Source organism: Streptomyces pyxinicus, from assembly GCF_024753135.1.
GTDB lineage: Bacteria > Actinomycetota > Actinomycetes > Streptomycetales > Streptomycetaceae > Streptomyces > Streptomyces pyxinicus.
Window position 1 is genome coordinate 1 of record NZ_JANUGP010000005.1, and the last position, 228,830, is coordinate 228,830.

The window sequence follows — 228,830 nt, forward strand, 5'->3', positions numbered from 1 at the left end:
GGGCGCCGAAGGGGCCGCCTCGCAGGGGTTGCGCAAGACGGCGCGGGACGCGGTGGAGGAGGGGGCGGACGACGTCGCACGGCGACCGGGCGAGAAGGTCTGCCTGAAGGACCCGGTCGACGTTGCGACCGGCCGCGTGGTCCTGCCGGCGACCGACGTCTCGCTCCCGGCGAAGCTGCCGTTGTCGCTCAGGCGCCAGTTCGAGTCGTCGTACCGTCTGGGCGGCTGGTTCGGACCGACCTGGTCCTCCACGCTCGACCAGCGTCTGGAGATCGACGCCGAGGGGGTCGTCTTCGTCGGCGAAGACGGGCTGACGCTCGGCTATCCCCACCCGGCTCCCGGAGTCCCCACCCTGTCCACCCACGGACCGCGCTGGCCCCTGGACCGTACGGAGGACGGCTACACCCTCACCGACCCGCACACGGGTCAGGTGCGGCACTTCACCGTCCGGTCGGATTCCCTCGCAGTGCTGGAGCAGGTGGACGACCGCAACGGCAACTGGATCGCCTTCGCGTACGACACCGACGGCGCTCCCCGCGCGGTGGCCCACAGCGGTGGCTACCGGGTGAACGTGTCCACGACGGCCGGCCGAGTCGTCGCACTCTCCCTGGCCGGTGCGGCCCCGGACGGCGGCGACCAGGAACTGGTCCGCTACGGCTACACCGACGGCCATCTCACCGACGTCGTCAACTCCTCGGGGCGCCCGACCGGCTTCGGCTACGACGAACTCGGCCGTATCACGTCCTGGACCGACACCAACGACAGCCACTTCACCTACACCTACGACGACCAGGACCGCTGCACCCACCAGTCCGGCGCCGCCGGCCACCTGCGCTCCGTCTTCACCTACGGCCCGCCGACCCCGGACACCGGCACCCACACGACATCCGTCACCGACTCACACGGCCATACCTCGCACTACCTGATCAACCGGCGTTGCCAGGTGATCGCGGAGACGAACGCCCTCGGCGCCCGTACCCGCTACGTCCGGGACCGCCACAACCGACTGCTGGCGGAGACGGATCCACTGGGTCATTCGACCACGTTCGAGTACGACGGCAACGGCGACCTCACCCGGGTGGTACGGCCTGACGGGCGAGTGGCCACGGCGGAGTACAACCACTTGGGCCTGCCGGTGAAAACGACTGATCCGGACGGAACGGTGATCCGCCAGACCTATGACGAGCGGGGCAACCGTACGTCGATGACGGATCCAGCCGGACAGACCACGCACTTCACGTATGACGAGTCCGGCCGGCTGATGTCCGTGACCGACCCTCTCGGCAACACGACAACGGTCGGCTGCGACCGTGCAGGAATTCCCCTGTGGCTCACAGACCCGCTGGGTGCGACCACCCGCTGTACGAGGGACGCGTTCGGTCGCCCGGTCACGATCACCGATCCCACCGGCGCCGTGACTCGTCTGTCATGGACCATCGAGGGCCATTTGTCCTGCCGCACAGCCGCAGATGGCACCATTGAGGCCTGGACATACGACGGCGAGGGCAACTGCACCGCCCACACCGACCCGATGGGCGGCGTGACTCGCTTCGAGTACACCCACTTCGACCGGCTGGCGACGCGCGCCGATCCGGACGGCGCACACCATGTATTCGAACACGACAGTGAGCTGCGTCTGATCAAGGTCACCAATCCCCAGGGAATGGAGTGGTCTTACGAGTACGACCCAGCGGGCCGCTTGAGCACGGAAACGGACTTCGACGGTCGTTCCCTGAGCTACACCTACGATGCGGCCGACCGAATGGTCGCGCGGCGGAACGCGCTGGACGAGGTGATCACCTTTGACCGCAATGAACTGGGGTTGTTGACGCGCAAGAACGCTGCAGGCCGCGTCACCACCTACGCCTACGACCTCACGGACCAACTCGCACAGGCGACGGGCCCGGATGGCACCACTCTCACCCTGCTCCGTGACTCCTACGGCCGGGTTCGCTCGGAAACGGTGAACGGCAGAACCCTGTCCCACACATACGATGCCTTGGGTCGCCGCGACAGCCGCGTGACGCCCACGGGGGCCACCACGACGTGGACCTACGACGCCGCCGGGCGCCGGAACGGCATCGTGGCCTCGGGCCGCGTCATCGACTTGGCGTACGACGAAGCCGGCCGCGAAATCTCCCGTCGTATCGGCGGCACGTTGTCACTGGATCGCGCCTTCGACGCGTTGGGCCGCGTGACGACCCAGTCGGTCAGCGTTGGTACGGGCCGCGTAGTGCAACGCCGCGCCTACACATACCGCGCCGATGGCAATGTCGTCGGCATCGACGACCATCTGTCCGGTTCCCGTCGCTTCGACCTGGATGTCACCGGGCGGGTGACGGCAGTGCACGCAGGCAGTTGGACGGAACGGTACGCCTATGACGAGGCGGGAAACCAGGCATACGCCTCCTGGCCGGACACGCATCCGGGCCAGGAGGGAGTCGGTTACCGCAGTTACGTGGGCACCCGGCTCCGCCAAGCCGGCAGCATCCGGTACGAGCACGACGCCCTCGGCCGCGTCACCCTCCGCCAGAAGAGCCGTCTGTCCCGGAAGCCCGAGACCTGGCAATACGAATGGGATACAGAGGACCGTCTGACATCCCTGGTGACTCCGGACGGTACCCGGTGGCGCTACACATATGATCCTTTGGGTCGCCGCACCGCCAAACTCCGCCTCGCTGCGAACGGCGAAACGGTAGTGGAGCGCGTCGACTTCACCTGGGACGGGACCACACTCTGCGAACAGACCACCGCCTCCGGTGACCTCCCGCACCCGGTTGTCCTTACATGGGATTACGAGGATGCCCGTCCCCTCGCCCAGACGGAGCGCATCACCTCGGCCGACGGCAGGGAAGAGATCGACTCACGCTTCTTCGCCATCGTCACCGACCTCGTCGGCACCCCGACAGAACTCGTCGACGAGCAAGGTGAGATCGCCTGGCGGACGCGAAGCACCCTGTGGGGCAGAACCGCCTGGGCGGTCGACAGCATCACCTACACACCCCTGCGCTTTCCGGGCCAGTACTACGACCCCGAATCAGACCTTCACTACAATTTCTTCCGGCACTACGATCCAGAAGGCGCCCGGTATCTCACCCAGGACCCTCTCGGTCTCGCCCCCGCACCCAATCCGGCCACCTATGTCCACAACCCGCACACATGGAGCGATCCACTCGGCCTCTCTCCGTGCGAAGAGACTCCGACCCACAGGTACGCCAGCAGTCGCAATTCCGCTTTCCGATGGGCCAAGCGGGACTTGAAAATCCCCATGACACAGCATCCGGACGAGATTCGCCGGATTCCCATGACGGACCGAACCGGGCGCCAAATCATGGATGACTCCGGGAAACCAGTCATGACGCGCGAGTATGTGTATACACGAAGCGACGGCAGCAAGGTCATTATTCAAGACCACGCACACGGGCACGATTTCGGTGAAGGCGGCGTGGGAAATCAGGAGAGCCACTTCAATGTGCGGCCGTACGAAAACCCCCGGACTGGTAAGGTTCCGGGCACCGCACAGCATTACGAGTACTAGCCCTAGCGGACAGAAACGGTCGTGTCGATATGTCTTGGAATTCACTACTCCACAACCCGGAAGGGATTACCGCCGTCTACGGCGGCGACCCGCCGGACCTCTCCGGCGTGCGGCTGAGAGAACTGACGCTGCATGAGGACGGCCCCACACTGACAGTACGTCTCGACCTGCCTGCTTACCCCAATCAGCCTCCACGGAAGTGGGCGGCACAAGGTTTCAATACCGTACAGATCGAGTTGTCTTTGAGTGGCCTGCGCTCGATCGAACTGGAGGGTTTCGCCAGCGAAGTGACGGCGGATGTTTTCCTCTCGGAGGGCGATGGCATCGCCGTCGACATCACCTCACCCCATACACGCGTGCAGGCCGTCGCAGACACGGTCTACATGGCAAAGCTGACCGCGTACACCGACGAAAGCAGGCCGTGACCGACGGGTACGACCTCGCCGACTTCCGGCATGGTGCAACGCGCGCCGGACTCGGCCGGATTCCGGGCCGCACGGCGGCCGCGTCGACAGGCCGGCCGGCCCCGCAGGTAAAGTGGCCGGGTCGTCATCACACCCGTGACGGGGGGAAGCCGGTGGGATTCCGGCGCTGACCCGCAACCGTGAACCGTCCAACGGGCGGTGAGCCGGACTGCCCCGGACGGGACGTTGACCGGCTCGCGTGCGCCGGCGGTCCGCCGCGCACGGCACCGTCGAGGTTTGCGGAGCCGAGCCGCCCGGGGGGTCTCCCGTGCGCCGTCGGCTCCCCACAGGAGAGGCAGTCGCCGACCATGAACGTACGCCGCAGCGCCGCGGCTCTCGCCGCGATAGGCGTGCTGGCCGCCGCCGCACCCGCCACGGCCATCGGCCAGGCCCCCTCGCCGACCCCGAAGGTGACGGTCCCGGCCGGCCTGTACGGCAAGGGCGACCCGACCTATGACGGCGTGTGGCGGCAGTCGCTGACCCTGATCGCCCAGCGCACCCTCGGCTACCGCCCGGCCGGGCAGGCCGTGGACTGGCTCGCCGGGCAGCAGTGCGCCGACGGTTCGTTCGCCGCGTTCCGTGCCGACGCCGCCAAGGACTGCGACAAGTCGGTCAAGGCGGACACCAACAGCACCGCCGCCGCCGTACAGGCCCTCCGGTCCGTCGGCGGTCGCGGCGCGGCGGTCGACAAGGCCGTGGGCTGGCTGAAGTCGGCGCAGAACGCGGACGGCGGCTGGAGCTACTTCCCGGGCGCCCCGAGCGACACCAACTCCACCTCCGTGGTCGTCGGCGCGCTCGCCGCGGCCGGCACCGACCCGGCGGACGTCCGCAAGTCGGGCAAGTCCCCCTACGACGCCCTGGCCGGCTGGGCCGTCCCCTGCGGCCGGGACGGCGGGGGCGCGCTCGCCTTCCAGCCGGACAAGAAGGGCAGGCTGACCGCCAATGCGGACGCCACCGCCGCCGCCGTGCCGGCCGCGCTCGGCAAGGGCTTCGTCGCGTCGGCCGGCAAGGCTCCCGCCGAGACCGGCTGCGCCGAGGGCGACCACCTCAAGCCCGCCCAGGTGGCCGACAACGCCGGCGCGTATCTGGCGGCGGCCGTCGCCAAGAGCGGTCACCTGACGTCGGCCATGCCCGGCGCCAAGGACCAGCCGGACTTCGGCAACACCGCCGACACGGTCGTCGCGCTCGCCGCCGACGGGCGGACCGCGCAGGCGAAGAAGTCGTACGCCTGGCTGGAGAAGAACGCCTCGCAGTGGGCGGCGCAGAGCGGCCCCGCCGCCTACGCCCAGCTGATCCTGGCCGCGCACGCGGTCGGCGCCGAGCCCGGCGACTTCGCGGGCACCAGCCTGGTCCGCTCCCTGAACGCGCAGGGTCCGGCGCCGAAGGCGGAGAAGGCCGCCACCGAGAAGGCCGCCGCGTCCGACGACGACTCCAAGACGGGCGTCTGGTGGTTCGTCGGTGCCTGTCTGGTGGCCGGCATCGGGATCGGTTTCCTGCTCAGCGGCCGGAAGAAGCGGCAGCCGTGAGGCTCGTCCGCCGTGCGCTGCCGCTGGTGTCGGCGGTGGTCGCGCTGCTGCTCGCCTGCGGCCGGGCCGATGCCGCCGGGTATCGGTACTGGTCGTTCTGGGAGCGCGACGGGGGCCACTGGACGTACGCCACGCAGGGGCCGTCCTTCGTCCGGCCGGACGACGGCACGGTCCAGGGCTTCCGATTCGCGGTGAGCGCGGACTCGGCGGACGCGACCAGGCCCCGGGGCACGGCGGACTTCTCCACGATCTGCGCGGACACGGCGGCGAAGCCGGGCAAGAAACGGGTGGCGCTGGTACTCGACTTCGGCACGGCCGCGGACGCGCCGGGCGGCGAGCGGCCGCCGGCGCGGCATACCGCGTGTGCGCGGGTGCCGGCCGGCGCGAGTACCGCCGACGCGCTGGCCGTGGTGGCGAAGCCGCTGCGGTACGACACCAATGCCCTGCTCTGTGCCATCTCCGGGTATCCGGCGAAGGGGTGCGGGGAGCAGGTGTCGGGGGCGGGGTCCCGTACGGTCTCCGGGAAGGAACCGGCCTCCGGTGGCGGGCCCTCGCTGGGGCTGCCGGTCGGGGCGGGTGTCGTCGCGCTGCTGGCGGGGGCGGCGGTGTGGCAGTACCGGCGGCGGCGCGGGCATGAGTGACGGGTCCGTCCTCCGGTGCGGTGGCGGCGCGGTGGCCGGACGCGCCCCCACGGGAGCGCCGAGAGGTGGCCGTCGGGCCCTCGTGCACCCCGGCGCCTGGTGGCTCTGGGCGCTGGCGCTCGGCACCGCGGCGACGCGTACGACCAACCCGCTGCTGCTCGCGTTGCTGATCGGTGTCTCCGGGTACGTCGTCGCGACGCACCGGATCGCCACCCCGGCCGCCCGCTCCTACGCCGCCTTCGTCAAGCTCGGGCTCGCCGTTCTCGCCGTGCGGCTGGTGTTCGCCGTGGCGCTCGGCTCGCCCATTCCCGGCAGCCATGTGCTGCTGACGCTTCCCGAGGTGCCGCTGCCGCACTGGGCGCAGGGCATCCGGCTCGGGGGCGAGGTCACCGCCGAGGCGCTGCTCTTCGCAGCCTACGACGGGCTGAAGCTGGCCACCCTGCTGATCTGCGTCGGCGCCGCGAACGCCCTGGCCGCGCCCTCCCGCCTCCTGAAGTCGCTGCCGGGCGCCCTGTACGAGACCGGGGTCGCCGTCGTCGTCGCCCTCACCTTCGCGCCGCACCTCATCGCCGACGTGCGACGCCTGCGTGCCGCCCGCCGGCTGCGCGGCCGGCCGGACCGGGGTCTGCGGGGGCTGCTCCAGGTCGGACTGCCGGTGCTGGAGGGCGCGTTGGAGCGGTCCGTCGCCCTCGCCGCCGCGATGGAGTCCCGCGGGTACGGCCGTACCGCCACCGTCCCCGCCCGGGTCCGCCGGACGACCGCCGCGCTCACCCTCGGCGGACTGCTCGGCGTCTGCGCCGGAACGTACGGGCTACTCACCGCGGCGGGCGGCACCTACGGGCTGCCGCTGCTGCTCGCCGGAGTCGGCGCCGCGCTCGCGGGACTGCGCCTGGGCGGCCGGCGTTCGCTGCGCACCCGGTACCGCCCCGACCCGTGGGGCGTCCGGGCCTGGCTGGTCACCGGCTCGGGCGTCGCCGTCGCCGCGCTGCTCACGCTGGCCTCCGTACGGGACCCCGAGGCTCTGCACCCGGGCGTCGTACCGCTGGTCGCCCCGGGGCTGCCGCTGTGGCCCGCCGCCGCGGTACTGCTCGGCCTGCTGCCCGCGCTCGTCGTGCCGCAGGCACCCGTGTCACCGAGGAACCCCGAGGAGCCGTCGCCGTGATCCGCTTCGAGAACGTCGGCGTACGGTACGACGGAGCCGCCGAACCCACCCTGCGGGGCATCGACTTCGAGGTGCCCGAAGGGGAACTCGTGCTGCTCGTCGGGCCGTCCGGGGTCGGCAAGTCGACCGTGCTGGGCGCGGTCAGCGGACTGGTACCGCACTTCACGGGCGGCACGCTCGGCGGGCGCGTCACCGTGGCCGGCCGGGACACCCGCACCCACAAGCCGCGCGAACTCGCCGACGTGGTCGGCACGGTGGGGCAGGACCCGCTGGCCCACTTCGTGACCGACACGGTGGAGGACGAACTCGCCTACGGCATGGAGTCGTTGGGCCTCGCCCCGGAGGTGATGCGGCGCCGCGTGGAGGAGACCCTGGACCTGCTGGGCCTGGCCGGGCTGCGGGACCGTCCGATCGCCACGCTCTCCGGTGGCCAGCGGCAGCGGGTCGCGATCGGTTCCGTCCTCACCCCGCATCCCCGGGTGCTGGTGCTGGACGAGCCGACCTCGGCCCTCGACCCGGCCGCCGCGGAGGAGGTCCTGGCGGTCCTCCAGCGGCTGGTGCACGACCTGGGCACGACCGTGCTGATGGCCGAACACCGGCTGGAGCGGGTCGTCCAGTACGCGGACCGGGTCGTCCTGCTGCCCGCTCCGGGCGCCGCCCCGGTGGTGGGCCCGCCGGCGGAGGTCATGGCGGTCTCCCCCGTCTGTCCCCCGGTGGTCGATCTGGGGCGGCTGGCCGGCTGGTCGCCGCTGCCGCTGACGGTGCGGGACGCCCGGCGCCGGGCCGAGGATCTGCGGGAGCTGCTGGCCGGCGCGGTGGCACCGGTGGCGGGCGGGCGCGCGAAGGCGGAGGTCCCGGCCGCGCCGGTCCGCGCGTCCCGGCGCCGCTCCCTCTTCCGCCGGGCCGCCGCCCCCGCCCCCGCCTCGGTCCCCGGCCCCGTCCCCGTGCGGGAGACGGCTCCCCTCGCCGAGATCCGCTCCCTCACCGTCCGCCGGGCCCGGATCGAAGCCCTGCGACAGGTCGGTCTCACCCTCGTACCCGGTGAGACCACCGCCCTCATGGGCCGCAACGGTGCCGGGAAGTCCACCCTGCTCGGCGCCCTGACCGGGCTGGTGGAGCCCACCGCCGGCACGGTCCGCGTCCTCGGTGCCACACCCCACCGCACCGGCCCCCGCGAGCTGATCCGCAGGGTCGGACTGGTCCCGCAGGACCCCCGGGACCTGCTGTACGCCGACACGGTGGCGGCGGAGTGTGTGGCGGCCGACCAGGACGCGGACGCGGAACCCGGCACCTGCCGGGCCCTGCTGGCGGAGCTGCTGCCGGGTGTCACCGACGACACCCACCCCCGCGACCTCTCCGAGGGCCAGTGCCTCGCGCTCGCCCTGGCCGTCGTCCTGACAGCGCGCCCGCCGCTGCTCCTGCTGGACGAGCCGACCCGTGGCCTGGACTACGCGGCCAAGGCCCGGCTCGCCGCGATCCTGCGGGGTCTGGCGGCCGAGGGTCACGCGATCCTGCTCGCGACGCACGATGTGGAGCTGGCGGCGGAGATAGCTCACCGGGTGGTGCTGCTCGCGGAGGGCGAGGTGATCGCGGACGGCCCCACCGCCGAGATCGTCGTGTCGTCCCCCTCCTTCGCCCCGCAGGTGACGAAGATCCTCGCCCCGCAGCGCTGGCTGACGGTGACCGAGGTACGGGAGACCCTCGACGGGCGGGAGACGCTCGGCGAGCGGGAGACCCTGGATGAGGGGGAGGCTCTCGGTGAGCGGTAGCCCCCGGCCGCGCGCCGTCCGGCTGCGCCCCCGCTCCGTCGCCGCCCTCGTCCTGGTCGGGGCGGTCGGTGTCGCCGCGTTCGGGTGGCCCTTCCTCGCCCCGCCGGCCGCTGCCGTGAACGCCCACACGCAGGACGCCCCCTGGCTCTTCGCCGGGCTGCTGGTGCTGCTCGTCGCGGTGGTCGCGGCGACGATCGCGGAGTCGGACCTCGGGCCGAAGGCGGTGGCGATGCTGGGCGTGCTGGCCGCGACCGGTGCGGCGCTGCGTCCGATCGGCGCCGGCACCGCCGGTATCGAGCCGATGTTCTTCCTGATGCTGCTCAGCGGCCGGGTCCTCGGCCCCGGCTTCGGCTTCACCCTGGGCTCGGTGACGATGTTCGCGTCCGCCCTGCTCACCGGGGGCGTCGGGCCCTGGCTGCCGTTCCAGATGCTGTCGATGGGCTGGTTCACGATGGGCGCCGGGCTGCTGCCGGGTCCGGTACGGCTGCGCGGACGCGCCGAGCTGGTGCTGCTCGCCGGGTACGGCTTCGTGGCGGCCCTCGCCTACGGCACCCTCATGAACATGGCCGGCTGGCCCTTCCTCGGCACCGGCGCCGCGAGCATCTCCTTCGACCCGGACGCCGCGCTGCCCGCGAACCTGGCCCGGTTCGTCGCGTACTGCCTGGCCACCTCCCTCGGCTGGGACCTGGGCCGGGCCGTCTGCACCGTACTGCTGACCCTGCTCCTCGGTCCGGCGGTGCTGCGGGCGCTGCGCCGGGCCACCCGGCGGGCCGCGTTCGAGACCGCGGTCACCTTCGAGGGCCCCGACGCGTGACCGGCGGCACACGCGGCCGTACCCCTGGGTGAGACCTCGCCTGCACGGGGTGAGCGGGCCGGTGAAGCACCCCACATGACCCAGATCACCTACGATGCGGGACCGTAGGTCATTTTGCCCGATACGTCCTATACGGAACCCCGTCTGACCTGCGGTTTGAGACCCAGGCCACAGTCGGCCCACTCCCCCGGGATCCGGCCACAACTAGTAAAAGGGGGCATTGCGGGCCCGTTTCCGGCCTGCTTCTCTGGACGACGTCGCCAGGCGCCACGAGCCCCCGAGGGTCCGGAACGCCGACGCATACGGCCACAGCGCGTGGCCCTCGGAATGCGGGCGATCCCCCGTCCCCGACGCAAGAGGTTCTCCGTGTCCGTCTCCTTCATCCGCCGCATCGCCTCCCCGAAGAAGGCCCTCACCGCCGCCGCCGTGGCCGCCGCCACCGCCGGTATGGCGCTGTCCGCGGCGCCCGCCCAGGCCGCCCCGGACGCGGCCTCCTCCGCTCAGGCGGCCGCGCACAAGATGATCCCGGACTCCGCGCAGTACAACGCGTTCAGCAAGATCGTCGAGCACGAGAGCGGCTGGAACCCCACCGCCACCAACAGCTCCTCCGGCGCCTACGGCCTGGTCCAGGCCCTGCCCGCCTCGAAGATGGCCTCGGCCGGCGCCGACTGGAAGACCAACCCGGCCACCCAGATCAAGTGGGGCCTGGACTACATGAACTCCCGCTACGGCAGCCCGACCCAGGCTTGGAACTTCTGGCAGGCCAACGGCTGGTACTGAGCCGACGGCTGGTACCCGTCCGGCACCACACCGCGTCCCGCACCCTCGCCCGCACCGCGCCCGGCGAGGGTGCGCGCGCGTGTCCGGACCCGGCACCGGCGTCTTCCCCGGTGCCGGGCGCGCCGGCGTGGTGAAGTACCCGCATGACGACGAAGCGGACGACTGCGGGTACGGCGGCAGGCACGACGGCCCGGGACCCGGAGGCGCGCGGGGTGCGCCTGGTGGCCGTCCTGCTGATCCTCACCGTGGTGAGCGGGCTGATCGACGCCGTCAGCTATCTCGGGCTCGGCCGGGTCTTCACGGCCAACATGACCGGAAACGTCGTCGTGCTCGGCTTCGCCGCGGCCGGCGCCCCCGGCTTCTCGGTGCCGCACACGGCCACCTCGCTGGGCTGCTTCCTGGTGGGCGCGGCCGTCGGCGGCCGGGTGGCGGCCCGCTGCTCGCCCGGTTCGCGGCGCCGGTGGGCCCGGCTCACCCTGGCCGCCGAGGCGCTCTTCCTCACGGCGTCGGCGGCGGTCGCCTTCGCCTGGCCGCACGCCCCCGGCACCCGGTACGCCCTGATCGCCCTCACCGCCTTCGCGATGGGCCTGCGCAACGCGACCGTCCGCAAGCTGGGCGTACCCGACCTCACCACCACCGTCCTGACCATGACCCTGACCGGCCTGGCCGCCGACTCCCGGCTCGGCGACGGCACCGGCCACCGCTCCCCGCGCCGCACCGCCTCGGTGCTCGCCATGCTCGGCGGCGCCTTCCTGGGCGCCTGGCTGGTCCTGCACCACGGCCTGGGCATCCCCCTGCTGCTCGCGGCGCTCGCCTCGGGCGCGCTGGCGGTGGTGGCGTCGGGGCGGGAGTGACGGCTCAGCCGGCGGGCGGGAGCGCCGCCCGGGCCGGCTCGCCGATGGGGGCCCGGTCCGCCAGTGCCCTGGCCGTCGCGGCGCGCGGCCCCTGGAAGGCGTACGACAGCCCGAAGCCTGCCGCCACCACCACCGCGCCGCCCACCGCGTCCAGCACCCAGTGGTTGCCGGTGGCGACGATGGCGGAGACGGTGCACAGGGGGTGCAGGAGCCCCAGCGCCTTCATCCACCACCGGGGCGCCACGACCGCGATCACCACCCCGCACCACAGGGACCAGCCGAAGTGCAGCGACGGCATCGCCGCGTACTGGTTGGTGAGGGCGGTGAGGGTGCCGTAGTCGGGCTTGGAGAAGTCCTGGACGCCGTGGACCGTGTCGATGATGCCGAGGGCCGGCATCAGGCGGGGCGGGGCGAGCGGGAAGAGCCAGAAGCCGACCAGGGCGAGCAGGGTGGCGAAGCCGAGGGAGGCGCGGGCCCAGCGGTAGTCGGCGGGGCGGCGCCAGTACAGGACGGCGAGGACGGTCAGCGGGACGACGAAGTGGAAGGACTCGTAGTAGAAGTCGAAGAAGTCCCGCAGCCAGCCGACTTTCACGACGGCGTGGTTGACCGCGTGTTCGATGTCGAGGTGCAGGAACCGCTCGATGTCGAGGACGAGCTGCCCGTGGTGTTCGGCGCGGGCCCGGCCGCCGGAGTTGGTGCCGCCGGTCGCGGCGAGCCGTACCTGCTGGTAGGCCGCGTACGTGACGCGGAGCAGCAGCAGTTCCAGCAGCAGGTTGGGGCGGGTGAGGACCCGGCGCAGGAAGGGCGGCAGCGGGCCGGCGCGGAAGCGGGCCGAGGGCGCGGGGGCGTACTGGGCGGGGCGCGGGCTCCGGTAGTACGGCGAGGTCCGGGAGAGGAAGGGGACGGCGGTGGCGGCGGCGAGGGCGGCCAGCAGGACCAGGTTGTCCCGCAGGGGGTACATCACCGGCATGTGCGGCAGCATCATCTCCGCCGGGAGGGTGGTCACCAGGACGACCGCGACCGGCCAGACGTAACGGTCGGAGGCGCGGGTGCCCACCCGGCCGACCACCGCGAGCAGCACCCACAGCAGCTGGTGCTGCCAGCTGGTCGGGGAGACGGCGACGGCCGCGCAGCCGGTGACCGCGACGGCGAGCAGGAGCTGTCCGTCGCGGGCGTAGCGCACCGCCCGGCGCAGGGCGAGGGCGGTGACGGCGGCGCCCAGCAGCAGGAAGAGGGCGATCTCGGCGGGGCCGCTGAGGCCGAGGCGGAGCAGGGCGCCGTGCAGGGACTGGTTGGCGAGGGCGTCGGCCTGGCCGCCGAGGCCCGCGCCGGCCATGTGGTGCACCCAGTAGGCGCGGGAGTCGTGGGGCAGGGCCGCCCAGGCGAGGGCCGTGCAGGCGGCGAAGGTGCCGGCGGTGGTGAGCGCGGCCCGGCGGCGGCCGGTGAACAACAGCAGCGGGGCGAACAGCAGCACGGTCGGCTGGAGGGCCGCGGCGATGCCGACGCACAGGCCGCTGGCGCGCTGCCCGCGTACGGTGAAGCAGCCGAGCAGGACGAGCAGGACCGGCATGACGCTGGTCTGGCCGAGCCACAGGGTGTCGCGGACCGGCAGGGACACCATGAGCAGGCTGACGGCGACCGGCGCGGCCAGCAGCGAGGTTCGGCGGCCGACCGGGCGGGGCAGGGCGCGGGCGGCGACCAGGCCGAGGGCGACGACCAGCAGCAGGGTGCCGAAGGTCCAGCCCCAGCCGAGGGCCTGCTGGGCGGCTCTGGTGAGCGGTTTGAGGACCAGGCCGGCGAAGGGGGTGCCGGTGAACTCCGTCGAGGCGTAGAGCGAGCCCTTGACGTGCAGGACGCCCTCTGGGCCGACCCACGTCTCCAGGTCGGTGAGCCGGTCGCCGCTCGGTGTGCTCAGGACGACGGCGAGCTGCCGTACGGCGAGGATCGTCGCCATCACCCACAGCGCGAGGCGGGCCGCCCGCAGGCGGGCTCCGGCCTCCGTGAGGTCGTCCGTCGGTCCCGCGTTGTGCTCCACGTTCGCCACGCCTCGTCGGCCTCCCGCCCCGTTCGCCCCGGGCACCGCGTGTGCGCCGGGCCCCCTTCGCGTCCTGCCTGGATAGAACTCGCAGCTCTCGGAGAGGACGCGGGCAACCCGTGGTTCACCTGACGTCCGCATTCCTTTTGTCCGGAAGACCTTAGTCCGGACGGGGTACGGTTGCGCGCCCCGGGGGCGAGAAGCATCACAACCGGCCAGTGGTGAAGGAGGGCGCGAGCGGGCAGACGTCCCAGCGTAGGCGCCCTTTAGCTGCACTGTGCATCGAAGGGCGTACGCGACGTAACGGGCCGAACTCCGCCTATGGTCGCTTTTCGGCCCGTTCCCTGGCAGTGTCGCCGGCGGGCCGCGTACCTGTCCCCGTCGAAAGGTAGGCGAGCCTCGTTTTGGCGACCGCCACTGCCGTCACCCCGTATCCGCAGACCCGCCGGGCCGCCCAGGCCGCCGGCCGCGATGTCACGGTCACCGATCCCGCGCTGGTCAGGCGTGCCGTCAAGGCGGCCGCGCTGGGCAACGCCATGGAGTGGTTCGACTTCGGCGTCTACAGCTACATCGCCGTCACTCTGGGCAAGGTCTTCTTCCCCTCCGGCAACCCGACCGCGCAGCTGCTGTCCACGTTCGGCGCCTTCGCGGCGGCCTTCCTGGTCCGGCCGCTCGGCGGCATGGTCTTCGGCCCGCTGGGCGACCGCGTGGGGCGCCAGAAGGTGCTCGCCCTCACGATGATCATGATGGCGGCGGGCACGTTCGCCATCGGCCTGATCCCGTCGTACGCCACGATCGGCGTCGGCGCTCCGCTGCTGCTGCTCGCCGCCCGTCTGGTGCAGGGCTTCTCGACCGGCGGTGAGTACGCGGGCGCGTCCACCTTCATCGCCGAGTACGCGCCGGACAAGAAGCGCGGGTTCTTCGGCAGCTGGCTGGAGTTCGGCACGCTCGCCGGGTACATCGGCGGCGCCGGTCTGGTGACGGTCATGACGGCCGTGCTCTCCTCGGACGACCTCACGTCCTGGGGCTGGCGCGTCCCGTTCCTGATCGCCGGTCCGATGGGCATCATCGGCCTGTACCTGCGGATGCGCCTGGAGGAGACGCCGGCGTTCGCGGCCGAGGTCGAGAAGGCGGAGGCCGCCCGGCCGAAGGTGCCGCTGCGCGAGATGGTGGCGGGCCAGTGGCGGACGCTGCTGCTGTGCATGGGCCTGGTGCTGGTCTTCAACGTCACCGACTACATGCTGCTGTCGTACATGCCGAGCTATCTGACCAGCGAGCTGAAGTACGACGAGACGCACGGGCTGCTGGTCGTGCTCGGCGTGATGGCCCTGATGATGATCGTCCAGCCGTTCGCGGGCGCCCTGACCGACCGCGTGGGCCGGCGTCCGGTGATCGCCGCGGGCTGCGCCGGCTTCCTGTTCCTGTCCATCCCCGCCCTGCTGCTGATCCGCCAGGGCAGCCTGCTCGCCGTCGCGCTGGGCATGGGCGCGCTGGGCATGCTGCTGGTCTGCTTCACGGCCGCCATGCCGGCCGCGCTGCCCGCCCTCTTCCCGACCCGGGTGCGCTACGGCTCCCTGTCCATCGGCTTCAACGTGTCCGTGTCCCTGTTCGGCGGCACGACCCCGCTGGTCGTGACCGCCCTGATCGGCGCGACCGGCAACATGATGATGCCCGCGTACTACATGATGGCCGCGGCCGTCGTGGGCGGTTTCGCGGTCTGGCGCATGGCGGAGTCCGCGGGCCGCCCGCTGCCGGGCTCGGCCCCGTCGGTGGAACCCCGCTGACGTACGGCGCACACCCCGCCTGGGGACCCCGGAAACGGTCCCCAGGCGCCCCTCCGCCGTCGTCCGGAACCACCAGCGACCATGGCCGAATTCCCCCCGCTCTCCCCCTCCCCGCCGCCCGGCTGAGATGATCGGCGTGGGGCCCGCAGGCCCCGGGACGACACTCGGGAAAGGCAGCAGACGCATGAGCGGGTCGCAGTTCTGGGACGACGTCGACGACTACTTCATCAGCCAACTCTCCCCGGACGACGAGGCATTGCGCGCCGCCCTGCGGGACAGCGACGCCGCGGGGATGCCACCGATCAGCGTCACCGCGGCACAGGGCAAGTTCCTGCACCTGCTCGCCCAGGTGCAGGGCGCCCGTACCGTCCTGGAGATCGGCACGCTCGCCGGGTACAGCACGATCTGGCTGGCCCGCGCCCTGCCCGAGGACGGCCGGGTGGTGTCGCTGGAGTACAGCGCCAAGCACGCCGAGGTGGCCGTGCGCAACATCGCCCGCGCCGGCCTGGACCGGATCGCGGAGGTGCGGGTCGGCCCGGCCCTGGAGTCGCTGCCCAAGCTCGCCGACGAGAACCCGGCCCCCTTCGACCTGGTCTTCATCGACGCCGACAAGGCCAACAACCCGCACTACGTGGAGTGGGCGCTGCGCCTGACCCGCGCGGGCAGCCTGATCGTGCTGGACAACGTGGTGCGCCAGGGCCGGGTCGCCGATCCGGACAGCACCGAGCCGGACGTGCTCGGCACCCGCGCCGCGATCGAACTGATCGCCACGCACCCCCGGCTGAGCGGTACGGCGCTCCAGACGGTCGGTCAGAAGGGGTACGACGGGTTCGCGCTGGCCCGCGTGCTGGGCTGAGGCCGAGCCGGCGGCCGTCCCGGGTTCACCCTTCGTGGTAGAAACCGACGTTGACGCTGCGCGGCGCGGTCCGGTCCTGGACGACGATCTCGCCGGACGCGCCGCGCGGCAGCGGGACGGAGGCGCCGTAGGCCACGGTCTGCGCGTACTCCCCGACGATCAGCCGGACTTCGGCGGCCGGGTCGGCCTGGGAGCCGCGCAGCCAGCTCACCTGCCAGCCGCCCTCGGGACCGCACAGGAACTCCAGGTGGATCCGCGAGACGAACAGCCAGTCCTCGGGGGTGACCAGGCGGCACACCGACGCGTCCCGGCCGACCCGCAGGACGGCGCCGGGCTCGCTGGGCGCCTCGGCCATCGTCATACCGGCCGTGGCGCCCGCGTCGCCGCCCGAGACGGTGGCCATGGTGAGTTCGAGCACGCGTGTTCCCCCTGAGGCAGTGCGGTGGCCCGCGCCAACCGGACATGACGGTGCGGCGGCCTGATCGCCGTACGCCGCCGCATGATAAAACGCCCGGCGGGGTCCCGTCCGGCACAATGGGTCCATGACCGAGCGAAAGCCACCGGGCGTCCCGTTCGAGTCCTTCGTCGACCGGCAGATCCGCGACGCGCAGGCGCGCGGTGACTTCGAGCGGCTGCCGGGGGCGGGCCGTCCGCTGCCCGCCGAGCTGGAGGGCGCCTACGACGACCTGTGGTGGGTACGGCGGAAGATGGCGCGCGAGGGCCTGGCCGTGCTGCCGCCCGCCCTCGCGCTGCGCAAGGAGGCCGAGGACGCACTCGCGGCGGCTTGTGCCGCGCCCTCGGAGCGGATCGCCCGGAAGATCGTCGAGGAGGTCAACGTCCGGATCCGCGACATGATGTTCAAGCCGCCGCCGGGTCCTCCGCTGGGGCGGAAGCCGTACGACGTCGAGGAGGTCGTACGGGAGTGGCGGCGGCTCAGGAACTCAGAGGTGTAGCAGGCGGTCGGCGAGTTCGCGGTAGTCGCGCAGGGCCAGCCGCAGCTGTTCGGTGTCGGTCCCGGCACCGGAGGCGTGCTCCTCACCGCCCTGCCAGCCGCTGCGCAGGGTGTGCCGGCGCCTGGTCACGGCCTCGGTGAAGCGGGCGGTGATCTCCTCCAGCGCGTGGTCGGCCTCCTCGACGGCCGCCCGGGGCTGGTCCACGAACCCGGCGACGACCTGCCGCATCCGCTGCTCCCACTCGTCGGCCTCCGCGTGCGGCAGCAGCGGGGCCCCACCGCCGTCGTGACCGGCGTGCCCGTCCCGCGGGCCGGCGGCTCCCGGTGCCGACGGCCAGCTGTCGGTGCCACGGCCGTTGCCGGTGGCGGACTCCCGTCCGCTGACCTCGCCGGCGGCGGGGACGCCGAGACCGTCCTCGGGCATCCGGCCGTCCTCGGGCAGCCGCCCGCGCTGCGGGGCGGCGGCCGTCGCACCGGCCGTCCCGGCGCCGACGTTGGCCGCGCCGAGCCCGTCGTCCGGCATCCTGCGGTCCTCGGCGCGGGTGGCGCCGGGGGTCTCCCGGCCCAGGTCCTCGGTGCCGGGGCGCAGTCCCTCGGTGCCGTGCGGCGGGCGGCCCGCCGTCCCGTACTCCGACTCCGTACCCGGCCGCTCGGTCTCGCCGTAGGCGGGAAGTCCCGCCGGGCCCGGCGGGGGCACCGCGCCGGGCCCGGGGGCGCGGTCGTCGCCGGTCAGGCCGTCCCGGCCGGGGCCCGTCGCTCCGGGGGTGCGGCCGGCGGCCGTCGCTCCGCCGGTACGGCCGATGCCGTCGCCCGGTATGCGGCCCTCGCCGGCCGCCGCGCCCGGTGCCGGTTCGCCCGGCAGGCGCTCCTCGGCGCGCGGGTCGCGTGTCGTGCGCTCGTCCTCGTTCGCGTCCGGCATCCGGGAGAAGCGCCCCGTGGGGTATCCGCCGTCGCCGGATCCGCTGGTCCTGTCCGTCATGATGCTCAGCTCTCCTTCGGGTGGCTCCGGTGCGGGGACCACGCGTGGGAGCGGCCGTGGGAGCCGGCGCCCGCGGTGGCTTCGGCCTTGTCCGTGCCGGCGGGGGCACGGTGGCGGCCGGTGTCGTTCGTGCCGGGAGCGGTCAGCTCCTCGAAGAGGGCGCGGGCGTGCACCAGCGCGGTGCGCAGCTCCTCCGTGCCGGCGCCGTCCGTTTCGGCGTGGGCGGCCCGGTGGACCTGGCGGTAGCCGTCGACGTGGTGGGCGTGGTGGACGGAGAGCGCGGCGACCTGCTCGTCGTAGCGGCCGTCCGCCGGGTAGCCGCGCACCGCGGCCAGCTCACCGAGCAGCCGGTCGGCCTCGGCGACCGCCTCGCGGGGCGAGTCGACGAACCGCTCCTGCACGGCCGTCCAGCGGGCCGTGTACTGGTCCCTGCCGTCCTGGTCGAGCGGGCGTTCCCGCAGGTCGCCGTGGCGTTCGACGCGCTCGGTCAGTTCCCGTTCGGCGGCCTTGGTGTCGCCGCCGTGCCGGGCCACGGTCCGCTCGTACTCGGGTCCGAAGCGCCGTTCGAGGCTCGGCCCGCCGCGCCGCGCGCGGCCGAGCGCGAGGGCGGCCGCACCGAGGACCACGACCGCCGCGATCACTATCAGCAGAATGATCAGGCCTGTGGACATGGTTGCCTTCCGATCGACCGGCCCCGCTGGCCGGTTCCCCCTTCGGGTGACCCGTGAACTGGGCCACAAACGGCACCCGTGGCCGGGAGGTTCCACGGCGTCTCCCGGGACCCGGAAATCCCGTTGCGGCGGGTGCGGCCCGGCCTCCGACAATGACCGGCATGACGACTGGCAAGCCGTTGGACGGCCGGCGTGACGAGGCGGCCGGCATGACGTGGACGATCACCCCGGAGGGGTACGACTCCCCGGCCGCCGCCGCGCTGTGGCGGGCCTACTACACCGAGGTCAGCGACCGCTGGTACCTGCTGCGCGAGGGCCGCCGCACCGACCCGGCCGAGCTGGAGCGCGCGCTCGCGGCCCCGCCGGGCGCCGATCTCGCGCCGCCCACCGGGGGCCTGCTCGTGGGCCGGTACGACGGCGAGGCCGCCGGCTGTGCCGGGGTACGGCTGCTCGCGCCGGACACGGCGGAACTGACCCGGGTCTTCGTGGCAGCGGGCCTGCGCGGCCGGGGCGGGGCCGCGCTGCTGGTGGCGGCCGCCGAGGAGGCCGCGCGGGCCCTCGGCGCCCGCCGGATCGTCCTGGACACCCGCTCCGACCTCGTCGAGGCCCGCGCCCTGTACGCCCGCCTCGGCTACACCGAGACCGCCGCGCACAACGCCGACGTGTACGCCGCGCACTGGTTCCGCAAGGAGCTGGTCAGCTCGTCCTCGTGAACCGGTCGTCGTGCGGGCGTTCCCGCTCGGCGCCGCACAGTTCGCCGGTGAGTTCCCGGACCAGCTGGGTCAGGTCGGTGGAGCGGCCGGGCCGCCACCAGTCGCCGAGCAGCTCGGCCAGGGACTCCTCGCGGGCCTTGGCGAGGTGGTCGGCGACCGCGCGCCCGGCGGGGGTCAGGACCAGGTCCAGGCCGTCGCGCCGGGCCAGCCCGCGTTCCTCGGCCTGCCGGGCGGCGGCCATCACGGTCTGGAGTGGCACGGGGCCGCGCTCGGCGAGGACGGCGGGCTCGACGGAGCCGTAGCGGCGGATGCGCAGCAGCATCCAGCCGGCGGCGGGCAGCAGGTCGTATCCGGCGCGTTCGATGATCGTGCGGTAGATCTCGCGGCGGCCCTCACGGGTGCCGAGCAGGGACAGCGCCCGGCACACCTCGTCGTAGGAGGAGCGCTGGACGGGGTTGGGCGGGATGGTCTCGGAGGCGTCCGGCGCGGTGACCGAGCCGCGCAGCCTGTCCTCCTTCAGGAACCAGGCCAGCAGGAAGCCGAGCAGGGCGACGGGTGCCGCGTAGAGGAACACGTCGGTGATGGCGGAGGCGTAGGCGTGCAGCGCGGCCGGGCGCAGCGGCGGCGGCAGCGCGGCGATGCCCCGCGGGTCGGCCTTCAGGGCGTCGGGGTTCGCGCCGGGCGGCAGGTGGGCCCCGCTGAAGGCGGCGGTCAGCTTGTCGGCGAGCCGGCTGGAGAAGACGGTGCCGAAGATGGCGACGCCGAAGGAGGCGCCGATGGAGCGGAAGAAGGTCGCGCCGGAGGTGGCGACGCCCAGGTCCTCGTAGGACACCGCGTTCTGCACGATGAGGACGAGGACCTGCATGACCAGGCCGAGTCCGAGGCCGAACACGAAGAAGTAGGCGCTCATCTCGGCGGTGGAGCTGTGCTCGTCGAGCCGGTGCAGCAGGAGCAGCCCGATGGCGGTGACGGCGGTGCCGGTCACCGGGAACACCTTCCAGCGGCCGGTACGGCTGACGATCTGCCCGGAGACGGTGGAGGACAGCAGCAGTCCGACGACCATCGGCAGCATGTGCACGCCGGACAGGGTCGGGGAGATGCCGTGCACGACCTGGAGGAAGGTCGGCAGGTAGGTCATCGCGCCGAACATCGCGAAGCCGACGATGAAGCTGATCACGGCGGCGAGCGTGAAGGTGCGGATGCGGAACAGCTTCAGCGGCAGCACCGGTTCGGCGGCCCGCCGCTCGACGGCGACGAACGCGAGGGCGAGCAGTATGCCCAGGACGGCGAGCCCGATGATCTGCGCCGAGCCCCAGGCCCAGGTGGTGCCGCCGAGCGAGGCGACGAGCACCAGGCAGGTGGCGACGGCGGCGATCAGGAAGGTGCCGAGGTAGTCGATGACGTGGCGCTCGGTGCGGCGCGGGATGTGCAGGGCGGCGGCGATCACGGCGAGCGCGACGACGCCGACGGGGAGATTGACGTAGAACACCCAGCGCCAGCTGAGCTGCTCGGTGAACACCCCGCCGAGCAGCGGTCCGAGCACGCTGGTGGCGCCGAACACGGCCCCGAACAGGCCCTGGTAGCGCCCGCGTTCGCGGGGCGGCACGAGGTCGCCGACGATCGCCATGGACAGCACCATCAGCCCGCCGCCGCCCAGCCCCTGGAGCGCGCGGAACCCGATCAGCTGGGGCATGTTCCGCGCCATGCCGCACAGCGCGGAGCCGATCAGGAAGATGACGATGGCCGCCTGGAACAGCCGCTTGCGCCCGTACTGGTCGCCGAGCTTGCCCCACAGCGGGGTCGCGGCGGTCGAGGCCAGCAGATAGGCGGTGACGACCCAGGACAGGTGCTCCAGGCCGCCGAGGTCGCTGACGATGGTGGGCAGCGCGGTCGACACGATCGTCTGGTCCAGCGCGGCGAGCAGCAGACCGAGCAGCAGGGCGCCGATCGGGACGAACACACTGCCGGGTACGCGCTCGCCCCCGCCCACGCCCTTCGCCGTACCGTGCGTGTCCAGGGCCATGGAGACCTCCCGAAGCTCGGTGCACCCCTTCCATCGTGATCGGAGTCGGCGTTTACGGCCTGTCGAGCCGTTGGGGTGGGGAGGAGAGGGGGCCGGACCACACCCCGTCCTGCGGCTGCGGCGCCCGGGCGGCGTCGGTGCCTGTTGACAGTTTCCGGACCATGACTGCGTACGTCGGGGAGTCGTCCGAAGGCTTTGCCTCGCCCACCTTGGTGTAATTCCAGCGCTCATACATAGCCTGAACCCTGGGCCGCTGAATTTCCACCGTGAGTGATGCCACGCCAGCCGTTACTTCATCAAGTAGCGCGTCGTGAATCACCTGTGCGCGTTGAGCGCCGCGCCATTTAGGAACTACCATGAGTTCCGACAGGGCGAAGACGGAGCCTTTAATCTCCCGGGGCCGCTGATGCCCCTTCCACCAGCCACCAGGTTTGAACATGGAGCCGTACGCATACCCAACCGGGTCACCCTCCTCCCAGCCTGAAATACATAGCCAGTCCTCTCGTGAAGACCAGCGGTCGACGAAGTAGGCGAAGCGCTCACGTGAATGAAACTCGTCCGGGGAGTCGGCATACGCCTCGTCGTGGATGCCCAAAAGGAGTGAGCGTACGTCCCGTGCGTCTGCATGCGTGTAGCGCTTTAGATCCATTCAGCAGACTCCTCAATCCAATTGACAACTTCGGAAACCTTCGAACCTGAGGAGACGAGCACCTTGCGTGTAGCAGCCAAAGTACGGATGACTCGCCCTTGCTCAGACGTCGAAGGAAGCGTCACATACGCCTGTCGACCTGTCGCGCCTGCCAGTTCCACATCACCTTGCCTGGCCTGAACGAGAGACAAATGTGCGGTATACAGGGCTCGGTCGCGGATTTTTTCCCTTGGGATGGACGCAAGAGTGCGATGGAGGCAATACTCAGACCTCTCATACTCTCCGAGTGCCACCCATACGAAAGCGGACAGGGCATCGAACTCACTGCTGTCGTAGAACCTGATCCACTCGGGTCGCTCTCGGTCGGTGGCACGCGCAAAGGCACGTTCGGCATCGTTGAGTGCTCGCAGAGCATCGGACCGCCGCGCCGGCACACGGGCTAATGCGTTGGCGTTGCGCAGATGCCCGAGGGAGGCATACAGCGGATCTCGTCGTGCGATGGACGAGCGCTTCATCACCTCTGCACCTGCCACAGCTTCAGGGTGGTTCTCCCGCATGCTGGACGTGAGGAACATGTGGTTCCAGACATGAAATGCCGCCTCACTGTCCCGAGACAGGCCGGCGAAAATCAGGGCCCTGTCGAGATGTGCACGCGCTCGCTGCGGTGTCTTGGCGTCAAGTGAAGCGAACGCAGCAGAACAGCTGACCTCCGCGACGAGCCGATGCAGCATGCCTTGTACGCGAGCTGAAGCTGTGGACTGCGCCAGAGCGGACTGGATTCGAGAGGCCAGCTCGACCGCCAGGTTCTCCACCCTCTTCGGGCCCCGCCCCGCGTCGTCATCCCGAAGGATGGCCACGTAATCCTGATGAAAGCGCCGAACGTCGTTGATACCGAGTCGCCGGGGGACGGCGGCGTCCGGGACTCCCACGGCCAAGGCTGCCCCACCCGCAGCGTTGAGGAGTGTGCGACGACGCGTGGGATCTTCCTCCGGGAAGACAGGGTGCTTCCTGCGCGGCACGAACCCTAGATCCACGGCGCTCACAGAGAGAACCTTCTCCAGACCGAGCCTGATTCGATCCTGCGGCCACTTGGTCTCGCCGCGTAACCATCGGCGCACATCCGCGTCAGTGACGTTGCCCGGCTTCCCCGTGAGAACGCCGATCTCAGCATTGATGAGACGTGACCGGAGTTCCGCCATCCGAGCTGCAAGCTTCCGGTTCGGCTCTCGCATGCGCCCACGGTAGCTCTGAGCGAGGCCATGGACACGAGCAAAAGTAAAATTCACCGGCGTCACGCGAGGGCGTCCCCCACCTTTTCACCTGTCCTGGATCCTGCAACGGCCGTTGACTGTGTGCTGCAAGGACCCCGGCCACCGCCCGCACGTCCCGGGGCATGGCCACCAAGCCACGTGGAGGTTGGAGACAGTGCCCAAACCTACAAGCACACTTCAAGCCCAGAGGGTGACTGCGAAGGACCGACCCGCCCCCGCTGTCAGGGAGTTCACCGGCACGGCCGGTCACGATCTGCTGACCGTTCACCTCCTCAAGGACGGACAGCCGAAGTGCGAGGCGCCCGGCAAGGTCGACGAGTGGCAGCGGACCGCGAACTGCCCCGCCTGCCTGACGTCCAAGTGAGCCCCCGCCGCGAGTTCCCCGAAGGCGACGTCAGCGGAACCACGTAGACCCCTCGCCCGGCTGTAGCGCCCTGACGTGACAGCCGGATGAGGCCAAGCGGCCACCCTGGGCGGTGGAAACCCTGGACAGGTCGGCAACCAGGGCGGGTCGCACATCAAGGGAGGAACACACATGCATGATGTACGCGCCTTACTCACCCCTGACGGGTTCGGGGGCGTAGTCGCAACAGTCCGTGACAACGACCCCTACGTGACCGACGCTATGGCACAGCGGATCGTGACGGAAGCACTCAAGTTCGTTGCCGCTGCCGCCCAGTTCCCCGCAGTGAAGATCACGCCGTCCAATGTCGTGGACGAGGGGTGGCATGCGCTGATCTTGCACACAAACCTCTACGAGAAGCTGTGCGACCGGCTGGGGCGGTTCGTGCACCACTGGCCGGAGCGACCCGACGCGGAGCGGCACGACCCACACGCGTTGACTCGCACGGTGGCGTTGATCGAACAGGCCGGATTCAGCGTGGACAGCGAGCTATGGGCGAGGCCGGCCAAAACCCTGGTGGCCGTGACCGCGAACTGCTCGCACACTCCGAAGCCGGGTGGCTGCGGGCCCATCAACCCCGGCGGCTGTGCGTCGCACTGCTCAGGAGACGGAGGCGGGGAGGGCGGCGGTGGCTAGGCTTCCCCCACGCACGGCGGAAGGTGAGGGCATGAACGCGGAAGAGGCCCGGCAAGTGGACGCTGTTCTGAGACGGCTGGGTATCCACGGGGTGGTCGCTCCGGAAGATCCGGAGAACGCGGCGGGGCCGTGGCGGGTGTACGACACCGCCGACCCCGAGACCCGGAAGGACGTCACCGCTGACGCTCTGGTGGCCGTCGTGGCGAAGACCCCGAGGCCTGACCCGCGCTCCGCGCACGGCCCCACGCGAGGCTTCGTCGTCCCGCCCACCGACGACTGACGGACGACCGGCTCGGCGCAGCGGACGGCATGACCGTACGCAAGCTCACCGTGCCCGACCGTGGCACCCCCCGTAGGCGGAGTGCCACTGCTCGCGAGTCGGTGAGGGTGTCACACGGGCCCCGCTCGTGTGCTGCCTCCGTGGCGCACGGGTGGGGTCTCTTCCTGTGTGTCCACGGTTCGCAGGGCAGGGCGAGCAAGCGGAGGAGGTCAGACGCAGGAACGGTAATCAGCCCGCCCGGCAGCCGCCCACCAGCCCGTCCGACGTTCGAGGACGAGGCCGTTCAGGCCGACCGGTGGTCCAGGGGGCGGAGCCCCTTGGCGGGGTCGAAGGGGCGGGAGCCCCTAGGGGACGGGATGGGTAGGGTCGGCGGTGGCGAAGAGTCCCTGACGGAATCCCCCCCATTACCTTTTTCGTAGCTCCGCAATGGGGCCTCCGGCCTTCGGGTCCGGCATGACCTACCCCCTTGTTGATGATGATCCGGACGAAAGCGTGATGGAGGGGCTGGCACGTGATCGACACCGGCGACATCGACGTCTTCCTCGGCCTGGACGTCGGCAAGGGCGAACACCACGCCACCGCCGTCACCCCGGCTGGGAAGAAGGCATTCGACAAGCGCCTGCCCAACACCGAACCCAAGCTCCGCGAGCTCTTCGCGAAACTCCAGGCCAAGCACGGAACAGTGCTCGTCGTGGTCGACCAGCCAGCCTCGATCGGCGCCCTGCCGCTCGCGGTCGCCAAGGACATGGGCTGCCCGGTCGCCTATCTGCCGGGGCTGACGATGCGGCGGATCGCCGACCTCTACCCGGGTGAGGCGAAGACGGACGCGAGGGACGCGTTCATCATCGCGGACGCGGCCCGCGCGATGCCCCACACCCTGCGAGCGATCGACGGCGAGGACAAGACGATCGCCGAGCCGGAGATGATCGTCGGCTTCGACGACGACCTGGCCGGCGAGGCCACCCGCGTCGCCAACCGGCTGCACGGCCTGCTGTCCCAGACCCATCCATCACTGGAACGGGTCCCGAGACCGCGGTTGCAGCACCCGGCCGTCCTCACGCTGCTGGAGCGATTCGGATCCCCGGCCCAGATCCGCAAGGCCGGACGCCGGCGGCTGATTACCCTGCTGCGGCCGAAGGCACCGAGGACGGCCGAGCGCCTGGTCGAGAAGATCTTCGCCGCCCTGGACGAGCAAACCGTGACAGCCCCGGGGACGGAGGCGGCCTCGCTGATCGTCCCGAGCCTGGCGGCCTCGCTGACAGCCGTGCTCGCCCAGCGCAAACTGCTGGCCGGGCGGATCGAGGAACTGCTGGAGGCTCACCCTCTTTCGAAGGTCCTGACGTTGATGCCGGGCATCGGTGTCAGGACCGGAGCCCGTATCCTGATCGAGGTCGGCTACGGCAGCACCTTCCCGACCGCCGGCCACCTCGCCACCTAGGCCGGACTCGCCCCGGCGACCCGGAGCTCGGGCTCCTCGCTCCGCGGCGAACAGCCCTCCCGGAGAGGAAACCAGCAGCTCAAACGGGCTTTCTTCCTCTCCGCGTTCGCTGCCCTGGGCGACCCGGGCCTACTACGACAAGAAGATCGCCCAGGGAAAGCACCACACCCAGGCCCTGCTCTGACTCGCCAGACGCCGGGTCGATGTCCTGTTCGCGATGCTCCGCGACGGCACCTTCTACGAACCGCAGCCGTCGGCCTCAGTCACCTGACCTGCGGGTCTGCGAGGAGAACGACCCGATCGGTCTCGACGTCGAAGCCGATCACCGGATGGCCGTAGTCACCCTCCGGGTCCATCAGCACCGGCTTGCGCAGCCGCCGCCCGATCTCCCGAAGGAACCCGCCGAACACATCAAGTCGCTCTTGGCCCTGCAACTCCCGCAGGTCGACGTCGAAGTCGACTTCATCGGCGGCAAGGAAACGGAAGATCGCCAGCACATCGGCAGCCGGCCAGACCCGCAGGTCCGGGCACTCGGCATCCGCCGGACGGGAGAGCACGGTCTCTGCCCGGGGCACCGGAAGCACCGTTCCTCCCTCGGAGTACTGGCACTTCCAGCCCTTCTCCGCGACCAGATCGAGGACGGCCTGCCAGTCCTCCACTGAGGCATCCGGGACACGCACGTCCGGCAGCGACCCCATCAAGTCCGGGTCGAAGAAGCACTTCACGTCATCCCATAACAGATCAGCCACACCGCCATGCTGCCCCGGCTCACCGACCCGACGCACCCCTGTTTCCCTTGACCAAAGACATAGGGGCACTCCCCGCCGAACACGTGCGTCAGCCGATCGTCAGCCGAATCGTCCCGTCCCCCAGCCCCTCCACCGCAACCCCGCTCAGATCGGGAACGACGACGGCAGGCCCGTGCACCCCGGCCCGCGGCCCGACTCCCACGACCCGCATCCCAGCGGAGCGTCCCGCCGTGATTCCGGCTCCCGAGTCCTCGAAGACCACGCACTCGGCCGGGTCGACCCCCAGCTCGGCCGCGCCCTTCAGGAACCCCTCGGGGTCCGGCTTGCTCGCGCCCACCGACTCCGCCGTCACCCGCACCGCCGGCAACGGCAGCCCGGCCGCGTTCATACGGGCCGTGGAGAGGGCGACGTCCGCCGAGGTCACCAGCGCGTGCGGCAGCCCCGCCAGGGACCGGAGGAACTCCCGGGCGCCCGGGATCTCGACGACCCCGTCCATGTCGGCGGTCTCCTGCGCGAGCATCCGCGCGTTGTCGGCCAGGTTCTGCGCCACCGGCCGGTCGGGCAGCAGGACGGCCATCGAGGCGTGCCCCTGCCGTCCGTGCACGACCTTCATGACCTCGTCGCCGTCCAGCCCGTGCCGCTCGGCCCAGCCCCGCCAGATCCGCTCGACCACGGCGTCCGAGTTGACGAGCGTGCCGTCCATGTCCAGCAGCAGGGCACGGGCGGTGAGGACGGTGGGCGTGGGCGCGGCGGTGGCCGGCATCGGCAGCTCCAGGTGCGTGGCGAGAGGTCCCGGGGTCGGAGAGGGACCCGGTCGGGAGAGACAAGGCGGCCCCGCCCGCCGGTCAGGGAAAACGGGCGGGAGCCACTTTGTTCTTCTACGGTACAAAACCCGGGGCGGATCGCGCCACCGGCCCCCGCCAGGATTCACCGGACGTTCAGCTCGCCCGGCCGCACGCCACCCGCTCAGCCCGCGATCGCCTCGTACAGGCTCCACACGCCGAGCCCCAGCATGACCAGCGCGGCGATCTGCGTGATCAGCCGCAGCGGCACCCGCTTCATCAGGGCCTTGCCGCCCACGATGCCGAGTCCCGCGACGGCCCACAGGCCCAGCACCGCGCCGAGGCCGACGGAGAGCGGGTCGTCGTAGCGGGCGGCCAGGTTGGCGGTCATGATCTGGGTGAGGTCGCCGAACTCGGCGACCAGGATGAGCATGAAGCCGGTGCCCGCGACCTTCCAGAAGGACTGGTCGGCGGGCTTCTTGATCTCCTCCTCGCCGTCGTCCTTCTTCAGCAGCAGCATCGCGGCGCCGCCCAGGAAGAGGACGCCGGTCAGGGCGTGCACGAGCTGCTGGGGCAGCAGGGTGAGCACGCTGCCGGCGGCGACGGCGAGCACGACGTGCAGCAGGAAGGCGGCGGCGACGCCCGCGAAGACGTAGCTCGCCCGGTAGCGGGTGCCGAGGACGAGGCCGGCCAGCGCGGTCTTGTCCGGCAGTTCGGCGAGGAAGACGACGCCGAAGACGAGCGCCGTCACGGTGATGCTGATCAAGGTTCCTCAATCGGTCGGGGCTGCCCCGCCGAGAGTGCGGTATGTCACGCGATACACCTCGGCACGGCAGCGCACTGGTCGCCCGCACCACGGGTACGGGCGTGCACTGCTTGCCGAAGGTCTCGCTGGCGGACCGCGTGCGGTACGCCTCCGGGCGCCGGCTCAGGCTGGCTGAGCAGTGTGTCGACGGTCCGGCGAAGAGCTACTCCCCTTCTGCGCTCCCCATCGTACGGGATGTGAATGTTCGGTCGTGAACATGCCCATACACCTTGTCGTGACATGGACGTGTCACTAGCTTCTCACCGAGCGCTCATCCACCGGCCACACGGCCCCGCGAGCATTCCCCCGCTCGCGCCCATCACCCCCACCCCGCAAGGGAGTTCGCATGTCCAGGTTCTACGCGCGTCGACGGGTGAGCGTCCTCGCGACCCTCACCGCACTGGCGGCCTCCGTCGCCCTCGTCAACTCCCCCAGCGCCTCCGCCGCCCTCCCGACGCCGGTCAGCGGCGCCACCGCCCGGAGCTACCTCTCCCAGCTCACCGTGGCCACCGAGGACCGCACCGGCTACAAGCGCGACCTGTTCCCGACCTGGATCACCATCTCGGGCACCTGCAACACCCGCGAGTACATCCTCAAGCGCGACGGCTCGAACGTCGTCACCGACTCCGCCTGCGTGGCCCAGAGCGGCAGTTGGTACTCCCCGTACGACGGCGCCACCTGGAGCGCGGCCTCGGACGTCGACATCGACCACCTGGTGCCGCTCGCCGAGGCCTGGGACTCCGGGGCGAGCAAGTGGACCACCGCCCAGCGGCAGGCCTTCGCCAACGACGTCACCCGCCCGCAGCTCCTCGCGGTCACCGACAACGTCAACCAGGCCAAGGGCGACCAGGACCCGGCCACCTGGGTGCCCTCGCGCACGGCGTACCTGTGCACGTACGTCCGCGCCTGGGTGCAGGTGAAGTATTACTACAACCTCTCGGTGGACTCCGCCGAGAAGACCGCGCTCACCAACGACCTGGCGGGCTGCTGACGTTCAGGACGCGGGGCGGCGGCGCATGAGGTAGCCGGCCGCCCCGCCGGCCGCGAACAGCGCGGCCACCGAGACCCCCGTGGCCAGCCAGGTCGCGCCCAGCCACTGGGCGCCGTAGTAGCCGAGGGCGACGCTGTAGGCGGCCCAGGACAGGCCGGCCAGCGCGGACCAGGGCAGGAAGTCCCGGACGCGGCGATGCGCCGCGCCCGCGCAGAAGGAGACGACCGAGCGGCCGGCCGGGGCGAACCGGGCCAGCACCACCAGCGCGCCGCCGCCCCGGGCCAGCGCGTCGCCGAGACGTTCCTGCGCGGAGGTCAGCCGCCGGGAGCGGGCTATCGCGCGGTCCAGGCGCTCCCCGCCCCGCCAGGCCAGCCGGTAGGCGACGAGATCGCCGAGCACGGAGGCGGTCGCGGCCGACAGGATCAGGGCCAGGATGTCCGGCACCTCGTGCGGGACACGGCCCGCCACCGCGCCCGTACCCGCCGCGGCCGCCGTACCGGCCGTGATGACGAGCACCCCGCTGGGCAGCACCGGCAGGAACACGTCGAGGAGCACCGACAGGGCCACCACGGCATAGATCCACGGTCCGGCCGCAAGCGACCCCACACTCTCCAGCACGACGACTCCCTGTACTCCCCCGATGACAGCCATACAGCGTACGCCTGGGGTGTGACAGCGGGTGCCAGGGGGCCCACCGTACCCGCACCCGCGTACGACGACGCCCCTCCCCGTTCGCGCGGGGAGGGGCGTTGTCGTCTCGCAAGTGGGCCTGGGCGTCAGGCGGCTATCGGCGCCCGGTCGGCGGCGGGATCGGCGGTCGCCGCGGTGCGCCGGGTGACGAGCCGGTCCAGGCCGTAGGCGCCGGAGCCGGTGAAGACCAGCAGGAAGAAGCCCCAGCAGAACAGCACGGACAGCTCGCCGCCGTTCTGGATGGGCCACAGGGCACCCTGCTGGTGGACGTCGAAGTAGGCGAAGGCCATCGAGCCCGAGGCGACCAGCGCGGCCCCGCGGGTGCCGAGGCCGAGCAGCACCAGGACGCCGGCGACGAGCTGGATCACGGCCGCGTACCAGCCGGGCCAGGTGCCGGCCGCGATCGTGCCGCCGTCGGTGCCCGCGGCGCCGCCGAGGACGCCGAACAGCGAGGCGGCGCCGTGCACCGCGAACAGCAGGCCGAGGACGACGCGGAACAGGCCGATCGCGTAGGGCTGAGCGGCGTTGAGGCGTACGGACATAGGGGGTCTCCCTCTTCGGTGTCGGTCGGACCGGCCGGGGACGTGGAAGGCCGGTCATGGGGGCGGCGGGTACCGAATGAGGGCCCTAGGTTAGGTGCACCTAATCAATGCTTGCAAGTTCAACATTCGGCCATCGTGACGCCTCCGCATCCGGTTCCACTTCCGCCCCGGCGACCCGCAGCACCTCACGCGCCACCGCGTCGGCATCCGAGAGCGTCACCGAGTCCACCCCCGGCCGCGCCCCCGCCGCGGTCACCCAGTGCACCCCCTCCGTGGGCACCCCGAACGCGAACCGCCGTGCGTGCGCGACTCCCTGACGACCCATCAGGCGATACGGCCGCCGTGTCACGTCGACGCCTCCCGTCTCGTACCCGTCCACCGTGTGCGGCCGGCAGCCGCCGTCCGCGAGCAGTCCGGCGAGCAGCGCGTCGCCGGTGCGCCGCACATCGGGTTCTGGAAGCCGCGCCTCTATGAGAGTCGTCACACGCACCTCGGACCCCGGCACCAGCCGCGAGCGCGCCTCCCAGCCCCCCGCCGCGGCACGCACCTCAAGGCGCGGACCGAGCACCTCCACCACGCCCGCCACCACCAGGGCCGTCAGTTCCTCGACGCGGCGGCGGGGCGGGCCTATGGACAGATAGGCGTTGAGCGGGGTGTACCAGCCGTCCAGGTGCGCGCGCCGGGACGCGCCGGCCAGACCGCCGTGATCGACCACCAGCCGTATCTCGTTGCGCAGGTCCCGCAACACGTCGAGCGCCGCCTTCACCGGTCCGCGCGCATTCCCGAGGGCCGCCTGCGCCGCGTCCTCGCGCAGGTGCCCCAGCAGCCACTCCCGCCACTCACCCGGCCCGCCGAACTCCCGCCCCCGGTACGGCCGCACCACCGCCTCCCAGTCCCAGCGGTCCCCCTCGGCCACCCCGAACGCGTCCAGCACGGCCGCCTCCCCCGGACCACCGTGCGGTACGGCGAGAAAGCGGTCGGCGAAGTCCGCTCGCCCGGTCAGCGCGCCGTAGTACACCGTCTCCACCTCCTTGGCGACCAACGACCACACCTCGGCACGGAAGTCCGGCGCCTCACCGGAGTCGGCGCGCTTGCGGAAACCGGCGATCACCTCCGGGGTGAGCACGAGCGGGACGTGCCGCCCGTACGCACCCTTGGCGTTGTCGCCGCGCGCCTGGTACGGCACCCCGCGCCGCGACCCCGCGTACAGCCGCGGCTCCCGCCCCGCAGGCAGATACCGCAGCCCACCGCCCGCCTCCCGGACGAAACGGCCGCCGCGGCCGGTGGTGAACAGGGCGATGTGGTCGAAGAAGTTGAGCCCCAGACCGCGCAACAGCACGGGCTCACCGGGGCGTACGGCGGCCAGGTCGACGTCGGCCGGGTTGGCGGGCGGCACGTACCGCAGGCCGTACCGGGCGGCGTGCGCGGCGTCCGCCCGCTGCGCCTCGTCGGGGATGGCCGAAAGGTGCCCCTGCGCCAGCACGACCGCGGCCAGCCCCGGCAGCACCCGGCCGTCGTCCAGGGTGAGCGCCTGCCGGCCGTCGGCCTCGTCCGCCAGCCGGACGGCACGGGCCCGGTGGACCCGCACCCGCACCGCGTCCGGGGCCCCGCCGACGAGCCGGGCGAACACCCACTCCAGATACCGCCCGTAGTGAGCGCGGGTCGGATACTCGTCCGGCCCCACTGCCTCCTGCGTCCCCTCGGCCCACTCGTGGAGACTCGGTCCCGGGCGGATCGGACCGGAGCAGTCCACGCTGGCGTCGGTGAACAGCGTCACCTGGCTCGCCACCGTGTTCATCAGCAACTCGGCCGACTGCGCGGTCCGCCAGACCCGGCCGGCCCCCGGCGGCGCGGGATCGATCACATGGACCGTGAGCCGGACACCGGGCGGCAGCAGTTCCGGCACGGAGGCGCAGAGGCGTTCCAGGACGCTGGTTCCGCGCGGTCCGGCGCCGACCAGGGCGACGGAGACCGTGGGGGTTTCCTGGGTCGGGGCAGACAAAGGCGTGACTCCCGGGCGTTGGGGGCGCGTGACGGCAGACCGCCCGCGTACGGCGGACAGCGCGCCTCATCATGCACCTGCTGCCCGCCCGCCAGGGGAGCAACGTTCCTTTCACCGGAGCCGTTGTCCGGCATGCCGGATTGGGGTGCGGATTATGCGGGCGGACGTCCGGAGTGGAGCGGATGGCGGCGGGTCCTGACCGGTGCGGGGGCGGCCCTAGGCAGGCCCTGTCGTCAAACTCCCTCCTCCAGCCTCCGGCCGGGGACCCCCAGAGCACGCACCTGACGCCGCGAAGCCCGCCCTCCGGGCGAACGGCGGGAGTTTGACGACAGGACCTAGAGGCGACGAGCCGCACACACTCGCCCCCGCCGCGAGCCCCCTCGGCCAGGGCCGCCCGCTACCGCTGCCCCCGCACCTCCAGGTCGGCCAGCAACTCGGCCGTGGCGTGGGCCACCGCCGCCACCGCCCGGTCGAAGACCTCGCGGTTGTGGGCGGCGGGGGCGCGGAAGCCCGAGACCTTGCGCACGTACTGGAGCGCGGCGGCGTGGATGTCGTCGCCCGTGGCCTCGTGGGGCAGCGCGGGCGGTCGCAGTGTCTTGATGCTCCGGCACATGAGCCCAGTCTCCCGCACCGCGCGCCGCCCTGCGATGATCCCCGCGAAGGCGGCCACCGATCCCCGGGGCCGACCGTCGGAAGGAACAGCCTCATGGCGAACCAGTACACCGTGGCGATCCTCGGCCCGGGCGGCACGGGCGGCCTCCTGGCAGCCCTGCTCTCCCGCGCCGGACACCGCGTGATCTGCCTGGCCCAGGACCGTACGGCAGCAGCTCTGCGCGGCAACGGCATCACGGTCCGCAGCGCCCGGTTCGGCGACTTCACGGCCCCCGTGGAGACGGCCACCGCGCTCCACGAACCGGTGGACGCCTGCCTGGTCACGGTCAAGCACACGGCGCTCGACGCGGCCCTGACCCGCGTCGAGCCCACCGCCCTCGGCGACGCCCTGCTGGTACCGCTCCTCAACGGCGTCGAACACCCGGCCACCCTGCGCGCCCGCTACCGGCCCGACCGGGTCGCCCCGACCGTCATCCGCGTGGAGTCGACCCGGGTGGCGCCGGGCGTGATCGAACACGGCAGCCCGTTCACGGAACTGGACCTGGCCGGCGACGGCGTACCGCGCGCCCGCCTCGACACCCTCGCCGCCACCCTCACCGCCGCCGGTACGACGGCTCGGGTGGTCGGGGACGAGACGGCGGCGCTGTGGGCCAAGATGGCGTTCCTCGCCCCCTTCGCCCTGCTCACCACCCGCTACGCCCTCCCCCTCGGCGAGGCCCGCACCCGGCACCGGGACGAGCTGCGGGACCTGGTCGCCGAGACGGCGGCCGTCAGCCGGGCCTGCGGCGCCCCCGCCGACCCGGCCCGGGCACTGGCCCGGTACGACGTCTTCCCGCCCACCGCCAAGTCCTCCATGCAACGGGACGCCGAGGCGGGCCGTCCCCTCGAACTCGACGCGATCGGCGGGGCGTTGCTGCGCGCGGCCGAGCGCCACGGCGTACCGGTGCCGGTGACGGCACGGCTGGTACGGGAACTGCGCGAGGCCGGCTTCTGAGACCCGGGAGGTTCGGCCGGGTCACCCGTTCGGCTGAACCTCCTCCTCATCCCCCGGACGAACTCGCCTCACAAAATCGAACAGGCGTACCATTGCCGTCGTGGCCAAGACCTACGACTTCCCCAGCGACCTCCTCGCCGCCCAGGAGGAGCTGCATCAGGTCCGGGCCGAGTTGTCGGCCCTGCTCAGGCGGCTGCCGTGGTCGGTGGCACCGCTGGACGGCTTCAGCGACGACACCGGCTGGCGCAAGGCGGAGCGCCCCGCCTCCCCGGGCTGGACGGCCGACGAACAGGCCGAGGTGGAGAAGCTGCGCCGCCGCGAACACGAGCTGGCGGTCTTCGTCACCACCCATCGCTTCTGGGCCGAGGTGGCGGCAGCGGACCGCATGAACGCCCGAGCCACCCTGAAACACACCCCCGAGCCCCCACCGGACGCCTGACCCGGCCCCCCGGAAACACGGAGCGGAAACACAGAACGGCCCCCGGAGAAACCTCCGGGGGCCGACCGGTGGGCGCGGACGGTTTCGAACCGCCGACATCCTGCTTGTAAGGCAGGCGCTCTACCACTGAGCTACGCACCCTGAACGCCCGGGCCATGCCCAGGTCGAGTGGACAGAGTACCTTGCCGTGCCCAGTGCCCACCACGCACCGGCGCGCGCACCGCCCGCCCCCGAAACTCCCCCGCCCGAAGCGAACTGACCGGCCCGTGTGTTCGTCTACAACGGGTGGGAGAATGGCAGCAGCCAGGGTGAGGTTCTGTACGGGAGAGGGATGTGACGGCGACACCGGGCACGTCAGGGACGCAGCCGTACTCGTCGCCGTCCGCGGGGCGGTGTGCCGCCGTGCGGGACGTACTGACGCTCGTGAGCCTGCCCGTGCTGGCCGCGGCCGGGTTGTCGGCCGCGTTCGCCGGTGGGGGGACCCGGCGCTGGTTCGGCGGGCGGGCGGAGAGTCAGCGGGCGGAGGCACAGAGCGCGAAGGACGCCGCGGCGGCCGCGTTCTACGAACTCGACACCGCCCAGCGCGACCTGCGGATCTCCATCGAGACGATCACCGCCGTGGACGACTCCCCGGCCGCCCGGCGCGCGGTGTCCGACTTCGAGGCGCTGGGGCGGCGGATCGACGAGGTCAGTCAGCGGTACATCCAGGCCGTGGACGCGCATGACCTGGACCGGGACGACCTGGAGGCCTCGGCGGCGGCGCGGGCGCGTACGGAGCTGGGCGCGGCCAAGGACGAGCTGGTGCGGGTGAAGGGGGAGCTGGACCGTTTCGGCAGCTCGCTCGGGCCGCTGCTCGGCACGGCGGAGACGCGGCTCGCCCGGCTGGCGCCGGCGGTGGAGCGGGCCCGGCAGTCGCTGCTGGCCGCGAGCAACGCGCTGGACGCCGCGCGGGAGAGCGGGCTGGGCGCGGACGAGCTGGCGGCGCGGCTGGCCGCCCTGGGGCCGGAGCTGACGCGGCTGAACCAGGGGGCCGGGCAGCACGGCGTGGCGGCGACGCTGGAGCGGGCCGAGCGCGTGCAGCGGGAGGCCGGGGCGATCCGGGCGGTGGCCGAGCGGCTGCCGGAGCAGGCGGCCGAGATCGATCACCGGCTGGTGTCGCTGCGGACCCGGGCGCAGGCGCTGACCACGCGCGCGGGGCAGGTGGAGCCGGTGCTGAGCGAGCTGCGGCGCCGGTTCGCGGTGGCGTGCTGGCAGGATCTCCAGCAGGTGCCGGCGCTGGCCGGGGAGAACGTGCGGCAGGCCGAGCTGAAGCTGGCCGAGGCGGGGGCGGCGCGGGACGCGCAGCGCTGGGCGGACGCGACGGCGCTGCTGTCGACGGTGCGAGCGCTGCTGAACGCGACGGACGAGGCGGTGTCGGCCGCCGGGGACCGGCTGCGGCGGCTGAACGCGGTGCAGAAGGACCCGCAGGCGGAGATCGAGCGGACCCGGTTCGCGATCCGGGACGCGCAGCGGCTGGCGATGACGGGGCGTACGACCCCGGATCCGCGGCACGCCCGTCCACTGGACGACGCGGTGGCCCGGCTGGAGCGGGCGGTCGGCACGCTGGAGGGCCGGCATCCGGACTACTGGCGTTTCCTGACGGAGACGGACGCGGTGCGGCAGACGGTGGCCCAGGTCGTGTCCCGCATCCGTGAGGACCGGGGCGGTCCGGGGCACTGAGCGGCGCCGCCGGGTTCCTCTGTTGCCGCTCCCCCCGCCCCGGCGGATAGTGGGTGGAGCGATGGCCTGCCCCAGCGCCCGAGGGAGGCGGCAATGGCCACACACGCAGTGCACGGCGGGCCGAAGCGGCGGACGCGGCTGAACGATCATCTGCCGGTCGACCACCGGCTGAACCGGGTCTACCGCTTCGGTGCGGGTCTGATCGGCGCGTTCCTGGTGGCCTTCGGCATCCTGGGGCTGATCAACCACATCGGCTTCTTCGGCACCGGCGGGAACACGGTCGTCGGCCTGAACTCCAACGGCACGCTCAGTGTGCTGTCGATCTGTATCGGCGCGCTGCTGCTGGTCGGCATGGTGATCGGCGGGAACTTCGCCTCGACGCTGAACATGGTGCTGGGCGTGCTGTTCCTGCTGAACGGCTTCCTGTTCCTGGGCCTGCTGGACAGTGACAGCAATTTCCTGGCGTTCAAGATCCAGAACGTGCTGTTCAGCTTCGTGGTGGGCCTGCTGCTGATGACGTTCGGCATGTACGGCCGGGTCGGGTCCGTGCTGCCCCACGACAACCCCTACTGGCGGGCCCGGCACCCCGAGGGCGGCGAGCCCCCGGGCCGGGAGCAGGAGACGGGCGTACCGCCGCTGCCCGGCCGGGAGTAGCACCTGTGGCGCAGGCCGGCTCGTACTCGGAGATGCCCCGGGACGAGCCGGCCCTGTCGCGCCAGGATCAGGTGCGGTAGGCGTAGAACGCCGCCGTCGGGTACGACGCGATGAGGCTCGCCACCGACCGGTTGTACGTGTTCGTCGAGTGGTACGTCACGTACGGCACGCCGTAGCGGTCGCGGTAGGTGACGATCATCGAGTGGTCCTTGGACCCGTCCCGGTTGAAGTCCATCTGGAGCACGTCGCCGACGTCGAGCTGGTAGACGTTGGCGAGGCTCGTGACGCGCTTCGAGGACAGGGCGAACCAGGAGAACTCGTTCACGCCGACGAAGGAGTCGGACTGGATGTCGGCCGTGCCGAACCACTTGTGCCAGTCGTTCGTGTAGCCGGGCGCGTGCTTCCAGCCGCCGGCCTTGAGGGACTGGCTGACGAAGTTGGTGCAGTCGCCGCCGGCGCCCTGCCCGTTGAAGTCCGGGTAGGCCTTGTTGTAGTTCTTCCAGTACTTGGCCGCGTATGCCGCCATCGCCTGGTAGTCGTAGCCGGAGGCCGTGAAGTTCTTCGGCTTGGCCGCGGCCGGCCAGCTGGTGGCCGAGCGGGTCGCGTCCGGCGGGCTGTCGTCGTCCACGGTCTTCACGGAGGCCACGGACGGCTTGGCGACCTGGTTGACGGCGAGGTAGCCGTCGTCGGTGTCGCGGATGCCGGTGAGCTGCCAGGTCCCCGAGCGGTCGGCCTCGAAGGTCAGCTCGTGGTGGGCCTGGAAGCCGGTGTTCTTCTGGTTCCTGGACACCGGGCGCTCGTAGGTGAGCGTGGTCGTCTCGGTCACGGCGACCTTGGCCTTGCGGCCCTTGACCTGGGTGGCGTCCAGGGTGACCTGGGTGCTGCCGTCGCTGTACTTCTCGCCGAGCTTGGCGAGGGTGGAGCGGCGGTCGCGCAGCTGTCCGAGGGCGGAGTCCTGCTGGCGGTTCTGTCCGCCGGACATCCGCACCGACCCGGAGAAGCCGGCGGTGTGGCGGGTCCGGGACTTGCCGGCGCCGTCCACGAGGGCCTGGGTGCGGTCGGTGAACACGGCGTCGGCCAGGCGCTGGAAGGTCGCCTTGGTCTTCGCGTCCACCGTCGGGTCGTCGGTGACCGCGGCGCCGGCGCTCCAGTTGGGCACCAGTGCCACACCGGCGACGACCGAGGCGGCGGCGACCGTGACTATGGAGGCGCGGCGCCGCTTACGGCTCAGTTTTCTAGATTTCAATGGTGTTCCCCTTCACTCCGGTACTCCTACCGGGAGGTAGGGCGCATCTTCGCATGCCGTGTGCGGCTGTTGTGAAGGGGGTTTGCACAAGTGGAACCTTGGGGCGCGGTCCGTCACTTGACGACCGTGGACCAGTCCGGGGACTGGGCGGGGTCGAGGCTGCGCAGCGCGGCGAGGGTCGAGGGCTTCTGGACGTCGAGCCAGTCGGCGAGTTCCTTGAAGGACACGCACTTGACGCCCTTCTTGGTGCAGACGTTCTTGACGACCTGGTCGATGGATTTCATGTAGATGCCGCCGTTCCAGTCCTCGAAGTGGTTGCCGATGAACAGCGGGGCGCGGCTGCCGTAGTAGACGCGGTTGAAGCCGGCCATGTAGGAGTCGACGGTCTGCTGCTCCCATTCGGGGAACTTGGCCGGGTCGCCCTGGGTCTCGCCGTCGGACTGGTTGTAGAGGAAGTTGAAGTCCATGGACAGGCCCTGGAACTTGCCGTTCTCGTACGGCAGCATCTGGAGCGGGAAGTCCCAGATGCCGTTCTTCTTGGAGGGCCATATCTGGAAGTCGCCCGGGGAGCTGGCGTCGTAGCGCCAGCCGTAGCTCTTGATGGCCTTCAGCAGGTTCTTCTGGCCCTCCAGGCAGGGCGCCCGGCCGCCGGTGACCTCCTTCTTGAAGTCGAAGGGCAGCGCGGGGACGTCCTTGAAGCCGGTGTTGGTCTTCCAGTTCTCCACGAAGGAGTAGAACTGGTCGATCTCGCTCTTCCACTGCTCGACGCTCCAGTCGCCGCCGCCCTTGGCGCCGCAGAAGTGGCCGTTGAAGTGGGTGCCGATCTCGTTGCCGTCCTGGTAGGCCGCGGAGAGCTGCTGGAGGGTGGTGCGGATGTGGTCGTCGGTGGCGTAGTCGATGGCGGCGTCGCCGGCCGAGTGCATGGGGCCGTGGTACTTGCTCTTCTCGCTCTTGGGCAGCAGGTAGATGCCGGTGAGGAAGAAGGTCATGTGGGCGTCGTACTGCTTGGCCATCTCCCGGTAGTGGGAGAAGAGGTGGTCGCTGCCCTCCAGGGCGCCGTCCCAGGAGAAGACGACGAACTGGGGTGGTTTCTCACCGGGTTTGAGCGGCACCGGCTTCAACTGGTTCTTCTGCGGGCCGGTGTAGGAGGTGGAGCCGTCGCCGAGGACGTGGGTCTTGCCGTCCCACTCGGGTGTCTTGCCGGCCTTCGGGGTCGCCGCGGGCTTCTTGTCGGCGGAGGCCGCGGGTGTGGTGTGGTCGGGGCGGCCGAGGGCCAGGTACCCGGCCACCAGGGAGGCCACGACGAGGAAGGCGGCGAGGGTCAGGACCTGGGGGCGGGTGGCGGCGGGGACGCGGCGGCGAGGGGTGGCCCGGCGACGGCCCGACGGCTTCTTGCTGGACATGCGCGGCTCATTCTCCGATGGGTGAGGGGGTACGGGTCCGGTGGTCAGTCAAGACCCGTCGCGGCCGACCAGAGGTTGTACGGCACGTCGTCCGTGGAGTTCCCGGCCAGTCCGTCGAGCGGCAGTGGCTCAAGGGACTTGGCCAGGTCGATGCGGTAGACGACGACCGCCGTCGAGACGGAGTCGGCCGTGCCGGCGTACCAGGCGGCGGTGTCCTTCTCGGTGGTGCCTGCCTTTCCGGCCACCCCGGGGTGGGCGGCGGCCGTGTCGGGGTGTCCGTTGCGGAAGGAGTCGGTGAGGGCGTCGGTGACCTGCTCGGCGACCTCGGCGCCGACGGCGCGCTCGGGGTGCGGGGTGGCCAGCGGGACCGGGGCGCCATTGCGGGTGACGCGGCTGACGGAGTACGGCTCGGTGTGGGTGCCGTCGGCGGCGAAGGTGGCGTAGGCACTGGCCATCCGGATCGCGCTGGGCGTGGAGTTGCCCAGGGAGAGGGCCGGCACCTGGGGGCCGATGCTGGAGGGCAGCAGTCCGGCGGCCTCGGCGGTCCGGCGGACCGTCTTCAGGCCGGTGTCCATGCCGAGTTGCATGAACGGCGTGTTGACGGAGCGGGCGAGGGCCTCGCGCAGGGTGATCTGCCCGTAGGATCTGCCGCCGTCGTTGTGCGCGGCGACCTTCTTGCCGCTGCGGTCCCAGTAGGGGCCCTCGGGGGTGGTGACGGGCACGCCGTCGTCGCCGTCGTAGACGCTGTCGGGGGTGACAGTGGTGGCGGCGCCGTCGCGTGTTTTGCGGGCGCCGTGTTCGAGTCCCGCGGCGTAGACGAACGGCAGGAAGGCGCTGCCGGCCGGGACGGTGGTGGCGTTGGACTCGTTGTAGCCCTGTTTACGGTGGTCGGGGCCGCCGTAGACGGCGAGGATCCGTCCGTCGGAGGCGACCGAGGAGGCGCCGTAGTGGCCGTTCTTCGCGGCCTTGGGGTTGTCCTGCTCGGCCTTCTTGCGGGCCTTGCCGACGGCGTCGGTGAGGGCCTTCTCCCGCTTGCGGTCGAAGGTGGTGTAGATCTGGTAGCCGCCCAGGTCGAACTGCTTGGCGGTGAGGTGGGCGGCGTTCTTGGCGTACTGCGAGGCGAGTTCGACCAGGTAGTCGCTCTGCTCGCCGGTGTCGTAGAGCGGGTTGTTCTTCAGCGGGTCGGGGAACGTCTTGTAGGTGGCCCGTTCCCGCGGCGACAGCTTGCCGATCTTGACCATGCGGTCGAGGATCCAGGACCAGCGTTCCACGGCCCGCTTGTGGTTGGCGGCGCTCAGGGTGGGGTCGTAGAGTCCGGCGCCCTTGAGCAGCGAGGCGAGCATGGCCGCCTGGGAGGCGTTGAGCTTGCTGACGTCCTTGCCGTAGTAGGCCTGGGCGGCGCGCTGGATGCCGTAGGTGCCGCGGCCGAACCAGCTGGTGTTGAGATAGCCCTCAAGGATCTTGTCCTTGCTCATCTTGTTGTCGAGCTTGAGGGAGATCATCGCCTCGGTGAATTTGCGGCTGATGGTCCTGTTCTGCGTGAGATAAACATTTTTGACGTATTGCTGGGTGATCGTGGAACCGCCCTCGGTGTCCCCTTCGCCGACGGTGCGGAACAGCGCGCGGCTGATGCCTTTGACCGAGACGCCCGGGTCCGAGTAGAAATCCTCGTTCTCCGCGGCGAGCACCGCCCAGCGGACGTCCTCGGGTATTTCCTTCAGCGGCATCGCCTGCCGCTGCACCCAGCCGGTGCGGGCCATGGGCGTGCCGTCGGACCAGAAGTAGACGTTGTCCTGCTGTGTCGCGTACGAGTTCAGGTTGCTCGGTATGTCGGTGAGCGCGTAGGCGGTGACGAGGAAGGCGGACAGCAGCCCGAAGGAGGCCAGGGTGGCGCCGAGCCACTGCCGCCAGGACGGCATCCAGCGCCGCCAGCCGGTGCGGCCGGGGCGCGGGTAGACGGGCTTGAGGCGGCGCGCGTAGGGGGCCAGGCGGCGGGCGTACGGCGCGAGGGGCGCGAGCAGCGGACGCAGCCGGGCCGGGAGACCGGCGAGGGGGGCGGTGAGGGCGGCGGCGCGCTCCTTGCCGGTGGGGCGGGCGCTGCGGCGCCGCTCGGCCCGGCCGCCGACGGCCTGCTCCGGCTCCGGCTTCCCGGGGGGTGGCGGCACCCGGAGCTGCATGGTCTCGTCCGCCTTGGGCACCCTCAGGAAGAGGGTCTCGTCGCTGTCGAACGCCCCCTCGTCACGGCCCTTCCGGCTCTCGGAACGGCCCTCCCCCTGCGACGCATCGGTCACGAACGCGTCTCCCTCCCCACTCGATCTTGCTCGCGCGGGAGAGCTGAGCATCCTCGCAACGGCGTTCACAAGTTATCAGCGATATTTTCGAATCCTCCGCACAGACGGTGGATGAAATGCAACACTCATGAAACGTTGAGACACCGGTCCCCGGCCCCTCGCGACTAACCTGGCCCCATGCCTCGCTATGAGTATCGCTGCCGAACCTGTGGTGACACGTTCGAAATGAGCCGTCCCATGGCCGAGTCCGCGTCCCCCGCCGCCTGCCCCGCCGGTCACGACGACACGGTCAAGCTGCTGTCGACGGTCGCCGTGGGCGGCCGGGCCGGCACCGCCCCGGCCGCCGCGCCCGCCCCGGCGGGCGGAGGCGGCGGCTGCTGCGGCGGGGGCTGCTGCGGCTAGGTCCGGCCCCGCCCTCCGCGCTCCCGGTCAGCCCCGCCCCGCCCCCTGCGACCCGGTGGCCCGCAGGAACTCGCGCAGGATGCGCTCCCCGGCCAGGACGCCCCGCTCCGGCAGGGCGCTGATCTCCGGGGCCGTCCAGTCCGCCTCGGCCAGTTCGCCGTGGCCGGGGCGCCAGCCCCGGTCGGCGGCGAGCAGCAGGTCGGCGTCGAGCAGCGAGTCACCGGCGGCCAGCGTCAGCCGCGCCCCCGTGCGCCGGGCGACCTCGCGCACGGCGGCGCTCTTGGTGAGCGGCTTCGGTACGGCGTAGATCTTGCGGCCCTGGAGGGAGACCGTCCAGCCGCGGTTCTCCGCCCACACCGCCAGCTCCTTCACCCAGTCCTCGTTCAGCAGCTCGCGCTCGACCACGAGGTAGGCGAACAGGTCCTCGGCGGTGCGGTGCTTGCGCACCCAGACCGGGTCGGCGGAGCGCAGCAGGTGCTCGCGGACCTCGTCCAGCGGCGCGCACTCGTCGGCGAGCCGTGCCTGCACGCTCGCGTGCCAGCCGGCGTCCGTGACCCCGTCCACCAGCAGGTGCCCGCCGTTGGCGCAGATCGCGTACTTCGGCGGCGGCCCGGGCAGGTTGATGCGCTGGTACTGCTTGCGGGTGCGGGTCGTGGTCGGCACGAAGACGGCCGCGTCGCCGAGTTCGGTGAGCAACCCGGCCGCCGTCTCCGTCATGTAGGAGAGGGGCCGGGCCTCGTGCACCTCCACGCACAGCAGCCGGGGGGCCCGCGCGTCCGGCATGGTCAGGGCAAGGGCCGCCGCGGAGTAGATCAGCGTGCGGTCGAGGTCGCTGGCCACCAGCACCGGGGTCACCGGGTCACCGCCTTGCCGTCGGCGCCCGTCGCGCCCCGGGTGTACTTCGGGTGGATCAGTCCGACGCAGCTGTACGGCAGCTCGCCGACCTCCTCCACGGGCACCCCGCGTTGCTCCGCGAGCAGCCGTACGTGGTCCAGGTCGGCCCCGGCACCGGCGCGGGCGAGGATCTTCCAGGGGACGCGGCGCAGCAGCACCCGGGTGGTCTCGCCGACGCCCGGCTTGACGAGGTTCACGTCGTGGATGCCGTACTCCTCGCTGATCCGCTCCACGGCCCGCCAGCCCTCCCAGGTCGGTGACCGGTCCTCGGCCATCAGTTCCTTGGCGGCCGAGTCGGCGGACTCGGCGACCTCCGGGAAGCGGGCGCAGACGGTGTCCAGGAAGGCCACGGAGACGTCGGCGGCGGCGAGCTCGCGGTAGAACTTGGCGCCGTGGAAGTCGTCGGGCCCCACCAGGTCGGCACGGAGCACGGTGCGGGATATCAGGCCGGAGACGGTCGAGTTGAGGCAGGCGGAGGGGATGAGGAAGTCCTCGCGGGTGCCGTAGGTGCGCACGCAGGAGCCCGGGTCGGCGAGCACGGCGATCTCCGGGTCGAAGCCGGTGACACCCTCCTCGGCCGCGAACTCCTCGATGGCGTCGGCGAGTTCACGGGTGATGGCGCCCTTGCCGGTCCAGCCGTCGACGAACACGACGTCCCGGGGGTCGTGGTGGGCGGCCAGCCAGCGCAGCGCGTTGGCGTCGATGCCCCGGCCGCGCACGATGGACACGGCGTAGTGCGGCAGGTCGAGACCGTGCCGGAATTTCGCCCAGCGGCGCATCAGGACACCGACCGGCGTCCCGGCGCGGGCGAGCGAGACGAGGACCGGGCGGGGCGAGCGCTCGGCCAGGACGGTCTCGGTGACCACGCCGACGGCCCGGGCGATCCGGGCGGCGGAGGCGTCCAGCGCGGAGTGGAACAGCCGCTGGTACGCCTCGCTGGGCTGGTACTCGACGGGCAGGGACTCGGCGTAGTGCGCGCCGCCGCTCTGGATGGCCTCCTCGCGCTCCTCGGTGGGCGCCTCCAGGGTGACGTCGGAGAGGTCCTGGAGCAGCCAGCCGACCTCCTCGGGTGCGTACGAGGAGAACGCGGGGCCGCGGAGGGGCTCGGGCAGCATGGCCGGCCTTTCGGGAGCGTGCGGGGGCTCGGGGACGTAGGAGGGGACGACCGCGAGCAGGACGTGCGGGACGTGCGCCGCGAGCCGGGCGAGGAGTCCGCCGGGGGCGTGCAGGGCGGGGGTGTCACCGGTGGAGTCGACCACGGCGACGACGGTGTCGAAGCCGCCGCCGGCGACGTTGTAGGCGTAGCGCTCGCCGGGCCCGTCGGCCGGGTCGTCGTGGGCGGGGAAGACCAGGCGGCTGCGGATGGCGTAGCCCGGGTCGTCCAGCGCGAGCACGGGTGAGCGGGTGGTGGTGGAGAACCGCACCTCGGCGTCCGTGACCCGCTCCAGCCGCTCGGCGAGCCGCAGCGGGGCGTACATCAGCTCCTCGGTGCCGAGAACGAGGACCCGGCGGGCGCCGGCGGGCAGCGCCTCGGCCATCCGGCCGGCCATGGCGGGCAGGGCGGCGTCGAGGCGGGCACGGTGGGCGGGGGTGAACCCGTGCCGGCCGCCGTCGGGGAGGCCGGGGGGCCAGTGGAGGTCGACGGTGTCAGTACCGCCCGGCGGAAGCGCCCCGCCAGGGGCGCGGGGAACTGCGCGATCAGCCACGGTGGACCCGCACCCGGCGGACGGGGACTGGGACCCGGCCTCGGAACCGCCCCCGGACCCGGACTCGGACCCGGACTCGTGCCGGGCGACCAGTGCCCGCCCCTTCTCCAGCACACCGTCCGGCAGCCGTACGGTCCCGGACGCGGTGGCGACGACATCGACCCGCGCCCCGATCTCCGCCGCGAACTCCCGCAGCCGCCCGCTGTCCTCGGGCGAGCGCATGTCCACCAGCGCGACGATCACGTACCGGTCCCGGGGATGGCGTGCGTGCAGGTCGCGGATGGTGTTGAGGACGGTGTTGCCGGTGGAGAACTCGTCGTCCACCAGCACCAGCGGCCCGGCGCCGGACAGCAGCGCGGGGTCCTCGGGCAGCAGCAGGTGCGAGGTGGCGTGGGAGTGGGCCTCCTCGAAGCCCCCGGCGGCGGCGACCCCGGCCACCGGGCGCCGCGTGGAGTGCAGGTACGGCGCGCCGCCCAGCCCGTCGGCCACCGCGTGCCCGAGTCCGGTCGCGGTCTCCGCGTACCCGAGGACGACCGCGGCGGAGCCGGTGTCCCCGTCGCCGTCGCCGTCGCCGAGCAGGTCGCGCACCTGGTGGCCCAGGCGGAGGCCGTGGTCGTACACCACGGCGGGCGACTGGGGTATGTGCTTGCCGAGCACGTGGGAGACCAGCAGGTGGGCGCGTTTGGGGTTGCGGCGCAGCGCCAGCCCGAGCAGGGCCGGCAGCGCGTCGTCGCCCACGAGTTCGACCCCGAGCCGTTCGGCGACCCAGGTGCCGGTCCAGACCCCGTCGTTCACTGCGTTGTTCATGCGTTCCTTGGATCGGAAGGGCCGGGGTGTCCGGCCGGTCAGCCGGTTATCCCGGCGGCGAGCAGCTCCACGAAGCCGACGTCCTCGCCCGCCACGCCGAAGACCTCGGCGCGCAGGAGGGTCCGCTCGGCCCAGGCGCGGTGCGGCTTCACCTCGTTCATCTTGTTGGTGTACGCCGACCTCAGTACACCCCCACCGCCGCGTTCCGGCCGCAGGATGTCCGCCGCGTCGCTGAACTCCTCGTGGCTGACGACGGACAGCGCGTGCACGGGCAGGACGTGGGAGGGGTGGATGCAGGTCTTGCCGAGCAGGCCGTTGGCCTGGTCCAGGGAGATCTCCCGGAGCAGCCCGTCCATGGCGTGCTCGATGAGCTTCTCGCGCAGTTCGACGGCGCGCACCTCAAGGAAGGGGCTCTGTCGCAGCTGGGGCTTGAAGACGCGCTCGGGGACGCGGAAGTACTCCCAGACGGGCCCGGTGACGGTGAACCCGGTGCCGTCGGCCCGGCCGAGCATGTTGACCACGTCGGCGATCACGGACGCCACGATCTGCACGTCGTACGCGGTCATGTCGGGGGCGCGGCGCAGCCCGTAGGAGGAGCAGAAGTCGGTGACGCCGAGGCGGAGGGCGAGGACCCGGTCGCGGTACTTGTCGACGGCGCGGGCGATGCCCTCCAGGGTGTCCACGCGGGACTCGCGGTAGAGCAGCTCCGGGGACTCCAGCACCGGCATGGCGAAGAGCCGCTGCCCGCTCGCGGACTCGGCGGCGGTCAGGGCCTCCAGGAAGGGGATGCCGCGCTCGCCGGTGAACTTGGGCAGCACGAAGCCGGACAGCAGCCGGGCGCTCGGGCCGAGGCGGTGCACGAGGTCGGGGATCTGCTCGGGGGTGCGGACCCGGATGAAGAGCAGGGGCGGTTCCGCGCCGGGGCGGGCGGCGAGGTCGGCGAACTGGCGCACCAGGTTCGCCTCGCCGGCCGGCACCTCCGCGTCGTCGATCGAGTCCTCCAGGCACAGCACCATCGAGACCACGCCCCTGGCCGCCTGCTTGAGGACGTCGTCGGCGAGCCGGGGCCGGGTCGCCGGGCTGTAGAGCGTGGCGCCCAAGGCCGCGGAGAGCAGCCGGGCCGGGGAGTCGGCGGTGAAGGCGCACGGCTCCTGGTGGAAGAGGCGCTGTCGCACCTCGGGGGCGATGTGCCCGAAATGACGCATGGGACTCCCTCGGGGTGCGCAGCCAGTCTCTGGAAACGGTAAAGGGTGGCCGGTAATAGTACGTAGGGACCCATGTCCGGGGTTCCCCGCGGGCATGAATTTCCGGTAACTCGCCCGTGTCGGCGCCGACACCCCCCGCATTGTCGTGGCCAGGACCGAGAAGGCAGGATGACGGCATGACGCACGCGATGCTGAAGGGGTCCAACGTCCCGCTGGAGGCCACCACGGTGCGCGCCGTGCTGCGCTGGACCCCCGGGCAGGGGGTTCCGGACGTGGACGTCTCGGCACTGCTGCTGGGTGCCGACGGCCAGGTGCGCTCCGACGAGGACTTCGTCTTCTACAACCAGCCCCGGCACCCGTCCGGGGCGGTGTGGCGGCTCGGCAAGAAGCGGATCGCCGACGGTCTGACCGACACGATCCAGTCGGACCTGGCCGGTGTCGAGCCGGGCGTCGGCCGGATCCTGCTGGTCGCCTCGGCGGACGGCGAGCCCTTCGACCGGGTGCCGGCGCTGGGCATCTCGCTGTACGACGCGACGCTCGCCGACGGTGAGCCGCTGGCGCGGTTCGACATCAGGCCCGAGACCGGGGCCGAGACGGCGCTGATCTGCGGTGAGCTGTACCGGCGCGGGGAGGGCTGGAAGTTCCGGGCGCTGGGCGAGGGCTACTCGAACGGGCTGAAGGGGCTCGCGACGGACTTCGGCATCTCCGTGGACGAGTCGGAGGCGGCGGACGGCGAGCGGACGCCGGAGCCGACGGCGGCGCCGGGCGCGCTGCCTCCCGAGCGGCCGTTCACTCCGGAGCCGCAGGTGTCCGTGCCGCAGGTGTCCATGGAGCCGCCGACGGCCGCGGTGCCGCAGCAGCCGCCGGCGTACGGGTATCCGCAGACGATGCCTCCGGCGGTGGGAGGGGACCCGGGGTTCCGGCTGCCGCCGCAGGGCCCGCAGTTCGTGGGGCGTTAGGTTCCTCGGCCTCCGGAACGGCTCTAGCGGTCCGCCTTCGTCTTGTAGCCCCTGCCCCACTGGAGTCCCCAGCCGTAGAGGCGGTCCAGTTCGCCCTGGAAGCCGTAGACGAACTTGACCTCGCGGCGGACCGTCAGCTCGTCCTTGACGTTCTCGATGAGGACCACCGCGCAGGAGCGGGCCTGGGGGTGGCGTTCGTCGAGGCTGACCTCGATACGGGGGCCGTTGCTCGGGTAGAGCGTGACGATCGCGTGGGTGCGGTCGAAGGCCGGGGTCTGGTCGTAGATGTAGACGAACACCAGCAGGCGTTTGATGGCGTCCTTGTGGTCCAGGTTGACGTACATGGTCTCGCCGGAACCGGAGCCGAACCGGTCGTCGCCGCTGAGCTTGATGTACGGCGGGGCGTTGACGTCGCCCAGGTAGCCGCCGAGGGGCTGGACGACGCCCTTGGTGCCGTCCGCCAGCTCGTACAGGCAGCCGAGGTCGAGGTCGACGTTGACCATGCTCTGCCCGTGGCCCTGCACCTCCGGCGGTTTGAGGGCCTTGAAGGGGTGGCGGAACAGGCTGGTGCGCTGGGTGCCGAAGTCGGACGTCCGCATCCGCCAGGACAGGTTGACCCGCAGGTTGCCGGTGGCCGCGTCCTGTTTCGTGAGGGACACGGCCTGGTGGCGCCGGGTCAGCTCGATGGCGTTGGTCGCGGCGCTGCCGGAGTCGAAGTCGGCGGCCCGGCCGCCGAGCAGTCCGTCGAAGAGTCCCATGTCCCGCCCCCAGGTTTCGTTCCCGCACGCCGTCGGGGCGGCCGAGCGCGTCGGCCGCCCCGCTCGAAGCGTTCCTCACCGGACGGGGTGCCACACCCCGGACGGTCAGACCCCCGAGGGGATCTCGGCCTTCTCGTCCGAACCGGACTCCCCTCCGGCCGCCGCCAGCGCGCGGTTGCGGCGCACGGAGGACCAGAAGGACCAGGCGATCAGGACGACGCCGACGAGGCCCGTGATCACCTCGTTGATCTCGTACTGGATGGTGACCATGAGGATCACGGCCAGGGCGCCGATCGCGTAGTGGGCGCCGTGCTCCAGGTAGACGTAGTCGTCGAGGGTGCCCTGGCGGACCAGGTAGACGGTCAGCGACCGGACGTACATGGCGCCGATGCCGAGGCCGAGCGCCATCAGGACGATGTCGTTGGTGATGGCGAAGGCGCCGATCACACCGTCGAAGGAGAAGGACGCGTCCAGGACCTCCAGGTAGAGGAACATGAAGAACGCGGCCTGGCCGGCCAGCACGACCGCCGAGCGCTGCTTGCCGCTGCGGGCGGCCTCTTCCTCCGCCTCGTGCTCGCGCTCCTCCTCTTCCTCCAGCTTGTCCTCGAAGTAGCCGGAGAGACCGCCGACGACCATGTAGGTGATCAGGCCGGCGATGCCGGCGATCAGGACCGTCTGCGCCTTGTCGACGTGCGCGCCGCCGTGCTGGTGGGCGTGGGTGGCGAAGGTGAAGGAGGTGACGAGCAGGACGATCAGGGCGATGCAGACCGACAACATGTCGACCTTGCCGAGCTTGGCCAGGGGCCGCTCGATCCAGCGCAGCCACTGGATGTCCCGGTCCTCGAAGATGAAGTCCAGGAAGATCATCAGCAGGAACATGCCACCGAACGCGGCGATAGCGGGGTGGGCGTCGGTGACCAGCTGCTGGTAGCGGTCCTTGTTGTTGAGCGCGAGGTCGACGGCCTCGATCGGCCCCATCTTGGCGCTGATGGCGACGATGACGACGGGGAAGACCAGGCGCATGCCGAAGACGGCGATGAGCACGCCGACCGTGAGGAAGATCTTCTGCCAGAAGGGGCTCATCTTCTTCAGGATCCCGGCGTTGACGACCGCGTTGTCGAAGGACAGCGAGATCTCCAGCACGGCCAGGATCGCCACGATACCGAAGGCGGTCCAGCCACCGTAGAAGGCCGCCGCGACCAGGCCGAGCGCGGTGATCGCGAACGACCAGCCGAAGGTTTTGAGAAGCACTGGCTACCCCATCATCTCTGTACGGGACTCCCCCGCGCCGCACGCGGCTTTACGAAACGTTGACTCCGAAGTCTAGGGCGATGCCGCGCAGGCCGGACGCGTACCCCTGTCCTACCGCCCGGAACTTCCATTCGCCCTGGTAGCGATAGAGCTCGCCGAAGATCATCGCGGTTTCGGTGGAGGCGTCCTCGCTGAGGTCGTAGCGCGCCAGCTCCTGGCCGTCGGCCTGGTTGACCACGCGGATGAACGCGTTGGAGACCTGCCCGAAGGTCTGCCCGCGCTCGTCGGCCATGTGGATGGAGACCGGGAAGATGATCTTCTCGCAGTGCGCCGGCACCGCGGGGAGGTCGATCAGGATGGACTCGTCGTCGCCCTCGCCCTCACCGGTGAGGTTGTCACCGGTGTGCTCGACCGAGCCGTCGGGGCTCTTGAGCTGGTTGTAGAACACGAACCACTCGTCGCCCAGCACCCGGTTCCCGGCGCCGCACAGCAGGGCGCTGGCGTCCAGGTCGAAGGGGGCGCCGGTGGTGGACCGGGCGTCCCAGCCGAGCCCGATCAAGACGTTGCTGAGGTTCGGTGCGGCCTTGGAGAGGGAGACATTGCCTCCCTTGGCGAGCGTGACGCCCATGTGGTCCTCCCCTTGTGGTGCTTCCCTGTTGTCCTGCGCGTCCGGCGCCGCCCGTAAACGGTGCGGCGCCGGACGGTAGGGGTATCCGAACCCTGCCGGGATCAGACGTTGACCCCGAAGTCCTGCGCGATGCCGCGCAGGCCCGAGGCGTAGCCCTGGCCGATGGCGCGGAACTTCCACTCCGCGCCGTTGCGGTACAGCTCGCCGAAGACCATGGCGGTCTCGGTGGAGGCGTCCTCGCTCAGGTCGTAGCGAGCGATCTCCTGCTGGTCGGCCTGGTTCACGACGCGGATGAAGGCGTTGCGGACCTGGCCGAAGGACTGCTGGCGGTTCTCGGCGTCGTAGATCGACACCGGGAAGACGATCTTCTCGACGTCGGCCGGGACGCCGGCCAGGTTGACCTTGACCTGCTCGTCGTCGCCCTCGCCCTCACCGGTGAGGTTGTCGCCGGTGTGCTCGACCGAGCCGTCGGGGCTCTTGAGGTTGTTGAAGAAGACGAAGTGCTGGTCGCTCGCGACCTTGCCGGCGTTGTTCAGCAGCAGCGCGCTGGCGTCGAGGTCGAAGTCCGTGCCGGTCGTGGTGCGCACGTCCCACCCGAGACCGACGATGACGGCGGTCAGGCCCGGGGCCTCCTTCGTCAGCGATACGTTGCCGCCCTTGCTGAGGCTGACTCCCACGGGTCCTCCTGTGGTCTTCCGGGGCCCTCGGCCCCCTCGTGCTTCGGATAGGGGATCAACGTGCCGATCCTAGTGACGGGTTCCCGCACCCGCAGATCACAGGGTGTCGAGCGCCTTCACGTAGTCGTTCAGGTCGCGGGCGTCGGGCAGGCCGTTGCGCACGGTCCAGCGGACGACGCCCTCCTTGTCGATGATGAAGGTGCCGCGCACGGCACAGCCCTTGTCCTCGTCGAAGACGCCGTACGCGCGCGAGACGTTGCCGTGCGGCCAGAAGTCGCTGAGCAGCGGGTACTCCAGGCCCTCCTGCTCGGCGAAGACGCGCAGGGTGTGGATGGAGTCGTTGGAGACGGCGAGGAGCTGGGTGTCCCGCTCGGCGAACTTGGGCAGGTTGTCGCGCAGCTCGCACAGCTCGCCGGTGCACACGCCGGTGAAGGCGAAGGGGTAGAAGAGCAGCACCACGTTCTTGTCGCCGCGGAGGTCGGAGAGCCTCACGGTGCGGCCGTGGTTGTCCTTGAGCTCGAAGTCGGGCGCCTTGTCGCCGACCTGGATCGCCATCGTGCATCCCTTCGGTGGGCTGTTCGGGTGAGAGCACAGCAGACTGCGGGCTCCACCCTACGCAGCGGTCACCGAAGGTCTCGCGCGGCGGTCACCGAAGGGCCCGCGCGGCGGTCGCGAGGGGCCTCGCGGCGGCCGGTCCGGGCCTGGTGGCCCGGACCGGCACCGGGGTCATCGCTTGGACTTGGCGGCCTTCGGCGTCGCGAGGCGCGAGCCGCTCCAGTCCTTGCCCACACTGACGCTCTTCGACGCCGTCAGGCCGGCCGTGGTGGCGGCGTCCTGGATGTCGCTCGGCTCCACGTACCCCGTACGGCCGGTCTTCGGCGTCAGGAGCAGGATCGCGCCACCTTCCTCGATGTACGTGGTGGCGTCCACCAGCACATCGGTCAGGTCGCCGTCGTCGTCACGGAACCACAGCACAACGGCGTCGGCCACGTCGTCGAATTCCTCGTCCATCAGGTCGCCCTCGATGGCTTCCTCGATGGCCTCGCGGAGCTCCTGATCGACGTCGTCGTCGTAGCCGATCTCCTGGACCACCTGCCCGGGCTGGAAACCCAGCCTGGCGGCAGGGTTGGTCCGCTCCTCCGCGTGGTCCGCGGTCGCGCTCACGGGTTGCCTCCTGATCATGTCTTGATGAATGTCTCAGCCACGCGCGTGCGCGAAGCATTGGCCGTAGTCCACACGTGCGGGACGGATCGCGCAAGTACCCGGCCCTCGGGACCGCCGAAACGGTGACGATCCGGGCCGTGTCGCCGCAACTTCTCGCACGGTACCCCGATTCTCCGGCACCCACATCACGCCGATGCGTCCGCTTTGCCCCGTACGGGATCCTCACCCCCCGCACCACTCGAACACCTTTGCCAAGCGTGTCACACCCGGGGCGTATCGTTGCGTTTTGACCGATGGGACACCCAGCAGATGACGTGAGCCGCTCCCAGGTACACGATGGGGGACGGTGCAGGCACTGGTAAGAACCCGGCCCTCTGACAGGTAAGGAACAGCGTGGCTTCCGGATCAGATCGCAACCCGATCATCATTGGCGGCCTTCCGAGTCAGGTTCCTGACTTCGATCCCGAAGAGACCCAGGAGTGGCTCGACTCCCTCGACGCCGCCGTGGACGAACGCGGCAGGGAACGGGCCCGCTATCTCATGTTGCGCCTGATCGAGCGGGCCCGCGAGAGGCGCGTGGCCGTGCCCGAGATGCGCAGCACGGACTACGTCAACACGATCCCCACCAAGAGCGAGCCGTTCTTCCCGGGCAACGAGGAGATCGAGCGCCGGATCCTGAACGCCACCCGCTGGAACGCGGCCGTGATGGTCTCGCGCGCCCAGCGCCCCGGCATCGGCGTCGGTGGCCACATCGCCACCTTCGCCTCCTCCGCCTCGCTGTACGACGTGGGCTTCAACCACTTCTTCCGCGGCAAGGACGAGGGCGACGGCGGCGACCAGGTCTTCTTCCAGGGCCACGCCTCCCCCGGGATCTACGCCCGCGCGTTCCTCCTGGACCGGCTCAGCGCCGACCAGCTCGACGGGTTCCGGCAGGAGAAGTCGAAGTACCCCGAGGGCCTGTCCAGCTATCCGCACCCGCGTTCGATGCCGGACTTCTGGGAGTTCCCGACCGTCTCCATGGGCCTCGGCCCGCTCGGCGCGATCTACCAGGCGCGGATGAACCGCTACATGCAGGCGCGCGGGATCGCGGACACCTCGAAGTCGCAGGTGTGGGCGTTCCTCGGGGACGGCGAGATGGACGAGCCGGAGTCGCTCGGCCAGCTCACGCTCGCCGCCCGGGAGGGCCTGGACAACCTGACCTTCGTGGTCAACTGCAACCTCCAGCGCCTGGACGGCCCGGTGCGCGGCAACGGCAAGGTGATCCAGGAGCTGGAGTCGGTCTTCCGGGGCGCCGGCTGGAACGTGATCAAGCTGATCTGGGACCGCACCTGGGACCCGCTGCTCGCCCAGGACCGGGACGGCATCCTGGTCAACAAGATGAACACGACCCCGGACGGGCAGTTCCAGACGTACGCCACCGAGTCCGGCGACTACATCCGCCGGCACTTCTTCGGTGACGACCACCGGCTGCGCGCGATGGTCGAGAACATGACCGACGACCAGATCCTGCACCTGGGCCGCGGCGGTCACGACCACCGCAAGATCTACGCCGCGTTCAAGGCGGCCCAGGAGCACAAGGGCCAGCCGACGGTCATCCTGGCCAAGACGATCAAGGGCTGGACGCTGGGCCCGAACTTCGAGGGCCGCAACGCCACGCACCAGATGAAGAAGCTGACGGTCGACGACCTCAAGCGCTTCCGGGACCGGCTGCACCTGCCGATCGCCGACAAGGAGCTGGAGTCCGGCGCGCCGCCGTACTTCCACCCGGGCCGGGACTCGGAGGAGATCCAGTACATGCACGACCGCCGGTCGGGTCTCGGCGGCTACGTGCCCACGCGTGTCGTGCGCTCGGAGCCGCTCGCCCTGCCGGACGACAAGGCGTACGCGACCGTGAAGAAGGGCACGGGTCAGCAGTCCATCGCGACGACCATGGCCTTCGTGCGCCTGCTCAAGGACCTCATGCGGGACAAGGAGATCGGCAAGCGGTTCGTGCTGATCGCGCCGGACGAGTACCGCACGTTCGGCATGGACTCGTTCTTCCCGAGTGCGAAGATCTACAACCCGCTCGGTCAGCAGTACGAGTCCGTGGACCGGGAGCTGCTGCTCGCGTACAAGGAGTCGCCGACCGGGCAGATGCTGCACGACGGCATCTCGGAGGCGGGCTGCACGGCCTCGCTGATCGCGGCGGGCTCGGCGTACGCCACGCACGGCGAGCCGCTGATCCCGGTGTACGTCTTCTACTCGATGTTCGGTTTCCAGCGCACCGGCGACCAGTTCTGGCAGATGGCCGACCAGCTCGCGCGCGGATTCGTCCTCGGCGCGACCGCGGGCCGTACGACGCTGACCGGTGAGGGCCTCCAGCACGCGGACGGCCACTCCCAGCTGCTCGCCTCGACCAACCCGGCGTGCGTGGCCTACGACCCGGCGTACGGGTACGAGATCGCGCACATCGTGCAGGACGGTCTGCGCCGGATGTACGGCAGCTCGCCCGAGCACCCGCACGGCGAGGACGTCTTCTACTACCTGACCGTCTACAACGAGCCCATCCAGCACCCGGCGGAGCCGGCGGACGTGGACGTCGAGGGCATCGTCAAGGGCGTCCACCGGATCAGCGCGGGCACCGGCGGGGCGATCCCGGCGCAGGTCATGGCATCCGGTGTGGCGGTCCCGTGGGCGCTGGAGGCGCAGCGGCTGCTCGCCGAGGAGTGGAACGTCCGCGCGGACGTGTGGTCGGCGACCTCCTGGAACGAGCTGCGCCGCGAGGCCGTGGAGTGCGAGGAGCACAACCTGCTGCACCCGGAGGAGGAGCAGCGGGTGCCGTTCGTGACGCGCAAGCTGGGCGGCGCCGAGGGGCCGTTCGTGGCGGTCTCCGACTGGATGCGCTCGGTGCCGGACCAGATCTCCCGGTGGGTGCCGGGGACGTTCCAGTCGCTGGGCGCGGACGGCTTCGGCTTCGCCGACACCCGGGGCGCGGCGCGCCGCTTCTTCCACATCGACGCGCAGTCGATCGTGGTGGCGGTGCTGACGGAGCTGGCCCGGGAGGGCAAGGTCGACCGCTCGGTCCTGAAGCAGGCCATCGACCGCTACCAGCTGCTGGACGTGTCGGCGGCGCACCCGGGGGCGGCCGGCGGCGACGCGTGAGACCGCGCCCGGCGCAGGCCGGGTGACGGGTCGGGGGGCGGTGGGGCCGGTCGGCCCCACCGCTCTTCTGTACGGATCTTCTCTACGCTGCGGGTATGGAACGACAGTCGGCACAGGCCGCGTGGGAACGACGTACCGAACGGCCGCTGCTGGCACTGGCGGTGGGGTTCGCGCTGGCGTACGCGGTGCCGATCGTGGACAGCACCGCCTCGCGGTCGCTGACCGAGCTGTGCACGGGCGTGGAGTGGGTGGTGTGGGGCGCGTTCGCCGTGGACTACGTCATACGGCTGGGACTCGCGCCCCGGCGCGCGGAGTTCGTGCGCCGGCACTGGCCGGATCTGTGCGCGGTGGTGCTGCCGGTGCTCCAGCCGCTGCGGCTGCTGCGGATGGTCTCGACGCTGCTGCTGGTGGGGCGGCGGGCCCGGATGGCGCCGCAGATCCGGCTGACCACGTATGTGGTGGGCTCGGTGGTCGGGCTGCTGATGTTCGGCTCGCTGGCGGTGCTGTCCGTGGAGCGGGGCTCGCCGCACGGGAACATCCGGACGCTGGGTGACGCCGTGTGGTGGTCGTTCACGACGATGACGACCGTGGGGTACGGCGACCACGCGCCGACCACCGGGCTCGGCCGGATGATCGCGGTGGGGCTGATGCTGTCCGGCATCGCGCTGCTCGGTGTGGTGACGGCGAACATCGCGGCCTGGTTCCTGTCCCAGTTCGAGAAGGACGACGTGGAGGAACGGCGCCAGACGGAGGCGATCGCGGTCCTCACGGAGGAGGTACGGCTGCTGCGTGCGGAGGTGGCCCGGCTGACGGAACGCCGGCCGGACCACCACCACTGAACCCGCTCGCCGGCACCGGCGGGGTGCCGCTGTCACCGCCCGCGTCAGAGCAGGCCGTGGCCCCAAGTGGCCGCGCCCGCCAGGGCGATGATGGCCAGCAGCGTGTCGATCGCGCCCAGGATGAGGGCCACCAGTGGCGGGACGGACCGGTCGTTGGACCACTTGCGGCCCATCGCCTGCCAGCCGCAGAACATCGCGACCGGGCCCAGGATGATGCCCAGTGCGAAGAAGCCGGCCACCGCACAGATCGTGCCGATGATCCCGAGCGTCGCACGGTCCGGCCCGGTGCGTTGCCACGTCCGGCCACGTGACCGGGGGTACCCGCGCGTTCCCTGCCCGAAGCCAGCCATCATCAACTCCCTGATGTCGTGGGTCACTTCGGCTTCGGTGCTCGGGTACCCCGGTTCCGGCGGGGCAGACCCGCGCCCGCTGCCCCCCTCCGGCAGCGCGCGCCACGGCCCGGCCGTCCTCCCATGCCCTGCGGAGGACTTGACCCACTGTGACCTGCGGCGCGCACCGCAAGCGAGCGATCTTGAGCGGCTTCACCCTGATGAGGGAAATTCCGCCCTTGCGGAGCGAGAAGCCCTCACAGAGCGAGAGGAGAGGGAGAACGGGCCGGTCGGATGTGGCCGGTCAGATGTGGCCCACGCCCGCCCCCGCCTCCGCGTTGACGCCGCGCTTGGTGAGCAGCGCGACCAGGATGGCGACCGCCGCCACACCGGCCGCCACCAGGGAGGCGAGGCTCATACCGGAGATGAAGGTGTCGTGCGCCACCTCGGCGATCTTGGCGGCGATCGGCGCGGGGGTGCCCTTCGCCACCGGCGCGGCGCCCTGCTGCACCGCCTGGGACGCCTGGTCGAGCTGAGCCGGCGTCAGCTTCGGCAGGCCCGCGTCGGCCCAGTTGCCGGCGAGGTCGCTGTCGACCTTGGAGGCCATCACGGCACCCAGCACGGCCGTGCCGAGGCTGCCGCCGATCTGCATGCCCGCCTGCTGGAGACCGCCCGCGACCCCGGACAGCGCCAGGGGCGCGTTGCCGACGATGACCTCGGTGGCGCCGACCATGACCGGGGCGAGGCCGAGGCCGAGCAGGCCGAACCAGACCGACATCACCCCGCTGCCGGTGTCGACCTCCAGCGTCGACATGCCGTACATCGCGACGGCGGTCGCGGCCATGCCGCCGGCCAGCGGGATGCGCGGGCCGAGCTTGGTGATCGCGATACCCGCGAGCGGCGAGGCGACGATCATCATGCCGGTGAGCGGCAGCAGGTGCAGACCGGCGTCGATGGGGCTCATGCCGTGCACGTTCTGGAGATAGAAGGTGACGAAGAACAGGCCGCCCATGAAGGCGATGGCCATCAGCACCATCAGGACGACGCCCGCGGACAGCGGCACCGAGCGGAACAGGCCCAGCGGGATCAGCGGCTCGGCGACCCGGGTCTCCCAGAAGGCGAACCCGGCGAACAGCACCACAGAGGCCGCGATGAACAGCCAGGTCCGGCCGTCGCCCCAGCCCCAGGTGGGCGCCTTGATCAGGGCCCAGACCAGGCAGAACATGGCGCCCGAGAGCAGCACGATGCCGGGGATGTCGAAGGAGCGGGGGGCGTTCGCGGCGCGGTGGTCCAGCAGGATCAGCAGGCCGAGGAGGAGCGCGAGGGCGCCGACGGGCACGTTGATGAAGAACACCGACTGCCAGTTGACGTGCTCGACGAGGACACCGCCGAGGATCGGGCCGCCCGCGGTGGACGCGCCGATCACCATGCCCCAGATGCCGATCGCCATGTTGAGCTTCTCGGCCGGGAAGGTGGCGCGCAGCAGGCCCAGCGCGGCCGGCATCAGCAGCGCGCCGAACAGGCCCTGGAACACGCGGAACGTGACGACGGCGGCGATGCTGTGCGACAGCCCGATGGCGCCCGAGGCGGCGGCGAAGCCGGTGACGCCGATGAGGAAGGTCTGCCGGTGGCCGAAGCGGTCACCGAGCTTGCCCGCGGTGATCAGGGTGACGGCGAGGGCCAGGAAGTAGGCGTTGGTGATCCACTGCACGTCGGAGAAGGTCGCGTGCAGGTTCTTGGCGATGGCCGGGTTGGCGATCGCCACGATGGTGCCGTCCAGGGCGACCATCATGACGCCGACGGCGACGGTGAGAAGAGTGAGCCACGGATGGCCGCGCAGCCCTGTGGCCGGGGTCGAGTCCGACGGGGCTGCCGGCACCTTGCCGCCGCCCGGCCCCGTGGCATCGATGGCGGTCTGACTAGTCATATCGTCGAGGCTAGTGACAGCGACTGACAGTTGACAAACAAAATCACCCGTCAGCGGCTGACATCGCGTCGCCGCATAGGCTGAGCTGCACGGACGTTCACCGGAAGAGGGGCCCATGGAAACGCTGCGCGAGCGCAAGAAGCGGCGTACCCGGGAAGCGCTGCTGCGCGCCGCCCTCGAACTGTTCACCACCCAGGGGTACGAACGCACGACGGTCGACGAGATCGCCGAGGCCGTCGACGTCTCGCAGCGCACCTTCTTCCGCTACTTCGCCGGCAAGGAGGAGGCCGCCTTCGCGGTCCAGACGATGACGGAGGACCGCTTCCTCGCGGCTGTCCGGGCCCGTCCGCCGCACGAGGCGCCGATGACGGCCCTGCGGCAGGCGTTCCTGGAGGGCTGGGACGCGATCCGCGAGCACGTCGAGGAGGCGGTGCCGGTCGAGCTGTACCTGCGCATGTACCGCACGATCGGGTCGACGCCCGCGCTGCTCGCCGCCCATCTGCGCCGCTCGGTCGCGATCGAGGAGACGATGGCGCGGGTGCTGGCCGAGCGGGAGGGCGTCGACGTGGACTCCGACCCGCGTCCGCGGCTGGCCGTGGCCGTGTTCGGCGGGGTGATGAGGGTCACCGAGCGGCAGTGGAGCACGGGCGACGACCTCAGCCCGGAGGCCATCCGCGCGCTCACCGCGTCGTACCTCGATCAGGTGGGATCCGCCCTGACCGGGAACTGGGGCGGCGACTGAGATCGTTGGAGGACCGGGGCGAAGATCGACCGGCCGGACACCCGCGAGATCGCCGCCGAAGCGTTCGATCTCCGTCGAAACGTGATCCCTGCCACTCGGTTACCCCGAGACCCTCCCGTTCTCCTAGTGTGTCCTCCCAGTGACTTCCTTCGACACCTCCTCCCCGCAACTCAACGTCTGGCGCGCCCTGCTGGCTCTGGCCGTCGTGTTCGTGATGCTCGCGACCACCGGCTGGACCGCCCTGCGCAGCCACCGGGAGCCGTCGGCGCTCCAGGCCTCGCTCGCCAAGTGGGAGCACGGCCGGCTGCACGGCCTGCCCCTGCCCGACCCCGAGGCGGGGCCGGCCCGGCTCGCCCGCTTCTTCGCCGCGCTCGGCCACCAGGACCGCGACCGCCTCGCCCACCGCTACCCCCTCGCGGTCGGCAACATGAACGGCGCCCCGGTCACCCTGCGCTACCAGGCCAACCGCGTCGCCCTCGACCAGGCGCGCCGGGCGGAGCGGCAGCGGACGCACGACCCGCGGCTCAGCTCGGCCGGCCGGCAGGACGCGACCCGCCGCGTGGACCGCTACGCGTCGCTGCTGACCCCCGGCCGGCACATCCTGGCCTTCGACCCGCAGGACTCGGGCCGGGTGGCGGAGGTGTTCGGAGACCTCGACCGGGCGCAGCGGATCTCGGTCGTCGTCCCCGGCGTCGACACCGATCTGCTCACCTTCCAGCGGACGTACCGCAAGTACAGCGCCCCGGTCGGCATGGCCGAGGCGCTCTACGCGGCCGAGCGCGACGCGCGCCCCGGCACCCGGACGGCCGTGATCGCCTGGGCCGACTACACCGCGCCCGACGGGCTGGGCGTGGACGCGGCCACCGGGCTGCGCGCCGAGGAGGGCGCCGTCCGGCTCAACGGCCTGCTGCGCGCCCTGCCCGGCCGCGCGAAGGTGGCGATGGTCTGCCACAGCTACGGCTCGGTGGTGTGCGGGGTCGCCGCGCGCGGGATGCCGGCCCGGGTGACCGACATAGCGGTGGCGGCGAGCCCCGGCATGCGGGTCACCGGGGCCGGGGACCTGGGCACCAGGGCCCGGGTGTGGGCCATGCGGGACGCCACCGACTGGGTGCGGGACGTCCCCTATCTGGAGCTGGGCGGGCTCGGGCACGGCGCCGACCCGGTGTCCTCGGCGTTCGGCGCGCGGGTGCTGTCCGCGCGGGACGCGCAGGGCCACGCCGGCTATTTCCAGCCGGGCACGGACAGCCTGCGCAACCTCGCCGAGGTCGGGGTCGGCGGGTACGCCGAGGTGACCTGCGCCCGGGAGAACGACACGTGCCGGGCCGGTCTGCCCGGCGCCGAGACGGCCGGACGCGCGTAGAAACAGCAGGAAGTGCGGTCTGCGCGGGTGGCGACGGAGGAGCACGTGCCGCATACGATGAGCCGCATGGGTGACGTACTGGCGGGATTTCATGCCGTCTGGGAGTTCGAATCCGACTCCGTGCTCATCCGTTACGAACGGGGGATTCGAACACCCAGGCTTTTCCAGGCCCTCGGCGAGCGGCGGATCCCGCTGTCCGCGGTGGAGGGGGTGACGCTCGCGCCGGGCAGACGCGGCACCGTCGCGCTGCGGCTGGTGCTGCGGGAGGGCGCCGACCCGCTGACGGAGGCGGCCGACGGTCAGCTCAAGGAGGGCGCGGACCCCTACCGGCTGGTGGTGCCGGCCGAGCGGGAGGGCGTCGCCGGGTACTACGCCGACGAGCTGCGGAAACTGCTGACCGAGTCCGGTCCCAGCGAACGGCACCTGGTCGCGGCGCCCGAGGCGCCGCTGCAGTTCAAGGCCTCCGACGCGAAGGCGTCCTTCGACGGCACCCGGGTGCGGTTCCGCTGGTCCTGGACAGGGGCGTCCTCCGCGAAGTGGAAGGCCGGCGACCAGAGCTTTCCGGTCACCGAGCTGACCGGGGTGGAGTGGCGGTCGCCGGAGGACTTCGAGGGGCATCTGCGGCTGGTGCCGCGCGACGGCGGCGCGGACCGCCCGGCCCAGCCCGACCAGGACCCGGCGTCGGTGGTCTTCGGGCTCGGGTACGGCCCGGTGCACGAGTCGCTGCCGTTCGCCGCCGCCGTGCTCGCGGCGGTGCGCGCCCGCGGGCCGGTGCCGGCGATACCGGCGGCGCCGGCCCGGCGCGACCCCGCGGACATCGCCGAGCGGATCCGGCACCTCGGGGAGCTGCACCAGGCCGGCCTGGTCACGGACGAGGAGTTCTCCTCGAAGAAGGCCGAGCTGCTCGCCGAGCTGTAGCCCTGCGGCCGGGCTCCCGCCGCCGTCAGGTTCCCGCCGTCGTCAGGCTCCCGCCGTCGTCAGGCTCCCGCCGCGTAGAAGCCGATCTTCCGGTCCAGTACCGCGAGGGTGTCGTGCAGCTCCGCGATCCGGGTCAGCACGTCCCGGCGGGTCGACTCCAGCAGCTCCCGCCGCTCGCCGTAGGTGCTCTCGCCCTCGCGGACCAGTTCCGCGTACCGCACCATGTCGGCCACCGGCATGCCGGTCAGGCGCAGCTTGTTGACGAACTCCAGCCAGTCCAGGTCCCGGTTGCGGTACCGGCGCTGGCCGGTGTGCGAGCGGTCCACGTGCGGCATCAGCCCGATCCGCTCGTACCAGCGCAGGGTGTGCGCGGTCAGCCCGGTGCAGGCGACGGCCTCACTGATCGTGTAGTGGTCCTGCCCGTCCGGGCGGGGGTGGGGCGGAGGCGGGGCGGAGCAGCGGTCGGCGGGGCCGGCGGCCGTGGCACCGGCCGGCATGGTCTGCGTCACCGTCATGCCCTCCACGCTAAGACCTTCGAGTGCACTCCAGGCAAGCGGGACCGGTGTGAAAACGGCAAGACGCGGGCCACGGTCGGTGGCTAGCGTGCGGCGCATGAGTCTCGTACGCCGGGCCCGGCCCGAGGACGCCGGGGAAGTGCTGCGCCTGCGGCAGGTGATGATCGACTCGGTGTCCGGGGCGGACCGGGGCGGCCCCACCGCCTGGCACGCCGACTCGCTGCCGGCGCTGCGCGGGCGGCTGGCCGAGCCGGACGGGGGCTTCGCCGCCTTCGTCGTGGACCACCCGGACCGGCCGGGGGCGCTGGCCGCGCTGGTGTGCGGGACGCTGGAGTACCGCATCGGCCAGTCCGGGAACCCCGAGGGGCGGGTCGGGTACGTGTTCAGTGTCGCGACCGACCCGGACGCCCGGCGCCGCGGCTACGCCCGCGCCTGCATGGCCGAGCTGCTGGAGTGGTTCCGGGAGCGGGGGGCGCGGCGGGTCGACCTCCACGCGTCGGCCGAGGGCGAGTCGCTGTACGCGTCCCTCGGCTTCGTCCGCAAGCCCGACCCCTCGATGCGGCTGGTGCTGTGAGCCGCATAGGCTCGCCGCATGTCCTTGCAGAGCCTGGCGCAGATCGAGAACTGGCCCGTGACCACCGCCGCCGCGGGCGTCGTACGAGCCGACGGAACCGTCCTCGGGACGCACGGGCCCGCCGGGCACCGCTTCCCGCTCGCCTCCGTCACCAAGCCGCTGGCGGCCTACGCGGCGCTCGTCGCGTACGAGGAGGGCGCCGTCGAGCTGGACGAGCCGGCCGGTCCGCCCGGGTCGACGGTGCGTCACCTGCTCGCGCACACCTCCGGACTGGCCTTCGACGAGCACCGGGTCACGGCCCCGCCCGGGGAGCGGCGCCTGTACTCCAACGCCGGGTTCGAGCAGCTCGGGGACCATATCGCCAAGGCGACGGACATCCCGTTCGGGGAGTATCTGCGGCAGGCCGTGCTGGAGCCGCTGGGCATGACCTCGACCTCGCTGGCGGGCTCCCCGGCCAAGGACGGCGTGTCCACCGTCGAGGACCTGCTGCGGTTCGCGGCCGAGGTGCAGGCGCCCCGGCTGCTGGACCCGCGCACGGTCGCGGAGGCGATGAGCGTGCAGTACCCGGGCACCAAGGGCGTGCTGCCGGGCTACGGCCACCAGAACCCGAACGACTGGGGGCTCGGCTTCGAGATCCGGGACGCCAAGTCACCGCACTGGACGGGCGGTTCGTCCTCGCCGCGCACCTTCGGCCACTTCGGGCAGTCCGGTACGTTCCTGTGGATCGACCCCGACGCGGGCCTCGCGGCGGTCGCGCTGGCGGACCGGGCGTTCGGGCCCTGGGCGACCGAGGCGTGGCCGGTGCTCACCGACGCGGTGCTCCAGGAGGCCCGCACCCGGTGATGCCGGCGCCGGTCAGCGGCTCAGCTCCCACAGCAGCAGCTCGGCCGCGCCGATCGCCTCCGCCGTGAGGCCGCTCTCCCCGGTGACCCGCGCCGCGTCACCGGCGTGCAGGTCCTCGTCGCCCAGCCGGACGGCCCCGCGCACCACGTGCACGTACACCAGGGCGGCGTCCGGTACGGCGACCCGCTCCCCCGGCGCCGGCCGGCGCACGTGCAGCAGGGCACCGGCCGCGGACACGGCGTACGGGGTGGCGTCGGCGATGCCCGGCACCAGCGCGTACGACGGAGTGCCGCCCGGCTCCAGCGGGGCCAGCCAGGTCTGGACGAAGGTCAGCGGGGTGTCACCGTCGTTGCGCTCGGCGTGCCGCACCCCGGCCGCCGCGCTCAGGTGCTGGACGTCCCCGGCGCGCACTGTCGTCGCGTGCCCGGCGGAGTCCCGGTGGGTCAGCTCGCCCGCCACCACCCAGGTCACGATCTCGGTGTGGCTGTGCGGGTGTTCGCCGAAACCGGCGCCGGGTGCGAGGCGCTCCTCGTTGCAGGCGATCACCGCGCCGAAGCGCAGGTTGTCCGGGTCGTAGTGCGGGCCGAAGGAGAAGGCGTGCCGGGTGTCGATCCCGGCGGCCGGGTCCCCGCCCCGGTAGCGCCCGTCGGCGCGCCGTACGTCTATCACGGGCACCACCGTAGACGCGTCACGGGCAGCGCCGTGGACGCGTCACGCGCACCACCGTGGACGCCGACGGCGCCCCCGGCCGCACCCGCCGTCATCCCGATAAGGCAGTCTTGTCCCGTGCCCGAACCCGAATCCCACAGCAGCGACCCCGCAGGACGCGTCGCCCACTCGCACTCCGCGACCCTGAGACGGCTGGAGAAGTCCTCCGGGAACCTCGCCGCCCAGGCCATCGCGCGGATGGACGAGACCCTGCCGTGGTACCGGGCCATGCCGCCGGAGAACCGTTCCTGGATCGGACTGGTGGCGCAGGCGGGCATCGCCGCCTTCACCGAGTGGTTCCGGCGCCCGGACGCCCCGCAGGCGATCTCCACGGACGTCTTCGGCACCGCGCCGCGCGAGCTGACCCGGGCGATCACGCTGCGGCAGACCGTGGAGATGGTGCGCACCACCATCGAGGTCATGGAGTCGGCCATCGACGAGGTGGCCGCGCCCGGCGACGAGGGTGTGCTGCGCGAGGCGCTGCTGGTGTACGCCCGGGAGATCGCCTTCGCCACCGCCCAGGTGTACGCGCAGGCCGCCGAGGCACGCGGTGCCTGGGACGCGCGCCTGGAGTCGCTGGTGGTGAACGCCGTGCTCAGCGGGGAGGCGGACGAGGGCGCCGTCAGCCGGGCCGCCGCGCTCGGCTGGAACTCGCCGGAGCACGTGTGCGTGGTGCTCGGGACGGCCCCCGACGGGGACAGCGAGCTGACCGTGGAGGCGATCCGGCGGGCCGCCCGGCACGCCAAGCTCCAGGTGCTCACCGGGGTCCTCGGGGCGCGGCTGGTGGTCATCGCCGGCGGCAGCGACAACCCGCTCGCCGTGGCCAGGTCGCTGATCGGGCCGTTCGCCGCCGGGCCGGTGGTCGCGGGTCCCGTCGTCCCCGACCTGCTGGCCGCGACCCGCTCCGCGCAGGCCGCCGCCGCGGGTCTGAAGGCGTGCATGGCCTGGCAGGACGCGCCCCGCCCGGTGCTGGCGGACGATCTGCTGCCCGAGCGCGCCATAGCGGGCGATCCGAGCGCCCGTGAGCAGCTGGTGGAGGAGATCTACAGACCGCTGGGGGAGGCCGGCTCGGCGCTGCTGGAAACGCTGAGTGTCTACCTGGAGCAGGCGAGCAGTCTCGAAGGCGCGGCCCGGATGCTGTTCGTTCACCCGAACACCGTGCGCTACCGGCTCCGACGTGTGACTGATGTCACCGGATGGTCGCCTTCCGATGTACGATCCGCCTTCACACTGCGGATCGCGCTCATCCTGGGGCGTCTGGCCGACGTCGAAGCCCAGGCATAGGGTTTTGTCGGGGGCCCACAAAAGCCCTCCGTGTTCTTCGTCCCTGTCCCCACGGGCGGCCGTGGCCGTCCCCAAGAGAGAGTGTGAGAGTGCTCGTACTCGTCGCTCCCGGCCAGGGTGCCCAGACGCCCGGCTTCCTGACTCCCTGGCTCGAACTGCCCGGTGCCGCGGACCGCGTCGCCGCCTGGTCGGACGCCATCGGCCTGGACCTCGCCCACTACGGCACCCAGGCCGACGCGGACGCCATCCGGGACACCGCGGTGGCCCAGCCGCTGCTGGTCGCCGCCGGTCTGCTGTCCGCCACGGCACTCGGTGACATCTCCGGGCTCGCGCCGGGCGCGGTGGCCGGTCACAGCGTCGGCGAGATCACCGCCGCCGTCTTCGCCGGGGTCCTGGACGACACCGCCGCGCTGGGCCTGGTCCGCAGGCGGGGTCTGGCGATGGCCGAGGCCGCCGCGGTCACCGAGACCGGTATGTCGGCGCTGCTCGGCGGCGACCCCGAGACCTCGGTCGCGCACCTGGAGAAGCTGGGCCTGACCCCGGCGAACATCAACGGCGCCGGCCAGATCGTCGCCGCCGGCACGCTGGAGCAGCTCGCCGCGCTGGCCGAGGACAAGCCCGAGGGCGTCCGCAAGGTCGTCGCGCTGAAGGTCGCCGGCGCCTTCCACACCCGGCACATGGCCCCCGCCGTCGAGGCCCTCGCCAAGGCCGCCGAGCAGCTCGCGCCCGCCGACCCGAAGGTCGCCTACGTCTCCAACAAGGACGGCAGGGCCGTGACCTTGGGCGCCGAGGTGCTGGAGCGCCTGGTCGGCCAGGTCGCCAACCCGGTCCGCTGGGACCTGTGCATGGAGACCTTCAAGGAGCTGGGGGTCACCGCGCTCGTCGAGGTGTGCCCGGGCGGCACCCTGACCGGCCTGGCGAAGCGGGCGCTGCCCGGCGTCGCGACGCTGGCCCTCAAGACCCCCGACGACCTCGACGCCGCCCGCGCGCTCATCTCCGAGCACGCGCGGGCCTAAGGAGCCGTACATGGCGAAGATCAGGCCCAGCAAGGGCGCCCCGTACGCGCGCATCCTCGGTGTCGGCGGCTACCGGCCGACCCGGGTGGTGCCCAACGAGGTGATCCTGGAGACGATCGACTCCTCCGACGAGTGGATCCGGTCGCGCTCCGGCATCGAGACCCGGCACTGGGCGGGCCCCGAGGAGACCGTCGCGGCCATGTCGATCGAGGCGGCCGGCAAGGCGATCGCGGACGCCGGGATCGAGGCCGCGCAGATCGGCGCCGTGGTCGTCTCGACCGTCTCGCACTTCAGCCAGACCCCGGCCATCGCCACCGAGATCGCCGACCGGCTGGGCACCGACAAGGCCGCCGCGTTCGACATCTCGGCCGGCTGCGCGGGCTTCGGCTACGGCCTCACGCTCGCCAAGGGCATGGTGGTGGAGGGCTCCGCCGAGCACGTGCTCGTCATCGGCGTGGAGCGGCTCAGCGACCTGACCGACCTGGAGGACCGGGCCACCGCCTTCCTGTTCGGCGACGGCGCCGGCGCGGTCGTCGTCGGCCCCTCCAAGGAGCCGGCCATCGGCCCGACGGTGTGGGGTTCCGAGGGTGACAAGGCCGCGACGATCAAGCAGACCGTCCCGTGGGACCGCTTCCGGCTCGGTGACCTGTCGGAGCTGCCCCTGGACAGCGAGGGCAACGTCAAGTTCCCCGCGATCACGCAGGAGGGCCAGGCGGTGTTCCGCTGGGCCGTGTTCGAGATGGCGAAGGTCGCCCAGCAGGCGCTGGACGCGGCCGGGATCAGCGCGGACGACCTGGACGTCTTCATCCCGCACCAGGCCAACGTGCGGATCATCGACTCGATGGTGAAGACACTGAAGCTGCCGGAGCACGTCATGGTCGCCCGTGACATCCGCACCACCGGCAACACCTCGGCCGCCTCGATCCCGCTCGCGATGGAGCGGCTTCTGGCGACCGGGGAGGCGAAGAGCGGCGACACCGCACTCGTCATCGGGTTCGGGGCGGGTCTCGTCTACGCCGCCACGGTCGTTACCCTCCCCTAGGCACTCCGTGCCGGATCTCGTGTCCGGTGCGGGAGCAGCACCGTCCGCCGCTCGCGCGGTGGGCGCCGTAAAACCGTCTGGAATATGGAAGAAGGAGCGCCTGACATGGCCGCCACTCAGGAAGAGATCGTCGCCGGTCTCGCCGAGATCGTGAACGAGATCGCCGGGATCCCCACCGAGGACGTCCAGCTGGACAAGTCCTTCACCGACGACCTGGACGTCGACTCGCTGTCCATGGTCGAGGTCGTCGTCGCCGCCGAGGAGCGCTTCGACGTGAAGATCCCGGACGAGGACGTCAAGAACCTCAAGACGGTCGGCGACGCGACCGACTACATCCTCAAGAACCAGGCCTGAGCCACCCCTTAGGCCGCAGGCTGCAAGGCCCCGCCACCCGGCGGTGGCGCCGTCGAATCCCGTATCCGTTGGAGAAAGAATTCCCGTGAGCCCGACCAATCACACCGTGGTCGTCACCGGTATCGGCGCAACCACACCGCTGGGTGGCGACGCGGCCTCGTTCTGGGAGGCCCTGGTCGCCGGCACGTCCGGCGTCAGCCTCCTGGAGCAGGACTGGGCGGCGCAGCTGCCGGTCCGTATCGCCGCGCAGATCGCCGTGGAGCCGGGCGAGATCCTCCCCCGGCCGCAGGCCCGCAAGCTGGACCGGTCCGCGCAGTTCGCGCTGATCGCCGCCCAGGAGGCCTGGAAGGACGCCGGCTACACCGCCAAGGCGGGCGAGGACGCGTCCGTGAACCCCGACCGTCTGGGTGCGGTCATCGCCTCCGGCATCGGTGGCGTGACGACACTCCTGGACCAGTACGACGTGCTCAAGGAGAAGGGCGTACGCCGCGTCTCCCCGCACACCGTGCCGATGCTGATGCCCAACTCCCCGGCGGCCAACGTCGGTATCGAGCTGGGTGCCCGCGCCGGTGTGCACACCCCGGTCTCGGCCTGCGCCTCGGGCGCGGAGGCCATCGGGTACGCGATCGAGATGATCCGCACCGGGCGTGCGGACGTGGTCGTGGCCGGTGGTACCGAGGCCGCCGTCCATCCGCTGCCGATCGCCGCGTTCGGCAACATGATGGCGATGTCCAAGAACAACGACGACCCGCAGGGCGCCTCGCGTCCCTACGACGCCGGCCGGGACGGCTTCGTGCTCGGCGAGGGCGCCGGTGTGATCGTCCTGGAGTCCGAGGAGCACGCGAAGGCCCGCGGCGCCCGGATCTACGCGGAGGCCGTCGGCCAGGGCATCTCCTCCGACGCGCACCACATCACCCAGCCGGAGCCGTCCGGCAACGGCATCGCGCAGGCGCTGCAGAACCTGCTGGACAACACGGACCTGAAGCCCGCCGAGATCGTGCACGTCAACGCGCACGCCACCTCGACGCCGCAGGGTGACGTGGCCGAGGTCAAGGCGCTGCGCAAGGTGTTCGGCGACGACGTCGACCACATGGCGATCTCCGCGACCAAGTCGATGACGGGTCACCTGCTGGGCGGCGCCGGCGGCATCGAGACCGTCGCGTCCATCCTGGCGCTGGTGAACCGCACCGCCCCGCCGACCATCAACGTGACGAACCTCGACCCCGAGGTCGACGCGGACGTGGTCGTCGGCGAGGCGCGCCGGCTGCCCGAGGGCCGTATCGCCGCGCTGAACGACTCGTTCGGCTTCGGCGGCCACAACGTGGTGCTGGCGTTCCGCACCCTGTAGAGAACGTGAGAGAGGGCCCTCACCGGAAGGTGGGGGCCCTTTGCCATGGAGCCGAGGTGTCAGACCACCTGGTGCAGCCAGCGGACCGGGGCGCCCTCGCCCGCGTAGCGGAAGGGTTCCAGTTCGTCGTCCCAGGGCTTGCCGAGCAGCTTGGCGGTCTCGGCCTCCAGGTCGGTCTCACCGCGCTGGGAGCGGGTCAGGGCGGCACGCAGCCGGTCCTCGGGGATGAGGATGTCGCCGTGGATGCCGGTGACGGCGTGGAAGATGCCCAGGTCGGGGGTGCAGCTGTAGCGCTCGCCCTCGGCGCCGGCGCACGGCTCCGCGGTGACCTCGAAGCGCACCAGTTGCCAGCCGCGCAGCGCGGAGGCCAGCTTGGACGCCGTACCGGCCTGGCCCTGCCAGGAGAACTCCGAGCGCCAGGTGCCGGGGGCCGCGGGCTGCCGGATCCAGTCGAGGCTGACGCGAGTGCCGAGCACCCCGGCGATGGCCCACTCGACGTGCGGGCACAGCGCGCGCGGCGCGGAGTGCACGTACAGAACTCCACGTGTCGTCACCGGAACCTCCGGGCAGAGCGGGACATCTTGCGGACGGGCTGGGCGGCCCTGGCGGACGGCCGCGTTGAGGGCGAGGCTACCTTGCGGCGGGGCAAGGAGAGTGACGTACCGTCGGTCCCACTGCCAGGAAACCTCTGCCATTCACCCAGGGGGACGCTTGTACGGGGGTCGACCGTTCCGGCGGACCCGGCCGGGAACCCGCGCGCGTTGTTATGGGAGGGAGCATCGAAGGAGCACCGAGCGGACATCGGCACCAGGACGAGGGGATCGGCAGGGGATGCGGAAGCTGCGGGAGCGGAGGAGCCGTGCGCGGGCGGCCGGCGCCGTCGTGGCGGCGGCCGTGCTGGGCCTGGCCGGCTGTGACGCGGGCGGCGGCGGCCCGGCGCCGAAGGCCAGCGACGCCGGCGCGGCGAAGCGGGCGCCGGTGTGGGACCGCGCCCCGGAGTCGATCGCGGCGGTGGGCGACTCCATCACCCGCGGCTTCGACGCGTGCGCGGTGCTGTCCGACTGCCCGGAGGTGTCGTGGGCGACGGGCAGCGACGCCAAGGTGGAGAGCCTGGCGGTGCGGCTGCTCGGGGTGTCCGGGGCGGCGGAGCGCAGCTGGAACTACGCGGTGACCGGCGCCCGGATGGCCGACCTGCCCGAGCAGATGACGCAGGCCGCCACCCGGAGCCCCGAGCTGGTGACGGTGATGGTGGGGGCCAACGACGCGTGCCGTACCTCGCCGGCCGCGATGACCCCGGTGGACGCCTTCCGGGACGACTTCGAGGAGTCGCTGCGCACCCTGCGCTCGGCGCTGCCGAAGACGCAGGTGTACGTGGCGAGCGTGCCGAACCTGAAGCGGCTGTGGTCCGAGGGCCGGGCCAATCCGCTGGGCAAGCAGGTGTGGAAGCTGGGCATCTGCCCGTCGATGCTGGGCGACGCGGATGACCTGAGCAGTGCGGCGGTGCTGCGCCGGGACCGGGTGCAGCAGCGGGTGGTGGAGTACAACCGGGTGCTGAAGGAGGTCTGCGCCAAGGACCGCCGCTGCCGCTTCGACGGCAACCGGGTGTACGACTACGACTTCGGCACCGACCAGCTCAGCCACTGGGACTGGTTCCACCCCAGCAAGGACGGCCAGGCCCGGCTGGCGTCGATCGCCTACCGGACCATCACCGCGCCCAATCCGGTGGGGTAGCCGACCGGTCGCCTAGGGTCTTGCCATGGTTTCCCACACGAGCGAACTTTTCGGCACACTTCCCGACGGCACCGAGGTGCACCGCTGGACGCTGGAGCGGGCCGGGACCCGGGTGGAGATCCTCACGTACGGCGGGATCGTGCGGTCGGTGGAGGTCCCGGACCGGGACGGGCGCACGGCGAACGTGGTGCTGGGGTTCGCCGGCCTGGACGGCTATCTCGCGCACCCGGAGCCGTACCTCGGCGCCCTGGTCGGCCGGTACGCGAACCGGATCGGGGGCGCCCGCTTCCCGCTGGACGGCCGGACCTTCTCCCTGGAGCCGAACGACGGCCCGAACTCCCTGCACGGCGGCGGCCACGGCTTCGACAAGCGGGTGTGGGAGGCGGAACCGACCGGGCACGGGGTGCGGCTGAACCGGGTGAGCCCGCACGGCGAGGAGGGCTTCCCGGGCTGGCTCGACGTGTCGGCGACGTACACCCTGGACGAGTCGGGGGCGCTGCGGATCGGGTACGAGGCGGTGACCGACGAGGCGACGGTCGTGAACCTCACCAACCACGGCTACTACAACCTGGCCGGCCACGACGCGGGCCACACCGGCGGGCACGAGCTGAGACTCGACGCGTCCCGCTACACACCGGTGGACGAGAACCTGATCCCGACCGGCGTACTGGCGGACGTGGCCGGGTCCCGGTTCGACTTCCGGACGGCGCGCAAGGTCGGCTCGGGCTACGACCACAACTTCGTGCTGGACTCCGGGGCCGGTGACAGCCCGGCGGTGGCGGCCGAGCTGCACGACCCGGGCTCCGGGCGGACCCTGACGGTGTCGACGACCGAGCCCGGCCTCCAGCTCTACACCGGCGAGCACCTGCCGGCGCCCTTCTCCCCCGGTGACGGCATCGCCCTGGAGACCCAGCACTTCCCGGACTCCCCGAACCGCCCGGACTTCCCGAGCACCGTGCTGCGCCCCGGGCACGTGTTCCGCTCGGAGACGGTGTACGCCTTCTCGGTGCGCTAGCCCTTGAGCGGTGCCCGCGAGCCCCGGTCCGGGGGTCAGGTCCCGGACCGGGACCGGCCGTGGGGGCCCTGGCCCGGGTCAGACGTTAATCGCGGCGGTCAGTCCGTGGTCGGCGATGGAGCGTCCGGCGGTGATGTCGTACGAACCCTTCACAAAGGTCCACGCGTCCGCCGCCTCGTCCCAGACCTCGAAGGCCCGGCGCGGGAGGTCGACGGTCACCTCGGCGCTCTCGCCGGGCCCGGCCTCGACGGAGGCGAAGCCGGCCAGCCGGCGGGCCGGGCGCTCGACGTCGCCTTCGCCCGGGGAGACGTAGAGCTGGACGGTTTCACGGCCGGGCCGGGTGCCGGTGTTGCGGATCCGGACGCGGGCGGTGCGGCCGTCGACGGTCAGGGACTCGTAGGCCCAGTCGGTGTAGCCGAGGCCGTGCCCGAAGGGGTACGAGGGGACACGGCCGGCCCGCTCCCAGGCGCTGTAGCCAATGAACACCCCTTCTGCGTACGGCAGTTCGCCCTCGGTGGGGACGACCCGGGTGACCGGGGCGTCGGCGAGGGCGCCCCAGGTGGTGGGCAGCCGGCCGCCGGGTTCGTGGGCGCCGGTGAGGACGTCGGCGAGGGCGGCGCCGCCCTCCTGGCCGGGGAACCAGGTCAGCAGTACGGCGGCGACCTCCTCGCACCAGGGCAGTTCGACCGGGGAGCCGGAGTTGACGACCACGACCGTGTGCGGGTTGGCGGCGGCCACGGCGCGGACCAGGTCGTCCTGGCGGCCGGGCAGCCGCAGGTCGGTGCGGTCGTAGCCCTCGGACTCGACGCGCTCGGTGGTGGCGACCACGACGACGGCGGTGTCGGCGGCGCGGGCCGCCTCGGCGGCCTCGGCGATCAGGTCGTCCGGGTCGTGCCGGGGCCCGGCGTGGGCGAGGGTGAAGGAGACGACCTTCATGGGGAGGTCGTCGGGGAGCCGGACGACGTGGGTGAGGGAGACCTCCACCGGCTGCCCGGCGGTCAGCTCGACCTCGGCGCGGGGCTGCGGGGCGCCGAAGAAGGTGATGAACGGGTCGTCCTTCCGGGGCCGTTGCTCGCCGTCGTAGTACGTGGTGCCGCCGACGGTGAGGGTGAAGGCGCCGATGCCCTTGACGCCGAAGGTGTGCGGGCCGGACTCGCGCGGGGTGAGGGTGCCGGTGAGTTCGACGGTGTGCAGGGTGTCGTGGGTGACGCCGTCGGGGAGGTCGGAGCCCATCCACTGGACGTGTCCGCTGGGCGCGGAGCGGGTGCCGATGACCCGGCCGTCGCGGTCGCGGCAGACGGCGCGCAGCCGGAAGCCCTGCTCCGCGGCGCCGAGTTCGGTGGCGGGGTCGGCGCCGACGGCGTAGCGGAGGGTGCCCTCGGGGAGGGCGGCGGTGAGGCCGTCGAGCGGGGAGACGGTGTGGGCCGGGAAGACGGTGGCGGAGCCGCCGCCGAGCACCCGGGCGTCGCGGGCGGCGGCGCCGATCAGGGCGACGGTGCCGCCCGGCCGGAGCGGGAGGGCGGCGCGTTCGTTGCGGACCAGGACGAAGGAGCGGCGGGCGATCTCGCGGGCCAGCGCCTCCCCGTCGACCGGCGCGGGCGGTTCGGTGACGGCGGGTTCGGCGCCGGCCAGGATGCCGACGCGGGCGGCGAGCCGGAGGACGCGGCGCACGGCGGCATCTACGACGGCCTCGGCGACCCGGCCCTCGCGGACGGCGCGGGCGAGGGCGTCGCCGTAGACGGCACGGGGGCCGGGCATCGCCAGGTCGAGGCCGCCCTCGATGGCGGCCACGGTGTCCCGGGCGGCGGTCCAGTCGGAGACGTTGACCCCGTCGAACCCCCATTCACCCCGCAGGACGTCGCCGACCAGGTGATGGTGCTCGGTCATGGTCGTCCCGTTGACCGAGTTGTAGGCGGTCATGACGCCCCAGGGGCGGGCGTCCGCGACGATCGCCTCGAAGGGGGCGAGGTACAGCTCGCGCAGGGCGCGGGCGGGGACCAGGTTGTTCACGGTGAAGCGGTCGGTCTCGGCGTCGTTGGCGACGAAGTGCTTCACGGTGGTGCCGACGCCGCCCTCCTGGACGCCGCGCACATAGCCGGTGCCGATGACGCCGGTGAGGTACGGGTCCTCGCTGTAGGCCTCGAAGTGCCGGCCACCGAGCGGGGAGCGGTGCAGGTTGACGGTGGGCGCGAGCAGCACGTGGACGCCCTTGCGGCGGGCCTCCTGGGCGAGCAGGAGGCCTGCGCGGCGGGCGAGTTCGGGGTCCCAGGCGGCGGCCAGCGCGGTGGGCGAGGGCAGCGCCACGGAAGGATCGTCGGCAGTCCACCGCACGCCCCGCACCCCGATCGGGCCGTCCGACATCACGAGCGACCCGAGTCCGATCTCGGGAAGCGCAGGCAGGCTCCACATGTCCTGCCCGGCCAGCAGCCGCGCCTTGGCGTCCAGGTCGAGCCGGCGCAGGGCGGCCTCCACGACCGCCTCGCGGGCCTCGTCACCGTCTCGCGGCGTGCCTGTCCGCGCCATGTGCGCCTCCTCGCTGAGCCGTCGCCTGTATCCCGGTGGGTTCCGTCATCCTGCCCAGCGAGGCCTGCCGCACCACGTACTGAAGACCTTGATCCGGGAGAAACGGCCTATGCGTCCCCTTGTGGTCCGTCGGGGGCGGCCGGGATCTCGGTGAGGCTGCCGTGGATGGTGAAGACGGCGTCGGAGCCGGTGATCGTCAGCAGCCGCATGGTCTGGGCGGGTACGGCGACCAGTGTGAGGGCGGTGCCGGTGGCCTGGGTGTGCCGGAGCAGGTGCAGCAGGGCGCTGAGACCGGAGGAATCGCAGAAGGTGACCTGGGACATGTCCAGTACCAGGCGGCTGTGCGCGTCCGATACCGCGGTGACCTCTCGGTCGAGGGCGTTGGAGGTGTGGAAGTCCAGTTCACCGGCCACCTCGACGATGACGAGGCCGTCGGGCCCCTCTCGGACGGTGAGCTGTAGCTCGGCGCTCATCAGGGGGTGCTCCTGCCGTCGTGGGCGATGACTGCTTCGGGTGGCAGGCCGGCCAGGGCCGCCGCCTGGGCGGTGGGGGCGGCCCCCGGCCCGAGCCATTCGCAGAACAGGACGGTGGCGTCGTCCTGCAACCGGCCTTCGTGGTGGTCGAGGACCGCGTGCATGAGGCGGCGCAGGGTCTCGGGCACGGGCAGACCCTCGGCGTGATGCCGGTCGAGGAAGTCGGTGAAGCGGTCCAGGCCGAACTCCTGGTCATCGGCTCCGCGGGCTTCGATGATGCCGTCGGTGTAGAGGACGATCCGGTCCCCGGGTTCCAGCTGGTCCCGGCACAGTGTGACGGGCAGGCCCAGACCGGTGCCCATCGGGTGGGAGGGGCGGCAGGCCAGATGGCTGTGCCAGCGGTTGCGGCGCATGAGTACCGGCGGGTGGTGCCCGCGGTTGACCCAGGTCAGCATGCCGGTGCGGGTGTCGAGGCCGGCGAGGATGCCGGTGGTGTAGCGCCGGTGGTCGAACTGCTCGACCAGTGCCTGTTCGATCCTCTCGGTGATCTCGCCGAGGCCCATGCCCTGGCGTCGGGAGTTGCGGCAGGCCCCCATGGCGAGGTGCGCGGTCAGACCGGCGGCGGTGTCGTGGCCCATGGCGTCGAAGACCGACAGATGGACGGTGTCGCCGGCGGTGGCGTAGTCGTAGGCGTCTCCGCTGATCGTGTAGGCGGGCTCCATCGCGGCGGCGATCATCACCCGGCCGTCGGCGTAGCTGCGCGGCGGCATCAGATTCCACTGCATCTCGGCCGCGATGTTCAACGGCCGGACCCGGGTCAGCCGGGCCAGCGCGTCACTGCTGCGCTCCTTGCTGTGCACGATCAACGCGATCACGGCGGCCAGCAGGGTCATGTCCTCACGGGCCCGCGCGTCGTCGTCGGCGGTGGTGATCCGCAACGCACCGAGACGCTCGGTGCCGTCCAGCAGGGGCACCCACCAGTGCCGCTCCTCGGTGTTCTCCGGCGTTTCGGGGAGGATCTGTCCGCACTGGTAGACATGCCCTGCCAGGCTGCCGTCGATCTTCAGCTCGGCTTCCTCGCCGGCCGTGTCCCGCCCGGCGTCGAAGCCGTCACCGGTCAGCAGTCTCAGCACGTCACGCTGGAGATCCCCGAGGTAGATCAGCACCTTGGAGAAACCCACGGCTCCGGCGTGCTCGGTCACCGCGGAAGGCAGCAGTTCCAGCGGCATCAGGTGGCTCGCGGTCAGCAGCCCCGCCAGCATCCGCCGACACCGCGCGTCCCGGCATTCAGCACTCATCAGCGATGCCCCGTCCGCGTCGAAGCCCAGCACTGCTCCCCGCGAGAGTGCCCATCCTGCCGCTGTTCACCGCCCCGCCCGTCGAGAAACCCACTCGACGGATCAGCGACTGCCGCACGGTCCGCCGGGTGCCGGACCCGCCCCCGCGCAGGCGGTGGAACACCTCCGCGGGGAGCCGCTCGCCGGGCGGGGCGGCTCTCAGGCTTCGGGGTCGGCGAGACGCCCGAGCAGGGACACGGCGTCGTCGTGCGCCACCGACCGGAAGAAGCGCGCGTCGACGTCCTCGACGGCGGCGATCGCGCGCGGGGCCAGTTCGGCGCCGGCGCTGGTGACACGCAGACGTCTGGCGCGGGAGTCGGCGGGGTCGACCTCGCGCTCGATCAGCCCCTTGGCCTCCAGCGCGCGCAGGACCTGGGACGTCATCTTGACGTCGGTACCGGCCTGCCGGGCCAGGGCCAGTTGGTTGGGGTGCACGCCGTCCCGCGTGTTCAGCCACCAGGTGCAGGCCAGGAGGACGAACTGGACGTGCGTGAGGTCCAACGGGCCGAGAGCCGCGGCGATCTGGCGCTGCCAGCGCAGCGTGGCGTGCCAGAGCAGGAAGCCGGGGCTGTCACCGGGGCCGAGGGCCATCAGGCCCCTGCCAGCTTGACCAGGGCGGTCATGGTCTGCGGCCAGTCCGCGGTGATGCCCGGACCGATCCGCGGGCCGAGCTCACCGGCGCCGGTGCCGGAGATCTCCATCCGGTACGTCACCCGCGTACGCCGTTCCTCGCCCTGGTCGAGCCGGTGGCTGGTGCGCAGGAGCAGTCCGTCGAACCGGGCCTCGTCCACGAACAGTTCGTCGACGGCCGTCTCGGCGACGAGCAGGTGCACCGGGTCGTCCCCGGCCGGGTTCATCACGATCTCGGCGCCCGCCTCGAACGGGCCGCTGATGCGGATGCTCGTGATGTCCGCGTTCCAGTCTCCCCAGTTCTCGACATCGGCCCACAGCCTCCAGATCGCCTCGGGCGCGACGTCGGTCTCGATGCTGTGCTCATACGTCCACATCAGTGGCCTCCCGGTCAACGATTTATCTGCGTACAGATTATCTGCGCACAGACTATCTGTCCAGGGGCTTAATCCGGAGTGGATCGGTGCAGGATGTCTGGCGGAACGCCTTCGTCCCCCCACGAAAGGACCAACCCCCTTGACCGGCATACGTGTTCGTCTCGGTGTAGTCGGGATCCTGCTGTTGGCCGGGGTGGCCGCGCCCGTCGCCGGTGCCTCGGCGGCGAGCAGCGCCCTCTCCCCCACCGTCGAGGAGCAGCGGCTGGAGCAGGCCGTGCCGCAGGAGATTCTGCGGCGGGCCGGGTTCGATCAGGTGGCGGCGCGGTTCGGGGAGGGGCTGCGTGCCGCTCACTCCTATGGGCAGGCCCGGCAGGTCGTCGTCGCGCAGGGGGCCGCGCTCTGGAAGCGGGCCGTGGACCGGGCTCAGGGGCGAGGGCCGGCCGGTGGGGATCTGAGCCGGGATGACGACCGGCCGCTTTACTGGGCGCGGCTGGGGATGACCAGGGAAGTGCGGACCTGGCAGGCGGGGTTCGGAGTTAGGCGTGAGCAACGGCAGGCGTTGATTGAGGAGTTGGAGCGGGTTTCGCGGGGGCACGATGACGTCCGGTATCCGCGCGGCACGCACCTGCGGCGGATTCTCGTCACCGGGTTCGATCCGTTCACGCTCGACCGGGACGTGCGGATCTCCAATCCGTCCGGTGCCAGTGCGCTCGCGCTCGACGGGACCGTGGTGCGGACCGCGCGGGGGCCCGCGAGGATCGAGACCGTCGTGTTTCCGGTGCGGTGGCGGGACTTCGGGGAGGGGGTGGTAGAGCGGGCGCTGCGGCCGTATCTGCCGCGGGTGGATCTGTTCGCCACCGTCAGTCAGGGGCGGGTCGGGCGGTTCGACGTGGAGCGGACCAACGGGGCCTGGCGAGGCGGGTTCCCGGACAACGAGAACGTGTCGCGGACGGAGGTCGTGCCGGTGAGCGACCCGGCCACGCAGCCGCAGTGGACGTCCACCACGCTGCCGTACGCCGCGATCACCGCCGCCGACACCGGGCGGTTCCCGGTGTACGACCACACCGAGGTGACCGAGATCCCGGCGGGCGGGACCGAGGCCGTCGTACGGCCCGACGGCCCGACGCCCGGGTCCGTCGCGCGGGCCGGTGGCGGGGGTGACTACCTCTCCAACGAGATCGCGTACCGGGTCACCCTGCTGCGCGACCGGCTCGGGCTGCACGACACGCTGCCGGGCGGCCATGTGCACACGCCCGTCCTCCAGTTCGGCGCCGGGAACACCGATCCGGCGACCGGGGCGGTCACCGACCCGGAGTTCGTGCGGAACCGGCTGGACATCATCGCGCAGGTGCGGAACATCGTGACGGTCGCGGCGGGGGCGGTGCCCGTCAGGAAGTGACCGGCTGCTCGGCCTCGTCGTCGGAGTCCGCGTCGCTCTCCTCGCCCAGCAGGTCCCGGGCGAGGAGCGTGGCGCCCGCCACCGCGCCCGGCATCAGGAACACCGCGACGAACGGCACCAGGAAGGCGAGGCCCAGCGGGGTGCCGAAGCCCCAGACGAGGGTCTTGCGGGCGCGCAGGAGGCGGAGGCGGGCGCGCAGGTCGACGCCCCGGCGCTGGAGGGCGACGGCGGCCAGTTCCTCGGTGAGGAAGAAGCCCGTCACGAAGAAGCCGATCAGGGGGACGACGGTCTGTCCGACGAACGGGAGGAAGCCCAGGGCGAAGAGCAGGATGCCCCACAGGGCCGCCCGGACCAGGACGCGCAGGCTGTCGCGGGCGGAGATCCACAGGTCGCGCCAGAGCGGCAGGCCGGACTCCGGAGCCGTGCCGTCGGGTGAGACGTCGGCGTCGACCCGTTCCGACAGGTTCTCGTAGAAGGGCTCGCCGACCAGCAGCGTCACCGCGGTGAAGGTGAGGACGGCGAGCAGCAGGGCGAGGGCGAAGAGCACGGCGGTCAGGAAACCGCGGAACAGGCCCTGCCAGGGGCTGGACCAGTCGTCGGCGAAGGGCGTCGCCCAGCCGACCGCGTCCGCGCCCCATATCGCGAGCGCGACCAGCGTGGCCGCGTAGAGGACCAGCGTGATCAGGCCGGGCAGCAGGCCGAAGCCGTAACTGCGGCCGTGCCGGGCCACCCACCGCTGGCCCTTCAGGAGATATCCGAAGCCCACCCCGAGATCGCGCATGGCGGGCACTTTACCCAAGGATCAGGGGGGCTCAGCCGTCCAGCATGCGGCGGAGCAGGTCGCGCAGGGTGCCGCGTTCCTCCGCGCTGAGTGCGGCCAGCGGCTCGCGGGCGAAGTGCAGGCCCTCGCGCAGGTCGTGGGCCACCCGCACGCCCTCGTCCGTGGCGGCGGCGACCTTGACCCGGCGGTCGGCGGGGTCGGGGCGGCGCTCGACCAGGCCCCGGGACTCCAGGCGGTCCACGATGCCGGTGACGTTGGAGGGCTCGCACTTGAGCTGCCGGGCCAGTTTGCGCATCGGCAGCGGGCCGAGGGAGAGCAGGCTGAGGAGCTTGGCCTGGGCGCCGGTGAGCGCGTGGCCGGCCGCCGCCTCCTCGTAGTCGGCGTGGTAGCGGACGACGACCTCGCCGATCAGCTCCACGACCTCCACGGTCAACTGGTCCGGACGGGTTCTGTGCGGTGTGGCCATGACACTCAGGATACCCCTTTGCTTGACAACCTGAAATGTTCAGATGCACTGTTGTTTCAGGTAGTGAAACAGTTGAGCAGTGAAGTGAAAGGTCCCTGATGAGCAACCGTGAGTGGCATCTGCTGAGCCGGCCCGTCGGCGTGCCGACGGCCGAGGACTTCGAGCTGGTCGAGACGGCCGTCCCGACCCCGGGCGAGGGCCAGGTGCTGGTGCGGAACGAGTACCTCTCGGTGGACCCGTACATGCGCGGGCGGATGAGCGCGGCCAAGTCGTACGCCACCCCCTTCGCGCTGGGCGAGGTCATGCAGGGCGGCGCGGTCGGCGAGGTAGTCGCCTCCGACATGGCGGGTGTCGCGGTCGGCGACCACCTGCTGCACTTCGAGGGCTGGCGGGAGTACGCGGCCGTGGACGCGAAGAGCGCCGTCAAGGTGGACCCGGAGGCCGCGCCGCTGTCGACGTACCTCGGCGTGCTCGGCATGACGGGTCTCACCGCCTACGCCGGTCTGCTGCGCACCGCCTCCTTCAAGGAGGGGGACACCGTCTTCGTCTCCGGTGCGGCCGGGGCCGTCGGCAGCCAGGTCGGGCAGCTCGCGAAGCTCAAGGGCGCCTCGCGGGTCATCGGGTCGGCCGGGTCCGACGAGAAGGTGCGGCTGCTGGTGGAGGAGTACGGCTTTGACGCCGCGTTCAACTACAAGAGCGGGCCGGTGGGCGAGCAGCTGCGCGAGGCGGCGCCGGACGGCATCGACGTCTACTTCGACAACGTCGGCGGGGACCACCTGGAGGCCGCGATCGGGTCGCTGCGGCTCGGCGGGCGGATCGCCGTCTGCGGGATGATCTCCGTCTACAACAACACCGAGCCCGCGCCCGGCCCGCGCAACCTCGCGCGGCTGATCCAGACCCGGGGCCGGATCGAGGGCTTCCTCGTCGGCGACCACTACGACCTTCAGCCGCAGTTCGTGCAGGAGGTCGGGCCCTGGGTCGCCTCGGGCGCGCTCAAGTACCGCGAGACGGTGGCCGAGGGCATCGAGAACACCCTGGAGGCGTTCCTCGGGGTCCTGCGCGGCGACAACACCGGGAAGATGATCGTCAAGCTGTAAGGCGGCGGCCGGGCGGGGCTTCCTCGGAGTTTCCGGGATGCGGTAGCTTCTTTCCGAAATCCGTCGGCGATCGTGGGCGCGAGTCGCGGCGGACCGAGCAGGAGGCAACCGCATGCCCATTCAGCAGTCCGACGTCCTGTACACGGCTGTCGCCACCGCCGAGAACGGCCGGGACGGCCGTGTCGCCACCGACGACGGCAAGCTCGACGTCGTCGTGAACCCGCCCCAGGAGATGGGCGGCAGTGGCGCCGGCACCAACCCGGAGCAGCTGTTCGCGGCGGGGTACAGCGCGTGCTTCCAGGGCGCGCTGGCCGTGGTCGCCCGGCAGCAGGGGGCCGACGTGTCCGGGTCGACCGTCACCGCGAAGGTGGGGATCGGCAAGAACGAGGACGGCTTCGGGATCATCGTGGAGATCTCCGCCCGGATTCCGGGGGTCGACGCGGAGACGGCCCGGGGGCTGGTGGAGAAGGCGCACCAGGTGTGCCCGTACTCCAAGGCGACTCGGGGGAACGTGTCGGTGACCCTGGTCTGAGGCCGGGTCGGGGGGGGCGGCGCGTCGTCGGGTGCGGGTGCGGGTGCGGGTGCGTTGTGGCTGGTCGCGCAGTTCCCCGCGCCCCTGAGGTTGGCTGTCGGGCCCTGCGCCGAGAGGTCGGGGTCCGCCTGGATTGTGCGCAGTTCCCCGCGCCCCTTCAGGGCGTTGTCAGTGCTGCCCGGTGGATTGCTGCCGTCAGGCGGTCGTTCTCCGGGGCCGGTCCGCCCGGGAAGGTGAAGCGGCGGCGGGTGTAGGCGTAGGCGAGGCCGGTGTGGGGGTCGGCGAAGGACTGGGTGCCGCAGGCGCCGCTGTGGCCGAAGGTGCCGGCGCCCAGGAAGGGGTGCCAGGTGTCGGCCGTGGCCTGGAAGCCGAGGCCGAAGGATCTGTGCACGCGGGCCACCAGGTCGTGGCCGACGGAGTGGATCTGGCCGAACTCCGCGACCGTGTCCTCCTTGAGCAGCGGGGCCTTGCCGTCGACCTCCCCGATCGCCGCCGCGTACATGCCCGCGAGACCGCGCGCCGAGGCCACGCCGCCCACCGACGCCGGGCCCTTGGCGCGGATCAGCGGTTCGTTGGCGAGGCTCTCCAGGTCGGTGGGTTCGCTGCCGTGCCGGTTGAAGGCGATCGCGGTGAGGGTGTGCGGGCCGTCCGGCTGGGCGTCGCGGAGGGCCCGCTGCCCGGGGGTCGGCAGCAGCGGCTGGACGGTGCGGAAGCGCGGTTCGTGCTCGGCCGGCAGGCCCAGGTGGAAGTCGAGGCGGTACGGCGCCCGGACCCGCTCCTCGTACAGCTCCTGGAGGGTGCGGCCGGTCGCCCGGCGGGCCAGTTCCCCGGTCAGCGCGCCGATCACCAGGGGGTGGTAGCCGAAGGCGGTGCCGGGGCGCCAGAACGGCCGCTGGTCGGCGAGGCGTTCGGCGATCACCCGGTCGTCGGCGAGTTCCGCGAGGGTGAAGCCGGTGTCGGTGCCGATCAGCCCGGCCCGGTGCGCGAGCAGCTCGCGCAGGGTCAGCGCGCCCTTGCCCTCGGCGGCGAACTCCGGCCAGTAGTAGGTGACCTTGCGGTCCAGCTCCAGCGTGCCGTCCTGCACCAGCAGGGCCGCCACCAGGTGGGCGGCGCCCTTGGTGGCCGAGTACACGCCGTACAGCGCGTCGCCCGTCACCTCCGCACCGGCCCACAGGTCGACCACCCGGCGCCCGTGCACGTAGGCGCACAACTGGCCCTCGTAGTCGTCGCGTTCACCGGTGACGACGGCGGAGAACTCCTCGCGCACCGCCTCGAAGCCCTCGGCCACCGTGCCCTGGACCGTGTTCCGTGTCATGCCGTTCTCCTCACCTGAGCCGCTGCTCGCCACTCCCCCTCAGACCTCTTCGGCTCAACCGTCACAGGCGCACAGGGATGTCACCCATACCCCGGATGGCGGATGCGGGAGTGAAGCGGGGGCACGCCGGGGGCGTGCCTCAGGTGCACCACCACAGGAAGCGGTCGCAGCTCTTGGTGGGTGAGGGCCCCGGAGACGAGGGCGGAGCGTCGGTGGTCGGCGCCTGGGTCGGGGTGGTGGCGGGCGCGGAGCCGGCGGGGGCGGCCGGGGTGGTGGCCGGATCGGCGCCGGCCGGGGTGGACTGGTGCGGGGTGCCGCTGTCCTTGGCGGAGGCGGACGGGGACGTGCCGTCCTCGGGGGACGACGAGGTGGACGCGGAGGCGCTCGGGGAACCGGAGGTGGCGTCCGGGGCTGCGGAGGTGGCACCGCCCGGGGAGGCCGTACGGTCCGGCGCCGCCGAGGAGGCGCCGCCGTCGACGGAGGCGTCCCCGCTGCTGTCCGGGGTGTCGCTGGTGAACGGCGAGAAGGGCGCGTCGGTGCCCAGTTCGGCGAGGCTCAGGCCGCCCGCCGCGAGAACGAAGCCCGCCGCGATCAGTACGGTACGGCGACGGCGGCGCCGGTGCGCGGCGGCCTTGCGGTCGCGGCGGCCGACGTCGGGGGCAGCACCGGTACCGGTGTCGGTGACGGCGGGGGTCGCGCGTGCCTTGCGCCGCGCGGCCCGGCCCTGCGGCTCGTCCGGCGCCGTCAACTCATCCGCGTCCTGCGACTCGTCCGGCTCCGCGCCCCCGAAGCGGCTGTCGGCGTCCACGTCACCGGCGTTCCGCTGCGTGGGCACCCGTGCCAGGAACCGGCCGTCGTACTCCGCGACCGGCGGCTGCTCCTCGTATCCGTGGCCGTGTCCGGTGCCGCCGTACGTCTCGGGGCCCCCGGCGTGCGCGGGCACGGCGAGGTGGGCGGCCGGCGCGCCGCACCCCGGGCAGGCCAGGGCGCCGTTGAGGTGCCGTCGGCACGGGTGGCAGTAGTCCATGACGCCGGAAGACTAAGGTCCGCGCCGGTCTCGTTCCCAGACACGCCTGTGAAGGTTTCGTGGCGGAGGGAGCGCTTTCTGGACAGTCGTGCCGAAACCGTCGGGCCGTCCGGCCGGAAGGTGCCGGGCCGCGTCAAGGCGTGCGCCGGCCGGTGCCACCCGACCGGGCGAACGCCGTTGAACGCCACAGCCGTCCCCTCCGTATCCAAGGGCGGCCCGCGCTCCCCCGCACGGGCCGCCCGAACGGAGGTCCCCTTGACCGGCAACGTCACCTCGCTGTTCCGTGACACCGCCGCGCACAGCCCCTCGATGGCGGCGCCGGCCCGGGAGGGCGGCGACGGGACCGGCCCGGTGGACTTCCGCGTACCCTGCAACCCGTACTTCCCGACCCCGGCCATGTTCGACGAACTCGCCGGCCGGCTGCGGGAGATCGTCACGTCCTACCCGAGCGGCGCGGATACCATCACGGCCGAGCTGTGCGACCTGCTCCGGCTGCCGCCGCAGTGCGTGGCGATGGGCAACGGCTCCACCGAGCTGATCACCTGGATCGACCACCTGCTCGTCCGCGAGTCGCTGGCCGTCCCGGTGCCCACCTTCGGCCGCTGGACCGACCAGCCGATGGAGACCGGCAAGCGGGTCGACATGTTCCCGCTTCCGGAGGCCGACGACTTCGCCCTCGACCTGGACCGGTACGCCGAGTTCCTGCGGGCCCGGGGCACCCGGGCCGCCGTGGTCTGCAACCCCAACAACCCCGACGGCGGCCATGTGCGCAAGCAGACGCTGGTGCGGTTCCTGGACGCGATGGCCGACCTGGACCTCGTCGTCGTGGACGAGTCCTTCCTGGAGTTCGCCGACGCCGAGACCGACCCGAGCGTGGTCCAGGAGGCCATGCTGCGGCCCAACGTCATCGTGCTGCGCAGCCTCGGCAAGAACTGCGGCCTGCACGGCATCCGCTTCGGCTACCTCGTCGCCAACCCCGCGCTCGCGGGCCGCGTCCGCTCGATGCTGCCCAAGGGGAACCTCAACTCCCTCGCCGAGCACGTGGTGTTCATGCTCCGGGAGCACGGCGCCGCGTACGCGCGGAGCCTCCAGCAGGTACGGCGGGACCGGCTGGAGATGGCCAGCGCCCTCTCGGCCCTGCCCGGCCTCACCGTCTACCCCTCCCAAGGCAACTTCCTCTTCGTCCGCCTGCCCCTCGGAGCCGAGGGCACGGTGGTACGGGACCGGATGCTCGCCGAGCACCGGATCCTGGTCCGCGAATGCGGCGACAAGATCGGCTCCTCCAGCCGCTTCCTGAGACTCGTGGTGCGCCCCCAGGTCGACGTGCGTCGCCTGGTGTCGGGCCTGGAGCAGGTGCTCTACGGGACCAGGAGGGGAGCCGCCGTACCCGAGCCGGGCGCCGGGACCAGCTACAGCTCGGGTACGGCGGCCGTCGACCGGCTGGTCAGCCAGACCAACGGCGCCGGTCTGCCCGGACTGGCGGCCCAGGCCCTCGCGCCCCCCGCGCTACCCGTGCTACCGGCCGCGTCCGTCTCCGACCCGGGGCTCCCCACGGCCCCGACCCCCGGCACCGGCATGCCACTCCCCGCCGCCGTCCCCCCACCGGCAGGCGGCATGCCGGTGCCGGCCCCCACACCGGTGCCCGTGCCGACGTTCCCCCCGATGCCGACCCAGCCGCCCCCCACCCCGCCCGGCGTCCCCGCGCGCGGCGGACTCACCGCCGCGCAGGTACGCGGCATGACCGCGCCGCCCACCGGGCTCACCCCGGCGCCCGCCACCGGCTGGCCCGACGCGCGGAGCTGGCCCGACGCGGCCGGGGTGGGGCAGGCCGGGTAGTGCCGCCGGTCACCGGTTCGCTCTGAGTCCCTTCCACGCCGGTACGTCCACCTCGGCCCGGACCGTCTTGCCGGGCGGCTCCCGGTCCACCACTTCCCACCGGTCCGCCAACGCGTCCACCAGCAGCAGGCCCCGCCCCGACTCGGCCAGCGGGTTCGGCTCCGGCACCTGTCCCGGGCCCGGCGGCTGCCGTTCCGCCCGGGTGTCCGTCACCTCGATCCGGATGCTGCCCACCAGCAGCGACACGCTCAGCTCGAAGTCCCGCCCGGGTACGCGGCCGTGCGTCACGGCGTTGGCGGCCAGTTCCGCGACGATCAACGTCACCGCGTCGGCGGTCTCGCTGTCCATCGGTACGCCCCACTCGTCCAACTGCGTCAGCGTGAGGCGCCTTGCCAGGCGGGCGCCGCGTGGGGTCGAACTGAGGCGCTGGACGAGGGGGCGGGGAGTGACCGGAGGTGCTGTCATGGGGCCAATGTGGGGCGCGGGACCCGTCACCCACCAGGGTTCATCCGCGTACGCTGCGCGAGCGTACACGGTGACTCACTGGACAGTACTTGTGACCGGCCGTGACCATGTCCTCATGAGTAAGGGAAGCGGCGGTGAGCCGGAGTCGTCGGACAGTATGCGGACGTTCGGGGCGGTCGTACAGGCGCTCCGCGAGTATCACGGGTTCACCCGGGAGGAGTTCGGCGAGCTCATCGGCTACTCCAAACATACGGTCGCCTCGGTGGAGTTGGGCCGTCGGATGGCGGATCCGGCGTTCGTGGATGCGGCGGAGCCCCATCTGGGCGACACCGGTGCGCTGCGGAAGTCGTCGGAGCACTTGGGGCGCATGCCTGGGCTGGCGGCTTGGTTCCAGCGGTGGGCCAAGCTGGAGAAGCAAGCGATCAACTTGTTCAACTACGAGTGCCGGATGATTCCGGGGCTGCTGCAGACGGAAGCGTACGTTCGGGCTTTGGCAGCCGACCAGTTGCCACCCCTGTCGGACGCCGACATCGAGGACATGTGGGCCGCACGACTGGAGCGGCAGCGCCTGCTGCACGACCGGCCCAATACGGCATTCAGCTTCATCATCGAGGAACACACGCTACTCCGCGGCACCGGCGGGGTGGAGGCCACTCGCGACCTCATCGAACACCTCCTCGAACTCGCCGAGCTGAGGAACGTAGAGATCCAGGTGATGCGTCTCGTGCAGGCTTCGCACGCCGGGCTTCAAGGGCCCATCGCCTTAGTGGAAACACCCTCGAACAAGTGGTTCGCCTACAGCGAGGGGCATGAGAGCGGACTGCTGATCTCCGATTCCAAAGTGGTCAGCATCCTCCAGGCCAGGTATGCCAGGATGCGTTCACAGGCTCGCACTCTCCAGGACTCGGTGAGCCTGCTGGAACACATGCGAGGAGACCTATGAGCAGCCCCTCCGACCTGGCTTGGTTCAAGAGCAGCTACAGCAGCGCTTCTGGTGACAACTGCATCGAGGTCGCCCACACCTGGCGCAAGTCCTCGTACAGCAGCAGCGGATCCGGCGACTGCGTAGAAGTAGCCACCACCCCCGCCACCATCCACATCCGCGACTCCAAAGCCAAGCAGGGCCCCCACCTCTCCCTCTCCCCCACCACCTGGACCTCCTTCATCGAGTTCGCCAGGCAGTGAGGGGCAGGGCGGCGCGGGCCGTTACTTGGGGCAGTGCTCCCACGCGAAGTGGTACGTCGTACTGATGTCGCCGTCCGTCGAGTCCATGGTCATGAAGCTGACCTTGTCCGGGTTCGAGCCCGCGTTCACCCTCAGCTCGGTGTTGATGTTGAAGTTCCGCAGCACCCCGCACGGCGCCCACACGAGCTGCGCCCAGTCGGTGGTGTCGGTGGCCTGCCAGTCGTCGTTGTAGGAACCCCGGTACGGGTGCGTGATCGGCACCGTCGCCGAGGAGCCCTGGAAGTAGTACGACGCCTTCTGCGTGGCACTGGCACCGGGCTGGAGCGACAGGAAGCCCCGGTAGTCGGCGCTGGCGATGGCGTAGGTGAAGCCCTGCGGCACGTGCACGATCAGGTTGAGCTGGCAGTTCTTGCGGAAGGCGGTCGGGTCGGAGTTGCCGCCCGCCTGCGCGAGATAGTGGCTGTAGGTGACGGTGAAGGCGGTGTTGTCCGGCGAGACGGCTATCGCGGCCGTACCGGCGGGGCAGCCGGAGCCGTTCACCGTGGCGACGTCGATGACGATCTTGTCGGGCGGTGGGTCGTCGAAGACGGGCGACGACGACTGGGCGGGTAGCGCGGTGGTGAGGAGAGCGGCCAAGGCGCCGCTCACGAGCAGTCCACCAGCCATGGATTTCTCCCGGATGTAGGGAAACCGTGCCGGACCTGTGAAGAACCGGAGACGTGGGCATCGTAGGGACGCCGTGCGCCGGGCCGGGAGAGTGAACTCAGGCCATTCACTTCCGGCTTTTCACGGGTTCTCCCAGGCCCCCGGTTCCGCCGCGAGCGCCCGTACGGGTTCCGGCAGGGTGTCCGCCGCGAGGTCGGCGACGGTGACGCCTTCCAGGACGCGGCGCACGTTGGCGCGCAGGGCGATCCACAGCGGCAGCAGCGGCTGGGCCGTACCGGTGTAGGTGAGGCCGGTCGGGCGTTCGCCGCGTACCGAGACGATGGGGCCGTCCACGCCCCGGATGACGTCCGCGACCGTGACCGCCGCCGCGTCCCGGGCGAGCCGGTAGCCGCCGCCCCCGCCACGCCGGCTCGCCACGATCCCGGCGCGCCGCAGATCGCCGAGGATGCCCTCCAGGAACTTGTGCGGGATGCCCTGTACGGCGGCGATTTCCTCCGCCTTCACCGGGCCGTTACCCTGCCGTACGGCCAGCTCAAGAACCGCCCGTACCGCGTAATCCGCCCGTGCCGAGATCCTCATGGGTCCATTGTGGGGCGCACCTGCGTGGACAATGGCCGCACCGCGCACCGCAAGACCGCCCGGAGGATCCACCTTGGCGCTCAGCAGACGTTCCTTCAGTGCCCTGGCCGGCTCGTCCGCGCTGGGTCTCGCCCTCGGCGGCAGCGGCGGCCCGGGAGCCCCTGCCGCGTTCGCGGGCGGCAGCGTGCCGACCGGCCCGGCGCCCGTACCGCCGAGCGCCGACGGCAGGCGTCACTCCATCGGGTACGACCACTACTCCCTGCTGGTCGACGGCAGGCGGCTGGTGGTGTGGTCCGGGGAGATGCACCCCTTCCGGCTGCCCAGCCCCTCCCTGTGGCGCGACATCCTCCAGAAGATGCGGGCGCACGGCTACAACGCGGTCAGCATCTACGTCGCCTGGAACTACCACTCCCCCGCCCCCGGCACGTTCGACTTCACCGGCGTCCGGGACCTGGACCTGTTCCTGCGGATGGCCGCCGAGACCGGCCTGTACGTCATCCTGCGCCCGGGTCCGTACATCAACGCCGAGGTCGACGGGGGCGGTTTCCCCGGCTGGCTGACGGCCACCAAGGGGTCCGCCCGCACGGACGACGCGACGTACCTCGCGCACGTGGACGAGTGGCTGACGCGGGTCGACCGGATCGTCCGCCGCCACCTCTTCACGCGCGGCACGGGCACGGTCCTGCTCTACCAGATCGAGAACGAGTACGACGCCCACGTGAAGGAGGCCACGGGCCGGGACTACATGTCCCACCTGTACAAGAAGGTCCGGGCCGACGGGATCGACGTCCCCCTCTTCCACAACGACAAGGGCCGCAACGGCTACTGGACCCCCGGCTCCTTCGACACCGGCGGCGAGCGCGGCGGCTGGCTGTACGGCTTCGACGGCTACCCGTCGCCGTCACAGACCCCGCCGGACTGGGGGCACTTCGGGCCGGGCGGGCCGAAGGGCGGCTCCACCGCCTCCCCGTCGACGCCCGGGTTCGTGCCCGAGTTCGGGGGCGGCTGGTTCGACCCGTGGGGCGGCGCCTGGTTCGACGGCAAGGGGTACGCCGAGTCGCGGCGCACCCGGGACGCGGCCTACGAGCGCCGGTTCTACCTCACCAACCTGGCCAACGGGCTCACCCTGCACAACGTCTACATGACCTTCGGCGGCACCTCGTGGGGCTGGCTGCCCGCGCCGGTCGTCTACACGTCGTACGACTACGGGGCCGCGATCGACGAGGGCCGCAACGTCACCGACAAGATCGCACCGATGCACCAGCTCGGCCATCTGCTCCAGCGCGTCCCCGACTTCGCCAAGCTGGACAAGGCGGCCGAGGTCGAGGCGGCCGGGCTGAAGGTCTACCACCTGACCAACCAGGACACCGGCGCGCACGTCTACGTCGCCCGCAACGACGGCACCGAGGCCGTCACCACCGACCTGCCCACCGAGGCCGGGGACCTGCGGATCACCGTGCCCGGCAAGGACGCCCGGCTCCTCGCCACCCACCTCTCGCTGGGCGAGCGCATCCTGAAGTACTGCACCGCCGAACCGGTACTGCGCCTGACCGCCGGGCGCCAGGACATCGCCCTGTTCTCCGGACGCCGGGGAGAGATGGCGGACCTGGTGCTCAAGTGCCCGGCCGAACCGCTCGTCCAGCGCCTCGACGCGGAGGCCGCCTGGGTCTTCGACCGCGACGAACTGCACGTCAACGCGCCGCTCGGGGAGGGCGGGCTGACCCGGGTGCTGGTGCGGCAGGGCGAGAGCGAGACCCCGCTGCTGCTGCTCTTCGCCGACGACGCCACCGCCGTACGGCTCTTCCCCTACGACACCCCGTCCGGGACCCTGCTGGTCTACGGGCCGAAGCTGCTGCGCCACGTCGAGCTGCGCGGCTCGGCGGTCCATCTGACCGGTGACGTCTCCGAGACCACCTCGGTGGAGGTGTGGGGGCCGCGCGGCATCGACACCCTGGTGTGGAACGGCCGTACCCTGCCCAGCCGGACCACCCTGGCCGGCAGCGTGATGACCACCGGCCTGCTGCCCGCCGCGCCCGAGGTACGGCTGCCCGCGCTGGGCGGCTGGCGCACCCGCCGGGAGAACCCGGAGGCCGACCCGAGCTTCGACGACTCGGGGTGGCGGCGGGCCGACCGGACCACGTCGTACAGCACCACGGCCGTGCCCAAGGGCGGTCCGGTGCTGTTCGCCGACGACTACGGGTTCCACTACGGGGACGTCTGGTACCGGGGCACCTTCACCGACTCCCGGGACCTGGAGGAGATCGCCCTCGCCTACAGCACCGGCACCCAGGGCCTGCTGATGGCCTGGCTGGACGGCGAGCCGCTGGGCACGCACCGGATGCCGGTGCCGGACAAGGACACCACCATCCGGCAGGGCACCTGGACGGCCGCGGCCCGGCTGCCGGTCCGCGAGCGGCTGCGCTCCCCCGGCCGGCACGTGCTGTCGGTGCTGGTACGGCGGATGCAGCACGACCAGGACGGCAAGGCGCTGGACACCCACAAGGCGGCCCGCGGACTCACCTCGGTCTCCTTCACCGGGGCCGCTCCGGAGGTGACGTGGCGGCTCCAGGGCGAGGCGGCGCCGGACCCGGTGCGCGGGCCGATGAACAACGGCGGGCTGTACGGGGAGCGGGAGGGCTGGCACCTGCCGGGCTTCGCGGACCGCGACTGGGAGGCGGTGCGCTTCCCGCGTGCCGAGCGCTACCAGGGCGTCACCTGGTACCGGACCACGTTCCGGCTCTCGGTGCCGGCCGACCTCGACGCCTCGGTGGGCCTGGTCCTGGAGGACGATCCCTACCGGGCCTACCGGGCGCAGATCTTCCTCAACGGCTGGAACATGGGCCAGTACATCAACAACGTGGGCCCGCAGCACACCTTCGCGCTGCCGAACGGCATCCTGCGCACGCGGGGCGTCAATACCCTGGCCCTGGCGGTGCTGTCCGAGTTCACCACGCTGTCGGGGCCCGGCAAGGTGGGGCTGACGCTGCTGGGGCGGACGGTGGGCGGGACGGTGGTGGAGGCGGTGCCGTCTCCCGGTCGGTGACCGGCCCGGACCGGACCACCTGACGGGGACACGCCCGGGCGCTACGCTCGGTCCCGCCGCAGGACGCGGTGGGAAGGGAGACCGATGAGCTTCCGGGGCGCGCGCGAGCGGGCGGTACGGCTGGTACGAGGGGCCGTACGACCGCGGCGCTCCGGGCCGGCCCCAGCCATCCGCTCCCTGGCCACCGGACTGGCGGCAGCGGTCCAGTCCCGCTCCCAACCACTGCCCGGAGTCATGGACTTGGGCCGAGCCCTGTGCGAGGAGATGAGCGCGCTGCGCGGCGGCCGGCCGGTGGAACTGCGCTTCGAGCGGTTCCCGGACGAGATAGAAGTGACCGGGCTGTGGGTGGAGTTCACCGACTTCGACCTCGTCATCGTGGAGGAGCGGGCCGAGGCCTTGCAGCAACTGGTCATACTTGGCCATGAGTTGTGGCACCTGCACGCCGGGCACCGGCATCACCACCTGGCGGGGGCGGAGGCGGCGCGTGCCTTCGCCGAGGGTCCGGGGCGGCGGGACGTGGCGCTCGCGGTGGTCGCCCGGGACGGGTCCCGGGAGGCGGAGGAGGCCGAGGCGGACGACTTCGGGCACCGGCTGGCCACGCTGTTCCGCTCCCGGCTGGCCGGTGGGGGCACCGCCCCGCCGGGCCCGCTGCAACGCGCCCTCGGATACCGGGGGCGGGGAGTGACCGCGCGGTGACGCTAGTCGCGTTCTGCGTGCCCACCGTGGTGCTGAGCCTGGCGCTGCTGGTCAAGCTGCCGACGATCATCCGGCTGTGGCGGGACCCGCAACTGCGGGCGGTGGGCGGCCTGCTGCTGCTCGCGTGCGCGGTGTTCGTGTGCTGCTCGCCGGCCATGATCGCGCGGGTGAACGCCCTGACCGGCGTGCCCAACGTCGCGGCTCCCCTGTGCTACTCCCTCATCACCGCGATGTCCGGTTCCTGCCTGCTGCTGATCATCACCTGGCGCAGCGGCCCGTCCGGCCGCTCGACGGCCACGCGGCGCGTGCTGCGGTGGGTGACGGCCGGGTACGCGGCGCTGATCGCCGTGCAGTGGCCGCTCTTCCTCCTGGCCGACGTACCGGTGGAACGGGTCCGGGACCTGGACACGTACTACGCCCGCACGCCCTTCATGCGCGAGGAGATCCTGCTCTACCTCCTGGCCCACGGCGTGGCGTGCGTGATCGCGTGCCGGCTCCTCCGGAACTGGGTGCGCGCGGACGGGCTGGACGCGTGGCTGCGGTGGGGGCTGAAGCTGCTGGGCGGGGCGTACGGACTGAGCCTCGTCTTCAGCGCGGCGAAGCTGACGGCGGTGGTGGCGCGGTGGTGCGGGCGCGACGCGGACTGGCTCAGCACGGACGTGGCACCGCCGGTGGCCTCGCTCTCCGCGATCCTGGTGGCGGCGGGGGTCATCCTCTCCCACACCGGGCCGTACCTCCACGGCCGCTGGCTGGTCCACCTCACCTGCCACGAACTCCGCCCGCTGTACCGGCTGATGCGCACCACCGGCGGCCCGTCCGTGCCGTTCACCCTCCGCGCGTCCCCGGAACTCCGGCTGACCCGCCGGGAGACGTTCATCCGCGACGTACTGCTGAGCCTCTCACGCTTCCTGGACCGGGAGCTGGGGGCACGGGCCTACGAGGCCGCACTGTCCCTGGGCCACCCTCCGGAACGCGCCCGCGCCCTGGCCGCCGCGGTGGCGGTGACGGCGGCGACAGAGCGCCGGCACACCGGCACCCTGCCCTCGGCCGCGTCCCCCTACCTGGACCCCACGGTCCTCCTCCGGGAGATCGGCCCAGTCTCCCGCGCCCTGCGCCGCCGCGAGGACTTGGCAGCGATCCGGAGGGCGGTGGAGTGCGGGGTGCGGGTGGGCGGCGACTTGTCGGGGAGTACCTCGCGCCCCTGACCAGGGGGGACCGCACCGCCGTCGGCTCTCGGGCGCCGTCACGCCGCCCCGCCACACCCCAGACACCCCGACAGCTCCGCCGCCCCCTTCGTCGCCAGTAACTCCAGTTCGGCTCGGCGTTCCTGGGTCCAGTGGGGCAGTGGGACCGAGATGGACAGGGCGGCGACGATCTCGCCGGTGTGGTCGTGGACCGGGGCGGCCAGGCTGGAGACGGCCGGGGCGGATTCGCGGGACTCGGTCGCGATGGCGTGCTCGCGGATGTCGGTCAGGGTGGCGCGCAGGGTGCCCGGGTCGGTGATGCTGTGGGGGGTCAGCGCGGGGAGTTCCGTGCCGTTGGGGAAGCGGGCCGTCAGCTCCGTCGTCGGAAGGGCGGCCAGCAGGAGCTTGCCGGCGGCGGTGCAGTGGGCCGGGAGCCGGTGGCCGGGAGCGGGGCCCGTGCGGGGGCCGGCCTGGGCGAGGTGGATGATGTCGGTGCCCTCCAGGATCGCCACGTGCACGGTCTCGTCGCAGGTGTCGGCGATCGCGCGGGCCACCCGCTGCCCCTCGGCGGCGAGGTCGAACTGCTCGGCGTACCGGCTGCCGAGTTGGAACGGCCGTACGCCGAGCCGGTAGCGGCCGGGCCGGCCCGGCACCGGGACGAGGTAGGAGCGGGCCGCGAGGGTGGTGACGAGTTCGTGCACGGTGGTGCGGGGCAGTCGGAGGCGGCGCACGATGTCCGGGGCGGAGAGCGTCCCGTCGCCGTCGAGGAACAGCTCCAGGATGTCGAGAGCGCGGGTCACGGCAGGCACGAGGCGTCCCACGTGCGGCCCCTCCCTGGGGTTCAGGCGCCTGTCGACGGCACCGGCGGGCTCGGCGCGGCGGTGTCCGGCAGGTCGACGGGTGATCGGCACGGCGGACACAGGCTAGTCAGGGCCGAGCGCCCCGGCAATGGCGCGGACCGGCCGGGCACCATGGACGGCATGGACCTCGATTTCCAGCTCGTGCTGCTGCGGCGGATGGCCGACCACAACCCGGACCTCGTCGACGACGCCCGGCGCCGGCTCGGTGCCTCGCTCGCCGAGATGCGGGAGGCCAACAAGCGCTGGCAGGCGATGGTCCGGTCACCGCGCACCCGGTCAGCCGCCGCCCGCTACCGCTCGGTCCTCGGCGAGCCCGAGTCCGTCGTGCCGCGCCGCCTGGGCGACGTCGACTGCGAGGCCCGGCGCTGGGCCCTGCCCCTGTGGCCGGAGCTGCGCTTCGAGGTGCTGGCCGGGCCGGGCGGCGCGGTGTGGAACGAGTGGCTGGTACGGGCTCCGGGTGCGCCGGCGCCCCGGCTGGAGACCCTGGACGACCTCGCGCCCTGGTCCTGCACGGTGGACGAGGCCGCCCGCGCCTTCGCCCCGGCCCGCCCCCTGGAGGGCACCGCGCCCACCCGCTGGGGGCTCGCCTTCACCACCCCGGACGGGAAGGGCGTCCGGCACGAGGTGGTGGCCGAGTTCACCTGGGGGTTGTTGCAGCGGACGGCGGTGGTGGGGGCGGGCTAGGACCGGTCTCCGGCCGCCGCGATCACCGCCCGCGCCACCCTCGGCACCGAGTCCGGGTGCAGGCCCAGGAACAGGTTCGGTTCGATCAGTTCCAGCTCCATGACACGGGGCGTGCCGTCGTCGCCGTCCGCCAGGTCCACGCGGGCGTACAGCAGGCCGGATTCGGCGCCGGGTACCGCCGCCAACGCCGCTTCGGCGAGGGCGAGTTCCGCGTCGGTCGGCTGCCAGGGCGCCAGGGACGGGTGGGGGACCTTGTCGGCGTCGTAGGGGGTGCCGGGGGTGAGGACGGCGCCCTTGCGGCTGGCGTGCAGCAGGGAGCCGGCGAAGAACTGCAGCGCGCGCTCGCCGGTGGTGTCGATGCCGCGCAGGTACGGCTGCACCATCGCCGTGAAGCCCTCGGCGTGCATCCGCGCGAGCTGCCGTACGGCCGTGTCGTGCTCGGCGGGTGTGTAGCGGGCGGCGTAGCGGGCGCCCGCGCCCGAGGTGGGCTTGACGACGTAGTCGTGGCCGTCGGGCAGGCGGGCGGGCTCGCCCGGGGCTATGTAGCGGGTCGGGACGGTGGGGACGCCGGCCGCCGCCAGCTCGCCCAGGTACCGCTTGTCGCTGTTCCAGCGCACCACCGGGGCCGGGTTGGCGATCCGGGTCAGCGCGCCGACCCGCTCCACCCACGCCGTGAACTCCTCGGCGCGCCAGGTGTAGTCCCAGGTGGAGCGGATGAGGACGAGGTCGTAGCCGGCCCAGTCGGCGTCCGGGTCGTCCCAGTACCGCGCCTCGGCGTCGGCGCCCGCCTCCCGCAGCGCGCCGAGCAGCACCGGCAGGTCGGCGTCCCGGCTCGGCCGGTCCCCGGGGTCGTAGGTCGCGAGGGCGATGCGGGGCACGGCGGACTCCCTGTCGTACGACGGTTCGATCAAGGGCGAGGCTAACAACCGGGGCGCGGGTCCGGGTCGGGGTCCTGGGGTAGGAAGGGTGCTGTCGCCCCCACCGCCGGTGCTCGTGCCGGCAGTAAGGAGATCGTGCCGTGTCCTCCCTCTTCCCCGCCCTGGTGGACGGTCCGGGTGACCGGGTCGCCCTGCGCTTCGGTGACCGGTCGCTGACGTACGGCGCGCTCGCGGGCGCCGCCGGCGCGCTGGCCGGCCGGCTGCGCGGTGCCGGGCGGGTCGCCGTGTGGGCCACCCCGGAGCTGGAGACCGCCGTCGCGGTGCCGGGCGCGCTGCTCGCCGGGGTGGCCGCGGTGCCGCTGAACCCGAAGTCGGGTGAGAAGGAGCTGGCGCACATCCTGTCCGACAGCGCACCGGCGCTCGTGCTGGTCGCGCCGGGGGCGGAGTTGCCGCCGGTGCTCGATCACCTGGAGCGGGTGGTGGTGGACGTGTCCGCCTCCGGCGCGCTGCCCGAGGTGGCGGCCGGGGCGGAGGACCCCGCGCTGGTCGTCTACACGTCGGGGACGACCGGCCCGCCCAAGGGAGCCGTGCTGCCGCGCCGGGCGCTGACCACGACCCTGGACGCGCTCGCCGACGCCTGGCAGTGGACCGGCGCCGACGTGCTGGTGCACGGGCTGCCGCTGTTCCATGTGCACGGACTGGTGCTGGGCGTCCTCGGCCCGCTGCGGCGCGGCGGCTCGCTGCGCCACCTCGGCCGGTTCAGCCCGGAGGGCGTCGCCCGGGAGCTGACCGACGGCGCCACCATGCTGTTCGGCGTGCCGACGATGTACCACCGCCTCGCCGAGGCACTCCCCACGGACCCCGGGCTGGCGAAGGCGCTCGGCCGGGCCCGGCTGCTGGTGTCCGGCTCGGCCGCGCTGCCGGTGCACGACCACGAGCGGATCGCGGCGGCCACCGGGCGCCGGGTGATCGAGCGGTACGGCATGACCGAGACCCTGATGAACACCAGCGTCCGCGCCGACGGCGAGGCCCGCGCGGGCACGGTCGGCGTGCCGCTGCCCGGGGTGGAGCTGCGGCTGGTGGAGGAGGACGGGACGCGGATCGAGGCGTACGACGGCGAGAGCGTCGGGGAGATCCAGGTGCGCGGCCCGAACCTGTTCACCGCGTACCTGAACCGGCCCGACGCCACCGCCGCCGCGTTCACCGGGGACGGCTGGTTCCGCACCGGGGACATGGCGGTGCGGGAGCCGGACGGGTACGTGCGGATCGTCGGCCGCAAGGCCACCGACCTGATCAAGAGCGGCGGTTACAAGATCGGTGCGGGCGAGATCGAGAACGCGCTGCTGGAGCATCCGGGGGTGCGCGAGGCGGCGGTCACCGGGGAGCCGGACGCCGACCTGGGCGAGCGGATCGTCGCGTGGATCGTGCCGGCGGACCCGCAGTCGCCGCCCGGCGCCGAGGAGTTGGCCGACCACGTGGCCCGGCGGCTGGCCCCGCACAAGCGGCCCCGCGTGGTCAGGTACCTGGACGTGCTCCCCCGCAACGACATGGGGAAGATCATGAAGCGGGCCCTCACCGATGCCTGAGCGGCTCTCGGCGCGGCGGTTCCTGGCCCTGGTGACGGACTCCTTCCGTGAACTCCCCCTGCCCGAAGGGAGTTCGGCGGCCGACGGTCCCCTCGGCTGGCAGGGGTACGACGCCTCGCGCGCCCGTGCCGCCGAGCGCACCGGCGAGCGGGAGTCGGTGGTGTGCGGCACCGGGTCCGTGGAGGGCACCGAAGCCGTGCTGATCGCCTTCGAGTTCGGCTTCCTGGGCGGCTCCCTCGGCGAGGCCACCGGTGACCGGCTGGTGGCGGCGTACGCCTACGCACGCGAACACCGGCTGCCCGTCGTGCCATTGATCGCGACCGGCGGCAGCCGCATGCAGGAGGGCATGCTCGCGCTGACCCAACTGCAACGGGTGGCACGGCAGTCGGCGCTCACCCGGGAGGCGGGCCTGCCGCAGCTCGCGGTCCTGCGCGACCCCACGACCGGCGGCGGCTGGGCCACCCTCGGCGCCGGCGCGGACGTCACCCTGGCCCTCCCCGGCGCCCAGATCGGCTTCGCCGGCTCCCGCGTCCGCCCCCTGTACGCCGACCCGGCCGCGTACACGGCGGAGTCCCAGGTGGCGGTCGGGTCGGCGGACGCGGTGGTGGAACCGGGCGCGCTGCGAAGGGAGTTGGGGGTGTGGCTGCGGCTGCTGTCCCGGGGGGTGGTGGGAGGAGCGGCGGCTCCCGCCCCCGTCCCGGACGCTCTCGGTGTCACGGACCTGCCGCGCACCGGCTGGGACGCCGTGCGGCGGGCGCGGGCCCCGGAGCGGCCCCGGGCGCGGAGCTACCTGGACGCGTATTTCCGGTTCCGTGCCGAGATCAGCGGTGACCGGTGCGGCGGTACCGATCCCGACGGGATGCTGTGCGGGTTCGGCGAGCGGGACGGCCGTACCGTGGCGTTCGCGGCGCAGACCGGGGCGGCGACCCGGCCCGCCGGGTACCGGACGGCCGCGCGGCTGATCCGGCTCGCGGACCGGCTCGGCATCCCGGTGCTGACGCTGGTGGACACCCCCGGTGCCGCGAACGGCGCGGAGGCCGAGCGGGAGGGGGCCGGGGCGGCGATCGCCGAGGTGTTCGGGGCGGTGGCCGCCGCCCGGGTGCCGGTGACCACGCTGGTCGTCGGCGAGGGCGGCTCCGGTGGCGCGCTCGCGTTGGCCGCGCCCGGCAACATCTGGGCCACGGCGGACAGTTACTTCTCGGTGATCGCGCCGGAACTGGCGGCGGCCATCCTGAAGCGGCCGCCCGGTGAGGTGGCGGCGACCGCCGATCAGCTGCGGATCCGGCCGCAGGACCTGGTGGAGCTGGGGGTGGTCCGAGGCGTCGTCGGCCACCCCCACTCCCGCGACCAGGTCATTTCACGGCCACGGCGCGGACGATCTCCTGGGTGACCGAGCCGCCCTTGTCGTCGTGGGCCGAGGCCCGCAGGGAGACGGTCGCGGCGCCGCGCGGCACGTCCAGGGTGCCACGCCAGGAGGCGCCGGTGCCGGTGAGCCGTACCGGCTTCCAGGTGGCGCCGGCGTCGTAGGACACCTCCAGCCGGCCGCCGCCGATCCGGCCGGTGCCGGCCGCGTTCGCCACGTACTGGGCGCCGAGCGCGACGGGCAGCCGGTGGCCGCCGGGCACCGTGCCCGCGAGGTCGGTGTCGACGTCGAAGGAGAGGTTGATCAGCGGCAGGTAGGTCACGCGGTCCTCCGGGGTGGCCGCCGAGCGGAACGTCCACGCGGTGTGCCCCTCGGTGGCGAGCGGCCAGCGGTCCGCGTCGAGCGCGGTGTCGGTGGTGACCTGGTAGGTGTGCTCGTCGGCGGGCGCGTCCCACACGTAGGCGGCGGAGCCGGTCCCCTGGTCGACGAGGGTGCCGTCCAGGTGGACGGCGGTGGTCTGGCGCATGCCGCTGTCCGCGCTCCACACGTCGCCGAAGCCGGTGTGGTCGGGCCCGGAGTCGCCCCAGCCGGGGGTGTTGAGCTGGATCCGGTCGCCGGTGCGCTGCTGGCCCCAGCCGAGCCCGGTGCCCAGCCACGGGTGCCACACCGGCCGGAACCAGTTCAGGGTGGGCCGGCTGCCGCCCCGGTAGGTGACGAGTCCGCCGCGTTCCTCCAGCGCGCCGTCCGCACCGGCGCTGACGGACTCGTGCCAGAGCTGGCCGGGCCCGGTGGAGACGTAGTCGGTGCGCTCGGCGGGCAGGCGCACGGGTTCCCGGAAGCCGAGGCCGAGGGTGAAGGTGTCGGTCAGGGAGTAGCGGAACTCGCTGCCGTCGGTGGGGCCTGCTGTGTGGAACTTCACGTGGACGGACGCCAGTTGGCGACGGGTGGGCGCATAGGTGAGGTCCCGGTCCGGGATGGCGCCCCGGTGGCCGGCGGAGAGGTCGTACACGTACGACGGGTCGCGGGCGCCGGTCATGTCGGCCCGGCCGGCGGCGCGCAGGCGGGCCGCGTCGGCCTGGTTCACCGTGGCGATCTGGAGGGGCCGGTCGGCGCCGTCGTCCTCGCCCCACCAGGCCATGAGGCGGCCGGGCGTGTCGTCGGTGACGAACAGCGCCTTGGCGCCCGCGTCCTGCGCGGCCCGGGCCAGGGCGGCGGGGTCGGCACCGTCGGCGAGGCGGGCGAGGACGGCCTTGCCCTTGGCGGCGGCGGTGACGGGGCCGCCCCCGACGTCCACCAGCGGCAACCGGGTGCGGCCGGTCAGGAGGGTGCCGCCGGACTGGAGGGTGGCCTCGCCGACGCCCCGGACCGTGAGCCGCGGCCGGGCGAGCCGCCACACGGTGCGGTACTCGAAGCTGCCCCGGGTGACCTGGCGGGTGGGCGCGGCGAAGAGGCTGTCGTAGGTGAGCGGCACCTGGACCGCGCCGAACAGGTCGGCGCCGTCGGCCTCGCGGTCGTACTCCATGACGAGCTGGTGGGTCTCGGTGCGCCGGTCGACCCGGGCCGTCACCTCGCGCAGGGTGCGCCCGTCGAGGGTGACCTCGCGGTCGCGGTCGAGGCTGATCTCGGGGGCGGCGAGGAAGCCGAGGCCGAGCGAGTCGGGGCCGTGGCCGCCGCGCACGTCGAGGAAGGACGAGAGGGCGTACGTGCCGGGCGGGAGCCGGAGCTTCAGCGTGCCGGACGCGCCGACCTGGGCGGGGAACGCCTCGGTGTCCTTCGCCAGTTGCCGGAGGACGAGGTCGGCCGGGGCCGGGGCGCCCGCGCGGTCCTTGACGTGGACGGTGAGCGTGTACCGCTCCTCCTCCTTGGCCAGGCCGAACGCGGTGTGCGCGACCGGGGTGCCGGCGACGGCGGCCACGATCCGCCCGCTGGTGTTCCCGACCGGTGCCTTCGCGCCGTCCCCGGTGACGGTGGTGGTGGCGGTGCCGTGCGCCGGGACGTGCAGGACCTTGTCGGCGAGGGTGGCGACTCCGTCCCCGGCGTCCCGCACGGAGAGGCTCAGCGAGACCGGCTCGTCGGAGGAGTTGGCGTAGCCGACCGTCTTCGTCACCGGCTTGTCGTCGTCGTACGGCCAGCGGTGGAAGCCGAGGCCGACGCTGCCGGTGGCGGTGACGCTCGCGCGTACGGCGTCCGGGACGCTGACCCGGCCCGCGCCCGACGTGTAGGCGGAGGCGTCCAGCTCCTTCGAGCTGGACATGAGCGCGTCCTTCAGCCGCGCGCCGGACCAGTCGGGATGCTCCTGGGCGAGCAGCGCGGCCACGCCCGCCACATGCGGGGTCGCCATCGACGTACCGCTCATCGTCGTGTAATAGCCGCTGCCGGAGGTGAGCTGGGAGCGGGCGGCGAGGATGTCCACACCGGGGGCGGAGAGGTCCGGCTTGAGGGCGTTGTCGCCGTAGCGGGGGCCGCCGCTGGTGAAGGAGGCCGGCCGGTCGTCGGCGTCCACCGCGCCCACGGTGAGCGCGGCGTCGGCGGCGCCGGGCGAGCCGATGGAGGAGGGGGTGCCGGTGTTGCCGGCGGCGACGACGAACAGCGCGCCGGTCTCCCGGGAGAGGGTGTTCACCGCCTCGGCCATCGGGTCGGTGCCGTCGCTGGGCTCGGTGGAGCCGAGGCTCATGGAGACGATCCGGGCCCGCACGTCCCGGGCCGCCCACTCCATGCCGGCGATGATCTGGGACTCGCTGCCCGAGCCCTCGTCACTGAGCACCTTGCCGACGGCGAGGGTGGCGTCCGGCGCGACGCCCTTCTCGGTGCCGTCGGAGGCGGCGCCGCTGCCGCCGACGGTGGAGGTGACATGGGTGCCGTGGCCGTTGCGGTCGGCGACCTGCTGGCCCTCGATGAAGCTCTTGGTGGCGGTGACCCGGTCCTTCAGGTCGGGGTGGCTGAGATCGACACCGGTGTCTAGGACGGCGACCGTGACGCCCTTGCCGGTCAGACCCGCGTCCCAGGCCGCCCGGGTGCCGATCTGGGCGTTGCTCTCGGCCATGTCCGTCCGCACGCGGCCGTCCAGCCACACCTTGTCGAGGCCGGCGCCCCGGGTGAAGGACTTCCAGAAGGCGCGGCCCCGCTCCGCCCACAGCGCCGCGCCGTCCAGGCTCGGCAGGGCGCGGGTGCGCCGGGCACCGGCGGGGGTGGCGGCGCGGGCGCCCTTGCCGTAGGTGACGATCAGCGGCAGCGCGTCGGCCTGCGCGTCCGTGAGCCCCTGCCGGATGAGCCCGCTCACGTCGAACAGCCGCTGGTCGAGGCTGCCTTGCCGCAGGTACGGCAGGGCCTCGTCCGGTACGACGGTGATCTCGCCGTCGCTCATCCGGGTGCGCACGGCACCGGTCGCCCCGCGCGGGCGCCGCACACTGACGGTCTTGCGGCCCTGCCCGAGGTCGGTGACGGTCACCTTGTCACCGGTGACGAGGGTGACGGTCTGGTCGGTGCCCGCGGTGACGTGATCCTCGGGGGTGCCGGTCGCGGCGCCCGCCCCTGTCGTCGGCAGCAGCGCCAGTACGAGTCCGGCCGACAGCACGGCCGCGCCACGTCCGACCGGTCCCCTGGTCATGCACGCTTTCCTCCACGCCTTCATCCACGCCCTCTTCCGCGCCCGAAGCGAAGTGTTGAAATGTACGCGTCGGGAACAGTGTCAGGCGGCCTGTGTGACAGCGGAGTTGCCCGGTGGTGGCGGGTAGGCGCGGTGGCGGCTTCCCGCCAATCCCCGGCGGGCGCCCCGCCCGTGGCCCGGGAAGGTGTGACACCGGAACCACCGTCCGTAACATGGGGAGAGCACGATTCGGGGACAACGGGGAGCGGGCGCCGCCATGGACGGGTTGATGGAGTTCAGGACCGAGGACGGCGCGGTCGTCATGGTGGAGAGCGCCGAGCCCAGGTCAGGGGCCCGGCTCGTCTCGCGCGGCGACGGCCCGGCACAGGCGGCGCGCACCTTCGAGGGCGCCCTTGAGGGCGTGCGCGCGGCGGCGGCCTCCGCGCTGCGCGTCTTCCGGGACGGCACGCTGCGGCCCGACGCGGTGGAGATCGAGTTCGGGGTACGGCTGTCGGCGGAGGCCGGCGCCATCATCGCGAAGGGGTCGGCCGAGGGCCACCTCGTGGTCAAGCTGAGCTGGTCCCCCGGCGAGACGCCCGTACCCGTGGCTCCCGCGGCCGTGCCCGCGCAGACGGTGCCGGATCCGGGGCCCGCCGACCGGTGATGCGCAGCGCCGCCTGGCACGCCCGCGTCGCGTGCGGCCCCGAGGTGGGCGCCGGTTTCCTGGTCACCGACCGGCTGGTCCTCACCTGCGCGCACGTCGTGGCGTACGGCGACCGCAGGCCGGTGACGGTCACCTTCCCGCACGCCCCGGCATTGAGCACTCTCTCCGCGTCGGTCGTCGCCGAGGGCGGCTGGGCGGGCGCCGTCACCGACCCCGGCGACCTCGCCGTACTGGAACTGGACCGGCCGGTGCCGCTCGCCCCGGCCCGCTTCGCCCCGCCCGACACCGCCTGCGCGGAGCCGTACCCGAAGCTCGTCGTCTACGGCTTCCCCGAGGGGTACGACGAGGGCACGCTCGCCGAATACCAAGTGGTCTCGGGGCAGTTGATCGCCGGGGAGTGGCTGGAGCTGGTGGCGTGGAGCGGGCACGGGCAGCCGCTGGTGGGCGGGTTCAGCGGGGCGGCGGCCACGCTGCCCGACGGCCGGGTGGCCGGCCTGGTCACCGCGGCCGTCGGCACGGTGGACGTGCGCAAGGGCCGGATGCTGCCGCTGGAGGTCATGGCCCGGTACTGGCCCCCGCTGGGCGAGTTCGTTCCCACCGCCGGCCACCCGGACGCCGTCCGGCACCGCCTCCACACCCTGCTGCGCCGGGCCGCCGCCACCGGCCGCGCCCCGGATCCGCACCGTCTGTACGGCGACGCGGTGGGCCCCTTCGGGCCGCCCCTGCCGCCGGGCGGCTTCCCCTCCTTGGCGGCGGCGGCCGGCTACGTCCAGTGGGAGGTCCCGGCCCCGGAGGCGACGACCCGCTTCGCGGAGCGGCTGGGGGAACTGCTGGAGGGCGGCGCGGCGCCCGCCGCCGCCCCGGTTCCGGCGGCCGTTCCGGCTCCCGTCGCCGCTGCGGTCCCGGCCGGAATCCCCGCTCGGGCCGGCGCCCCGGAACCAGTGGGCGGCCCCCTGACTCCCCCGCCCCTTGCCGCGAAGTCACCGGCCCCGGTCTGGGCGCCCGTGGTCGTGGAGGTCGAGCACAGCGGGGCCGGGCCCGATCAGGTGACGGTGGAGGTGTCGGCGTACCGGGACGGCCGGCGGCGACCGGTCGGCGTCCAGCGGCTGCCGCGCGCCGGGGTACGGGCCTGGGTGCAGCGGCGCATCGACGAGGCCGTGGACCAGCTCGCCCCGGACGCGGAGGAGCTGGTGACGTTCGTGCTGCCGCGCGAGTGGCTCAACGAGGCCGTGGCGCACTGGGAGTGCGGCACCGAGGACAGCACGCCGCTGGGCTGCGCCTACCCGCTCGTGGTGACCGACCGGGTCCGCCATCACAGCGGCCGGCTGCGTCACCAGCTGCGCAAGAGGTGGCAGCGGCTGGACGACGGCCGCGGAGCCGAGCTGCACCGCGTCGGGTGCGGCACCGCCGAGCGGCCCCCGAGCCTGCGCAAGCGCCTCTGGGACGGCGAGGCCGGCCTCGCGGGCTACGCGGCCCCGCCGGCCGCGGTACGCCAGCACTTCGAGGTCGGCCTCACCGTCCCCGTGCCGGTACTGCTGTGGTCCCGCACCGGCTGCGACCGCGAGGGGCACGCCGGGCCGCCCTGCCCCGGAGACGCCTTCCTCGACCAGCTGACCGCGTCGCTCGCCGGCGTACCCCTCACCGAACTTCCCCGGCACGTCATGGAGTTGCGGCTCACCGCGGCCGCCGCCGACGAACCCGACCGGCACTGGGCGAGAGACCTCCAGCTGCTCTGGGACGACCCGCGCTGCTTCCCCGAGACCACCGCGAGCCTGCACTCCCCCGTCGCCTGACCGACCGCACGACCGCCCCCCACGGAGAAGAAGACCCATGCCCCTGTGGCCCGTCTACACCGGTACGAACGCGCCGCACGACGGCGTCACCGAGTTGCCCCCGCCGCCGCCTTGGCGCGCCTTCGACGGCGGACCGGTGCTCCCGGCCCCCGACCCGGCCGCCGACGCCGCCGCCGTCTCCCCGGACCGCCTGCACCGCGCCGAGACGTACCAGGCGACCGAGCAGACGGTCCAGCTCGTCAACGCGGCCCTGTACCTGCGCCGCCCGCTGCTGGTCACCGGCCCGCCCGGCACCGGCAAGTCCTCCCTCGCCTACGCCGTCGCGCGCGAGCTGCGGCTCGGCCCGGTACTGCGCTGGAACGTCACCAGCCGCAGCACCCTGCACGACGGCCTCTACCAGTACGACCCGCTCTCCCGGCTGTACGCGGCCCGGCAGCAGGCCGGCCGGGACACCGGTGCGGGCGAGTCCCCCGACGGCTCCGGCATCGAACACCATCTGCGGCTCGGCCCGCTCGGCACCGCGCTGCTGCCCTACGCCCGCCCGCGCGCCCTCCTCATCGACGAGATCGACAAGAGCGACCTCGACCTGCCCAACGACCTGCTGAACGTGCTGGAGGAGGGCCAGTACGAGATCCCCGAGCTGGTGCGCGCCTCCCGGCTGACCCCGGACGGCATCGCCGAGGTGCTGGTCGACGGCGCCGACGAACGGGCGCCGGTCGCGCACGGCCGGGTGCGCTGCCGGGCCTTCCCGTTCGTGGTGCTCACCAGCAACGGCGAGCGCGAGTTCCCGCCCGCCTTCCTGCGCCGCTGCGTCACGCTGCGGCTGCGCCGGCCCGACGACCGGCACCTCGCCGGGATCGTCCGCGCCCACCTCGGCGAGCCGGACGCCTACGCGCAGTCCCTGATCGAGCGGTTCCTGACCCGGGCCGGCGCCGGCGACCTCGCCACCGACCAGCTCCTCAACGCCATCTACCTCGCGCGCTCCTCCGGTCTGGACACCGACTCCCTGGACCGGCTGGCCGAACAGCTCATGCCGTACCTGGGGCAGACGGCGCCGTCCGATGTCTTCTGAGCGGTCCCCCGAGCCCTCCGGGACCGGGGAACCGTCCGCCGCGCTGGCCCGGCTCGCCGACGTCCTGGAACAGGCGAGCCGGGGCACCCGTCCGACCCCGCTCGAACTGGCCGAACTGCTGTGGCTGGCGGGGCAGATGAGTGACGCCGGTGACGGGGGCGCCGTACCGGTACGGCGGGCGGCGCCCCCGCCCCCCGTACCCCCCGTGCCGCCCGCACCGGACCGCACCCCGCCGCTCGCCGCCCCCGCACCGGCCGGCCGCGTCCCCCTGCACCTGCCCGCCCGGCAGCCCGCACCGGCCGCCGCCGAGCACCGGCCGCACACCGGCCTGCTCGCCCCCGCGCCCCCGATGCTCCGCCATCCGCTGGCCCTGCAACGCGCGCTGCGTCCGCTGCGCCGCCGGACCGACGCGCCCGTAGGCCACGAGCTGGACGAACGGGCCACCGCCGACCGCATCGCCCACCTCGGCGCCGACCCGGCGTGGTGGCTGCCGGTGCTGCGCCCGGCCCGGGAACGCTGGCTGCGCCTGAACCTGGTGTACGACGCCGGCCCCACCATGCCCGTCTGGCAGCCCCTGCTCCGCGAACTGCACACCGCGCTGGCCCAGTCGGGCGCCTTCCGCACGGTCGCCCTGTTCCGTGCGACGGCCGACGGCACCGTGCACGGCCCCGGCGCGGCCGCCCACGGCGACGGCCGTACCGTCACCCTGCTGGTCAGCGACTGCATGGGCCCGCAGTGGCGGGAGGGCCCGGCCGGCCGCCGCTGGTACGCCACCCTGCACCGCTGGGCGCGCCGGATGCCGCTCGCCGTCGTCCAGCCGCTCCCGGAGCACCTGTGGCGGGACACCGCGCTGCCCACCGCCCCGGGCCGGCTGACGGCACCGTACCCGGCGGCCCCCTCGGCGGCGCTCACGTTCGAGCCGTACGAGCCCTACGAGCCTTGTGGCGGACCGGAGTTCGCCGACGGCACCGTGCCGCTGCCGGTGCTGGAACCGGAGCCGCGCTGGCTGGCGCACTGGGCGGGGCTGCTCACGGCGCCGGGCGGGGCGCGGTTCCCGGCGGCGGTGGCCGGGCTGGGCCGGCCGCTGCCGGCGGACGCGGAGGACCGTACGGACGTGGCGCGGCTGTCGGCCGAGGAACTGGTGCTGCGGTTCCGGGCGACCGCCTCGCCGGAGGCGTTCCGGCTGGCCGGGCATCTGGCGCTGGGGCGCCCCGACCTGCCGGTGATGCGGCTGGTGCAGGCGGCCGTGGAGCCCGATCCGCGCCCCCGCCAGCTGGCCGAGGTGGTGCTGAGCGGCATGCTCACCGCCGTCCCGGGCGCCCCGCCCGGCTGCTACGCCTTCCGGGACGGCGTCCGTGAGCTGCTGCTGCTCGGTCTGCCGCGCACCGCCCGTAACCGCACCACCGAACTGCTGCGCCGTGTGGGCGAGTTGATCGAGGACCGTGCGGGCCGGGCACCGGGCGAGTTCCGGGCGTCGGTCCCCTCCGGGCGGGGCCCCGGAACGGCCGTGGCGGCCGAGCCGTTCGCCACGGTCGACGAGGACAGCGCGCGCCGGCTCGCGGGGGCGACGGGGGGACCGGCGCCCGGTGAACCGGCGGTGGCCCATGGCGAACCGCACGCGGAGCCGTCTCCCGCCGACCCGCCCGGTCTCCGCTTCACCGCCGACGCGCTCGCCGGCCGCCCCGAGGCCCGCATCACCCTGGAGGCCGCCGTGCACGAGGTGCTGGCGCGAAGTGCGCTGGCGCCCGGCCGGTACACGGTCGAGGTCCGCCCGGACGGCTACCTCGTGCGCACCGAGCCCGGCGCCTTCCTGCTGCCCGCCCTGGTCGCGGCCCTGCGAGAGCTGCCCCGGGCCCTGCGGCGCCTCGACCGGCCACCCCGGGTGCGGGTGACCTTCGGGCCGGACCCGGCGGTCCCGGTGCCGGATCCGGGCGCGGGCGTGCTCGTCGTCGTACCGCCCGCGCTGTACGACGACTTCAGCGCCAGCTCCGCCGCCCGGGGCACCCCGCCCTTCCGGCCGCTGCACCGGGCCGGCGCCCCGGACGCGGCGCCCACCGCCTGGTACTGCGCACTCGGGCAGACGACCGGCGAACCGACCGAACAGGACCTGGTGCGGGGGCCGTTCATCATCCAGGACCTGCGCGAGCTGGGCCTGCCCACCCCGGGCCGGACGGCCGTCGTGCACACGCGCCCGGACGGCCCGCTGACCCTGCTCGACCCGCTCCAGCCCTACGGCACGCGCCCGCCGCGCCCCGAGACGTACTACACGGTCGACCTCACCCCGCACCAGGCCCGGCACACGCTGTCGCTGCCCGGCGCGGGGGCGGGGGCGTTCACGGCGGTGGTGGACCTGTCCTGGGAGGTGGCGGACCCGGTCGCCGTCGTGCGCGCGGAGGCGTCCGGTGTCCCCGGGCTGCTGCTGGAACGGCTGCGCACCGGGGCCGCCTCGGTCACCCGGCGGCATCCGGTGCGCCGGGCGGGCGCGGCCGGGCGGCAGGTGAACGAGGCGGTGCGGGACTGGCCGGTGCCGGGGCTCGCGGTGTCGTACCGGGTCCGGCTGGCGCCCGAGGGCAGGCCGCTGCCGGAGACCGAGCGGCCGGCCCCGGGCAGGCGCCGGACGGCGGCCCTGCTCGGGGACGCGGAGGCCGTGCTGATCGGCTTCGACGGGCCGCTCGCCCGGCTGTTCCCCGGGCGGACGGCCCGGGCGGCGGTCGTCGAGCTGCTGTCCCTGGTGGCCGAGGACCGCGATCCGGCCGGCGCCCTGGCCGGCCGGCCGTTGCCCGTGGTGGCCGAGGCCGGGCGGGAGGCGTTCGCGCATCCGCTGGACCTGCTGCGGGCCTTCGCCCGCGACCCGGCGGGCCCCGCGCTCGCGGCCCGCCTGGCGGCGCTGGAGCTGGCGGCCGTACCGGACGCGCCGACCACGCACCGCGCGCTGCCGCTGGTGCGCGCCCTGCACCGGTCCGGGCGCCGGGTCGGCGTGGTGACCGACGTCAGCGCGCCCGCCGTGCGCGGCTGTCTGGAGCCGTACCGGCTGCCGCTGGCCTGCGTGCAGGGCCGCCGGGACGACCTCGGCCTGCTGATGCCCGACCCGGACGGCCTGGACCGGGCCCTCGCCGCGCTCGGGACGCCGGTGCCCGGCGCGGTGCTGATCGGCTCCTCGGTCGCCGAACTCACCGCCGCCCAACGGCTCGGCCTGCGGTTCGTCGGGTTCGCCCCGACCGCCGCCGGGCGGCGCCGGCTGCGCGAGGAGGGCAGCGGACTCACGGTGTCCTCCCTGGAGCCCCTGCTGGAGGCCGCGCGGGCGCTCTGACCCGCCGACACACCGGGGAACCGGGGAATCTCCCCCGTTCAGCGGCGCCCCGCCCGGCCCCCTCCAGCAGGCGCCCGCCCGGGCGCGCCGCGCAGGATGGCAGTCGTAAGGCCCGCCAACCGGCCGGGCGCCCACGGCCCGCGCACTCGGGAGGTTCCGCCGTGACCGTCAGTCTGGAGCAGTTGCGCCGCTGCCACTTCGCCGTCGACCTGGGTGCCGCCCGCACCCGCGTGTACGTGAAAGGCGCCGGTCTCGTCGTGGACCAGCCCTCGGTCGCGGCGGTGAACACGCGGTCCGGCGCGCTCATCGCGGTGGGTGAGTTCGCCGCGCAGATGACGGGACGGACCCCGCACTACATCCGGGTGGTACGGCCCGTCTCCGGCGGCACGGTGGTCGACATCGAGATGGCCCAGCGGATGCTGCGGCATCTGCTCGGCGACAAGACGCGCCGCGCGCTGCGCCGCAACCTGCGGCTGCGGGCCGCCGCCTGCACCCCGCACGACGCCGACCCGCTGGCGCAGCGCGCCACGATCGAGACGCTGGTCGGCCTCGGGGCGCGCCGGGTGGAGCTGGTGGACACGCTGATCGCGGCGGCCATCGGCTGCGGGATGCCGGTGGAGCGGCCCGAGGCCAGCATGATCATGGTGTGCGGGGCGGCGGCGACGCAGGTCGCGGTGCTCTCGCTCGGGTCCATCGTCACCGCCGAGCGGATTCCGGTGGGCGGGGAGGCCGTGGACCACGCGATCGTGCAGCACCTGCGGCACGAGCACAAGCTGATGCTGCCGAGCCAGTCGGTGTGGCCGCTGCAACTGGCCCTGTCCGGCAACGGCCTCACCCCGCAGGGCCCGGCGCAGACCGAGATCCACGGCCGGGACGTGGCCACGGGTACGGCCCGCAGCGTGCGGATCGACACCGCCGCCGTACGGGACGCCATCCAGACCCCGCTGACGGCCGTGCTGGACGGCATCGGCCGGATGCTGCGCGACTGCCCGCCCGACCTGGTCGCCGACCTCGCGGACCGGGGGGTGACGATGGTCGGCGGTTCGGCGCTGCTGCCGGGCTTCGACCAGATGCTGCGGCGGGCCACCGGGATGCCGGTGCACATCGCCGAGCGGCCCGACATCTGCGCGGCCCAGGGGCTCGGCGCCATGCTGGAGGGCCGGATCGAGCCGCTGGTGCTGAACCCGCTGGCCGCCTGAGCGGCGCCGGGCCCGCCGGATGACCGGCGCCCCCGACCCCCGCCTGCCGCCGCTCCTGGACGCCGTACTCGACGTCGGCTCCGCGCTCGACCTCGACACCACACTGCGCCGGATCGCGGTCGGCGCCGCCGAGCTGACCGGCGCCCGGTACGCGGCCCTGAGCACCGCCGGCCCCGGCCGGGAGGCCCTGGAGATCCGCACCGGGTCCGCCGCGCCCGCCGATTCCGGAAACGCGCTGGACGTGCCGATCCTGGTCGGCGCGGAGCCGTTCGGGCGGCTGCGGCTGGCGGACCGGGCGGGCGGCGGGCCGTTCACGGCCGAGGACGAGCAGGTGCTGCGGGTGCTGGCCGCGCAGGCCGGGATCGCGATCGGCAACGCCCGCCTGTACGAGGAGGCCCGGCAGCGCGAGCGGTGGATCGAGGGGGCGGCGGCCGTCACCACCGCGCTGCTGACCGGCCGGAGCGCCGACGACGCGCTGCTGACGGTCGCGGAGCGGGCCCGGCTGCTGGCCGGCGCGTCGGCCGGGGTGATCCTGCGGCCCACGCCGGCGGGCGGCATGGAGATCGTGACCGCGTCCACGCACGACGACCCCGGCGGCATCGTCGGCACCACGATCGAGCCGGGCAGCCCGGTGCTGGAGCAACTGCTGGGCGGGGAGCCGGTGTTCGTCGAGGACTCGGCGACCGATCCGCGGATGACGACCCGGGTCCGGCACCGGTTCGGGCCCAGCATGATGCTGCCGTTGCAGGCGGGCGGGCAGCTCATCGGCACCCTCGCGCTGCCCCGCCGGCGCGGCGACCGCCCCTACACGGCCCTGGAACGGCACCTCGCGACCCAGTTCGCCTCGCAGGCGGCGCTGGCCCTGGTGCTGGCCGGCGCCCGGCACGGCCGGGAGCGGCTCGCGGTGTACGAGGACCGCGACCGCATCGCCCGGGACCTGCACGACCTGGTGGTCCAACGGCTGTTCGCGACCGGCATGATGGTCCAGGCGGCGCGGCGCCGGGCCGTCGTCGGCGAGGTGCGCGAGACGCTGGGCCGGGCCGTGGACGAGCTGGAGTCGACCATCCAGGAGGTCCGCACCGCGATCTTCGCCCTCCAGCAGCCGCCGGCCGAGGCGCCGACCACCTTCCGGGGCCGGGTGCTGCGCGAGACGGCGGGCGCGGGCGCCCTGCTCGGCTTCCGGCCGGCGACCCGCTTCCTCGGCCCGGTGGACCACCTGATCCCGGACCGCACCGCCGGCCACCTGCTCACCGCCCTGCGCCGGGCCCTCGCGAGCGCCACCCGCCGCCGGGACGCCTCCCGGCTCACGGTGACCGTGGACGCGACGGCGACCCTGCGCGACGGCCGCCCCTGCGTCCGGCTCACGGTGACCACCGACGGCGACACGACGGCCACCTGGCAGGCACCCCTGTGACCCGCTCCCTAGTACGGCAGGATCCGCCCCGACGGCGTCCTGCGGTCGATCTCCTGGCCACGGGGCTGGGGGCGCCGAACGACGCGCACTCGGATCCGACGGTCCATGACGCCCTCCTCCTGCCGGGTACGGCCCGGCAGGGGAACGCCGGTAGGAGGTGCGTGCCCAGGACATGAGCAGTTCAAGCGTCCGGGCCGGTAAGTCATGAACGGGAAGCCGATGTTGTGGTCCGCACCAGGCCCGCGCCGCCCGTGGCTACACCCGCGTCAGCCGGACCGGAAGTCGCTGGTGGCCGTTGCTTATCAGCGAGCCCACCGGGCGCAGTTCGTCGGGCGGGACCGCGAGGGTCAGGTCCGGGAAGCGGGTGAAGAGCTGGTCGAGGGCCTCGGCGACCTCCAGGCGGGCCAGCGGGGCGCCGAGGCAGAAGTGGACGCCGTGGCCGAAGGCCAGGTGTTCCTTGACGGTGCGGGTGAGGTCGAAGGTGTCGGCGGCCTCGCCGTGCCAGTCGGGGTGGCGGTTGGCGGCGGCGTACGAGGCGACTATGGCCTCGCCCCGGGCGATGACGCGGCCGTCGGGCAGGGTGATGTCGGTGACGGCGTAGCGCAGCGGGAGGTGTTTGACGGCGGGTTCGTGCCGCAGCGTCTCCTCCACCACGTCGTTCCAGCCCGCCTTGCCGGCCCGGACGAGGCCGTACTGCTCGGGCAGGGTCAGCATGGCCACGATGGCCTGGTCGATGACGTTGACGGTGGTCTCGTACCCGGCGCTGATCATCAGCAGCAGCGTGTCGCGGAGTTCCTCGCCGGTGAAGCCGGAGCCGTCGGTCTCCTCGTCGCGGGCGGCGATGAGGAGTGAGGTCATGTCGTCGCCGGGGTCGGCGGTCTTGGCGGCGATCAGCTCGTCCAGGACGCCGTACAGGCGCACCGCGTTGGCCTGGGACTCCTCCTGGGAGAGCGTGGTGTCGAAGACGCCGTCCACGAGCTGCCGGAAGGCCGTCCGCCGGTCCTCGGGGACGCCCATCAGGTGGCCGATCACGGCGATGGGCAGCGGGTAGGCGAGCTGTTCGCGCAGGTCCACGACCGTGCCGGCGGGATGCGCGGCGAGGGCGTCGACCAGTTCGGTGACGATGGCCTCGACGGCGGGTTTCAGTTCGGTTATGCGGCGGGCGCTGAAGGCGGGGGCGACCATCCGGCGCAGCCGGCGGTGGTCGGCGCCGTACGCGGTGAACATGTTCTTCACCGCGACCCACAGGGCGAGCGGCCAGGTCGCGACCCGCTCCTCGAACTCGGGCCAGTGCGCGCGGGCGTCCTTCGACACGTCCGGGCTGGTCAGCAACTGCTTGAGCAGGGCCGGGTCGGTGACGGCCCAGGCCCGCACGCCGAGCAGGTCCACCCGTGCGGCCGGGCCCTCGGCGCGCAGCGCCCGGTACTCCCGGTGGGCGTCGGCGCCCGTGGGGTCGAGGACGAGGGGGGTGTGCTGGGACATGCCGGAACTCCTTCAGACGACAGCGGGGAAGCGGACGGGAAGGGCCTCCAGGGCGCGGTGGAACGGGCCGGGCCGCCAGACGAGTGCGGACTGGGGGCAGGCGAGGTCCAGCTCGGGCAGCGCGTCCAGGAGGCAGGTGATGGCGGTCTCGGCGATGAGGTAGGCGTGCGACCTGGCGGGGCAGGTGTGCGGGCCGATGCTCCACGACAGGTGGGCGCGGTTGCCGCTGAGGAGGGCCGCGTCGGCGCCGGCGGTGACGGCCGGGTCGTTGTTGCAGGCGGCCATGGAGATGACGACGGGCTGGTGGGCGGGGAGCAGCACACCCTCGACGTCGATGGGGTACGGCGGGTAGGAGATGCAGTAGTTGGCCATCGGCGGGTCGGTGTACAGGACGGTGTCGAGGGCGTCCCGGACCGGCTGGCCGGCGTGCAGGCCGGCCGAGAACTGCTCGTCGGTGAGGATGCGGAGCACGGTGTTGCTGATCAGGTTGGTCAGCGGCTCGATGCCCGCGCCGTACATGGTGACGAGCTGGTGGGACATCTCGATGTCGTCCAGCGCGGCGGCGTGCGCGATCAGCCGGGAGGTGACGTCCTCGCCGGGCTCCTTGCGGCGCAGCCGCACCAGTTCGTGGACGGCCTGGCCGAGGATCTCGTTGCCGAGGGCGGCGGTCTCGGCAGCGGACTCGAAGATCTTGGCCATGCCGTCGGCGATGCGCCGGCCGATCTCGTCCGGGCAGCCCAGCAGCGCGCTCAGCACCCGGAAGGCGATCGGCCAGGAGTACTGCACGAGCAGGTCGGCCTCGCCGCGGGCGCTGAACTCGCCGAGGGCCGCGGACGCCACCTCCTCGACCAGGGCGCGCAGTTCGTGCTGGTCGACGCCCTGGATGCTGGCGGTGTTGGCCGCGCGGTAGCGGGCGTGCTCGGGGCCGGAGGAGCGCAGCGCGTTGGGCCGCCACTCCATCATCGGCAGCACCGGGCAGCCGGCCGGCACCGACTGCTGCCAGATCCGGGGGTCGGCCGGGAAGTGCAGCGGGTCGTTGAGGATGCGGCGGGCCTGGTGGAAGCCGATGACCAGGGTGGCGGGCACACCGGGGGCGAGGTCCACCGGGACCAGCGGCCCGTACACCTCGCGCATCCGCGCGTACGCCGTGTGCGGATCGGCGGCGTACGCGGCGTCGTACAGCGCGAACCGGGCCGCCGGGCGCGCGAGGGTGCCGAAGTCGGGGGTGGTCATGTACGGGGCTCCACAAGAGAGACGGGGGCATGACGGGAGGTCACGAACTCGATGAGCGTGATCAGCGCGTACACGCAGGACCGCCGGTCCCGGGCGTCGCACTCGGTCAGCGGGGTGTCCGGGTCGAGGGCGAGCGCCTCCCTTATCTCGTCGAGCGGGTAACGGGGCGCGTCCGGAAAGACGTTGATGGCGACGGCGTACGGCGTCCGCTGTTCCTCCAGCAGGCCCAGCACCTCGTGGCAGCCGTCCAGGTCCCGGTTGTCGGCGAGCACCAGGGCGCCGAGCGCGCCTTCGGTGAGGCCCTCCCACAACGGCCGGAACCGGGTCTGGCCGGGGGTTCCGAACAGGTAGAGGGCCAGGCGGTCGCCGAGCAGGTGGATGCGGCCGAAGTCCATGGCGACGGTGGTGGTCGTCTTGTGCGGCAGGCCGCGCAGGTCGTCCACGCCGACGCTGGCCTCGGTGATCGGCTCCTCCATGCGCAGCGGTGCGACCTCGGAGACGCTGCCGACGAAGGTGGTCTTGCCGACGCCGAAGGCCCCGGCCACGACGATCTTCGCGGAGCGGGTGACGCCGGGGGCCAGGTAGTGGGGGGCGGGCTGGTCAGACAAGCTCACGGAGTCCACGCAGCACCTCCTGTAGCAGGTCGAGTCCGGGGCGGCCCTCCTCGGCGGGGGCCGGGCTGGTGAGATGGCCGCTGTCCATCAGCTCGGAGACGAGGATCCGGACGGTGGAGGGCGGCAGTTCCAGCGCGGCGGCGATGTCCGCGACGGCCAGGCCGCCGCGTCCGCCGCCGCCGAACAGGCGCATCACCCGGCGCGCGTCCGGCCCCAGGGTCTCGGTGGGGCCGGACGCCGCGATGACCACCGTCTCCAGGCGCACGTCCCGGCTGGGGCGGTTGCGTCCGCCGGTGCGGACGTACGGCCTGATCAGGTCCGGGTCGTGCCGCGGACCGCTCATGTCGCCGGTCCGCCTTCCGCCGCGGGGCGGCGTTCGGCGACCTCCAGCTCGTGGCCGAGCCGGGTGGCGAGGCGCACCATGTGGTGGGTGATCAGGCCGACGTCGGACTCGGGGCCGGTGGTGACCACCGACAGCATGGAGTTCTTCGCGGCGGCGGTGGTCAGGCCGATCCGGCCCTGCGACTCGATCAGCAGCTGGCACATGCCCTTTCCGCCGACGTGCTCGTCCCAGGCCTTGCCGGCGGCGCGCAGCGACGCGGTCACGGCGGCGAGCTTCTCGGCCTCCTCCTGGCCGATCGTCTGCGTGCGGGCCTGCAGCAGACCGTCGCTGCTCATCAGCACCGCGTACTCGACGCCCTCGACGGAGCCGAGTTCCTGGTCGAGCAGCCAGCCCAGGCTGTTGCTGTGCGTGTCGCGCATGGTCACTGTCCTTCGGTGGATCCGGTGGTGTCCTCGGTCTGTCGTCCCAGGCGGGTGCCGGCCGCCCAGGCGGCGGCGACGCTCGGGCGGCCCGGCACGGCCGACGCCTCGCTCGGCGCCGGTGCCGGGGTGGTGCGGGGCCGGGCCGGGCGCCGCCGGACGGTCAGACCGCTGGCGGTGGTCGCCGGGGGTGCCGCGTCACCCGCCTCGCGCGGGGCGGGCGGGAGCCCCACGGGCGCGGGGGTGGGCGCGGGCTCGGGCACGGCGGGAGGCTCGGGCATGGCGGGAGGCTCGGGCATGGCGGCGGACTCCGGTGCGGCGGCGGGAGCCGGTACGGCGGCGTGGACCGGCGCGGGCACAGCGGCCGGTACGGCGACGGGGGCCGGCACCGGGATGTCGCTGAAGACCAGCAGGTTCTTCGGCAGGACGAGGACGGCCCGGGTGCCCTGGTAGATGTTGGGCGCGGTCAGCTCGACGCGGAAGCCGTAGTTCTCGGCGAGCAGCGAGGCGACCCGCAGGCCGGTCTGCGGATGGGCGCCGAGCCGGGTGATGTCGTCGCGCTGCTTGCCGGACATGATGTCGCTGGCCCACAGCAGGCGTTCGTCGTCCATGCGCAGCCCGGCGTCGTCCACGACGAGGAAGCAGGCGTGGTGCCCCTCCTCCACGGAGACGTGCACCCGCGCGGCCGGCGGCGAGTAGCGCAGCGCGTTGTCGAGCAGCAGCGCCAGGGTGTGGACGACGGCCTCGACGGCCCGGCTCTGCACCGCTATGGCGTCCCGCTCGTGGTGCTCGATGCGCTGGTAGCCCTCGATACGGCCCATCGCGGCACGGATCACGTCGGTCAGCGAGGTGCGCGGCCAGCGCCGGGACAGCTTGTCGCCGGCCAGCACCGCGTAGCCCTGCGCGGTCAGCAGCATCTGCTGGGCGATGTGGTCGATGTGCACCAGGGTGGCGTAGGCCTCGTCGCCCTGGTGGGAGCGCACGCCCTGGCTGATCTCGCGGCTGAGCCGGGTCGCGCGGGCCACCACGTTGGAGGCGAAGCTGCGCACGGCGGCCCGGGTGGCGTCCTGCGACTCCCGGCGCGCCCTGGCGGTCTCCTGGTCGGCAGCCGCCTTGATGCCGGCGATGTGCTGCTCGGCCGCCACCCGGGTGCTCTCGCGCACCTGGGTGACGGTGGCGGTCAGCTGGCCGGTGAGGTCGCGCAGCCGCTCGGCGAGGGCCGTGCGGTGCAGCGGCGGGGGCAGCGCGAGGGCACCGGCGCGCGCGTCCCCGGGCCGGGCGGCCCCGGCGGCCAGGGCGGGCAGGTCGGAGACGAGTTGTCCTACGGCGTGCTCGGCGGCCCGCAACTGCTGGGTGAGCCGGTCGGCGTGGCCCTGGAGCCGGTCGGCCCGCGCGCGCTCGCGGCGGTGGGAGCGGCCGAGACGCCAGGCGGCCACGGCGGCCACGAGGGCGGCCAGGGCGACGGCGGCCAGTAACAGATCGGTCATCAAGTCCTCTCCAGGGGGTCCGGCTCGCGAACCGGCCGGCGCGGCGCGCCGGAACCGGGCGAGGAGCTGGAACCGGCTGCCGGGACGGCGTCACCGCGGCCGCGGGCATGACCCGGGAAGCACCGGACACCTCGCGAACCCGCTCGTACGGGGATGACGGGGGATGGCGGAAACTCGGCGCGATGCGGGCCGGCGAGACCCGGGTGAACGGGCCTGCCGGGTAAGGCAGGGAGGGCGGCGGGCACTGTGTCCTCCGGGTACGCGGTCCTGTCGTGCTGCGTCACGTCCGCGACGCCCGGTGGCCGTTTCCGGTCTGGGCCGAGCTTATCCGGAATCCCGGACCCTGTTCGGCGATCTCGCCACGGAACCCTGTGAAAGAACCATGACGGCGCGCGACGACCCGCCCCCGACCACGCCCTCTCTCCCTCCGGTGTCCGAACACGCCCGATATGGAAGGGGCTTGGGGAATCCACGCGAGCGGGGTAATGGGATGCCGATCACACCGGGTCCGTCGGGCGGGGCTCACGCGTCCACGGGATCTTCACCGTTCACCGGTCCCCGCCGCCAGCCAGCGGGCCACGCGCAGCGGATCGGCGGCCGTCCCGGCGAGCCGCAGCTCGCGGTGGACGGCCCGGGCCAACTCCGGCCGTCGCAGCAGCCGTCCGGTGGCGGAACCGGCGCCGAGGGCGAGGACGAGCCCGGTCCAGGCGTCGGCGGACTCCGGTTCGTCGACCAGGAGTTCGGCACAGGCCGCGACGGCGGTGGGGTCCCGGGCGAGCAGGGCCCGGTCGGCGGCGGAGCCGTGCGCGGCGGGCCGGGACCCGGCCGTCAGGCACCGCCGGATCAGCCCGGCGCGGGCGTGGGACCAGGGGGCGGCCAGGTCGGGGACGACGGCGGACGGCGCGAGCCGGCAGTCGGCCCGGGCGCCCGCCATGAAGGCCCGGGCCAGCGCGCGGACGTCGTCCGGGGCGGGGCTCAGGTGCCGGATCCGCCAGCCCGTGCGGTGGTCGGTCGCGGCGAACTCGGCGAGCAGGGCGCGGTCCTGGCCGATCCGCGGGTCCGCCCGCCAGTCGGCCAGCCGCGCCGCCATGCCCCCGACGAACCGGCGCCCGTGCCCGGTCAGCGCGGGGTCGGCGAGCAGGGTGCGCACCGCGTCCCCGGTCTGGCCACGGCTCAGGGCGAACTCGAATTCGACGTACGCCCGTTGGGGTCCTGGCACCCGGTCCAGGTACCGGGACCAGAACTCGGTGACGCCGAGGAACGCGTAGGCGCCCTGGAGCAGTCCGCTCAGCGGGCGCGGGTCGTCACGCCAGGGGGCGTAGTGCCGCTCGGCGCCCGCGTCCTCCTCCAGTGTCAACAGATGCAGCAGGGCGCCCAGTTTGGTGTGCTGGAACTCGTGTACGAGGGTGACGGCGAAGGTGGCCGGGTCCGGCGGCAGCGAGGTCAGCACCCCGCCGAAGGCGTCCCCCGAGGAGGCGCTGAGCACCACCCCGGGCTTGCGCGGCCGTACCGCCGTGAGGGTGCGCAGGCCCTCCCCGAGGGCCGCGGCCATCTCCGGGTCGCTGCCCGCCAGCAGGTCCATCGCGCGCCCGAACCGCTCCTGCCAGTCGGCGGCCCGGTCCTCGCCGAGGCGGGCGGCGGGCAGCGGTTCACTGAGGTCGCGGTAGGGGTCGATGTCATCGAGGAACACCTCCAGATCCCGCCCGGCCACGACCACACGCAGCCGACGCAGCACCTGCCACCCGGGCGCGTCCGCGTCAGACGCGGTCCCGTAGGTGGCATCCCTGTCGGGCGCGGTCCCGTCGTGCGCGGTCCCGTCGGTGGCATCCCTGTCGGGCGCGGTCCCGTCGGGCGCGGTCCCGTCGGGCGCGGTCCCGTCGGTGGCGGTCCCGTCGTGCGCGGTTCCATCGGTGGCGGTCCCGTCGGGCGCGGTCCCATCGGTGGCATCCCTGTCGGGCGCGGTCCCGTCAGTGGCGGCCCCGTCAAGCGCGGCCCCATCGGTGCCGGCCCCCTCAAGCGCGCCCCCATCGGTGCCGGCCCCGTCGGGCGCGGTCCCATCGGTGGCATCCCCGTCAAGCCCGGCCCCGTCAGTGGCGATCCCGTCAAGCGCGGCCCCATCGGTGCCGGCCCCGTCGGGCGGCGCGGGCGGCCCGGGCGGGCCGACGCTCGCGCCGTACGGGTCGACCCGGAGCCGGCCCCCGGCCACCACCACCTCCGCCGTGCCCCAGCGCGGGCGGTCCGGTAAGCGGGCGAGGCCGAGGGTGGGGAACATGGCGGTGCCGTCGCGCAGTGGCACGGTGGTGCGCAGCGGCACGGCGGCGCGCAGGGCGGCGACGGCGCACACCGCGTGCAGGTGCCCGAGGTCGGTCCACAGGGGTCCCTCGCCCCAGGCCGTGCCGTGCAGCCGGCGCAGGCCGTGTCCCAGCCAGATGCCGGTCTGCGGATGCAGCAGCAGTTCCCGGAACGCCTCCGGTGCCCGCTCCTGGGCGGCCGTCAGCGCCTCCCAGGCGCTGTCCACCGGGGGCAGCGGGCCGAGCGCGCCCGGTGTCGCCGCCGCCGCGTCGAGCAGGGCGCGCAGCAGCAGGAGGCGGCGGCTGTACTCGGTGCCGCGCAGGAAGCGGATCAGGTCGGGGCCGCCCCGGCCGGCGGCCAGGTCGTCGAAGTACGCCGAGGGGACGCGATGGTGCGCGGTACGCGCCGGTCCGTCACGTCCGTCGGTCTGCACAGGCCGCCTCCCCGGGGACCGTCAGTCGGCCCGGCCGGGCTGCCCGTCGCCGCCGGCGAAGTTGACCCGGGGGCGCTCGATCTGGCGCAGCAGCCGGTCCAGCGAGCGCGCGTGGACCGCGCGGTGCTGCGAGCGGAGCGCGGTGAGCGGGACGTCGCTGAGATCGGCCAGTTCGGATCCCACGAACTCCGCGGACGTATTCATGCGGCATCCCCCTGACAACGTCCTTCATCCCGTTGACTTCATGATGACGTATGCCGGAAGCGTTCGGGAAGAGCGTGATCAGCCGGTCAGGCGCCCTGTTCCGGGGGCAGCCAGCGGGTCGCCCAGTCCGTCAGGTCCCGCTGTTCCAGCGAGCCGGGTTCGACCAGGGCGACGGCCGCCACGAGCGCGGCGAGCCCTCCGGGGTGGCGGCGGCAGGTACGGACGATGCTGATGAGGTCGGGACGCGGCGCTCCCAGCCGGGGGATCGCGCCGGACAGGTCGGGGGGCAGCATGCCGAGCACGAGCTGCCGCTGGTCCCGGTCGGTCATGCCCGGCCAGCCCGCCAGCAGGTTGACCAGCTCCGACAGCGCCGCGTCCGGCACGGGTTCCGCGCGGCGCCGGGCGGCCGGGAAGGCCAGCTCGCGCACGTCGTCGCCCCAGGACCGGTACCACAGCGAGGTGGGCCGCTGGCCGCCCGAGGTGAACCCGGCGATCACCCGCTCGGCGACCGCGTTCATGTCCGGCGGCCAGCCGTCGGCGCCGGCCAGTTCGGCGAGTACGGCCCGCGAGAACACCCCGGTCTGCCCGACGGGGTCGTTGGCCGCCCGCTGCCCCGGCCCGGAGGCCAGCAGCACGAACTGCTCCCGGCCGGGCAACCGGTCGCCGCCGGGCGGCACTTCGGCGGGCAGCGCGCGGGCGAGGGCGAGGTCCTCGACGAAGGTCTGGCAGGAGTCCACCAGCCAGATCTGGCGCCGGAAGCCGGGCAGCAGGTCGGTGGTGCAGGCGGTCAGCCAGGCGTCCAGGTCCAGGTTCCGCTTGTCGTCGGCGGCGGCGTCGGCGTAGAAGAGCCGGCGGTGGCCCTGCGCGTCGGTGACGCCGTGCCCGCCCCAGAACACCCACAGCAGGTCGCCCTCCAGCGCGGGCAGCCGGCGCGTCAGCACCTCCTGCACCGCTTCCCGCCCGGCACCGGCCGAGGGCACGTCGACCTCGGGGCCGCCCGCGCCGGCCAGCGGGGCGAGCAGCAGCTGGATGTGCGCGGCGGGCACCCCCCGGCCGCGCAGCCAGGCGGTGAACCGGCGGGCGTCGGCGGCGGGCCCCGGCAGATCCCAGGCCGCCCCGGCCGCGTACCGCTCCACACCGACGACGACGGCATGGGTGCGCTCCGGCCGGACGGGCGCCACCCGGCCACGGCCCGGCCGCACGGGCGCGCTCACGGCAGCTCCCGGGCGAGCACCCGGTACAGCTCCGGGTTGCGCCAATAGGCGCTGTGGGACAGCGGGAACGGCTGCCTGCTGTCCACGGCGACGTCCTCGACGCGGCCCGGGAAGACCCCGGCGCCGACGTAGCCGAGCAGGTCCCGGCGGTCGTAGACGTTCAGCCAGCGCGGTACGTGCGCGGGCAGCGGGCTGCCGTGCTCCAGGCTGGGCAGCGCCCCGAGTTCGTAGAGGAACGGCGCCTGGGAGCCGACGGTGACGAGGAGTTCGACCTCGGGCAGCGGGCGCAGCACCAGCAGGTCGAGCGAGGCGATGCCGCCGAGGCTGTGCGCGAGGAGGACGACGGGGGGCTCGGCGGCCCGCACGGCACCGGCGACGGCCTCCCGGATCGCCTCGCCCCGGGCCAGGTAGAGCAGGACGTCACCGGCGGCCGGGTGCGCCGCGTCGGTGAGCGCCGAACGCCGCTTCACCGCCTGGGCGGAGGCCAGCCGCAGCGCCAGGACGCCGGCCAGCCGCTTGACCCGCCGGGTCACCGGGCCGCGGTGGGTGCCGGCGCCGGTTCCGGGCAGCAGGGCGGTGATCCGGTCCACGGCGGCGTCCCGGGCGGTGCCGTCGAGGGCCGGCGCCGGGCCCGCCCGCTCGGTCCGCCGGCGCACCGCCTCGGCGACGAACGCCCGCGCCAGCGCGTCCGTCTCGGCGCGCGCGGCGGGGGCGCGCAGGAAGGCGCGGCAGTCGGGCGTGGTGAGGACGGCGGCCACGGCGGCGGCGAAGTCCTCGCCGGTGCCGCCCTGTTCCAGCAGGCCGCGCAGGACGGCGTCCTCGGTGAGGGCGAGGGCGGCGGCGGAGAGGTCCGCGCCCGGCGGCGGGGCGCCCGGCGCCAGTTCGGCGCGGGCCGCGGGTTCCTCGGTGAGCAGCCGCAGTTCGAGCAGCGGGTCGAGGTAGAGCAGCCCCCAGAACTCGACGTCCGGATCGAGGGCGGTGCCGTCGGGTTCGGCGACGGCGGCTGAAGCGCGCTCGGGCAGCGCGCGCCCGGTGGCGTACCCCGGCACGGATATACCGTTCGAATGGAGTGCCGATCCCGCGTTTCCTCCCCAATAGCAGGAAGTTATGCGGATTTCCGGCCGCAGTGGCCGTAAACCCTCCTGCACGAGTTCCAGAGTTTCGCTCATACCCGGTTCGCGCACGCCCGTGCCGTGCACGAATAACACCGTCGTCATCGTCGGCCCCCCGCTCATGACGGCATATACCAACCGCACGCAACAATAGGTTCTTTCACCGCTCGGCGGCTACACTCCGTACAGACTGTGCCACAGCGGGCGGCACGTGCCGGAAGGGGGATGCCGGTGAGCACCGACTCCATGGTCACCCACGTCGTCGCCGCGCTGGCGGTGGTGATCGCGGCCTCTCACGCCCTGGGCGTGGCGGCGCGCAAGCTGGGTCAACCCGCCGTGGTCGGACAGCTGTTCGCGGGTATCGCCCTCGGGCCGAGCCTGCTGGGCCTGTTACCGGGAGACGTTTACGAAACCCTCTTCCCGAAGCAACTCCAGCCCATTCTGACCGCCGTCGCCCAAGTGGCCCTGGCCCTCTTTCTCTTCGCGGTCGGTTACGAACTCGACCTGCGTCTGCTGCGCGGCCAGGGCGCGGTGGGCGCCGTCTCCGTGGGCGGATTCGCGATTCCGATGGCGCTGGGCGCCGGCGTCACGCTGCTCTTTCCCGGAATGTTCGCGTCCGCCAACGGAAAGGCCCCGGTCGACACCACCTTCAGCCTCTACATGGCCGTCGCCCTGTCCATCACGGCGGTGCCCGTCCTCGCGAGCATCATCCGGGACCAGGGTCTGGCGGGCGGCAGGCCGGGCGCGATCGCCATGGCCGCGGCCGGTGTCATCGACGCGCTCAGCTGGCCGGTGCTGGCCGTGGTCCTGGTCGGCGGCGCGCACGGCTCGGCCCGGACCTGGACCGTCAAGGTGGCCCTGCTCGCCGCCTACGTCCTGGTGATGATCTTCGCCGTACGTCCGCTGCTGCGCTGGTGGACCCGCAGGCCCGGCGCCCTGATGGCCAACCAGGTGCCGCTCACCGTCGCACTGGCGCTGGGCTCGGCCTACGTCACCAGCGCGCTCGGGCTGCACGTCATCTTCGGCGCGCTGCTGGCCGGCGTCATCATGCCCCGCCAGGCCGACGGCGTACCGGACCCCCAGTTGCTGCGCCCGCTCCAGGAGACCGGCGGGCTGCTGCTCCCGGTGTTCTTCACGGTATCCGGGATGGCCGTCGCGCTGGACGGCCTGCACTCCTCCGACCTGCTGCTCCTGCTGGTGATAAGCGCCGCCGCGATCATCGGCAAGGTGGCCGCGGGTTCGCTCGCCGCCCGCTCCGCGCGCCTGCCCTGGCACGACTCCCTCGTCATCGGCGTCCTGCTGAACACCCGCGGCCTCACCGAGCTGATCGTGCTGAACGTCGGCCTGGGAACCGGGGTGATCGGACCGCGGCTCTACGCCGTCCTGGTCGTGATGGCCCTCCTCACCACCGCCCTCACCGGCCCCCTGCTCACCCTGCTGCGCCCCCACGCCCCCGCCACCGACCACGCCCCGGCTCCCCTGCCCGACACCGACCCGGGCCAGTCCCCCGCGACCGACACGGCACCGGCACCCCGGCCGTAACAGGGGGCCGTAACAGGGGGACCGGCCGGGCCCCCGCCCGCACGAAGCCGCCTAGAACGGCACAGGCGCGATGTCCACCTCCGCCCGCTTGCTGCTGGCCGCGGCGACCGTCGCCGGGTGGCTCTCGCCGAGGACGCGGCGGAAGCGGGTCAGGGTCTCGGTGTGCAGCGCGGTGGCCTCGTCGTCGCGGCCCAGGGCGCGCAGGTCGAGGACCACGTTGTTGGCGCAGGCCAGCGCGGTCGGGTGGGTCTCGCCAAAGATCCGGGTCAGTGCGTCGAGGGTCCCCCGGTCCAGGTCCAGGGCCTCCGGGTGCCGCTCCTCCGCGTCGTACTGGGTGGCCGTGCCCATCGCCGTGGTGAGGGTCAGGATGTGCTCGTCGCCCAGCGAGGCGCGCAGGCCCGGCAGTGCCGCCGCCAGGTGTTCCCCGGCCGCCGCCAGGTCCCCGAGGTGGCGCAGGGTGATCGCCAGGTTCGTACGCGCCGACAGCGTGTAGGGGTGGGACTCGCCGAGGCTCGCGGTGTAGCGCTCGACGGTCGCCTCGCCCAGCTCCCGCGACCTCCGGAGCTGGCCGTCCTGCCGCAGGTCGACCACCAGGTTGGCCGCACAGGCCACGGCGTCGGGGTGGTCGGCGCCGTAGCGGCTCTCGAACTTCGACAGCGCCATCTCGCCGAGCTGCAGCGCGCCGTCGTGGTCGCCCGCGCGCCGCCGGCACACCGCGAGGACGCGGGCGCAGCTGACGCTGACCGGGGTGTCCTCGCCGTAGTTCTCGACGTAGCGGGCGTAGACGTCCTCCTGGTGGGTGACGGCGCCGAGGTAGTCGCCGGTCTCGCGGACGTCGATGGACAGGCCGCTGAGCGTGTTCAGGGTGTCCAGGTGGTTCTCGCCGAGCGCGAGGGCGCGCAGCCGGGACGTCTCCGTGTCGAGTTCCCGCGCCTCTTGGTACAGGCCCATCAGGCGCAGGCCGACGCCGAGGCTGTGGGCGGCGCGCAGGGTGGCGGGGTCGTCGTCGCCGAAGGCCCGCAGCGAGCGGTCGTACACCGAGCGGTTGATCTCCAGCGCGCGCGCCAGCTCGGCCCGCAGCCGCAGCCCGCTGCACAGCTGGATGAGGGCGTCCAGGGTGCCCTCGTCGTCCTCGCCCGCGATGCTGATGTAGAGGTCGGCGGTGCGCTGCATCATCTCGGCGGCTTCCCGGTACTCGCCGAGCATGCGCAGGATGAAGGCGAGCCACTTCGCCATCTCCAGTGTCTGCTGGTCCTCCGCGCCGAACTTCTCGGTCCAGATCCGCAGCGCCTCGCGGGCCATGGCGGCCGCGCCGTCGTGGTCGCCCCAGACGTAGAGGAACTCCACCATGCCGCGCACCAGGCCGCGTACCCACGGCGAGTCGCACTCCACGGCCCGGGACACCACCACGTGCGGCAGCAACGCCTGGTAGCGCGGCCACATCTCGCGGGAGCCGGGGCTGTTGGGGTTGGCGTCGGCGAGCAGCAGGTGCGCGCCGTGCCGCATGTCCGCCTGCTGCTGCGGGGACATGCGGTTGACCAGCACGGCCTGGACCAGGCGGTGCAGCTGGATGGTGTCGTGCCGGTGCTCGATGCGGGCCAGCGCGTAGACGTTGATCTCGCGGATCGCCCGGCCGAGCTTGATCGGGTGGCGCAGCGCCTCGTCCAGCTCGGGGGCGATGGTGGTGGTGCGGGAGTTGTTGAACAGGCTCCGGGAGATCGGCTCGGGTGCGAAGAACGAGCAGACCTGGAGGAGTTGGAGGGCGGCGGGGTTGCGCTGCTCCAGCTGGCGCAGCGAGACGTCCCAGGCGGCGGCCACCGACATCGGGTAGTCGGGCGAGGGGACGAGTTCGAGCATCAGCTCGGCGATCTTCTCGTTGATCAGCCGCAGGTACTCGGGCACGGACATGCCGGTGACCGCCTGCCAGGCCGCCGCCTGCTCGATGGCCAGCGGCAGGTCACCGAGGGCCTCGGCGAGCCGGTCGGCGTCGCGGTCGGTGAGGTCGCGAGCCCGGCGGCGCAGCAGCGCCTTGCTCTCCTCCCGGGTGAAGACGTCCACGGAGAGCGTCTCGGCCACCCGGTCCCACTCCTGGTTCCGGGAGGTGATGAGGATCTTGCCGGTGCCGCCGGTCGGGAAGTAGGGCCGTACGGCCTCCACGTTCTCGGCGTTGTCGAACACCAGCAGCCAGCGGCTGTAGGGATGGCCCCGGCGCAGCGCCTCGCGGACCGCGGGGACGGCCCGGTTGGCCTCGCTGCTCACGTTCAGGCCGAGCCGGTGGGCGAGTTCGGTGAGCGCGGTGAGGATCATCGTCGGCTGCTCGGACGGGATCCACCACACGACGTCGTAGTCGGAGGCGTGGCGGTAGACGTACTCGATGGCGATCTGCGACTTGCCGACGCCGCCCATACCGTGCAGGGCGTGCGGCAGCACGGCGGAGGTGTCACCGGTCACCAACTGCTCGCGCACCTGGTCGAGCAGGTCCTCGCGGCCGACGAAGTTGGGGTTGTTCGGCGGGACGTTGCCCCAGACGGCGGGCACGGAGCCGCGCGCCGGGTGCGCGTGGGACTCCGACGCGCCGTCCCCGTCCGGGACCGGTCCGCCGTGTGACGGGGACCCGGCGGCCGGCCGGCCGTCGAGACTGGGGGCCGGAATCCCCCTGGCCGGGGTGTGGTTGGCGGTTCCCCGGTCGTCACGCTGGTGCTCATTGGCGGTGGTCTCGGTCATGTCCTGGCCGTCCGTGTCGGAATTTATACGTTCGTCGCTGACATCGCTGACATCGCTGGTATCGCTCGCATTACTGGCATCGCCCGCATCACTGACATCACCGGCATTGCCGCCATCGTGGGCTATCGGCTCCGTGTTCTCCGGGACCGACGCTCCCGACCGCGCCTCCAGGGCCGCGCTGACGCGCCGGGCGCGGAGCAGATAGGGCCCCGACAGCGCGCGCAGGACGGCGAGTTCCACGCGCACGAAGGGCAGGCTCTCCGCCGTCACCGCCGGGACCGGCACCTTGTCGGGGGCGAGCAGCGCGCCGTGCAGCCGGCGAGCGGCCTCGACGCGGTCGCCGTAGAAGTCGGAGACCGAACTCACCACGCGTGCCGTGTCCGCGCGCATGGCGGCGGAGAGCAGTTCCTCGCGCGCGCCGGCCACGAAGTCCAGCGGGACACGGGGGTCCTCGGCGGGCGGCTCACCGGCCGGGGCCTGTTCCAGCAGACCGCTGAGGAACAGCTCGGCCAGGTGGACGGGCTGGGCCTCGGGCACCAGCTTGCGCTGGACGTCGCGCACCAGCCGGGGTTCGAGGACGGCGGCGGCCAGATGCGTGGCCAGCCGGAAGGCGGTCGGGGTGGCATGGCCCCGGAAGCGCCGGATGCGCTCGCGCACCGAGGGCGCGGGCGGCGCGGCCGACGGCTCGGGGGCCTCGGTGGCCGGCCGCTCGGGCACGCCCAGCAGCAGGACCGGGGCGTCGGTCCAGCCGGGCTCGTCACCGGCGACCAGGGCGGCCCAGCGGCCCAGCCAGTCGGCGTCGAGTTCCAGCACGGGGACGGCCGCCGTCCACCGCTCGGGGGGCGGGTCGAAGGGGTCGTACCACTCCGCCGGGAAGTCCACGGCGAGTTCGGCGGTACGGGCGCCGGTGCGGGGCGCCCGCAGCCGGGCCTGGCGGGGTGTCAGGGCGGTGCGGTGCCAGTCGCGCTGGGACAGCAGGTGCACCACGGCCACCGGTCCGGCCGCCGCCCACGGTCCGAGTGCCGCCCGGCCGGCCCCGGTCCGCCACAGCGGGCCGAGCCCGTCGGTCAGGACCAGGATGATCCGCCGCCCGGTACGGTCCACCAGTTCGCCGGGGGCACCGGCCCACCGGTCCTCCGGGACCGGGCCGCGCAGCACGGCCTCCGGACCCGCCGGGCCCTCGCGCACGCCCATCCGCCGCACCCGGACGTCCCGGAAGGCGCCCAGCTGTTCCGCGACGGCCGTGAACTCGGCGATCGTCTGCTGCCAGACGACCATGGTGGCGTGGTCGTCCACCACCAGCACCAGATCGAAGCGGCGCTCGCCGGCCGCCCTGGTGTACGGCAGCCACAGGCCGTCCTCGGCGGCGTGTTCGGCGGTGGCCTCCTCGTCCAGCTCGATCTCGGACGCCGAGGGCACCACCTGCTTCAGCGGGCGCAGCCGGCGGCCGATCCCGGACGCGTCCCGCAGATCGGGAGCCGGTGCGAGCGGCTCGGTGCGCGCGGGGGCGCCCCGGTACTCCGGGGCGCCGCCGGTCGTCTCAGTGGCGGGCGGGGAGGCGGGGAGGAGCCAGGCGGAGCCGGGCAGGGGGCCCTCGGCGCCGCCGTGGAGGGCGGTGGCGCGGCCGTTCGTGGCGGGGGGCTGGTTCCCGGTGGGCGGGGGTGCCGAGGGCCGGCGGGGTTCGGGGGTCCCGGGAGCCTCGGGCCTCCCGGGACGGTCAACGGTCTCGGGGCTGTCGGTGATGTCGGTGACGTCGGGCAGCCCGGAGAGCCCCGGCGGTGTGGCGGGCCGGGGCTGCGGTGGGCGGTCCGACGGAGGCAGCCGGGCGGCCGTGGTCCGGTAGGCGTGCAGCCACAGCGCCTCGGCCAGCTCGACGGGTTCCGGGTACGCCGGCTCGACGGGCCCCGGATACGCCGGCTCGACGGGTCCCGGGTACGGACGCGGGTCCTCACCCATCAGGGCGCCCCCGACAGTTCGCGCCACAGCGCGTCCAGCAGTTCACTCCAGGCCGCGTCGTCCTCGCGGACTCCGGCCGTGCGCAGGAAGACGGCGTTCAGCAGTTGGTCGGTGGCCAGCCCGCCGTGCTCCCGGCTGCGCTCCACGAAGGCCCGGATCAGGGGGTCATGCCGGCCGTCCTGGTCCCGGAAGTGCGCGGCGATCATGGCCGCGAGCTGGTCCTCGCGCGGCGGCGAGACGTCCAGCCGGACACAGCGCCGCAGGAAGGCCGGCGGGAACTGGCGCTCGCCGTTGCTGGTGATGACGACGAACGGGAAGGCCCGGCAGCGCACCCTGCCGTCGGTCACGGTGACCGTGCTGTCCGGGTCGTCGGTGAAGACCTGGGCGTCCGGCTCGTGCTGGCGGGCGCGGACCAGCTCGGGGATGTCGTAGGAGCCGTTCTCCAGCACGTGGAGCAGGTCGCTGGGCAGGTCGATGTCGCTCTTGTCGAGTTCGTCGATGAGCAGGACGCGTGGCAGTTCGTACGGCAGCAGGGCGGTGCCCAGCGGGCCGAGCCGCACGAAGTCCCCGATGCGCGGCGCCTCGCCGGTCGGGTCGGCCGGCCCGGCGGCGGTGGCACCGGGAGCCTGACCGCGGCCGAGGGAGGCCTGCGCGCGCCCGATGGCGTCGTACTCGTACAGCCCCGAGCGCAGGGTGCTGCGGGAGGTGATCCCCCAGTGCAGGACGCGGCCGAGGCCCAGTTCGCGGGCGACCAGGTAGGCGAGGGTGGACTTGCCGATGCCGGGGCGGCCGGTCACCAGCAGGGGGCGGCGCAGCAGCAACGCCGTGTTGATCATGTCGATGTCGTGCGCGTTCTGCCGGGGGGTGGCCCGGCCCACGGCACCGATACGGCGGTCGGTCTCGGCGCTCTCCGCCGGCACGGGCGGCAGCACCGGGCCGCCGTCGAAGTTCCGCCAGGCGGGCGGCGGGGGCAGGACGTCGGCGAGCCGGATGTCGGCCAACGGCTGTCCGGTGCCTCGGTAGATCCACCAGCTACGGCTGCTGACGGACCCTCCGTTCCCGGCGCTGCCGGCCGGTCGCTGGACACCGTTCATGAATCCCCCTCGTCGTCGTGTCCGCCCCGCGCGCCCCCGGGGTCAGCGCCCGGGTGGGCGGACCAGTCGACGATGCGATGGGGATCGTCGAAGAGGACCGCGAGGTGACGGCCCGCGTGCGCGTCGCGTTGCGACGCGGCGGCGGTGGCCGCTTCGTTCCGTAACCTCTGGACCCGCTCCGGCAGTTCGACGGGCCTGCCCTTCATCAGCTTCTTGACGCGTCTGCGGAACTCGCCGGACGGGGCGGCCCTGCGGTCCCAGACGGCCAGGGGCACGCCCGCGCGCAACGCCGCCTCCAGCGAGGCCTGGCTGCCGCCGGGGCCGGGCAGTGGGGGCGCGTTGAGCGCGACGGAGACCAGCCGTTCGTCCGCGGTCAGCCGGCTGGCCCACCGCACCTGGTCGTGCCCGCGCCGGCCGGTGGTGTCCCAGAGGCACTCGACCGATTCCTCGCCGGTCAGCTGCTGCCAGCGGTTGTGCCAGCGCCGGTGGAACTCGCGGGCCCGCATCCGCTCCAGGCTGCGCAGCACCACGGGATAGCTGAGGCACAGCGCGGTCGCGGAGTCGGACCCGGAGGCCATCGGCAGCCATTCCAGGGGGCGGTTGAGCAGGTGGAAGGGGAGGACGAACTCCAGCACCGGCCGGCCCGGCCGCCCGGCCCACTCCTGCTCGGCGCGCGTCACGAGCCGCTCGACCGTGGCCTCCACCTCGCTCAGGGCCACGATCCGATCCTCTCCGCGCTCCGGCCGCCAGGGGCCCGGCCGCACCTGCCGCCAGTGCGACAGCAGATACTGCTCCGGGCGCATCCCGTGTCTGGTGAGCTGGATAACGAGGCAGGCGGGCGCTGGTTGTGCCACCGGGGCCTGGGTGATCTCCGTGCGCAGTGCCTTGAGCTGGGCACCGAGTCCGAGCTTGCGCCCCAGCCCGTCGTTCCACCCGCGCAGCCCCTGCCCGACGTCCCGCTGCGCGTCGGAGCCCTCCAGGGCCAGCACCACGTGCTCGACCAGGGCCATCACCGGGAGCAGGCCGTCCGTCCGGGCGTTCCTCCCGGCGAGCAGGTCGAAGGCTTCCAGCAGCCCGGTCACCGGCCCGTCCAGCAGCACCGCGTCACCGGCCGCCGCGTACAGCACCCCGGGTACGTCCACGTGCCGGACCCGGGCCAGCAGCGAGTGGACCTCCCGTAACTCGCTGTCGGACAGGACCGCCAGCACCGGGGCGGAGACGACGAGTTCGCGGATGCGGAGGACGGGCGTCGAGTTGGGCGCGTAGTCGTGCAGCGTGGCCAGCAGCTCGGGCAGTCCGTGCGGCTCCTGGAGGCAGGCGCGGACGATCTCCAGCATCTCCAGACGGGTCCGGCCGTGCCGCCGTATGTTGCCCAGCTCGGGTAACCGGCTCGCCAGCATACTGATCAAGAGATCGCGCCCCTCCGGTGCGTCGAGTCCCGTCACCGCGCACATCTGGTCAACCAGCTCGTGCTCCAGCCCTGGCGCCTGGGCGCCCTTCCCTTCCCCGTTCAAGCGCTCCCCCGTCTCGGCCGCACCCTCCCCGACCCCTCCCCCGGAGCAGGACGATCCGGCCTCCGCCGCCCTGCGTCCAGGCTACGGCGCGGGACTGACAGGTCGCCACCCTGTGTGGCGGCCGGATAACGGGAACCGGACGGAGGGGGGCCGGCCGCACGTCCCCCCTACATGATGACGAGAGTGCGCTGATATACGACATCACGCGCACGAGAGGAGGCCACCTTGCGTCGCACGGACATCGACCTCGACGACGAGGCGCTGGAAGCAGCAGCCGAAGAACGGGGTACCACCACCGAGCGGGACACGATCAATACCGCCCTGCGTGAAGTCACGGCCCGCTACCGGCGTCTGCGCGCCCTCGGAAGCGCCCGGCAGCAGGTGGCCGACGGAGCCCTGGACATCGACCTGCTCCTGGACAAGCGCCGGTACCGCCCGTGACCGTCACCGACTGCGTCGTCCAGGAGCAGCTGACCGCCAAGGGCGAACACCGCAGCGCCGACCCCGTCGACCTGCTTGTCGCCGCCGCCGAACAGGCCGGACTCACCCTGCTCCCCTACGACCGCGACGTCGAGACGATCGCCCGCGCGACGGGGCAGTGCCCCCGGTGAGAGCCGGAAACGTGACCCGGGCTCACCGCAGAGACGTTTCATCACGTGAAACCACATACCTGGTGGGGCGGGTGGGACTCGAACCCACGGCCGACGGATTATGAGTCCGCTGCTCTAACCGGCTGAGCTACCGCCCCGTAGCGGCGTGTCGCGTACATGTGTGCGCGTCGTCTGCCGCAGCATAGCCGCTCATACGATCTCCCGCTTCGGATGGGTCGGCTTCCGCGCTGCTCATGACCATGGGGACAGCACCGCGGGCGCGGCGGTTCCCGGGGACATGAAAAAGGACCCCCACGGGGTCCTCGTTCAGTGCGCTCCCCCGACTGGACTCGAACCAGTAACCTGCCGGTTAACAGCCGGCTGCTCTGCCAATTGAGCTACGGAGGACCGAAGCTCCCCCGACTGGACTCGAACCAGTAACCTGCCGGTTAACAGCCGGCTGCTCTGCCAATTGAGCTACGGAGGATTGCCTCGATTGCATCGAACGCACCTACCTGGGTATTCGCCAGGGGGCGGGCGCTCGCTGCGACACATACATTAGCGCAAGCAGGGGGGTGCTCCGCCAATCGGTATCCCCCGGCGCCGCAGGCGTACAGGCAGACCACGCAGAGGAAGGGTGGCCCCATGCGTTACCGGCTCACGTTCGTCGCCGGACTGGCCCTCGGTTACGTACTCGGCACGAGGGCCGGACGCGAGCGCTACGAGCAGCTGAAGAAGTCCGCTCAGCGGATCGCGGCGAACCCCGCCGTCCGCAACACCGCGGAGACCGCCGCCCAGCAGGGCCGGGTCTACGCGGGCAAGGCGCTCCACACGGTCAGCGACAAGGTCGGCGACCGAGTCCCGGCCTCCGTCGCCCAGCGGGTCCGCTCCCTGCGGGACCGCAGTGTCAACGGCACGGTCGAGGACGACTGGGGGACGAGCAACACCTAGTCGCGAGCAGAAGCGCGCTACGGCGGTCGATGGTCTCACCCGGTCTAACCAGGTCTCAGCAGGTCTGACCAGGTGAGGGCGCCGGCCGTCCGCGTGCGTACACCCCCTCTTCGGCGCCCCCGGCCGGAGCAGGTGCCGGGATGCGGCAAAATCTGCGGCATGGGGATAGTCGCCGGGCTGGACAGCTCACCGGATTTCACGCGCATCGTGGTCTGCGACACGGACACCGGTGCCGTACTCAGGCAGGGATACGCACCGCATCCGGTCGAGACGGCGCCGGACGGCGGGCGGCCCAGTGACGTCGACCCGCAGGCCTGGCTGCTCTCGCTCGGGGAGGCCGCCGGCGGCGGGCTGCTGGAGGGTGTGCAGGCCATCGGGGTGTCGGCGCAGCAGAACGCCGTGGTCCCGCTGGACGCGCAGGGCAACACCGTGCGCCCCGCGCTGGTCGGCGGCGACAAGCGGGCGCAGGTCGCGGCGGCCGATCTGGTCGACGCGCTCGGCGGCCGGGAGGCCTGGGCGCAGGCGGTCGGCAGTGTGCCGGGTGCCGCCCAGCCGGTGACCAAGCTGCGCTGGCTCGCCAAGAACGAACCCGAGAACGCGCTGCGTACGGCCGTACTGCTGCAGGCCCACGACTGGCTGGTGTGGCAGTTGCTCGGGCGTCCGGTGCGCCGGACCACCGACCGCGGCGGGGCCTCCGGCACCGGGTACTGGTCGGCCGCCACCGGTGGCTACCGGCCCGACCTGGTCGAGCTGGCCCTCGGGCACCAGGCGGTGCTGCCCGAGGTGATCGGTCCGGCGGACGCGGCCGGCACCACCCCGGAGGGGCTGCTGATCTCCGCCGGTACCGGGGAGACGATGGCCGCCGCGTTCGGGCTGGGGATCGGGCTCGGGGACGCGGTCGTATCGCTCGGGGCCTCCGGGTCTGTGATGGCCGTGCATCCCGAGGCGCTGGCCGACCAGTCCGGGATGATCACCTCCCTCGCCGACGCCACCGGTATGCACCTGCCGGTCGTCACCACCCTGAACGCCGTCCGGACCCTGCGCGGCACCGCCGAACTGCTCGGGCTGCCGGATCTGGAGAGCCTGTCCGACCTGGCGATGAAGTCGACGCCGGGCGCGCACGGGCTGGTGCTGCTCCCCTATCTGGAGGGCGAGCGCACGCCGAACCTGCCGCACACCGCCGGCACCCTCGCGGGGCTGCGGCGCGAGTCGATGAAGCCGGAGCACCTGGCGCGAGCCGCGTTCGAGGGCATGCTGTGCGGGCTCGCCGACGCGCTCGACGTGCTGCGCGGCCGGGGTGTGGACGTACGGCGGATCTTCCTGCTCGGGCCGGCCGCCGAACTGCCCGCCGTGCAGGCCGCCGCGCCCTCGCTGTTCGGCGCGCAGGTGGTCGTACCGCAGCCCGCGGACTACGCGGCGATCGGCGCGGCCCGGCAGGCCGCCTGGGCGCTCGGCGTCTCGCAGGGCACCCTCGACCCGCGCGATCCGCCGGCCTGGCAGGGCGCGGCGGCGCAGGTGCTGGAGCCGGGCGAGGAGCTGGCGGTCGGGCAGGCGGTGCGGCAGCAGTTCACGGCCGTGCGGGAGCAGACCCATCCCGGGGCCTTCCAGGTGTAGCCCGCGAGGGCCGGCGGCGGGCGTGGTGCTCTCGGGTTAATCGGTTGAGGTAACACGGGTGGAGTGTCGGACGATAGGTGCCTAGGGCACTCCGCCCTGACCGCCGACTCCGAGAGACGTAGCGTGCTCATACGACTTCTGCGGACCTATCTCAGGCCCTACAAGAAATCCATCACCCTGCTGGTGCTGCTCCAGCTCCTGCAGACCTGCGCCACCCTGTACCTGCCCACCCTGAACGCCGACATCATCGACAAGGGTGTCGTGAAGGGTGACACGGGTTACATCCTGTCCTTCGGTGCCCTGATGATCGGCATCTCGCTGGTGCAGGTCGTGTGCAACATCGGCGCCGTCTACTTCGGCGCCCGGACCGCCGCCGCGCTCGGCCGGGACGTGCGCGGCGCGGTCTTCGACCGGGTGCAGTCCTTCTCCGCCCGTGAGGTGGGCCACTTCGGAGCGCCGACCCTCATCACCCGTACGACCAACGACGTCCAGCAGGTCCAGACGCTGGCCCTGATGACGTTCACGCTGATGGTGTCGGCGCCGATCATGTGCGTCGGCGGCATCGTGCTCGCGCTCGGACTCGACGTCCCGCTGTCGGCGGTGCTGGTCGCGGTCGTCCCGGTGCTCGGCATCTGCGTGACGCTGATCGTGCGCCGGCTGCGCCCGCTGTTCCGGTCCATGCAGGTCCGCCTCGACACCGTGAACCGGGTGCTGCGCGAGCAGATCACCGGCAACCGGGTGATCCGCGCCTTCGTCCGCGACACCTACGAGCAGGGCCGGTTCGGGAAGGCCAACGCCGACCTGACCGAGATGCAGCTCGCCACCGGGCGGATGCTGGCGCTGATGTTCCCGATGGTGATGACGGTGGTGAACGTGTCGTCCATCGCGGTGGTGTGGTTCGGCGCGCACCGCATCGACAGCGGCGGCATGGCGATCGGCGACCTGACGGCGTTCCTCGCCTATCTGATGCAGATCGTCATGTCCGTGATGATGGCCACCTTCATGTTCATGATGGTGCCGCGCGCCGAGGTGTGCGCCGAGCGCATCCAGGAGGTGCTGGGCACCGACTCCAGCGTGGTGCCGCCGCTCGCGCCGGTCACCGAGCTGCGCCGGCACGGCACGCTGGAGATCCGGGGCGTGGGTTTCCGCTATCCGGGTGCCGAGGAGGCGGTACTGAAGAGCATCGAGCTGACGGCCCGGCCGGGCGAGACCACGGCCGTGATCGGCTCCACCGGCAGCGGCAAGTCCACGCTGCTCGGCCTGGTCCCCCGGCTGTTCGACGCCACCGAGGGCGAGCTGCTGGTCGACGGCGTGAACGTCCAGGAGATCGAGCCGGCGCTGCTGGCCCGCACGGTCGGCCTGGTCCCGCAGAAGCCGTACCTGTTCGCCGGCACCGTCGCCACCAACCTGCGCTACGGCAATCCGGACGCCACCGACGAGGAGCTGTGGCACGCGCTGGAGGTGGCGCAGGCCAAGGTCTTCGTGAGCGAGTTGGAGGGCGGGCTCGACGCGCCCGTCGCGCAGGGCGGCACCAACGTCTCCGGCGGCCAGCGCCAGCGGCTGGCGATCGCCCGCACGCTGGTGCAGCGCCCGGAGATCTACCTCTTCGACGACTCCTTCTCCGCGCTCGACTACGCCACGGACGCGGCGCTGCGCGCGGCGCTCACCGAGGAGACGGCGGAGGCGACCGTCGTGATCGTCGCCCAGCGGGTGGCGACCATCCGGGACGCCGACCGGATCATCGTGCTGGACGAGGGCCGGGTGGTCGGCGCCGGCCGGCACCACGAGCTGATGGCATCGAACGAGACCTACCGGGAGATCGTGCTCTCCCAGCTGACGGAAGCGGAGGCCGCCTGATGGCCGGTCCCATGGGACGCATGATGGCTGGCACCGGCCCCGACCAGCGCTCGATGGACTTCAAGAACTCGGGCAGGCGGCTCGTCGCCCGGTTCAAGCCCGAGCGGCTCACGATCTACGGCCTGCTGGGCTGCGTGGTCGTCAGCGTCGGCCTGAGCGTGGTCGGGCCGAAGATCCTCGGCAAGGCGACCGACCTGGTGTTCGCGGGGATCATCGGCCGGCAGCTGCCGGCCGGGAGCACCAAGGAGCAGGTGCTGCGCTCGATGCGTGAGCACGGCCGGGGGCAGATCGCCGACATGCTCCGGAGCACCGACTTCACGCCCGGCAAGGGCATCGACTTCGGTGCCGTCGGGAGCGTGCTGCTGCTGGCGCTCGGCACGTTCCTGGTCGCCGGGCTGCTGATGGCGGTGGCGACCCGGCTGACCAACCGGGCCGTGAACCGCACGATGTACCGGATGCGGGAGGACGTGCAGACGAAGCTGTCCCGGCTGCCGCTCTCCTACTTCGACAAGCGGCAGCGCGGTGAGGTGCTCTCCCGCGCCACCAACGACATCGACAACATCGGGCAGACGCTCCAGCAGTCGATGGGCCAGCTGATCAACTCGCTGCTGACCATCGTCGGCGTGCTGATCATGATGTTCTACGTCTCCTGGATCCTGGCGCTGGTCGCGCTGGTCACCGTGCCGCTGTCGTTCCTGGTCGCGACCCGGGTCGGCAAGCGGTCGCAGCCGCACTTCGTGCAGCAGTGGCGCACCACCGGCAAGCTCAACGCGCACATCGAGGAGATGTACACCGGGCACACCCTGGTGAAGGTGTTCGGGCGGCAGGAGGAGTCGGCCAGGCAGTTCGCCGAGCAGAACGAGGCGCTGTACGAGGCCGGGTTCAGGGCGCAGTTCAACAGCGGGGTGATGCAGCCGCTGATGATGTTCGTGTCCAACCTGAACTACGTGCTGGTGGCGGTCGTCGGCGGCCTCCGGGTCGCGTCGGGCGCGCTGTCCATCGGTGACGTGCAGGCCTTCATCCAGTACTCGCGGCAGTTCTCGATGCCGCTGACGCAGGTCGCGTCGATGGCCAACCTGGTGCAGTCCGGGGTCGCCTCGGCGGAGCGGGTCTTCGAACTGCTGGACGCGGAGGAGCAGGAGGCGGACCCGGTGCCGGGCGAGCGGCCGGCCGAGCTGCGCGGGCGGGTGTGCCTGGAGAAGGTGTCCTTCCGGTACGAGCCGGAGAAGCCGCTGATCGAGGACCTGTCGTTGACGGTGGAGCCGGGGCAGACGGTCGCCATCGTCGGCCCGACCGGCGCGGGCAAGACCACGCTGGTCAACCTGCTGATGCGGTTCTACGACGTGACGGGCGGCCGGATCACCCTCGACGGGGTGGACGTGCGGAGGATGTCCCGGGACGAACTGCGCGCCGGGATCGGCATGGTGCTCCAGGACACCTGGCTGTTCGGCGGCACCATCGCGGAGAACATCGCGTACGGCGCCGCGCGCGAGGTCACCCGGGGCGAGATCGAGGAGGCCGCGCGGGCCGCGCACGCCGACCGGTTCGTGCGGACGCTACCCGACGGTTACGACACCGTGATCGACGACGAGGGCACGGGGGTGAGCGCGGGTGAGAAGCAGCTCATCACCATCGCGCGGGCGTTCCTGTCCGACCCGGTGATCCTGGTGCTGGACGAGGCGACCAGCTCCGTGGACACCCGCACCGAGGTGCTGATCCAGAAGGCGATGGCCAAGCTGGCGTCCGGCCGTACGTCCTTCGTGATCGCGCACCGTCTGTCGACCATCCGGGACGCGGACACCATCCTCGTCATGGAGAACGGCTCGATCGTCGAACAGGGCGCCCACGCCGAGCTGCTGGCGGCGGACGGCGCGTACGCCCGCCTCTACAAGGCGCAGTTCGCGCAGGCGGTGGCGGAGGTGGACTAGGACCGGGCGGGGGCCGCCGGGCAGGCGGCCCCCGTTCGATCCGGCCGGTCCGTTCGGTCCGTTCAGTCCAGGTAGCCGCGCAGCTGGTCGGCGAAGGCGTGGTCGCGGAGTTTGCCGAGGGTCTTGGACTCGATCTGGCGTATGCGTTCGCGCGTGACGCCGAAGATGCGGCCGATCTCCTCCAGGGTGCGGGGCCGGCCGTCGGCGAGGCCGTAGCGGAGCTGGACGACCTTGCGTTCGCGTTCGCCGAGGGTGGACAGCACCGCGTCGAGGTGCTGGCGCAGCAGCAGGAACGCGGCCGACTCGACGGGGCTCGCGGCGTCGCCGTCCTCGATGAGGTCGCCGAGGGCGACGTCGTCCTCCTCGCCCACCGGCGCGTGCAGCGACACCGGTTCCTGGGCGAGCCGCAGCACCTCGCCGATCCGCTCGGGCGGCAGTTCCAGGTGGGCGGCGACCTCCTCGGGGGTCGGCTCGTAGCCGCGCTCCTGGAGCATGCGGCGCTGGACCCGGACCACCCGGTTGATCAGCTCCACGACGTGCACCGGGACGCGGATGGTGCGGGCCTGGTCGGCCAGCGCCCGGGACATGGCCTGGCGGATCCACCAGGTGGCGTACGTGGAGAACTTGTAGCCGCGCGCGTAGTCGAACTTCTCCACCGCGCGGATCAGCCCGAGGTTGCCCTCCTGCACCAGGTCGAGCATGGTCAGGCCGCGGCCGACGTACCGTTTGGCGACCGAGACCACCAGCCGCAGGTTCGCCTCGATGAGCCGGCGCTTGGCCATCCGGCCCATGACGACGATCCGGTCCAGGTCACCCGCCAACTGGCTGTCCAGGTCCGGGGTGTTGCCCAGCTTCTCCTCGGCGAACAGGCCGGCCTCGACCCGGCGGGCGAGTTCGACCTCCTCGGCGGCGGTGAGCAGCGGGATACGGCCGATCTCGCGCAGGTACTGCCGGAACAGGTCGGCCGAGGGGCCGCCGGACTCGGCACGGGCGGCGGCCGGCGCCTCGGGTTCCTCGACGGGTTCCGCCGGTTCCCCTGCCTCCGACTCCGGGTGCAGGGCGGCAGGTCCCTGCGGGGGCACGGCCATGAGGACGTCCGGCTCCGCGTCCGGCTCGTCCGGGCCGCCGGCGGCGGCGCCGGTGCTGCTGTCGGTCTGGGTGAGGGTCTGGAACTGCACGGGGGCGACCTCCAGGATGATCGCTGCGTGACGGCGGACGGCAGCGGTACGTCGGAAGCGGAGAGTCGACGGCCTGCGCTCCGAGGACTCGGGCACCGCCCCCAGTGTGGAGTACGACACATCCCCGCCACGAGGGGCGTGCGGTGACTTTTTGCGTCCGGTCCGTGACCGGCTGGTGACCGGCGTCCCGAGAGTCCCTCAGAGAGCGGACGGACCCTCGATCTGCAGCGCCCTGTCGTAGCGGGTGAGCACCATCAGCTCGTTCTGGACCGCGGCCGACTGGGCGGGGTCCGTGTGCCCGAGCCGGGTGAGCACGCCCTGGAGTTCGGTGAGCCGGCGGGCGACGGCCCGGCGCCGGACGGTCACCAACTGCTCACCGGCGTAGGTCTCGTCGACCGCGCGGCGCATGATGGCCTCGACCGCCAGCTCGGTCACCATGGCGCGCACGGCGTCGTCGGGTGCGGCCTCGCGGACCCGTACCAGGTACTCCTGCGGGTCCTGCACGCCGTACTCGGCGCCTCCCGCCTCCGCGACGGCCTGGCGTACCGCCGCGTACGGCGGCGCGGTGAACTCGTCCACGCCGTACGCGTCGAAGGCCGGGGAGACCAGCTCGGGGCGCTGCAGGGCGAGTTTGAGCAGCTCCCGCTCGGTGGCGTACACCGGGTTGCGCAGGGTGAGCGCCGGGCCGGAGACGGCCGGGCGGGGGGCCCCGGACCACTGCTGGTCGGTGCCGGTGCCGCGGGGGCGGTCCTGCTGGGGGCCCTTGCCGCCGCGGTCGCGGGCCCAGCGGGCCAGTTGGGCGACGCGGCGGACCACGAACTGGGTGTCGAGGATGCCGAGCATGCCGGCGAGTTCGACGGCGACCTCGTGCTGGGCGCCGCTGTTCTTGATGCGGGCGACGATGGGCGCGGCCTCGTCCAGGGCGGCGGCGCGGCCGGCCGGGGTGTCCAGGTCGTAGCGGGCGACGACCTGGCGCAGCGCGAACTCGAAGAGCGGGGTGCGGGGTTCGACCAGGTCGGCGACGGCCTCGTCGCCCTTGGCCAGGCGCAGTTCGCAGGGGTCCATGCCGTCGGGCGCGATGGCGATGTAGGTCTCGGCGGCGAACTTCTGGTCGTCCTCGAAGGCGCGCAGCGCGGCCTTCTGCCCGGCCGCGTCGCCGTCGAAGGTGAAGATCACGCGGGCCGAGCCGTTGTCCATGAGGAGGCGGCGCAGGATCTTGATGTGCTCGCCGCCGAAGGCCGTGCCGCAGGTGGCGATGGCGGTCGGGACACCGGCGAGGTGGCAGGCCATGACGTCGGTGTAGCCCTCGACCACGACCGCGCGGCTGGACTTGGCGATCTCCTTCTTGGCCAGGTCGATGCCGTACAGCACCTGGCTCTTCTTGTAGATCGGGGTGTCCGGGGTGTTCAGGTACTTGGGGCCGTTGTCCGACTCGTACAGCTTGCGGGCGCCGAAGCCGACGACCTCGCCGCCGATGTCCCGGATCGGCCACATCAGGCGGCCCCGGAACCGGTCGATGGGGCCCCGGCGGCCCTCCTGGGACAGCCCGGAGAGGACCAGCTCCTTGTCGGTGAAGCCCTTGCCGCGCAGGTAGCGGGTGAGGTGGTCCCAGCCCTGGGGGCTGTAGCCGACGCCGAAGTGGACGGCGGCGGCCTGGTCGAAGCCGCGCTCGGCGAGGAAGACCCGGCCGGTCTCGGCCTCGGGGCCGGTGGCGAGCTGTTCCGCGTACCACTGCGCGGCGACCTTGTGCGCCTCGACCAGCCGGATGCGCTCGCCGCGCTGGTGGGCCGGGTTGTAGCCGCCCTCCTCGTAGCGCAGCGTGATGCCGGCCTGGGCGGCGAGCCGCTCCACCGCCTCGGAGAAGGTGAGGTGGTCCACCTTCATCACGAAGGTGATGGTGTCGCCGCCCTCCTGGCAGCCGAAGCAGTGGAAGAGTCCCTTACCGGGGCTGACCTGGAAGGACGGCGACTTCTCGTCGTGGAAGGGGCAGAGGCCCTTGAGGTTGCCGCCGCCCGCGTTGCGCAGCTGGAGGTACTCGGAGACCACGGCGTCGATCGGGACCGCGTCCCGTACCGCCTTCACGTCCTCGTCGTTGATCCGTCCCGCCACGGGTGAATTCTACGGGGGCGCGAGGGCGGTCCCGGTGCCCGTCAGACTCCGGGGGCGAGGCTCGCCAGGGGGACGCGCGGGTCGGAGAGCGCCTCGACGTCGACCCGGGCCCGGGAACGCACGAGCCGCTGGATGTCCTCTGTGACATCCCACACGTTCACGTTCATGCCCGCCAGCACCCGGCCCTCCTTCACCCAGAAGGCGATGAACTCCCGCTTGCCGGCGTCGCCCCGGATCACCACCTCGTCGTACGTCCCGGGCGGCGCCCAGCCGCTGTACTCCATGCCGAGGTCGTACTGGTCGCTGAAGAAGTACGGGACGCGGTCGTGGGTGACGTCCTGGCCGAGCATGGCGCGGGCGGCGGCCGGGCCGCCGTTCAGGGCGTTCGCCCAGTGCTCGACCCGCACGCGGGTGCCGGAGCGGCCGAGCGGGAAGGACGCCACGTCGCCGGCGGCGAAGACGTGCGGGTCACCGGTGCGCAGGTGCCCGTCCACCGCGATGCCGCCGCCGTCCTCCGGGCCGGCCAGTTCCAGGCCGGCCGCCTCGGCGAGGGCGGTGCGGGGCGCCGCGCCGATGGCGGCCAGCACGTCGTGCGCCGGGTGCTCCTCGCCGTCGTCGGTGCGGACCGCGAGGACCATGCCGTCCTGGCCGATGATCTCGGTGAGCCGGACGCCGAAGTGGAAGCGGACGCCGTGCTCGCGGTGCAGCTCGGCGAAGACGTTGCCCAGCTCGGGGCCGAGGACGCCGTGCAGCGGGGTCGGCGCCGGTTCGATCACCGTGACCTCCGCGCCGTACTCGCGGGCCGCCGCCGCGACCTCCAGGCCGATCCAGCCGGCGCCCGCGATCACGAGGTGGCCGTTGTCCCGGCCGAGGGAGGCGAGGACGCCCTTGAGCCGCTCGGCGTGCGCGAGCCGGCGCAGGTGGTGGACGCCGGCCAGGCCGGTGCCGGGGACGTCCAGGCGGCGCGGCTCGGCGCCGGTGCACAGCAGCAGCTTGTCGTAGCGGACCTGGGTGCCGTCGTCGCCGAAGCGGACGGTCCTCGCGGCGCGGTCGACGCGGTCGACGGTCTGGCCGAGGTGCAGCTCGATGTCGTTGCGCGCGTACCAGGCGGGCTCGTGCACGAAGACGCTGTCGCGTTCCTCCTTGCCGAGCAGGAAGCCCTTGGACAGCGGGGGCCGCTCGTAGGGGTGGTCGCGTTCGTCGCAGATCAGTATCACCCGCCCGGTGAAGCCCTCCGCGCGGAGCGTCTCGGCCGCCTTCGCGCCGGCGAGGCCGCCTCCGACGATGACGAATGTCTGGTCCGCGTCGACCACTTGATGCCTCCTCTTGAGGGTGCCGCCACATGCGAGCGTCCCGCACCGGGCGGGCCGCGGGGAAGAGGGGGTGACCCGATCAGGCCACCCTCGGTCACTTTCCTCTCACATATGCCCCGTCAGGCGCGCGTGCAGCGAGCGCGCGGAGGCGTCGGTGAGGGAGGCGATCTGGTCGACGATCACCCGCTTGCGCGCGTGGTCGTCCGGCGCCTTGTCGAACAGCGCCCGGAACTGCGGGTCCAGGCCGTCGGGCGCGCGGGCGGTGAGCGCCTCGGCCAGTTCGGCGACGACGATCCGCTGGTCGGCCCGCAGCCGCTCCTGCTCGGCCCGCTGCATCACGTACCGGTCGGCGACCGCCTTGAGCACCGCGCACTCCAGGCGCGCCTCGCGGGGTACGACGAGTTCGGCGCCGTACCGAGTGAGCCGGCCGGCGCCGTGCGCGGCCCGGGTGGCGCCCTCGGCGGCCAGGCAGAACCGGCCGATGAGCTGGCTGGTGGCGTCCTTGAGGCGGGCCTGCGCGACCGCCGTGCCGTCGTAGCCGTGCGGCCACCACTCCTGGTCCTGGAGCCGGTCGAGGGCGGCGGCCAGCTCGGCGGGGTCGGTGTCCGCCGGCACGTACCGCCCGACGGCGACCTCGAAGACCGCCTGCCGTTCGGGCTCGGCGTGCAGGCAGTTGGGGTCGATGTGGCCGGCGTGCAGGCCGTCCTCGACGTCGTGCACCGAGTAGGCCACGTCGTCGGACCAGTCCATGACCTGGGCCTCGAAGCAGGTGCGGGTGCCCGGCGCCTCGGCCCGGACCCAGTCGAACACCGGCCGGTCGTCGTCGTACACGCCGAACTTCCGGGAGGCCGGGTCGGTGGGGTGGAAGCCGCGCGGCCAGGGGTACTTGGTGGCCGCGTCGAGGGCGGCGCGGGTGAGGTTGAGCCCCACGGAGCCCTCGGGGGTGAACCGCTTGGGCTCGATGCGGGTGAGGAGCCGCAGCGACTGGGCGTTGCCCTCGAAGCCGCCGCAGTCGTCGGCGAACTCGTCCAGCGCGCGTTCGCCGTTGTGCCCGAAGGGCGGGTGGCCCAGGTCGTGGGCGAGGCAGGCGGCCTCGACCAGGTCCGGGTCGCAGCCGAGCGCCGCGCCCAGCTCCCGGCCGACCTGCGCGCACTCCAGGGAGTGGGTGAGCCGGGTGCGGGGGCTGGCGTCCCAGACCTGGCTGTGCGTGCCCGGCGTGACGACCTGGGTCTTGCCGGCGAGGCGGCGCAGGGCGCCCGAGTGCAGGATGCGGGCGCGGTCGCGCTGGAAGGCGGTGCGGCCCGGCCGTTTGTCGGGCTCGGGGGCCCAGCGCTCCAGGGCGGCGGTGTCGTACGCGGTGGGGGGTGCGGTGCCTTCCATGCCTCGACAGTATGCGGCGGGAGTGACACCGGGGGGCGGCGGGGGCACGTGCGGGGCGCGGAGTCGCGAAACCGGACCCGGCCGCCGCTCGTCCTCCCTGACGGAGCCGAGTCGTCCGAACCGGGGGGCCCATGAAGATCCGTCGACCGAGGTGGCCGCGCACACGTGCCGGGCAGCGGCGGCTGGTGCAAGGCGTGATGGCCGCGTGTGTGCTGGCGCTGCTGCCGGTGACCTGGTTGTTCGTGTCGACGGGTGACCGGCTGCGGAGCACGGCGGACGTGCCGCGCGCGCAGGTCGCCGTGGTGTTCGGGGCGGGGCTGTGGCGGGGCGAGCCGTCGCCGTACCTCGCGCACCGGCTGGACGCGGCGGCCGAGCTGTACCGGGCGGGGCGGATCGAGGTCGTGCTCGTGACCGGGGACAACAGCCGGAAGGACTACGACGAGCCGGACGCGATGCGCGCCTATCTCACTCGGCACGGGGTGCCGGACGGCCGGATCGTCAGTGATTACGCCGGTTTCGACACCTGGGACTCCTGCGTACGGGCCCGGAAGATCTTCGGGGTGGACCGGGCCGTACTGATCAGCCAGGGCTTCCACATCCGGCGGGCGGTGGCCCTGTGCGAGGCGGCGGGGGTCGAGTCGTACGGCGTCGGGGTCGCCGCGAAGCACGACGTGACCTGGTACTACGGCGGCACGCGCGAGGTGTTCGCGGCGGGCAAGGCGCTGCTGGACGCGGTGTTCCGGCCGGATCCGCGGTTCCTGGGCCCGAAGGAGCCGGGGGTGGGGCGGGCGCTGGCGGCGGGGCGGTGAGACGAGGCCGCGCGGCCGGGGGCGGCGGCGTAGATTCGGGGCATGTCCGAGCTGGAGAAGTCCGATCCGGAGAAGTTCGACCTCGACGCCTATCTGGGCCGCGTCGGCTGGGACGGGCCCCGGCGGGCCGGTCCCGAGACGCTGCGGGGTGTGCATCTGGCGCACGCCCTGGCCCTGCCGTTCGAGAACCTGGACGCGCTGTCCGGGCGGGCCCCCTCGCTCGACCCGGCCGACCTGATGGCCAAGATGGTGCACGGCCGGCGCGGCGGCTACTGCTACGAGCACAACCTCCTGCTGTGGCGGGCGTTGGAGGCGCTCGGCTTCCGGGTGTCCGCGCTGGCGGCCCGGGTGGTGCTGGGGGCGGAGGTGCCGGAGAGCCGGCCGCGGACGCACGCGATGCTGCGGGTGGAGGTGCCGGGCGAGCCGCTGCCGTATCTGGCGGACGTCGGCTTCGGGGCGGCCGGCGCGCTGCTGGCGCCGGTACCCCTCGTGCTCGGCGCGGAGTTCGAGGGCGGCGGGCGGCGGCACCGGTTCGCGGTGCTTCCGCACGAGGGGCCGTCGCCGCTGTGGGCGTTGCAGGCGTACGACCGGCGGGCCCGGGACTGGGTGAGCCAGTACGCGTTCACGCGGGAGCCGTTCGCGGCCGTGGACTTCGAGGTGTTCAACTGGCACGTCGGCACCAACCCGCGCTCGCCCTTCACCGCCCGCGCCTACCTCCAGCGGACCCGACCCGATCGCCACCTCGCTCTGGACGGGAGCAAGTTGACCGAGATCCGTGTCAATGGTTCCGTCACCGAGCGGGAGTTGACGGACGAGGCGGAGGTACGGCGCCTGGTCGAGGCGGAGTTCGGGATCGAGGTGCCCGAGGGGCTCACCCTGCTGCGCTGAGTCAGCGGCGGGTCAGCGGCGGGCCGGCCAGTCGCCGCCCGCGATCCGCGTGCCGGTCTCCCGCAGCCGGGCGGCGACGCGCGGGGCGGCCAGGTACACCCAGGCGCGGACGGCGGTGCCGTCGGCGCGGACGACGTCCAGGGCGACGCGTACGTAGAGGTTGCGCGGGTCGCCCGGCACGTACTCCTCCAGCCGGTCCAGGGCGACGAGCAGGCCGGCGTACTCCTCGGGCCGGGCGGTGACCAGTTCGCCGCGGGTCTCGGCGCCGGGCCGCGCGACGGCGTACGGGTAGCCGGGGCCGTCGTACAGCTCGGCGTCCGGGAGGCGGCCCGGTTCCTCCGCCGCGGTACGGCCGCGCAGGTAGAGGTCGTGGTTGGCCTGGCCGGGGCGGAGGGTGCCGTAGACGAAGAACGGCAGCGGCCCGGGGATCTCGGCGGCGGTCTCGGCGGTCACGTCTGCCATGGTGCGTGCTGACGCCCTGTCACCCGTTCACCCCTCCCCCCGCTCCATTCGTGTTCTTTTCATACTTCCCCTTCTCGCTTCCCCTCTCACCCCCGCTGACCTGCCCGGACTCCGCACCGCCTAGCCCGTGTGGGGGTCCCGGCCGCCACCCGTTCACCGCAGTCCCGGCCCGCGCTCGGCAAGCGGGCGGCGCCGGGAGCCACTTATCTCGGTAGGGCACGAGTCGGACAAGCTCTGGGGAGCATCATGCGAGGCTTCGCCCGCCTGCTGACCGGTACGGCGCTCGCCGTGGCCGCCGCGGCACCCGCCCACGCCGCCGGCACCGGCCGCCTGGACGTGTACCCCGCCACCGTGATCCCCGGGGCCCAGGTCACCGTGAACACCGCCGCGTGCGGTGGGCAGGGCTCCGCGACCGGGGACGCGGGCGCGGTCGGCGCCGGGGTGTTCACGCTGGCGCCCAGCGCGCACGAGGGCGAGGCGATCGGCCAGTTCAAGGTGCCGCCGAGCGCGCAGCCGGGGACGTACGAGATCGTCGCCCAGTGCGCCGAGGGCGACAAGCAGGTGAAGGGCGACCTGATGGTGGCGTTGAGCGCGGTGCAGCAGGCGCAGCGGCAGGTGCAGCCGCGCGGCAGTGTGAAGACGGGGGTCGGCGGCGCACTCGGCACCGACCCCGTGCAGACCGCGGCGGGTGTGACGGCGCTGGCCGTCGCCGCCGCGGGCGGTACCTGGCTCCTGCATCGCCGGGCGAGAGGCGACGGGATCTGACGGACACCCTCCGCTGTCCGTCCGCCGGTACCGCACGTCCCTCCCCCTCCGGGTCCGATGCCCCTCGCGGCCCGGAGGGGGCGGGGGCCTTCGGGGGCTCCGTCCCCGGGAGAGGGGTTGGTATGCGCAGGAAGACCAGGCGCGGGAGGTGTGCCCGGCTCGGCGACACCGCCATAGCCGCGGTCACCGTCGTCGCCCTCGGCTCCGCGGTGTGGCTGCTCGGCGGGGGCCCGGTCACGCACCGGCCACCGCAGCCGGCGGCCGTCGAGGGCCGGCTCGATCCGGGCGGCCGGGGCCGCGCGGCACCCGCGCTGGCCCCCTCCGCGCCGACCCGCGTCCGCATCCCGGCGATCCGCGTGAACGCCCCGCTGATGGGCCTGGCCCTCACCCGCTCGGGCAGCCTGGACGTGCCGCCCGCCGCGGACAAGAACCTCGCCGGCTGGTACCGGGCCGGCACCATCCCCGGCGAGACCGGCACCGCGATCATCGCCGGGCACGTCGACAACACCGACGGTCCCGCCGTCTTCTACGACCTCGGCGCCCTCAAGCGCGGCGCCCGGATCGAGGTGGACCGGCAGGACGGCTCGGTGGCGGTGTTCACGGTGGACGCGGTGGAGGTCTACTCGGCCCGCGCCTTCCCCGACGACAAGGTCTACGGCGCCGCCCCCCGCCCCGAACTCCGGGTCATCACCTGCGGCGGCGGCTATTCGCGGACCACCGGCTACCAGGGCAACGTGGTCGTCTTCGCGCACCTGACCGGCGGCCGCTGACCCCGCCCGCCCCCGGGCTCACGCCAGCCACTGCGCGTACGCCAGGTTCGCCACCAGCGCGAACACCACGGTCAGCAGCACCACCCGGACGAACCCGGTGCCCTTCTTCAGCGCCGTACGGGCGCCCATCATGCCGCCCGCCAGGTTGAACACCGCCATCAGCAGCGCCAGTCGCCACAGCACCGTGCCCTGCCAGGCGAAGGTGGCGAGGGCGCCCGCGTTGGTGCAGCAGTTGACGATCTTCGCGGTGGCGGAGGCGGTGACCAGGTCGAGGTGGAGCACGGCGGTGAGCGCGAGGACCAGGAAGGTGCCGGTGCCGGGGCCGATGAAGCCGTCGTAGCAGCCGATGCCGAGACCCGCCAGGCCGATGGCGGCCAGGATCCGGCGCGGGCTCGCCGGGCCCGGCGCCGGGGCGGTGCCGAAGGCCGGGCGCAGGATCACGAAGGCCGCGACCGCGAGCAGCACCACCATGATCACCGGCTTGAGGACGTCGGTGCTCATCCCGGCCGCGAAGAACGCCCCGGTCGAGGAACCCGCGAGGGCGGCGAGGCCGATGCGTACGGCGGTGCGGACGTCCACGGGCGCCTTGCGGGCGTAGGTCACCGCGGCGCCCGAGGTGCCGACGATGGAGACGGCCTTGTTGGTGCCGAGCGCGCACGCGGCCGGCGTGCCGGACGGCAGCCCGAGCAGCAGGGCGGGCAGGAGCAGCAGCCCTCCCCCGCCCACCACCGCGTCGATCCAGCCGGCCGCGAGCGCGGCGAGGCACAGCAGGGCGAGGACGGCGAGGGATACGTCAGGCATGATCGCGACCCTAGTCAGTCGATGCCCGAGCGCTCCACGCCGGCCACGATCCACCGCTGGAAGCACAGGAACACCAGCAGCAGGGGCAGGATCGACACGGCGGCGGCGACGAACAGTTCGTGCAGCCGGATCACCTGCGAGGTCGTGAAGGAGGACAGCGCCACCTGCACCGTCCAGGCGTTCCGGTCCTGTCCGATCACCAGCGGCCACAGGAAGGAGTTCCAGGCGCCGAGGAACACGATCGTGCCGACGGCCGCGAACACCGGGCGCGCGTTGGGCACGACCACCAGCCAGTACGTCCGCCAGTGGCCGAGTCCGTCGACCCGCGCCGCGTCCTCCAGCTCCCGGGGGAAGCCGAGGAAGTACTGCCGGAAGACGAAGCAGGCGAACGCCGAGAACAGGGTCGGCACGATCAGTCCGCGCAGGGTGGAGATCCAGCCCAGCGAGGACACCAGCACGAAGCTGGGCACGAAGGTGACGGCGGCCGGGACCAGCAGGGTGCCGAGGACGCCGTAGAAGACCTTGGTCGCGTGCCGGTACGGGATGCGGGCGAGGCCGTAGCCCGCGAGGGAGGCGAGCAGCAGGGTGCCGAGCGTGGTGGCGACGGCGATCAGCGCGGAGTTGAGCAGGGAGCGGGCGAACGGCACGGACGGGTCGGCGAACAGCTCCCGCACGTTGCCCCACCTCAGTTCGCGTGGGACGAACGTCCAGTCGGGCGAGGTGATGTCCTGCTCGGTGGCCAGGCCGTTGCGCACCAGCAGGTAGAAGGGGATCAGGAAGAGCAGGGCGAGCGCGACCAGCAGCACCAGCCGCAGCGCCCGCCCGGCCCGCACCAGGGCGTCATCCATCGGCGTCCGTCCTTCCCAGCCGCAGCCAGCGCGCCTGCCCGACCGTGACGAGCGCGACGACCAGCGCGAGGATCACCGCGCCCGCGCTGCCCAGTCCGAGGTTCTGCCCCTGTCCGAGGGCGGTGTAGTAGAGGTAGACGAGCGGCGGCCGTGCGTACGGCGGATAACCCCGGGCGTCGGAGAGCAGGTTGTAGAACTCGTCGAAGGCCTGGAAGGCGTTGACCACGAGGAGGAGCAGCACCGCGACCGAGGTGGCGCGCAGTTGGGGCAGGGTGATGTGGCGCAGCACCGTCCAGCCGGGCCGGGCCCCGTCGACGGCCGCCGCCTCGTAGAGCACCGGGTCGATGCGCTGGAGCCCGGCGAGGAACAGGATCATGTAGAACCCGGCCTGGAGCCACAGCCGTACGGTCACGATGACGAGCCAGTACCAGGGCGGGTCGGTGGTGGACAGCCAGGCCACCGGCTCGGCGCCGAACCAGCCGAGCACGGTGTTGGCGAGGCCGAACCGCACCCCGTTGAAGAGCGACATCTTCCAGACCATCGCCGCGACGACGTAACTGCACGCGGCGGGCAGGAAGAAGACGGACCGGAAGAACGCGCGGGCCCGGCCGACGCGGTTGACCATCAGGGCGAGCGCGAGGGAACAGACGTACGTGACGGGGACGATGAAGGCGGTGAAGACGAGGAAGGTCCGCAGGCTGGAGAGGAACGCGTCGTCCCTCAGCATCGCCGTGTAGTTGTCGAGGCCGACGAAGTGCGTGGGGGTGACGGTGTTGTGCGCGTCGAAGAAGCTCAGGCCCACGCTCCACAGCAACGGGACGTAGGTGAAGAGCGCGAGCCCGGCGGCGAAGGGCCCGACGAACACCCAGAACCAGAGGGCGTCGCTCCCGCGCCCGCGCCTCACGGCTTCTTCTTCGTGTTCTTCTGAGAGTTCTTCTTCACGCGGTCGAGTTCGGCGGTCACCTTCCGTACGACGGACCGCAGTTCGTTCTCCGGGCTCGCGCCGTCCTTGATGATCCGGCTGAGGGCGTCCTGGTAGGCGGTCTGGCTCGCCGGGGTCCACAGCAGCGGCTGGGCGGTGTGGCCGTGGTCGGTGGTGAAGCGCACCGCGTCGGCGGCGGCACCGGACGTGAGCTTGCCGGCCTTCCGGGCGAGGGAGATGCGGGCGGGGATGTGGAAGCCGTAGGAGAGCGCGAAGTCCTCCTGGTAGTCGGTCCGTTCGACCCAGAGCCACTTCACGAAGTCCTCGGCGTCCGCGCGCCGCTCGCTACGGGCGCTGACGGCGGCCCCGTACGCGCCGACGGGCACGGCGGGCCGGCCGTGGGCACCGTCCTTCGGGAAGGGCAGCACCCCGAAGTCGTCGCCGAGTTCCTTCCGCACCTGCGGCAGCGCCCACAGCCCGGACCACTGCATCGCGGTGAGCCCCTGGAGGAAGGCGGACGGGTCCGACCAGTCGGCGGGGGCGCCGAGCAGCAGGGACTTGTCGGCGTAGAGCCGGTGCAGCTTGCCGAGGGTGCGGGCGGCGGCGGGGTCGTCGAAGCCGACCTCGCCGTCCTGCGTGATGATCTCAAGTCCGGCCGCGTACAGAGGGGTTCCGCCGAGTACGCCGGCGCCGCCGTCGTTGCCGAGGAACAGTCCCTTGGTCTTCTTGCCGGTGAGCTGCCGTGCGGCGTCGACCAGGGCGTCCAGGGTGGTGGGCGGCCGCACTCCCGCGTCGGCGAGCAGGCTCTTGCGGTAGTAGAGGAACTGCGTGTCGATGACCTGCGGGATGCCCCAGACCTTCCCGTCGTACGTCTTCGGCTGGAGCACGGCCGGGTTGAAGTCGTCCTGCACACCGTCCAGCAGGTGGGTCAGGTCGGCGACCTGGCCGCCCTGGATCTGGTCGAGCGTGGGGCCGCCCTCGAAGACGTCGGGGCCGGAGTCGGTGAGCAGCGCGGCGGCGGTCTGCTGGTCGTAGTTGCCGGGCCGCCACTGCACCTCGACGCGGGCCTTGCGGTAGGCGCGGGCGTACCGCTGGACGGCCTGCTCGGTGCCGGTCTCGCCGTACTGGTGGTACCACTGCGACAACTCGGGCTCCGAACCCCCGCTCCCCCGGCCGGTGTTGGACCCGCAGGCGGTGAGGAGTCCGGTCCCCGCGCCCGCCGCCAGCAGTGCCCTGCGGCTGATGGTCATCGTTGTGCCCCCTGACGTCGGTCATCGATGCACGGCCCAACGATCAACCTTGCGCGCGGATTACGAAAGGCGTGTTTCGGCGGTGTGTCGGCCCCGGGGAGACCCCGGCGAAAAAATCACCCAACTTTTCGGGCGGGCGGCGCATCCAACACAGTGACCGCATCCACCGATTCACCCGATGGAGATGGATACACCATGCTTTCTCGTCCGAACGCTCCCAGGATTCTCGGCACGACCCCCCGGCGCGGCGCGGTCGCGGCCCTGACCGCGTCCCTCGTGGGCCTGACCGCCGCCGGCGCGGCCTGGGCCGCTTCCCCGGCGTCGGCGCACGCGGCGTCGGCGGGCGCGCGCACCTGTGCGGCGAGCGATCTGTACCTGTCCATGGGCCACAAGGAGGGCGCGGCCGGTTCGCTGTACTGGTCGATCGACTTCACCAACACCAGCACCACCAAGTGCGCCGTGCGCGGCTACCCGGGCGTCAGCGTCGTGGACACCGCCCACCACCAGATCGGCGCCGCGGCCAAGCACAGCGGCAGCTCCTACGGCACGGTCACCCTGGCCCCGGGCCACTCGGCGTCCTCCGTCGTCCGCACCACCAACGGCCCGGTCGGCGGCCCCTGCCTGAGCACCGGCGCCTACCTCCGCGTCTACGCCCCGGCGTCCCACACCGCGGTGCTGGTGCCGGCGTCCTGGAAGACCTGCTCGGGGCTGTTCCAGGTGGGACCGGTCAACACGGACGGCTCGATCTGACGGGTCGGGTACAGCGGGCGGCGCCCATGGCGGGCGCCGCCTCCCGCCGACGCGCCGGTCAGGAGTCCGCGAAGCGTTCCCGGGCTCGGGGCAGGGCGGCGCGTTCGCTCGGGTAGCCGGGTCCGAACCGGGGCCGGACGTCGGCGGGCCGCAGCGGTTCGCCGCAGGAGTCGCAGACCACATCGGCGTGCGTGTGGTGGCCGCACGGCCGGTGCTCGAACAGCACCGGGGGCCCGGCCTCGTCGGCGAGCCAGCGGTCCCCCCACGCCACCATGGCCATGAGCACGCCGAAGAAATCGCGGCCCTTCTCGGTCAGGACGTACTCGTGGCGCAGCGGCTGGTCCTGGTACGGCCGCTTGGCCATGATGTCGAGTTCGACCAGCCGGCGCAGCCGCTCGGTGAGGGTCGCGCGGGCGATGCCCAGCTCGCTCTGGAAGTCCTCGAAGCGCCGGGTCCCGTAGAACGCCTCGCGCAGCACGAGGGGGGTCCACCAGTCGCCCAGCAGATCGGTGGTCCGGGCGACCGAGCAGGGCCAGCTTTCGAAGGACGTCCGTCGCATTCCGCCAGCTTATAGCGCGGGCCGGGAGGGCTCAGGGGTGCTGGTCGGCCTCCGTGAGGAAGTCCCGCAGGCTCCGGGAGACCGCTCCGGGCTGTTCGAGGGTCGGGGTGTGGCCCGCCCCCGCGATGACCTCCAGCCGGGCTCCGCCGATCCGGGCGGCGATCCGCTCCGCGTCGGCCGGGGGTGTGGAGACGTCCTCGGCACCGACCAGCACGAGGGTCGGTGCCGTGATGCCGTGCAGCTCGTCCGCCACCGGCGGGTGGTCGGCGACGGCTCGCGCGGCGCGGGCGACACCGGTGCGGCTGCCCTGCCGTACGCGCCGCTCCCATTCCGCGAGCACCGGCCCGCTGCCCGGTGAGTCCAGGAAGGTGGCGCCGAAGGCCAGGGCCGCGGCCCGCCGCCGTACCGGCCGCAGGCCGACGAGCCGGTGCACCACGGCGAGCTGCCGGAACTGCCGGGCCCGCCGCGGCCGCAGGCCGTCCGCCGTGGTGGCGAGGAGCGACAGGGACCGCACGCGGTCCGGGTGGCGGGCGGCGAGCCGCATCCCGACGAAGCCGCCCATGGACAGGCCGGCGTAGTGCACGGGCCCGGTACCGAGGGCGTCCAGCAGGTTCAGGACGTCCAGGGTGAGGGTGTCCATGTCGTAGCCGTCCCGGGCGGCCGGGCTGACGCCCTGGCCGCGCCAGTCGAGGCAGAGGCACCGGTAGCGGTCGCGCAGCGCGGTGACCTGCGGCCGGAACATCCAGCCGCCGAACAGCAGGCCGTGGCCGAAGAGCACCGTGGGCGCGTCCGGGCGGTGCGGGGGCGCGCCGGTGTCGGTGTAGGCGAGGGTCGCGCCGCCGGAGCGCAGCTGGGGCATGGGAATCCTCGGGTGGTCGGTCAGGGAGTGACGGGGGCGGGGGTGAGGGTGGGCGCTCGGTAGGCCGGGGGGTCGAAGGTGCCGTTGCGGTGGCGGAACTCGTCGGCGAAGTCCGGCCAGATCAGCGTGAGCCGGCCGCTGCGGGGGTCGAGGTACCAGCTCTCGCAGCCCCGCGAGTGCCAGACGGTGTCCGCGCCGCGCCGGGCCAGCTCACCGGTGTACCGCCGCTGGGCGGCCGGGGTGACCTCGACGTCGTGGTCGCCGTGGGCGCGGCTCCAGTCGAGGGCGCCGAGTACGTAGGTGACCTGGGCCTCGATGACGTGGACGATCGAGTTGTGTCCGAGGCCGGTGTTCGGGCCGTTGACGAGGAAGAGGTTCGGGAAGCCCGCGACCGTGGTGGACGCGTAGGCCTCCATGCCCTGCGCCCAGTGCTCGGCGAGGGAGGTGCCGGCGCCGTCGTGGACGAGGTGGGCGTAGGGCGGCTCGGCGGTCTCGAACCCGGTGCACAGGACGACGACGTCCACGGCGTGCCGGGCGCCCGACGCGGCGACGGCCGTACCCGGTTCGAGTTGGGCGAGTGCCGAGGGTTCGAGGCGGACGTGGTCGCGGGTGAGCGCGGGGTAGTACGTGTCGGAGATCAGGACCCGCTTGCACCCCAGCTCGTAGTCGGGGGTGAGCGCGGCCCGCAGCTCCGGGTCGGCGACCTGCCGCTCCAGGTGGGCGCGGGCGGCGGCCTTGGCCTCGGCGAGCTGGTGAGGGGCGGCACGGCGGGCCGCGTAGCCCGCTTCGAGGTACCAGAAGATCTCCGCGCGGTGCGCCGGTACGGCCTCGGGGTCGCGCCGGAAGACCCGCTTCTCGGTGTCGGTGTAGGCGCGGTCCGGGCGCGGGACGACGTAGGGCGCGCTGCGCTGGAAGACCACGACCTCGGCGGCGGCCTCGGCCACCTCGGGGACGATCTGCACGGCGCTGGCCCCGGAGCCGACGACCGCGACGCGCTTGCCGGCGAGCGGGGTGCCGTGGTCCCAGCGGGCGGAGTGGAACACCGGGCCGTCGAAGCCGGCCAGGCCGGGGATGTCCGGGAGGCTGTGGTCGCTGAGGTGCCCGGTCCCGGTGACCAGGAACCGGCCGGTGAAGACGCCGCGCGCGGTGGTGACGACCCAGTGGCGCGTGACGGTGTCCCAGCGGGCCTGGGTGACCTCGGCGCCGAAGCGGATGTGCGGCAGCAGTCCCTCGTCCCGGGCGGTGTCGCGCAGGTAGCGGTGGATCTCCGGACCGCGGGCGAAGAGCCGGGACCAGTCGGGGTTCGGGCGGAAGGAGAAGGAGTACAGGTGGGAGGGGACGTCGCAGGCGGCACCGGGGTAGGTGTTGTCCCGCCAGGTGCCGCCGACGTCGTCGGCCCGTTCCAGGACGACGAAGGAGTGCGTGCCCCGGCGCTTGAGCCGGGCGGCGGTGCCGAGGCCGGCGAAGCCGGTCCCGATGACGAGCACGTCGGCGTGCTCGGGCGGGGGCAGGTGGGTGAGCGTGTCGCTGGTGGGGTTCACAGGGATCTCCATGCTGTCCGGGCGGCGGTCAGACGCGGGCTTCGGGGATGAGCGAGCCGGCCGGGTGGCGGTCCGGGTCGGCGTTGAACCGGTCGATGATCTGGACGAGTTGGGCCGGGCGTTCGAAGACCACCGCGTGGCCCGAGGAGATCTCCGTGTAGCGGGCGTCCGGGATCGCGCCGAACAGCGCCTTGCTGTGCCGGACGGGCACCATCTGGTCGTGCGCGCAGCCGATCACCAGCGTGGTGGCGCGGACCCGCCCCAGCAGGTCCGTGATGTCGATCGACTCGTTCAGGGCCATCTGGAGGTCCAGGAACTCGTCCAGCGTCCCGTGCTGGAGCAGCGGCGCGAGCTGTTCGAGGGTGGCCTGCGCCAGGAAGGGGCCGCCGAGCGCGCAGAAGGCCATGTACGAGGGCAGGGCGGCGGAGTTCTCGGTGCGCAGCCGCCGCCAGACGCCGTTGCGCAGCTTCTGCTGGGTGTCGGTGCGGGCCCAGCCCGCGACCGTCACGAGGCGGTCGGCCAGGTCGGGCCGGTGCGCGGCCACCGCCGTGGCCACGACGGCTCCGAGCGAGTAGCCGACGAGCGTGACGGACCGGCCGGGCAGGACGGCTTCGCAGGCCGCGACGACCTGCCGTTCCAGGTGGCCGAGGGTGAGCCGGTCGGACGGCGGTTCCGGCCGGGCGAAGTCGAGCGCGACCACCCGCTGCCGGGAGGCCAGCAGCGGGAGCAGGAAGCCGTAGTCGCGCTCGATGCTCCCGCCGGTCCCGTGGACGAGGACGATCGGCGGACGCGCGGTCCCGTCCTCGGCCGCTTCGTCCCGGGGGCCGGAGTCGACGTACCGGACGGACACGCCGTCGACGTCCACGACTCCCTCGACGTGGTGGGGGCCCTCGACGGACGCTTCCCGGACCGTGCTGGTGGCCATGGCTCTCCCTTGGCTCGGATGGCTCGGATGGTGACGACTGGGGAGGGAGTTCGCAGGTGATTCCGCTGAGTGGACTTTTGGTGTCGCCGCCGTCGGCGGGCCGGACCTCGCGGGCTCCTCACCGGCGATGACACGTGGTCCCGGGACGTATCGTCAACGCCCCCACCAGTGCTTCGGCCGGGTTCTTCGCGACGAGGCGCGGCAGAGTCCGGTTATCGGACTTCAGGCGCCTCGGAGACGCGAACGGGAGGAGAGACCTGTGGAAAACGGCAGCGTCACCGAGAAGGTGGCCGCGCTGCTCACCGCGCTGGCGCGCGGGGGCGCCGGTGACCGGCGGCTGCTCGACCTGGCGCGGGAGACGGGGATCGCCCGCCCCACGGCGCACCGCATCCTCGGTGAGCTGGTCGCGGCCGGCCTGGTCGAGCAGCGGCCCGCCCGGCGCTACGGCCTCGGCCCCGCCCTGTACACCCTCGGCCTCGGCGCCCCGTCGCCGATCCGGGACGTCGGGACCCTCCGGCAACTGGCCCGGGGGCTCGCGCGGCGCACGGGCGACACCGTGTACGTGGCGATCCGCCGGCTCGACGGCGTGCACTACCTGATCCGTGCCGACGGCTCCTATCCCATCCGGGCGGACGTGGTCGAGGTGGGCGAGACGGTCCCGCTCGGCACCACCTACGCGGGCATCGCCCTGCTGGCCTGGCACGAACCGGAGGCGGTGGGGGCACAGTTGCGGGCCAACGACGCCCTCAGACGCCTGATGCGAGTACGGTCGGCGCCCCTGGAGGAGACGCTCACGGCGGTGCGCCGCCAGCTCGTCCAGGTCCGCGAGTACGGCTACTGCTTCGACCGGGACACCGTGCTGCCCGGCGTCTCCGGGATGGCCGCGCCGGTCCCGTCGGCGACGGCGGAACCGTACCTGGCCGTGACCCTCTCCGCCGTCAGCGACCGGTTGCCCGCGGCGCGGGTGCGCGAGCTGGCGCCGGTGCTTCTGGACACGGCCGCCGAGATGTCGGCCGCCGCACGCTGAGGACCCCTCTACGGTAAGTCTCGTAAATAGACTATTGAGGTGGGGCGCGGTTTTGTAGTAGACATCAGGGCACCGTTCGCCGGGGTGGACCGCACTCGGCGACCCTCCCTGACGCAGGAGCCGCACGTTGGGTATGACAGAGCTGTCCGGCGCGGCCAGGTCGCCGGGGGCGTTCACACCGGAGACCCGCGCCGCGAACACCATCAAGGTCTTCGTCCTGACCGGATTCGTCGGCGAGGCGTCCTTCCTGGTCCTGGGCCTCGTCCTGTTCCCGGACCACGGCCCGCTGCTGTGGCGCCTGGTGTGGACGCTCGGGCTCTGCGGGATCGGGATGGGCGCGGCCGTCGGCGCACTGACCTACCTCGCCACCGCGGGCCTGGCCCCGGGCAGCCGGGCCTCCTACGCCGCGACGGCCGTCAGCGGCGCCCTGCTCTTCGCCGTCTGCCAGACGCTGTGCTGGAGCCTGGACCACAACGTGGGCCTCAACTACTGGGGTTCGCGGGACATGCCCGCGCTGTTCCTGGCCAAGGGGTACGCCGGAGCCGTCGCCGGCGGCCTGTTGGGCAGCTTCCACCTCAACTCGCCCAAGGGAGCGGCCCTGATGAGCCGGCTCGGGGTCTTCCGGTGAGCGTGCCGCCGAGGACCCGGAGGACTACGGCCCCCACGGCGTTCACGCTGTCGGCCGCCGCGGTCCTGCTGAACCTGGCCCTGTGGCACGCGTCCCTGCTGTCCGCCGCGCACGGCACCGCGGGGACGGCCCTGCTGACCCTCTGGCTGCTGATGGTGTGGGGTTTCGCCCCGGGCGCGCTGACGCATCTGCTGGTCGAGAAGGGCGCGCGGTCGACGCCGTTCAGGACCACCGCCATGGCCCTCGCCTGCTCGTGGGTCATCAGCGCCCTGCTGCACGCCTTCCTGACCGACCCGGATTTCCGCGCGCAGGCCATGAACGGCCCCGGCCACCACCACCCGGTCCCGCGGCTGCCGGGCGTCCCCACCGTGGGGCTCGCCCCGCTGCTCGTCCCGGTCAGCTACGCGGTCGTCTTCACGGTGATCCTCGGCGCCCGCCGCCCGCGCCCCGAACGGGAGACGGTCCGCTGACCGCCCGCCGCCGCCCGGAGCGGACCAGGCGGTGGGAGGAGTCACGGGAGATCGCCGCCCCCGCCGAAACCCTCTTCCTCCTGCTCAGCGATCCGTCCGCGATGCCCCGCCTGAGCCCCGAGTGCTCCGGCGTGTGGGTGCTGCGCTCCCGCCGCCGCCCCGGCCCGCTCTTCCTCGGCTTCAACCGGCGCGGGGCCCGCCGCTGGTTCACCGTCTGCCGCGTCACCACGCACCGGCCGCCGTACGCGTTCGCCTTCCACGTCTCGATCCTCGGCCTGCCGATCGCGCGATGGACGTACCGGCTGGAGCCCCTGGACGACCGACACACCCGGGTCACCGAGGCGTGGCAGGACCTGCGCCGGGGACCCGGCGGGCGCGTCACCGACCTGCTCGGCGTGCTGCTGGCGGGCACCACCCCCGCCCGGCGGGCCGCAGCCAACCGCACCGGCATGCGCACCACCCTGCGCCGGCTCCAGACAGCGGCGGAATCCCCGCCGACCGACACCCGAGAGCGAGAAACCCCGTGACCACCACGCCCGACACCGCCGCCGCCCCCTCCGGCCTCGACCTGATCCGCCGCCTCCAGCATCGCGACGGAGACGGGGCGGCCTTCATCGGACGCCTGCTGGACATGAGCTTCGACGAGGTCGAGGAAGGGCGCGTGGTCATCTCCCTGACCACGCGCCCCGACTTCGCCAACCCGCTCGGCGCCGTACACGGCGGGATCGCCGCGACCCTGCTCGACTCGGTCATGGGCTGCGCGGTGCACACCACGCTCCCCGCCGGCACCGGCTATACGACCCTGGAACTCAAGGTCAACTACATCCGCGCGGCCCACACCGCGGGCCAGACCCTGATCGCCACCGGAACAACCGTCCACGTGGGCCGCCGTACCGCGACCGCCGAGGGCAGGGTCCACGACGAGGACGGCAGGCTGGTGGCCCACGCGACCACCACCTGCCTCATCCTCCCGGCGCCCTGACCGATGGCCGTCAGGCCTTGTGCTGCATGGAACTCCGTGCCGGGTTGCCCTGCCCGGCGGCCTTGGGGTCCTTCTCGTCGGCCTTGGCCCGCACCCCGTCGGCGATGCGCTTGCCGACGGTCTCGTCGATGTTGGACCAGTACGCGAAGGCGCGCTCCAGAACCGGTTCGGTGACGCCGTTGAGGAGATGCCCCACGACGTTGTCGACCAGCCGGTCCCGGGCGGCGTCGTCCAGGACCTCGCGGACCATGGTGCCGGGCTGCCCCCAGTCGTCGTCCTCGGCGTGGGAGACGTAGGCGGCCCGGGTGATCTCGCCGTCGGCGGTCCAGCTCGGCGGGGCTCCGAAACGCTCCGGGTCGGCGGCGGGTCCGCCCTTGGAGTTCGGGGCGTACACCGGGTCGGTGGTGTTCCGGAAGGCCATCGCCCCGTCCTTGGAGTACGTGTGGACGTCGACGACGGGGGCGTTCACCGGCAGCTGCTGGTAGTTGGCGCCGATGCGGTAGCGGTGGGCGTCCGCGTACGAGAACAGCCGGGCCAGCAGCATCCGGTCCGGGCTGGGCCCGATGCCGGGGACGAAGTTGTTGGGCTGGAACGCCGCCTGCTCGATCTGGGCGTGGTTGTCGACGGGGTTGCGGTCGAGTGTCATCCGGCCGACCCGGATGAGCGGGTAGTCGCCGTGCGGCCACACCTTGGTGAGGTCGAACGGGTTGAACCGGTAGTCGGCGGCCTCCGCGTACGGCATCACCTGCACGTACAGCGTCCAGCTCGGGAAGTCGCCGTCCCGGATGTGCTCGAAGAGGTCCCGTGTGTGGTAATCGGTGTCGGCGGCGGCCATCTGGTCGCCCTCGTCCTGCGTGAAGAACTCGACGCCCTGGTCGGTCTTGAAGTGGTACTTCACCCAGAACCGCTCGCCGGCGGCGTTGATCCACATGTAGGTGTGGGAGGTGTAGCCGTTCATGTGGCGCCAGCTGCGCGGAATGCCCCGGTCACCCATCAGCCAGGTGACCTGGTGCGCGGACTCCGGGGAGAGCGTCCAGAAGTCCCACTGCATGTCGTGGTCGCGCAGGTTGTTGTCCGCGCGGCGTTTCTGGGACCGGATGAAATGCTGGAATTTCATCGGGTCCTTCACGAAGAACACCGGCGTGTTGTTGCCGACCATGTCGTAGTTGCCTTCGCTGGTGTAGAACTTCACCGCGAAGCCGCGCGGGTCGCGCCAGGTGTCCGGGCTGCCCCGCTCACCGGCGACGGTCGAGAAGCGGATGACCAGGTCGGTACGGATCCCGGGCTGGAAAAGTGCCGCCCTCGTGTACTTGCTGACGTCGTCGGTCACCTCGAAGTGACCGAAGGCGCCGCTCCCCTTGGCGTGCGGCTGGCGCTCGGGAATCCGCTCCCGGTTGAACTGCGCCATCTGCTCGATCAGGTACGCGTCCTGCAGCAGGATCGGCCCCCCGGGGCCCACGGTGAGCGAGTGTTCGTCACTCTCCACCGGCGCGCCGGAATCGGTCGTGGTGGCAGCAGGTCGGATCTCCGTCATCAGTCTGCCTTTCGTCATGCGTCAGCAGCGTCTCCCCCGGGGCACGGACGCCGTCCGATCGGTGTCGTACGGCCCGCCGCCTCCGGACACACCGAAGACCGCCCCAACCGACACCGCTTTCCCACACGTCGCTTGACCCGGAGGGCCTGGGCTAAACACGTTCCCGGGGACCGATCTGCCCAAGGCGTACGAAATCCGGCCAAGGGGACCATGGCAGGCGGCCCGGCACTCGGCCGGTGCGGCTCAGCCCTTCTCCGGACGCACGCGCGGGTACTCGGTGGCGAGCAGCCCGATGTCGGCCAGCCGGGCACGCTTGGCCGCCACGGCCTCGGGATCGGCCGGCCCGTGCACTTCATCGCCCTCCGCGATCAGCTCACCCAGCTTGTCCCGCTCGATCTGCCGCCGAGCCGCCTGCTCCAGATACGCCGAGACGCCCCGCTCGCCGACCCGCTCACGGATCGCCTGCAACGTCCCGGCGGTCAGCATGACGGAGATACCGCTGGTGGGCCCTCACCGGGCAGGAAATCGACGTCGTCGCCAGTCACACCATGAGTGTGCCGTTGGACATGGCACAACGAGGGCCTGTGCGGCCACTACGCCCCGGTCGTGTGACGGAAGCCGAGGGAGATCAGCCCCTCCGACCGGCACAGCCGATCGGAGGGACCGCCGACCTCGGTCTGGAGGAGTTGATAGGAGGCACCGTGGGACTGACCCCAGTGCATCGCGGCCCACCGGAGGAGGCGGCCCAGGCCCTGCCTCCGGGCCTCGCCCGCCATGGCCTCTGCGAACGGGTCGAAGGCCTCCCGCACGACGGCCGGCCAGTCGGCGACGGGACGGACCGGGCCGCCGGGGTCGGGGCAAGCGCCGGTGGTGAAGTCCTTGAGCTGGACACGCGCACCACGAGAGGAACCGGCCTCGGGGCCGAGCGGGCGCACCACCCTGGCGTCGACCACGCCGTACCCGGCGGCGAGCTTCCCGGCAGGTTCGGCGGCCGGCGTGTCCAGTACGGATGACATGGAGGGAACGGTATCCAAGGCCAGGCACCGGCCCTCACGAAAGAGACGACTATGGTGCTATCGTCAGTAGCACCATGCTGCTACGTTTGGACAAGAGGGACATCCGCCCCCTGCACGAGCAGGTGGCGAGCGCGATTCGTCGCGCCATCGCGGAGGGCGAGTGCGGGCCGGGGGATCGTCTGCCGTCGGCTCGCGATCTCTCGCAGGTGCTCGACGTCAACGTCAACACCGTCCTGCGGGGGCTGCGCAGCCTCAGGGACGACGGCCTGCTGGAGTTCCGCAGGGGGCGCGGGGTGACCGTGGCCGAAGACGCCGGCCAGCGGTCGGATCTGCTGCAACGAGTACACGCCCTGGTGGCCGACGCGGCCCGACTGGGCTACAGCAGGAACGAACTCATCGAGATGATCAGGGAGATACCGTGATGGGCCGACGACGTGGGGCCGGCTGGGGTGGCGTGGCGTGGGTGGCGGGCGCTGCGGCTGTGATCGCCGCGCTGCCGTGGACCGCGAGCGGACGGCTGCCGGACCGACTGGCCACTCACTGGGAACTCGGGGATGGCACGCCCGACGGTTCGATGCCGCTGTGGGCCGCATCGTTGTTCCCCACCCTCATCTGGCTGTTACTGGCGGCCGTCGCACTCCTGGCGCTGCGACGACGAGAAGGCGTCACCCGAGCCGCCGGACAACCGTGGATGGCGGCCCTCCTGCTGCCCGGAGGCGTCCTGCTGGCCGGCGCGCAGGCCTCGGTCGTCCGGGCGAACCTCGACCGCGCCCACTGGTACGACGCGCGTGAGCCGACCCCGTGGCTCGTAGCCACCCTGGTGGCGACGGTGGCCGCAGGCTTGACCGGATGGCTGATGCTGAACAGTCGTGGACGGCAGACCGCCGCCGCTTCCGCGATGCAGGAACACCCGGAGCCCGTCCTGCGGATACCCGAAGGGCAGCGCATGGTGTGGTTGTCCCGGACCGCCAATCCCTGGCTTCAGGTACTGGCCGCGGTGAGCGGCTTGATAGCCGCGGCAGCGGTCATCGCTCTCGTCAGCGGCCTTGCCGAACCGGGCCCGTCGTGGGCGCTGTTCATCCCGTTCGCTCTCGCCTCCCTCACGGTGGCCGGCTGTGCGGCGGTCCAGGCCCGCGTGTCCGAGAGGGGTCTGGAGGTGGGCTTCGGGCCGTTCGGCTGGCCTGCGCGACGCTGGCCTGCGACGGACATCGAGTCCGCCCGCACCGAGGACCGCACCCCTGCGCAGGTGGGCGGCTGGGGGTACCGGCTCAGCGGGCTGGGCACCACGGTGATGCTGCGCGGGGGGCAGTGCCTCGTCATCCGCACGAGCAAGGGAAAAGAATTCGCCGTCAGCATTGACGACGCCGAGCGGGGTGCCGCTCTGCTGAACGCGCTGAGCACAGCCCAATCGGACTGAATACACCGCCCTGCCGCCGCCTGAAATCTGGTGGCTGAAAACAGATCGACTTCACCGAATCGGAATGAACCACTCCACAGTGAAGCTGTGATCCAAACCACAAAAAGGTTGGATTCTGGTAAGAGCCATGTGAAGATCCCTTCGGAAAGATCAGGCGCCGGGGGGAGTGCACTGACCATGCGCTCGCGCTCCCTCGGCGGACTCAGTCCAAAAGAGGGGAACAAATTGAATATCAAACAGCGCGGTATGCTCGCCCTTGCCGGCATCACGGCGACAGCGGTCTGCCTGGCAGCCGCTCCGGCTGCCACTGCGGAACCGGCCACCAAGTCTGCCGTTTCGACTGCCAAGGCGCCCGCCGTTTCCGTGAAGGCAGATGGTGAAGACGTTTTCCGGGGCCTGTTCTTCGCCCAGGGGAAGGTGGGCCAGGAACTCGCCCACCTCGACCTCTTCGCCGAGGCCCGGCAGCACCTCGACAACGACTCCTACGACGAGATCCGCGCTTCGAACGCGGTCGTCGAGCTGATCAACAAGAAGTCGCCCGGCTTCTTCGCCGAGTTCAGCGGCAACGTGCGAAGCGGCAACCCCCGCCAGGTCGAGCAGGCCGTGATCGACGCCCAGAACATGCTCCTGTCCGTGGCTCAGAAGGCGGGCACAAGTGCCACGCCGGAGGAGAACGGCCAGCTGTGCGGGGTCACCGTCGCCGTGGGCGCCGCAGTGGTGCACGTCGCGGCCGTCATCACGGCGGCCGGCGCGGTGGTCACCGTGACGGTCGCCGTGGGGGCCAACTTCGTGAAGGGCAAGAACTGGTTCTGGAGCCCCGAACCCACCGCCGGTGACGGCTCCCAGCTGTCCCGCGATGAGGCCGTGGCCCAGGTGACGGAGGCCCTCAAGGCCTGACCCGCGGGGAGGAGAGGGGTGAAGTGGCTGCAGACGCTTCACCCCTTCCGGCGGGCGGCCCGGCGAATCCGGGCAAGGGCCGAGGAGACCATGAAAAACGCAATGCACACCATACGTGAGAGTCTCACAAGAGCTGGTTCCCAGACTATTGCCGTGTCAAGACGGGCAATCATTGTCGTCTGCCTTGCCTGGGCCATTATTGTCCTGTATGTAGCACAAGAGCAGCTCCCTAAAAACACGATCACGCTGCCGGCACAGAATGAAGTCCGGCACACAGTCGTCAACGTCGCCCCACAAGGATGGGCTTTCTTCACGAAGTCGCCCCGCGACGTGGAAGTGGTTCCCTACGGCAAGCGGGCGGGAAAGTGGCGATCGCTGTCCATGACGCCTCACTCTTCACCAAGGAACTTCTTCGGCCTTGATCGGGCCTCGCGGGCTCAAGGAGTGGAGGTAGCCATGGTTCTGTCTGCGGCGCAGAAGAGTGACTGGCACCCCTGCACACAAGTTCGTGAAAGCTGCCTTGCCAAATTCGGCCCCCCGACGCGGACGATCAGAAATGACTCACCTGAGCCCTCTCTGTGCGGAACGGTGGGACTCCTGCAGGAACGCCCCACCCCGTGGGCCTGGCGTGATCTTGTCGACGACACGCACTCACCCGAGCGCGTCATGGTGTTGAGGGTGACCTGCTGATGCGTCAACTCAAGATCCCCGTGCCCTGGACTTCCGGATACGGCTTGGCGAGGACGTTGCTCGCCCTGGGCACGCTGGGCACCCTGGCCTTCAGCAACTCCGCAACCCTGTTCCGCGACGTCGCCACCGTCGGCCACTATCCCCTGTGCAAAGGCGTCACCGGAGCTGGAGCGTGGTGTCTCGTCCCCTCGCAGGACTACGAGACTGTCCGCTGGCTGTGCTGCCTCGTCCTGCTGCTCGTGGCCAGCGGGTGGCGCCCGGCTTTGACGGCCGTCCCGCACGCCTACATCGCCTTCAGCGTGTTCACGGGGATCGCCATCCCTGACGGCGGCGACCAGATCACCTGGCTGCTCAGCCTGCTGATCGCCATCGTCGCGCTCGGCGATACCCGGCGCTGGCACTGGCAGGCGCAAAACCAAGAGGGAACGGTCATCGGCCCATGCCGCCGGCGCCTGGCTCTCCTCGGCACCAGCGCCCTGGTCCTGGCTCGGCTCCAGATGTCGGTCGTGTACTTCCAGGCCTGCGTGGCCAAGCTGCCGCATGCGGAGTGGGCTGACGGAACGGCGCTGTACTACTGGATCAACAACTACGCGTTCGGAGCGGCTGGTTGGCTACACCCGCTACTGGACGCGATTGTCCGGCACCCGGTCGGGGTGGCGCTGATGACGTGGCTCCCCCTGGGACTCGAACTCTCCTTGGCAGCGGCTCTGCTTCTGCCGCAAAGAGTGCGCTGGATCTTGCTGATGGCGGGGTTCATGTTCCATTTGGGCATCGCAGTTGTCATGGGTCTGTGGAGCTTCGCCCTGGCCATGTGGGCTGGGCTGCTGATCCTTCTGGCACCGCTGGGCCATGACCCGGATCTGCTCAGCTTGTTGCGACCTCGCCGAAGGGCGACGGCTTCCCCTTCGCAGGAGTCGACGCCGGAGAGCGAACAGCCGGTGGCTGCCTGACGTAAGCAACACCGGAGCGCACACCGCCCGCGTCCTCGTGGCAAGCGCGGCGGCAAGTGGTGCGCATCGCGCTGGAAGGCTGGCTCCAGCCGGCCGAAAGCGCACAGGCCGCCAGCCGAGCGACGCGCCCGGCCCTCAGCCCGAAGGGGCGGCACCCCCGCACAGGATGCCGCCCCTCTCTCGTGAACCGGAGCCGGCGCCGATCGGTGAGGGTCGGGGACCGGCGGCGGCTCCGGGGTCGAGTGGACCGTATGACCTAGCAGCCGAACCAGCCGTAAGGCCAAGCGGTCGAACCGGCCGTAGGCCCCAGCCCCCTACCGGTGATCGCTCCCCGCGGACTCCGTAGCCGCCCGTCCCGCCTCCAGCCGGGCCACCGGGATGCGGAACGGGGAGCAGGAGACGTAGTCCAGGCCGGCCTCGTGGAAGAAGTGGACGGACTCGGGGTCGCCGCCGTGTTCGCCGCAGACGCCGAGTTTGAGGTCGGGGCGGGTGCGGCGGCCGGCTTCCGCCGCCGCCCGTACCAGGGAGCCGACGCCGTCCTTGTCGATCGTCTCGAAGGGGCTGACGCCGAAGATGCCCTTCTCCAGGTAGGCGGTGAAGAAGGAGGCCTCCACGTCGTCGCGGGAGAAACCCCAGACCGTCTGCGTGAGGTCGTTCGTGCCGAAGGAGAAGAACTCGGCGGCCTCGGCGATCTGGCCGGCCGTGAGGGCGGCGCGCGGGAGTTCGATCATCGTGCCGATGGCCAGCTTCAGCTGGGTGCCGGTGGCGGCCTGGACCTCCGCGATGACCTGGTCGGCCTCCTCGCGGACGATCTCCAGCTCCTGGACCGTGCCGACCAGCGGGATCATGATCTCGGCGCGCGGGTCGCCCTTGGCCGCCCGGCGTTCCGCCGCCGCCTCGGCGATGGCGCGGACCTGCATCGTGAACAGGCCCGGGATGACCAGGCCGAGGCGCACGCCGCGCAGGCCCAGCATCGGGTTCTGCTCGTGCAGCCGGTGTACGGCCTGGAGCAGACGCAGCTCGTTCTCGTGCGGCTCCTGGCGGGACTCGGCGAGGGCCACGCGGACCGACAGCTCGGTGATGTCCGGCAGGAACTCGTGCAGCGGCGGGTCCAGGAGGCGGATGGTGACCGGGAGGCCGTCCATCGCCTCGAACAGCTCGACGAAGTCCTTCTTCTGGAGCGGCAGCAGGGCCTTCAGGGACTCCTCGCGCTCGTCCTGCGTGTCCGCGAGGATCAGGCGCTCGACCAGCTCGCGGCGGTCGCCGAGGAACATGTGCTCGGTGCGGCACAGGCCGATGCCCTGGGCGCCGAAGCGGCGGGCGCGCAACGCGTCCTCGGCGTTGTCGGCGTTGGCGCGCACCCGCAGCCGGCGCTTGCGGTCGGCGAAGGCCATCATGCGGTGCACGGCCTCGACCAGCTCGTCGGCGTCGTCCGCGCCCGGGTGCATCCGGCCCTCGAAGTACTCCACGACCGGCGACGGCACGACCGGGACCTCGCCCAGGTAGACCTTGCCCGAGGAGCCGTCGATGGAGATGACGTCGCCCTCCTCGACCACCCGGCCGCCCGGCACCGTCATCCGGCGGCGCTTGGTGTCGACCTCCAGCTCCTCGGCGCCGCAGACACAGGTCTTGCCCATGCCGCGCGCGACGACGGCCGCGTGGGAGGTCTTGCCGCCGCGCGAGGTCAGGATGCCCTCGGCCGCGATCATGCCGTCCAGGTCGTCGGGGTTGGTCTCCCGGCGGACCAGGATGACCTTCTCGCCGGAGCGGGACCACTTGACGGCGGTGTACGAGTCGAAGACCGCCTTGCCGACGGCCGCGCCCGGCGAGGCCGCGATGCCCCGGCCGACCTGCTCGACCTTCGCGCCGTCGTCGAAGCGCGGGAACATCAGCTGGGCGAGCTGGGCGCCGCTGACCCGCTGGAGCGCCTCGGTCTCGTCGATCAGACCCTGGTCCACGAGCTGGGTGGCGATGCGGAAGGCGGCACCGGCGGTGCGCTTGCCGACGCGGGTCTGGAGCATCCAGAGCTGGCCGCGCTCGATGGTGAACTCGATGTCGCAGAGATCCTTGTAGTGGTTCTCCAGGGTCTCCATGATCTGCATGAGCTGGTCGTACGACTTCTTGTCGATCCGCTCGAGATCGGCGAGCGGCACGGTGTTGCGGATGCCGGCGACGACGTCCTCGCCCTGGGCGTTCTGGAGGTAGTCGCCGTAGACGCCCTGGTGGCCGGAGGCGGGGTCGCGGGTGAAGGCGACGCCGGTGCCGGAGTCGGGGCCGAGGTTGCCGAAGACCATGGAGCAGACGTTGACGGCGGTGCCGAGGTCGTGCGGGATGCGTTCCTGGCGGCGGTAGAGCTTGGCGCGGTCGGTGTTCCAGGAGTCGAAGACCGCCTTGACGGCGAGGTCCATCTGCTCGCGCGGGTCCTGCGGGAAGTCCCGGCCGGCCTCCTTCTTCACGATCTTCTTGAAGGCGGTGACCAGCTTCTTCAGGTCGGCCGCGGCGAGGTCGGTGTCGACCGTGACCTGCTTGGCCTCCTTGGCCTTCTCCAGGGCCTCCTCGAACAGCTCGCCGTCGATGCCGAGGACGGTCTTGCCGAACATCTGGATCAGGCGGCGGTAGGAGTCCCACGCGAAGCGCTCGTCGCCGGCCTGCTGGGCGAGGCCCTGCACCGACTCGTCGGACAGGCCGATGTTGAGGACCGTGTCCATCATGCCGGGCATGGAGAACTTGGCGCCCGAGCGGACCGAGACCAGCAGCGGGTCGTCGGCCTGGCCGAGCTTCTTGCCCATGCGGGATTCGAGGGCGTCGAGGTGCGCGCTCACCTCGTCACGCAGTGCCGCGGGCTCCGCACCGCTGTCCAGGTAGACCTTGCAGGCCTCCGTGGTGATGGTGAAGCCGGGAGGGACCGGCAGACCGAGGTTCGTCATCTCGGCGAGGTTGGCGCCCTTGCCACCGAGGAGGTCCTTGAGGTCCTTGTTGCCCTCGGTGAAGTCATAAACGAACTTCGCTACGTGGGGTTCTTTGTTTTCCGACACGGGTCTCGACTCCTTGAGGCCACGGTGGCTGCCCTGACGGCCAGGAACATACCCAGATCGAAGGCCCCTGGGTACGTCCACTTGCGCGTCATGGGCCCGTAACCACTCGTCCGCCAGCGGATCGAAAGTCAAGGCTTGGCAAGCCAAGCGGCGCTGGTGTTTTCATTTCTTGAACGCAGCCATGCCTTCAGGGGTAACAAACCGCTCGGATGAGCGGGGCTTGACACGGTTGAGTTCGATCGATGAACGATCATCGGGTGGCACCGAGTGCCACCCCTTGAGGAAGTGCAACCGTGCTTGATCCGCTCATCTGAGCGCAACCCTTATCAAGGGTGGCGAGAATCACGCTGCCACAGGCCGCCGGATTTCACCATGCGGACCGTCCCGCGGACCCTGAAACACACCCCGCCGCACCGGAAACCCGGACGTCACACGCCCAGCGCGCGCAACCGCTCCTCCACCCGCTGCGGCGCGTACAGGTACTCCACGACCAGCGCACCCGCTCCGATGAGCGCGGCCCGGTCACCCCAGCGCGAGGTGAGCACGTCCAGACCGGCCGTGGAGCGGGGCAGCGCCCGTTGGTAGAGCAGCTCCCGCACGCCCGTGAGGAAGGGGGTTCCGGCCAAATCCCCGGCGATCATCAGCACCCCGGGGTTGAGCAGGGTCACCACCGTCGCCAGCACGTCCCCCACCCGGCGCCCGGCCTCCCGGGCCAGCGCGGCGGCCTCCGGGTGCCCGGCGGCCAGCAGCTCCCGCACGTCCGCGCCGGACTCGGCCGGCACCCCGGACTCGGCGAGGCGCCGGGCCACGGCACCCCCGCTCGCCACGGCGGCGAGACAGCCGTACGAACCGCACCGGCACAGCGCCTCCGTGCCGACCCGGATGTGCCCGATGTCGCCCGCGCCGCCGTCGATGCCCCGGTAGATCGAGCCGTCCACCACGACCCCGGCGCCGATCCCGGTGGAGACCTTCACCAGGACGAACGCCGCGCAGTCCGGGTGGCCGGTGCGCTGTTCGCCGTAGGCCATGAGGTTGGCGTCGTTGTCGACCAGGACCGGCACCGCCGGGGCGCCGGAGTGTTCGGTGAGGGCGCGGGAGAGGCGGCCCCTGATGTCGTAGCCGTCCCAGCCCGGCATCATCGGGGGCTGCACCACCCGGCCGGTCCCGCTGTCCACGGGCCCCGGTACGGCGAGCCCGATCCCGCACACCCGCGCGGCCGGGCGGTCCGCCTTCACCAGCAGTTCGGCGAACCAGCGGCCCAGCTCGCCCAGCACCCGCTCCGGGCCGTCCTCCACCACCAGCGTGCCGGCGTGCTCGGCCAGGATCTCGCCGGACAGGGTGAGCACGGCGGCACGGGCGTGCCGGGTGTCCAGGTCGGCGGCGAGGACGACCGCGTGCGCGTCGTCGAACTCCAGGGTGATCGCGGGGCGCCCGCCGAGCGGCGAGTCGACCGGGCCGCCCGCGCCCTCGCGCAGCCAGCCGGCCCGGAACAGCCGGTCCAGGCGCTGGCCGACGGTGGCCCGGGACAGTCCGGTCGCCTGCTGGAGGGCACCGCGGGTCACGGCCCGCCCGCTGCGCACCAGTTCGAGCAGGTCCCCGGCACCGGCCTGACCACCGCCGCGGGTGGTCGTACCGGTGCGGCCCGGACGTCCGGTCATGCGCACCCCCTTGTGCTTCTCAAGCCTGCATTACATGATGAGTTATGCGTGTTAAATAGACGTAACCCTACGGTGGCCCTGACCGAACGCATCCGGCCGAACGTCTTCCGGGGAGCCCGAGTGGACCGCACCGCCCAGCTGACCGCACGTCCGGCGCCGCCCGGGATCGCATACGATCCTCCGGCCTCCGGCACGTCCCCGCACGTCAGGGCCGCCCGGGTGCTCACCGCGAACTGGACCGGCCGCTCCACGGTCCCCTCCCGGAGCCTGTACCCGCACCAGTGGTCCTGGGACTCGGCGTTCATCGCGATCGGACTGCGCCACCTCTCACCCTTACGGGCCCAGACGGAACTGGAGACCCTGCTGACGGCCCAGTGGGCCGACGGGCGCGTCCCGCACATCGTCTTCAACCCCGCCGTCCCCCTCGACGCCTACTTCCCCGGGCCCGACTTCTGGCGCTCCGCCACCGCCGGGCGTCACGCGGGCGCCCCGCGCACCGTACAGACCTCCGGCATCGTGCAGCCACCGGTCCACGCCCTCGCGGCCTGGCTGGTGCACCTGGCCGACCCCGGACTGTCCCACGCCCGGGGCTTCCTGGTCCGGGTGTACCCGCGCCTGGCCGCCTGGCACCGCTATCTGCTGCGCCGCCGGGACCTGGGCGGCGGCGGCCTGGTGAGCGTCGTCCACCCCTGGGAGCAGGGCATGGACAACAGCCCCTGCTGGGACGCACCGCTGGCCCGGATCGTCCCCGCCCCGCCCCGCTCCTTCCGCCGCGCCGACCTCACCCACGGCGCCCCCGAGGACCGGCCGACCGACCTGGACTACGGGCGGTACGTGCGCCTCGCGACCGACTACCGGGACGCCGGGTACGCGGACGGGCACGCCGACGGGCACACCAACGCGTACGCCGACGGAAGCGGCGGCTTCGCGGTGGAGGACCCGGCGTTCAACGCCCTGCTCATCGCCTCCGAGCACGCGCTGGCCCTGATCGCCGAGGAACTGGGCACCCCCGGCACCGCCCGGCGCGCGCGAGCCGAGCGGCTGACGGCGGCCCTGGTGGAGCGGCTGTGGGACCCGGAGGCGGGCCAGTTCCGGTGCCGGGACCTGCGGGCGCCAACTCCGGACAGGGGCCTGCTCCCCGAGCGAAGCGTCTCCGGCCTGATCCCCCTCCTCCTCCCCACCCTCCCCCACCCCGTCGCCGCCGCCCTCGTCCGCACCCTCACCGGCCCGCACTTCTCGCTCGGGGACCGCACCCGGCTCGTCCCCAGCCACGACCTCCGCTCCGCCGCCTTCGACCCGCACCGCTACTGGCGCGGCCCCGCCTGGTTCAACACCGGCTGGCTGCTGGAGCACGGCCTGCGCACGCACGGCGAACGGGACCTGGCCGACGCCCTGCGCGAGGCGGTCGTCACGCTCGCCGACGCCAGCGGCTACGCGGAGTACGTCGACCCGTACACCGGCGAGGCGTGCGGCGCGACCGGCTTCGGCTGGACCGCCGCACTCGCGCTCGACCTGCACCACGCACCGCTCGCCCCACCGGTACCAGAACTCACCCCACCTGCATAAAGACCTTCTCAAAGGCCCCCGGCAGGGCGTGTCCCCGGCGGGCACCGGCACGTTCGACAAGTGACAAGGGAGGCGACCGGGCATGACGGACCGGCATCATCTGCTCGTGCACGGGGCGACGTTCGCCGCCGTGGGCGACCGGGGAGACATCAGCGGGGTCCGGGGCGGCAGCTCCCCGGACGGCCTGTTCGTACGGGACGCCCGGCACCTCAGCCGCTGGCAGCTCACCGTCGACGGCGCGGTGCCCGAGGTGCTGCGCCCGGTCGCGGACGGCGACGCGGCGCGCTGTGTGCTGGTCCCGCGCGGCGGCCGGCAGGAGCCACCGGCGCACGTGCTGTTCCGGGAGCAGGCGGTCGGCGACAGCTCGCTCGTGGAGTCACTGCGGGTGACCAGCAACCGCCCGGTGCCCAGCACGATCCGGCTCGCGCTCACCGTCGACGCCGACTTCACCGACCAGTTCGAGCTGCGCTCCGACCACCGCACCTACGTCAAGGCCGGCGCCGTGCGCTCTCGCGAAGTCCTGGACGACGGCATCGAGTTCACCTACCGGCGCGCCGAATGGCGGTCCTGTACGACCATCACCTCCGAGCCGGCGCCCGAGGCCGTGGAGGAGACCGGTACCGGGGCCCGGCGGCTGGTGTGGACCCTGGAGCTGGAGCCGCACGGCACGACCACGCTGATACTGCGGGTCATCGCCCGCCCGCACGGCGACCGGCGGGCCCTGCGGGTGCCTCGCGACCCGGCCGCCGCGCACGAGCAACTCCGAGCAGCGGAAGCCGAGTTCATGGAGGGCGTGGCCTTCCCGGCCGGCTGGCCCGAGCTGTCGGCGGTCTGCGCGCGCGGCCTCGCCGACCTCGCCGCGCTCCAGGTGCCGGCCACCGGACCGGACGGCGAGGACCTGCGCGTGCCGGCCGCGGGCGCCCCCTGGTTCCTCACCCTGCTCGGCCGGGACGCCCTGCTCACCGCCCTGTTCGCACTGCCCTACCGCCCCCGGCTGGCCGCCGCCACGCTCCCCGCGCTGGCCGCGGTCCAGGCCACCGGGTCCGGCACCGGCCTCTCCCCGGTCGCCCAGCCCGGCAAGATCGTGCACGAGGTACGGCACGGGGAGCTGGCCCACTTCGGGCAGGTGCCCTACGGCCGCTACTACGGCTCGGTCGACGCCACCCCGCTCTTCCTGGTGCTGCTCGGCGCGTACACCGAGCGGACCTCGGACCCGGCGCTCGCCCGCCGCCTGGAGCCGCACGCCCGCGCCGCGATCGGCTGGATGCTCGACCACGGCGGCCTCACCTCGCGCGGCTACCTCGTCTACCGCGCCGACGCGGGCGGCCTCGCCAACCAGAACTGGAAGGACTCCCCCGGCGCGATCTGCTGCGCCGACGGCACCCGGCCGACCGGCGCGGTGATGGCGGCGGGCGCGCAGGGCTACGCGTACGACGCGCTGCGCCGCACCGCGTGGCTGGCGCGCACGGTGTGGTCCGACGGGACGTACGCGGCACTCCTGGAGCAGGCGGCGGCCGATCTGCGGGACCGCTTCCAGCGGGACTTCTGGATGCCGGAGCACGCCTTCCCGGCGCTCGCGCTGGACGGGGACGGCCGCCGGATCGACGCGCTGGCCTCCGACGCCGGGCACCTGCTGTGGTCGGGGCTGCTGGACAAGGAGTACGGCGAGGTGGTCGGCCGGCGGCTGCTGGAGCCGGACTTCTTCTCCGGCTGGGGCGTGCGCACCCTGGCCGCCGGGCAGCCCGCCTACCACCCGCTCTCCTACCACCGGGGCTCGGTGTGGCCGCACGACAACGCCCTGATCGCGCTGGGCCTCGCGCGCTACGGACTGCACGACGAGGCGCGGACGGTGGCGCAGGCCCTGGTGGACGCGGCGACGGCGGGCGACCACCGGCTGCCGGAGGTGCTGGCGGGGTACGGCCGGGACGCGTTCCCGTCCCCGGTGCCGTACCCGCACGCCTGTGTGCGCGAGTCCCGCTCGGCGGCGGCCCCGCTGGCCCTGCTGACGGCGGTGGGCGGCGTGTAGCGGTGGCGCGGCGGGCGTTTGCCAGGTGTTTGCCGGGCGCCCGTGAACAGGGGCGAGGGGGTGGCCGTACGAAGGTGCGTCACGGGTCTCGCTCAGGAAAGGGCCGCCGGGTTGTCCACGATGTCCACGCACACGAGTACGGGTCAGTCGTCGGGGGCGGCCGGGGATAATGAGTCCCCCGCTGTCGTGTCCCGCTCCATCCCCCGGCCGTGGAAGGCGCTCGCCGCACGCGTCCGCCGGTGGCGGCAGGCGCACCCGACGGCAACCCGGGCCCTCTCCCTGACCCTCACCACCCTCGCCGCCGTGTTCGTCCTCGCGGCACTGGTCCTGCCGAACAGGGTCGTCGGACTCGGACCGGCGACGTTCCTGCGCATCCCCGGTGAGGCGGTGATCGGCGCGGCGGTGCTGCTCGCGCTGCCGCGCCGGGCCCGGGCGGCGGTGGCGGCCGTGGGCGGGGTGGCGCTCGGGGCGATGACGGTGCTGAACCTGCTCGACATGGGCTTCGACCAGTACCTCGGCCGCGACTTCAACGTCATCCTGGACTGGGAGCTGTTCGGCGACGCGGAGTCGTATCTGGAGGACTCCCTGGGCCGCACCACGACCCTGGCGGCGGTGGCCGGTGTGCTCGTGCTCGTGGCGCTCCTGCTGATCCTCCCGGCGCTGTCCCTCGTCCGGCTGGGCAACGCGCTGGCCCGGCACACGGGGACCGCGACCCGGGGCACGCTGATCGCCGGGGTCGTCTGGATCACCTGCACCTCGCTGGGCCTCCAGGTGGCGGGGGTGCCCCTCGCCGCCGACCGCACCGCGAGCGCGCTGAAGGTCCAGGCGCGCCGGGTCTCGGACACGCTGCGGGACGAGGCGGAGTTCCGGAAGGTGGCCCGGGTCGACGCGTTCGGGAACACGCCGGGCAGCCAACTGGTCCCGGAGCTGCGGGGCAAGGACGTGATCTTCACGTTCATCGAGAGCTACGGCCGCAGCGCGATCGAGGACCCGATCATGGCGCCCGGTGTGGACAGCACCCTGGACGTGCGCACCAAAGCGCTGGCCAAGGCCGGGTTCCACGCGAAGAGCGGCTGGCTGACGTCGGCGACGTACGGCGGCAGCAGCTGGCTGGGCCACTCCACGACCATGTCGGGCCTGTGGATCAGCAACCAGCAGCGCTACCGCACGGTGATGGCCAGCGACCACCTGAGCCTGACGGAGGCGTTCAGGAGGACGGGCGACTTCGACACGGTCGGGGTGATGCCGGGTGTCCAGAAGGGCTGGCCGGAGCAGCAGTGGTACGGCCTGGACAAGGTCTACAACGCCTTCCAACTGGGCTACCAGGGGCCCAAGTTCAGCTGGTCCACCATGCCAGACCAGTACGCCCTCCAGCAGTACCAGGAGCGGGTGCACAGCAAGCGGCCGGCCGACGGCAGGTCACGGATGTCGCTGCTGATCCTGACGTCCAGTCACCAGCCGTGGGCACCGATCCCGAAGATGGTCGACTGGGACCGACTGGGCGACGGCTCGGTCTTCAAGGGCATCGAGGCGGCGGGCGACAAGCCGGCCGACGTCATCGCCGACACCTCCAAGTCCCGCGCGGAGTACGGCAAGTCGATCCAGTACTCGGTGACCGCGCTCACCGAGTGGCTGGAGCGGTACGGCACCGACGACACGGTCCTCGTCTTCCTCGGCGACCACCAGCCCATCGCCCGCGTCAGCGGCAACCACGCCAGCCGCGACGTCCCGGTCTCCCTCGTGGCCAAGGACCCGAAGATCCTGGACAAGATCACCGACTGGAACTGGACGGACGGCCTCCGCCCGGCCCACGACGCCCCGGTCTGGAAGATGAACACCTTCCGCGACCGCTTCCTGACGGCGTACGGCTCGACGCCGCATCCGAGGAAGGGCTGACGAAGCCCCCCGGGGGGGGAGTCACCCCCCGGACGTGTCCAGCTCCGCGTCCTCGCTGACGCCCGCGCAGTCGTACGGATCCTTCAGCCACCCGTCCGGCAGCACCACCCGGTTGTTCCCCGACGTCCGGCCGCGCGGCCCGTCCGCCCCCACGGGCCAGGTCTGGTCGAGATCCAGCTCGTCCAGCCCGGCCCGCAGCTCCGCCAACGACGACGTGACGGCCAGCCGCTTGCGCATCTCGGACCCGACCGCGAACCCCTTCAGATACCAGGCCACGTGCTTGCGGAAGTCCACGACCCCCTTGGACTCGTCCCCGAGCCACTCCCCCAGCAGCCGCGCGTGCCGCACCATGACCTCGGCGACCTCCCGCAGCACCGGCCGCGCCACCTCCGACGTCCGCCCCTCGAACGCCGCGACCAGGTCGGCGAAGAGCCACGGCCGCCCCAGACACCCCCGCCCGACGACCACGCCGTCGCAGCCGGTCTCGCGGACCATGCGCAGCGCGTCCTCGGCCGACCAGATGTCGCCGTTGCCGAGCACGGGGATCTCCGGCACGTGCTCCTTGAGCCGCGCGATGGCCTCCCAGTCGGCGGTGCCGCCGTAGTGCTGCGCGGCCGTACGACCGTGCAGGGCGATCGCCGTGACGCCCTCCTCGACGGCGATGCGGCCGGCGTCGAGGTAGGTGATGTGGTCGTCGTCGATGCCCTTGCGCATCTTCATGGTGACCGGCAGGTCCCCGGCCCCGGAGACCGCCTCGCGCAGGATCGCCCGCAGCAGGTTCCGCTTGAAGGGCAGGGCCGAGCCGCCGCCCTTACGGGTCACCTTCGGCACCGGGCAGCCGAAGTTCAGGTCGATGTGGTCGGCGAGACCCTCCTCCGCGATCATGCGGACGGCCTTGCCGACGGTCGCGGGGTCGACGCCGTAGAGCTGGATCGAGCGCGGCGTCTCGCTCGCGTCGAACCTGATCAGCTGCATGGTCTTGTCGTTGCGCTCGACCAGCGCCCGGGTCGTGATCATCTCGCTGACGAACAGCCCCTTGCCGCCGCTGAACTCCCGGCACAGCGTGCGGAAGGGCGCGTTGGTGATGCCCGCCATGGGTGCGAGCACGACGGGCGGTGTCACGGCGTGCGGGCCGATGGAGAGCGGGTGGTTCATCACGGAACTCCGGGACGGGTGGATGGCGCGTACGGGCGTACGGCACGGGGCAGGACCCCATTGTCCCCCACGCACGGAACTCCCCGAGATCGTGTACCACTCATTAGTTAGACGCACTATCGAAATCCGCGTACGATGGTCACCATGCCCGACCTGAGCCACCGCCGCCGCATGCTCGTGCTGGCGATCTGCTGTATGAGCCTGCTGATCGTGAGCCTGGACAACACCGTGCTGAACGTGGCGCTGCCCGCGCTCCAGCGCGACCTGCACGCCCAGACCTCCGGCCTGCAGTGGACGATCGACGCCTACACCCTCGTCCTCGCCTCGCTGCTGATGCTCGCGGGCTCCACGGCCGACCGGCTCGGCCGCAAGAAGGTCTTCATGGCCGGTCTGGTGGTCTTCTCGATCGGCTCCCTGCTCTGCTCCCTCGCCCCGAGCCTGGAACTGCTCGTGGTGTTCCGCATGGTGCAGGCGGTGGGCGGCTCGATGCTCAACCCGGTCGCCATGTCGATCATCACCAACACCTTCACCGACCGCCGTGAGCGGGCCCGCGCGATCGGCGTGTGGGGTGCGGTGGTCGGCATATCCATGGCGGCCGGCCCGCTGGTCGGCGGCCTGCTGGTGCAGTCGGTGAGCTGGCGCTCGATCTTCTGGATCAACCTGCCGGTCGGCCTCGCGGCCCTGCTCCTCACCCTGCGTTTCGTCCCCGAGTCCCGCGCCCCCAAGGCCCGCCGCCCCGACCCGGTCGGCCAGGTCCTGGTGATCGCGCTGTTCGGCTCGCTGACGTACGCGATCATCGAGGCCCCGGACGCGGGCCTCGCCACCACGCTCCCGTTCGCCGCGCTCGCCCTGGCGGCCCTGCTGGCCCTGCTCCGGTACGAGCCGCGCCGCGCCGAACCCCTCATCGACCTGCACTTCTTCCGCTCCGCTCCGTTCAGCGGGGCGACCGTGATCGCGGTCAGCGCCTTCGCCGCGCTGGGCGGCTTCCTGTTCATGTCGACGCTGTACCTCCAGAACGTGCGCGGTCTGGACGCCCTGCACGCGGGCCTGTGGATGCTGCCGATGGCCGCGCCGACGTTCCTGTGCGCCCCGCTCTCCGGCCGCCTGGTCGGCACCCGCGGCCCCCGGGTGCCGCTGTTCGTCGCGGGCGCGGCGATGACGGCGAGCGGCGTGCTGTTCGCGGTCTTCGAGGCGGAGACGTCGAACCTCACCCTCTTCCTCGGCTACGTCCTGTTCGGCATCGGCTTCGGCTTCGTGAACGCGCCCATCACCAACACGGCCGTCTCCGGCATGCCCCGCGCGCAGGCCGGTGTCGCCGCCGCCGTCGCCTCCACCAGCAGGCAGCTCGGCCAGACGCTCGGCGTCGCGGTGGTCGGCGCCGTCCTGGCGTCCGGCATCGGCGCGTCCTCGTACCGGGACTCCTTCGTCTCGGCGGCCCGCCCCGGCTGGTGGATCCTGACCGCCTGCGGCCTGGCCGTCCTGGTCCTCGGCCTGCTCACCAGCGGCCGCTGGGCCCGCCGTACCGCCGAACGCACCGCCGAACGCCTCCAGGCGGCCGAGATCCGCGAGGTCGTCGGCGCGTCCTGACGGCGTCCGGGCACCGCCTCGCTCAGGCGTCCGCGAGGGCCAGCTCGTACAGCCGCTCCAGGCGCTCCCGGGTCTCCTCGTTCTTCGGGGTGTACGTCACCATGCGGGCGCCCTGGGCGGGGCCGAGCCACAGGTCGGTGTGTTCGAGGGTGAGGTGGCCGACGTAGGGGTTGAGGTACTCCTTGGTCTTGGAGCGGGTGCCGACCACTTCGTAGCGCCGCCAGTTCTCGCGGAACGCCGGGACCTCCTGAAGGCGCTTGAGCAGCATCTTCCAGGCGGGCTCGCCGAGGTGTCCGGCGAGGGCGGCGCGCAGCCGGGCGGCCATCAGGCGCTGGGTCTCCTCCAGGTGCACGACGGCCCGCTGCCAGTTCTCGTCGGTGTGGACGAGCAGGATGCAGTTGCGGTCCTCGGGCGGGATCGCGTCCAGGTCGCCCAGCAGGCGGCCGTAGGTGCGGTTGTAGGCCTGGATGTCGTACCGGCTGTTCTGGACGCAGGCCGGGATCGGCTCCAGGCGCTCCAGCATCTCGCGCAGCGCGGGCGTCACGCTCGGGCAGCTCGCGGCCGGGGTCGGGTCGGTGGCGCCGGCGAGCTGGAAGAGGTGGGCGCGCTCGGTGGGGTCCAGCCGCAGGGTGCGCGCGAGGGCGTCCAGGACCTGCACGGAGACCTGGATGGCGCGGGCCTGCTCCAACCACGTGTACCAGGTGACGCCGACCGCGGAGAGCTGCGCGACCTCCTCCCGGCGCAGGCCGGGGGTACGGCGCCGGGCACCGCGCGGCAGGCCCACCTGCTCCGGCGCGATCCGCTCGCGCCGGCTGCGCAGGAAGGCGGCCAGCTCGTGCCGGCGGATCTCCGCGCCGCCGGGGGCGGTCATTCTCGGGACGCTCTCCACACTCGCCAGGGTCTCCTGGGCCACACTCGTCATGCTCCCAGGGTGCCTGGTCCGGGATCCTGTTTCCAGGTAGTGCCACTACCAGGATGAGGAGACTCTGGTACCCGTGTGCGCGGGGGCGCAGGCTCGGGTGCATGAGCGAAACCCTCACCCCTCCGGTCGTCCGCCGCGCGCAGGCCGCACCGCCCGCGCTCGGCGGCCTCGGCCTGTTCACCGTCCTGCTGGCGGCGGCGCTGCCCCTGGTCGACTTCTTCATCGTCAACGTCGCCCTGCCGACCATCGGCGCCGACCTCGCCGCGAGTGAGGCCGTCCTGGAGCTGGTCGTGGCCGGGTACGGCCTCGCCTACGCCGTCCTGCTGGTCCTCGGCGGCCGGCTCGGGGACCTGTTCGGGCGGCGCCGGCTGTTCCTCGGCGGCATGGCCGCCTTCGGCGTCACCTCGCTGGCCTGCGGACTCGCGCCCGACGCGTGGACCCTGGTCGGGGCCCGGATCGCGCAGGGCGCCTCGGCCGCCGCGATGCTGCCGCAGGTCCTCGCCACCATCCAGGCGTCCACCAGCGGGGCCCGCCGCGCGAAGGCCATGAGCCTGTACGGCGCCACCGCCGGGCTCTCCATGGTCGCCGGGCAGATCCTGGGCGGGGTGCTCGTCGCCGCCGACATCGCCGGGACCGGCTGGCGGTCGGTGTTCCTGGTCAACGTGCCGGTGGTCGTCGTCGGCCTGCTGCTCGCCGTCCGGCTGGTGCCCGAGACCCGCGCCCCGCGCCCGGAGCGGATCGACGGTCCCGGCACGGTGCTGCTCGCGCTGTCCCTGCTGACCCTGCTCGCCCCGCTCACCGAGGGCCGGGCGGCGGGCTGGCCGCTGTGGACGTGGCTGTCGCTCGCGGCGTTCCCGTTCGTGGTCGCCGCCTTCTGGACCGTGGAGCGGCGCGCGGACCGGGCCGGGCGGACGGCGCTGGTGCCGCCGAGCCTGCTGGCACTGCCCTCGCTGCGGCACGGTCTGGTGCTGATCGTGCCGTTCTCCATCGGCTTCAGCGGCTTCATGTTCGTGATCGCGCTGGCCCTCCAGCAGGGCGCCGGACTCGGCCCGGTGCCGGCCGGGCTCGCGCTCGCGCCGATGGCCGTGGCGTTCCTGTGCGTCGCCCTGGCCGGGCCCCGCCTGATCGCCCGCCACGGCACCCGGGTGATCACCGCCGGCTCGGTCGTGCAGGGCGTGGGCATCGCGCTGCTGGTGCTGGCCGTGTGGCGGGACTGGCCGCACCTGGACTTCGTCTCGATGCTGCCCGGCGCGGCGGTCGCGGGCGCCGGTCAGGCGCTCCAACTCCCCAACGTGCTGCGGCTGGTGATGTCCGAGGTGCCACCGGCCCGCGCCGGAGTCGGCAGCGGTGTGATGGTCACCACCCAGCAGTCGGCGCTCGCCCTGGGCGTGGCCACGCTCGGCACCCTGTTCCTCACCCTGGTCCCGCACCTGGGCATGCGGGACGCGCTGGTCACCGCGCTGCTGGTGCAGCTGGCCGGCATCGCGCTGACCGGCCTGCTCAGCCTGCGACTGCCCCGCGAGGTCGGCTGAGTCACGGCCCGGCCCGACCAACTCACCGCCGGAATCGCCCTGTTGATGTTGAACCTGCCGCACACTCCTTGCCATCGGATCACCGGACGCGCGGACGGGAGACGCCATGCCACGGGTCAGCACGACGAGCAAGGTCAGCAGATGGGACCAGCACGGGCGGGAACACGTCGTGCGGGTGGAGCGTGCGGGGGTGCAGCGCACGATCACCTGCGACACCTGCGGCTGGCGCCGACCCGCCCAGTTCCTGCCCTGGCTGAAGGCCGAGGAGCATCTGGCGGAGGCCCACCAGGCGACGGTGGACCCGGCGGGGCCCGGCCGGGTGCCGCGCTGAGCCGGACGCCCGCGTGCCGGGGCTGCGCTGCCGGACCGTGGTCCGCTCTCCCCACTTTCACCGGGCGATCGGCGAGGCAGCCGTCGCCGTGGATCGGGCCGGGGCTACGGCGGCCGGCGCGCTGTCACACCGGCGACGCCCGGCAACGCCCTCGCCGAGCCCGGCCGACCGGCCCGGCGGCACCGGCCACCGCGGCCACGCCCCCGCCCGCGCCGCCGTATCAGCGGCTCGCCTCCCAGCCCCGTAGCAGCAGCTCACCCCCGCCCCCGTGTCAGCGGGGCGCCCCCAGCCCCCGTATCAGCAGGTCCACCACCGCCGTGAACTCCTCGTCGATCCCCGGTGCCGTCCACTCGCGGGCGTAACAGGGGTCGTGGAAGCGGCCGGTGGCGTGGAAGACGGCGCGGGCCGCGGCGGCCGGATCGGGCGCGGTGAAGATGCCCGACCCGGCGCCCGCGGCGATGATCCGGGTCAGCTGGGAGGTCAGGTCGGCGATGTGCTCGCCGACCGCCGTGCCGTTCTCGTCGGTCAGCACCGTGTACGTCGCGAACAGCTCGGGATCGTCACCCGCCTTGTGCCGCTTGGCCGCGAACAGGGCCGCGAGCCAGGCGCGCAGCCGCTCCTCGGGGCCACTGCCGTCGGACACGATCCCGGCGAGTCGCTCCGACGTACGGTCCAGCCAGCGCTTGGTGACGGCCTCGCGCAGCACCGCCTTGGTCCGGAAGTGCCGGTAGACACTGCCGTGGCTGACACCGAGCGCGCGGGCCACGTCGACCACGGTGGCCTTGGCCGGGCCGTGCCGGCGCAGCACCTCCTCGGTCGCTTCGAGGATGCGCTCGGCGGTCAGGGTCTCGCTGGTCGGTGCCATGTCCTAGACCGTACCCGGCGGGTTGTTCAGCGCTCGCTGTCGAGGTGTGCCATCTGCGCCGACGGGTAGCGGTCGCCCGCCGCCGCGTCCGCCGGGACGGCCTCCTCGATCGCCGCCAGGTCGGCCGCCTCCAGGGTCACGTCGAGCGCGCCCAGGGACTCGCCGAGCCGCTCGCGGGTACGGGCGCCGATCAGCGGGACGATGTCGGTGCCCCGGGAGAGCACCCAGGCGATGGCGAGCTGCGCGACGCTCACGCCCTTCTGCTCGGCGATCTTGCGCAGGGCCTCGACCAGGGTGAGGTTGTGCTGGAGGTTCTCGCCCTGGAAGCGGGGCGAGTGGGCGCGGAAGTCGGTCGCGGAGAGCTGCCGGTCGGCGCCGAAGTGGCCGGAGATCAGGCCGCGCGAGAGCACGCCGTACGCGGTGACGCCGATGCCCAGTTCGCGCAGGGTGGGCAGGATCTCCTGCTCGATGCCGCGCGAGATCAGCGAGTACTCGATCTGGAGATCGGAGACGGGCGCGGTGGCGGCGGCCCGGCGAATGGTGTCGGCGCCGACCTCGCTGAGGCCGACGTGCCGGACGTACCCCTTCTCGATCAGTTCGGCGATGGCGCCGACGGTCTCCTCGATCGGGACGTCCGGGTCGAGGCGGGCGATCCGGTAGACGTCGATGTGGTCGACGCCGAGACGCTGGAGGGAGTAGGCGGCGAAGTTCTTGACGGCGGCGGGCCGGCCGTCGTACCCGCTCCAGCCGCCCTCCGGGTCGCGCAGGGCGCCGAACTTCACGCTGACCCGGGCCTTTTCGCGGGCGGCGGCCGGGGCGGCGCGCAGGGCCTCGCCGATCAGCATCTCGTTGTGACCCATGGCGTAGAAGTCGCCGGTGTCGAGCAGGGTGACGCCCGCGTCCAGGGCGGCGTGGATGGTCGCGACGGACTCCGCGCGGTCGGCTTCGCCGTACAGGGCGGACATGCCCATGCAGCCGAGGCCGAGGGCGGAGACCTGGGGGCCGGTGGTTCCAAGGGTGGTGGTTCGCATCGTCATGCCTCCACCTTGCCATGACAGCTGACAGATTTCAATATCTGTCATTCCATTCCTGTGACCCCCTCCGGACGACGCTGGTCCAGACCTCTTGACGAAAGGTCTGGACCATAGGACTGTCATGCGCAGAACACACTCAGCACACCCACCGGCTCCTCCACACCCCACCGGGAGGCCCCGCATGATCCGCCGCACCCTGTCGCTGCTCGCCGCGGCGCTCGCGACCGCCTGTCTCACCCAGCTCCCCGCCGCCGCTCCCGCCTCCGCCGCCGACACCTGCGCGGTGAAGTCCCGCCCCGCCGGGAAGGTGCTCCAGGGCTACTGGGAGAACTGGGACGGCTCCGCCAACGGCGTCCACCCGCCCTTCGGCTGGACCCCGATCACCGATTCCCGCATCGCCGCCCACGGCTACAACGTGCTCAACGCGGCCTTCCCGGTGATCCGTTCGGACGGTACGGCGCTGTGGGAGGACGGCATGGACACCGGCGTGAAGGTGGCCACGCCCGCCGAGATGTGCGCGGCGAAGGCGTCCGGGCAGACGATCCTGCTCTCGATCGGCGGCGCGACGGCCGGCATCGACCTCAACTCCACCGCCGTGGCCGACAAGTTCGTCTCGACCATCGTGCCGATCCTGAAGAAGTACAACTTCGACGGCATCGACATCGACATCGAGACCGGCCTGACCGGCAGCGGCAGCATCGGCCAACTCTCCACGTCCCAGGCCAACCTGGTCCGCATCATCGACGGCGTCCTCGCGAAGATGCCGTCCAACTTCGGCCTGACGATGGCCCCGGAGACCGCGTACGTCACCGGCGGCAGCGTGACCTACGGCTCGATCTGGGGCGCGTACCTGCCGGTCATCAAGAAGTACGCGGACAACGGCCGGCTCTGGTGGCTCAACATGCAGTACTACAACGGCAGCATGTACGGCTGCTCCGGCGACTCCTACCAGGCCGGCACGGTAGCGGGCTTCACCGCCCAGACCGACTGCCTCGACAAGGGCCTGGTCGTGCAGGGTACGACGATCAGGGTCCCCTACGACAAGCAGGTCCCGGGCCTGCCCGCCCAGTCCGGCGCGGGCGGCGGCTACATGTCACCGTCCCTGGTCTCCCAGTCCTGGAAGCACTACGGCACCGCCCTCAAGGGCCTGATGACCTGGTCCCTCAACTGGGACGGCTCCAAGAACTGGACCTTCGGCGACAACGTCAGGTCCCTCCAGGCCCGCTGACCTTCAACACCCGCACGGTCCAGCCGACCGAGCCCCACCCAACCCAAAACGCCCACCCACCAGCCGACCGAGTCGGGTGGTGGGTGGGCGTAGGCCGGGGGTCCGGGGGCGGAGCCCCCGGGTCGGCGACAGCGGCGGGGGGCCACCGGCGTCACAGGGCCACCGTCCGCCGAAGCGCCGCAGGCCTCAGCAGCCGAGGAGACGCTGCGCCAGGTACCCCTCGATCTGGTCCAGCGACACCCGCTCCTGCTTCATCGAGTCCCGCTCACGAACGGTGACCGCGTTGTCCTCAAGCGTGTCGAAGTCGACGGTCACACAGAACGGCGTACCGATCTCGTCCTGCCGCCGGTAACGCCGCCCGATCGCGCCCGCGTCGTCGAACTCGATGTTCCAGTTCTGCCGCAGCGCCTGCGCGAGCCCCTTCGCCTTCGGGGACAGCTCCGGGTTGCGGGACAGCGGCAGCACGGCCACCTTCACCGGCGCGAGCCGGTGGTCAAGGCGCAGCACGGTCCGCTTCTCCAGCTTGCCCTTGGCGTTCGGCGCCTCGTCCTCGACGTACGCGTCGAGCAGGAAGGCCAGCATGGTCCGGCCGACACCCGCCGCGGGCTCGATGACGTACGGCGTCCAGCGCTCGCCGGCCTCCTGGTCGAAGTAGGAGAGGTCGGTGCCGGAGGCCTTGGAGTGCGCGCCGAGGTCGTAGTCCGTGCGGTTGGCGACACCCTCCAGCTCGCCCCACTCGCTGCCGCCGAACTGGAAGCGGTACTCGATGTCGGCGGTGCGCTTGGAGTAGTGGGAGAGCTTCTCCTTCGGGTGGTCGTACCAGCGCATGTTCTCCTCGCGGAGACCGAGGCCGGTGTACCAGCCCCAGCGCTGCTCCATCCAGTACTCCTGCCACTGCTCGTCCTCGCCCGGCTTGACGAAGAACTCCATCTCCATCTGCTCGAACTCGCGGGTGCGGAAGATGAAGTTGCCGGGCGTGATCTCGTTGCGGAAGGACTTGCCCATCTGCGCGATGCCGAACGGCGGCTTGCGACGCGAAGTGGTCTGCACCTGGGCGAAGTTGGTGAAGATGCCCTGGGCGGTCTCCGGGCGCAGGTAGGCGACGGAGCCGCTGTCCTGGGTCGGGCCGAGGTGGGTGGAGAGCAGGCCGGAGAACTGCTTGGGCTCGGTGAACTGGCCCTTGTTGCCGCAGTTGGGGCAGTTGACGTCGGCCAGGCCGTTCGCCGGGGCGTGGCCCTTCTTCTCCTCGTAGTGCTCTTCGAGGTGGTCCGCGCGGAACCGCTTGTGACAGGCGGTGCACTCGGTCAGCGGGTCCGTGAAGGTGGCGACGTGACCGGAGGCGACCCAGACCTCGGGGGCCAGGATGACGGACGAGTCGATACCGACGACGTCCTCGCGCGACGTCACCATGTAGCGCCACCACTGGCGCTTGATGTTCTCCTTGAGCTCGACGCCCAGCGGTCCGTAGTCCCAGGCGGCACGCTGTCCGCCGTAGATCTCACTGCACGGGAAAACGAAGCCACGGCGCTTGCTCAGGCTGACGATGGTGTCGATCTTGTCGGCGGCCACGGTGCTCTCTTCATTACGACGACGGGCGTTGAAGCGAGATGCTTCCAGCGAATGATTCAGGTTACCGGCGGGGGCTCCCCCTCGACCAAATCGGCCCCTGCTCCGAAGCCTCCACGAGGCATTGTTGACAACCGTTTCCAACTTTGTTGAAAATGACTGTCATGAACGTACGACGACGCCTGATATCCACGGCCGCCCTCGCCGCCGCCACCACGCTCGGTGCCGGCACCCTCACCGCCTGCTCCGGGGACAGCGCGGCCGCGGACAGCGGCAAGTTCGACGTCGTCGCGTCGTTCTATCCGCTGCAGTTCCTGGCCGAGCGGATCGGTGGCGGTCACGTCCACGTCACCGGTCTCACCTCCCCCGGCCAGGAACCGCACGACCTGGAGCTGAGCCCCAAGCAGATCGCCGGGCTCCAGGACGCCGACGCGGTCCTGTACCTGAAGAACCTCCAGCCCTCCGTCGACGAGGCGGTGGCGCAGTCCTCGATCAGGACGAAGGTCGACGCGGCCGGCCTCACCACGCTGGAGGCGCACGGCAACGAGGTCGGCGGCCACGCGGCCGAGCACGACGACCACGAGGGCGAGGAGCACGGCGGCAAGGACCCGCACGTCTGGCTCGACCCGGTGCGCTACGCCCAGGTCGCCCAGGGCGTCGGCAAGGCCCTGGAGAAGGGCGACCCGAAGCACGCGGCGGACTACAAGAAGAACACCGCCGCCCTCGTGACCAGGCTCGACAGCCTGGACAAGCAGTTCAGGACCGGCCTGGCCGGCACCAGGAACAAGGTCTTCATCACCACCCACGCCGCCTTCGGCTACCTCGCCGAGCGCTACGGCCTGACCGAGGAGGCCATCAACGGCCTCGACCCCGAGTCCGAGCCGAGCGCCGCCCGGGTCCGGGACCTGGAGAAGATGGCCAAGGCCGACGGCGTGACCACCGTCTTCTACGAGACCCTCGTCAGCGACAAGACCGCGAAGACCATCGCGAAGGACGCCGGCCTCACGACGGACGTCCTCGACCCGATCGAGGGCATCACCGACAGGTCCCGCGGCAAGGACTACTTCGCCGTCCAGGAGGCCAACCTCAAGGCGCTCCAGAAGGCCCTGGGCGCCAAATGACCGGCACGGAGGGCACGATCATGGGCGAGCCCGTCATATCCCTGCGCCAGGTGACCGCCGAACTCGGCGCGCGTCCCGTCCTGCGCGGCATCGATCTCACCGTCGGCCGCGGCGAGGTCGTCGCGCTGCTCGGCGCCAACGGCTCCGGCAAGTCGACGGCCGTCCGCACGATCATCGGCCAGGTGCCGGTGACCTCGGGCACCGTAGAGCTGTTCGGCACCCCCCGCCGCTCCTTCCGCGACTGGGCGCGCGTCGGCTACGTACCGCAGCGCACCACCGCGGCCGGCGGGGTCCCGGCGACCGTCACCGAGATCGTGTCCTCCGGCCGGCTGGCCCGCACCCGCTTCGGCGTCTTCCGCAGGGCCGACCGGGAGGCCGTACGGGGGGCCCTGGAGCTGGTGGGCATGGCCGACCGCGCCAAGGACTCGGTGACCGCGCTCTCCGGCGGCCAGCACCAGCGGGTGCTGATCGCCCGCGCGCTGGTCGCCGAACCCGAACTGCTGATCATGGACGAGCCGATGGCGGGCGTCGACCTGGCCAGCCAGGAGGTGCTGGCGCGCACGCTGGAGCAGCAGGTCGCGGCCGGTACGACGGTCCTGCTGGTGCTGCACGAACTGGGCCCCCTGGAGCCGCTGATCGACCGGGCGGTCGTCCTGCGCGACGGCTGCGTCCTGCACGACGGCCCGCCCCCGCGCGCCGTCGGCCAGCACGCGCTGCCCGGCCACGACCACGTACACCCGCACGCGCCGACGGGCGCCGAACCGATCCGCACGGGACTGCTGAGCTGATGGAATTCCTGAACTACGCCTTCATGCAACGGGCGTTGCTGGCCGCCGTGCTGGTCGGCATCACCGCGCCCGCCGTCGGCATCTACCTGGTCCAGCGCCGCCAGGCCCTGATGGGCGACGGCATCGGACACGTGGCCATGACCGGCGTCGGCCTCGGCTTCCTGCTCTCCACCTCCCCGGTGTGGATGGCGACGGCCGTCTCGGTCGTCGGCGCGGTCCTGATGGAGCTGATCCGCTGGTACGGCAGGACGCGCGGCGACATCGCCCTCGCCATGCTCTTCTACGGCGGTATGGCAGGCGGCGTGATGCTGATCAACCTGGCGCCGGGCGGCTCCAACGCCAACCTGACCTCGTACCTGTTCGGCTCCCTCTCCACGGTGTCCGAGTCCGACGTGACGGCGATCTGCGTGCTGGCCGCGTTCGTGCTGCTCGTCACGCTGGGCCTGCGCCGCCAGCTCTTCGCCGTCAGCCAGGACGAGGAGTTCGCCCGGGTCACCGGCCTGCCGGTGCGCGCCCTGAACCTGCTGACGGCGGTCACGGCGGCGGTGACGGTCACGGTCGCGATGCGCGTGGTCGGCCTGCTCCTGGTCTCCGCCCTGATGGTGGTGCCCGTGGCGGCGGCCCAGCAGCTCACCCGGAGTTTCGCGGCGACCTTCGCGATCGCCGTGGCGCTCGGGGTGGCGGTGACCGTCGGCGGCACCGTCACGTCGTACTACCAGGACGTACCGCCCGGCGCGACGATCGTCCTGCTGACCATCGCCGCGTTCGTCGCGCTCACGGCCGCGGCCACCCCGCTGGCCCGCCGACGCGCCCGTACGGCGGCCTCGGCACGGTCCGCCGGAGACCCGGCGGAGTGCTCGATTCCGGCCACCCGGGGAGCCGGGGACGAGGCCGGCGTCTGACCGCGCCCCGACCGGGCTGGCAGAATGGCCCGGGCAGACGCCAGACGTGAGGAGACAACCGGTGACGACCGCTGGACCGCCCGTGAAGGGCCGCTCGACCCGGCAGCGGGCAGCCGTGGCGGCGGCCCTGGACGAGGTCGACGAGTTCCGCAGCGCGCAGGAACTGCACGACATGCTCAAGCACAAGGGCGACTCGGTCGGCCTGACCACGGTCTACCGCACCCTCCAGTCCCTCGCCGACGCCGGCGAGGTGGACGTCCTGCGCACCTCCGAGGGCGAGTCCGTCTACCGCCGCTGCTCCTCCGAGGAACACCACCACCACCTGGTCTGCCGCGCCTGCGGCAAGGCCGTCGAGGTCGAGGGCCCGGCGGTGGAGAAGTGGGCCGAGGCGATCGCGGCGGAACACGGCTACGTGAACGTGGCCCACACCGTGGAGATCTTCGGCACCTGCGCGGACTGCGCGGCGAACGCGTCGTAACCCTCAAGACCCGCCGGCGCTAGCAGCGGGTGAGGTGGCGGTCCAGGATCTCCCGCAGCCGTCCCTCGTCCGCCGCGTCGGCGAGCCCGGACTTGGGGAGCATCGTGAAGCCGGTGGCGTTCTTGTCGTCGCTCAGCAGGACGAACACCCGGGGCGTCTCCCGGTAGCGGGGCTGCGCGGCCCAGTCGACGGAGGCGGTGGTGTGCTCGGTGACGACGGAGACCCCCTCCTCCGTCACCGTCACCCGGAACTCGCCCTGCCGTTCCGCGAGCCGCATGAAGGCGCGGGCCTGCAACCACGGGGCGAGCGGCACGATGACGGCCACCGCGGCCGCTCCCGCCAGCAGGCCCGGTGACAGCGAGTCCGCGCCGCTCGCGACGGCCAGCACTTCCCCGACGACGATCAACCCGACGGCGACCGGCGACCACCACTGCACCCACCCGGCCCGGCTCACCCGCAACCGGGCCCGCAGAGCCGAGGTGAGGTCGGCCACCTCCGGCCGGTATCTCAGTTCCACCACGTCCCGCACGGCATCCCGCCCCCTGTTCATGTCCATGACCATGAGGCGGGATCGTACCCGGGACGACCGCCCGGTGGATCATCACCCGGGACCTCTGCGGGAGGGCTTCGTGGGCCCGCGTCAGGCGGCGGTGCCGTTCTTCGGGATGCCCAGCCGGTCGGCGAACCAGTCGCCGGCGAGGGTGTGCTTCTCGTAGGTGTGGTTGTAGAGGCAGTGGTCGCCGTCCGGCCATTCGACGAGCGTGCGGTCCGCGGAGCCCGCGTGGTCGTGCAGGCGGCGCGCGCTGTCGACGAGGAAGACGCGGTCGGGTGTGCCGTGCAGGACCAGCAGCGGGCAGGCGAGTTGGGACAGCAGCCCGGGTGACAGGACCAGCCGGCGCAGCGCCGCGACCGCGGGGGCGGGTTCCCGGGTGCCGTAGAGGAGCTGGACCTTGGAGGCGAACCGCGGGTAGCGGTCGAGTAGCTCGGCGGGGCGGTCGGTGCCTCCGGTCACGCAGACCGCGTCGACGCGGGGGTCGCGTGCAGCCGTACGGGCGGCGAGGTAGCCGCCGAAACTGTTGCCCCAGACGCCGACGCGGTCGCCGAGCAGGGGGTGCTCGCGCGCGTAGGTGACGAAGCGGCCCAGTGCGGCTACGACGTCGTCGGGATCGTCGGGACGCATGTGCAGGCCGCCGAAGAGTCTCGTCTCGCCCTGGCCGGGGCCGTCGAGGAGGAGGACGGCCAGGCCGCGCCGGACCAACTCCCGTGCCGCCGTGTCGTATTCCTCGCGCCAGCCGTCGAATCCCCCGAACAGCAGGACGGTCGGCGGTCGGCGTACTCCTGCGGGGCGGTGCAGCCAGGCGGTCAGCGTGCCGCCGCGGTGCGGGAGGGCGACGTGCTCCAGTGGCGGGTCGGCGAGGGCGCCGGCGGCGCCGTAGGTGTCGATCAGCTGCCGGTACATGGCCCGCTTGCGCGGATCGGAGTCGGGCAGGGGGACCTGGCCGAAGCGGTAGCACGCGGAGGCTCGCCGGAACCAGCCGAGCGCGGAGTGCCGGTGGCCCGCGGCCAGCGCCGTGCGGGCCCTCCTGGTGTTGTCCGCGCCCAGTGCTGCCGCCGCGTCGGCCCAGTCGGTGCCGGTGTCGACCACGGTGTACAGGGCGGTGGCGTCCGCGTGGTCCATGCCGTTTCCGATGAGGCGCTGCCAGGGCATGGCGCGTTTGTGCGCCGCCGCGGCCTTGCGCCACAGGGGCTCGCTCACGAGGCCACCAGGCCGACGCGGTCGCGGAGTTCGTGGACCAGGGACGGCAGGTCCTGACGGGCGCGGGCGGTGCCGAAGACGTAGAAGTCGGGGCGGATCAGCACGGCTTCGGCGTCGATGGCGTCGAACCAGCGGCTGTAGGTGAGGTCCAGGTCGACGGCTGCCTGAGATGAGCGCACGCCGGCCGGGGTGACGTGCGCGTGCCGCACGCCCAGGGCGGCCAGCGTGGCGCGCTGGGTGTCGTCGAGGATCGACAGGGTGTCCGCGCGGCGGGTCAGCAGGGTCCATCCGCCGCCGAGGACGTCGTCGGCCAGGCCGGTCCGGCCGGAGCGGGCCAGCCGGCCCTGGACGCCGAGGCGCCCCACGACGTCGGTGCTCGCCCCGCCCGCCAGCACGCCGGAGGTCAGCCAGGGGAACGGCGGGGGTGGCGGCACCCGTCCGGACAGGAACGCCTCGTCCCTGGCGGCGGCCTGGTCCGGGTCGGTGAGGCACACGACCTTGCCCAGCTCGATGGCCGTGCGGATGATCCGCTCCACGTGCGGGCGGCGTTCCTCGGTGTAGGTGTCGAGGAGGGTGTCGGGTGCCCGGCCGCGCAGCACCAGGTCCAGTTTCCAGGACAGGTTCGCCGCGTCGCGCACCCCGGCGCACATGCCCTGCCCGAGAAAGGGCGGCATCAGATGGCCGGCGTCTCCGGTCAGCAGGACCCGGCGGTCGCGGAAGGACCGCGCCAGCAGGGACCGGAAGGTGTACACGGTGCTGCGAATGACGTCGGCGTTCTCCGGCGTCACCCCCCAGCGGGACAGCAGCTCGAAGGCGCGTGCCCGCGTGGTCATCTCCTCGGGGCGCTCGCCGGGCAGGAGCATGAACTCCCAGCGGGCGTGCTCGCGTCCCAGCCACCGGAACGGGGAGGCGGGGCGGGCGGGATCGCAGATCTGACCGGCTTCCGGCATGTCGATGACCAGGTCCGGATCGTGCGGGCGGACATCGAGGACGAGCCAGTCCTCGGCGAAGCCGAAGTCCTCCCAGTCGATGCCCGCGGCGGTGCGGGTGAAGGAGGCCGCGCCGTCCGCGCCGATCACCCACCGGGCGGTGACGGTGCGCTCCGCGCCCGTCGGCAGCCAGGTGCCGCCTTCGGCGACGCCCTGGCGCAGGGTGATCTCGACGTGGCCGGCGTGCTGGATGAGGGCGACCGCCTCCCAGCCCTGGTGCACCGCCACGCCGGGCTGCCGGGCGACGGCGGCCCGCAGGGCGTCCTCCAGGTACGGCTGGTACATGAGGTAGTCCGACTTCCAGCCCGAGGGGGTCGGCGCGTCCCAGTCCATGTGCAGCAGCAGCTTGCCCTCGCCGTTGAACCAGTCGTAGCGGGGGACCGGGATGGCCCGGCGCTCGAACTCCTCGGCCACGCCCAGTCCTTGGAAGACGCGCATGATCTCGTGGTCCACGTGACCGGCGCGGGGCAGTGGATAGACGGAGGGCCAGCGTTCGAAGACACCGACGGTGTGGCCGGCCCGCCCCAGCAGCGCGGCACCGACCTGCCCGACCGGGCCGAACCCGATCTGCACGACATCGAAATCGGGTTCCACCGGGACCTCCGGAGTGGCACCTGTGGCACACAGGCGGATGGACGAGACGGCCGGCCTCGACGCCGACAGTGACCTGATTATTGAGTCACCTGTCCTGCATGACAAGAGTCCGGACCACCACAACCGGACAGCGGGGCCGTAACGGCGGACGGCGTGGCCGTACCGCGACTTCCGGTACGGCCACGCCCTTCTCTCGCGGTCCGCTCATCGCCGCGAGAGGCGGCTCGCCGGTGCGGTCCCGTCCCCACGGGCTCCGGCGGGCCGGCCGCGTCCACTACGGGACGCGGCGTCCTGCCCCCGCCCGCCCGTCCGGGAACCCGGAGGAGCGGACAGAGAGGTCAGGGAGATCAGGGAGCGGGCAGGGGATCACCGTCGGCGCTTCCCCGGTGGCGCCCTTCGGCGTCGTGGCCGGGTGCGCCGTGCTGCTCACGGTGGAGGAAGGCCCGCAGCCGCTCCAGGTGGTGCGGGTGCATCCGGTGCAGGCCCTTGCGGTCGTAGAACGAGGTGATCGTGAGCCCGGCGAGCAGGCTGACCGCCACTCCGACGCAGAGGGTGACCAGGGCCCGGCCGAGACCGGCGTCGGACTGGGCGTCGTAGTAGATGATGGCCCGCACTCCGTCCGCGATGGCCCGCAGGGGTTCGAAGGAGGCCAGGGCCCGCCAGAACGGGGGCATGACCTGGAGCGGAATGGCACCGCCCGAGGTCGGGACGGCCGCGGCGACGAAGATCAGCAGCGCGGCCACGATGCCCGGCGACCCCAGGGCGGCGATGACCGTCAGGGCGCCGATGCCGACCGCGGAGACGGACAGGACGCCGAAGAGCCACAACAGGGCCGAGTGCGGCAGGTCGAGGTGGACGGCGAAGGTGGCCACCGCCAGGATGACCGACGACAGGACCGTCGCGATGCCGACCATGACCGCGTACTTCGCCAGCAGCGTCTGCAGCCGGCTGATGGGCTGCGGCAGCGCGGTCATGCGCTTGGGCCCGAACTCCGTCGCCGCGAAACCCAGGTTGGCGTCGGTCATGGCATGGATCAGGTTGGTGCTGAGGAAGCCGCCGACCGTCAGCAGCAGGGCGTAGAAGAAGGCCGTCATGCCGTTGCCGGTCCGCTCACCGAGCGGTGCGCCGGGCTGCTCCCGCACCACGACGGGATCGCCGAGCAGGACCCGGTTGGCCGGCGACACCGCGTGTCCGGCCTTCCGCGCCTGCTCCACGAGGGCACCGGCGGCGTGTGCCGATGCCGCCGTGGCGGCCTTGCGGGCTGTCGCCGTACCGATCGAGGTGGACATCGCGCCGCCACCGCGGTTGGTGAGGACGGTCACGGCGGGCTTGACCGGATGCGGGCCGGTCAGGCTGAGCATCCTGGCGCTGTAGTCCTTCGGGAGCACGATCGCGGTCCACAGTTTGTTCCGCCCGATCTGCCGCTTCACCTCGGCCAGGGAGGAGTACGTCTTCCACTCCACCTTCCGGGGGTGCTGCGGCTGCGCGGTGATGCCGGTGACGACCCGCGCGCCCAGGTTCAGCGTGCCGCCGCCGGCCTTCGCCCCGGCGTCCAGGCTCACGATGCCGATCGGGGCGTCCCGCATGTCGGCACCGGGATCGGCCACGCTCCCGGTGAACAGAACCGTGATCAGGCCCAGCGCCACCGCGAGCAGCGCTCCGGGAATGAGCCAGACCTTCCGGCTGCGCAGAACATGCAGAGCGGAACTCATGGCTGGAGGCGGGGAAGGTGTTTGCATGGGGAACCGTCTCATCGAGCCAACAAAGCACATACGACTATACCTATAGCACTATGGGTATTTCCAGCCGTGCTGGTCTCACGGGACGGCGATGCGGGTTGGGCAGGCCTAACGGGCCCCCGCGCGCGGCACGCGAGGGCGCGGCTCAGGCAGGGGGCTGAGGCAGGGGGCTCGGGCAGGAGCCTCAGGCAGGGGGCTCAGGCAGGAGAGGACAAGGCGCGGACCAGGTCCATCAGGTCCGGCAGGGCCTCGGTGATGCGGGCCACGGCGGCCGGATCGAGGCGGTCCAGGGCGTCGCCGATCGCGCGGTGCAGGCTGTCGTTGACCTCCGCGCCGGCGGCGAGGCTCCGCTCGCTGGGGTGGAGTTCCGCGGCGCGGCGGTCGTGCTCGCTGCGGCGCCGGTCGAGCAGGCCGTCGCGTTGCAGGCGGGTGACCAGGGTGCTGACGTTGTTCGGCTGCATGCGAAGCGCCTCCGCGACGCCCCGCACGCTGATCCCGGGCTGGCTGGCCACCAGGCGCAGCACCTCGACCTGGGCGAGAGGGCGGGCCGTCTCACCGGAGGGCGGCGTCTGACGCTGCAACAGGGCCCGGTGCAGGGTCCAGGTCAGACGCACCAGCTCGGCCGGGAGCCCTTCGGCGGAAATATCACTCACCCGCCCACTTTACCTCTAGCCGTAGAGTCAGGCCTCCTGCTCGCCCTCCGGGTCACCCTCCGAACCGCCCTCCACGGCCGGCAGCTCCTCGTTCGGGATGGCCCCGCCGAAGCGGCGGTCCCGGGAGGCGAACTCGACGCAGGCCCGCCACAGGTCGCGGCGGTCGAAGTCGGGCCACAGCACGTCCTGGAAGACCATCTCGGCGTACGCGCTCTGCCACAGCAGGTAGTTGGAGGTGCGCTGCTCGCCGCTGGGCCGCAGGAACAGGTCGACGTCCGGCATGTCCGGGTAGTACAGGTACTTCGCGAGGGTCTTCTCGGTGACCTTCGACGGGTCGAGCCGGCCCGCCTTCACGTCCTCGGCGAGCGCCTGCGCCGCGTCGGCGATCTCGGCCCGGCCGCCGTAGTTCATGCAGAAGTACAGGGTCAGCAGGTCGTTGTCCTTGGTCTGCTCCTGGGCGACCTGGAGTTCCTTGGCGACCGACTTCCACAGCTTGGGCATCCGGCCCACCCACCGCACCCGGATACCGAGTTCGTCGAGCTGGTCGCGGGTCTTGCGGATGAAGTCGCGGTTGAAGTTCATGAGGAAGCGGACCTCGTCGGGCGAGCGCTTCCAGTTCTCGGTGGAGAAGGCGTACAGCGAGATGTTGCGCACGCCGATCTCGATGGAGCCCTGGAGCACGTCGAGCACCCGCTCGGCGCCCACCTTGTGCCCCTCGGTGCGCGGCAGCCCGCGGTCCTTGGCCCAGCGTCCGTTGCCGTCCATGACGATCGCCACGTGGTTCGGGACCAGCTCGCCGGGCAGCTTCGGCGGCCGGGCGCCCGAGGGGTGCGGCTCCGGCGCCGTGTACTCGCGCCGCCGGCGCCCGAGGATCCCGCGTACCACCATGTTCTTCTCGTCTCTCTTCGCGATGCGCGCGTTGCGCTACGACTTCTCGACGTACCGGAGCGAGCGCAGTCCCCGCTCCAGATGCCAGTGCAGATAGGCGGAGACCAGACCGCTGCCCTCACGGACATGCCGCGCCTCGCTCGCGTCCGCCGTCTCCCAGTCTCCCGTAAGCAGCGCCCCGAGCAGCACCAGGGTCTGCGGAGACGGTACGACACTGCCGGGCACCCGGCAGTCGACGCAGACGGAGCCCCCGGAGGCGACCGAGAAGAAGCGGTTCGGACCGGGCATTCCGCACCGGGCGCAGTCGCCGAAGCTGGGCGCGTAGCCGTTCACGGCGAGGGAGCGCAACAGGAACGCGTCCAGCACGAGATGCGGCGCGTGCTCACCGCGGGCGAGGGTGCGCAGGGCACCCACGAGCAGCAGGTACTGCTGGACGGCGGGCTCGCCCTCGTGGTCGGTGAACCGCTCGGCGGTCTCCAGCATGGCGGTACCGGCGGTGTAGCGGCCGTAGTCGGCGACGATTCCGCCGCCGTACGGCGCGATGGTCTCGCTCTGTGTGCACAGCGGCAGCCCGCGCCCGATCAGCTCGCCCCCGCGCGCGAAGAACTGCACGTCCACGTGGGAGAACGGCTCCAGCCGGGCCCCGAACTTCGACTTGGTCCGCCGCACGCCCCGCGCCACGGCCCGCACCCGCCCGTGCCCGCGGGTGAGCAACGTGATGATCCGGTCCGCCTCACCCAGCTTCTGGGTGCGCAGCACGATGCCGTCGTCGCGGAACAGACTCATGGCCCCATTCTCGCGCACCGGGGCGAGTGGCCGGGCTCACTCGCCCGGCCCGGTGCCTACGACCGCCGTCGTCTCTAGGGCACCTCGCCCCGGCTGCGGGCGTTGACGTAGGCCGTCTCCGCGCTGATGCGCTCGGTGGGGGTGGCGGTACGGACCTCGGCGGGCTCGGCGTCCCACTCCCGGCCGCCGCCGTAGGGCCGTAGCTGGACGTACGGCCCCTCGTGCCCCATCACGATGCCGACCCGCCCGCTCCCGGTGTCCACGACATGGCTGCCGACGGGCGGCTTCACCGGTCCGTCCCCGCGAGCGCCACCGCCAGCCGCCGTGCGGTCTCGACGGAGCAGCGTCCCAATTCGACCAGCGGACACGGTGCCTCCCTGGCGAGACTCACCGGGTCCAGCCCGAGTGACGGCAGTACGAGCCCGGCCTTTGCGAGAGCCGATCGCAATTCCTCCAACGTCTCCTCCGCCTCTTCGACACACAGCGCCGAGTGTGTGGTCCGTCGCGTTCCCACCCTGCTCCCCTTTCTTTTCGACTTTCACGCTTCGCACATCAAGGGTGACGCTCCGCGTCTATGCTTGGCAGCAATCTGCGCCCTACAAGTGCGGGGCAGAGTAAGGGGGTTGGGTATGGCCAATGGTTCACGGCAAGCGGTCTGGGAGTTCTTCGGCACCGAACTCAAACGGCGGCGGGAGGATGCGGGGATCACCCAGGTGGAGCTGGGTGCGCGGGTCTTCGTCTCCGGCGCGTACATCGGACAGTTCGAGCAGGCGATCAGGAAGCCTCAGTTGGATATCGCCCAGCGGATCGACGAAGTCCTGCAAACCGACGGTATTTTCGAGCGGTTGTGCAGAAAGCTCATCGACGATCAGCGGTACGCGGAGTACTTCGCGGAGGTTGTGGAACTGGAGCGGGTGGCGACGCGGATCTGCGAGTTCGCGCCCACGGCAGTCCCGGGTCTCTTGCAAACGGCGACGTACGCCGAGGCCGTGACAATTGCCGCCAACCCCTTCGTCACCGACGAGTACGTCAAGGACATCGTCACGGCTCGCGTGGAACGCGCGAACATCCTGCGGGACGCTACAAGGCCCGAGTATTGGGTGATCCTGCACGAGAACGTGCTGCGTGTCCCCGTGGGCGACCCTGCCGCCATGGCCGCCCAACTGACCCACATCGCCGAGCTGTTGCGGCAGCGCACGGTATGGGTGACGGTGATCCCGTACGGAGCAGGTGCACACGCGTCCATGAGCGGGGCGCTGAAGCTGATGGACTTCGAGGACGCCCCGCCGGTCGCGTATACAGAGACCTCGTTTTCGGGGACGCTGTTGGACCATCCGGCTGTGGTGAAGCGAGCACAGCGCGCATACGATCTCCTGAGGGTCGCCGCGCTGTCGCCGGAGGCGTCCCGAGCCCTGATCGAGTCGACGGCTGAGGACTACAGACGATGCACGAGTACGACCTGAGCAACGCCATCTGGTTCAAGAGCACTTACAGCAATGGCGAGGGCGGCGACTGCGTCGAGGTGGCATACGAGTTCCCCGGAGCCGCCCGTTGGCGGAAGAGCACCTACAGCAACGGCGAGGGCGGCAACTGTGTCGAAGTAGCCGACGGAGTCCCCGGTGTCGTACCCGTCCGGGACAGCAAGGTGGACGCCGGCCCCGTGCTGGTGATCGGGTCGGCCGCGTGGACGGAGTTCGTCGGGGCTGTGGGTTCCCAGCGCTGACGGACGCCGTCGGCACCCTCGTGCCAGACGTACTGCTCGCTGGGGGTTCTGGTGATGCCGAAGTCGTAGAGCGACGGCCGGCCCGCACTGCCCCAGCGCAGCCACCCCTCGGAGACCTCGTCGGCAAGGCGCCGGGGACCGCCCTGCACGGCGACCCCGTCCGTGAGCACAGCCCAGGACGCGCGACCGTCATGGAGCTGGGCCGTAGCCCCGTCACCCGACCGCCGTACGGTGATCCGGACATCAGGCGACAGCACGCGCAGGGCGAAGAGCAAGTTGCCGTCGCCCAACTCCCCGACAGGGAACGGAAATGACCCCTCGGTCTCAACGCCCCCGTCGCGCGGGATCTGCCCCCACTCCACCCCCTGGTCGACACCTCGGCTGGGCATGAAGGTCGCGAGCCCCTGTACCCAGCCCGAGGCGGACTGCCCGTCGTCGGCGACGGTGAGCGCGACATGGCCGAGCCGCCCCCAAGGGGTGACGATGCGCCCACCGGGCCGGGCCTGCGCGACCCACGCCCAGGGCACGACGTCCACGGCGTAGGTGGCGATGACCCGGTCATACGGAGCCCCGTCGGCCCACCCCGCAGCCCCGTCACCGGTGTGCACGTCAACACCGAGCCGAGCGGAATCCAAACGCCCCCGCGCATCGGCGGCAAGCCCCGCATCGACCTCCACACTGACCACACACCCGACCCCCGCCCGCGCGGCGAGCAACGCGGCGTTCCAGCCGGAACCGGTGCCGAGTTCGAGCACCCGGTCCCCGGGGCGGAGCGTGAGGGAGTCGAGCATGTCGGCGACAACGGACCCGCACGAAAGACTGGACGAGGGCAGCCCGTCCAAGACCTGGGTCACGGTCGATTCGTAGGGCCCGCCGTAGACGGCCGCCGCCCAACGACGGGGCTCCGCACCCCGCTCCACACCCACCCACGCGCGCCCGTCCCAGACCCACACCACATCGGGCGCGAACCGATGCCGAGGCACCTGCCCCACCATCACCGCCCGCACCCACGCCGAGACCTCCGGCCAACATCCGGAGGCCTCCATGCGCTCCTCCCAGTCACGGGCCTCCCGCATGCACGTACCTCCGCAACACGACCGACACCGGCACCGATCGTCAGGCACACAGCCACCCGCCCACCACCGCCACTTTTCGGCCGTCACATCAAGCCTCACCCGCCGACTCACACCCCTTGAACCCAGCAGACGAGGCGAACTGCTCCCCCTATCCCCCGATTCACCCCCTCAAAGAGGAGGGGCGAATTCCAGCCCGTATGTGAGGGGAATTGGCGGGAACGGCGCGAAACTTTGTGCGGATCCTGTGACAACGTGTGCGGGCCCGGTGACCGTTGGGGTCGCTGGGGTCTGTCTTTCTGCGGGGGAAAGCCATGCATACGCGTGCCTTCGGCGCGTCTCTTCGACGTGCCAGGAAACGATCAGGATCGGTCGCCGCGGTGGCGGCGGTGACGGCGGCGGCGCTGGCCGCGGCCGTCCTGCCGGCGGCGACCGCGACCGCCGCGGGCGGCAAGCCCGTCTCGGCGTGGGGCAAGGGCAGCCCCGACTTCACGATGCCGCCGGTGAAGGTGGGCGCGAACCGCCCGGTGAAGTCGCGGCCGGCGAAGGACCCGGACGACTCGGTGTTCCTGCCGTGGCTGCGCGAGCAGCGGGCCCACGCCAAGGACCCGGAGTCCGCCGCATCGGCCAGGAAGTCGAAGCAGGCCGGCAAGGCGTCGGCGGCGTCGGTGCTGAACCTGGTGCCCGAGGGCCAGGGCGATGTCCCCTGGCACCGTTACACGAGCTTCGCGATCACGGACGCGCTGACGGCGAAGATCGACTACTCGACCGGCAACCTGATGCTGACGGCGACGGACTTCGACATCGCCGGCGTGGGCCAACGCCTGCGACTGGCGCGGACGTACAACTCACTGGACGCCCCCTTCGGCAGGGTGTCGCAGCGTTGGTGGCAGCAGTACGAGCGCTACCTGTCGGTGTCGTCCTCAGAGGTGATCTTCTACGACGCCTCGGGCGCGACGGTCCGCTTCAAGAAGAACAGCGACGGCTCCTTCACCACGCCGAAGGGCTACTCGCAGGACCTGAAGAAGAACTCCGACGGCACGTACACGCTGACGAAGTGGAAGTCGGGGTCGAAGGAGACGTACAACGCGAGCGGCACGCTGACGAAGGTCACGGACCGCAACCACGGCACCGTCACCGTCACCCAGAACTCCAGTGGCGGCTTCAAGCTGACCGAGACCCGCTCGGGCCGCTGGATCGAGCTGACCAAGACCAACGCCACCCTGTGGCAGGCGAAGGACACCACGGGCCGTACCGCCGCCTACACCCTCGACACGGACGGCAACGTGTCGGCGACGACCGACACCGAGGGCAAGACGACCGCGTTCGGCTACGACACCTCGGGCCGCGTCAACAAGATCACCACGGCTGAGGGCCGGGTGACGGTCTTCACCTACGACGACACCAACCGCGTCACCTCGATGCTCCGCGCGACCGGCTTCAACGCCTCCGGCAGCACCGGCCCGACCTGGACGTACGCCTACACCAGCGACTCGCCGACCGCGTCCGGCACCACGACGGCCACGGACCCGGAGCTGCACGCGACGACGTACGAGCACGACGGCGACGGCCAGGTCACGAAGGTCACCGACGCCCTCGGCCACAACCGCTCCACGAAGTTCGACGCGAACCACAACATCGACACCGCCACCGACGCGATGGGCTCGGGCACCACACCCGGCAACGCCACCGACTACGGCTTCAACGACCGCAACAACCTGGAGACGGTGAAGGCCCCCACGGGCGGCACCACGGTCAACCACTGGCAGACCATCGCCGGCGGAGACGTCCCCTCGGACTCCACCAACCCCGACGGCGAGAAGACGTCCTTCACCTACGACACGGTCGGCAACACCACCTCTGTCGCGCAGACGGGCACCGGCGGCGGGAACGTCTCCTACGACTACAACCCCGCCACCCCCTCCTGCGGCGGCTTCGAGGGCCAGCGCTGCAAGGCGAAGACGAAGATGACCGCCGCCAAGACGGTCACCACCGACTTCCACTACGACGCCAAGGGCAACCTGGACAAGGTCACGCCCCCGGCGCCGCTGGACAAGACGACGTACACCTACGACGACCTGGGCCGCACCAAGTCCGTCACCGACGCCCGCGGCGTGACCGTCAGCTACACGTACGACAACCGCGACCGCATCCGCACCGTCACGTCACCGAACACGGTGAAGGTCGAGTACGGGTACGACGGCGACGGCAACCTGGTCCAGCGCACGGACGGCACCGGGACGGTGAAGTACCAGTTCGACCCGCTCCAGCGGGAAACGGTCCGCACCCTCCAGGACACCTCCCAGACCCTGCTGGCCTACACCCCGGCCGGCAACGTCGACTACTACCAGGACCCGGCGGGCAAGGTCGACTACACCTGGAACGAGGTGAACAAGCTCAAGGAGCTGAAGGACCCGCAGGGCCGGCTCACCACCTACGACTACAACAAGAACGACACCCGCACCACGACCACCTACCCCGGCGGCACGGTCCAGAAGGTCGATGTCGACAACTCCAGCCGCCCGAAGAACATCAAGGTGACCTCGGCCCAGGGCACCCTGGTCAACCTGGACTACACCTACGGCTACGGCACGGATGGCAAGACCGACGGAGACAAGATCCGCACCTCGACGGACAACGTGAGCGGCCTCAAGCGCACGTACTCCTACGACGGCGCGGGCCGCTTCTCCTACGCCAAGGAGGAGAACAAGGGCGGCAAGCTCAACACGTCCTTCCAGTACTGCTACGACCTGGCCGGCAACCTGACGTCGCAGGGCACCGACCAGGGCTGCCCGGGTGGCACCACCTACACCTACAACGACGCCCAGGAGCTGACCGCCAAGTCCAGCACCAAGGGCGGCTGGTCCTACGACCCGATCGGCAACGAGACCGCGGCCGACTCCAACCCTGACTCCACCCGCACCGCCGAGAAGTGGACCGACCACTCCCAGCTGTCGTCCCTCACGGTCAACGGCAAAACGTACGCGGGGCAGTACGGCTCGACCGACCAGAGCGAACGCATCGCACTCGGTGACACGGTCTTCCACAACGGCCCGCTCGGCCTCTCCGCCAAGACGACGGCCGGCACGGACATGGGCTTCAACCGGGAACCCGGGGGCACCCTCAACTCCATGACGACCGGGGGCAAAACCTACTACTACCTCACCGACGCACTCGGCTCGGTCGTCGCCCTCGCCGACATCGACGGCAACAAGGTCGACTCCTACACCTACAGCCCCCGAGGCGTCCGCATCCTGGCCCAGTCCACCGAACCGGTCGCCCAGCCCTACCGCTTCGCCGGCAACTACCAGGACCCCACCGGCCTCTACCACCTCCAGGCCCGCTACTACGACGCCAACATCGGCCGCTTCACCCAACCCGACCCCTCCGGCCAGGAACAAAACCCCTACCTCTACGCCGAAGGCGACCCCGTCAACCGCATCGACCCCAACGGGCTCCTGTCTCTGGGGGACGTCTTCGACGCCAAGGACCTCTACGAGGCCGCCCAGGATGCGTACAACGGGGACACCAAGGCGTTGTGGGGGGACGTCGCGGGAGCGGCAGCCGGGCTGGCTACTGACACGGCGTGCAATTTCGGTCTCGGCCTGCTCGATGTCCCGACTGCTGGGGCAGCAACAGTCCTGGGTGAAACCGGATGCACATTGGCTTCGGCGGCGGTTGGCGACGCCGCCTCCAACGCCGTAAAGGGATGAATCGATGAACAAGGAAGTGGTGGTGCAGCGGTGACGCTGCACCACCACTTCGGCAGAGGAGAGTAAGTGCAGACACCAGAGGATCACGGCGCAGGATGGGCCCCTTACGGCAGCCCACGCCGCATGCGCGTTTTAGCCTGGATCGGTTCGCTCCTTGCTGCCGGCCTGATAATCGGCGGGATCACGGCAATGGCCTCCGGTGCGTCGGGCGGTATAACTCTTTGTGCAATCGGTGGGGCTTTGGTGATCTTTTGGATTTTCGCCATCCCTGCCGCCCGCAAGAAAAGGAAAATGTGAGACACCAAGGAGGATACGTGGCCCAGCTAGCGGCGGGAGGAAGTTTCATACCCGGCGGTTATGTCGGAGATATCGTCGTCTTCGCTCTCGCAGTGCTGATCATCGCCGCCGTTGTCATATACTCGCGCAGGGGAACGAAGTAGAAGAGACGTCGCCTCTGTGTCTCGGTGGGAAATGGAGACACAGAGCGTGAATGTGAGCCTGTTCTCAGGCGGCGAAGTGCAGATACCTCGCTGCTGGCGCGGTGTCCAGATCATCAGGCGACCCGCAGCCGGATGTCGTGGTGGGGCGGGTCTCGTAGCGCGATCGGCTTGGTGATCGGCCTGGTGGACGGGGCGGCAACAAGGTCGACGCCTACAGCTACAGCCCGAGGCGTCCGCATCCTGGCCCAGTCCACCGAACCGGTAGCCCAGCCCTACCGCTTCGCCGGCAACTACCAGGACCCCACCGGCCTCTACCACCTCCAGGCCCGCTACTACGACGCCAACATAGGCCGCTTCACCCAACCGGACCCCTCCGGCCAGGAGCAGAATCCCTACCTCTACGCTGCCGGAGACCCCGTCAACCGCATCGACCCCAGCGGAACCTCATTCATGAGTTTTGCGGAGTCTGCGTCTGAGAAGATCAGCTCTGCGTCCGACATCCCGGGGGCCTCTCAAATCCATGACTACCGGGAACCGGTATCGGTGTGTCAGGCGTCGTAGGCAACTGAACCAGATTTGCGGGAGCGGCGTAAGATCTGCTCCCGCACCGATCAAGAAGACAGCAAATGGGGCGTCTCGGTTGGACCATGGAACAGCGAGCCGGGGTCAAGCAACTCTTCCACATCACCTCACTGTTCGCGGTCCTAGGCATCATAGTCGGCGTGATATTGATATGCATGCACAACGCTGGCGGATGGCTCCTCCTGGCAATTTCCGTGTTCGACTGGACTGGGATATATATCACGATAAACAGCATCAGTAAGGCGCAGCCCTAACGGCGCAATCTGAAGTTCATGAGCGGAGTTGCGAAAGGAACGTATGCCGCAAAGGCCGGAATCCTGATGGGCTGAGGCTCTTGCCTCTTCAGCTCGTTGGTCACACATGCACTCAGCGTGACCCTTTGAAATAGGGGAGGATTCATTGCAGCACTCCCCTTGCTTCTTGTAACCGCAGCCGCCGATGCCATATGTCTACTGGTCTTTCTGATCTTCCGTAACAGTCGAACTGAATCGCCGGATCGGCGAGAAAGGCGGAACTATGGAACTCGCGCGGACTGAAGTAACCCCCGGTGGAACGCTCGGAATCACCCTGTTTATAGCAGCGATTCTCTGTGTGGTCATACCGATTGTGATTAATCGGCGTCGCAATCGATGAACAGCGATCCAGCGAAGGGCCAGAGTCCGCTGGCCAAGAACAAAACGCAGAGGAAGGCGCTCATTCATGACACGTCTTGGCCGATCAGTGGAGCAGCAAGCACAGAGCCGCATGTACTACACAATGGCTGCAATTGCGTTTGCAGTTCTCGCCATTTCTGGGATAGCACTGGGCATCATGGGGAATGCCGCTGGATGGATCCTGGTTATCGTCTCGCTCACACTATGGGTGGGACTGCATCTCACCCTTAAATACACGAGGGCTTCTCAACCGTAGACGCAGTCGCCCTGGTCGACATCGACAGCAACGAGGCCGACACCTGGAGTCCCCGAGGGGCGCAGCGAGAGAGCGCGGAGTGATCAGGTGCCAGCACCTTCGGTCCCGGTCTGCTCCAAGGGCCCAAAAGTGGGCGCTCCGATCGGAGGTGAGATGTGAACGCTCAGAAGAAGCTTCAGATTTTCATGGCAATTATGTTGACCGTGGCCGGGGTTGCACTATTTCAAGGGTTCCGATCAGAGGGATCACGCAGAGTCATTCCTTTCATCTTCGGGTTCATGGCGCTGACTGGTAACTGCATGCTGCTTTACGCCATGATCCGGCACAGGAAAGTGCAGGAATAGACCTGCCCTAGGAGGCTGAATGGACGGCATGGACCCTGTACCCATGGCTCGCGGCGCGCTGGCGGCAGCCCTTCCGGCGTGGCTTCTCGTGGTGATCGTCATGCTACTTCTCGGGGTGGTCGTCGTCCGCTTGCGGAGAAAGTGAACGACCATGCCCGCAAGGCGAAGGACGTCATCGACGGTGGGAAGTTCCTCTAGCAAACAGGAGAGATCAACATGAACGGCCTGGCTCACGTGCTCCTGATCATCGCGGTTGCCGCCCTAGCAGGATTTGCCATGTGGGCTCAATCATCGAGCGCGCGTGACTTCTGGCGTCGCCGCCGAGGACAGTGAAGATGAACTCCATCGCGATGGTGGCCCTGGCAGTCGTCCTGACGCTCTGTTTCTTCGGGCTGTTTCGATGGCTTGGATCCAAGCAAAGAGGGAAACGGTGACCTGATCCGGGGCACAAGGGGACGGCGGCTTCACCACGATCCGCCGAGCCCACGGCTCACGGGCCGCACAGCTCAAGTTGCCATAGCTGGCAGCCGGAGCTGACGGTTGCAAACGGAGGCGTTCACCCCTACTTGACAGCCGGTCCTGAACCCCCGGGACGAGTGCCGACATGAGCCTCGCCTCAGGATCAGCGAACCTGAGAGGTAGCTCCGGTAAGTGTTCATGAACGGTCAAGTACACCTCCTGGAAGAAGGAGGAACATTGTGAACGGACTCGCCCAATTGGCCAATGATCGGCCAGATGGGCCTTCCTGGTCTCCCTACCTGATGATCGGGATCTTCATCCTGGCCGCGATCACCATGGTCGTCCTCTATTCCTGCAGCCGGCGAAGGGGCAGGTAGGACAGTGATTCTGCGGGCGCCCTGACCGGACACCCGCAGAAGAGAAGGGACTGAAATGCACGTGCTGGTAGGTTTGCTGCTCGCCATATTCGGAGCATCTCTGGCCACGTTCGGACCGTCCTTCTCCCGCAGGACGGGATATAGCTCCAGTGAGCGATTCAACACGAGCAACACTGCAGCTTTTCGCCTGATCGGCTCAGCACTTGCCGTTTTCGGAATTATGTACACCCTTGGGCTGCTCGGGTAGAAGGCTCGATCCCATCCCAACGCGTCGCAGTCAGGCGGCGTTACCGAAATTCTCCCCTGGCAGCTATGCGGCGAACTGAGCGAGAAGTCGGATCACACAGATGCCCTTGAGCCGGCGTCCACACCCTCGCCCAGTCCACTGGACCAGTGACCCAGCCTTACCGCTTCGCCGACAACTACCAGGACCCACGGCCTCTACCACCTTAAGGCCCGCTACAGCTTCACGGAAGGAGATTCATGACGCCGTTTCCAGCGGCGTGCAGGGTGGTATCGACGCCCTATCGGGTCAAGCCTTGGGCATTGCCGCCGGACTCGTTGTCGAATCCGCCTGGCCTTTGCTTCTCGTGACCGCAGTCGCGGATGCTTTGTGCCTGCTGGTGTTTCTGACCTTCCGCAACAAACAATCTGAATCACCGGAACGGTGAGAGAGGCGGGACCATGGAGCTCGCGCGAACTGAAGTAACCCCCGGAGGGACACTCGGGATTATCCTGTTCATAGCGGCGATTCTCTGTGTTGTCATACCGATTGTGATTAATCGGCGCCGCAATCGATGACCCCGTCAAGCGCATCGAACCCACCGGACGGCAGCTATAACGCGTCGATCGGCTCGGGCGTCGGTTCTCCGAACGTGAGCGGCGTCTGGAAAGACGCTAGTGAGGATGGCGGAAAGTGCTGACGCTATTGGTAGTGGCTGGCATAGTAGGGGCCGTGCTGGGAGGGATCAGCGTCATTCTCATGCAGCGGAAGCGCTGAACATCGAATCACGGTTCTCGTGAAACCTGCACGTTGCTGACGGGGCTGACGGCAAGGACGAGGGACGGGAAATGACCGAGCGACAGTCGGCCCGAGGCGTCTCCGGCCGGTCCCGGGGCATGGCCGTGATCGCGGGCGTAGCCCTGGGCGTGTACCTCCTGCTCGGGTTGGTCGGCAGTGTCAGCGGGTCCGAGCCGAAGGAAGCGTGGCTCTATCCCCTCCCTGTGATCCTCGCCGTCGGGCTGGGGATGACCGTGGTCAGGCGCCGGCGAGGATGACCGTCTGGAGCGGACGAGACGTTCCAAGGAGGGCCCGCCTTCCCGGACCTGCGGATGGCCAGTGCTCACGAGCAGCAGCCACACCGGTCAGTAGGATGACGGAATGGTGGTGCAGCAACCTTGGGCCGGGCTGCACAGTGACCTGCTGGCGGCGAAGGCGTTGGTGTACGACCCGAGCGGTTTCGCCTGCTCACTGCCGGTGCCGGTGCCGGAACCGGAGAGCGCCGAGTACGCGGCGTGCGCGTTCACGCTGCGGTCCGAGGAGGGGCCGATCCGGCCCTTCGACGTCGGCGACGGGGTGGACCTGTTCGTCATCAGCAGCCGTGACGACGACGGCTTCGGCCAATTCGTCTTCCCGCGTGACGTGTTGTGCGAGCGCGGCATCGTCTCCCGCGGCGGCTCCGGCGGTAAGCGTGGATTCCGTGTCTATCCGCCGTGGGTGACCACGGCCAACCGGCAGGCCCGCGCCACCCAGGCCTGGCAGGTGAACTACTTCCTCGACCTCGGTCGGCCCGGGACCGCCGACCTGGCCCGCGCCCACACCCCCTACCACCCCTGAGTCCGCCCGCCCACCCCACCCGTGCGCGCCGTCTTGACCACCCCCACACCCCCTCCTATCGTCGCGCTACCGGACGTAGGACGTAGGACGTCGTATCTCCCAGCATCCCCCACCACCCGCTGGAGGACCCGTGCGCGACGACGTGAGCGACGTGAGCAGTGCAGCCGGCGTATCCGCACCCCAGCGCCGGTCGGTGCTGAAGGTCGCCGGGGTCCTCGGGGCCGGCGCCGTGTTGCCCGCCGGGGTGGCCGGGTGTTCCGGTGGGCCGGAGTCGACCAACGACACCGGGGGTGGCGGCAGCGGGAAGGATCGGACGCTGACCGCCGTCATCGGGTATGGGAACGACGGGAGTTGGGACCCCACGCAGACGGCCTCCGCGTTCTCGATGGCCGCCAACAACCATATCTACGAGGGGCTGCTGGACACCGATCCGATCAGCCGGAAGCCGTATCCCGCGCTGGGGACGGAGATTCCGAAGGACCCCGACGCCACCACCTGGCGGTTCTCGCTGCGGCCCGGTGCCACCTTTCACGACGGCAAGCCCGTCACCGCGGACGACGTGGTGTTCGTGTTCGACCGGATACTGGACCCGGGTACCCAGACCCTCGCCAAGGGGTTCTTCGAAAGCTGGCTCAAGGAGGTCCGGAAGGTCGACGCCCGGACGGTGGAGCTGGTGCTCAAGTTCCCCTTCCCGGACGGGGTTTCGCGGCTCACGCTGGCCAAGGTCATGCCGAAGCACGTGTTCTCGCGGGCCGGGGCCTGGGACGAGGCGGTCAAGGGGCTGGCGGTCGGCTCGGGGCCGTACCGGCAGAGCGCGCACCATCCGAAGTCCAACACCGTGCTGGAGGCGTTCGACGGCTACAACGGGTCCCGCAAGCCCGCCTTCCGGAAGATGAACTGGCTGACCATCGTGGACGCCGCCGGGCGGGTCGCCAAGATCTCCGGGGTGGGGGCGGGGGCGCAGATCGCCGACAACATCCCGTACGCCAACATCCCCCGGCTGGAACAGGGCGGGCTGCGGGTCGCGGGCGGGTCCGGGATGAACAACCTGTTCCTGATGTTCAACACCCGGCACAAGCCCTTCGACGACGTCCGGGTCCGGCAGGCGCTGCACTACGCCATCGACAGCGAGAAGTTGGTGCGTGTCGCGCTGAAGGGGCATGGTGAGCCCGCGTCCTCGTTCCTCGATCACGGCAATCCCAGCTATCGGCGGGCCAAGACCGTGTACGACTACGACCCCGGCAAGGCGAAGGCCCTGCTCAAGGCCGCCGGGGTGAAGGACCTCACCATCGAGATCCTCGCCGTCAACGTGAGCTGGGTCGTGGACTGTCTGCCGACCATCAAGGCGTCGTGGGACGCGATCGGCGTGCGGACCACCCTCGCACCGCAGGAGACCACCGCCGTGTTCACCAAGATGGACCAGAAGCGGGACTACCAAGTGGTCGCCGCCGCCTCCAACCCCAATCAGTTCGGGGTCGACGCCGATCTGATCATGCATTACAACTACGGCCCGCAGAACCTGTGGATGCGGTACGCGCGGTGGGGCGGGCATCCCGTCGCCAAGCAACTGTTCCGGGACATGGACCAGGCCACCCGGGAGCCGGACGCGGCGCGGAAGCGGGCCATGGTGCAGGACTACATCGACGTCGTCGCCGAGCAGGCCGTGCTGTACCCCGTGGTGCACAACGAGCTGATGACCGCCTGGGACGCGCGCAAGCTGGAGGGCATAAGGGCCCAGCCGTACCCCGGGATCAACCTGCTCCAGGCGCGCTGGGTCTGACGGCATGACGGCCGTCGTACGGATTCTGCTGCGGCGGATCGCCCTGCTGGTGCCGCTGCTGCTCGGGATCGTGCTGTTCGTGTTCCTGGTGATGCGGTTCTCGGACGTCGACCCGGCCTCGGCGTTCTTCCAGGGCGCCAACCCGACCCCGCGGCAGCTGCACGACTTCCGGGAGCGCAACGGGCTGCTGGACCCGCTGCCCGTGCGGTACGTCCATTTCGTCCGCGACCTGCTGCACGGCGACCTCGGCACCAGTGCCCTGACCCGGGCCCCGGTGGTCGACCAGGTCACCACCGCGCTGCCGCTCACCCTCCAACTGACCTTCCTCGGGCTCGGGATCGCGGTGGTCCTGGCGCTGGTGGGCGGGGTGAGCGCCGCCGTGTACCGGGACCGGATCCCGGACCAGGCCGTCCGGGTCGTCTCGCTGGTCGGGGTCGCCGCGCCCGGGTTCTGGCTGGCGCTGCTGATGATCCAGTACCTGGCGGTCGACCGGGGCTGGTTCCCGACCGGCGGTTACGTCAATCCGGCCGACTCGCTCACCGGCTGGCTGCGCACCATGGCGCTGCCCGCGCTCGCCCTGTCCCTGCCGGTGGCCGCCCAGCTCACCCGGATCGTGCGGACCTCGGTGGTCGAGGAGCTGGACAAGGACTACGTGCGCACGGCGATCGGGAGCGGGCTGCCGCCCCGGGTGGTGGTCGGGCGGAACGTGCTGCGCAACGCCCTGGTCAACCCGCTGACCGTACTGGGGCTGCGGGTCGGCTATCTGCTCGGCGGCGCGGTCGTGATCGAGACGATCTTCTCGCTGCCCGGCATGGGCAAGCTGATGATCGACGCCGTGCAGAACGGCGACCCGGCGGTGGTGCAGGGGGTCGTCCTGACGACGGCGACCGGGTTCGTCGTCGTCAACCTCGTCATCGACGTGCTGTATCTGCTGGTCAACCCACGACTGAGGGCGGCCTGATGGTCACGCGCGCGAGTCTCGCCGAACGGCTCTCCCAGTCCGGTGTCCGGCTGCGTGGCTGGCGCCGGCTGCCGCCGCTGTCGAAGGTTGCCGTCTGCTTCCTGGCGGTCGTCGTCCTGGTCGCCGTACTCGCCCCGCTGCTCGCGCCCGACGACCCGCTCGACCAGCAGGACCCGGTGGGCGGGACCGGGCATCCGTCCGGGGCGCACTGGATGGGGCAGGACAGCCTCGGGCGGGACGTGCTGAGCCGGCTGATGTACGGGGCCCGCTGGTCGCTGGCGATCGGGCTGGGGGCGACCGGGCTCGCCTTGGTCGTCGGGGCGCTGCTCGGGGCGCTCGCCGCCACTTCCCGCAAGGGGGTGGACGAGACGCTGATGCGCTGTCTCGATGTCGTGATGGCGTTTCCGGGGATCGCGCTCGCGGCCGTGCTGGTGGCCGTGTTCGGCGGTGGCATCGGTGTGCTGATCTGCGCGATCGCCTTCCTGTTCACGCCGCCGGTGGCACGGGTCGTCCGGGCGAACGTGCTCGACCAGTACGGCGAGGACTACGTCACCGCCGAGCGGGTCATCGGCGCCCGCACCCCGCACATCGTGCTGCGGCACGTGGCCGTCAACTGCGCGGCCCCGGTGCTGGTGTTCTGCACGGTCCAGGTGGCCGAGGCCATCGTGTTCGAGGCGTCGCTGTCCTTCATCGGCGCCGGGGTGCGGCCCCCCGACCCGTCCTGGGGAAGTGTGATCGCGGACGGCCGGAACATGGTGCTGACCGGCGGCTGGTGGGCGACCGTCTTCCCGGGGCTGCTGATCCTCCTGACCGTGCTGTCGCTGAACATCCTCTCCGAGGGCGTCTCCGACGCGTGGGCGGCGCCCGCGCCCCGGGAGGTGCCGCAGGCGCCCGCCGACCGGCTGGAGGCCCCCGAGCCGGGCGGCGGGGAGGTGCTGCCGCTACCCGGTCTCGCCGAGGCCGCCCGGCGGCTGCGCGCCCGCGCCCGGCCCCGGCCCGGCCCGGACGAGCGGCCGGTGCTGGCCGTGGAGGACCTGTCCATCGGGTTCCCGGACCGGCACCGGGGCGTGGACGTGGTCGACGGGGTCGGCTTCGAGGTGTATCCGGGTGAGGTGCTGGGGCTGGTCGGGGAGTCCGGGTGCGGGAAGTCGCTGACCGCGCTGACCGTCATGGGGCTCCAGCCGAAGGGCGCCCGGGTGCGCGGGCGAGTGCGGTTCCGGGGGCGCGACCTGCTGGCCGAGCCCGCGCGGGTACGGCGCCGGCTGCTCGGGCACGAGATGGCGATGGTCTACCAGGACGCCCTGTCCTCGCTGAACCCCGCCATGACGGTCCGGGCGCAGATGAAACAGCTCGTACGGCGGGGAGGGCGACGCGGTCCCCGGGAGTTGCTGGCGCTGGTCGGGCTGGATGCGGAGCGGACTCTGCGCAGCTATCCGCACGAGCTGTCCGGCGGGCAGCGGCAGCGGGTGCTGATCGCGATGGCGCTGTCCCGGGACCCGGGGCTGATCGTCGCCGACGAGCCGACCACCGCGCTCGACGTCACCGTGCAGACGCAGGTGATGGAGCTGCTGCTGCGGCTGCGCGCGGAGCTGGGGTTCGCGCTGGTCCTGGTCTCGCACGACCTGGCGCTGGTCGCCGACGTCACCGACCGGGTGGTGGTGATGTACGGCGGGCGGATCGTGGAGAGCGGGGTGACCGCCGAGCTGGTCGCGGCCCCGGCCCACCACTACACGCGCGGTCTGCTGGGCAGTGTGCTCTCGCTGGAGTCGGCCGAGGAGCGGATGACGCAGATCAAGGGGGTCGTACCGGCTCCCGCGGACTTCCCGGCGGGGTGCCGGTTCGCCGACCGCTGCCCGCTGGCCACGCGGGTCTGCCACGAGCGGGTCCCGGTGCTCGTGGGCCCGCCCGCGCACACGGCCGCCTGTCATCACCCGGCGGTGGACCCGGCGGACCCGACGTCGGCGGCGAGCGAGGAGGCGGTGCGGTGAGCGCCGTGGTGGAGGTGCGGGACGCCCATGTGGTGCACCGGGCGCGCGGGGGCGGGCTGTTCGGTCGGGACCGGGTGTACGCGCTGACCGGTGCGGGGCTGCGGGTCGCCGCCGGGGAGACGGTGGGCGTGGTCGGGGAGTCGGGGTGCGGGAAGTCGACGCTGGCGCGGGTGCTGACCGGCGTCCAGCGGCCGACCTCGGGGACGGTGTCGTTCGGGGGGCGGGACCTGTGGGCGATGCCGGCCGGCGAGCGGCGGGCGGTGGTCGGCGCGGGCACCGGGATGGTCTTCCAGGACCCGTCGACGGCCCTGAACCGCCGGCTGCCGGTCGGGCGCATCCTGCGCGACCCGCTGGACGTGCACCGGCGCGGCACCCGGGCTGAACGAGAGGCGCGGGTACGGGAGTTGATGGGGATGGTGGGGCTGCCCCGGGCGCTCGCGGACGCGCTGCCGGGGCAGTTGTCGGGCGGGCAGCGGCAGCGGGTCGCCATCGCCCGCGCGCTCGCCCTGGACCCGGCGCTCGTGGTCGCCGACGAGCCGACCAGCGCCCTGGACGTGTCGGTGCGCGCGCAGATCCTCAACCTGCTGCTGGACCTGCGCGAACGCCTCGGTCTCGCGCTGGTGTTCGTCAGCCACGACATCCAGACGGTACGGCGGATGAGCGACCGGGTGATCACCATGTACCTGGGCCGGATCGTGGAGGAGACCCCGGCCGACCGGGTGACCGACAGCGCCCGGCACCCGTACACCCGCGCCCTGTTCTCGGCCACGCCCGGCCTGCTGGACCCCGTCGATCCGATCCCGCTGACCGGCCCGGTGCCCTCGGCGACCCGCCCGCCGAGCGGCTGCCCCTTCCGCACGCGCTGCTGGAAGGCGGACGGGGTGTGCGCGGAGTCGATGCCGGACTTCTCGGCCGCGTCACGTCCCGGACACCGCTACCGCTGCCACCATCCTGTGGAAGAGGACCAGCCGACCCGTGACCTAGCACGCCAGGAGCCCTGAATGACCTTCCCCGCCCCGCTGACCGGTGTCGTCCCGCCCGTCTGCACGCCCCTGACGCCGGAGCGGGAGGTGGACGTCCGCTCGCTGCTGTCCCTGGTGGACCACCTGGTGGAGGCGGGGGTGCACGGGCTGTTCCTGCTGGGCTCGACCTCGGAGGCGGCCTTCCTGACCGACGGGCAGCGCCGGCAGGTGGTGGCGGCGGTGACGGCCCATGTCGGCGGTCAGGTGCCGGTGCTGGCCGGGGCCATCGACATGACCACGCCGAGGGTCCTGGACCACGTCAGCGCGGTCACGGCGGCCGGGGCGCAGGCCGTCGTCGTCACCGCCCCGTTCTACGCCCGCACCCATCCCGCCGAGATCGTCCACCACTTCCGCCGGATCGCCGCCGCCAGCCCGGTGCCGGTGGTCGCTTACGACATCCCGGTGGCCGTGCACACCAAGCTGCCCGCCGAGCTGGTGCTGGGGCTCGCCGGGGACGGGGTGCTGGCCGGCGTCAAGGACTCCAGCGGCGATCTGGCGGCCTTCCGGGAGATCGTCACCGGCGCCCGGACGCACCCCGGGTTCAGTGTGCTGACCGGCTCCGAGCTGATCGCCGACTCGGCGCTCGCGCTGGGCGCGGACGGGGCGGTGCCGGGGCTGGCCAACGTCGACCCGCACGGGTACGTCCGCCTGTACCGGGAGTGCCGGGCCGGTGACTGGGAGGCGGCGCGGGTCGAACAGGAGCGGCTGTGCGCGCTGTTCGCGATCACCGGGGTGGGCGATCCGGCCCGGATGGGCGGCAGTTCCTCGGCGCTCGGCGCGTTCAAGGCGGCCCTGCATCTGCGGGGCGTCATCGACTGCCCGGTGACGGCCGAGCCTCAGGTCCCGCTGTCCGGCGAGGAGGTCGAGCGGGTCGGCAAGCTGCTGGCCGCCGCCGGGCTGCTCTGAGGCAGCCGCAGCCGGCGGAACTCGACGGTGGCGTAGGCGCCGCGCTCGTAGAGGACGCCGACGGTGTCCGGGCCGAGCTGGACCAGGTCGGAGTAGGCGGCCCGGTCGTCGGAGAGGGTCAGCAGCTTGCGGAAGGTGCGGCCGGCGTCGGTGCTCGCCCATAGGGCCATGGCACGGCGTGCGGTGGGGACGGAGGGCGCGGAGAGCAGCAACGGGCCTTGCTCGGCGCGCACTTGGAGGACACTGGCCTGCACCACGGGGATGTCGTCGAGGGTGGGCTGGACGGCGTAGGGGTGGTCGAGGGTGCGGCCGGCGTCGGAGGAGTAGGCGGCGAGGCGGTTGCCGGGGGTTCGGCCGTTCTGGTCACGGGCGCTGAAGTAGACCCGGCCGTCCGGGAGTTGGGCGGCACTGGATTCGTTCGGGTTGACCCGGCCGTCGTAGTCGGCGTCCACGAAGCCCAGGTGCCAGGTGCGTCCGCCGTCGTCGCTGTAGAGGGCGTGGCCGCCGTAGTACCGGGCTTCCCGGCCGGTGTCGGGGGAGCCGGGGGGCGGGGCGGCGGAGTGGTTGGCGGGGATGAGCAGCCGGCCGGCGTGCGGGCCCCGGGTGAGGGCGAGGGCGTGCCCGGGGCCGGTCGCGTACCAGCGCCAGTCCGGGCGTTTCACCCGGGCCGTGATCTCGCGGAGCCGCCCGAAGTGCCGGCCGTCGTCCCAGCTCCGCTGCACGAACACGCGGCGCCCCTGGGCGGGCGTGACCTCGCCGCGCATGATCCGGTCCTCGGTCACGCTTCCGCTGTTGGCGCAGGTGACGAGCACGACGGCGCCGGTACGGGGGTCCACGACCGGCGCCGGGTTGCCCCGGGTGTCCCCGCGCCCGGCGGCCACGACGCGCGTCCGACCCCAGGTGCAGCCCCCGTCCCGGGACCGGCGCACCACGACGTCGATGTCCCCGCTGTCCCCCACCCCGTCCCGCCGCCCCTCGGCGAACGCCAGCACCGTGCCCTGCCGGGTCCGGACGACGGCGGGGATGCGGTAGGCCGCGTAACCGCCCTGCCCGGACACGTACGGCACGGACGACACGCATCCGGCGCGCGCGGACGCGGGCGGGTGGAGGGTGAGCGGGGCGAGCAGGGCGAGACCGGCGAGCAGACAGCGGCTGTGGGGGGTCACGTGCTCATGGTCCCGGCGCGGATGATCTCCGGGTGGGCGGACACTCCGGGGCGAGGGGGGACGACCGGGGCGCGTTGGCGCGGGGCCCTGTCCCCGCATGCGGTGCGGGCGCCCCCTGGCCCGGGCCCGGCGGGGCGCCCCTGGCCCGGGCCCGGCGGACGGGCGCCGCGGCAGGCACCGGCCCGCTCATGGCACGGCCGCGGAGCGCCCGGGGGCGCCCCCCCATGCGCCCGTCGCCACACACCCCGGCACAACGGTCGCGCACCGGCGGCAGGCAGCGGTCCGGCGGTGGCGCGGAGCGGAGAGGGCGCGGAGCGGAGACGGTCGGCCGACCGGCCGACGCGACGAGGAGTGTCCAAGGGGGCGCCCCTCCCCCTGCGTACCGGCCGGCAGCCCCTCAGTGGCGGGCACCGCTCCGGCGGCGGGACGAGCGGGTTGCCTGGGACCGGTTGGCACTTCTCCCACGGCCCCGGCGGACGTGCACCCCGTAGCCGTACCCGGGCACCCGCACCCGTACGGCCCCGGTCCGCCCGCCGGTCAGGACGGTGTGCGGGCCGCTGCCAGGAGGCGGGTGACGTCCGTGGCGCAGATGGTGAGGGCCGCGCCGATCGTCGTCAGGGCGTCGCGTTCGGCGGGGGTGTAGGGGCCGTCGGCGAGGGCGATGCGGGCGGCCTGGAGGAAGAGGGACTCGCGGCCGGCGGGGGCGAGGTGCGGGGCGAGCGGGTCCAGGGCCTCGTGCAGCTCTATCGTCAGGCTCGCGCCGCAGGGCTGCTCGAAGACCCGGCCGGTGTCGGCGGCGAGGGCGTCGACGAGGGCGCTGAGCTGGTCCTCGGTGCAGTCGGTGAAGCCGGCCGCGCGGACCGCGCCGACGGCGGTCTCCAGGACCGTACGGGAGCAGGTGCCGCCGGCCGTGAGGACGGCGAGGGCGACGGTGTGCACGCCGTCGCGGAGCATCGCGGAGAAGCGGCGGGTGGTGGGGTGGTCCAGGGCCTCGGTGCCGAAGTGGCGGTGACAGGTGGCGCACTCCACCACCGGCCCGGTGTCCCCGCGCGGCAGCAGCGGCAGGCCGAGCAGCGTGAGGCGGCGGCGCCCGGTGAGCCGCTGGTAGTTGCGGTCGCCTCCGCAGCCGGGGCAGAAGAACTCGCCGTCTCCCACGGGTGTCCACGCGGTGCGCGTGCCCAGCAAGCGCAGGGCCCGGCCGTCTCGTCCCCGTACTGGCAGCACGTCGCACCTCCGTAACCGCGCGGCAACATCGCCGTGCTGGCGTGATGTTAGCCACATCACGGAGGCTGAGTCAGTACCCCGGAGGAGACCCGTTCGTGACCTCTGGCCCCTTGTGGCCGGAAACGAACGGCGCCCTGATCACCGTATGCAGCGATCAGGGCGCCGAAAGTGCCGGTCAGAGGGGTCAGCGGGCCGCGCGGTTGACGGCGGAGACGACCGCCTTTAGCGACGCACGCGTCGTGTTCGCGTCGATGCCGATTCCCCACAGAACCTTGCCGTCGATCGCGCATTCGATGTAGGAGGCGGCCTGCGCGGAGGCGCCCTCGCTCATCGTGTGCTCCTGGTAGTCCAGCAGGCGTACGTCGACGCCGACGGACTGGAGGGCGTCGAAGAAGGCCGAGATCGGGCCGTTGCCGGAGCCGGTCAGGATGGTGTCCTCGCCGTCGACGGTGGCCTCGACGGTCAGGGTGTCCACGCCGTCGGTGTCGGTGGTCGACTGCCCGGTGCGCACCTGGATGCGGCCCCACGGGTTCTCGGGGTTCGGCAGGTACTCGTCCTGGAAGACCGCCCAGATGTCCTTCGGGGTGATCTCGCCGCCCTCGGCGTCGGTCTTGGCCTGGATGAGCCGGGAGAACTCGATCTGCATACGGCGCGGCAGGTCCAGCTTGTGGTCGTTCTTCAGGACGTAGGAGATACCGCCCTTGCCGGACTGCGAGTTGACGCGGATGACGGCCTCGTAGGAGCGGCCGACGTCCTTGGGGTCGATCGGCAGGTACGGCACCGCCCACTCGATGTCGTCCACGGTGACGCCCCTGGCCCGCGCGTCGGCCTCCATCGCGTCGAAGCCCTTCTTGATGGCGTCCTGGTGGGAGCCGGAGAAGGACGTGTAGACCAGGTCGCCCACGTACGGGTGGCGCGGGTGGACCTCCATCTGGTTGCAGTACTCCCACGTACGACGGATCTCGTCGATGTCGGAGAAGTCGATCTGCGGGTCGACGCCCTGCGAGAACAGGTTCATGCCCAGGGTGACCAGGTCGACGTTGCCGGTGCGCTCGCCCTGCCCGAACAGGCAGCCCTCGATACGGTCGGCGCCTGCCATCAGCGCCAGCTCGGCCGCCGCCACGGCCGTACCGCGGTCGTTGTGCGGGTGGACGGACAGGCAGACGTGCTCGCGGCGGGACAGGTTGCGGTGCATCCACTCGAAGCGGTCCGCGTGCGTGGACGGCGTCGAACGCTCCACGGTGGCGGGCAGGTTGAGGATGATCTCGCGGCCCGGACCCGGCTGGTAGACGTCCATCACCGCCTCGCAGACCTCCAGCGCGAAGTCCAGCTCGGTGTCGGTGAAGATCTCCGGGCTGTACTGGTAGCCGAACTCGGTCTCGGGGCCCAGCAGCTTCTCGGCGTACTCCATCACCAGGCGGGTGCCGTCGACGGCGATCTGCTTGATGTCGTCCTTGGAGCCGCGGAAGACGACCCGGCGGAAGACCGGGGCGGTGGCGTTGTACAGGTGGACGGTGGCCCGGCGGGCGCCCTTCAGGGACTCCACGGTCCGCTCGATCAGGTCCTCGCGGGCCTGGGTGAGGACGGAGATCGTCACGTCCTCGGGGATCGCGCCCTCCTCCTCGATGATCGAGCGCACGAAGTCGAAGTCGGTCTGCCCGGAGGCGGGGAAGCCGACCTCGATCTCCTTGTAGCCCAGCTTGACGAGCTGGTCGAACATCCGGCGCTTGCGCTCGGGCGACATGGGGTCGATCAGCGACTGGTTGCCGTCACGCAGGTCGGTGGAGAGCCAGCGGGGGGCGGCGGTGATCCGCTTGCCGGGCCAGGTGCGGTCCGGGATGTCGACCTGGTCGTAGCGACCGTACTTGTGGATCGGCAGGGAACTGGGCTGCTGGCGATTGGCCATGACGCGTAAGGCTCCTCTGGATGGCACCGGAAGGACGGCCGACGACGCAACGCCAAGCTCCGCGGGGAGGGGGTCGGCCTCGACTACAGGCCCTCGCCGCGGCAGCTAAGAAGAAGCAGCCCGTAACGCATGATGCTCCGCAGCCTAGCCGAGCCCGCCCGGACGAGGGGGCGTGTTCCACTATGCGGGACCGGCGGCACAAAAGGGGCAAAAAGTGTGCCGTACCACATCATCACACTCTGTCGCGAGAGCTGTCCCGGTATTTCACCAATCATGGTTGCGAGTAGTGACATTGGCGTGACGCAGTGCAACCGTGGAGGTATGACGACCAACGGGGGCTCCCAGCCCGTCTTCTGCACGATCGTGCCGCCCCACGTCCTCGACCGGCTCGCCCGGTCCGAGGACCCCGCGCTCTCCGCACCGGCCCGCCGCTCCCTGGAGCACGACGCCCTCCAGCGCACCCGGCGCCGCCTGACCACGGTCATCGGCGCGCCCGCCGCCACCCCGCCCGCCGGTGCCGCCGCCGACCAGCCGCACCGGACCATCTACGACGCCCGGCACACCGAGGACCTGCCCGGCACCAAGGTCCGCGAGGAGGGCTCCGACCCCGGCTCCGACGCCAGCGTCAACCGCGCCTACGCGGGCCTCGGCGCCACCTTCGAGCTGTACCTGAAGGCCTACGGCCGGCACTCCATCGACGACGCCGGGCTGCCGCTGGACGCCACCGTGCACTACGGCGAGGACTACGACAACGCCTTCTGGAACGGCGAGCAGATGGTGTTCGGCGACGGGGACAACGAGATCTTCCTCGACTTCACCATCCCGGTCGACGTCATCGGGCACGAGCTGACCCACGGCGTCACCCAGCACACCGCCAACCTCGCCTACTTCGGCCAGTCCGGCGCGCTCAACGAATCGGTCTCCGACGTCTTCGGCTCGCTGATCAAGCAGTACACCCTCGGGCAGACCGCCGGCGAGGCCGACTGGCTGATCGGCGCCGGGCTGCTCGCCCCGCGCGTCCAGGGCACCGCGCTGCGCTCGATGAAGGCGCCGGGCACGGCGTACGACGACGACGTGCTCGGCAAGGACCCGCAGCCGGCCCGCATGGAGGACTACGTGCACACCAGCCGCGACAACGGCGGCGTGCACATCAACTCCGGCATCCCCAACCACGCCTTCTACCTGGTCGCCACCGCGATCGGCGGCCGCGCCTGGGAGAAGGCGGGCCAGGTCTGGTACGACGTGCTGACCGGCGGAAAACTCAAGGAGGACGCCCAGTTCACCGACTTCGCCACGCTCACGGTGAAGGCGGCCCGCAAGCGCTTCGGCTCCGGGGACGAACTGGAGGCCGTGCGGAAGGCCTGGGGCCAGGTCGGCGTCCGCACGCTTTAGCCCTCGTGCCGCCGGTCGCGCTGCGACACTGGTTCCATGCGGATTCAGGTGAGGCGCACGGGCGGTTTCGCGGGTATCGAGCGCCGGGCCGAGGTCGACACCTCGTCCCGGCCCGACGCCGGGGAGTGGCGGTCCCTGGCCGAGCGCGCGCTCGCGTCCGGCCGGGACGCGCCCCCGCCGGGGGTTCCGGACGGGTTCGCCTACGAGATCACGGTGGACGACCGCACGGTGTACGCGGCCGACCCCCGACTGACGGACGAGCAGCGGGAGTTGATCTCCCGCGTCCTGAAGGAGGGTGCCTAGCAATAGCCGTCGTGCAGGAAGTCGCGGCGGCCGGGGGTGCCCAGGTTCAGCGGGATGTCGACGTGGCTCGGCAAGGACGCGAAGGTCGCGTTCGGCAGGATGAACTCCCGGCCGGTGTACCGCTCCCGCACGCTCTGCCGGTCGGCGGGCCGGCACACGAAGGGGTTGGCGTAGGTGTTGTAGCCGAGGCCGACCCCGGTGTTGAGGAAACCCGCGTCCTGGCACTGGTACAGCGCGCCGCGCAGCGCGGCGGCGTCCCGGCGGCCGGTGTAGCGGTGCTGGAAGTCGGCGAAACAGGTCAGGGAGTCGCCGCCCTCGTACGGCGACGGTCCCGCGGCCTCCAGCGCGCCGAGGAAGGAGCGGTTGCAGCCGATGCCCGCCGAGGGGGCCGCGCCCTGGAGGAGATCGGCGCGCCGGCAGCCGGTGACCCGCTGGAAGGCGCCGACGACGTCCTCGCCCTGGCGCAGCCGCGAGTAGGCGTACACCAGGTCCCGCTGGGCGCCGAGCGGATAGGCGCCGGTGTCGCCGAACCGCTCGTCCAGCAGCCGGAACCAGGTCTCGAAGGCGGGCACCTGGGCACGGACGCCGCGCGGCAGGGTGTAGACGGCGAGATCGGTCGGCGTCGACCAGTCGTCCAGGCCCGGGTAGCCGACGTAGGAGAGGATGCCGACGCCCACCTTGGCCGGGCGGTCGGCGTAGCGGTGCCGCAGCTCCAGATACCGTTCCAGGTTGGTGCTGGAGCCGGCCCACGCGTACCAGAAGCCGCTCGGATAGACGGAGGTGTCGCCCCGGGTGTGGGTGGTGCCGAACAGATTCGGCGACACACAGCGGACCTCGCGGGCGTTCCACGCGGCCCGGTACGCGGCCGGGGTGGCGATACAGCCGTCGGCGCCCGGGGCAGGACGAGAGGCGGGAAAGGCACTGGGCGCGCTGCCGAGCACGAGCAGGCAGGCCGCGAGAGCGACCACGGCTCGCGCGCGCGATCGAATGGACCGAAGGAACCGGAATCGGCGATTCATGCCGCCCAGTCTGAGAACTGACGGGGCGCCATGGCCAGCGGAATGCTCCGGTTGGCCTACTTCACGCACAGGCGCCTACGGGGCTTGCCCGGCGGACGTCACGAAGGTTCTTCGAAGTCGCTTGTAAGGATGGCGGCGAGCCGGACACATACCCGGCTGGAGGGGATGTGAACACACCTGATGAGCAGCGCTTCACGGAGCTGTACCGCGCCCACCACGCGGCCGTGGACGCGTACGTGCGCCGGCGTTCGGACGGCGCCCATGCTGTGGACGACGTCGTGGCGGAGGTGTTCCTGACCGCCTGGCGGCGGTTGGAGGAGATACCGCGCGGTGCGGTGCTGCCGTGGCTGTACGCGACGGCACGGCGCGTGCTGGCCAACGCGCGGCGGGCCGACCAGAGGCGGGGGAACCTCGCCGAGGCTGCCGCCCGGCACGGCAGGCACCATGTGGACGACCCCGCTGACGGGGTGGCGGGGAGCCTGGCGGTGGCCGCCGCCTTCGACGCCCTGGGAGAGCAGGACCAGGAGGTCCTGCGGCTGACCCTGTGGGAGGAGCTGCCGGCCCGCCACGCGGCGAAGGTTCTCGGCTGTACGACGGCCACCTTCCACGTGCGGCTGCACCGTGCCCGCACTCGACTGCGGCAGCGCCTCACCACCACCGGCACGGCTTCCGCGCCGCGGGCCCTGACGACTCTTGGGAGAGCCGATGCGTGACATCGACCAGACCCTGCGCGCGCTGAACCCGGTGCGCACGGGCGAGGAAGCGAGTCAGTCCCGGCTCGACGAGTTGCTCGCGCGTCCCCGGCGGGCGGCCACGGCGCGCCGGCCTGGCCGGGGCCGGTGGGCGTGGACCGTCACCGCCGCCGCGGTCACTGCCGCGGTGGCCGGCTACCTCGCCGTGGCCCCGTTCGGCATCGTCGCGCAGCCGGCCCTGGCGGCCACCCCCGCGCCGCTGCGTCCGCAGCACACGGACCGGCGAGCGGCCGACGTCCTGGAGGAGATCGCCGACCGCGTCTCCGGCCTGCCCGACACGCGGCCCGCCCCATGGCAGACCGAGCACTTCGTCACCGACGGCTGGTCCCTTTCGACGCTTGTCGACAACGTCCAGGTCACCTCCGCCGTCGTCCCGGAGCGACGCGAGACCTGGGGGGACCACGACGGCTCGTCCCGCTGGAAGAGCGAGTCCCTGACACCGCAATTCCAGAGCGAGCGCCAGCGCGAGATCTGGGAGGAGGCCGGCGCGGTGGGCGAGGAACCGGTTCACTCCAGCGGTACCAGCGGTCCGGACGCCACCAGGGCGAGTGAACCCCCCACGGCGGTCGGGGACATGCGCGCCTGGCTGGCGGGCGGGCAGAAGACGGGCGCCGGGCTGCTCTACGAGGTGGTCCCCGAACGCTTCCAGGACCACGTCTTCTCGCCCGCCGGGCGGGCGGCCCTCCTACGCGTGCTGGCCTCGGCGGACGGGATCGTCTACGCGGGAGCCGTCAAGGACCGGGCCGGGCGCGGCGGCGAGGCCTTCTCGCTGACCGACCGGTTCGGAGGGCTGCCCAACAAGCGGACGCTCGTCTTCGACCCGGCCACCGGAAATCTCCTCTCCTACGAGGAGCAGGTGCTGGACGACCCCGGAAAGCTCAACGTCCGCCCCTACTCGGTGATCCAGTACAGCACCTTCCTCACCGCCGAACGGCTCAAGTGACCTCGGCACGACCGTTGACGGGAGTTACCGGGGGTAAGGATGATCCGGCCATGGCGACTGACGCGGGTGCTCCGCTCCCCCGGTTCCCGGACGGCTTTCTCTGGGGTGTCTCCACTTCCGCCCATCAGATCGAGGGGGCGGCCGGGGAGCGTGAGCCGTCCGTGTGGGACGTGTTCACGGCGGAGCCCGGCCGGGTGCGGGACGGGTCCACGGGGGCGGTGGCCTGCGACCACTACCACCGCTATCGCGAGGACGTGGCCCTGCTGGCCGGGCTCGGCGTGCACGCGTACCGCTTCTCCGTCTCCTGGCCCCGGGTGAACTCCCCCGGCGGCCTGGACTTCTACGACCGCCTGGTGGACGAGCTGTGCGCGGCCGGCGTCCGGCCCGTGCCGACCCTGTTCCACTGGGACCTGCCCGCCTCGCTGGACTGGCTGGAGCGGGACACGGCGGCGCGGTTCGCGGACCATGTGAGCGTGGTGGCCGGCCGGCTCGGCGACCGGGTGCCGAAGTGGATCACCCTGAACGAGCCCGCCGAGCACACCCTCCTCGGCCACGCGCTCGGCACCCACGCCCCCGGCAGGCGGCTGCTCTTCGACGCGCTGCCGGCCGCCCATCATCAACTCCTGGCCCACGGGCTCGCGGTGCGGGCGCTGCGGGCGGCCGGCGCGGCGGACGTCGGCATCGCCAACTCCCACGGCCCGGTGTGGCCGGCCTCCGCCTCGCCGGCCGACGTGGAGGCGGCCGGCTTCTACGACCTCCTCCTCAACCGCCTCTTCGCCGAGCCGCTGCTCTTGGGCGAGTATCCCGACGGCCTGGACGCGCTGATGCCCGGCGACGTCGCGGCGGACCTGAAGGTGATCGCGGAACCCCTCGACTGGTACGGCGTCAACTACTACGCGCCGACCAGGGTGGGCGCGCCGGGCGCCACCGCCTCCGAGTACGGCGGCGTCTCCCTGCCGCCCGGACTCCCCTTCTCCGTCCACGAGATCGAGGGCGTCCCGAAGACCGACTTCGGCTGGCCGGTGGTCCCGGAAGCCCTGACCGAGCTGCTGCGCACCTTCCACGAGCGCTACGGCGACCGGCTCCCCCCGGTCGTCATCACCGAGAACGGCTGCTCCTACGAGGGCCTGGACGACCAGGACCGCATCACCTACCTGGACGCCCACCTCCGCGCCCTGCACGACGCCCTGACGGCCGGCGTCGACGTCCGCGGCTACTTCGTCTGGTCCCTGCTGGACAACTTCGAGTGGGCCGAGGGCTACGCGCGCCGCTTCGGCCTGGTCCACGTCGACTACCCGACCCAGCGCCGCACACCGAAGGCGTCGTACCACTGGTTCAGGGGGGTGCTGGGGGCGCAGGGCCGTGGGTGAGGGAGCTGTCAGAAGCCCAGGCGGCGGAGCTGCTTCGGGTCGCGTTGCCAGTCCTTGGCGACCTTCACGTGGAGGTCCAGGAAGACCGGGGTGCCCAGCAGCGCCTCGATCTGCTTGCGGGACTTGATGCCGACGTCCTTGAGCCGCTTGCCCTTCGGCCCGATGATGATCCCCTTCTGGCTGGGGCGCTCGATGTAGACGTTGGCATGGATGTCCAGGAGGGGGCGGTCGGCCGGGCGGTCCTCGCGCGGGAGCATCTCCTCGACGACCACGGCGATGGAGTGCGGCAGTTCGTCGCGGACCCCCTCCAGCGCGGCCTCGCGGATCAGCTCGGCGACCATCACCTGCTCGGGCTCGTCCGTGAGGTCGCCCTCGGGGTAGAGGGCCGGGCCCTCGGGGAGCAGCGGGACGAGCAGGTCGGCCAGCAGTTCTACCTGCTTGTCGCCGACCGCCGACACCGGCACGATCTCCGCCCACTCGAAGCCCAGCTCCTTGCCGAGCTGGTCGATGGCGATGAGCTGCTCGGCGAGGGCCTTGGAGTCGACCAGGTCGGTCTTGGTGACGATCGCGACCTTCGGCGTCTTGCGGATCCCCGCCAGCTCCTTGGCGATGAACCGGTCACCGGGGCCGAGCTTCTGGTCGGCCGGCAGGCAGAAGCCGATCACGTCGACCTCGGCCCACGTCGCGCGCACGACGTCGTTGAGCCGCTCGCCGAGCAGCGTGCGCGGCTTGTGCAGCCCGGGGGTGTCGACCAGGATCAGCTGCGCGTCCGGCCGGTGCACGATGCCCCGCACCGTGTGCCGGGTGGTCTGCGGCCGGTTGGAGGTGATCGCCACCTTCTGCCCGACCAGAGCGTTCGTGAGGGTGGACTTGCCCGCGTTGGGGCGGCCCACGAAGCAGGCGAAGCCGGCGCGGTGGACGGTCTCGGCCGGCTCTTCGGATGACGGGGTACGCACGCTCATGCCGTTCATTGTCCCTGATCCAGAACACCCCGCCGCACCGCGAGGCCCCGGTCACCCAGAGACAGCGGACCGTGACGCAAACACACCGGCAGCCGGTCAGCTCGCGGCGACCGTCTCCCGTAGCGTCCCGTCCGACCCCGCCAGCAGCACGGGCGTGCCGGCCCCGCCGAGGTCGGCTACGGCGGCCAGGTCCTCGCCCGGCACGGACGCCGCGTCGCTCACCACGGCCGCCGCCTCCAGGGACGTCGCCCCCGACGCCACCGCCATCGCGACGGCCGTCCGCAGGGCGCTCAGCTGCAAGGAGGCCAGCGTCACGGTCCCGGCGACATAGGTGCGGCCGGTCTCGTCCCGTACGGCCGCCCCCTCGGGCACACCGTTGCGGGCCCGCGCGGAACGGGCCAGCGTGACGATCTTGCGGTCCTCGGGGTCGAGCGCGCTGCTGTCGGTCATGCCCAAAGCATACGAAGCCACCGCCCGCCCACCCCGCCACGGGGTGCGGCGTCCCGGGTCACGGCCGGTCCAGGCGGAGGCGTTCCGTTCTCGGGAGGCCCGCGACGACGAGGTCGTAGGAGTCCTCGACCAGTTCGCGCAGGAGGCGGTCGGGCAGGGTGGCGTCGGCCGTCACGGTGTTCCAGTGGCGTTTGTTCATGTGCCAGCCGGGGACGATCAGGCCCTCGTGGTCGGTGCGCAGCCGGACCGCGTCCTCCGGGTCGCACTTGAGGTTGACCGTCAGGGGCCGCGCGCCCAGGTTCGTCAGGGCGAACATCTTGCCCAGCACCTTGAAGACCGAGGTCTCCGGGTTGAAGGGGAAGTCCTCCACGGCCGCGTTGCAGGACAGGCACAGGGCGCGCAGCTCCTGGGGGGTCACTCGGTGCCCGCCTCCTCGGCGACCGGCACCGGGACCGGCTCCACCAGCACCGTGACGATCTTGTTCCGGCGGCCCGCGGCGGCCTCCGCCGTCAGCTTCAGGCGGCGCTCGTCGGGCAGTTCGACCTCGGCGCAGGCACCGGCGATCGGGACCCGGCCGAGGGCCTTGGCGAGCAGGCCGCCGACGGTCTCCACGTCCTCGTCGTCGTACTCCTCCAGGCCGTACAGCTCGCCGAGGTCGGTGATGTCCAGGCGGGCGGTGACCCGGAAGCGGTTCTCGCCCAGCTCCTCCACCGGCGGCAGCTCCCGGTCGTATTCGTCGGTGATCTCGCCGACGATCTCCTCCAGGATGTCCTCGATGGTGACGATGCCCGCGGTGCCGCCGTACTCGTCGATGACGACGGCGACGTGGTTGCGGTCCTTCTGCATCTCGCGCAGCAGGTCGCCGGCGTTCTTGGTGTCGGGCACGAAGGCGGCCGGGCGCATCGCGGTGGAGACCAGGTCGTTCTCCGCGTCCCGGTTGATGTGCGTCTTGCGGACCAGGTCCTTCAGGTACACGATCCCGACGATGTCGTCCTCGCTCTCCCCGGTGACCGGGATCCGCGAGAACCCGGAGCGCAGGGCGAGGGTGAGGGCCTGCCGGATGGTCTTGAACCGCTCGATGGTGACCAGGTCGGTGCGCGGCACCATCACCTCGCGCACCAGCGTGTCGCCCAGCTCGAAGACGGAGTGCACCATCCGGCGCTCCTCGTCCTCGATCAGCGACTCCTTCTCGGCGAGGTCGACCAGCGCGCGCAGCTCCGCCTCGGAGGCGAACGGGCCGCGCCGGAAGCCCTTGCCGGGGGTGAGCGCGTTGCCGATGAGGATCAGCAGCGAGGGGATCGGGCCCATGATCCGGGCCAGCGGCAGCAGCACGTACGCCGCCGCCGTCGCGGTGTTCAGCGGGTGCTGGCGGCCGATGGTGCGCGGCGAGACGCCGACGGCGACGTACGACACCAGGACCATGACGCCGATGGCGACGAGCAGGGCCTGCCAGGTCTCGGTGAACTCCTGGAGGCAG

201 protein-coding genes, 4 tRNA genes and 3 pseudogenes (1 of these 208 running past the window's edge) are annotated in these 228,830 nt (G+C 72.0%); 105 read left to right on the plus strand and 103 right to left on the minus strand.

Annotation, left to right across the window (positions count from 1 at the left end):
• The 9 genes from NX794_RS08470 to NX794_RS08510 form a co-directional block, all read left to right on the plus strand.
• Positions 1-3,538: HNH/endonuclease VII fold putative polymorphic toxin (locus tag NX794_RS08470; protein ID WP_258777644.1), on the plus strand; the 3,538-nt coding region annotated here is incomplete at its 5' end.
• 29 nt (positions 3,539-3,567) lie between these two features.
• Positions 3,568-3,963, plus strand: a complete 396-nt coding sequence (locus NX794_RS08475) for an Imm50 family immunity protein (RefSeq protein ID WP_258777645.1) — start codon at positions 3,568-3,570, stop codon at positions 3,961-3,963.
• A 347-nt stretch (positions 3,964-4,310) separates the two neighbouring features.
• A complete protein-coding gene (locus NX794_RS08480) occupies positions 4,311-5,528 on the plus strand; it encodes an SCO2321 family membrane protein (protein ID WP_258777647.1) in 1,218 nt (405 codons plus the stop codon).
• On the plus strand, positions 5,525-6,169 hold the full coding sequence (locus NX794_RS08485) for an SCO2322 family protein (protein WP_258777649.1): 645 nt from the start codon (positions 5,525-5,527) through the stop codon (positions 6,167-6,169). Before NX794_RS08480 ends, NX794_RS08485 begins: the two co-directional genes overlap by 4 nt.
• A 112-nt stretch (positions 6,170-6,281) precedes the next feature.
• Positions 6,282-7,331, plus strand: coding sequence for a CbiQ family ECF transporter T component (locus NX794_RS08490; RefSeq protein WP_428985882.1), 1,050 nt, complete (start codon positions 6,282-6,284; stop codon positions 7,329-7,331).
• On the plus strand, positions 7,328-9,100 hold the full coding sequence (locus NX794_RS08495; RefSeq protein WP_258777650.1) for an ABC transporter ATP-binding protein: 1,773 nt from the start codon (positions 7,328-7,330) through the stop codon (positions 9,098-9,100). The genes NX794_RS08490 and NX794_RS08495 overlap by 4 nt, the downstream gene beginning before the upstream one ends.
• Complete coding sequence (locus tag NX794_RS08500) at positions 9,090-9,914, plus strand: ECF transporter S component (protein WP_428985872.1); 825 nt, start codon at positions 9,090-9,092, stop codon at positions 9,912-9,914. Before NX794_RS08495 ends, NX794_RS08500 begins: the two co-directional genes overlap by 11 nt.
• A 366-nt stretch (positions 9,915-10,280) precedes the next feature.
• Positions 10,281-10,694, plus strand: coding sequence for a lytic transglycosylase domain-containing protein (locus NX794_RS08505; RefSeq protein ID WP_258777652.1), 414 nt, complete (start codon positions 10,281-10,283; stop codon positions 10,692-10,694).
• A 143-nt stretch (positions 10,695-10,837) separates the two neighbouring features.
• Positions 10,838-11,548, plus strand: coding sequence for a YoaK family protein (locus tag NX794_RS08510; RefSeq protein WP_258777653.1), 711 nt, complete (start codon positions 10,838-10,840; stop codon positions 11,546-11,548).
• 4 nt (positions 11,549-11,552) lie between these two features.
• On the opposite strand, the gene NX794_RS08515 is transcribed toward NX794_RS08510, so the two are convergent.
• Complete coding sequence (locus tag NX794_RS08515; protein ID WP_258777654.1) at positions 11,553-13,592, minus strand: bifunctional glycosyltransferase 87/phosphatase PAP2 family protein; 2,040 nt, start codon at positions 13,590-13,592, stop codon at positions 11,553-11,555.
• Between the two features lie 395 nt (positions 13,593-13,987).
• Between NX794_RS08515 and proP the strand changes: the two genes are divergently transcribed.
• Both proP and NX794_RS08525 read left to right on the plus strand, forming a co-directional pair.
• Positions 13,988-15,367 carry a glycine betaine/L-proline transporter ProP gene (gene proP, locus NX794_RS08520; RefSeq protein WP_258777655.1) on the plus strand — a complete coding sequence of 460 codons (1,380 nt, stop codon included), beginning with the start codon at positions 13,988-13,990 and terminating at the stop codon, positions 15,365-15,367.
• A 184-nt stretch (positions 15,368-15,551) separates the two neighbouring features.
• Entirely contained in the window at positions 15,552-16,223 is a 672-nt protein-coding gene (locus NX794_RS08525) for an O-methyltransferase (RefSeq protein ID WP_258777656.1), read from the plus strand.
• Positions 16,224-16,248: 25 nt separating this feature from the next.
• On the opposite strand, the gene NX794_RS08530 is transcribed toward NX794_RS08525, so the two are convergent.
• Positions 16,249-16,641 (minus strand): hypothetical protein, encoded by a 393-nt coding sequence (locus NX794_RS08530; protein WP_258777657.1) that lies wholly within the window; start codon positions 16,639-16,641, stop codon positions 16,249-16,251.
• 124 nt (positions 16,642-16,765) lie between these two features.
• Between NX794_RS08530 and NX794_RS08535 the strand changes: the two genes are divergently transcribed.
• Positions 16,766-17,176 carry a DnaJ family domain-containing protein gene (locus NX794_RS08535; protein WP_258777658.1) on the plus strand — a complete coding sequence of 137 codons (411 nt, stop codon included), beginning with the start codon at positions 16,766-16,768 and terminating at the stop codon, positions 17,174-17,176.
• Here the strand turns inward: NX794_RS08535 and NX794_RS08540 are convergent.
• Positions 17,165-18,154 (minus strand): hypothetical protein, encoded by a 990-nt coding sequence (locus NX794_RS08540; protein ID WP_258777659.1) that lies wholly within the window; start codon positions 18,152-18,154, stop codon positions 17,165-17,167. The genes NX794_RS08535 and NX794_RS08540 overlap by 12 nt on opposite strands.
• A gap of 5 nt (positions 18,155-18,159) precedes the next feature.
• Positions 18,160-18,825: a hypothetical protein gene (locus NX794_RS08545; protein WP_258777660.1), complete on the minus strand. Its 666-nt coding sequence runs from the start codon at positions 18,823-18,825 to the stop codon at positions 18,160-18,162.
• 209 nt (positions 18,826-19,034) lie between these two features.
• On the opposite strand from NX794_RS08545, the gene NX794_RS08550 reads away from it, so the two are divergent.
• A complete protein-coding gene (locus tag NX794_RS08550; RefSeq protein WP_258777920.1) occupies positions 19,035-19,538 on the plus strand; it encodes a GNAT family N-acetyltransferase in 504 nt (167 codons plus the stop codon).
• Here NX794_RS08550 and NX794_RS08555 read toward each other — a convergent pair.
• Genes NX794_RS08555 through NX794_RS08565 form a run of 3 tightly spaced genes read right to left on the minus strand, consistent with a single transcriptional unit; the run spans position 19,522 to position 23,442 of the window.
• A complete protein-coding gene (locus NX794_RS08555) occupies positions 19,522-21,561 on the minus strand; it encodes an MFS transporter (protein ID WP_258777661.1) in 2,040 nt (679 codons plus the stop codon). The genes NX794_RS08550 and NX794_RS08555 overlap by 17 nt on opposite strands.
• Positions 21,562-21,613: 52 nt before the next feature.
• On the minus strand, positions 21,614-22,210 hold the full coding sequence (locus NX794_RS08560; protein WP_258777662.1) for a GNAT family N-acetyltransferase: 597 nt from the start codon (positions 22,208-22,210) through the stop codon (positions 21,614-21,616).
• The gene (locus tag NX794_RS08565; RefSeq protein ID WP_258777663.1) at positions 22,201-23,442 is read right to left on the minus strand and encodes an NsdA family TPR-like regulatory protein; all 1,242 of its coding nucleotides are present in this window, start codon (positions 23,440-23,442) and stop codon (positions 22,201-22,203) included. The genes NX794_RS08560 and NX794_RS08565 overlap by 10 nt, the downstream gene beginning before the upstream one ends.
• 229 nt (positions 23,443-23,671) lie before the next feature.
• Between NX794_RS08565 and NX794_RS08570 the strand changes: the two genes are divergently transcribed.
• The 4 genes and pseudogenes from NX794_RS08570 to NX794_RS08585 all read left to right on the plus strand — a co-directional run bounded on the left by NX794_RS08570 (position 23,672) and on the right by NX794_RS08585 (position 26,509).
• Positions 23,672-23,845: a hypothetical protein gene (locus tag NX794_RS08570; RefSeq protein WP_258777664.1), complete on the plus strand. Its 174-nt coding sequence runs from the start codon at positions 23,672-23,674 to the stop codon at positions 23,843-23,845.
• A 171-nt stretch (positions 23,846-24,016) separates the two neighbouring features.
• The gene (locus NX794_RS08575; protein ID WP_258777665.1) at positions 24,017-24,520 is read left to right on the plus strand and encodes a glycine-rich domain-containing protein; all 504 of its coding nucleotides are present in this window, start codon (positions 24,017-24,019) and stop codon (positions 24,518-24,520) included.
• 31 nt (positions 24,521-24,551) lie between these two features.
• On the plus strand, positions 24,552-24,800 hold the full coding sequence (locus NX794_RS08580) for a hypothetical protein (RefSeq protein ID WP_258777666.1): 249 nt from the start codon (positions 24,552-24,554) through the stop codon (positions 24,798-24,800).
• Between the two features lie 511 nt (positions 24,801-25,311).
• Positions 25,312-26,509, plus strand: a pseudogene (locus NX794_RS08585) (IS110 family RNA-guided transposase).
• Here NX794_RS08585 and NX794_RS08590 read toward each other — a convergent pair.
• The 3 genes from NX794_RS08590 to NX794_RS08600 all read right to left on the minus strand — a co-directional run bounded on the left by NX794_RS08590 (position 26,502) and on the right by NX794_RS08600 (position 28,535).
• Positions 26,502-26,987 (minus strand): hypothetical protein, encoded by a 486-nt coding sequence (locus tag NX794_RS08590; RefSeq protein ID WP_258777667.1) that lies wholly within the window; start codon positions 26,985-26,987, stop codon positions 26,502-26,504. The pseudogene NX794_RS08585 and the gene NX794_RS08590 sit on opposite strands and share 8 nt — an antisense overlap.
• Positions 26,988-27,075: 88 nt before the next feature.
• Positions 27,076-27,750 (minus strand): HAD family hydrolase, encoded by a 675-nt coding sequence (locus NX794_RS08595; RefSeq protein WP_258777668.1) that lies wholly within the window; start codon positions 27,748-27,750, stop codon positions 27,076-27,078.
• A 203-nt stretch (positions 27,751-27,953) separates the two neighbouring features.
• On the minus strand, positions 27,954-28,535 hold the full coding sequence (locus NX794_RS08600) for a TMEM165/GDT1 family protein (protein ID WP_258777669.1): 582 nt from the start codon (positions 28,533-28,535) through the stop codon (positions 27,954-27,956).
• Between the two features lie 385 nt (positions 28,536-28,920).
• Here NX794_RS08600 and NX794_RS08605 point away from each other — a divergent pair, with 385 nt between their 5' ends.
• The gene (locus NX794_RS08605; RefSeq protein WP_258777670.1) at positions 28,921-29,565 is read left to right on the plus strand and encodes an HNH endonuclease family protein; all 645 of its coding nucleotides are present in this window, start codon (positions 28,921-28,923) and stop codon (positions 29,563-29,565) included.
• Between the two features lie 3 nt (positions 29,566-29,568).
• Here the strand turns inward: NX794_RS08605 and NX794_RS08610 are convergent, their stop codons facing one another.
• The 4 genes from NX794_RS08610 to NX794_RS08625 form a co-directional block, all read right to left on the minus strand.
• Complete coding sequence (locus NX794_RS08610) at positions 29,569-30,183, minus strand: DedA family protein (RefSeq protein WP_258777671.1); 615 nt, start codon at positions 30,181-30,183, stop codon at positions 29,569-29,571.
• A 158-nt stretch (positions 30,184-30,341) separates the two neighbouring features.
• A complete protein-coding gene (locus tag NX794_RS08615) occupies positions 30,342-30,797 on the minus strand; it encodes a DoxX family protein (protein WP_258777673.1) in 456 nt (151 codons plus the stop codon).
• Between the two features lie 100 nt (positions 30,798-30,897).
• Positions 30,898-32,799, minus strand: a complete 1,902-nt coding sequence (locus NX794_RS08620; RefSeq protein WP_258777675.1) for an FAD/NAD(P)-binding protein — start codon at positions 32,797-32,799, stop codon at positions 30,898-30,900.
• A 397-nt stretch (positions 32,800-33,196) separates the two neighbouring features.
• Positions 33,197-33,412, minus strand: a complete 216-nt coding sequence (locus NX794_RS08625) for a DUF2277 domain-containing protein (RefSeq protein WP_258777676.1) — start codon at positions 33,410-33,412, stop codon at positions 33,197-33,199.
• A 93-nt stretch (positions 33,413-33,505) separates the two neighbouring features.
• Here NX794_RS08625 and NX794_RS08630 point away from each other — a divergent pair, with 93 nt between their 5' ends.
• Both NX794_RS08630 and NX794_RS08635 read left to right on the plus strand, forming a co-directional pair.
• Positions 33,506-34,405 carry a ketopantoate reductase family protein gene (locus tag NX794_RS08630; protein WP_258777677.1) on the plus strand — a complete coding sequence of 300 codons (900 nt, stop codon included), beginning with the start codon at positions 33,506-33,508 and terminating at the stop codon, positions 34,403-34,405.
• 100 nt (positions 34,406-34,505) lie between these two features.
• Entirely contained in the window at positions 34,506-34,844 is a 339-nt protein-coding gene (locus NX794_RS08635) for a hypothetical protein (protein WP_258777678.1), read from the plus strand.
• 69 nt (positions 34,845-34,913) lie between these two features.
• Here NX794_RS08635 and NX794_RS08640 read toward each other — a convergent pair.
• A tRNA-Val gene (locus NX794_RS08640) sits at positions 34,914-34,985 on the minus strand.
• 192 nt (positions 34,986-35,177) lie between these two features.
• Here NX794_RS08640 and NX794_RS08645 point away from each other — a divergent pair.
• Together NX794_RS08645 and NX794_RS08650 are read left to right on the plus strand one after the other, a co-directional pair.
• The gene (locus NX794_RS08645; RefSeq protein ID WP_258777679.1) at positions 35,178-36,563 is read left to right on the plus strand and encodes a coiled-coil domain-containing protein; all 1,386 of its coding nucleotides are present in this window, start codon (positions 35,178-35,180) and stop codon (positions 36,561-36,563) included.
• Positions 36,564-36,656: 93 nt separating this feature from the next.
• Positions 36,657-37,217 carry a DUF4383 domain-containing protein gene (locus NX794_RS08650; protein ID WP_258777680.1) on the plus strand — a complete coding sequence of 187 codons (561 nt, stop codon included), beginning with the start codon at positions 36,657-36,659 and terminating at the stop codon, positions 37,215-37,217.
• Positions 37,218-37,284: 67 nt separating this feature from the next.
• Here NX794_RS08650 and NX794_RS08655 read toward each other — a convergent pair whose 3' ends face one another.
• The 3 genes from NX794_RS08655 to NX794_RS08665 form a co-directional block, all read right to left on the minus strand.
• Entirely contained in the window at positions 37,285-38,385 is a 1,101-nt protein-coding gene (locus tag NX794_RS08655) for an amidase domain-containing protein (RefSeq protein WP_258777921.1), read from the minus strand.
• Positions 38,386-38,576: 191 nt separating this feature from the next.
• Positions 38,577-39,866 (minus strand): polysaccharide deacetylase family protein, encoded by a 1,290-nt coding sequence (locus NX794_RS08660; RefSeq protein WP_258777681.1) that lies wholly within the window; start codon positions 39,864-39,866, stop codon positions 38,577-38,579.
• Between the two features lie 44 nt (positions 39,867-39,910).
• Positions 39,911-42,208: a transglycosylase domain-containing protein gene (locus tag NX794_RS08665; RefSeq protein ID WP_428985873.1), complete on the minus strand. Its 2,298-nt coding sequence runs from the start codon at positions 42,206-42,208 to the stop codon at positions 39,911-39,913.
• Positions 42,209-42,334: 126 nt separating this feature from the next.
• Here NX794_RS08665 and NX794_RS08670 point away from each other — a divergent pair, with 126 nt between their 5' ends.
• On the plus strand, positions 42,335-42,559 hold the full coding sequence (locus tag NX794_RS08670; RefSeq protein ID WP_258777682.1) for an FmdB family zinc ribbon protein: 225 nt from the start codon (positions 42,335-42,337) through the stop codon (positions 42,557-42,559).
• A gap of 27 nt (positions 42,560-42,586) precedes the next feature.
• Here the strand turns inward: NX794_RS08670 and NX794_RS08675 are convergent, their stop codons facing one another.
• From NX794_RS08675 to NX794_RS08685, 3 genes are read right to left on the minus strand one after another with little or no spacing between them, the layout of a single operon-like run.
• Positions 42,587-43,414: an HAD family hydrolase gene (locus NX794_RS08675; RefSeq protein ID WP_258777683.1), complete on the minus strand. Its 828-nt coding sequence runs from the start codon at positions 43,412-43,414 to the stop codon at positions 42,587-42,589.
• Positions 43,411-45,966, minus strand: coding sequence for a phosphoribosyltransferase (locus tag NX794_RS08680; protein ID WP_258777684.1), 2,556 nt, complete (start codon positions 45,964-45,966; stop codon positions 43,411-43,413). Before NX794_RS08680 ends, NX794_RS08675 begins: the two co-directional genes overlap by 4 nt.
• A 38-nt stretch (positions 45,967-46,004) precedes the next feature.
• Positions 46,005-47,171 (minus strand): HpcH/HpaI aldolase/citrate lyase family protein, encoded by a 1,167-nt coding sequence (locus tag NX794_RS08685; protein WP_258777685.1) that lies wholly within the window; start codon positions 47,169-47,171, stop codon positions 46,005-46,007.
• A gap of 176 nt (positions 47,172-47,347) precedes the next feature.
• Here NX794_RS08685 and NX794_RS08690 point away from each other — a divergent pair, with 176 nt between their 5' ends.
• The gene (locus NX794_RS08690) at positions 47,348-48,130 is read left to right on the plus strand and encodes a TerD family protein (protein WP_258777686.1); all 783 of its coding nucleotides are present in this window, start codon (positions 47,348-47,350) and stop codon (positions 48,128-48,130) included.
• A 23-nt stretch (positions 48,131-48,153) separates the two neighbouring features.
• Here NX794_RS08690 and NX794_RS08695 read toward each other — a convergent pair whose 3' ends face one another.
• The 6 genes from NX794_RS08695 to NX794_RS08720 all read right to left on the minus strand — a co-directional run bounded on the left by NX794_RS08695 (position 48,154) and on the right by NX794_RS08720 (position 52,608).
• Complete coding sequence (locus tag NX794_RS08695) at positions 48,154-48,888, minus strand: TerD family protein (protein WP_258777687.1); 735 nt, start codon at positions 48,886-48,888, stop codon at positions 48,154-48,156.
• 105 nt (positions 48,889-48,993) lie between these two features.
• Positions 48,994-50,139 (minus strand): DUF475 domain-containing protein, encoded by a 1,146-nt coding sequence (locus NX794_RS08700; RefSeq protein ID WP_258777688.1) that lies wholly within the window; start codon positions 50,137-50,139, stop codon positions 48,994-48,996.
• A 49-nt stretch (positions 50,140-50,188) separates the two neighbouring features.
• Positions 50,189-50,767, minus strand: a complete 579-nt coding sequence (locus tag NX794_RS08705; RefSeq protein ID WP_258777689.1) for a TerD family protein — start codon at positions 50,765-50,767, stop codon at positions 50,189-50,191.
• A 101-nt stretch (positions 50,768-50,868) separates the two neighbouring features.
• Positions 50,869-51,444 (minus strand): TerD family protein, encoded by a 576-nt coding sequence (locus NX794_RS08710; RefSeq protein ID WP_258777690.1) that lies wholly within the window; start codon positions 51,442-51,444, stop codon positions 50,869-50,871.
• Between the two features lie 96 nt (positions 51,445-51,540).
• Positions 51,541-51,999: a peroxiredoxin gene (locus NX794_RS08715; protein WP_258777691.1), complete on the minus strand. Its 459-nt coding sequence runs from the start codon at positions 51,997-51,999 to the stop codon at positions 51,541-51,543.
• Between the two features lie 171 nt (positions 52,000-52,170).
• On the minus strand, positions 52,171-52,608 hold the full coding sequence (locus tag NX794_RS08720) for a DUF3052 domain-containing protein (protein ID WP_258777693.1): 438 nt from the start codon (positions 52,606-52,608) through the stop codon (positions 52,171-52,173).
• A 393-nt stretch (positions 52,609-53,001) separates the two neighbouring features.
• Between NX794_RS08720 and aceE the strand changes: the two genes are divergently transcribed.
• Positions 53,002-55,749, plus strand: a complete 2,748-nt coding sequence (aceE, locus tag NX794_RS08725) for a pyruvate dehydrogenase (acetyl-transferring), homodimeric type (protein WP_258777694.1) — start codon at positions 53,002-53,004, stop codon at positions 55,747-55,749.
• A gap of 95 nt (positions 55,750-55,844) precedes the next feature.
• The gene (locus NX794_RS08730; protein ID WP_258777695.1) at positions 55,845-56,588 is read left to right on the plus strand and encodes a potassium channel family protein; all 744 of its coding nucleotides are present in this window, start codon (positions 55,845-55,847) and stop codon (positions 56,586-56,588) included.
• Positions 56,589-56,632: 44 nt separating this feature from the next.
• On the opposite strand, the gene NX794_RS08735 is transcribed toward NX794_RS08730, so the two are convergent.
• On the minus strand, positions 56,633-56,941 hold the full coding sequence (locus NX794_RS08735) for a small hydrophobic protein (RefSeq protein ID WP_258777923.1): 309 nt from the start codon (positions 56,939-56,941) through the stop codon (positions 56,633-56,635).
• A gap of 280 nt (positions 56,942-57,221) precedes the next feature.
• Entirely contained in the window at positions 57,222-58,844 is a 1,623-nt protein-coding gene (locus tag NX794_RS08740) for an MFS transporter (protein WP_258777696.1), read from the minus strand.
• 115 nt (positions 58,845-58,959) lie between these two features.
• Between NX794_RS08740 and NX794_RS08745 the strand changes: the two genes are divergently transcribed.
• The 3 genes from NX794_RS08745 to NX794_RS08755 all read left to right on the plus strand — a co-directional run bounded on the left by NX794_RS08745 (position 58,960) and on the right by NX794_RS08755 (position 61,864).
• Positions 58,960-59,586: a TetR family transcriptional regulator gene (locus NX794_RS08745; protein ID WP_258777697.1), complete on the plus strand. Its 627-nt coding sequence runs from the start codon at positions 58,960-58,962 to the stop codon at positions 59,584-59,586.
• Positions 59,587-59,725: 139 nt separating this feature from the next.
• Positions 59,726-60,946, plus strand: a complete 1,221-nt coding sequence (locus NX794_RS08750; protein WP_258777698.1) for an alpha/beta hydrolase family protein — start codon at positions 59,726-59,728, stop codon at positions 60,944-60,946.
• Positions 60,947-61,012: 66 nt separating this feature from the next.
• A complete protein-coding gene (locus tag NX794_RS08755) occupies positions 61,013-61,864 on the plus strand; it encodes a DUF4429 domain-containing protein (protein ID WP_258777699.1) in 852 nt (283 codons plus the stop codon).
• 59 nt (positions 61,865-61,923) lie between these two features.
• Here NX794_RS08755 and NX794_RS08760 read toward each other — a convergent pair whose 3' ends face one another.
• Positions 61,924-62,379, minus strand: coding sequence for a MerR family transcriptional regulator (locus NX794_RS08760; RefSeq protein ID WP_258777700.1), 456 nt, complete (start codon positions 62,377-62,379; stop codon positions 61,924-61,926).
• A 97-nt stretch (positions 62,380-62,476) separates the two neighbouring features.
• On the opposite strand from NX794_RS08760, the gene NX794_RS08765 reads away from it, so the two are divergent.
• Together NX794_RS08765 and NX794_RS08770 are read left to right on the plus strand one after the other, a co-directional pair.
• Positions 62,477-62,953 (plus strand): GNAT family N-acetyltransferase, encoded by a 477-nt coding sequence (locus tag NX794_RS08765; RefSeq protein ID WP_258777702.1) that lies wholly within the window; start codon positions 62,477-62,479, stop codon positions 62,951-62,953.
• An 18-nt stretch (positions 62,954-62,971) separates the two neighbouring features.
• Positions 62,972-63,796, plus strand: a complete 825-nt coding sequence (locus tag NX794_RS08770) for a serine hydrolase domain-containing protein (RefSeq protein WP_258777703.1) — start codon at positions 62,972-62,974, stop codon at positions 63,794-63,796.
• A 12-nt stretch (positions 63,797-63,808) separates the two neighbouring features.
• Here NX794_RS08770 and NX794_RS08775 read toward each other — a convergent pair whose 3' ends face one another.
• Positions 63,809-64,465, minus strand: coding sequence for a pirin family protein (locus tag NX794_RS08775; protein WP_258777704.1), 657 nt, complete (start codon positions 64,463-64,465; stop codon positions 63,809-63,811).
• A gap of 117 nt (positions 64,466-64,582) precedes the next feature.
• Here NX794_RS08775 and NX794_RS08780 point away from each other — a divergent pair, with 117 nt between their 5' ends.
• From NX794_RS08780 to fabF, 5 genes are all read left to right on the plus strand, one after another.
• Positions 64,583-65,788, plus strand: a complete 1,206-nt coding sequence (locus NX794_RS08780; RefSeq protein WP_258777705.1) for a PucR family transcriptional regulator — start codon at positions 64,583-64,585, stop codon at positions 65,786-65,788.
• 89 nt (positions 65,789-65,877) lie between these two features.
• Entirely contained in the window at positions 65,878-66,804 is a 927-nt protein-coding gene (locus NX794_RS08785) for an ACP S-malonyltransferase (protein WP_258777706.1), read from the plus strand.
• Positions 66,805-66,814: 10 nt separating this feature from the next.
• Positions 66,815-67,846, plus strand: coding sequence for a ketoacyl-ACP synthase III (locus NX794_RS08790; protein WP_258777707.1), 1,032 nt, complete (start codon positions 66,815-66,817; stop codon positions 67,844-67,846).
• A 105-nt stretch (positions 67,847-67,951) separates the two neighbouring features.
• Complete coding sequence (locus NX794_RS08795) at positions 67,952-68,200, plus strand: acyl carrier protein (protein WP_258777708.1); 249 nt, start codon at positions 67,952-67,954, stop codon at positions 68,198-68,200.
• 85 nt (positions 68,201-68,285) lie between these two features.
• Complete coding sequence (fabF, locus tag NX794_RS08800) at positions 68,286-69,548, plus strand: beta-ketoacyl-ACP synthase II (protein WP_258777709.1); 1,263 nt, start codon at positions 68,286-68,288, stop codon at positions 69,546-69,548.
• Positions 69,549-69,607: 59 nt separating this feature from the next.
• Here fabF and NX794_RS08805 read toward each other — a convergent pair whose 3' ends face one another.
• The gene (locus NX794_RS08805) at positions 69,608-70,102 is read right to left on the minus strand and encodes a DUF3145 domain-containing protein (RefSeq protein ID WP_258777710.1); all 495 of its coding nucleotides are present in this window, start codon (positions 70,100-70,102) and stop codon (positions 69,608-69,610) included.
• A gap of 277 nt (positions 70,103-70,379) precedes the next feature.
• Here NX794_RS08805 and NX794_RS08810 point away from each other — a divergent pair, with 277 nt between their 5' ends.
• Together NX794_RS08810 and NX794_RS08815 are read left to right on the plus strand one after the other, a co-directional pair.
• Entirely contained in the window at positions 70,380-71,279 is a 900-nt protein-coding gene (locus tag NX794_RS08810; protein WP_258777711.1) for an SGNH/GDSL hydrolase family protein, read from the plus strand.
• Between the two features lie 25 nt (positions 71,280-71,304).
• Positions 71,305-72,294 (plus strand): aldose epimerase family protein, encoded by a 990-nt coding sequence (locus tag NX794_RS08815; RefSeq protein WP_258777712.1) that lies wholly within the window; start codon positions 71,305-71,307, stop codon positions 72,292-72,294.
• A 78-nt stretch (positions 72,295-72,372) separates the two neighbouring features.
• Here NX794_RS08815 and NX794_RS08820 read toward each other — a convergent pair whose 3' ends face one another.
• The 5 genes from NX794_RS08820 to NX794_RS08840 all read right to left on the minus strand — a co-directional run bounded on the left by NX794_RS08820 (position 72,373) and on the right by NX794_RS08840 (position 77,634).
• Positions 72,373-74,817 carry a beta-glucosidase family protein gene (locus NX794_RS08820; RefSeq protein ID WP_258777713.1) on the minus strand — a complete coding sequence of 815 codons (2,445 nt, stop codon included), beginning with the start codon at positions 74,815-74,817 and terminating at the stop codon, positions 72,373-72,375.
• A 107-nt stretch (positions 74,818-74,924) separates the two neighbouring features.
• On the minus strand, positions 74,925-75,290 hold the full coding sequence (locus NX794_RS08825; RefSeq protein WP_258777714.1) for an STAS domain-containing protein: 366 nt from the start codon (positions 75,288-75,290) through the stop codon (positions 74,925-74,927).
• On the minus strand, positions 75,290-76,552 hold the full coding sequence (locus NX794_RS08830; protein WP_258777715.1) for a PP2C family protein-serine/threonine phosphatase: 1,263 nt from the start codon (positions 76,550-76,552) through the stop codon (positions 75,290-75,292). Before NX794_RS08830 ends, NX794_RS08825 begins: the two co-directional genes overlap by 1 nt.
• Before the next feature lie 234 nt (positions 76,553-76,786).
• Complete coding sequence (locus tag NX794_RS08835; RefSeq protein WP_258777716.1) at positions 76,787-77,218, minus strand: MarR family winged helix-turn-helix transcriptional regulator; 432 nt, start codon at positions 77,216-77,218, stop codon at positions 76,787-76,789.
• Positions 77,218-77,634 (minus strand): SRPBCC family protein, encoded by a 417-nt coding sequence (locus NX794_RS08840; protein ID WP_258777717.1) that lies wholly within the window; start codon positions 77,632-77,634, stop codon positions 77,218-77,220. The genes NX794_RS08835 and NX794_RS08840 overlap by 1 nt, the downstream gene beginning before the upstream one ends.
• Positions 77,635-77,773: 139 nt before the next feature.
• Between NX794_RS08840 and NX794_RS08845 the strand changes: the two genes are divergently transcribed.
• A complete protein-coding gene (locus NX794_RS08845) occupies positions 77,774-79,033 on the plus strand; it encodes a pyroglutamyl-peptidase I (RefSeq protein WP_258777718.1) in 1,260 nt (419 codons plus the stop codon).
• Here NX794_RS08845 and NX794_RS08850 read toward each other — a convergent pair.
• Both NX794_RS08850 and NX794_RS08855 read right to left on the minus strand, forming a co-directional pair.
• Positions 79,023-79,814, minus strand: a complete 792-nt coding sequence (locus NX794_RS08850; RefSeq protein WP_258777719.1) for an EI24 domain-containing protein — start codon at positions 79,812-79,814, stop codon at positions 79,023-79,025. The genes NX794_RS08845 and NX794_RS08850 overlap by 11 nt on opposite strands.
• Before the next feature lie 31 nt (positions 79,815-79,845).
• The gene (locus NX794_RS08855) at positions 79,846-80,280 is read right to left on the minus strand and encodes a MarR family winged helix-turn-helix transcriptional regulator (RefSeq protein ID WP_258777720.1); all 435 of its coding nucleotides are present in this window, start codon (positions 80,278-80,280) and stop codon (positions 79,846-79,848) included.
• 98 nt (positions 80,281-80,378) lie between these two features.
• On the opposite strand from NX794_RS08855, the gene NX794_RS08860 reads away from it, so the two are divergent.
• Both NX794_RS08860 and NX794_RS08865 read left to right on the plus strand, forming a co-directional pair.
• Entirely contained in the window at positions 80,379-81,377 is a 999-nt protein-coding gene (locus tag NX794_RS08860; RefSeq protein WP_258777721.1) for an NADP-dependent oxidoreductase, read from the plus strand.
• Positions 81,378-81,489: 112 nt separating this feature from the next.
• Positions 81,490-81,909, plus strand: a complete 420-nt coding sequence (locus tag NX794_RS08865; protein ID WP_258777722.1) for an organic hydroperoxide resistance protein — start codon at positions 81,490-81,492, stop codon at positions 81,907-81,909.
• 157 nt (positions 81,910-82,066) lie between these two features.
• Here NX794_RS08865 and NX794_RS08870 read toward each other — a convergent pair whose 3' ends face one another.
• Both NX794_RS08870 and NX794_RS08875 read right to left on the minus strand, forming a co-directional pair.
• Entirely contained in the window at positions 82,067-83,224 is a 1,158-nt protein-coding gene (locus NX794_RS08870; RefSeq protein ID WP_258777723.1) for a serine hydrolase domain-containing protein, read from the minus strand.
• A 139-nt stretch (positions 83,225-83,363) separates the two neighbouring features.
• A complete protein-coding gene (locus NX794_RS08875; RefSeq protein ID WP_258777724.1) occupies positions 83,364-84,251 on the minus strand; it encodes an SCO2400 family protein in 888 nt (295 codons plus the stop codon).
• A gap of 255 nt (positions 84,252-84,506) precedes the next feature.
• Between NX794_RS08875 and NX794_RS08880 the strand changes: the two genes are divergently transcribed.
• A complete protein-coding gene (locus NX794_RS08880; RefSeq protein ID WP_258777725.1) occupies positions 84,507-86,087 on the plus strand; it encodes a pyridoxal phosphate-dependent aminotransferase in 1,581 nt (526 codons plus the stop codon).
• A gap of 9 nt (positions 86,088-86,096) precedes the next feature.
• On the opposite strand, the gene NX794_RS08885 is transcribed toward NX794_RS08880, so the two are convergent.
• Positions 86,097-86,552, minus strand: a complete 456-nt coding sequence (locus tag NX794_RS08885; protein ID WP_258777726.1) for an ATP-binding protein — start codon at positions 86,550-86,552, stop codon at positions 86,097-86,099.
• A 115-nt stretch (positions 86,553-86,667) separates the two neighbouring features.
• Between NX794_RS08885 and NX794_RS08890 the strand changes: the two genes are divergently transcribed.
• Positions 86,668-87,495, plus strand: a complete 828-nt coding sequence (locus NX794_RS08890) for a helix-turn-helix domain-containing protein (protein WP_258777727.1) — start codon at positions 86,668-86,670, stop codon at positions 87,493-87,495.
• Positions 87,492-87,737, plus strand: coding sequence for a DUF397 domain-containing protein (locus NX794_RS08895; protein WP_258777728.1), 246 nt, complete (start codon positions 87,492-87,494; stop codon positions 87,735-87,737). The genes NX794_RS08890 and NX794_RS08895 overlap by 4 nt, the downstream gene beginning before the upstream one ends.
• 21 nt (positions 87,738-87,758) lie before the next feature.
• Here the strand turns inward: NX794_RS08895 and NX794_RS08900 are convergent, their stop codons facing one another.
• Together NX794_RS08900 and NX794_RS08905 are read right to left on the minus strand one after the other, a co-directional pair.
• Complete coding sequence (locus NX794_RS08900) at positions 87,759-88,403, minus strand: DUF4360 domain-containing protein (protein ID WP_258777729.1); 645 nt, start codon at positions 88,401-88,403, stop codon at positions 87,759-87,761.
• A 120-nt stretch (positions 88,404-88,523) separates the two neighbouring features.
• Positions 88,524-88,982 carry an RrF2 family transcriptional regulator gene (locus NX794_RS08905; RefSeq protein ID WP_258777730.1) on the minus strand — a complete coding sequence of 153 codons (459 nt, stop codon included), beginning with the start codon at positions 88,980-88,982 and terminating at the stop codon, positions 88,524-88,526.
• A 73-nt stretch (positions 88,983-89,055) separates the two neighbouring features.
• Between NX794_RS08905 and NX794_RS08910 the strand changes: the two genes are divergently transcribed.
• The 3 genes from NX794_RS08910 to NX794_RS08920 all read left to right on the plus strand — a co-directional run bounded on the left by NX794_RS08910 (position 89,056) and on the right by NX794_RS08920 (position 93,926).
• Positions 89,056-92,025 carry a glycoside hydrolase family 35 protein gene (locus tag NX794_RS08910; protein WP_258777731.1) on the plus strand — a complete coding sequence of 990 codons (2,970 nt, stop codon included), beginning with the start codon at positions 89,056-89,058 and terminating at the stop codon, positions 92,023-92,025.
• Between the two features lie 84 nt (positions 92,026-92,109).
• Positions 92,110-92,721: a toxin-antitoxin system, toxin component family protein gene (locus NX794_RS08915; RefSeq protein WP_258777732.1), complete on the plus strand. Its 612-nt coding sequence runs from the start codon at positions 92,110-92,112 to the stop codon at positions 92,719-92,721.
• Positions 92,718-93,926, plus strand: a complete 1,209-nt coding sequence (locus NX794_RS08920; RefSeq protein WP_258777733.1) for a DUF6545 domain-containing protein — start codon at positions 92,718-92,720, stop codon at positions 93,924-93,926. The genes NX794_RS08915 and NX794_RS08920 overlap by 4 nt, the downstream gene beginning before the upstream one ends.
• A 38-nt stretch (positions 93,927-93,964) precedes the next feature.
• Here NX794_RS08920 and NX794_RS08925 read toward each other — a convergent pair whose 3' ends face one another.
• Positions 93,965-94,726 carry an IclR family transcriptional regulator gene (locus NX794_RS08925; protein ID WP_258777734.1) on the minus strand — a complete coding sequence of 254 codons (762 nt, stop codon included), beginning with the start codon at positions 94,724-94,726 and terminating at the stop codon, positions 93,965-93,967.
• Between the two features lie 159 nt (positions 94,727-94,885).
• Here NX794_RS08925 and NX794_RS08930 point away from each other — a divergent pair, with 159 nt between their 5' ends.
• Positions 94,886-95,449 (plus strand): hypothetical protein, encoded by a 564-nt coding sequence (locus NX794_RS08930; RefSeq protein WP_309505973.1) that lies wholly within the window; start codon positions 94,886-94,888, stop codon positions 95,447-95,449.
• Here the strand turns inward: NX794_RS08930 and NX794_RS08935 are convergent.
• Positions 95,446-96,327 carry an ATP-grasp domain-containing protein gene (locus NX794_RS08935; RefSeq protein ID WP_258777736.1) on the minus strand — a complete coding sequence of 294 codons (882 nt, stop codon included), beginning with the start codon at positions 96,325-96,327 and terminating at the stop codon, positions 95,446-95,448. The two genes, NX794_RS08930 and NX794_RS08935, sit on opposite strands and share 4 nt — an antisense overlap.
• A 140-nt stretch (positions 96,328-96,467) precedes the next feature.
• Between NX794_RS08935 and NX794_RS08940 the strand changes: the two genes are divergently transcribed.
• Together NX794_RS08940 and NX794_RS08945 are read left to right on the plus strand one after the other, a co-directional pair.
• Positions 96,468-97,913 (plus strand): acyl-CoA synthetase, encoded by a 1,446-nt coding sequence (locus NX794_RS08940; RefSeq protein ID WP_258777737.1) that lies wholly within the window; start codon positions 96,468-96,470, stop codon positions 97,911-97,913.
• Entirely contained in the window at positions 97,906-99,303 is a 1,398-nt protein-coding gene (locus NX794_RS08945; protein WP_258777738.1) for a carboxyl transferase domain-containing protein, read from the plus strand. The genes NX794_RS08940 and NX794_RS08945 overlap by 8 nt, the downstream gene beginning before the upstream one ends.
• Here the strand turns inward: NX794_RS08945 and NX794_RS08950 are convergent.
• Positions 99,266-102,883, minus strand: a complete 3,618-nt coding sequence (locus NX794_RS08950; protein ID WP_258777739.1) for a S8 family serine peptidase — start codon at positions 102,881-102,883, stop codon at positions 99,266-99,268. The genes NX794_RS08945 and NX794_RS08950 overlap by 38 nt on opposite strands.
• A gap of 256 nt (positions 102,884-103,139) precedes the next feature.
• Here NX794_RS08950 and NX794_RS08955 point away from each other — a divergent pair, with 256 nt between their 5' ends.
• From NX794_RS08955 to NX794_RS08980, 6 genes are all read left to right on the plus strand, one after another.
• Positions 103,140-103,526: a CU044_2847 family protein gene (locus tag NX794_RS08955; protein WP_258777740.1), complete on the plus strand. Its 387-nt coding sequence runs from the start codon at positions 103,140-103,142 to the stop codon at positions 103,524-103,526.
• Positions 103,526-105,319: a serine protease gene (locus NX794_RS08960; protein WP_258777741.1), complete on the plus strand. Its 1,794-nt coding sequence runs from the start codon at positions 103,526-103,528 to the stop codon at positions 105,317-105,319. Before NX794_RS08955 ends, NX794_RS08960 begins: the two co-directional genes overlap by 1 nt.
• Before the next feature lie 37 nt (positions 105,320-105,356).
• Positions 105,357-106,391, plus strand: coding sequence for an AAA family ATPase (locus NX794_RS08965; protein ID WP_258777742.1), 1,035 nt, complete (start codon positions 105,357-105,359; stop codon positions 106,389-106,391).
• Positions 106,381-109,701: an HAD family hydrolase gene (locus NX794_RS08970; RefSeq protein ID WP_258777743.1), complete on the plus strand. Its 3,321-nt coding sequence runs from the start codon at positions 106,381-106,383 to the stop codon at positions 109,699-109,701. Before NX794_RS08965 ends, NX794_RS08970 begins: the two co-directional genes overlap by 11 nt.
• Positions 109,702-109,862: 161 nt before the next feature.
• Positions 109,863-110,900 (plus strand): rod shape-determining protein, encoded by a 1,038-nt coding sequence (locus NX794_RS08975; protein ID WP_258777744.1) that lies wholly within the window; start codon positions 109,863-109,865, stop codon positions 110,898-110,900.
• Positions 110,901-110,919: 19 nt separating this feature from the next.
• On the plus strand, positions 110,920-112,314 hold the full coding sequence (locus NX794_RS08980; RefSeq protein WP_258777745.1) for a GAF domain-containing sensor histidine kinase: 1,395 nt from the start codon (positions 110,920-110,922) through the stop codon (positions 112,312-112,314).
• Between the two features lie 255 nt (positions 112,315-112,569).
• Here the strand turns inward: NX794_RS08980 and NX794_RS08985 are convergent, their stop codons facing one another.
• From NX794_RS08985 to NX794_RS09030, 10 genes are all read right to left on the minus strand, one after another.
• Positions 112,570-113,796, minus strand: coding sequence for a cytochrome P450 family protein (locus NX794_RS08985; protein ID WP_258777746.1), 1,227 nt, complete (start codon positions 113,794-113,796; stop codon positions 112,570-112,572).
• A gap of 12 nt (positions 113,797-113,808) precedes the next feature.
• Complete coding sequence (locus NX794_RS08990; protein WP_258777747.1) at positions 113,809-115,029, minus strand: cytochrome P450; 1,221 nt, start codon at positions 115,027-115,029, stop codon at positions 113,809-113,811.
• Positions 115,026-115,652, minus strand: a complete 627-nt coding sequence (locus NX794_RS08995) for a GTP-binding protein (protein WP_428985874.1) — start codon at positions 115,650-115,652, stop codon at positions 115,026-115,028. The genes NX794_RS08990 and NX794_RS08995 overlap by 4 nt, the downstream gene beginning before the upstream one ends.
• Positions 115,630-115,986 (minus strand): DUF742 domain-containing protein, encoded by a 357-nt coding sequence (locus tag NX794_RS09000; RefSeq protein WP_258777748.1) that lies wholly within the window; start codon positions 115,984-115,986, stop codon positions 115,630-115,632. The genes NX794_RS08995 and NX794_RS09000 overlap by 23 nt, the downstream gene beginning before the upstream one ends.
• Entirely contained in the window at positions 115,983-116,405 is a 423-nt protein-coding gene (locus tag NX794_RS09005; protein WP_258777749.1) for a roadblock/LC7 domain-containing protein, read from the minus strand. Before NX794_RS09005 ends, NX794_RS09000 begins: the two co-directional genes overlap by 4 nt.
• 2 nt (positions 116,406-116,407) lie before the next feature.
• Positions 116,408-117,892, minus strand: a complete 1,485-nt coding sequence (locus NX794_RS09010; RefSeq protein ID WP_258777750.1) for an ATP-binding protein — start codon at positions 117,890-117,892, stop codon at positions 116,408-116,410.
• Between the two features lie 541 nt (positions 117,893-118,433).
• On the minus strand, positions 118,434-120,617 hold the full coding sequence (locus NX794_RS09015; RefSeq protein WP_258777751.1) for an HEXXH motif domain-containing protein: 2,184 nt from the start codon (positions 120,615-120,617) through the stop codon (positions 118,434-118,436).
• A gap of 21 nt (positions 120,618-120,638) precedes the next feature.
• Complete coding sequence (locus NX794_RS09020) at positions 120,639-120,821, minus strand: hypothetical protein (RefSeq protein ID WP_258777752.1); 183 nt, start codon at positions 120,819-120,821, stop codon at positions 120,639-120,641.
• A gap of 86 nt (positions 120,822-120,907) precedes the next feature.
• Positions 120,908-122,035 carry an effector-associated domain 2-containing protein gene (locus NX794_RS09025; protein ID WP_258777753.1) on the minus strand — a complete coding sequence of 376 codons (1,128 nt, stop codon included), beginning with the start codon at positions 122,033-122,035 and terminating at the stop codon, positions 120,908-120,910.
• On the minus strand, positions 122,032-123,084 hold the full coding sequence (locus NX794_RS09030) for an RBBP9/YdeN family alpha/beta hydrolase (protein ID WP_258777754.1): 1,053 nt from the start codon (positions 123,082-123,084) through the stop codon (positions 122,032-122,034). The genes NX794_RS09025 and NX794_RS09030 overlap by 4 nt, the downstream gene beginning before the upstream one ends.
• A 294-nt stretch (positions 123,085-123,378) precedes the next feature.
• Between NX794_RS09030 and NX794_RS09035 the strand changes: the two genes are divergently transcribed.
• Entirely contained in the window at positions 123,379-124,689 is a 1,311-nt protein-coding gene (locus NX794_RS09035; protein WP_258777755.1) for a cation:proton antiporter, read from the plus strand.
• Positions 124,690-124,740: 51 nt separating this feature from the next.
• On the opposite strand, the gene fxsT is transcribed toward NX794_RS09035, so the two are convergent.
• The 3 genes from fxsT to NX794_RS09050 are packed head-to-tail and all read right to left on the minus strand — an operon-like array spanning position 124,741 to position 131,917.
• Positions 124,741-129,369, minus strand: a complete 4,629-nt coding sequence (fxsT, locus tag NX794_RS09040) for an FxSxx-COOH system tetratricopeptide repeat protein (protein ID WP_258777756.1) — start codon at positions 129,367-129,369, stop codon at positions 124,741-124,743.
• Complete coding sequence (locus NX794_RS09045; RefSeq protein ID WP_258777758.1) at positions 129,369-130,463, minus strand: AAA family ATPase; 1,095 nt, start codon at positions 130,461-130,463, stop codon at positions 129,369-129,371. The genes fxsT and NX794_RS09045 overlap by 1 nt, the downstream gene beginning before the upstream one ends.
• Positions 130,460-131,917 carry a VMAP-C domain-containing protein gene (locus NX794_RS09050; protein ID WP_309505976.1) on the minus strand — a complete coding sequence of 486 codons (1,458 nt, stop codon included), beginning with the start codon at positions 131,915-131,917 and terminating at the stop codon, positions 130,460-130,462. Before NX794_RS09050 ends, NX794_RS09045 begins: the two co-directional genes overlap by 4 nt.
• 285 nt (positions 131,918-132,202) lie before the next feature.
• Between NX794_RS09050 and NX794_RS09055 the strand changes: the two genes are divergently transcribed.
• Entirely contained in the window at positions 132,203-132,418 is a 216-nt protein-coding gene (locus tag NX794_RS09055) for a type II toxin-antitoxin system VapB family antitoxin (protein WP_258777761.1), read from the plus strand.
• 14 nt (positions 132,419-132,432) lie between these two features.
• A pseudogene (locus NX794_RS09060) lies at positions 132,433-132,588 on the plus strand (PIN domain-containing protein); the annotation flags it as partial.
• 60 nt (positions 132,589-132,648) lie between these two features.
• Here NX794_RS09060 and NX794_RS09065 read toward each other — a convergent pair.
• The 3 genes from NX794_RS09065 to NX794_RS09075 form a co-directional block, all read right to left on the minus strand.
• A tRNA-Ile gene (locus tag NX794_RS09065) sits at positions 132,649-132,725 on the minus strand.
• Between the two features lie 177 nt (positions 132,726-132,902).
• Positions 132,903-132,975 (minus strand) — tRNA-Asn (locus NX794_RS09070).
• A 6-nt stretch (positions 132,976-132,981) separates the two neighbouring features.
• Positions 132,982-133,054, minus strand: a tRNA-Asn gene (locus NX794_RS09075).
• 158 nt (positions 133,055-133,212) lie between these two features.
• Here NX794_RS09075 and NX794_RS09080 point away from each other — a divergent pair.
• The 4 genes from NX794_RS09080 to NX794_RS09095 all read left to right on the plus strand — a co-directional run bounded on the left by NX794_RS09080 (position 133,213) and on the right by NX794_RS09095 (position 138,917).
• Complete coding sequence (locus tag NX794_RS09080; protein ID WP_258777762.1) at positions 133,213-133,518, plus strand: YtxH domain-containing protein; 306 nt, start codon at positions 133,213-133,215, stop codon at positions 133,516-133,518.
• 159 nt (positions 133,519-133,677) lie between these two features.
• On the plus strand, positions 133,678-135,132 hold the full coding sequence (locus NX794_RS09085; protein WP_258777763.1) for a xylulokinase: 1,455 nt from the start codon (positions 133,678-133,680) through the stop codon (positions 135,130-135,132).
• A 123-nt stretch (positions 135,133-135,255) separates the two neighbouring features.
• Positions 135,256-136,989, plus strand: coding sequence for an ABC transporter ATP-binding protein (locus NX794_RS09090; RefSeq protein ID WP_258777764.1), 1,734 nt, complete (start codon positions 135,256-135,258; stop codon positions 136,987-136,989).
• Positions 136,989-138,917, plus strand: a complete 1,929-nt coding sequence (locus NX794_RS09095; RefSeq protein ID WP_258777765.1) for an ABC transporter ATP-binding protein — start codon at positions 136,989-136,991, stop codon at positions 138,915-138,917. The genes NX794_RS09090 and NX794_RS09095 overlap by 1 nt, the downstream gene beginning before the upstream one ends.
• A 62-nt stretch (positions 138,918-138,979) precedes the next feature.
• Here NX794_RS09095 and NX794_RS09100 read toward each other — a convergent pair whose 3' ends face one another.
• The 4 genes from NX794_RS09100 to NX794_RS09115 form a co-directional block, all read right to left on the minus strand.
• Entirely contained in the window at positions 138,980-140,215 is a 1,236-nt protein-coding gene (locus tag NX794_RS09100) for an RNA polymerase sigma factor (protein ID WP_258777766.1), read from the minus strand.
• A gap of 78 nt (positions 140,216-140,293) precedes the next feature.
• Positions 140,294-142,204 (minus strand): DNA primase, encoded by a 1,911-nt coding sequence (dnaG, locus tag NX794_RS09105; RefSeq protein WP_258777767.1) that lies wholly within the window; start codon positions 142,202-142,204, stop codon positions 140,294-140,296.
• A 41-nt stretch (positions 142,205-142,245) separates the two neighbouring features.
• Positions 142,246-143,517 (minus strand): NAD(P)/FAD-dependent oxidoreductase, encoded by a 1,272-nt coding sequence (locus NX794_RS09110; RefSeq protein ID WP_258777768.1) that lies wholly within the window; start codon positions 143,515-143,517, stop codon positions 142,246-142,248.
• A gap of 105 nt (positions 143,518-143,622) precedes the next feature.
• Positions 143,623-144,897: a deoxyguanosinetriphosphate triphosphohydrolase gene (locus NX794_RS09115; RefSeq protein ID WP_258777769.1), complete on the minus strand. Its 1,275-nt coding sequence runs from the start codon at positions 144,895-144,897 to the stop codon at positions 143,623-143,625.
• A gap of 131 nt (positions 144,898-145,028) precedes the next feature.
• Here NX794_RS09115 and NX794_RS09120 point away from each other — a divergent pair, with 131 nt between their 5' ends.
• A complete protein-coding gene (locus NX794_RS09120; RefSeq protein ID WP_258777770.1) occupies positions 145,029-145,706 on the plus strand; it encodes a SanA/YdcF family protein in 678 nt (225 codons plus the stop codon).
• Between the two features lie 42 nt (positions 145,707-145,748).
• A complete protein-coding gene (locus tag NX794_RS09125) occupies positions 145,749-146,594 on the plus strand; it encodes an arylamine N-acetyltransferase family protein (RefSeq protein WP_258777771.1) in 846 nt (281 codons plus the stop codon).
• 12 nt (positions 146,595-146,606) lie between these two features.
• Here the strand turns inward: NX794_RS09125 and NX794_RS09130 are convergent, their stop codons facing one another.
• On the minus strand, positions 146,607-147,047 hold the full coding sequence (locus NX794_RS09130; protein ID WP_258777772.1) for a gamma-glutamylcyclotransferase family protein: 441 nt from the start codon (positions 147,045-147,047) through the stop codon (positions 146,607-146,609).
• Between the two features lie 255 nt (positions 147,048-147,302).
• Here NX794_RS09130 and NX794_RS09135 point away from each other — a divergent pair, with 255 nt between their 5' ends.
• Together NX794_RS09135 and NX794_RS09140 are read left to right on the plus strand one after the other, a co-directional pair.
• A complete protein-coding gene (locus tag NX794_RS09135) occupies positions 147,303-147,821 on the plus strand; it encodes a hypothetical protein (RefSeq protein WP_258777773.1) in 519 nt (172 codons plus the stop codon).
• Positions 147,822-147,943: 122 nt separating this feature from the next.
• On the plus strand, positions 147,944-148,591 hold the full coding sequence (locus tag NX794_RS09140; RefSeq protein ID WP_258777774.1) for a class F sortase: 648 nt from the start codon (positions 147,944-147,946) through the stop codon (positions 148,589-148,591).
• Between the two features lie 18 nt (positions 148,592-148,609).
• Here NX794_RS09140 and NX794_RS09145 read toward each other — a convergent pair whose 3' ends face one another.
• Genes NX794_RS09145 through NX794_RS09160 form a run of 4 tightly spaced genes read right to left on the minus strand, consistent with a single transcriptional unit; the run spans position 148,610 to position 152,412 of the window.
• Positions 148,610-149,392 carry a sulfite exporter TauE/SafE family protein gene (locus tag NX794_RS09145; RefSeq protein ID WP_258777775.1) on the minus strand — a complete coding sequence of 261 codons (783 nt, stop codon included), beginning with the start codon at positions 149,390-149,392 and terminating at the stop codon, positions 148,610-148,612.
• A 14-nt stretch (positions 149,393-149,406) separates the two neighbouring features.
• A complete protein-coding gene (locus NX794_RS09150; protein WP_258777776.1) occupies positions 149,407-150,240 on the minus strand; it encodes a carbohydrate ABC transporter permease in 834 nt (277 codons plus the stop codon).
• Entirely contained in the window at positions 150,233-151,144 is a 912-nt protein-coding gene (locus NX794_RS09155) for a carbohydrate ABC transporter permease (RefSeq protein ID WP_258777777.1), read from the minus strand. The genes NX794_RS09150 and NX794_RS09155 overlap by 8 nt, the downstream gene beginning before the upstream one ends.
• Positions 151,141-152,412, minus strand: a complete 1,272-nt coding sequence (locus NX794_RS09160; protein ID WP_258777778.1) for an ABC transporter substrate-binding protein — start codon at positions 152,410-152,412, stop codon at positions 151,141-151,143. The genes NX794_RS09155 and NX794_RS09160 overlap by 4 nt, the downstream gene beginning before the upstream one ends.
• A 195-nt stretch (positions 152,413-152,607) precedes the next feature.
• Here NX794_RS09160 and NX794_RS09165 point away from each other — a divergent pair, with 195 nt between their 5' ends.
• Positions 152,608-153,162 (plus strand): DUF4232 domain-containing protein, encoded by a 555-nt coding sequence (locus NX794_RS09165; protein ID WP_258777779.1) that lies wholly within the window; start codon positions 152,608-152,610, stop codon positions 153,160-153,162.
• 58 nt (positions 153,163-153,220) lie between these two features.
• Here the strand turns inward: NX794_RS09165 and NX794_RS09170 are convergent, their stop codons facing one another.
• The 4 genes from NX794_RS09170 to NX794_RS09185 are packed head-to-tail and all read right to left on the minus strand — an operon-like array spanning position 153,221 to position 157,046.
• A complete protein-coding gene (locus NX794_RS09170; RefSeq protein WP_258777780.1) occupies positions 153,221-153,721 on the minus strand; it encodes a winged helix-turn-helix transcriptional regulator in 501 nt (166 codons plus the stop codon).
• A gap of 31 nt (positions 153,722-153,752) precedes the next feature.
• Positions 153,753-154,580 (minus strand): alpha/beta fold hydrolase, encoded by an 828-nt coding sequence (locus NX794_RS09175; RefSeq protein WP_258777781.1) that lies wholly within the window; start codon positions 154,578-154,580, stop codon positions 153,753-153,755.
• Positions 154,581-154,600: 20 nt separating this feature from the next.
• Positions 154,601-156,121 (minus strand): flavin-containing monooxygenase, encoded by a 1,521-nt coding sequence (locus NX794_RS09180; protein ID WP_258777782.1) that lies wholly within the window; start codon positions 156,119-156,121, stop codon positions 154,601-154,603.
• 28 nt (positions 156,122-156,149) lie between these two features.
• Positions 156,150-157,046 (minus strand): alpha/beta fold hydrolase, encoded by an 897-nt coding sequence (locus tag NX794_RS09185; protein ID WP_258777783.1) that lies wholly within the window; start codon positions 157,044-157,046, stop codon positions 156,150-156,152.
• 259 nt (positions 157,047-157,305) lie between these two features.
• On the opposite strand from NX794_RS09185, the gene NX794_RS09190 reads away from it, so the two are divergent.
• The 5 genes from NX794_RS09190 to NX794_RS09210 all read left to right on the plus strand — a co-directional run bounded on the left by NX794_RS09190 (position 157,306) and on the right by NX794_RS09210 (position 160,153).
• The gene (locus NX794_RS09190) at positions 157,306-158,073 is read left to right on the plus strand and encodes an IclR family transcriptional regulator (protein ID WP_258777785.1); all 768 of its coding nucleotides are present in this window, start codon (positions 157,306-157,308) and stop codon (positions 158,071-158,073) included.
• 133 nt (positions 158,074-158,206) lie between these two features.
• Positions 158,207-158,701, plus strand: coding sequence for a hypothetical protein (locus NX794_RS09195; RefSeq protein ID WP_258777786.1), 495 nt, complete (start codon positions 158,207-158,209; stop codon positions 158,699-158,701).
• The gene (locus NX794_RS09200; RefSeq protein ID WP_258777787.1) at positions 158,698-159,171 is read left to right on the plus strand and encodes a hypothetical protein; all 474 of its coding nucleotides are present in this window, start codon (positions 158,698-158,700) and stop codon (positions 159,169-159,171) included. The genes NX794_RS09195 and NX794_RS09200 overlap by 4 nt, the downstream gene beginning before the upstream one ends.
• Complete coding sequence (locus NX794_RS09205) at positions 159,168-159,698, plus strand: SRPBCC family protein (RefSeq protein ID WP_258777925.1); 531 nt, start codon at positions 159,168-159,170, stop codon at positions 159,696-159,698. The genes NX794_RS09200 and NX794_RS09205 overlap by 4 nt, the downstream gene beginning before the upstream one ends.
• Entirely contained in the window at positions 159,695-160,153 is a 459-nt protein-coding gene (locus NX794_RS09210; RefSeq protein WP_258777788.1) for a PaaI family thioesterase, read from the plus strand. Before NX794_RS09205 ends, NX794_RS09210 begins: the two co-directional genes overlap by 4 nt.
• Before the next feature lie 10 nt (positions 160,154-160,163).
• Here NX794_RS09210 and NX794_RS09215 read toward each other — a convergent pair whose 3' ends face one another.
• The 3 genes from NX794_RS09215 to NX794_RS09225 form a co-directional block, all read right to left on the minus strand.
• A complete protein-coding gene (locus tag NX794_RS09215) occupies positions 160,164-161,687 on the minus strand; it encodes a catalase (RefSeq protein WP_258777927.1) in 1,524 nt (507 codons plus the stop codon).
• Positions 161,688-161,930: 243 nt separating this feature from the next.
• Positions 161,931-162,173 (minus strand): hypothetical protein, encoded by a 243-nt coding sequence (locus tag NX794_RS09220; RefSeq protein WP_258777789.1) that lies wholly within the window; start codon positions 162,171-162,173, stop codon positions 161,931-161,933.
• Between the two features lie 107 nt (positions 162,174-162,280).
• Positions 162,281-162,703, minus strand: a complete 423-nt coding sequence (locus tag NX794_RS09225; RefSeq protein WP_309505974.1) for a hypothetical protein — start codon at positions 162,701-162,703, stop codon at positions 162,281-162,283.
• A gap of 74 nt (positions 162,704-162,777) precedes the next feature.
• Between NX794_RS09225 and NX794_RS09230 the strand changes: the two genes are divergently transcribed.
• The 5 genes from NX794_RS09230 (at position 162,778) to NX794_RS09245 (ending at position 166,657) form a co-directional block, all read left to right on the plus strand.
• Positions 162,778-163,125 carry a GntR family transcriptional regulator gene (locus NX794_RS09230; protein ID WP_258777790.1) on the plus strand — a complete coding sequence of 116 codons (348 nt, stop codon included), beginning with the start codon at positions 162,778-162,780 and terminating at the stop codon, positions 163,123-163,125.
• A complete protein-coding gene (locus tag NX794_RS09235) occupies positions 163,125-164,120 on the plus strand; it encodes a DUF1648 domain-containing protein (RefSeq protein ID WP_258777792.1) in 996 nt (331 codons plus the stop codon). Before NX794_RS09230 ends, NX794_RS09235 begins: the two co-directional genes overlap by 1 nt.
• A 363-nt stretch (positions 164,121-164,483) precedes the next feature.
• Entirely contained in the window at positions 164,484-165,017 is a 534-nt protein-coding gene (locus NX794_RS09240) for a sporulation delaying protein family toxin (RefSeq protein ID WP_258777793.1), read from the plus strand.
• 102 nt (positions 165,018-165,119) lie between these two features.
• On the plus strand, positions 165,120-165,707 hold the full coding sequence (locus NX794_RS36050; protein WP_428985883.1) for an SdpA family antimicrobial peptide system protein: 588 nt from the start codon (positions 165,120-165,122) through the stop codon (positions 165,705-165,707).
• Positions 165,707-166,657, plus strand: a complete 951-nt coding sequence (locus NX794_RS09245) for a sporulation-delaying protein SdpB family protein (protein ID WP_258777794.1) — start codon at positions 165,707-165,709, stop codon at positions 166,655-166,657. The genes NX794_RS36050 and NX794_RS09245 overlap by 1 nt, the downstream gene beginning before the upstream one ends.
• A 314-nt stretch (positions 166,658-166,971) precedes the next feature.
• Here the strand turns inward: NX794_RS09245 and ppdK are convergent, their stop codons facing one another.
• Both ppdK and NX794_RS09255 read right to left on the minus strand, forming a co-directional pair.
• Positions 166,972-169,692 (minus strand): pyruvate, phosphate dikinase, encoded by a 2,721-nt coding sequence (gene ppdK, locus NX794_RS09250; protein ID WP_258777795.1) that lies wholly within the window; start codon positions 169,690-169,692, stop codon positions 166,972-166,974.
• Positions 169,693-170,120: 428 nt separating this feature from the next.
• Positions 170,121-171,350 carry an ROK family transcriptional regulator gene (locus tag NX794_RS09255; protein ID WP_258777796.1) on the minus strand — a complete coding sequence of 410 codons (1,230 nt, stop codon included), beginning with the start codon at positions 171,348-171,350 and terminating at the stop codon, positions 170,121-170,123.
• Positions 171,351-171,470: 120 nt separating this feature from the next.
• Here NX794_RS09255 and NX794_RS09260 point away from each other — a divergent pair, with 120 nt between their 5' ends.
• The 3 genes from NX794_RS09260 to NX794_RS09270 all read left to right on the plus strand — a co-directional run bounded on the left by NX794_RS09260 (position 171,471) and on the right by NX794_RS09270 (position 176,838).
• Positions 171,471-172,916, plus strand: coding sequence for an MGH1-like glycoside hydrolase domain-containing protein (locus NX794_RS09260; RefSeq protein ID WP_258777797.1), 1,446 nt, complete (start codon positions 171,471-171,473; stop codon positions 172,914-172,916).
• A gap of 82 nt (positions 172,917-172,998) precedes the next feature.
• Positions 172,999-174,942, plus strand: a complete 1,944-nt coding sequence (locus NX794_RS09265; protein ID WP_258777798.1) for an amylo-alpha-1,6-glucosidase — start codon at positions 172,999-173,001, stop codon at positions 174,940-174,942.
• A 186-nt stretch (positions 174,943-175,128) separates the two neighbouring features.
• A complete protein-coding gene (locus tag NX794_RS09270) occupies positions 175,129-176,838 on the plus strand; it encodes an alkaline phosphatase family protein (RefSeq protein WP_428985875.1) in 1,710 nt (569 codons plus the stop codon).
• A gap of 21 nt (positions 176,839-176,859) precedes the next feature.
• Here the strand turns inward: NX794_RS09270 and dusB are convergent, their stop codons facing one another.
• A complete protein-coding gene (gene dusB, locus NX794_RS09275; protein WP_258777799.1) occupies positions 176,860-177,993 on the minus strand; it encodes a tRNA dihydrouridine synthase DusB in 1,134 nt (377 codons plus the stop codon).
• A gap of 144 nt (positions 177,994-178,137) precedes the next feature.
• Between dusB and NX794_RS09280 the strand changes: the two genes are divergently transcribed.
• Positions 178,138-179,580, plus strand: coding sequence for an MFS transporter (locus tag NX794_RS09280; protein ID WP_258777800.1), 1,443 nt, complete (start codon positions 178,138-178,140; stop codon positions 179,578-179,580).
• A gap of 22 nt (positions 179,581-179,602) precedes the next feature.
• Here the strand turns inward: NX794_RS09280 and NX794_RS09285 are convergent, their stop codons facing one another.
• Complete coding sequence (locus NX794_RS09285; protein ID WP_258777801.1) at positions 179,603-180,502, minus strand: helix-turn-helix transcriptional regulator; 900 nt, start codon at positions 180,500-180,502, stop codon at positions 179,603-179,605.
• Positions 180,503-180,603: 101 nt separating this feature from the next.
• Here NX794_RS09285 and NX794_RS09290 point away from each other — a divergent pair, with 101 nt between their 5' ends.
• Both NX794_RS09290 and NX794_RS09295 read left to right on the plus strand, forming a co-directional pair.
• Positions 180,604-182,034 (plus strand): MFS transporter, encoded by a 1,431-nt coding sequence (locus tag NX794_RS09290; protein WP_258777802.1) that lies wholly within the window; start codon positions 180,604-180,606, stop codon positions 182,032-182,034.
• Positions 182,035-182,140: 106 nt separating this feature from the next.
• Positions 182,141-182,365 (plus strand): hypothetical protein, encoded by a 225-nt coding sequence (locus NX794_RS09295; protein WP_258777803.1) that lies wholly within the window; start codon positions 182,141-182,143, stop codon positions 182,363-182,365.
• Between the two features lie 271 nt (positions 182,366-182,636).
• On the opposite strand, the gene NX794_RS09300 is transcribed toward NX794_RS09295, so the two are convergent.
• Positions 182,637-183,230 carry a TetR/AcrR family transcriptional regulator gene (locus NX794_RS09300; RefSeq protein ID WP_258777804.1) on the minus strand — a complete coding sequence of 198 codons (594 nt, stop codon included), beginning with the start codon at positions 183,228-183,230 and terminating at the stop codon, positions 182,637-182,639.
• Between the two features lie 26 nt (positions 183,231-183,256).
• The gene (locus NX794_RS09305; RefSeq protein ID WP_428985876.1) at positions 183,257-184,267 is read right to left on the minus strand and encodes an aldo/keto reductase; all 1,011 of its coding nucleotides are present in this window, start codon (positions 184,265-184,267) and stop codon (positions 183,257-183,259) included.
• 178 nt (positions 184,268-184,445) lie between these two features.
• Here NX794_RS09305 and NX794_RS09310 point away from each other — a divergent pair, with 178 nt between their 5' ends.
• Positions 184,446-185,492 carry a chitinase gene (locus NX794_RS09310; RefSeq protein WP_258777805.1) on the plus strand — a complete coding sequence of 349 codons (1,047 nt, stop codon included), beginning with the start codon at positions 184,446-184,448 and terminating at the stop codon, positions 185,490-185,492.
• A 186-nt stretch (positions 185,493-185,678) separates the two neighbouring features.
• On the opposite strand, the gene NX794_RS09315 is transcribed toward NX794_RS09310, so the two are convergent.
• Positions 185,679-187,061, minus strand: a complete 1,383-nt coding sequence (locus NX794_RS09315; protein WP_258777806.1) for a glycine--tRNA ligase — start codon at positions 187,059-187,061, stop codon at positions 185,679-185,681.
• Positions 187,062-187,222: 161 nt separating this feature from the next.
• Between NX794_RS09315 and NX794_RS09320 the strand changes: the two genes are divergently transcribed.
• The 4 genes from NX794_RS09320 (at position 187,223) to NX794_RS09335 (ending at position 190,347) form a co-directional block, all read left to right on the plus strand.
• The gene (locus NX794_RS09320; protein ID WP_258777807.1) at positions 187,223-188,179 is read left to right on the plus strand and encodes a metal ABC transporter substrate-binding protein; all 957 of its coding nucleotides are present in this window, start codon (positions 187,223-187,225) and stop codon (positions 188,177-188,179) included.
• Positions 188,180-188,199: 20 nt separating this feature from the next.
• The gene (locus NX794_RS09325; protein WP_258777932.1) at positions 188,200-188,967 is read left to right on the plus strand and encodes a metal ABC transporter ATP-binding protein; all 768 of its coding nucleotides are present in this window, start codon (positions 188,200-188,202) and stop codon (positions 188,965-188,967) included.
• On the plus strand, positions 188,967-189,869 hold the full coding sequence (locus tag NX794_RS09330; protein ID WP_258777808.1) for a metal ABC transporter permease: 903 nt from the start codon (positions 188,967-188,969) through the stop codon (positions 189,867-189,869). Before NX794_RS09325 ends, NX794_RS09330 begins: the two co-directional genes overlap by 1 nt.
• Positions 189,870-189,930: 61 nt before the next feature.
• Entirely contained in the window at positions 189,931-190,347 is a 417-nt protein-coding gene (locus NX794_RS09335) for a Fur family transcriptional regulator (RefSeq protein ID WP_258777809.1), read from the plus strand.
• Positions 190,348-190,366: 19 nt separating this feature from the next.
• Here the strand turns inward: NX794_RS09335 and NX794_RS09340 are convergent, their stop codons facing one another.
• The 8 genes from NX794_RS09340 to NX794_RS09375 all read right to left on the minus strand — a co-directional run bounded on the left by NX794_RS09340 (position 190,367) and on the right by NX794_RS09375 (position 198,042).
• Positions 190,367-190,903 (minus strand): YcxB family protein, encoded by a 537-nt coding sequence (locus NX794_RS09340; protein ID WP_258777810.1) that lies wholly within the window; start codon positions 190,901-190,903, stop codon positions 190,367-190,369.
• Positions 190,904-190,987: 84 nt separating this feature from the next.
• Positions 190,988-192,103 (minus strand): alpha/beta hydrolase family protein, encoded by a 1,116-nt coding sequence (locus NX794_RS09345; RefSeq protein WP_258777811.1) that lies wholly within the window; start codon positions 192,101-192,103, stop codon positions 190,988-190,990.
• Positions 192,100-193,686, minus strand: coding sequence for a bifunctional 3-(3-hydroxy-phenyl)propionate/3-hydroxycinnamic acid hydroxylase MhpA (mhpA, locus tag NX794_RS09350; RefSeq protein ID WP_258777812.1), 1,587 nt, complete (start codon positions 193,684-193,686; stop codon positions 192,100-192,102). Before mhpA ends, NX794_RS09345 begins: the two co-directional genes overlap by 4 nt.
• A gap of 347 nt (positions 193,687-194,033) precedes the next feature.
• The gene (locus NX794_RS09355) at positions 194,034-195,398 is read right to left on the minus strand and encodes an SNG1 family protein (RefSeq protein ID WP_258777814.1); all 1,365 of its coding nucleotides are present in this window, start codon (positions 195,396-195,398) and stop codon (positions 194,034-194,036) included.
• Between the two features lie 224 nt (positions 195,399-195,622).
• Positions 195,623-196,078: a MarR family winged helix-turn-helix transcriptional regulator gene (locus NX794_RS09360; RefSeq protein WP_258777816.1), complete on the minus strand. Its 456-nt coding sequence runs from the start codon at positions 196,076-196,078 to the stop codon at positions 195,623-195,625.
• A gap of 27 nt (positions 196,079-196,105) precedes the next feature.
• Positions 196,106-196,966 carry an isoprenyl transferase gene (locus NX794_RS09365; RefSeq protein ID WP_258777818.1) on the minus strand — a complete coding sequence of 287 codons (861 nt, stop codon included), beginning with the start codon at positions 196,964-196,966 and terminating at the stop codon, positions 196,106-196,108.
• 36 nt (positions 196,967-197,002) lie between these two features.
• Positions 197,003-197,752 (minus strand): DNA repair protein RecO, encoded by a 750-nt coding sequence (gene recO, locus NX794_RS09370; RefSeq protein WP_258777819.1) that lies wholly within the window; start codon positions 197,750-197,752, stop codon positions 197,003-197,005.
• Between the two features lie 74 nt (positions 197,753-197,826).
• The gene (locus tag NX794_RS09375) at positions 197,827-198,042 is read right to left on the minus strand and encodes a hypothetical protein (protein ID WP_258777820.1); all 216 of its coding nucleotides are present in this window, start codon (positions 198,040-198,042) and stop codon (positions 197,827-197,829) included.
• A 339-nt stretch (positions 198,043-198,381) separates the two neighbouring features.
• Here NX794_RS09375 and NX794_RS09385 point away from each other — a divergent pair, with 339 nt between their 5' ends.
• Together NX794_RS09385 and NX794_RS09390 are read left to right on the plus strand one after the other, a co-directional pair.
• Entirely contained in the window at positions 198,382-199,215 is an 834-nt protein-coding gene (locus NX794_RS09385; protein ID WP_258777822.1) for a helix-turn-helix domain-containing protein, read from the plus strand.
• Positions 199,197-199,475 (plus strand): DUF397 domain-containing protein, encoded by a 279-nt coding sequence (locus tag NX794_RS09390; RefSeq protein ID WP_258777823.1) that lies wholly within the window; start codon positions 199,197-199,199, stop codon positions 199,473-199,475. Before NX794_RS09385 ends, NX794_RS09390 begins: the two co-directional genes overlap by 19 nt.
• Before the next feature lie 452 nt (positions 199,476-199,927).
• Here the strand turns inward: NX794_RS09390 and NX794_RS09395 are convergent.
• Positions 199,928-200,551 (minus strand): annotated as a pseudogene (locus NX794_RS09395) (protein-L-isoaspartate O-methyltransferase family protein); the annotation flags it as partial.
• Between the two features lie 491 nt (positions 200,552-201,042).
• Between NX794_RS09395 and NX794_RS09400 the strand changes: the two are divergent.
• The 9 genes from NX794_RS09400 to NX794_RS09440 all read left to right on the plus strand — a co-directional run bounded on the left by NX794_RS09400 (position 201,043) and on the right by NX794_RS09440 (position 215,866).
• Positions 201,043-204,261: an RHS repeat-associated core domain-containing protein gene (locus tag NX794_RS09400; RefSeq protein ID WP_258777933.1), complete on the plus strand. Its 3,219-nt coding sequence runs from the start codon at positions 201,043-201,045 to the stop codon at positions 204,259-204,261.
• Positions 204,262-204,327: 66 nt separating this feature from the next.
• Complete coding sequence (locus tag NX794_RS09405) at positions 204,328-204,558, plus strand: hypothetical protein (RefSeq protein ID WP_258777824.1); 231 nt, start codon at positions 204,328-204,330, stop codon at positions 204,556-204,558.
• Between the two features lie 314 nt (positions 204,559-204,872).
• Positions 204,873-205,262, plus strand: coding sequence for an RHS repeat-associated core domain-containing protein (locus NX794_RS09410; RefSeq protein ID WP_258777934.1), 390 nt, complete (start codon positions 204,873-204,875; stop codon positions 205,260-205,262).
• A 3,491-nt stretch (positions 205,263-208,753) separates the two neighbouring features.
• Positions 208,754-209,209 (plus strand): MepB family protein, encoded by a 456-nt coding sequence (locus NX794_RS09415; RefSeq protein ID WP_258777825.1) that lies wholly within the window; start codon positions 208,754-208,756, stop codon positions 209,207-209,209.
• A gap of 151 nt (positions 209,210-209,360) precedes the next feature.
• On the plus strand, positions 209,361-210,989 hold the full coding sequence (locus NX794_RS09420) for an ABC transporter substrate-binding protein (RefSeq protein ID WP_258777826.1): 1,629 nt from the start codon (positions 209,361-209,363) through the stop codon (positions 210,987-210,989).
• A gap of 4 nt (positions 210,990-210,993) precedes the next feature.
• Positions 210,994-211,950 carry an ABC transporter permease gene (locus NX794_RS09425; protein ID WP_258777827.1) on the plus strand — a complete coding sequence of 319 codons (957 nt, stop codon included), beginning with the start codon at positions 210,994-210,996 and terminating at the stop codon, positions 211,948-211,950.
• Complete coding sequence (locus NX794_RS09430) at positions 211,950-213,938, plus strand: dipeptide/oligopeptide/nickel ABC transporter permease/ATP-binding protein (protein ID WP_258777828.1); 1,989 nt, start codon at positions 211,950-211,952, stop codon at positions 213,936-213,938. The genes NX794_RS09425 and NX794_RS09430 overlap by 1 nt, the downstream gene beginning before the upstream one ends.
• Positions 213,935-214,939, plus strand: a complete 1,005-nt coding sequence (locus tag NX794_RS09435; protein ID WP_258777830.1) for an oligopeptide/dipeptide ABC transporter ATP-binding protein — start codon at positions 213,935-213,937, stop codon at positions 214,937-214,939. The genes NX794_RS09430 and NX794_RS09435 overlap by 4 nt, the downstream gene beginning before the upstream one ends.
• Positions 214,940-215,866: a dihydrodipicolinate synthase family protein gene (locus tag NX794_RS09440; protein WP_258777831.1), complete on the plus strand. Its 927-nt coding sequence runs from the start codon at positions 214,940-214,942 to the stop codon at positions 215,864-215,866. It begins immediately after the preceding gene.
• Here NX794_RS09440 and NX794_RS09445 read toward each other — a convergent pair.
• The 3 genes from NX794_RS09445 to leuA form a co-directional block, all read right to left on the minus strand.
• Positions 215,797-217,032, minus strand: coding sequence for a sialidase family protein (locus NX794_RS09445; RefSeq protein ID WP_258777832.1), 1,236 nt, complete (start codon positions 217,030-217,032; stop codon positions 215,797-215,799). The two genes, NX794_RS09440 and NX794_RS09445, sit on opposite strands and share 70 nt — an antisense overlap.
• A gap of 537 nt (positions 217,033-217,569) precedes the next feature.
• Positions 217,570-218,256, minus strand: coding sequence for a TerB family tellurite resistance protein (locus NX794_RS09450; protein ID WP_258777833.1), 687 nt, complete (start codon positions 218,254-218,256; stop codon positions 217,570-217,572).
• 184 nt (positions 218,257-218,440) lie between these two features.
• Positions 218,441-220,162 carry a 2-isopropylmalate synthase gene (leuA, locus tag NX794_RS09455; RefSeq protein WP_258777834.1) on the minus strand — a complete coding sequence of 574 codons (1,722 nt, stop codon included), beginning with the start codon at positions 220,160-220,162 and terminating at the stop codon, positions 218,441-218,443.
• Between the two features lie 321 nt (positions 220,163-220,483).
• Between leuA and NX794_RS09460 the strand changes: the two genes are divergently transcribed.
• Both NX794_RS09460 and NX794_RS09465 read left to right on the plus strand, forming a co-directional pair.
• A complete protein-coding gene (locus tag NX794_RS09460; protein WP_258777835.1) occupies positions 220,484-221,554 on the plus strand; it encodes a M4 family metallopeptidase in 1,071 nt (356 codons plus the stop codon).
• A gap of 36 nt (positions 221,555-221,590) precedes the next feature.
• On the plus strand, positions 221,591-221,857 hold the full coding sequence (locus NX794_RS09465) for a protealysin inhibitor emfourin (RefSeq protein ID WP_258777836.1): 267 nt from the start codon (positions 221,591-221,593) through the stop codon (positions 221,855-221,857).
• Here the strand turns inward: NX794_RS09465 and NX794_RS09470 are convergent.
• Complete coding sequence (locus NX794_RS09470; RefSeq protein WP_258777837.1) at positions 221,854-222,825, minus strand: hypothetical protein; 972 nt, start codon at positions 222,823-222,825, stop codon at positions 221,854-221,856. The two genes, NX794_RS09465 and NX794_RS09470, sit on opposite strands and share 4 nt — an antisense overlap.
• A 218-nt stretch (positions 222,826-223,043) precedes the next feature.
• Between NX794_RS09470 and NX794_RS09475 the strand changes: the two genes are divergently transcribed.
• The 3 genes from NX794_RS09475 to NX794_RS09485 are packed head-to-tail and all read left to right on the plus strand — an operon-like array spanning position 223,044 to position 225,941.
• Entirely contained in the window at positions 223,044-223,589 is a 546-nt protein-coding gene (locus NX794_RS09475) for an RNA polymerase sigma factor (protein ID WP_258777839.1), read from the plus strand.
• On the plus strand, positions 223,582-224,571 hold the full coding sequence (locus tag NX794_RS09480; RefSeq protein WP_258777840.1) for a CU044_5270 family protein: 990 nt from the start codon (positions 223,582-223,584) through the stop codon (positions 224,569-224,571). The genes NX794_RS09475 and NX794_RS09480 overlap by 8 nt, the downstream gene beginning before the upstream one ends.
• Positions 224,572-224,621: 50 nt before the next feature.
• Complete coding sequence (locus tag NX794_RS09485) at positions 224,622-225,941, plus strand: GH1 family beta-glucosidase (protein WP_258777841.1); 1,320 nt, start codon at positions 224,622-224,624, stop codon at positions 225,939-225,941.
• Positions 225,942-225,949: 8 nt separating this feature from the next.
• Here NX794_RS09485 and era read toward each other — a convergent pair whose 3' ends face one another.
• The 4 genes from era to NX794_RS09505 form a co-directional block, all read right to left on the minus strand.
• Positions 225,950-226,903, minus strand: coding sequence for a GTPase Era (gene era / locus NX794_RS09490; protein ID WP_258777843.1), 954 nt, complete (start codon positions 226,901-226,903; stop codon positions 225,950-225,952).
• Positions 226,904-226,999: 96 nt separating this feature from the next.
• A complete protein-coding gene (locus NX794_RS09495; RefSeq protein ID WP_258777844.1) occupies positions 227,000-227,353 on the minus strand; it encodes a cytidine deaminase in 354 nt (117 codons plus the stop codon).
• A 58-nt stretch (positions 227,354-227,411) separates the two neighbouring features.
• A complete protein-coding gene (locus NX794_RS09500) occupies positions 227,412-227,771 on the minus strand; it encodes an MmcQ/YjbR family DNA-binding protein (RefSeq protein ID WP_258777845.1) in 360 nt (119 codons plus the stop codon).
• Positions 227,768-228,830: the 3' portion of a hemolysin family protein gene (locus tag NX794_RS09505; protein WP_258777846.1), read on the minus strand. It continues 239 nt past the right edge of the window; only the last 1,063 of its 1,302 coding nucleotides appear in the window; its start codon lies off the right edge, out of view; its stop codon occupies positions 227,768-227,770. Before NX794_RS09505 ends, NX794_RS09500 begins: the two co-directional genes overlap by 4 nt.

Excerpts from the sequence above, each read along its gene's own strand:
- NX794_RS08475 (WP_258777645.1), top strand. The coding sequence starts at position 3,568 with ATGTCTTGGAATTCACTACTCCACAACCCGGAAGGGATTACCGCCGTC.
- NX794_RS08480 (WP_258777647.1), top strand. The coding sequence starts at position 4,311 with ATGAACGTACGCCGCAGCGCCGCGGCTCTCGCCGCGATAGGCGTGCTG.
- NX794_RS08510 (WP_258777653.1), top strand. The coding sequence starts at position 10,838 with ATGACGACGAAGCGGACGACTGCGGGTACGGCGGCAGGCACGACGGCC.
- NX794_RS08525 (WP_258777656.1), top strand. The coding sequence starts at position 15,552 with ATGAGCGGGTCGCAGTTCTGGGACGACGTCGACGACTACTTCATCAGC.
- NX794_RS08535 (WP_258777658.1), top strand. The coding sequence starts at position 16,766 with ATGACCGAGCGAAAGCCACCGGGCGTCCCGTTCGAGTCCTTCGTCGAC.
- NX794_RS08540 (WP_258777659.1), bottom strand. The coding sequence starts at position 18,154 with ATGACGGACAGGACCAGCGGATCCGGCGACGGCGGATACCCCACGGGG.
- NX794_RS08545 (WP_258777660.1), bottom strand. The coding sequence starts at position 18,825 with ATGTCCACAGGCCTGATCATTCTGCTGATAGTGATCGCGGCGGTCGTG.
- NX794_RS08550 (WP_258777920.1), top strand. The coding sequence starts at position 19,035 with ATGACGTGGACGATCACCCCGGAGGGGTACGACTCCCCGGCCGCCGCC.
- NX794_RS08555 (WP_258777661.1), bottom strand. The coding sequence starts at position 21,561 with ATGGCCCTGGACACGCACGGTACGGCGAAGGGCGTGGGCGGGGGCGAG.
- NX794_RS08560 (WP_258777662.1), bottom strand. The coding sequence starts at position 22,210 with ATGGATCTAAAGCGCTACACGCATGCAGACGCACGGGACGTACGCTCA.
- NX794_RS08565 (WP_258777663.1), bottom strand. The coding sequence starts at position 23,442 with ATGCGAGAGCCGAACCGGAAGCTTGCAGCTCGGATGGCGGAACTCCGG.
- NX794_RS08575 (WP_258777665.1), top strand. The coding sequence starts at position 24,017 with ATGCATGATGTACGCGCCTTACTCACCCCTGACGGGTTCGGGGGCGTA.
- NX794_RS08580 (WP_258777666.1), top strand. The coding sequence starts at position 24,552 with ATGAACGCGGAAGAGGCCCGGCAAGTGGACGCTGTTCTGAGACGGCTG.
- NX794_RS08595 (WP_258777668.1), bottom strand. The coding sequence starts at position 27,750 with ATGCCGGCCACCGCCGCGCCCACGCCCACCGTCCTCACCGCCCGTGCC.
- NX794_RS08605 (WP_258777670.1), top strand. The coding sequence starts at position 28,921 with ATGTCCAGGTTCTACGCGCGTCGACGGGTGAGCGTCCTCGCGACCCTC.
- NX794_RS08615 (WP_258777673.1), bottom strand. The coding sequence starts at position 30,797 with ATGTCCGTACGCCTCAACGCCGCTCAGCCCTACGCGATCGGCCTGTTC.
- NX794_RS08625 (WP_258777676.1), bottom strand. The coding sequence starts at position 33,412 with ATGTGCCGGAGCATCAAGACACTGCGACCGCCCGCGCTGCCCCACGAG.
- NX794_RS08630 (WP_258777677.1), top strand. The coding sequence starts at position 33,506 with ATGGCGAACCAGTACACCGTGGCGATCCTCGGCCCGGGCGGCACGGGC.
- NX794_RS08650 (WP_258777680.1), top strand. The coding sequence starts at position 36,657 with ATGGCCACACACGCAGTGCACGGCGGGCCGAAGCGGCGGACGCGGCTG.
- NX794_RS08660 (WP_258777681.1), bottom strand. The coding sequence starts at position 39,866 with ATGTCCAGCAAGAAGCCGTCGGGCCGTCGCCGGGCCACCCCTCGCCGC.
- NX794_RS08665 (WP_428985873.1), bottom strand. The coding sequence starts at position 42,208 with ATGCTCAGCTCTCCCGCGCGAGCAAGATCGAGTGGGGAGGGAGACGCG.
- NX794_RS08670 (WP_258777682.1), top strand. The coding sequence starts at position 42,335 with ATGCCTCGCTATGAGTATCGCTGCCGAACCTGTGGTGACACGTTCGAA.
- NX794_RS08680 (WP_258777684.1), bottom strand. The coding sequence starts at position 45,966 with ATGAACAACGCAGTGAACGACGGGGTCTGGACCGGCACCTGGGTCGCC.
- NX794_RS08685 (WP_258777685.1), bottom strand. The coding sequence starts at position 47,171 with ATGCGTCATTTCGGGCACATCGCCCCCGAGGTGCGACAGCGCCTCTTC.
- NX794_RS08690 (WP_258777686.1), top strand. The coding sequence starts at position 47,348 with ATGACGCACGCGATGCTGAAGGGGTCCAACGTCCCGCTGGAGGCCACC.
- NX794_RS08695 (WP_258777687.1), bottom strand. The coding sequence starts at position 48,888 with ATGGGACTCTTCGACGGACTGCTCGGCGGCCGGGCCGCCGACTTCGAC.
- NX794_RS08705 (WP_258777689.1), bottom strand. The coding sequence starts at position 50,767 with ATGGGCGTCACGCTCGCCAAGGGAGGCAATGTCTCCCTCTCCAAGGCC.
- NX794_RS08715 (WP_258777691.1), bottom strand. The coding sequence starts at position 51,999 with ATGGCGATCCAGGTCGGCGACAAGGCGCCCGACTTCGAGCTCAAGGAC.
- NX794_RS08730 (WP_258777695.1), top strand. The coding sequence starts at position 55,845 with ATGGAACGACAGTCGGCACAGGCCGCGTGGGAACGACGTACCGAACGG.
- NX794_RS08735 (WP_258777923.1), bottom strand. The coding sequence starts at position 56,941 with ATGATGGCTGGCTTCGGGCAGGGAACGCGCGGGTACCCCCGGTCACGT.
- NX794_RS08740 (WP_258777696.1), bottom strand. The coding sequence starts at position 58,844 with ATGACTAGTCAGACCGCCATCGATGCCACGGGGCCGGGCGGCGGCAAG.
- NX794_RS08745 (WP_258777697.1), top strand. The coding sequence starts at position 58,960 with ATGGAAACGCTGCGCGAGCGCAAGAAGCGGCGTACCCGGGAAGCGCTG.
- NX794_RS08755 (WP_258777699.1), top strand. The coding sequence starts at position 61,013 with ATGGGTGACGTACTGGCGGGATTTCATGCCGTCTGGGAGTTCGAATCC.
- NX794_RS08760 (WP_258777700.1), bottom strand. The coding sequence starts at position 62,379 with ATGACGGTGACGCAGACCATGCCGGCCGGTGCCACGGCCGCCGGCCCC.
- NX794_RS08765 (WP_258777702.1), top strand. The coding sequence starts at position 62,477 with ATGAGTCTCGTACGCCGGGCCCGGCCCGAGGACGCCGGGGAAGTGCTG.
- NX794_RS08770 (WP_258777703.1), top strand. The coding sequence starts at position 62,972 with ATGTCCTTGCAGAGCCTGGCGCAGATCGAGAACTGGCCCGTGACCACC.
- NX794_RS08790 (WP_258777707.1), top strand. The coding sequence starts at position 66,815 with ATGGCGAAGATCAGGCCCAGCAAGGGCGCCCCGTACGCGCGCATCCTC.
- NX794_RS08795 (WP_258777708.1), top strand. The coding sequence starts at position 67,952 with ATGGCCGCCACTCAGGAAGAGATCGTCGCCGGTCTCGCCGAGATCGTG.
- NX794_RS08810 (WP_258777711.1), top strand. The coding sequence starts at position 70,380 with ATGCGGAAGCTGCGGGAGCGGAGGAGCCGTGCGCGGGCGGCCGGCGCC.
- NX794_RS08815 (WP_258777712.1), top strand. The coding sequence starts at position 71,305 with ATGGTTTCCCACACGAGCGAACTTTTCGGCACACTTCCCGACGGCACC.
- NX794_RS08820 (WP_258777713.1), bottom strand. The coding sequence starts at position 74,817 with ATGGCGCGGACAGGCACGCCGCGAGACGGTGACGAGGCCCGCGAGGCG.
- NX794_RS08825 (WP_258777714.1), bottom strand. The coding sequence starts at position 75,290 with ATGAGCGCCGAGCTACAGCTCACCGTCCGAGAGGGGCCCGACGGCCTC.
- NX794_RS08830 (WP_258777715.1), bottom strand. The coding sequence starts at position 76,552 with ATGCTGGCGGGGCTGCTGACCGCGAGCCACCTGATGCCGCTGGAACTG.
- NX794_RS08835 (WP_258777716.1), bottom strand. The coding sequence starts at position 77,218 with ATGGCCCTCGGCCCCGGTGACAGCCCCGGCTTCCTGCTCTGGCACGCC.
- NX794_RS08840 (WP_258777717.1), bottom strand. The coding sequence starts at position 77,634 with ATGTGGACGTATGAGCACAGCATCGAGACCGACGTCGCGCCCGAGGCG.
- NX794_RS08850 (WP_258777719.1), bottom strand. The coding sequence starts at position 79,814 with ATGCGCGATCTCGGGGTGGGCTTCGGATATCTCCTGAAGGGCCAGCGG.
- NX794_RS08855 (WP_258777720.1), bottom strand. The coding sequence starts at position 80,280 with ATGGCCACACCGCACAGAACCCGTCCGGACCAGTTGACCGTGGAGGTC.
- NX794_RS08860 (WP_258777721.1), top strand. The coding sequence starts at position 80,379 with ATGAGCAACCGTGAGTGGCATCTGCTGAGCCGGCCCGTCGGCGTGCCG.
- NX794_RS08865 (WP_258777722.1), top strand. The coding sequence starts at position 81,490 with ATGCCCATTCAGCAGTCCGACGTCCTGTACACGGCTGTCGCCACCGCC.
- NX794_RS08870 (WP_258777723.1), bottom strand. The coding sequence starts at position 83,224 with ATGACACGGAACACGGTCCAGGGCACGGTGGCCGAGGGCTTCGAGGCG.
- NX794_RS08875 (WP_258777724.1), bottom strand. The coding sequence starts at position 84,251 with ATGGACTACTGCCACCCGTGCCGACGGCACCTCAACGGCGCCCTGGCC.
- NX794_RS08885 (WP_258777726.1), bottom strand. The coding sequence starts at position 86,552 with ATGACAGCACCTCCGGTCACTCCCCGCCCCCTCGTCCAGCGCCTCAGT.
- NX794_RS08890 (WP_258777727.1), top strand. The coding sequence starts at position 86,668 with ATGAGTAAGGGAAGCGGCGGTGAGCCGGAGTCGTCGGACAGTATGCGG.
- NX794_RS08895 (WP_258777728.1), top strand. The coding sequence starts at position 87,492 with ATGAGCAGCCCCTCCGACCTGGCTTGGTTCAAGAGCAGCTACAGCAGC.
- NX794_RS08900 (WP_258777729.1), bottom strand. The coding sequence starts at position 88,403 with ATGGCTGGTGGACTGCTCGTGAGCGGCGCCTTGGCCGCTCTCCTCACC.
- NX794_RS08905 (WP_258777730.1), bottom strand. The coding sequence starts at position 88,982 with ATGAGGATCTCGGCACGGGCGGATTACGCGGTACGGGCGGTTCTTGAG.
- NX794_RS08915 (WP_258777732.1), top strand. The coding sequence starts at position 92,110 with ATGAGCTTCCGGGGCGCGCGCGAGCGGGCGGTACGGCTGGTACGAGGG.
- NX794_RS08930 (WP_309505973.1), top strand. The coding sequence starts at position 94,886 with ATGGACCTCGATTTCCAGCTCGTGCTGCTGCGGCGGATGGCCGACCAC.
- NX794_RS08945 (WP_258777738.1), top strand. The coding sequence starts at position 97,906 with ATGCCTGAGCGGCTCTCGGCGCGGCGGTTCCTGGCCCTGGTGACGGAC.
- NX794_RS08950 (WP_258777739.1), bottom strand. The coding sequence starts at position 102,883 with ATGACCAGGGGACCGGTCGGACGTGGCGCGGCCGTGCTGTCGGCCGGA.
- NX794_RS08955 (WP_258777740.1), top strand. The coding sequence starts at position 103,140 with ATGGACGGGTTGATGGAGTTCAGGACCGAGGACGGCGCGGTCGTCATG.
- NX794_RS08960 (WP_258777741.1), top strand. The coding sequence starts at position 103,526 with ATGCGCAGCGCCGCCTGGCACGCCCGCGTCGCGTGCGGCCCCGAGGTG.
- NX794_RS08965 (WP_258777742.1), top strand. The coding sequence starts at position 105,357 with ATGCCCCTGTGGCCCGTCTACACCGGTACGAACGCGCCGCACGACGGC.
- NX794_RS08970 (WP_258777743.1), top strand. The coding sequence starts at position 106,381 with ATGTCTTCTGAGCGGTCCCCCGAGCCCTCCGGGACCGGGGAACCGTCC.
- NX794_RS08980 (WP_258777745.1), top strand. The coding sequence starts at position 110,920 with ATGACCGGCGCCCCCGACCCCCGCCTGCCGCCGCTCCTGGACGCCGTA.
- NX794_RS08985 (WP_258777746.1), bottom strand. The coding sequence starts at position 113,796 with ATGTCCCAGCACACCCCCCTCGTCCTCGACCCCACGGGCGCCGACGCC.
- NX794_RS08990 (WP_258777747.1), bottom strand. The coding sequence starts at position 115,029 with ATGACCACCCCCGACTTCGGCACCCTCGCGCGCCCGGCGGCCCGGTTC.
- NX794_RS09000 (WP_258777748.1), bottom strand. The coding sequence starts at position 115,986 with ATGAGCGGTCCGCGGCACGACCCGGACCTGATCAGGCCGTACGTCCGC.
- NX794_RS09005 (WP_258777749.1), bottom strand. The coding sequence starts at position 116,405 with ATGCGCGACACGCACAGCAACAGCCTGGGCTGGCTGCTCGACCAGGAA.
- NX794_RS09010 (WP_258777750.1), bottom strand. The coding sequence starts at position 117,892 with ATGACCGATCTGTTACTGGCCGCCGTCGCCCTGGCCGCCCTCGTGGCC.
- NX794_RS09020 (WP_258777752.1), bottom strand. The coding sequence starts at position 120,821 with ATGAATACGTCCGCGGAGTTCGTGGGATCCGAACTGGCCGATCTCAGC.
- fxsT (WP_258777756.1), bottom strand. The coding sequence starts at position 129,369 with ATGGGTGAGGACCCGCGTCCGTACCCGGGACCCGTCGAGCCGGCGTAT.
- NX794_RS09045 (WP_258777758.1), bottom strand. The coding sequence starts at position 130,463 with ATGAACGGTGTCCAGCGACCGGCCGGCAGCGCCGGGAACGGAGGGTCC.
- NX794_RS09050 (WP_309505976.1), bottom strand. The coding sequence starts at position 131,917 with ATGTGCGCGGTGACGGGACTCGACGCACCGGAGGGGCGCGATCTCTTG.
- NX794_RS09080 (WP_258777762.1), top strand. The coding sequence starts at position 133,213 with ATGCGTTACCGGCTCACGTTCGTCGCCGGACTGGCCCTCGGTTACGTA.
- NX794_RS09085 (WP_258777763.1), top strand. The coding sequence starts at position 133,678 with ATGGGGATAGTCGCCGGGCTGGACAGCTCACCGGATTTCACGCGCATC.
- NX794_RS09095 (WP_258777765.1), top strand. The coding sequence starts at position 136,989 with ATGGCCGGTCCCATGGGACGCATGATGGCTGGCACCGGCCCCGACCAG.
- NX794_RS09115 (WP_258777769.1), bottom strand. The coding sequence starts at position 144,897 with ATGGAAGGCACCGCACCCCCCACCGCGTACGACACCGCCGCCCTGGAG.
- NX794_RS09120 (WP_258777770.1), top strand. The coding sequence starts at position 145,029 with ATGAAGATCCGTCGACCGAGGTGGCCGCGCACACGTGCCGGGCAGCGG.
- NX794_RS09125 (WP_258777771.1), top strand. The coding sequence starts at position 145,749 with ATGTCCGAGCTGGAGAAGTCCGATCCGGAGAAGTTCGACCTCGACGCC.
- NX794_RS09135 (WP_258777773.1), top strand. The coding sequence starts at position 147,303 with ATGCGAGGCTTCGCCCGCCTGCTGACCGGTACGGCGCTCGCCGTGGCC.
- NX794_RS09140 (WP_258777774.1), top strand. The coding sequence starts at position 147,944 with ATGCGCAGGAAGACCAGGCGCGGGAGGTGTGCCCGGCTCGGCGACACC.
- NX794_RS09145 (WP_258777775.1), bottom strand. The coding sequence starts at position 149,392 with ATGCCTGACGTATCCCTCGCCGTCCTCGCCCTGCTGTGCCTCGCCGCG.
- NX794_RS09150 (WP_258777776.1), bottom strand. The coding sequence starts at position 150,240 with ATGGATGACGCCCTGGTGCGGGCCGGGCGGGCGCTGCGGCTGGTGCTG.
- NX794_RS09160 (WP_258777778.1), bottom strand. The coding sequence starts at position 152,412 with ATGACCATCAGCCGCAGGGCACTGCTGGCGGCGGGCGCGGGGACCGGA.
- NX794_RS09165 (WP_258777779.1), top strand. The coding sequence starts at position 152,608 with ATGCTTTCTCGTCCGAACGCTCCCAGGATTCTCGGCACGACCCCCCGG.
- NX794_RS09170 (WP_258777780.1), bottom strand. The coding sequence starts at position 153,721 with ATGCGACGGACGTCCTTCGAAAGCTGGCCCTGCTCGGTCGCCCGGACC.
- NX794_RS09175 (WP_258777781.1), bottom strand. The coding sequence starts at position 154,580 with ATGCCCCAGCTGCGCTCCGGCGGCGCGACCCTCGCCTACACCGACACC.
- NX794_RS09185 (WP_258777783.1), bottom strand. The coding sequence starts at position 157,046 with ATGGCCACCAGCACGGTCCGGGAAGCGTCCGTCGAGGGCCCCCACCAC.
- NX794_RS09195 (WP_258777786.1), top strand. The coding sequence starts at position 158,207 with ATGACAGAGCTGTCCGGCGCGGCCAGGTCGCCGGGGGCGTTCACACCG.
- NX794_RS09215 (WP_258777927.1), bottom strand. The coding sequence starts at position 161,687 with ATGACGGAGATCCGACCTGCTGCCACCACGACCGATTCCGGCGCGCCG.
- NX794_RS09220 (WP_258777789.1), bottom strand. The coding sequence starts at position 162,173 with ATGCTGACCGCCGGGACGTTGCAGGCGATCCGTGAGCGGGTCGGCGAG.
- NX794_RS09225 (WP_309505974.1), bottom strand. The coding sequence starts at position 162,703 with ATGTCATCCGTACTGGACACGCCGGCCGCCGAACCTGCCGGGAAGCTC.
- NX794_RS09230 (WP_258777790.1), top strand. The coding sequence starts at position 162,778 with ATGCTGCTACGTTTGGACAAGAGGGACATCCGCCCCCTGCACGAGCAG.
- NX794_RS09235 (WP_258777792.1), top strand. The coding sequence starts at position 163,125 with ATGGGCCGACGACGTGGGGCCGGCTGGGGTGGCGTGGCGTGGGTGGCG.
- NX794_RS36050 (WP_428985883.1), top strand. The coding sequence starts at position 165,120 with ATGCACACCATACGTGAGAGTCTCACAAGAGCTGGTTCCCAGACTATT.
- NX794_RS09245 (WP_258777794.1), top strand. The coding sequence starts at position 165,707 with ATGCGTCAACTCAAGATCCCCGTGCCCTGGACTTCCGGATACGGCTTG.
- NX794_RS09255 (WP_258777796.1), bottom strand. The coding sequence starts at position 171,350 with ATGACCGGACGTCCGGGCCGCACCGGTACGACCACCCGCGGCGGTGGT.
- NX794_RS09265 (WP_258777798.1), top strand. The coding sequence starts at position 172,999 with ATGACGGACCGGCATCATCTGCTCGTGCACGGGGCGACGTTCGCCGCC.
- dusB (WP_258777799.1), bottom strand. The coding sequence starts at position 177,993 with ATGAACCACCCGCTCTCCATCGGCCCGCACGCCGTGACACCGCCCGTC.
- NX794_RS09280 (WP_258777800.1), top strand. The coding sequence starts at position 178,138 with ATGCCCGACCTGAGCCACCGCCGCCGCATGCTCGTGCTGGCGATCTGC.
- NX794_RS09285 (WP_258777801.1), bottom strand. The coding sequence starts at position 180,502 with ATGACGAGTGTGGCCCAGGAGACCCTGGCGAGTGTGGAGAGCGTCCCG.
- NX794_RS09290 (WP_258777802.1), top strand. The coding sequence starts at position 180,604 with ATGAGCGAAACCCTCACCCCTCCGGTCGTCCGCCGCGCGCAGGCCGCA.
- NX794_RS09295 (WP_258777803.1), top strand. The coding sequence starts at position 182,141 with ATGCCACGGGTCAGCACGACGAGCAAGGTCAGCAGATGGGACCAGCAC.
- NX794_RS09300 (WP_258777804.1), bottom strand. The coding sequence starts at position 183,230 with ATGGCACCGACCAGCGAGACCCTGACCGCCGAGCGCATCCTCGAAGCG.
- NX794_RS09305 (WP_428985876.1), bottom strand. The coding sequence starts at position 184,267 with ATGACGATGCGAACCACCACCCTTGGAACCACCGGCCCCCAGGTCTCC.
- NX794_RS09310 (WP_258777805.1), top strand. The coding sequence starts at position 184,446 with ATGATCCGCCGCACCCTGTCGCTGCTCGCCGCGGCGCTCGCGACCGCC.
- NX794_RS09320 (WP_258777807.1), top strand. The coding sequence starts at position 187,223 with ATGAACGTACGACGACGCCTGATATCCACGGCCGCCCTCGCCGCCGCC.
- NX794_RS09325 (WP_258777932.1), top strand. The coding sequence starts at position 188,200 with ATGGGCGAGCCCGTCATATCCCTGCGCCAGGTGACCGCCGAACTCGGC.
- NX794_RS09330 (WP_258777808.1), top strand. The coding sequence starts at position 188,967 with ATGGAATTCCTGAACTACGCCTTCATGCAACGGGCGTTGCTGGCCGCC.
- NX794_RS09340 (WP_258777810.1), bottom strand. The coding sequence starts at position 190,903 with ATGGACATGAACAGGGGGCGGGATGCCGTGCGGGACGTGGTGGAACTG.
- NX794_RS09355 (WP_258777814.1), bottom strand. The coding sequence starts at position 195,398 with ATGAGTTCCGCTCTGCATGTTCTGCGCAGCCGGAAGGTCTGGCTCATT.
- NX794_RS09365 (WP_258777818.1), bottom strand. The coding sequence starts at position 196,966 with ATGGTGGTACGCGGGATCCTCGGGCGCCGGCGGCGCGAGTACACGGCG.
- recO (WP_258777819.1), bottom strand. The coding sequence starts at position 197,752 with ATGAGTCTGTTCCGCGACGACGGCATCGTGCTGCGCACCCAGAAGCTG.
- NX794_RS09385 (WP_258777822.1), top strand. The coding sequence starts at position 198,382 with ATGGCCAATGGTTCACGGCAAGCGGTCTGGGAGTTCTTCGGCACCGAA.
- NX794_RS09390 (WP_258777823.1), top strand. The coding sequence starts at position 199,197 with ATGCACGAGTACGACCTGAGCAACGCCATCTGGTTCAAGAGCACTTAC.
- NX794_RS09400 (WP_258777933.1), top strand. The coding sequence starts at position 201,043 with ATGCCGCCGGTGAAGGTGGGCGCGAACCGCCCGGTGAAGTCGCGGCCG.
- NX794_RS09415 (WP_258777825.1), top strand. The coding sequence starts at position 208,754 with ATGGTGGTGCAGCAACCTTGGGCCGGGCTGCACAGTGACCTGCTGGCG.
- NX794_RS09425 (WP_258777827.1), top strand. The coding sequence starts at position 210,994 with ATGACGGCCGTCGTACGGATTCTGCTGCGGCGGATCGCCCTGCTGGTG.
- NX794_RS09430 (WP_258777828.1), top strand. The coding sequence starts at position 211,950 with ATGGTCACGCGCGCGAGTCTCGCCGAACGGCTCTCCCAGTCCGGTGTC.
- NX794_RS09440 (WP_258777831.1), top strand. The coding sequence starts at position 214,940 with ATGACCTTCCCCGCCCCGCTGACCGGTGTCGTCCCGCCCGTCTGCACG.
- leuA (WP_258777834.1), bottom strand. The coding sequence starts at position 220,162 with ATGGCCAATCGCCAGCAGCCCAGTTCCCTGCCGATCCACAAGTACGGT.
- NX794_RS09460 (WP_258777835.1), top strand. The coding sequence starts at position 220,484 with ATGACGACCAACGGGGGCTCCCAGCCCGTCTTCTGCACGATCGTGCCG.
- NX794_RS09465 (WP_258777836.1), top strand. The coding sequence starts at position 221,591 with ATGCGGATTCAGGTGAGGCGCACGGGCGGTTTCGCGGGTATCGAGCGC.
- NX794_RS09480 (WP_258777840.1), top strand. The coding sequence starts at position 223,582 with ATGCGTGACATCGACCAGACCCTGCGCGCGCTGAACCCGGTGCGCACG.
- NX794_RS09485 (WP_258777841.1), top strand. The coding sequence starts at position 224,622 with ATGGCGACTGACGCGGGTGCTCCGCTCCCCCGGTTCCCGGACGGCTTT.
- era (WP_258777843.1), bottom strand. The coding sequence starts at position 226,903 with ATGAGCGTGCGTACCCCGTCATCCGAAGAGCCGGCCGAGACCGTCCAC.
- NX794_RS09495 (WP_258777844.1), bottom strand. The coding sequence starts at position 227,353 with ATGACCGACAGCAGCGCGCTCGACCCCGAGGACCGCAAGATCGTCACG.